This is a genomic window from Luteimonas yindakuii (genome assembly GCF_004803715.2).
GTDB classification, from domain to species: Bacteria; Pseudomonadota; Gammaproteobacteria; order Xanthomonadales; family Xanthomonadaceae; genus Luteimonas; species Luteimonas yindakuii.
Genome location: NZ_CP039383.2, coordinates 340113 through 570798 on the forward strand (window position 1 = coordinate 340113; position 230686 = coordinate 570798).

General features: G+C 68.2%; 186 protein-coding genes, 6 pseudogenes and 1 riboswitch (2 of these 193 only partly in view). Of the genes and pseudogenes, 117 read left to right on the plus strand and 75 right to left on the minus strand.

Annotated features, from left to right (window positions below; all coding sequences use genetic code 11):
- Both E5843_RS01550 and E5843_RS01555 read right to left on the minus strand, forming a co-directional pair.
- Nucleotides 1–680 carry the 5' portion of a hypothetical protein gene (locus E5843_RS01550; RefSeq protein WP_141065584.1) on the minus strand. 133 nt of this gene lie to the left of the window's left edge, so only the first 680 of its 813 coding nucleotides appear in the window; it begins with the start codon at nucleotides 678–680; its stop codon lies beyond the left edge, outside the window.
- A 186-nt stretch (nucleotides 681–866) separates the two neighbouring features.
- Nucleotides 867–2636, minus strand: coding sequence for an SLC13 family permease (locus E5843_RS01555; RefSeq protein WP_166815834.1), 1770 nt, complete (start codon nucleotides 2634–2636; stop codon nucleotides 867–869).
- A 116-nt stretch (nucleotides 2637–2752) separates the two neighbouring features.
- Between E5843_RS01555 and E5843_RS01560 the strand changes: the two genes are divergently transcribed.
- Entirely contained in the window at nucleotides 2753–4141 is a 1389-nt protein-coding gene (locus E5843_RS01560) for an FAD/NAD(P)-binding protein (protein ID WP_244240811.1), read from the plus strand.
- Nucleotide 4142: 1 nt separating this feature from the next.
- On the opposite strand, the gene E5843_RS01565 is transcribed toward E5843_RS01560, so the two are convergent.
- Nucleotides 4143–4766 carry a hypothetical protein gene (locus E5843_RS01565; RefSeq protein ID WP_136411623.1) on the minus strand — a complete coding sequence of 208 codons (624 nt, stop codon included), beginning with the start codon at nucleotides 4764–4766 and terminating at the stop codon, nucleotides 4143–4145.
- 98 nt (nucleotides 4767–4864) lie between these two features.
- Between E5843_RS01565 and E5843_RS01570 the strand changes: the two genes are divergently transcribed.
- The 15 genes from E5843_RS01570 (at nucleotide 4865) to E5843_RS01640 (ending at nucleotide 19524) form a co-directional block, all read left to right on the plus strand.
- Complete coding sequence (locus E5843_RS01570) at nucleotides 4865–5833, plus strand: helix-turn-helix transcriptional regulator (protein WP_141065585.1); 969 nt, start codon at nucleotides 4865–4867, stop codon at nucleotides 5831–5833.
- 269 nt (nucleotides 5834–6102) lie between these two features.
- Nucleotides 6103–6420, plus strand: coding sequence for a hypothetical protein (locus E5843_RS01575; protein WP_141065586.1), 318 nt, complete (start codon nucleotides 6103–6105; stop codon nucleotides 6418–6420).
- A gap of 89 nt (nucleotides 6421–6509) precedes the next feature.
- The gene (locus tag E5843_RS01580) at nucleotides 6510–8624 is read left to right on the plus strand and encodes a prolyl oligopeptidase family serine peptidase (RefSeq protein WP_141065587.1); all 2115 of its coding nucleotides are present in this window, start codon (nucleotides 6510–6512) and stop codon (nucleotides 8622–8624) included.
- A 69-nt stretch (nucleotides 8625–8693) separates the two neighbouring features.
- The gene (locus tag E5843_RS01585) at nucleotides 8694–10850 is read left to right on the plus strand and encodes a S9 family peptidase (RefSeq protein ID WP_166815836.1); all 2157 of its coding nucleotides are present in this window, start codon (nucleotides 8694–8696) and stop codon (nucleotides 10848–10850) included.
- Between the two features lie 48 nt (nucleotides 10851–10898).
- Nucleotides 10899–11306, plus strand: a complete 408-nt coding sequence (locus tag E5843_RS01590) for a YbaN family protein (protein ID WP_136411625.1) — start codon at nucleotides 10899–10901, stop codon at nucleotides 11304–11306.
- Between the two features lie 76 nt (nucleotides 11307–11382).
- Nucleotides 11383–11673, plus strand: a complete 291-nt coding sequence (gene lptM / locus E5843_RS14205; protein ID WP_208542764.1) for an LPS translocon maturation chaperone LptM — start codon at nucleotides 11383–11385, stop codon at nucleotides 11671–11673.
- 13 nt (nucleotides 11674–11686) lie between these two features.
- Nucleotides 11687–12523 carry a diaminopimelate epimerase gene (dapF, locus tag E5843_RS01600; RefSeq protein ID WP_244240812.1) on the plus strand — a complete coding sequence of 279 codons (837 nt, stop codon included), beginning with the start codon at nucleotides 11687–11689 and terminating at the stop codon, nucleotides 12521–12523.
- Complete coding sequence (locus E5843_RS01605; RefSeq protein ID WP_141065588.1) at nucleotides 12520–13194, plus strand: DUF484 family protein; 675 nt, start codon at nucleotides 12520–12522, stop codon at nucleotides 13192–13194. Before dapF ends, E5843_RS01605 begins: the two co-directional genes overlap by 4 nt.
- A gap of 11 nt (nucleotides 13195–13205) precedes the next feature.
- Nucleotides 13206–14117, plus strand: a complete 912-nt coding sequence (xerC, locus tag E5843_RS01610; protein WP_136411627.1) for a tyrosine recombinase XerC — start codon at nucleotides 13206–13208, stop codon at nucleotides 14115–14117.
- A 73-nt stretch (nucleotides 14118–14190) separates the two neighbouring features.
- Complete coding sequence (locus E5843_RS01615) at nucleotides 14191–14460, plus strand: hypothetical protein (protein WP_136411628.1); 270 nt, start codon at nucleotides 14191–14193, stop codon at nucleotides 14458–14460.
- A gap of 84 nt (nucleotides 14461–14544) precedes the next feature.
- Nucleotides 14545–15096: an ATP-dependent protease subunit HslV gene (hslV, locus tag E5843_RS01620; protein ID WP_134675127.1), complete on the plus strand. Its 552-nt coding sequence runs from the start codon at nucleotides 14545–14547 to the stop codon at nucleotides 15094–15096.
- 104 nt (nucleotides 15097–15200) lie between these two features.
- Nucleotides 15201–16592: an ATP-dependent protease ATPase subunit HslU gene (gene hslU / locus E5843_RS01625; RefSeq protein WP_141065589.1), complete on the plus strand. Its 1392-nt coding sequence runs from the start codon at nucleotides 15201–15203 to the stop codon at nucleotides 16590–16592.
- Nucleotides 16593–16872: 280 nt separating this feature from the next.
- Nucleotides 16873–17229 (plus strand): type II toxin-antitoxin system prevent-host-death family antitoxin, encoded by a 357-nt coding sequence (locus E5843_RS01630; protein WP_136411629.1) that lies wholly within the window; start codon nucleotides 16873–16875, stop codon nucleotides 17227–17229.
- Nucleotides 17198–17917 (plus strand): ATPase, encoded by a 720-nt coding sequence (locus tag E5843_RS01635; protein ID WP_425480724.1) that lies wholly within the window; start codon nucleotides 17198–17200, stop codon nucleotides 17915–17917. The genes E5843_RS01630 and E5843_RS01635 overlap by 32 nt, the downstream gene beginning before the upstream one ends.
- Nucleotides 17918–18237: 320 nt before the next feature.
- Complete coding sequence (locus E5843_RS01640) at nucleotides 18238–19524, plus strand: acyltransferase family protein (protein WP_166815838.1); 1287 nt, start codon at nucleotides 18238–18240, stop codon at nucleotides 19522–19524.
- Nucleotides 19525–19537: 13 nt separating this feature from the next.
- On the opposite strand, the gene E5843_RS01645 is transcribed toward E5843_RS01640, so the two are convergent.
- From E5843_RS01645 to E5843_RS01655, 3 genes are all read right to left on the minus strand, one after another.
- Complete coding sequence (locus tag E5843_RS01645) at nucleotides 19538–20329, minus strand: universal stress protein (protein WP_141065590.1); 792 nt, start codon at nucleotides 20327–20329, stop codon at nucleotides 19538–19540.
- Nucleotides 20330–20421: 92 nt separating this feature from the next.
- A complete protein-coding gene (locus tag E5843_RS14490) occupies nucleotides 20422–20550 on the minus strand; it encodes a hypothetical protein (RefSeq protein WP_279631939.1) in 129 nt (42 codons plus the stop codon).
- A 203-nt stretch (nucleotides 20551–20753) separates the two neighbouring features.
- On the minus strand, nucleotides 20754–21209 hold the full coding sequence (locus E5843_RS01655; RefSeq protein WP_134675121.1) for a nucleoside deaminase: 456 nt from the start codon (nucleotides 21207–21209) through the stop codon (nucleotides 20754–20756).
- A 74-nt stretch (nucleotides 21210–21283) separates the two neighbouring features.
- Here E5843_RS01655 and ubiE point away from each other — a divergent pair, with 74 nt between their 5' ends.
- The 3 genes from ubiE (at nucleotide 21284) to E5843_RS01670 (ending at nucleotide 25084) form a co-directional block, all read left to right on the plus strand.
- A complete protein-coding gene (ubiE, locus tag E5843_RS01660; RefSeq protein WP_141065591.1) occupies nucleotides 21284–22042 on the plus strand; it encodes a bifunctional demethylmenaquinone methyltransferase/2-methoxy-6-polyprenyl-1,4-benzoquinol methylase UbiE in 759 nt (252 codons plus the stop codon).
- Nucleotides 22043–22216: 174 nt separating this feature from the next.
- A complete protein-coding gene (locus E5843_RS01665) occupies nucleotides 22217–24211 on the plus strand; it encodes a M1 family metallopeptidase (protein WP_141065592.1) in 1995 nt (664 codons plus the stop codon).
- A 144-nt stretch (nucleotides 24212–24355) separates the two neighbouring features.
- Complete coding sequence (locus E5843_RS01670) at nucleotides 24356–25084, plus strand: hypothetical protein (RefSeq protein ID WP_136411634.1); 729 nt, start codon at nucleotides 24356–24358, stop codon at nucleotides 25082–25084.
- A 39-nt stretch (nucleotides 25085–25123) separates the two neighbouring features.
- Here E5843_RS01670 and E5843_RS01675 read toward each other — a convergent pair whose 3' ends face one another.
- The gene (locus tag E5843_RS01675; protein WP_136411635.1) at nucleotides 25124–26059 is read right to left on the minus strand and encodes a carbohydrate kinase family protein; all 936 of its coding nucleotides are present in this window, start codon (nucleotides 26057–26059) and stop codon (nucleotides 25124–25126) included.
- Between the two features lie 225 nt (nucleotides 26060–26284).
- Here E5843_RS01675 and E5843_RS01680 point away from each other — a divergent pair, with 225 nt between their 5' ends.
- From E5843_RS01680 to E5843_RS14295, 14 genes and pseudogenes are all read left to right on the plus strand, one after another.
- A complete protein-coding gene (locus E5843_RS01680; protein WP_134675116.1) occupies nucleotides 26285–27328 on the plus strand; it encodes a rod shape-determining protein in 1044 nt (347 codons plus the stop codon).
- A gap of 251 nt (nucleotides 27329–27579) precedes the next feature.
- Complete coding sequence (gene mreC, locus E5843_RS01685) at nucleotides 27580–28548, plus strand: rod shape-determining protein MreC (RefSeq protein ID WP_136411637.1); 969 nt, start codon at nucleotides 27580–27582, stop codon at nucleotides 28546–28548.
- Nucleotides 28545–29030 (plus strand): rod shape-determining protein MreD, encoded by a 486-nt coding sequence (gene mreD, locus E5843_RS01690; protein ID WP_134675114.1) that lies wholly within the window; start codon nucleotides 28545–28547, stop codon nucleotides 29028–29030. The genes mreC and mreD overlap by 4 nt, the downstream gene beginning before the upstream one ends.
- A gap of 10 nt (nucleotides 29031–29040) precedes the next feature.
- Nucleotides 29041–30939 carry a penicillin-binding protein 2 gene (mrdA, locus tag E5843_RS01695; RefSeq protein ID WP_136412995.1) on the plus strand — a complete coding sequence of 633 codons (1899 nt, stop codon included), beginning with the start codon at nucleotides 29041–29043 and terminating at the stop codon, nucleotides 30937–30939.
- Nucleotides 30936–32048 (plus strand): rod shape-determining protein RodA, encoded by a 1113-nt coding sequence (gene rodA, locus E5843_RS01700; RefSeq protein ID WP_134675113.1) that lies wholly within the window; start codon nucleotides 30936–30938, stop codon nucleotides 32046–32048. The genes mrdA and rodA overlap by 4 nt, the downstream gene beginning before the upstream one ends.
- Nucleotides 32049–32132: 84 nt before the next feature.
- Nucleotides 32133–33254 carry a lytic murein transglycosylase B gene (gene mltB / locus E5843_RS01705; protein WP_136411638.1) on the plus strand — a complete coding sequence of 374 codons (1122 nt, stop codon included), beginning with the start codon at nucleotides 32133–32135 and terminating at the stop codon, nucleotides 33252–33254.
- Complete coding sequence (locus tag E5843_RS14495) at nucleotides 33251–34534, plus strand: septal ring lytic transglycosylase RlpA family protein (RefSeq protein ID WP_134675111.1); 1284 nt, start codon at nucleotides 33251–33253, stop codon at nucleotides 34532–34534. Before mltB ends, E5843_RS14495 begins: the two co-directional genes overlap by 4 nt.
- A gap of 80 nt (nucleotides 34535–34614) precedes the next feature.
- Nucleotides 34615–35829: a D-alanyl-D-alanine carboxypeptidase family protein gene (locus tag E5843_RS01715; protein WP_136412996.1), complete on the plus strand. Its 1215-nt coding sequence runs from the start codon at nucleotides 34615–34617 to the stop codon at nucleotides 35827–35829.
- A 130-nt stretch (nucleotides 35830–35959) separates the two neighbouring features.
- Nucleotides 35960–38776: a type VI secretion system Vgr family protein gene (locus E5843_RS01720; RefSeq protein ID WP_136411639.1), complete on the plus strand. Its 2817-nt coding sequence runs from the start codon at nucleotides 35960–35962 to the stop codon at nucleotides 38774–38776.
- On the plus strand, nucleotides 38773–39600 hold the full coding sequence (locus tag E5843_RS01725) for a DUF4123 domain-containing protein (RefSeq protein ID WP_141065593.1): 828 nt from the start codon (nucleotides 38773–38775) through the stop codon (nucleotides 39598–39600). Before E5843_RS01720 ends, E5843_RS01725 begins: the two co-directional genes overlap by 4 nt.
- On the plus strand, nucleotides 39593–40075 hold the full coding sequence (locus E5843_RS01730) for a DUF3304 domain-containing protein (protein ID WP_141065594.1): 483 nt from the start codon (nucleotides 39593–39595) through the stop codon (nucleotides 40073–40075). The genes E5843_RS01725 and E5843_RS01730 overlap by 8 nt, the downstream gene beginning before the upstream one ends.
- Complete coding sequence (locus E5843_RS01735; protein ID WP_141065595.1) at nucleotides 40068–41984, plus strand: T6SS phospholipase effector Tle1-like catalytic domain-containing protein; 1917 nt, start codon at nucleotides 40068–40070, stop codon at nucleotides 41982–41984. The genes E5843_RS01730 and E5843_RS01735 overlap by 8 nt, the downstream gene beginning before the upstream one ends.
- Before the next feature lie 92 nt (nucleotides 41985–42076).
- Nucleotides 42077–42523, plus strand: a complete 447-nt coding sequence (gene yiaA / locus E5843_RS01740) for an inner membrane protein YiaA (RefSeq protein WP_136411642.1) — start codon at nucleotides 42077–42079, stop codon at nucleotides 42521–42523.
- Between the two features lie 66 nt (nucleotides 42524–42589).
- Nucleotides 42590–43394, plus strand: a pseudogene (locus E5843_RS14295) (type VI secretion system Vgr family protein); the annotation flags it as partial.
- Nucleotides 43395–43870: 476 nt separating this feature from the next.
- On the opposite strand, the gene E5843_RS01750 reads toward E5843_RS14295, so the two are convergent.
- The 6 genes from E5843_RS01750 to E5843_RS01775 are packed head-to-tail and all read right to left on the minus strand — an operon-like array spanning nucleotide 43871 to nucleotide 49653.
- Complete coding sequence (locus E5843_RS01750; protein ID WP_166816040.1) at nucleotides 43871–44839, minus strand: phosphatidate cytidylyltransferase; 969 nt, start codon at nucleotides 44837–44839, stop codon at nucleotides 43871–43873.
- Entirely contained in the window at nucleotides 44815–45477 is a 663-nt protein-coding gene (locus E5843_RS01755; protein WP_136411643.1) for a lysophospholipid acyltransferase family protein, read from the minus strand. The genes E5843_RS01750 and E5843_RS01755 overlap by 25 nt, the downstream gene beginning before the upstream one ends.
- On the minus strand, nucleotides 45477–45935 hold the full coding sequence (locus E5843_RS01760; protein ID WP_141065596.1) for a hypothetical protein: 459 nt from the start codon (nucleotides 45933–45935) through the stop codon (nucleotides 45477–45479). The genes E5843_RS01755 and E5843_RS01760 overlap by 1 nt, the downstream gene beginning before the upstream one ends.
- Nucleotides 45932–47263: a phosphatase PAP2/dual specificity phosphatase family protein gene (locus E5843_RS01765; protein ID WP_141065597.1), complete on the minus strand. Its 1332-nt coding sequence runs from the start codon at nucleotides 47261–47263 to the stop codon at nucleotides 45932–45934. Before E5843_RS01765 ends, E5843_RS01760 begins: the two co-directional genes overlap by 4 nt.
- Before the next feature lie 10 nt (nucleotides 47264–47273).
- Complete coding sequence (locus E5843_RS01770; protein ID WP_141065598.1) at nucleotides 47274–49019, minus strand: bifunctional alpha/beta hydrolase/class I SAM-dependent methyltransferase; 1746 nt, start codon at nucleotides 49017–49019, stop codon at nucleotides 47274–47276.
- Nucleotides 49020–49023: 4 nt separating this feature from the next.
- Nucleotides 49024–49653: a CDP-alcohol phosphatidyltransferase family protein gene (locus E5843_RS01775; protein WP_136411646.1), complete on the minus strand. Its 630-nt coding sequence runs from the start codon at nucleotides 49651–49653 to the stop codon at nucleotides 49024–49026.
- Nucleotides 49654–49765: 112 nt separating this feature from the next.
- On the opposite strand from E5843_RS01775, the gene E5843_RS01780 reads away from it, so the two are divergent.
- The 6 genes from E5843_RS01780 to rarD all read left to right on the plus strand — a co-directional run bounded on the left by E5843_RS01780 (nucleotide 49766) and on the right by rarD (nucleotide 56270).
- Nucleotides 49766–50044: a DUF493 family protein gene (locus tag E5843_RS01780; protein WP_136411647.1), complete on the plus strand. Its 279-nt coding sequence runs from the start codon at nucleotides 49766–49768 to the stop codon at nucleotides 50042–50044.
- 105 nt (nucleotides 50045–50149) lie between these two features.
- Entirely contained in the window at nucleotides 50150–50809 is a 660-nt protein-coding gene (gene lipB / locus E5843_RS01785; RefSeq protein ID WP_136411648.1) for a lipoyl(octanoyl) transferase LipB, read from the plus strand.
- 36 nt (nucleotides 50810–50845) lie between these two features.
- Nucleotides 50846–51862, plus strand: coding sequence for a lipoyl synthase (gene lipA / locus E5843_RS01790; RefSeq protein WP_134675103.1), 1017 nt, complete (start codon nucleotides 50846–50848; stop codon nucleotides 51860–51862).
- Nucleotides 51863–52040: 178 nt separating this feature from the next.
- Nucleotides 52041–54227 (plus strand): carboxy terminal-processing peptidase, encoded by a 2187-nt coding sequence (locus E5843_RS01795; protein ID WP_134675102.1) that lies wholly within the window; start codon nucleotides 52041–52043, stop codon nucleotides 54225–54227.
- 232 nt (nucleotides 54228–54459) lie between these two features.
- Nucleotides 54460–55365 (plus strand): drug/metabolite exporter YedA, encoded by a 906-nt coding sequence (yedA, locus tag E5843_RS01800; protein ID WP_136411649.1) that lies wholly within the window; start codon nucleotides 54460–54462, stop codon nucleotides 55363–55365.
- Nucleotides 55362–56270 carry an EamA family transporter RarD gene (gene rarD / locus E5843_RS01805; protein ID WP_141065599.1) on the plus strand — a complete coding sequence of 303 codons (909 nt, stop codon included), beginning with the start codon at nucleotides 55362–55364 and terminating at the stop codon, nucleotides 56268–56270. The genes yedA and rarD overlap by 4 nt, the downstream gene beginning before the upstream one ends.
- Nucleotides 56271–56421: 151 nt before the next feature.
- Here the strand turns inward: rarD and E5843_RS01810 are convergent, their stop codons facing one another.
- The 5 genes from E5843_RS01810 to E5843_RS01830 all read right to left on the minus strand — a co-directional run bounded on the left by E5843_RS01810 (nucleotide 56422) and on the right by E5843_RS01830 (nucleotide 61436).
- Complete coding sequence (locus tag E5843_RS01810) at nucleotides 56422–56742, minus strand: hypothetical protein (RefSeq protein ID WP_134675099.1); 321 nt, start codon at nucleotides 56740–56742, stop codon at nucleotides 56422–56424.
- Nucleotides 56739–58061 carry an ABC transporter permease gene (locus tag E5843_RS01815; protein ID WP_208542765.1) on the minus strand — a complete coding sequence of 441 codons (1323 nt, stop codon included), beginning with the start codon at nucleotides 58059–58061 and terminating at the stop codon, nucleotides 56739–56741. Before E5843_RS01815 ends, E5843_RS01810 begins: the two co-directional genes overlap by 4 nt.
- 178 nt (nucleotides 58062–58239) lie before the next feature.
- Nucleotides 58240–59406, minus strand: coding sequence for an ABC transporter permease (locus tag E5843_RS01820; RefSeq protein WP_134675098.1), 1167 nt, complete (start codon nucleotides 59404–59406; stop codon nucleotides 58240–58242).
- A 14-nt stretch (nucleotides 59407–59420) separates the two neighbouring features.
- Nucleotides 59421–60113, minus strand: a complete 693-nt coding sequence (locus E5843_RS01825; RefSeq protein WP_134675097.1) for an ABC transporter ATP-binding protein — start codon at nucleotides 60111–60113, stop codon at nucleotides 59421–59423.
- 87 nt (nucleotides 60114–60200) lie between these two features.
- Complete coding sequence (locus E5843_RS01830; protein WP_141065600.1) at nucleotides 60201–61436, minus strand: efflux RND transporter periplasmic adaptor subunit; 1236 nt, start codon at nucleotides 61434–61436, stop codon at nucleotides 60201–60203.
- A gap of 218 nt (nucleotides 61437–61654) precedes the next feature.
- Between E5843_RS01830 and E5843_RS01835 the strand changes: the two genes are divergently transcribed.
- From E5843_RS01835 to E5843_RS01870, 8 genes and pseudogenes are all read left to right on the plus strand, one after another.
- Nucleotides 61655–62560, plus strand: coding sequence for an ABC transporter ATP-binding protein (locus E5843_RS01835; protein WP_136411651.1), 906 nt, complete (start codon nucleotides 61655–61657; stop codon nucleotides 62558–62560).
- Complete coding sequence (locus E5843_RS01840) at nucleotides 62560–63336, plus strand: ABC transporter permease (protein ID WP_134675094.1); 777 nt, start codon at nucleotides 62560–62562, stop codon at nucleotides 63334–63336. Before E5843_RS01835 ends, E5843_RS01840 begins: the two co-directional genes overlap by 1 nt.
- Nucleotides 63337–63364: 28 nt before the next feature.
- Nucleotides 63365–65209: a CIA30 family protein gene (locus E5843_RS01845; protein ID WP_141065601.1), complete on the plus strand. Its 1845-nt coding sequence runs from the start codon at nucleotides 63365–63367 to the stop codon at nucleotides 65207–65209.
- A 37-nt stretch (nucleotides 65210–65246) separates the two neighbouring features.
- Nucleotides 65247–66485 (plus strand): sensor histidine kinase, encoded by a 1239-nt coding sequence (locus E5843_RS14500; protein WP_141065602.1) that lies wholly within the window; start codon nucleotides 65247–65249, stop codon nucleotides 66483–66485.
- Between the two features lie 97 nt (nucleotides 66486–66582).
- Nucleotides 66583–67188 carry a response regulator transcription factor gene (locus E5843_RS01855; RefSeq protein WP_134675091.1) on the plus strand — a complete coding sequence of 202 codons (606 nt, stop codon included), beginning with the start codon at nucleotides 66583–66585 and terminating at the stop codon, nucleotides 67186–67188.
- A gap of 81 nt (nucleotides 67189–67269) precedes the next feature.
- On the plus strand, nucleotides 67270–67485 hold the full coding sequence (locus E5843_RS01860) for a zinc-finger domain-containing protein (protein ID WP_134675090.1): 216 nt from the start codon (nucleotides 67270–67272) through the stop codon (nucleotides 67483–67485).
- Between the two features lie 22 nt (nucleotides 67486–67507).
- A pseudogene (locus tag E5843_RS01865) lies at nucleotides 67508–68624 on the plus strand (glycosyltransferase).
- Nucleotides 68621–69952: an O-antigen ligase family protein gene (locus E5843_RS01870; protein ID WP_136411654.1), complete on the plus strand. Its 1332-nt coding sequence runs from the start codon at nucleotides 68621–68623 to the stop codon at nucleotides 69950–69952. The pseudogene E5843_RS01865 and the gene E5843_RS01870 overlap by 4 nt, the downstream one beginning before the upstream one ends.
- A gap of 3 nt (nucleotides 69953–69955) precedes the next feature.
- On the opposite strand, the gene lpxL is transcribed toward E5843_RS01870, so the two are convergent.
- Nucleotides 69956–70885 (minus strand): LpxL/LpxP family Kdo(2)-lipid IV(A) lauroyl/palmitoleoyl acyltransferase, encoded by a 930-nt coding sequence (lpxL, locus tag E5843_RS01875; protein WP_136411655.1) that lies wholly within the window; start codon nucleotides 70883–70885, stop codon nucleotides 69956–69958.
- A gap of 106 nt (nucleotides 70886–70991) precedes the next feature.
- Here lpxL and waaA point away from each other — a divergent pair, with 106 nt between their 5' ends.
- Entirely contained in the window at nucleotides 70992–72308 is a 1317-nt protein-coding gene (waaA, locus tag E5843_RS01880) for a lipid IV(A) 3-deoxy-D-manno-octulosonic acid transferase (protein WP_141065603.1), read from the plus strand.
- A gap of 90 nt (nucleotides 72309–72398) precedes the next feature.
- Here the strand turns inward: waaA and E5843_RS01885 are convergent, their stop codons facing one another.
- From E5843_RS01885 to E5843_RS01895, 3 genes are all read right to left on the minus strand, one after another.
- On the minus strand, nucleotides 72399–73778 hold the full coding sequence (locus tag E5843_RS01885) for a TolC family outer membrane protein (protein ID WP_141065604.1): 1380 nt from the start codon (nucleotides 73776–73778) through the stop codon (nucleotides 72399–72401).
- An 83-nt stretch (nucleotides 73779–73861) separates the two neighbouring features.
- Nucleotides 73862–74524, minus strand: coding sequence for a protein-L-isoaspartate O-methyltransferase family protein (locus E5843_RS01890; RefSeq protein WP_136411656.1), 663 nt, complete (start codon nucleotides 74522–74524; stop codon nucleotides 73862–73864).
- Nucleotides 74525–74636: 112 nt separating this feature from the next.
- Nucleotides 74637–75233: a TetR/AcrR family transcriptional regulator gene (locus E5843_RS01895; RefSeq protein WP_244240814.1), complete on the minus strand. Its 597-nt coding sequence runs from the start codon at nucleotides 75231–75233 to the stop codon at nucleotides 74637–74639.
- 141 nt (nucleotides 75234–75374) lie between these two features.
- Here E5843_RS01895 and E5843_RS01900 point away from each other — a divergent pair, with 141 nt between their 5' ends.
- Complete coding sequence (locus E5843_RS01900) at nucleotides 75375–76484, plus strand: efflux RND transporter periplasmic adaptor subunit (RefSeq protein WP_425480737.1); 1110 nt, start codon at nucleotides 75375–75377, stop codon at nucleotides 76482–76484.
- Nucleotides 76485–76707: 223 nt separating this feature from the next.
- Nucleotides 76708–79869, plus strand: a complete 3162-nt coding sequence (locus E5843_RS01905) for an efflux RND transporter permease subunit (protein WP_141065607.1) — start codon at nucleotides 76708–76710, stop codon at nucleotides 79867–79869.
- A 91-nt stretch (nucleotides 79870–79960) separates the two neighbouring features.
- Here E5843_RS01905 and E5843_RS01910 read toward each other — a convergent pair whose 3' ends face one another.
- Nucleotides 79961–80914: a homoserine kinase gene (locus E5843_RS01910; protein WP_141065608.1), complete on the minus strand. Its 954-nt coding sequence runs from the start codon at nucleotides 80912–80914 to the stop codon at nucleotides 79961–79963.
- A gap of 163 nt (nucleotides 80915–81077) precedes the next feature.
- A riboswitch (TPP riboswitch) is annotated at nucleotides 81078–81179 on the plus strand.
- A 73-nt stretch (nucleotides 81180–81252) separates the two neighbouring features.
- Here E5843_RS01910 and thiC point away from each other — a divergent pair.
- From thiC to E5843_RS01935, 5 genes are all read left to right on the plus strand, one after another.
- Nucleotides 81253–83130 (plus strand): phosphomethylpyrimidine synthase ThiC, encoded by a 1878-nt coding sequence (thiC, locus tag E5843_RS01915; RefSeq protein WP_136411658.1) that lies wholly within the window; start codon nucleotides 81253–81255, stop codon nucleotides 83128–83130.
- A gap of 114 nt (nucleotides 83131–83244) precedes the next feature.
- On the plus strand, nucleotides 83245–83823 hold the full coding sequence (locus E5843_RS01920; RefSeq protein ID WP_136411659.1) for a DUF4136 domain-containing protein: 579 nt from the start codon (nucleotides 83245–83247) through the stop codon (nucleotides 83821–83823).
- Nucleotides 83824–84034: 211 nt separating this feature from the next.
- On the plus strand, nucleotides 84035–86383 hold the full coding sequence (locus tag E5843_RS01925) for a winged helix-turn-helix domain-containing protein (protein WP_136411660.1): 2349 nt from the start codon (nucleotides 84035–84037) through the stop codon (nucleotides 86381–86383).
- Between the two features lie 107 nt (nucleotides 86384–86490).
- Nucleotides 86491–87354, plus strand: coding sequence for a helix-turn-helix domain-containing protein (locus tag E5843_RS01930; protein WP_425480725.1), 864 nt, complete (start codon nucleotides 86491–86493; stop codon nucleotides 87352–87354).
- A gap of 204 nt (nucleotides 87355–87558) precedes the next feature.
- Complete coding sequence (locus tag E5843_RS01935; protein WP_134675075.1) at nucleotides 87559–90396, plus strand: TonB-dependent receptor plug domain-containing protein; 2838 nt, start codon at nucleotides 87559–87561, stop codon at nucleotides 90394–90396.
- A 249-nt stretch (nucleotides 90397–90645) separates the two neighbouring features.
- Here the strand turns inward: E5843_RS01935 and E5843_RS01940 are convergent, their stop codons facing one another.
- Nucleotides 90646–91767 carry an HDOD domain-containing protein gene (locus E5843_RS01940; protein WP_166432805.1) on the minus strand — a complete coding sequence of 374 codons (1122 nt, stop codon included), beginning with the start codon at nucleotides 91765–91767 and terminating at the stop codon, nucleotides 90646–90648.
- A gap of 127 nt (nucleotides 91768–91894) precedes the next feature.
- Nucleotides 91895–92431, minus strand: coding sequence for an inorganic diphosphatase (gene ppa / locus E5843_RS01945; RefSeq protein WP_134675074.1), 537 nt, complete (start codon nucleotides 92429–92431; stop codon nucleotides 91895–91897).
- Between the two features lie 187 nt (nucleotides 92432–92618).
- Between ppa and E5843_RS01950 the strand changes: the two genes are divergently transcribed.
- Nucleotides 92619–94148: a M91 family zinc metallopeptidase gene (locus E5843_RS01950; RefSeq protein ID WP_166815840.1), complete on the plus strand. Its 1530-nt coding sequence runs from the start codon at nucleotides 92619–92621 to the stop codon at nucleotides 94146–94148.
- A gap of 181 nt (nucleotides 94149–94329) precedes the next feature.
- Nucleotides 94330–94878, plus strand: a complete 549-nt coding sequence (locus E5843_RS01955; RefSeq protein ID WP_136411664.1) for a hypothetical protein — start codon at nucleotides 94330–94332, stop codon at nucleotides 94876–94878.
- A 264-nt stretch (nucleotides 94879–95142) separates the two neighbouring features.
- Here the strand turns inward: E5843_RS01955 and E5843_RS01960 are convergent, their stop codons facing one another.
- Complete coding sequence (locus tag E5843_RS01960; RefSeq protein ID WP_134675071.1) at nucleotides 95143–97170, minus strand: sodium-translocating pyrophosphatase; 2028 nt, start codon at nucleotides 97168–97170, stop codon at nucleotides 95143–95145.
- Nucleotides 97171–97375: 205 nt separating this feature from the next.
- Here E5843_RS01960 and E5843_RS01965 point away from each other — a divergent pair, with 205 nt between their 5' ends.
- From E5843_RS01965 to E5843_RS01980, 4 genes are all read left to right on the plus strand, one after another.
- Nucleotides 97376–97879, plus strand: a complete 504-nt coding sequence (locus E5843_RS01965; protein ID WP_136411665.1) for a hypothetical protein — start codon at nucleotides 97376–97378, stop codon at nucleotides 97877–97879.
- 160 nt (nucleotides 97880–98039) lie between these two features.
- Nucleotides 98040–98972, plus strand: coding sequence for a 30S ribosomal protein S6--L-glutamate ligase (rimK, locus tag E5843_RS01970; RefSeq protein ID WP_134675069.1), 933 nt, complete (start codon nucleotides 98040–98042; stop codon nucleotides 98970–98972).
- Between the two features lie 287 nt (nucleotides 98973–99259).
- Entirely contained in the window at nucleotides 99260–99943 is a 684-nt protein-coding gene (locus E5843_RS01975) for a response regulator transcription factor (protein ID WP_100323366.1), read from the plus strand.
- Nucleotides 99930–101288 (plus strand): sensor histidine kinase, encoded by a 1359-nt coding sequence (locus E5843_RS01980; protein WP_136411666.1) that lies wholly within the window; start codon nucleotides 99930–99932, stop codon nucleotides 101286–101288. The genes E5843_RS01975 and E5843_RS01980 overlap by 14 nt, the downstream gene beginning before the upstream one ends.
- A gap of 19 nt (nucleotides 101289–101307) precedes the next feature.
- Here the strand turns inward: E5843_RS01980 and E5843_RS01985 are convergent, their stop codons facing one another.
- The 4 genes from E5843_RS01985 to E5843_RS02000 form a co-directional block, all read right to left on the minus strand.
- Nucleotides 101308–102003 carry an ABC-type transport auxiliary lipoprotein family protein gene (locus E5843_RS01985; protein WP_141065610.1) on the minus strand — a complete coding sequence of 232 codons (696 nt, stop codon included), beginning with the start codon at nucleotides 102001–102003 and terminating at the stop codon, nucleotides 101308–101310.
- A gap of 82 nt (nucleotides 102004–102085) precedes the next feature.
- Nucleotides 102086–103015 (minus strand): MlaD family protein, encoded by a 930-nt coding sequence (locus tag E5843_RS01990; RefSeq protein ID WP_134675066.1) that lies wholly within the window; start codon nucleotides 103013–103015, stop codon nucleotides 102086–102088.
- A 2-nt stretch (nucleotides 103016–103017) separates the two neighbouring features.
- Nucleotides 103018–103803 carry an ABC transporter ATP-binding protein gene (locus tag E5843_RS01995; protein WP_425478433.1) on the minus strand — a complete coding sequence of 262 codons (786 nt, stop codon included), beginning with the start codon at nucleotides 103801–103803 and terminating at the stop codon, nucleotides 103018–103020.
- A 59-nt stretch (nucleotides 103804–103862) separates the two neighbouring features.
- Nucleotides 103863–104966 (minus strand): ABC transporter permease, encoded by a 1104-nt coding sequence (locus tag E5843_RS02000; RefSeq protein WP_134675064.1) that lies wholly within the window; start codon nucleotides 104964–104966, stop codon nucleotides 103863–103865.
- A 127-nt stretch (nucleotides 104967–105093) separates the two neighbouring features.
- Here E5843_RS02000 and E5843_RS02005 point away from each other — a divergent pair, with 127 nt between their 5' ends.
- On the plus strand, nucleotides 105094–106344 hold the full coding sequence (locus E5843_RS02005; RefSeq protein ID WP_134675063.1) for a threonine/serine exporter family protein: 1251 nt from the start codon (nucleotides 105094–105096) through the stop codon (nucleotides 106342–106344).
- Nucleotides 106345–106451: 107 nt separating this feature from the next.
- On the opposite strand, the gene E5843_RS02010 is transcribed toward E5843_RS02005, so the two are convergent.
- From E5843_RS02010 to E5843_RS02020, 3 genes are all read right to left on the minus strand, one after another.
- Entirely contained in the window at nucleotides 106452–106835 is a 384-nt protein-coding gene (locus tag E5843_RS02010; protein WP_134675062.1) for an H-NS histone family protein, read from the minus strand.
- 252 nt (nucleotides 106836–107087) lie between these two features.
- Nucleotides 107088–108788, minus strand: a complete 1701-nt coding sequence (locus E5843_RS02015; RefSeq protein ID WP_134675061.1) for a proline--tRNA ligase — start codon at nucleotides 108786–108788, stop codon at nucleotides 107088–107090.
- A gap of 124 nt (nucleotides 108789–108912) precedes the next feature.
- Entirely contained in the window at nucleotides 108913–109332 is a 420-nt protein-coding gene (locus E5843_RS02020; RefSeq protein ID WP_134675060.1) for a DUF4124 domain-containing protein, read from the minus strand.
- A 107-nt stretch (nucleotides 109333–109439) separates the two neighbouring features.
- Between E5843_RS02020 and pssA the strand changes: the two genes are divergently transcribed.
- Genes pssA through rimI form a run of 3 tightly spaced genes read left to right on the plus strand, consistent with a single transcriptional unit; the run spans nucleotide 109440 to nucleotide 111003 of the window.
- Nucleotides 109440–110222, plus strand: coding sequence for a CDP-diacylglycerol--serine O-phosphatidyltransferase (gene pssA, locus E5843_RS02025; protein ID WP_134675059.1), 783 nt, complete (start codon nucleotides 109440–109442; stop codon nucleotides 110220–110222).
- Nucleotides 110219–110524, plus strand: coding sequence for a hypothetical protein (locus E5843_RS02030; RefSeq protein WP_134675058.1), 306 nt, complete (start codon nucleotides 110219–110221; stop codon nucleotides 110522–110524). The genes pssA and E5843_RS02030 overlap by 4 nt, the downstream gene beginning before the upstream one ends.
- 44 nt (nucleotides 110525–110568) lie before the next feature.
- Nucleotides 110569–111003, plus strand: a complete 435-nt coding sequence (gene rimI, locus E5843_RS02035; protein ID WP_134675388.1) for a ribosomal protein S18-alanine N-acetyltransferase — start codon at nucleotides 110569–110571, stop codon at nucleotides 111001–111003.
- Between the two features lie 10 nt (nucleotides 111004–111013).
- Here rimI and lptG read toward each other — a convergent pair whose 3' ends face one another.
- Both lptG and lptF read right to left on the minus strand, forming a co-directional pair.
- A complete protein-coding gene (gene lptG / locus E5843_RS02040) occupies nucleotides 111014–112123 on the minus strand; it encodes an LPS export ABC transporter permease LptG (RefSeq protein WP_136411669.1) in 1110 nt (369 codons plus the stop codon).
- Nucleotides 112120–113206, minus strand: a pseudogene (lptF, locus tag E5843_RS02045) (LPS export ABC transporter permease LptF). The gene lptG and the pseudogene lptF overlap by 4 nt, the downstream one beginning before the upstream one ends.
- Before the next feature lie 171 nt (nucleotides 113207–113377).
- Here lptF and E5843_RS02050 point away from each other — a divergent pair.
- The 3 genes from E5843_RS02050 to E5843_RS02060 all read left to right on the plus strand — a co-directional run bounded on the left by E5843_RS02050 (nucleotide 113378) and on the right by E5843_RS02060 (nucleotide 118297).
- Nucleotides 113378–114856 (plus strand): leucyl aminopeptidase, encoded by a 1479-nt coding sequence (locus E5843_RS02050; RefSeq protein WP_134675055.1) that lies wholly within the window; start codon nucleotides 113378–113380, stop codon nucleotides 114854–114856.
- 67 nt (nucleotides 114857–114923) lie between these two features.
- Entirely contained in the window at nucleotides 114924–115346 is a 423-nt protein-coding gene (locus tag E5843_RS02055) for a DNA polymerase III subunit chi (RefSeq protein WP_136411670.1), read from the plus strand.
- A gap of 104 nt (nucleotides 115347–115450) precedes the next feature.
- Nucleotides 115451–118297: a valine--tRNA ligase gene (locus E5843_RS02060; RefSeq protein ID WP_136411671.1), complete on the plus strand. Its 2847-nt coding sequence runs from the start codon at nucleotides 115451–115453 to the stop codon at nucleotides 118295–118297.
- A 98-nt stretch (nucleotides 118298–118395) separates the two neighbouring features.
- Here E5843_RS02060 and E5843_RS02065 read toward each other — a convergent pair whose 3' ends face one another.
- Nucleotides 118396–118866 (minus strand): RDD family protein, encoded by a 471-nt coding sequence (locus E5843_RS02065; protein ID WP_136411672.1) that lies wholly within the window; start codon nucleotides 118864–118866, stop codon nucleotides 118396–118398.
- A gap of 110 nt (nucleotides 118867–118976) precedes the next feature.
- Between E5843_RS02065 and xerD the strand changes: the two genes are divergently transcribed.
- The 5 genes from xerD (at nucleotide 118977) to E5843_RS02155 (ending at nucleotide 135351) form a co-directional block, all read left to right on the plus strand.
- Entirely contained in the window at nucleotides 118977–119969 is a 993-nt protein-coding gene (xerD, locus tag E5843_RS02070; RefSeq protein WP_136412999.1) for a site-specific tyrosine recombinase XerD, read from the plus strand.
- A 93-nt stretch (nucleotides 119970–120062) separates the two neighbouring features.
- Nucleotides 120063–120896 carry a DsbC family protein gene (locus tag E5843_RS02075; RefSeq protein WP_136413000.1) on the plus strand — a complete coding sequence of 278 codons (834 nt, stop codon included), beginning with the start codon at nucleotides 120063–120065 and terminating at the stop codon, nucleotides 120894–120896.
- A 134-nt stretch (nucleotides 120897–121030) separates the two neighbouring features.
- Complete coding sequence (gene purL, locus E5843_RS02080) at nucleotides 121031–125014, plus strand: phosphoribosylformylglycinamidine synthase (RefSeq protein WP_141065611.1); 3984 nt, start codon at nucleotides 121031–121033, stop codon at nucleotides 125012–125014.
- A gap of 428 nt (nucleotides 125015–125442) precedes the next feature.
- The gene (locus tag E5843_RS14210) at nucleotides 125443–133353 is read left to right on the plus strand and encodes an ESPR-type extended signal peptide-containing protein (protein ID WP_136411673.1); all 7911 of its coding nucleotides are present in this window, start codon (nucleotides 125443–125445) and stop codon (nucleotides 133351–133353) included.
- Nucleotides 133354–133479: 126 nt separating this feature from the next.
- Nucleotides 133480–135351, plus strand: a complete 1872-nt coding sequence (locus E5843_RS02155; RefSeq protein WP_243733153.1) for a S8 family serine peptidase — start codon at nucleotides 133480–133482, stop codon at nucleotides 135349–135351.
- 93 nt (nucleotides 135352–135444) lie between these two features.
- Here E5843_RS02155 and E5843_RS02160 read toward each other — a convergent pair whose 3' ends face one another.
- Nucleotides 135445–135966, minus strand: coding sequence for an adenine phosphoribosyltransferase (locus tag E5843_RS02160; RefSeq protein WP_136411674.1), 522 nt, complete (start codon nucleotides 135964–135966; stop codon nucleotides 135445–135447).
- 131 nt (nucleotides 135967–136097) lie between these two features.
- On the opposite strand from E5843_RS02160, the gene E5843_RS02165 reads away from it, so the two are divergent.
- Entirely contained in the window at nucleotides 136098–136463 is a 366-nt protein-coding gene (locus tag E5843_RS02165) for a glycine zipper 2TM domain-containing protein (protein WP_136411675.1), read from the plus strand.
- A gap of 94 nt (nucleotides 136464–136557) precedes the next feature.
- Here the strand turns inward: E5843_RS02165 and E5843_RS02170 are convergent, their stop codons facing one another.
- Nucleotides 136558–137772 (minus strand): PQQ-dependent sugar dehydrogenase, encoded by a 1215-nt coding sequence (locus tag E5843_RS02170; protein ID WP_136411676.1) that lies wholly within the window; start codon nucleotides 137770–137772, stop codon nucleotides 136558–136560.
- Between the two features lie 236 nt (nucleotides 137773–138008).
- On the opposite strand from E5843_RS02170, the gene E5843_RS02175 reads away from it, so the two are divergent.
- Together E5843_RS02175 and E5843_RS02180 are read left to right on the plus strand one after the other, a co-directional pair.
- Entirely contained in the window at nucleotides 138009–138770 is a 762-nt protein-coding gene (locus tag E5843_RS02175; protein WP_136411677.1) for an HAD family hydrolase, read from the plus strand.
- A gap of 187 nt (nucleotides 138771–138957) precedes the next feature.
- Nucleotides 138958–139371, plus strand: a complete 414-nt coding sequence (locus tag E5843_RS02180) for a hypothetical protein (RefSeq protein WP_136411678.1) — start codon at nucleotides 138958–138960, stop codon at nucleotides 139369–139371.
- A 30-nt stretch (nucleotides 139372–139401) separates the two neighbouring features.
- Here E5843_RS02180 and E5843_RS02185 read toward each other — a convergent pair whose 3' ends face one another.
- Nucleotides 139402–139599 (minus strand): hypothetical protein, encoded by a 198-nt coding sequence (locus tag E5843_RS02185; protein ID WP_136411679.1) that lies wholly within the window; start codon nucleotides 139597–139599, stop codon nucleotides 139402–139404.
- 114 nt (nucleotides 139600–139713) lie between these two features.
- Here E5843_RS02185 and E5843_RS02190 point away from each other — a divergent pair, with 114 nt between their 5' ends.
- Both E5843_RS02190 and E5843_RS02195 read left to right on the plus strand, forming a co-directional pair.
- Nucleotides 139714–140118: a copper resistance protein NlpE N-terminal domain-containing protein gene (locus tag E5843_RS02190; protein WP_136411680.1), complete on the plus strand. Its 405-nt coding sequence runs from the start codon at nucleotides 139714–139716 to the stop codon at nucleotides 140116–140118.
- Nucleotides 140115–140648, plus strand: a complete 534-nt coding sequence (locus tag E5843_RS02195) for a hypothetical protein (RefSeq protein ID WP_136411681.1) — start codon at nucleotides 140115–140117, stop codon at nucleotides 140646–140648. Before E5843_RS02190 ends, E5843_RS02195 begins: the two co-directional genes overlap by 4 nt.
- Before the next feature lie 51 nt (nucleotides 140649–140699).
- On the opposite strand, the gene purH is transcribed toward E5843_RS02195, so the two are convergent.
- From purH to prmA, 4 genes are all read right to left on the minus strand, one after another.
- Nucleotides 140700–142286, minus strand: coding sequence for a bifunctional phosphoribosylaminoimidazolecarboxamide formyltransferase/IMP cyclohydrolase (gene purH / locus E5843_RS02200; RefSeq protein WP_136411682.1), 1587 nt, complete (start codon nucleotides 142284–142286; stop codon nucleotides 140700–140702).
- A gap of 83 nt (nucleotides 142287–142369) precedes the next feature.
- Nucleotides 142370–142651 carry a DNA-binding transcriptional regulator Fis gene (gene fis / locus E5843_RS02205; protein WP_134675040.1) on the minus strand — a complete coding sequence of 94 codons (282 nt, stop codon included), beginning with the start codon at nucleotides 142649–142651 and terminating at the stop codon, nucleotides 142370–142372.
- A 112-nt stretch (nucleotides 142652–142763) separates the two neighbouring features.
- Complete coding sequence (locus E5843_RS02210; protein WP_141065612.1) at nucleotides 142764–143972, minus strand: DUF3426 domain-containing protein; 1209 nt, start codon at nucleotides 143970–143972, stop codon at nucleotides 142764–142766.
- A 26-nt stretch (nucleotides 143973–143998) separates the two neighbouring features.
- Nucleotides 143999–144922 carry a 50S ribosomal protein L11 methyltransferase gene (gene prmA / locus E5843_RS02215; protein WP_136411685.1) on the minus strand — a complete coding sequence of 308 codons (924 nt, stop codon included), beginning with the start codon at nucleotides 144920–144922 and terminating at the stop codon, nucleotides 143999–144001.
- Nucleotides 144923–145062: 140 nt separating this feature from the next.
- Between prmA and E5843_RS02220 the strand changes: the two genes are divergently transcribed.
- Together E5843_RS02220 and E5843_RS02225 are read left to right on the plus strand one after the other, a co-directional pair.
- Nucleotides 145063–146103 carry a hypothetical protein gene (locus E5843_RS02220; protein WP_244240815.1) on the plus strand — a complete coding sequence of 347 codons (1041 nt, stop codon included), beginning with the start codon at nucleotides 145063–145065 and terminating at the stop codon, nucleotides 146101–146103.
- The gene (locus E5843_RS02225) at nucleotides 146100–146552 is read left to right on the plus strand and encodes a hypothetical protein (RefSeq protein WP_341867483.1); all 453 of its coding nucleotides are present in this window, start codon (nucleotides 146100–146102) and stop codon (nucleotides 146550–146552) included. The genes E5843_RS02220 and E5843_RS02225 overlap by 4 nt, the downstream gene beginning before the upstream one ends.
- A 71-nt stretch (nucleotides 146553–146623) precedes the next feature.
- Here the strand turns inward: E5843_RS02225 and accC are convergent, their stop codons facing one another.
- The 6 genes from accC to cutA all read right to left on the minus strand — a co-directional run bounded on the left by accC (nucleotide 146624) and on the right by cutA (nucleotide 152368).
- Entirely contained in the window at nucleotides 146624–147991 is a 1368-nt protein-coding gene (accC, locus tag E5843_RS02230) for an acetyl-CoA carboxylase biotin carboxylase subunit (protein WP_134675037.1), read from the minus strand.
- A 6-nt stretch (nucleotides 147992–147997) separates the two neighbouring features.
- Nucleotides 147998–148492: an acetyl-CoA carboxylase biotin carboxyl carrier protein gene (accB, locus tag E5843_RS02235; RefSeq protein ID WP_141065613.1), complete on the minus strand. Its 495-nt coding sequence runs from the start codon at nucleotides 148490–148492 to the stop codon at nucleotides 147998–148000.
- Nucleotides 148493–148548: 56 nt separating this feature from the next.
- Nucleotides 148549–148992, minus strand: a complete 444-nt coding sequence (gene aroQ / locus E5843_RS02240; RefSeq protein WP_134675383.1) for a type II 3-dehydroquinate dehydratase — start codon at nucleotides 148990–148992, stop codon at nucleotides 148549–148551.
- Between the two features lie 132 nt (nucleotides 148993–149124).
- Nucleotides 149125–149718 (minus strand): TlpA family protein disulfide reductase, encoded by a 594-nt coding sequence (locus E5843_RS02245; RefSeq protein WP_136411686.1) that lies wholly within the window; start codon nucleotides 149716–149718, stop codon nucleotides 149125–149127.
- The gene (locus tag E5843_RS02250; RefSeq protein ID WP_425480738.1) at nucleotides 149715–152030 is read right to left on the minus strand and encodes a protein-disulfide reductase DsbD family protein; all 2316 of its coding nucleotides are present in this window, start codon (nucleotides 152028–152030) and stop codon (nucleotides 149715–149717) included. The genes E5843_RS02245 and E5843_RS02250 overlap by 4 nt, the downstream gene beginning before the upstream one ends.
- Entirely contained in the window at nucleotides 152027–152368 is a 342-nt protein-coding gene (gene cutA / locus E5843_RS02255; RefSeq protein WP_136413002.1) for a divalent-cation tolerance protein CutA, read from the minus strand. Before cutA ends, E5843_RS02250 begins: the two co-directional genes overlap by 4 nt.
- A gap of 126 nt (nucleotides 152369–152494) precedes the next feature.
- Here cutA and E5843_RS02260 point away from each other — a divergent pair, with 126 nt between their 5' ends.
- The 8 genes from E5843_RS02260 to glnE all read left to right on the plus strand — a co-directional run bounded on the left by E5843_RS02260 (nucleotide 152495) and on the right by glnE (nucleotide 163449).
- Nucleotides 152495–152983 carry an acyloxyacyl hydrolase gene (locus E5843_RS02260; RefSeq protein ID WP_166815842.1) on the plus strand — a complete coding sequence of 163 codons (489 nt, stop codon included), beginning with the start codon at nucleotides 152495–152497 and terminating at the stop codon, nucleotides 152981–152983.
- Between the two features lie 229 nt (nucleotides 152984–153212).
- Nucleotides 153213–153503, plus strand: coding sequence for a co-chaperone GroES (gene groES / locus E5843_RS02265; RefSeq protein WP_134675031.1), 291 nt, complete (start codon nucleotides 153213–153215; stop codon nucleotides 153501–153503).
- 143 nt (nucleotides 153504–153646) lie between these two features.
- Entirely contained in the window at nucleotides 153647–155287 is a 1641-nt protein-coding gene (groL, locus tag E5843_RS02270) for a chaperonin GroEL (RefSeq protein ID WP_134675030.1), read from the plus strand.
- A gap of 154 nt (nucleotides 155288–155441) precedes the next feature.
- Entirely contained in the window at nucleotides 155442–156356 is a 915-nt protein-coding gene (locus E5843_RS02275) for a DUF808 domain-containing protein (protein WP_134675029.1), read from the plus strand.
- Between the two features lie 55 nt (nucleotides 156357–156411).
- Nucleotides 156412–157026: a DUF6445 family protein gene (locus tag E5843_RS02280; RefSeq protein WP_141065615.1), complete on the plus strand. Its 615-nt coding sequence runs from the start codon at nucleotides 156412–156414 to the stop codon at nucleotides 157024–157026.
- Between the two features lie 95 nt (nucleotides 157027–157121).
- A complete protein-coding gene (locus E5843_RS02285; RefSeq protein ID WP_208542766.1) occupies nucleotides 157122–158228 on the plus strand; it encodes a UDP-N-acetylglucosamine--N-acetylmuramyl-(pentapeptide) pyrophosphoryl-undecaprenol N-acetylglucosamine transferase in 1107 nt (368 codons plus the stop codon).
- A complete protein-coding gene (locus tag E5843_RS02290) occupies nucleotides 158225–159847 on the plus strand; it encodes a phytoene desaturase family protein (RefSeq protein ID WP_136411688.1) in 1623 nt (540 codons plus the stop codon). The genes E5843_RS02285 and E5843_RS02290 overlap by 4 nt, the downstream gene beginning before the upstream one ends.
- Before the next feature lie 761 nt (nucleotides 159848–160608).
- Nucleotides 160609–163449, plus strand: a complete 2841-nt coding sequence (gene glnE, locus E5843_RS02295) for a bifunctional [glutamate--ammonia ligase]-adenylyl-L-tyrosine phosphorylase/[glutamate--ammonia-ligase] adenylyltransferase (protein WP_141065616.1) — start codon at nucleotides 160609–160611, stop codon at nucleotides 163447–163449.
- Between the two features lie 14 nt (nucleotides 163450–163463).
- Here glnE and E5843_RS02300 read toward each other — a convergent pair whose 3' ends face one another.
- Nucleotides 163464–163844 carry a TfoX/Sxy family protein gene (locus E5843_RS02300; RefSeq protein WP_244240816.1) on the minus strand — a complete coding sequence of 127 codons (381 nt, stop codon included), beginning with the start codon at nucleotides 163842–163844 and terminating at the stop codon, nucleotides 163464–163466.
- The gene (locus E5843_RS02305) at nucleotides 163841–164323 is read right to left on the minus strand and encodes a GAF domain-containing protein (protein ID WP_136411689.1); all 483 of its coding nucleotides are present in this window, start codon (nucleotides 164321–164323) and stop codon (nucleotides 163841–163843) included. Before E5843_RS02305 ends, E5843_RS02300 begins: the two co-directional genes overlap by 4 nt.
- Before the next feature lie 49 nt (nucleotides 164324–164372).
- Between E5843_RS02305 and E5843_RS14305 the strand changes: the two are divergent.
- The 4 genes and pseudogenes from E5843_RS14305 to E5843_RS02320 form a co-directional block, all read left to right on the plus strand.
- Nucleotides 164373–164672, plus strand: a pseudogene (locus tag E5843_RS14305) (TMEM175 family protein); the annotation flags it as partial.
- A gap of 426 nt (nucleotides 164673–165098) precedes the next feature.
- A complete protein-coding gene (gene bioD, locus E5843_RS14310; protein ID WP_244240859.1) occupies nucleotides 165099–165794 on the plus strand; it encodes a dethiobiotin synthase in 696 nt (231 codons plus the stop codon).
- Between the two features lie 282 nt (nucleotides 165795–166076).
- On the plus strand, nucleotides 166077–167348 hold the full coding sequence (locus tag E5843_RS02315; RefSeq protein ID WP_136411691.1) for an efflux RND transporter periplasmic adaptor subunit: 1272 nt from the start codon (nucleotides 166077–166079) through the stop codon (nucleotides 167346–167348).
- A gap of 6 nt (nucleotides 167349–167354) precedes the next feature.
- The gene (locus E5843_RS02320; RefSeq protein ID WP_141065618.1) at nucleotides 167355–170525 is read left to right on the plus strand and encodes a multidrug efflux RND transporter permease subunit; all 3171 of its coding nucleotides are present in this window, start codon (nucleotides 167355–167357) and stop codon (nucleotides 170523–170525) included.
- 660 nt (nucleotides 170526–171185) lie between these two features.
- On the opposite strand, the gene E5843_RS02325 is transcribed toward E5843_RS02320, so the two are convergent.
- Together E5843_RS02325 and queD are read right to left on the minus strand one after the other, a co-directional pair.
- Nucleotides 171186–171584 (minus strand): phasin family protein, encoded by a 399-nt coding sequence (locus E5843_RS02325; protein WP_141065620.1) that lies wholly within the window; start codon nucleotides 171582–171584, stop codon nucleotides 171186–171188.
- Between the two features lie 161 nt (nucleotides 171585–171745).
- The gene (queD, locus tag E5843_RS02330; protein WP_136411692.1) at nucleotides 171746–172099 is read right to left on the minus strand and encodes a 6-carboxytetrahydropterin synthase QueD; all 354 of its coding nucleotides are present in this window, start codon (nucleotides 172097–172099) and stop codon (nucleotides 171746–171748) included.
- A 211-nt stretch (nucleotides 172100–172310) separates the two neighbouring features.
- On the opposite strand from queD, the gene acnD reads away from it, so the two are divergent.
- From acnD to E5843_RS02380, 10 genes are all read left to right on the plus strand, one after another.
- Nucleotides 172311–174920, plus strand: coding sequence for a Fe/S-dependent 2-methylisocitrate dehydratase AcnD (gene acnD, locus E5843_RS02335; RefSeq protein ID WP_141065621.1), 2610 nt, complete (start codon nucleotides 172311–172313; stop codon nucleotides 174918–174920).
- Nucleotides 174921–175063: 143 nt separating this feature from the next.
- Nucleotides 175064–175531, plus strand: a complete 468-nt coding sequence (locus E5843_RS02340; protein ID WP_136411693.1) for an SRPBCC family protein — start codon at nucleotides 175064–175066, stop codon at nucleotides 175529–175531.
- A 65-nt stretch (nucleotides 175532–175596) separates the two neighbouring features.
- Entirely contained in the window at nucleotides 175597–176793 is a 1197-nt protein-coding gene (gene prpF / locus E5843_RS02345; protein WP_141065622.1) for a 2-methylaconitate cis-trans isomerase PrpF, read from the plus strand.
- A 244-nt stretch (nucleotides 176794–177037) separates the two neighbouring features.
- Nucleotides 177038–178330 (plus strand): glycosyltransferase, encoded by a 1293-nt coding sequence (locus tag E5843_RS02350; RefSeq protein WP_134675015.1) that lies wholly within the window; start codon nucleotides 177038–177040, stop codon nucleotides 178328–178330.
- Nucleotides 178327–179475, plus strand: a complete 1149-nt coding sequence (gene glf / locus E5843_RS02355; protein WP_136411696.1) for a UDP-galactopyranose mutase — start codon at nucleotides 178327–178329, stop codon at nucleotides 179473–179475. Before E5843_RS02350 ends, glf begins: the two co-directional genes overlap by 4 nt.
- A gap of 3 nt (nucleotides 179476–179478) precedes the next feature.
- Nucleotides 179479–181653 (plus strand): family 1 glycosylhydrolase, encoded by a 2175-nt coding sequence (locus E5843_RS02360; protein WP_141065624.1) that lies wholly within the window; start codon nucleotides 179479–179481, stop codon nucleotides 181651–181653.
- Between the two features lie 101 nt (nucleotides 181654–181754).
- Nucleotides 181755–182966 (plus strand): efflux RND transporter periplasmic adaptor subunit, encoded by a 1212-nt coding sequence (locus tag E5843_RS02365; protein ID WP_141065625.1) that lies wholly within the window; start codon nucleotides 181755–181757, stop codon nucleotides 182964–182966.
- A gap of 4 nt (nucleotides 182967–182970) precedes the next feature.
- On the plus strand, nucleotides 182971–184170 hold the full coding sequence (locus E5843_RS02370) for an ABC transporter permease (RefSeq protein ID WP_136411698.1): 1200 nt from the start codon (nucleotides 182971–182973) through the stop codon (nucleotides 184168–184170).
- On the plus strand, nucleotides 184163–184921 hold the full coding sequence (locus E5843_RS02375; protein WP_141065626.1) for an ABC transporter ATP-binding protein: 759 nt from the start codon (nucleotides 184163–184165) through the stop codon (nucleotides 184919–184921). The genes E5843_RS02370 and E5843_RS02375 overlap by 8 nt, the downstream gene beginning before the upstream one ends.
- 101 nt (nucleotides 184922–185022) lie before the next feature.
- On the plus strand, nucleotides 185023–185277 hold the full coding sequence (locus E5843_RS02380; protein WP_134675009.1) for a hypothetical protein: 255 nt from the start codon (nucleotides 185023–185025) through the stop codon (nucleotides 185275–185277).
- A 335-nt stretch (nucleotides 185278–185612) separates the two neighbouring features.
- Here the strand turns inward: E5843_RS02380 and E5843_RS02390 are convergent, their stop codons facing one another.
- Together E5843_RS02390 and E5843_RS02395 are read right to left on the minus strand one after the other, a co-directional pair.
- Complete coding sequence (locus E5843_RS02390; protein ID WP_136411699.1) at nucleotides 185613–185885, minus strand: DUF6522 family protein; 273 nt, start codon at nucleotides 185883–185885, stop codon at nucleotides 185613–185615.
- Nucleotides 185886–185949: 64 nt separating this feature from the next.
- Nucleotides 185950–186198 carry a hypothetical protein gene (locus E5843_RS02395; RefSeq protein ID WP_136411700.1) on the minus strand — a complete coding sequence of 83 codons (249 nt, stop codon included), beginning with the start codon at nucleotides 186196–186198 and terminating at the stop codon, nucleotides 185950–185952.
- Nucleotides 186199–186253: 55 nt separating this feature from the next.
- On the opposite strand from E5843_RS02395, the gene E5843_RS02400 reads away from it, so the two are divergent.
- Both E5843_RS02400 and E5843_RS02405 read left to right on the plus strand, forming a co-directional pair.
- Nucleotides 186254–186472: an amidohydrolase gene (locus E5843_RS02400; protein ID WP_141065628.1), complete on the plus strand. Its 219-nt coding sequence runs from the start codon at nucleotides 186254–186256 to the stop codon at nucleotides 186470–186472.
- Nucleotides 186473–187223: 751 nt separating this feature from the next.
- Nucleotides 187224–188387, plus strand: a complete 1164-nt coding sequence (locus tag E5843_RS02405; RefSeq protein ID WP_136411702.1) for a hypothetical protein — start codon at nucleotides 187224–187226, stop codon at nucleotides 188385–188387.
- A 157-nt stretch (nucleotides 188388–188544) separates the two neighbouring features.
- Here E5843_RS02405 and E5843_RS02410 read toward each other — a convergent pair whose 3' ends face one another.
- Nucleotides 188545–189180 carry a hypothetical protein gene (locus E5843_RS02410; RefSeq protein WP_141065630.1) on the minus strand — a complete coding sequence of 212 codons (636 nt, stop codon included), beginning with the start codon at nucleotides 189178–189180 and terminating at the stop codon, nucleotides 188545–188547.
- A gap of 195 nt (nucleotides 189181–189375) precedes the next feature.
- On the opposite strand from E5843_RS02410, the gene E5843_RS02415 reads away from it, so the two are divergent.
- Together E5843_RS02415 and E5843_RS02420 are read left to right on the plus strand one after the other, a co-directional pair.
- Nucleotides 189376–190095 (plus strand): recombinase family protein, encoded by a 720-nt coding sequence (locus E5843_RS02415; protein WP_136411704.1) that lies wholly within the window; start codon nucleotides 189376–189378, stop codon nucleotides 190093–190095.
- A gap of 105 nt (nucleotides 190096–190200) precedes the next feature.
- Complete coding sequence (locus E5843_RS02420; RefSeq protein WP_166815846.1) at nucleotides 190201–191538, plus strand: hypothetical protein; 1338 nt, start codon at nucleotides 190201–190203, stop codon at nucleotides 191536–191538.
- Nucleotides 191539–192263: 725 nt separating this feature from the next.
- Here E5843_RS02420 and E5843_RS02425 read toward each other — a convergent pair.
- The 5 genes and pseudogenes from E5843_RS02425 to E5843_RS02440 form a co-directional block, all read right to left on the minus strand.
- Complete coding sequence (locus tag E5843_RS02425; protein WP_136411706.1) at nucleotides 192264–193049, minus strand: endonuclease; 786 nt, start codon at nucleotides 193047–193049, stop codon at nucleotides 192264–192266.
- Entirely contained in the window at nucleotides 193036–194091 is a 1056-nt protein-coding gene (locus tag E5843_RS02430; RefSeq protein WP_244240817.1) for a DNA cytosine methyltransferase, read from the minus strand. The genes E5843_RS02425 and E5843_RS02430 overlap by 14 nt, the downstream gene beginning before the upstream one ends.
- Before the next feature lie 37 nt (nucleotides 194092–194128).
- Nucleotides 194129–194359 (minus strand): annotated as a pseudogene (locus E5843_RS14320) (DNA cytosine methyltransferase); the annotation flags it as partial.
- Nucleotides 194322–194729, minus strand: coding sequence for a very short patch repair endonuclease (locus E5843_RS02435; protein WP_136411707.1), 408 nt, complete (start codon nucleotides 194727–194729; stop codon nucleotides 194322–194324). The pseudogene E5843_RS14320 and the gene E5843_RS02435, both read right to left, overlap by 38 nt.
- A 13-nt stretch (nucleotides 194730–194742) precedes the next feature.
- Entirely contained in the window at nucleotides 194743–196458 is a 1716-nt protein-coding gene (locus E5843_RS02440) for a tyrosine-type recombinase/integrase (RefSeq protein ID WP_341867484.1), read from the minus strand.
- 174 nt (nucleotides 196459–196632) lie between these two features.
- Here E5843_RS02440 and E5843_RS02445 point away from each other — a divergent pair, with 174 nt between their 5' ends.
- The gene (locus tag E5843_RS02445; RefSeq protein WP_141065633.1) at nucleotides 196633–201780 is read left to right on the plus strand and encodes a hypothetical protein; all 5148 of its coding nucleotides are present in this window, start codon (nucleotides 196633–196635) and stop codon (nucleotides 201778–201780) included.
- Here the strand turns inward: E5843_RS02445 and E5843_RS02450 are convergent.
- The 3 genes from E5843_RS02450 to E5843_RS14555 form a co-directional block, all read right to left on the minus strand.
- A complete protein-coding gene (locus E5843_RS02450) occupies nucleotides 201777–202388 on the minus strand; it encodes a hypothetical protein (RefSeq protein WP_136411712.1) in 612 nt (203 codons plus the stop codon). The genes E5843_RS02445 and E5843_RS02450 overlap by 4 nt on opposite strands.
- Nucleotides 202389–203036: 648 nt before the next feature.
- Complete coding sequence (locus E5843_RS14520) at nucleotides 203037–203603, minus strand: SOS response-associated peptidase family protein (protein ID WP_341867485.1); 567 nt, start codon at nucleotides 203601–203603, stop codon at nucleotides 203037–203039.
- 546 nt (nucleotides 203604–204149) lie between these two features.
- Nucleotides 204150–204518, minus strand: a complete 369-nt coding sequence (locus tag E5843_RS14555; protein ID WP_136411714.1) for an MbcA/ParS/Xre antitoxin family protein — start codon at nucleotides 204516–204518, stop codon at nucleotides 204150–204152.
- A 123-nt stretch (nucleotides 204519–204641) separates the two neighbouring features.
- On the opposite strand from E5843_RS14555, the gene E5843_RS02465 reads away from it, so the two are divergent.
- Nucleotides 204642–205412, plus strand: coding sequence for a hypothetical protein (locus E5843_RS02465; RefSeq protein ID WP_141065634.1), 771 nt, complete (start codon nucleotides 204642–204644; stop codon nucleotides 205410–205412).
- A gap of 268 nt (nucleotides 205413–205680) precedes the next feature.
- Here E5843_RS02465 and E5843_RS02470 read toward each other — a convergent pair whose 3' ends face one another.
- The 7 genes and pseudogenes from E5843_RS02470 to E5843_RS02495 all read right to left on the minus strand — a co-directional run bounded on the left by E5843_RS02470 (nucleotide 205681) and on the right by E5843_RS02495 (nucleotide 215555).
- A complete protein-coding gene (locus E5843_RS02470; protein ID WP_166815850.1) occupies nucleotides 205681–207258 on the minus strand; it encodes a KTSC domain-containing protein in 1578 nt (525 codons plus the stop codon).
- 1646 nt (nucleotides 207259–208904) lie between these two features.
- Nucleotides 208905–209657: a hypothetical protein gene (locus E5843_RS02475; RefSeq protein ID WP_136411717.1), complete on the minus strand. Its 753-nt coding sequence runs from the start codon at nucleotides 209655–209657 to the stop codon at nucleotides 208905–208907.
- Between the two features lie 761 nt (nucleotides 209658–210418).
- A pseudogene (locus tag E5843_RS14325) lies at nucleotides 210419–210588 on the minus strand (transposase); the annotation flags it as partial.
- A 306-nt stretch (nucleotides 210589–210894) separates the two neighbouring features.
- Nucleotides 210895–212304 (minus strand): Hsp70 family protein, encoded by a 1410-nt coding sequence (locus E5843_RS02480; RefSeq protein WP_166815852.1) that lies wholly within the window; start codon nucleotides 212302–212304, stop codon nucleotides 210895–210897.
- 408 nt (nucleotides 212305–212712) lie between these two features.
- Nucleotides 212713–213174 carry a hypothetical protein gene (locus E5843_RS02485; RefSeq protein ID WP_136411719.1) on the minus strand — a complete coding sequence of 154 codons (462 nt, stop codon included), beginning with the start codon at nucleotides 213172–213174 and terminating at the stop codon, nucleotides 212713–212715.
- A 250-nt stretch (nucleotides 213175–213424) separates the two neighbouring features.
- Complete coding sequence (locus E5843_RS14560) at nucleotides 213425–213559, minus strand: antitoxin Xre/MbcA/ParS toxin-binding domain-containing protein (protein WP_136413006.1); 135 nt, start codon at nucleotides 213557–213559, stop codon at nucleotides 213425–213427.
- A gap of 1534 nt (nucleotides 213560–215093) precedes the next feature.
- Nucleotides 215094–215555: a hypothetical protein gene (locus tag E5843_RS02495; protein ID WP_136411720.1), complete on the minus strand. Its 462-nt coding sequence runs from the start codon at nucleotides 215553–215555 to the stop codon at nucleotides 215094–215096.
- A gap of 787 nt (nucleotides 215556–216342) precedes the next feature.
- Here E5843_RS02495 and E5843_RS02500 point away from each other — a divergent pair.
- The 6 genes from E5843_RS02500 to E5843_RS02525 all read left to right on the plus strand — a co-directional run bounded on the left by E5843_RS02500 (nucleotide 216343) and on the right by E5843_RS02525 (nucleotide 221421).
- Nucleotides 216343–216798 carry a LexA family protein gene (locus E5843_RS02500; RefSeq protein WP_136411722.1) on the plus strand — a complete coding sequence of 152 codons (456 nt, stop codon included), beginning with the start codon at nucleotides 216343–216345 and terminating at the stop codon, nucleotides 216796–216798.
- A 248-nt stretch (nucleotides 216799–217046) separates the two neighbouring features.
- On the plus strand, nucleotides 217047–217412 hold the full coding sequence (locus E5843_RS02505) for a hypothetical protein (protein WP_136411723.1): 366 nt from the start codon (nucleotides 217047–217049) through the stop codon (nucleotides 217410–217412).
- Nucleotides 217412–218689, plus strand: a complete 1278-nt coding sequence (locus tag E5843_RS02510; protein WP_136411724.1) for a Y-family DNA polymerase — start codon at nucleotides 217412–217414, stop codon at nucleotides 218687–218689. Before E5843_RS02505 ends, E5843_RS02510 begins: the two co-directional genes overlap by 1 nt.
- Nucleotides 218690–218795: 106 nt before the next feature.
- The gene (locus E5843_RS02515; RefSeq protein WP_136411725.1) at nucleotides 218796–219209 is read left to right on the plus strand and encodes an H-NS histone family protein; all 414 of its coding nucleotides are present in this window, start codon (nucleotides 218796–218798) and stop codon (nucleotides 219207–219209) included.
- 107 nt (nucleotides 219210–219316) lie between these two features.
- Nucleotides 219317–220813 (plus strand): hypothetical protein, encoded by a 1497-nt coding sequence (locus E5843_RS02520; protein ID WP_166815856.1) that lies wholly within the window; start codon nucleotides 219317–219319, stop codon nucleotides 220811–220813.
- A complete protein-coding gene (locus tag E5843_RS02525) occupies nucleotides 220810–221421 on the plus strand; it encodes a hypothetical protein (RefSeq protein WP_136411727.1) in 612 nt (203 codons plus the stop codon). The genes E5843_RS02520 and E5843_RS02525 overlap by 4 nt, the downstream gene beginning before the upstream one ends.
- Nucleotides 221422–221494: 73 nt before the next feature.
- On the opposite strand, the gene E5843_RS02530 is transcribed toward E5843_RS02525, so the two are convergent.
- From E5843_RS02530 to E5843_RS02545, 4 genes are all read right to left on the minus strand, one after another.
- Nucleotides 221495–221851 (minus strand): hypothetical protein, encoded by a 357-nt coding sequence (locus tag E5843_RS02530; RefSeq protein ID WP_136411728.1) that lies wholly within the window; start codon nucleotides 221849–221851, stop codon nucleotides 221495–221497.
- Nucleotides 221852–222086: 235 nt separating this feature from the next.
- Nucleotides 222087–222998, minus strand: coding sequence for an HD domain-containing protein (locus E5843_RS02535; RefSeq protein WP_136411729.1), 912 nt, complete (start codon nucleotides 222996–222998; stop codon nucleotides 222087–222089).
- On the minus strand, nucleotides 222998–224332 hold the full coding sequence (locus tag E5843_RS02540; RefSeq protein WP_141065637.1) for a site-specific integrase: 1335 nt from the start codon (nucleotides 224330–224332) through the stop codon (nucleotides 222998–223000). The genes E5843_RS02535 and E5843_RS02540 overlap by 1 nt, the downstream gene beginning before the upstream one ends.
- A complete protein-coding gene (locus tag E5843_RS02545; protein ID WP_136411730.1) occupies nucleotides 224325–224597 on the minus strand; it encodes a hypothetical protein in 273 nt (90 codons plus the stop codon). The genes E5843_RS02540 and E5843_RS02545 overlap by 8 nt, the downstream gene beginning before the upstream one ends.
- Nucleotides 224598–224731: 134 nt before the next feature.
- Between E5843_RS02545 and E5843_RS02550 the strand changes: the two genes are divergently transcribed.
- The 3 genes in view from E5843_RS02550 to pglX are tightly spaced (at most 3 nt apart) and all read left to right on the plus strand, a layout consistent with a single transcriptional unit that may run on beyond the window.
- Nucleotides 224732–224992 (plus strand): helix-turn-helix domain-containing protein, encoded by a 261-nt coding sequence (locus tag E5843_RS02550; protein WP_136411731.1) that lies wholly within the window; start codon nucleotides 224732–224734, stop codon nucleotides 224990–224992.
- 3 nt (nucleotides 224993–224995) lie between these two features.
- Complete coding sequence (gene pglW, locus E5843_RS02555) at nucleotides 224996–229207, plus strand: BREX system serine/threonine kinase PglW (protein WP_136411732.1); 4212 nt, start codon at nucleotides 224996–224998, stop codon at nucleotides 229205–229207.
- Nucleotides 229204–230686 carry the beginning of a BREX-2 system adenine-specific DNA-methyltransferase PglX gene (pglX, locus tag E5843_RS02560; protein ID WP_141065638.1) on the plus strand. Its footprint extends 2129 nt past the window's final position, so only the first 1483 of its 3612 coding nucleotides appear in the window; it begins with the start codon at nucleotides 229204–229206; its stop codon lies beyond the right edge, outside the window. Before pglW ends, pglX begins: the two co-directional genes overlap by 4 nt.

The window sequence follows — 230686 nt, forward strand, 5'->3', positions numbered from 1 at the left end:
GGCGCGGCCAGCAGAGCGGCGTGGACGCGGCGTTCGCCACGGCGACCAGCCGGCACCGGGGCGCCGCGGTCCAGGTCACGCCAGCGCAGCAGCAGGCAGGCCGCCAGCAGCAGGCCGAGCACGGCCAGCGTCAGCAGCATGCCGGGTTCGCCGTGGCCGGCCGGCAGCAGCCATGCCATCAGGCAGAACAGCAGCCCCAGCCCGAGGGTCAGCGCCAGCAGGAGCTGGGTCGGGACCCGCAGCGGATGCTCCGCGGGCGTGCCGGTGGCGTCGGGCGCAAGCGCGGCCGCGCTGATGGCGACCAGGGCCGCCGCGGCAAGCCCGAGCCCCAGCAGTCCCAGCACCATCGCGCGGTCCGGGCCCGGGGCCACCCAGCGCAGCACCGCGAACAGCGCCAGCGCAAGGCCGAGCGCGGCCAGCGCGGCGAGGTCCGCGCGGGCGGCCCAGCCCTCGCGCCAGCGCGGCCACGCGGGGCGGCCGTCCGGGAGCAGTCGCGGGCCGATCAGCGCGGCCGCCAGCAGGGCGCTGCCCAGCAGCAGGGCCGCGACCTGCAGCGCATGGAGCGCAGGCATCAGGTCGGCGCGGGCGTGCAGCAGCACGATGGAGATGCCCAGCCAGGCGAGCAGGCCGGTGCCGGCCGCGGCCAGCGGAGGGAACAGCAGGGCGGGTGCTGGGCGCATCGAAAAGCCTCCGGGCGGGCGTGCGGCAGGCCGGCGTGGCGCCGTGCCGATCCGCATCGTCGGGTTGGCCGCGTTCCCCGTATCGCCCCTGCCGCGCGGCCACGGCGACGATACCCGGCCGCGGCGGGTTCGCCCAACGCCACCGGTCACAGTTGCCGCGCGCGGGTGGCCGGCGTCGGGCGGCGATCAGGGGTGGAAGGGGAAGAAGCGCGGGATCAGCAGGATCGCCGAGATCCAGAAGATCACGTTGAGCGGCATGCCGACGCGGACGAAATCGCTGAAGCGGTAGCCGCCGGCGGTGTAGACCATGGTGTTGGTCTGGTAGCTGATCGGCGTGGCGAAACTGGTCGACGCCGCGAACGCCACCGCGATCAGCAACGGCTTGGGATCGATGCCCATCGATTCCGCGGTCGCCAGCGCGATCGGCACCACCAGCACCGCCGAGGCGTTGTTGCTCATGACCTCGGTCAGCGCCGAGGTCATCAGGTAGATCGCCGCCAGGGTCGCCAGCGGACCATACGGGCCCAGCACGCGCAGGATGCCGTCGGCCGCCATCGCCGCGCCGCCGGTCTTCTGCAGCGCGATGCCGAGCGGAATGATCCCGGCCAGCAGCAGGATCACCCGCCAGTCGATCGCGTCATAGGCTTCGTCCGGATCGAGCAGGCGCAGCACCACCAGCGCCAGGCAGCCCAGCAGGGCCGAGGCCACGATCGGCAGCCACCCCAGCGCGGCAACGCCGATGGCCGCGGCCATGATCGCCACCGAGGCCAGCGCGCGGGGCACGTCGACCTTGGGCTGCTCGCGCTCGTCGAGCACGATCAGGCCGCGGTCCACGCGCAGCGCCTCGACCGCATTGGCGGGTGCGTCGATCAGCAGCACGTCGCCGACCGCGAGCTCCACGCGATCGAGGGGCTGCCGGATCGTCAGCCGGCGCCGGTGGATGCCGTGCACGCGCGCGCGGTAGGTGTGGCCGAAGCGCATGCCGGCGAGGGTGTGGCCGACCAGGTGCGAGCCCGGTGCCACCATCGCCTCCATCAACATGCGGCCATCGCGGGCGCCGTCGTCGATGTCGCGGGTGTTGCGGTCGAACGCCAGCTTCATCGCCTTGCGCGCGGCCTGGATGTGCTTCCACTCGCCGCGCAGCAGGATCCGGTCGCCGGCCTCGATCACCCGTTGCGGATCGGTCACCACGGCGCCACCGCGCAGCACCTCGACCAGGTCGACATCGTCGAAGCCCTCGGGCACCGCGAGGTTCGGGCGCTTGCCCACCACCGGTGCCTCCGCCGGCACCAGCAGCTCGGCCACGTAGCGGCCGATATGGTGTGCATCGTCGCTGTCGGGCGTGCCGCGGTCGGGCAGCAGCCACCAGCCCACAGTCAGCAGGTACACCGCGGCGATCGCCACGAAGATGATTCCCAGCGGCGCGAACTCGAAGATCGTGAAGCCCACGCCTGCGCTCTCGCGTGCCATCGAATCGACCAGCAGGTTGGTCGAGGTGCCGATCAGCGTGCACACGCCGGCGGTCTGCGACATGTACGACAGCGGGATCAGGAATTTCGACGGCGCCCAGCGGTTGGCGGTGGTGGCGGCGATGATCAGCGGCAGGAACACCGCCACCGTCGCCGTGTTGTTGATGAACGCCGCGACCGCGACCACCAGCCCCATCATCACCAGCAGGAACACCCAGCGGTAGCGGATGCGCGAGATCAGGTCGCCGACCGCCACCAGCGCGCCGTTGCGCTGCAGCGCGCCGCTGAGCACGAACATCGCCGCCACCATCACCGTGGCCTGGTTGCTGAAGCCCGACAGTGCCTCGGGCAGGGTGAGCACGCCGGCGACCAGCAACGCGGTCATCACCAGCAGCGCGACCACGTCCACGCGCAGCTTCTCGGTGATGAACAGCCAGATCGCGGCGGCCATCACCGCCAGGGTGATCCAGAGTTCCGGGTTGGGCATCGTGTCCGCAGAGGGCAAGAGGAACGCAAAGCATGCCCGATGCCGCGTGCAGGCGGGTCGCCGCATGCGCCGTGGATGGGATACTGCGCGGCCCGCACCGCCGCGCAGGTCACGCCTTGTCCACTTCTTCCGTACCCCGGGTCGACGTCGCCATCCTCGGCGGGGGCGCCAGTGGCGCGCTGGTTGCCGCGCACCTGCTCGATCGTGACGATGCGCCCTCGGTGGCACTGGTCGAACCGCGTGCGGCGCCGGCGCGTGGCGCGGCGTACTCCACCGGCCGCCCCGAGCACCTGCTCAATGTGCGCGCGGCCGGCATGAGCGCGTTCAACGCGGAACCGGGCGATTTCGTCGCCTGGCTGCAGCGGCAACCCATGCACTCCGGTACGGACCCTGCGACCCTCGCACCGCGCTTCATGCCGCGCCGCGAGTACGGCGCCTACCTCGCCGCGCTGCTGGAGACCGCGCCTGCCGCCGCACGCCTGCAGCGCGTCGCCACGGTGGCGGACAGGGTCGCGCCGCTCGACACGGGCTACCGCATCACCTTGGCCGATGGCGGGTGCATCGATGCGCGCGTCGTGGTGCTGGCGATCGGCAACCTCGCCGCGCCACTGCCGCTGGCCGGCGCCGATACGCTGGGCGCAGGGCCGGTCGTCGAGGCCTGGGATTACGAGGCGGTCACCGCCATCGATGGCGATGCCGACGTGTGCATCGTCGGCGCCGGGCTGAGCATGGTCGACGCGGTGATGACGCTGCATGCGAACGGCCACCGCGGGCGGATCATCGCGCTGTCGCGCAACGGCCTGTTGCCGTTGGCGCACACGGTGGCGACGCCGGCACCCGGTGACTGGACAGCCCTGCTGCCGCTGGGCGTGCGTGCGCGCCTGCGCGTGCTGCGCGGCTGGGTCGCAGCCGAGGTGGCTGCGGGGCGTCCCTGGCAGGGCGTGCTGGATGCGTTGCGTCCGCACGTGCAGGCGCTGTGGACGGCCTGGCCCGAGATCGAACAGCGACGCTTCCTGCGCCATGCGGTGCGCCAGTGGGATATCCACCGCCATCGCATCGCGCCCGAGGTCGCTGCCGTCATCGAGGCGCTGGCGATGGAAGGGCGCTTCGTGCTGCACGCCGGCCGCGCCCATGCACTGGAGGTCGGCCCGCGCCTGCGCCTGCGCTATCGCCGTCGAAAGGACGCTGCCGAAGCGGTGATCGACGCCGACGTGCTGGTCAACGCCACCGGCATGGAGAAGCGCATCACCCGCGCCCGCAGCCCGCTGCTGCAGGGCCTGCTGGCCGACGGCCTGGCACGGCCCGGCCCGCACGGGATCGGCATCGACACCGCGGACGACGGCGCGCTGCGCGATCGCGATGGCCGCCCGGTGCCGGGCCTGTGGACCCTGGGTGCGCTGCGTGCCGGCAGCCTGTGGGAAAGCATCGCCATGCCGGAGTTGCGCGGTCAGGCGCTGCAGGTGGCGGATGCGGTGCGCGCGCGACTGGCGACGTCGTCGCCCTGACTCAAAGGCAGAGCTTGCGCAGGCGCCGCAGCTCCTCGTCGAGCAGCTCGGAACTGCCGCCGCTGCCCAGCGCGCCGATGTTCCGGCGCACCCGCGGGCAGGGATCGGTGGTGTAGCCGGGGCCGCCGAACAGCTCGCCGATGCCTCGCGCGACGTCCGCGACGCTTACCGGGTCGCGCATCGCGAAACGCCCGTCGGGCGCGGCTTCGCGATGGCGCAGCGGATCGGGCACGAATTCCGCCCGCAACGGCTGCCGCTGCGACCAGGCCTGCGCCTGGCGCATGAGGTCGTGGCCGCGCGCAGTTGCCGGCGCGTCCGCGGCATCGGCGGGTGCGGGGTCTGGCGCAGGCACGGGGTCTGGCGCAGGCACGGGGGACGTGGCGACGATGCTGATCACGGCGCGCGTCCGCGTGCGGGCCGGAGGTCGCGATGCGGTGGCCTCCGCTGCGACGTCATCGATGGACGGCGCGGCAGGCCCGATCCAGGTCACCTGCAATGCCTGCGCGGATGCGGCGCGCGGCGCCACCCGCTGCGCGAGCAGCCAGTGGATGACGACCAGATGCAGCGCCACGGCGATCAGCGCCGCGGCAACCCCGATGCCACGCGTTCCCTGCGTTTGCCGCATGCCGGCTGTTTCCCTGCCCCGTGTGGGCGGCGACGCTAGCGGGTGGGCGGTTAAAGCTTCGTTGCACGGCGTCGACCCGGGCAACGCATAATCCGGCCATGGACCGATACGAACGCATCCTCGCCCTGCATCGCACCCTGCGGAATTCCCGCTATCCGGTGACCGTCGCGCGACTGCAGGACGAACTGGGCTGTTCGCGCGCCACCGTCTATCGCGACCTCGCCTTCCTGCGCGATGCGCTGATGGCGCCGATCGTTGGTGACGGCGAGGCCGGTTTCCGCTACGACGCCGCCGAAGCCGACCGCTTCGAGCTGCCGGGGCTGTGGCTGAGCTCGGACGAGCTGCATGCGCTGCTCGCCGCGCAGCAGCTGCTGTCGCGCAGCGGCGGCGGGATGCTGTCCAACGCGCTGGCGCCGCTGCAGCAGCGCATCGAGAAGCTGCTCGACGAACATTCCTCGGGCCGCCAGTGGCCGGTCGACCGCGTGCGGGTGATCCCGCACCGTTCGCGGCGCATGGACGAGCAGGCGTTCCGCTTCGTCTGTTCGGCGGTGCTCGAGCGCAAGCAGCTGAGCTTCGAATACCGCGCGCGCTCGACCGACGAGAAGACCCGGCGCACGGTGTCGCCGCAGCGGATCACCCACTACCGCGGCAACTGGTACCTCGATGCCTGGGACCACGGGCGCGAGGCATTGCGCAGCTTCTCGGTCGACCGCGTCGGTGGCGCGCGCGTGCTCGACGCCGTCGCGCGCGACATCGACGAGGCCGAGCTGGACCGCCACCTGGCCGGCAGCTACGGCATCTTCTCCGGCGAGCCCAAGGGCTGGGCGACGATCCGATTCAACGCGCGTGCCGCGCGCTGGGTGGCCGACGAACACTGGCACTCGCAGCAGCAGGGCCGCGTGCTGCCCGATGGCGGCTACGAACTGCGCGTGCCCTACAGCTCGCCGCGCGAACTGCTGATGGACGTGCTGCATTACGGCGCCGACGCCGAGATCGTCGAGCCGGCCTCGCTGCGCGAACAGGCGCGCTCGCTGCTGGCACTGGCACTGTCGAACTACGAGAACTGACGACGCCCGGCGTCCGACCCTCTCCCGCCTGCGGGGGAAGTGGCGCGCCGCGCCGGATGAGGGCTTCTGGCGGCCGAGCACGGGGTGCCGCCCACGTTCCCTGCGCCCGTGGCTGAACCCTTCTCCACCTGCGGGAATTGGCGCGCAGTGCCAGACGAGGGCCTGCGCTGGCATGGCGCCCGCGCCTGCCTCCAGCAACCGCGCACCGTCGCAGCCGGTGCGACCACCCCGGCGGAGGATGACCCCATCGTCTTCCTCCGGAGTCCGCCATGCACCCTGCACGCCACCGCCGTGACCCCGCGTCGTCGCCTCTGCTGTATGCCGCGCTGCTGGGCCTGATGTTCCTGGCCGCCGTCGCCGTGCTCTCGCTGCCGGCCGCACGTGGCAGCTCGCCGATCGGCCTGCTTCCCGTCTGGTTGCTGCTGCTGCCTGCCGCCTCGCTGGCGGCGCTGGCAGTGCGCGACCGCCTGTTCACATCGCCGGAAACCGCAGCCTCCGGGCCGGGGCGGCGGCGCGCGCTGCAGCAGGCGCAGCGGCGCCGGGCGACCCGCGCCAGCCGTGCGCGCCCGCGCGTGCAGGCGGCCTGAGCGCGCCTGCGCCACGGGACTTCCGGCACCCCGGCGCCTGCGGCCGCTGTGATAGCGTCCCCGTTTTGACCGCTTCCAGGGTTTTGCACATGCCGAATCTCACTCGACTCTGCCTCGCCGCCGGCCTGGCGCTGGGTTTTGCCGCTGGCGCGCACGCGCAGGAGGGTGCCGACGTGGCCGATCCGCACCAATGGCTGGAGGAGGTCGAAGGCGACCGCGCGCTGGCCTGGGTCCGCGAGCAGAACGCGAAGGCCGAGGCCGAACTGGCCGCCACGCCGGAGTTCAAGCGCCTGGAGGCCGACCTGCTGGCGATCTACGACTCCGACGACCGCATCCCGGCCGTCTACAAGCAGGGCGAGTACTACTACAACTTCTGGCGTGATCGGAACCACGAGCGCGGCATCTGGCGCCGCACCACGCTCGACGAATACCGCAAGCCGCGGCCACAGTGGGAAGTGCTGCTCGACCTCGATGCGCTCAACAGGGCCGAGGGCGAGAACTGGGTCTGGCACGGCGCCGACTGCCTGCGTCCCCGGCTCTCCACCGAACCGTACAGCCGCTGCCTGGTTGCGTTGTCGCGCGGCGGTGCCGATGCCGACGTCAGCCGCGAATTCGACCTGTCGACGAAGCAGTGGGTCGACGGGGGCTTCTTCCGCCCGGAGGCCAAGGGCGGCCTGAGCTGGATCGATCGCGACAACGTCTACATCTACACCGATTTCGGCGACGGCTCGATGACCAGTTCGGGCTATCCGCGCATCGTCAAGCAGTGGACGCGCGGCACGCCGGTGGAGCAGGCCACCGTGGTCTATGAAGGCCGCGCCGACGACATGTACATCGCCGCGATGCGCGACCACACGCCGGGCTTCGAGCGTGACTTCGTCAGCCGCACGATCGCCTTCTACAACGACGAGCTGTACCTGCGGAATGCCGACGGCACGCTGACGAAGATCGACGCGCCGAACTCCACCAACAAGCGCGTCCATCGCGAGTGGCTGACGCTGGAACTGCGCGAGCCGCTGGAAGCGGGCGGCCGCAGCTATCCGGCGGGTTCGCTGCTGGCGGCGAAGTTCGACGACTACATGGCCGGCAAGCGCGAATTCCAGGTGCTGTTCGAGCCCACCGACACGACCTCGCTCGCCGGCGCGACCTTCACCCGCAATCACGTCGTGCTCAACGTGCTCGACGACGTCAAGAACCGGCTCAGCGTGCTGACCGCCGGCCCCGACGGCTGGACCCGCGGCGAGTTCGCGGGCGCGCCGGAATTCGGCACCGTGGCCGTATCGGCCGTCGACAGCGATGAATCCGACGCGCTGTGGATGACCGTCACCGACTACCTCACCCCGAGCACGCTGTCGCTGGTCGAGCCCGGCAGGGCGCCGGAAACGCTCAAGACCATGCCGACGTTCTTCGACGCGTCGACGCATGAGATCGAGCAGCACTTCGCGACCTCGAAGGACGGCACCCGCGTGCCGTACTTCCTGGTGCGGCCGAAGGACATGGCGCTCGACGGCAGCAACCCGACGCTGCTGTACGGCTACGGCGGCTTCGAGATCTCGCTGACCCCCGGCTATTCCGGCGGCGTCGGCAAGGGCTGGCTGGAGCAGGGTGGTGCGTACGCCGTGGCCAACATCCGCGGCGGTGGCGAGTACGGCCCGCGCTGGCACCAGGCCGCGCTCAAGCAGAACCGCCACAAGGCCTACGAGGATTTCGCCGCCGTCGCCCAGGACATGATCGACCGCAAGGTCACCTCGCCCGGGCACCTCGGCATCCGCGGCGGCAGCAACGGCGGGCTCCTCACCGGCAACATGCTCACGCAGTACCCGGAGCTGTTCGGCGCGGTGGTGATCCAGGTGCCGCTGCTGGACATGCAGCGCTACCACAAGCTGCTGGCGGGCGCGTCGTGGATGGCCGAATACGGCAACCCCGACGTGGCGGCGGAGTGGGAATTCATCCGCACCTTCTCGCCGTACCACCTGTTCGATGCGGCGAAGGATTACCCGCCGACGCTGATCCTCACCTCCACCCGCGACGACCGCGTCCACCCCGGGCATGCGCGCAAGATGCACGCGCTGATGAGCGAGGCCGGCAAGGACGTGCGCTACTACGAGAACATCGAGGGTGGCCACGGCGGTGCCGCCAACAACCGCCAGGCCGCGCACATGGATGCGCTGTACTACACCTTCCTCTGGCAGCACCTGAAGTAAGCGCTGCCACTCCCTGCGCGGCCGTCCTCCGGGGCGGCCGCGTTGCATTCCGCCGTCGGACCCCCATCCATGAAGCATCTCTCCCTGCTGGCCACCGCACTGCTCATGACCGCATCCCTGCACGCCGCCGATCTGCCCACGCCGCCTGACGCCGCACGCCAACCGCACCAGGTGCGCGCGCCGCACGGTGCGGTGCGTGCGGACGACTACTACTGGCTGCGTGACGATAAGCGCGAGGCGAGGCCGGTCATCGACTACCTGCAGGCCGAGAACGCCTATGCCGACGCGGTGATGGCACCGTTGCAGGACCTGCAGGGCGCGCTGTACGAGGAGATCGTCGGCCGCATCCGCCAGGACGACAGCTCGGTGCCGTACCGCGAGCGCGGCTGGTGGTACTACTCGCGCTTCGAGGCCGGGAAGGACTATCCGGTCTACGCGCGCCGCCGCGATGGCGACGGCGTCGACGCCGCCGGCCTGCTGGCCGCCAACGATTCCGGCCGCTTCGACGGCGAGCAGGTCCTGCTCGACGTCAACACGCTGGCCGAGGGCAAGGACTACTACAACGTCGGCGACTACGCGGTCAGCCAGGACAACCGCCTGCTCGCCTATGCCGAGGACACCAACGGCCGCCGCCAGTACACGGTGCGCTTCCGCAACCTCGACACCGGCGAGGACTACCTCGACACCATCACCGGCGTGTCGGCGAACCTCGTCTGGGCCGATGACAACCGCACGCTGTTCTACGTCGAGAACGACCCCGAGACGCTGCTGACCGTGCGGGTGAAGAAGCACGTGCTGGGCACCCCGGTGGCCGATGACGTGCTGGTCTACGAAGAGGAGGACGACAGCTTCTACATGGGCATCGACCGTACCCGCGACGACCGCTACATCGTCATCGGCGTCGGCAGCACGGTGTCCGACGAGCTGCGCTATGCACCGGCCGACAATCCGCAGACGTTCACCGTGCTCGCTCCGCGCGAACGCGATCTCGAATACGACGCCGACCACCATGGCGGGCGCTGGGTGATCCGCACCAACGCCGATGGCGCCGCCAACTTCAAGCTGGTGACCGCGCCCACTGGCGCGACGACGCGTGCGCAGTGGACGGACTGGGTCGGGCATCGCGATGACGTCTTCATCGAAGGTTTCGAACTGTTCGATGGCTTCGCCGCGATCGACGAGCGTTCCGACGCGCTCGAACGCGTGCGCGTGCTCAAGGCCGATGGCAGCGAGCAGCACGTTGCCGCCGACGAGCCGGCATATTCGATGGGCCTGAGCGTCAATGCCGAGCCGGACACGCAGTGGCTGCGCTACAGCTACACCTCGCTGACCACGCCGGCGACGACCTACGAGGTCAATGTCGCCACCGGCGAGCGCCGCACGCTCAAGCAGCAGCCGGTGATCGGCTACGACGCGTCGAAATACGTGACCGAGCGCATCTGGAGCGAGGCCCGCGACGGCACCAGGGTTCCGGTGTCGCTGGTCTACCGCAAGGGCTTCGAGAAGAACGGCCAGGCCGCGCTGCTGCAGTACGCCTACGGCAGCTACGGCTCGTCGATGGACCCGGGCTTCAACCTGCCGGTGGTGAGCCTGCTCGATCGCGGCATGGTCTATGCCATCGCCCACATCCGCGGTGGCCAGGAGATGGGCCGTCGCTGGTACGACGACGGCAAGCTGTTCAACAAGATCAACACCTTCACCGACTTCATCGACGTCACCCGCGACCTGGTCGCGCGCGGCTACGCGGCAAAGGACCGCGTCGCCGGCTACGGCGGCAGTGCCGGTGGCCTGCTGATGGGCGCGGTCGCCAACATGGCGCCGCAGGACTACCGGGTGATCCTGTCGCAGGTGCCGTTCGTCGACGTGGTCACGACGATGCTCGACCCCACGATCCCGCTGACCACCAACGAATACGACGAGTGGGGCAACCCGGAGCAGCAGGACGCCTACGACTACATGCTGTCGTACTCGCCCTACGACAACCTCAGTGCCCAGGCGTATCCGGCGATGTTCGTCGGCACCGGCCTGTGGGATTCGCAGGTGCAGTACTGGGAGCCGGCGAAGTACGTGGCGAAGCTGCGCGACCTCGACACCGGCGACGCGCCGATCGTGTTCCGCACCAACATGGATGCCGGCCACGGCGGCAAGTCCGGCCGCTTCCGCCGCTACCGCGAACTGTCGGAGATGTACGCCTTCCTGCTGGCGCAGCTCGACGTCGAGCACTGATCGGGCGGCATGAGCGAGGCGCACACGCGTGGCGCCTATCATTCGCCCATGCAAGCGCGCACCCGTTTCCGCTGGGCCTGGTGGCTGCTGGCCTACGTCAGCCTCGGGCTCGGCCTGGTCGGCGTGTTCGTGCCCGGGTTGCCGACCACGGTGTTCATCCTGATCGCGGCCTGGGCCGCGGCGCGCGGCTCCGATCGCCTGCGTCGCCGGCTGCTCGCGCATCCGCACTTCGGTCCGGCCATCGTCGACTGGGAACGGCACGGGGCCGTCGCCCGCCGCGGCAAATGGATGGCAACCGCGGTGATGGCGGCCTGCGCGCTGGTGCTGCTGGTGGTGATGCCGCTGTTCGCCGCGCACCGCTGGTGGATGACCGCGCTGCCGATCGCCTGCATGGCCTGCGTGGGGGCCTGGCTGTGGTGCCGGCCCGAGCCGCCGGCATCACCTCCACGGGCCTGAGCATGCGCGGCGCGACACACCGCGGCACACGGCCGGGCGCGTTCCTCGCCGTGCCGCGTGCGGCTACACTGCGGCCATGAATCGAAGCCTCCTGCCGCTCTCCGCGGCCTGCCTCGTGGCGCTGTGTCTGGCGCTGTCCGCCTGTGGCAACAAGGGCGATCTGTTCCTGCCACCGCCGGAGCCGGCCGTGGTCGACGACGCCGCCACGCCGGCCGAGCCGCCTGCCGACGACGCCGATGACCTGCCGCCCGTCGACGGCGATGGCGACACGCCGCCGGTGGACGGCAGCGGCATCGTGCCGGTGCCGACCGGCGCGGCCGAAGGCGATACGACGCCGCCGACCGGGGACGGCGACGGCGCCGCGTGACCGGGTCGCTGCAATGACCGGCCTGCGTTTCAGCAAGATGCACGGGGCCGGCAACGATTTCGTGGTACTGGACCTGCGCGGCGGCCGTCCGCCGCCGGCCGCGGCGCTGTGCCGTGCACTGGCCGACCGCCACACCGGCGTCGGCTGCGACCAGATCCTGACGATCGAGCCGCCGCGCCAGGCGGGCTCGGTGGCCGCATACGGCATCTGGAACAGCGATGGCTCGCCCTCGCAGCAGTGCGGCAACGGTGCGCGTTGCGTGGCCGCGTGGCTGCGCCGCGACGGCGCGGCCGATGCCGTGGCGTTCCGGCTCGACAGCCCCGCCGGCACCCATGCCGTCGACGACCTCGGCGGCGGCCGTTTCCGCGTCGCGCTCGGAGTGCCCGCGTTCATGCCCGCATCGGTGCCGCTGGCCGGCTTCGATGCGCCGCAGGACCGCTACGTGCTCGACGTCGATGGCGCAGGGGTCGAATTCGGTGCGGTGTCGATGGGCAACCCGCACGCGGTGATCGAGGTGGAGGACGTCGACACCGCGCCGGTGCGCACGCTCGGGCCCGCATTGCAGCGGCGGCCGGCCTTCCCGGATTCGGCGAACGTCGGCTTCGCCCAGGTGCTCGATCGCACCCACGTGCGCGTGCGGGTGTACGAGCGCGGTGCCGGCGAGACCCGCGCCTGCGGCAGTGGCGCCAGCGCCGCGGCGGCGGTGCTGATGCGGCGCGGCCGCATCGAGCGCGCGGTCGAGGTCGACCTGCCGGGCGGCACGCTGCGGATCGACTGGCCGCGCGACGACGCCGAACTGACCATGGCCGGACCGGCCGCATTCGTATTCGAAGGGGAGTGGATCGCATGAGCGAGACCGTCGAGAAGATCAGCGCGCACGAGGTGGCCGCCTGGCTGCGCCGCCATCCGAAGTTCCTGCAGCAGTTCCCGGACCTCGCGATGACCCTGGTGGTGCCGCGCGAGGACGGCCCCGCCGCTTCGCTGGCGGGATACCAGCTGGAAGTGCTGCGCGACAAGAACCGCGAGCTCTCGCGGCGCCTGCACGACCTGTTCGCGATCTCGCAGGAGAACGAACGCCTGGCGGTGCGCACGCACCAGCTCACCCTGGCGCTGATGCGGCAGACGACGCCCGCCGGTACGGTACGCGCGCTGGCGGCGTCATTGGCCGAGGACTTCAACGGCGACCTGGTGCGCGTGGTCCTGTTCGCACCTGTGGCGGGACTCGAGGACACCGACTGGGTGCAGGTGGTGCCGCGCGAGGACGCACTGCTGCGGCCGTTCGTCGACGCACTGCGCGAGGGCGAACCGCTGTGCGGACGCCTGCACCCGGACAAGCAGTCGCTGCTGTACGGCGCGCGGGTCGAGGACGTGCAGTCCACCGCGCTGTTGCCGCTGGATGCCATCGGCCTGATCGCCGTCGGCAGCCGCGACGCCAACCGCTTCTACCCCGGCATGGGCACGCTGTTCCTGCGCATGATGGGCGAAGCCTTCGCCGCCGCCATGCAGCGCTTCGCCCCCTGAGGCCCACGCGGATGCGTGAGGACGCCGCCACCCCCGTGCCACTGCCGGCCGACGTGACCGCGTTCCTCGAACACCTGCGCGTCGAGAAGCACGTGTCCGCGCACACCCTCGACGCCTACCGACGCGACCTGCAGGCGCTCGCGGGCTGGGCGCACACGCAGGGCATGGGGCCGGCGGACGTGGCCAATGCCGGCGTGCGTGCATTCGTCGCCGCCGAACACCGCCGTGGGCTGTCGCCAAAAAGCCTGCAGCGGCGGCTGTCGGCGTGCCGGAGTTTCTTCCGCTGGCTGCTGCGGCATGGGCGGATCGAGGCCGACCCCTGCACCGGCGTGCGTGCGCCCAAGGCGGCGCGGCGCCTGCCCGAAGTGCTCGACCCGGACGAGGCGAAGGCGCTGGTGGAGGTCGATACCGCGGCGCCGCTGGGTCGGCGCGACCGCGCGATGCTGGAGCTGTTCTATTCGTCCGGCCTGCGTGTGTCGGAACTGTGCGCGCTGCGCTGGCGTGACCTCGACCTCGACGATGGGCTGGTGAGCGTGCTCGGCAAGGGCAGCCGCCAGCGCCTGGTGCCGGTTGGCTCGTACGCGGTGCGCGCGCTCGTCGACTGGGCGGGCGAGGGCGGTGCGAGCGCCGATGCGCCGGTGTTTCCCGGTCGTGGCGGCCGGCCGATCACCCCGCGCGCGGTGCAGTTGCGCATGCGCCAACTCGCCCAGCGCCAGGGCCTGTTCAAGCGCGTGCACCCGCACCTGCTGCGGCATTCGTTCGCCAGCCACGTGCTGGAATCCTCCGGCGACCTGCGCGGCGTGCAGGAGCTGCTCGGCCACGCCGACATCGCCACCACCCAGATCTACACCCATCTCGATTTCGGCCACCTCTCGAAGGTCTACGACGCCGCGCACCCGCGGGCCAAGCGGCGCCGCGACTGAGCGGGTCGTGCACGGCGCGCGGTGTGTCGGTTCTTGATCCTCATCATGGCGCGGGCATGCGGGCTCGCGCACCATGCGTGACATGGTCGAGACGATAGAAGGCTGGCGCTGCATCGGCTGCGGCAAGGTGGATGCGCCGGCCCCGTGCATCGGCATCTGCCAGGATCGCCGCGTGGAGCTGGTGCTTGCACATGACTACGCCGAACTCGCGTGGCGGGTGGAGCAGCTGGAGGCGGCGCTTGCGCTGATCGCGCGCGTCACCCCGAAGCCGGACCAGCTCGATGCTTCGTGGGCGGCGCTGCAACAACGTGCACGCACGCTGCTGGGCGAACACGGCAGCTGAACCTGCGGCGGTCTGCGTGCGCCCTTCCGCGCTTGAAGCGCGCGCCAGCGGCCCCACTCAGGGGATTCGACCCCGGAGCGCCGCATGGACCCCAGCCAGAATCCCAACGTCTTCCACGCCACCACCATCGTGTCGATCCGCAGGGGCGGCAAGGTGGTCGTCGCCGGCGATGGCCAGGTCACGCTTGGCAACACCGTGATGAAGGGCAATGCGCGCAAGGTGCGCCGGCTAGGCGATGGCAAGGTGCTTGCCGGCTTCGCCGGTGCCGCCGCCGATGCGTTCACGCTGTTCGAGCTGTTCGAGATCAAGTTGCAGCAGCATGGCGGCCAGCTCGTGCGTGCCGCGGTGGAGCTGGTCAAGGACTGGCGCACCGACCGCCGCTACGGAAAGCTCGAAGCACTGCTCGCAGTTGCCGACAGCGAGAGCTCGCTGATCATCAGCGGCAACGGCGACATCATCGAACCCGACGACGGCATCATCGCCATCGGTTCCGGCGGCTCCTACGCACTGTCCGCCGCGCGCGCATTGCTTGCGCATACCGACCTCGACGCACGCAGCGTCGCCGTCGAGGCACTCAACATCGCCGGCGACATCTGCATCTACACCAACCGCAACATCGTCGTCGAAGAGCTTTGATTGGTGATTCGTGATGGGTGATCCGTAACAGCGGGCCATCTCTCACGAATTGCGGCAGGCAGCGCTCTCTCGAATCACGAATCACGAATCACGGCCTTCATTCAATGACCAATAACGGCTCATCAACCATGACCCCGCGCGAGATCGTGCAGGAACTCGACCGCCACATCGTCGGCCAGAACGCTGCCAAGCGCGCGGTCGCCATCGCGCTGCGCAACCGCTGGCGCCGCGCGCAGCTGCCGGACGAGCTGCGCAACGAGGTCATGCCGAAGAACATCCTGATGATCGGTCCCACCGGCGTCGGCAAGACCGAGATCGCGCGGCGGCTGGCGACACTGGCCAACGCGCCGTTCGTGAAGGTCGAGGCCACGCGCTTCACCGAGGTCGGCTACGTCGGCAAGGATGTCGAACAGATCATCCGCGACCTCGCCGACACCGCGGTCAAGCTGTATCGCGAACAGGCCAAGCAGCGCGTGCGCACCCAGGCCGAGGAGCGTGCCGAGGACCGCATCCTCGATGCGCTGCTGCCGCGTCGCGAGGCACCCGCGCAGGCGTTCGGCTTCGGCGCGCAGCCGAGCACGACGGTCGACATCGGCGCCGAGCCGTCGGCCAGGGAATCGGAGACCCGGCAGAAGCTGCGCCGCCAGCTGCGTGCCGGCGAACTCGACGAGCGCGAGATCGAGCTCGACCTCGCCGCCTCCGCCGCCGGCATGGACATCATGACCCCGCCGGGCATGGAGGAAATGGGCCAGCAGCTGCGGCAGATGTTCGCCAACCTTGGCGGCGGCAGGACGCACAAGCGCAAACTGGCGATCAAGGCCGCGCGCCCGCTTCTGGTCGAGGAAGAGGCCGGCAAGCTGGTCAACGAGGACGACGTGCGCGAGGTCGCGATCGAGGCCTGCGAACAGCACGGCATCGTTTTCATCGACGAGATCGACAAGGTCGCGCGCCGCAGCGAGGGCGGTGTGGCCGGCGGCGACGTCAGCCGCGAAGGCGTGCAGCGCGACCTGCTGCCGCTGGTGGAAGGCTCGACCGTCAGCACCAAGTACGGTTCGGTCAAGACCGACCACATCCTGTTCATCGCATCGGGCGCGTTCCACATGTCCAAGCCCAGCGACCTGGTGCCGGAGCTGCAGGGCCGCTTCCCGATCCGCGTCGAGCTGAGCGCGCTGACCAAGGAAGACTTCGTGCGCATCCTCACCGAGCCGAAGGCCGCGCTGACCACGCAGTACGTCGAACTGCTGCGCACCGAGGGCGTCGAGCTCACGTTCGCCGATGATGCCGTCGACCGCCTCGCCGAGATCGCCGCGCAGGTCAACGAGACGCAGGAGAACATCGGTGCCCGCCGCCTGCACACCGTGCTCGAGCGCCTGCTCGACAGCCTCAGCTTCGAGGCACCCGACAAGGGCGGCACGATCACCATCGACCGCGCCTACGTCGATGCGCACCTCGGCGAGCTGGTGAAGGACCAGGACCTGAGCCGCTACATCCTCTGACGCTCGCGTTCGGCGCCGGCAACAAGCTGGCGCGCCCTGAAGACCCGGTTCGACCCTTCTCCGCGCTGCGGGAGACAGATCGGCAGGATTGCCGATCTGGACGGCGAAGCCGCCCCGAAGGGGTGAGCGCCATGGATGGCGCGAATCCAGGTAGCGCGACGGGACTGGATAACGGGCCCTGCCTGCGCCAAAGGCCCACGTGCGGGCAGCTCCCGCATCACCGTTGCAGTTCCAAAATGGGAAATATGGATATAATGGACCTCTTCCCGGAGGTGCTCCCATGTCCCTGCCCCTGAAGCTCGACAGCCTCGACGACCTTCCGCGCGCACCCGCATCCGACGTCAAGAAGCTCGGCTGGCGCGGCGTCATGCGCGCCGTCGCCCGCGAAGGCCGGCTGGCGGTGACCAACCACAACCTGCCCGAGGCGGTGATCCTGTCCGCCGACGAGTACGACGCCATCCTCCGCGCGCTCGCGGCCGCCGGCGCTCCGGAACGCAGTGCGCTGGAGGAACTGCGGACACGTTTCGACGAACGCCTCGCGGCATTGCAGGCCGCCGATGCCGGCGCGCGCCTGCGCGCGGTGATGGACGCCCCGGCCACGCTGGATGGCAAGGTGCGCGCGGGCCGCCCGGGTTGAACGCGGACCAGGGCCGGCCACGCGCCGACGGCAACCTTCGCGACTGACGATGCCGCGTCCGGTCCTCTACGTACTGGCCGGCGTCAACGGCGCCGGCAAGAGTTCGATCGGCGGCCACCTGCTGCAGCGCGCCGGGCTCACCTGGTTCAACCCGGACGAGTTCGCCCGCGAGCTGGCCCAGCGCACCGGCTGCGCCATGGCCGACGCCAACGCCGCTGCCTGGCAGGAAGGCATGCGCCGGCTTGATGCCGCGCTCGCCGCCGGTCACGACCACGCCTTCGAAACGACCCTCGGCGGCACCACCGTCTCCCTGCGCATCGCGCAGGCTGCGCGCAGCCACGATGTCCTGATGTGGTACTGCGGCCTGTCCTCCCCGGAACAGCACATCGCCCGGGTGCAGGCCCGCGTGGCCGCAGGCGGGCACGACATCCCCGAAGCGATGATCCGAGCGCGCTGGACCCGCGCCCGCGAGAACCTGGTCGCCCTGATGCCGCGACTGGCGCGATTACGGGTCTACGACAACAGCACCGATGTCGCGCCCGGCGCGGTCATTCCCGATCCCACACTGGTCCTCGAGATGGCCGCTGGCCGCACTGTCCGGCCGCGCCCGGATCACCTCGAGGACCTTGCGGCCACGCCGGAGTGGGCACGACCACTTGTGGAAGCCGCGTTGCAGCGCGGCCTCTGAATTCATCCGTGCCGCTTACGGTGAGCATCCGGATCGCAGGCTGACGCCGCACCCCGATGGCCCCGGCGTTCGGCGAGCACCATCGGTGGAGGGTGGATGGGTCCTTCGGCCTGCCGGTCACCCAACCCCGCGTTATGCGCGAGCTCGTCGCAGAGTTGGTGCAGGGCGACGCCGCGCAGGACCAGCAGCGATCCTCGTGACCCCGCAGGTGTCGTAGCTATGCTCCGCACATGACGGAACCTGCGCAGACAAACCCGACCAGTGCCGACGGCTCCACGTCTCCCGCCGACCGAAGCGGCGCGCGGCACGTTTCCGGAAACGTGCCTCCGCATTCGCGCCCCACCCGCGATCTGTATCCCGACGCGCTGCGTGCCTGCGCCCTGCTGGTGGTCGTACTCGGCCACTGGGTGGCCACGCTGCCGGTGCTGGAGGACGGGCGGCTGGTCGGGACGGGGCATCTGCTGCGTGCATGGGGTCCTGCGGCAGCGCTGACATGGCTGGTGCAGGTGGTGCCGCTGTTCGTGTTCGTGTCGGCGGCGGTCAGTACGCCCGGGGTGGTGCGACGGCTTGGCGAAGGGCATTCGCAACGGCAATGGTGGGCGCGCCGTGCGCTCGGGCTGGCACGTCCTACGCTGAGCTATCTGCTGGTGCTGGCCGCCATCGCGTTGCTGGCGCGGTTGCTCGATGGCCATCTGCTGCAGGCCTTCAATACCTCGCTGACCATCCACCTGTGGTTCCTGGTGATGCTGCTGGCGGTGCAGGCGCTGCTGCCGCTGTGCGTGCGCGCGGATCGCCGTTTCGGCCTGAAGGCGGTCGCCGCATTGCTGCTGATCGCGGTGATCGCCGACCTGCTGCGCGCAGGCATCAGGCAACCGGCTGAGCTGTTGCAGCTGGGCGCGCGCGTCGATGCGAATCCCGGCGGGATCGGCTGGATCAACCTGCTTGCGGTCTGGCTGCTGCCGCAGCAGCTGGGCATCGCCTGGCGGAATGGCCGGCTGGCGGGCGCGCGCCATGGCGCGGCGCTGATCGCGCTGGCCGTCGCGTGGCTGGCGGCGGCCATGGCCAGCGGCTATCCGGTGGCGATGGTGGGCGTGCAGCTGGCCGGCAACAACATGCTGCCGCCGACGCTGGCACTGGTCGGGGTGGTCTGGCTGCAGGCTGGCGCGGTGCTGCTTGCCGAGTCGCCCGCGCGGCGCTTCCTGCAACGTCACCCGCTGCCACGCGTGGTGGCGGTGCTGGGCGCACTCGGCATGCCGCTGTACCTGTGGCACAAGCTGGCGGAGTTGCCCGCGGCGTGGATCGGCGAATGGGCGGGACTGCCGATCGACGCCAGTGATCCCCTCGCTCCCGGGTTCTGGCTCGGACGACTCGGCTGGCTGCTGCTGTGCGCGGCCTGCCTTGCGCCGGTGATGGCGGCAGTGGTCCGCTACGAACTCTCGCGCCGGCGCGATGTGGCACCGGCCCCCGCCTCCGCGACGGTCTTCCTCGGCGGTGCGGCGTTGTTTGCCGGCCTTGGCGTGGCGCTGTTGCATGGGGCGCAGGGCGCGATCGTGGCCGCCGCGATGGTGCTGGCGGCTTCGCTGCTGCTGCGCGCGCGGCCGGTCTGAGCCGCGCGACGTCTCAACGCAGGATCAGCAGTGGCACCGGGCTGCGCCGCAACACCTGGCCGGTGGTGCTGCCCAGGAACCATTCGCGCAGGCGCGAGTGGCCATAGGCCCCCATCACCAGCAGGTCCGCATCGAGGCGGGATATGTGGGCGACGATCGCATCGTCGGCGGGCAGCGACGCGCGGTGCAGCTCCGGCGCGAAGCCGCTGGCGTGCAGGGCGTCGGCAACCTCCACCAGTGCGCGTTCCTGGCCGGCATCGCCTCCCGCCAGCAGCAGGTGGCATTCCAGCCCGCGCAGCAACGGGCTGGCGGCGATGCGTTCGACCGCGCGCCGCGCGGTTTCGCTGCCATCGAAGGCGACCAGTACGCGCTGGATCGGCCGCGCCGGGGCGTCGAGCTGGGCCAGCAGCACGGGCCGCTGCACCGCCCGCAGCACCGGCTCCACCTGGCCGCCGATGTCGTGTCCGGACGCGCCACCGCGCGTGCCGCGCAGGCCCATCACGAACAGCCGGGTGTCGGCTTCCACCTCCACCAGGACCTCGCGCAGGCGGCCATGGCGCTGGCGGGTGATGACCTCCAGCCCGGTGGCATCGATGCCGGCCGCGGTCGCGGCCAGCAGACGCTCGCCGCGCGCCAGGGTGATCTCGGCGCGGCGCGCATCGAGTTCAACCAGTTCCTGCAGCAGCGCGTCCTGCGCACCGAGGCCGATGCTGCCACTGGCATCTAGCGGCGCGGGCCCGCCATCGTCGGGCCAGGTGCAACAGCTCGAGCGCGGTGCCGAGCCGCCGCGCGGCCCACGCGCCAAGCACCGTCACCGCGCCGGCGGCGGCCGAGCCATCGATCGCGGCCAGTACATGGCCGTCGGTGGGGACAATGGATGCGGACATCGAAGCCTCCTCAGTGCGGGCCCATCAGACGTTGCACGGCGTGCCGGTCGTGCTCGCCGTGGCGCTCGACCAGCGTCGCGCTGGCGGCGTCCATGCCGGTCACTTCGACCACCGTACCCTCGCGGCGGAATTTCAGCACCACCCGGCCACCGCTCGCGCAGCGGTGGAAAGTGGGTCAGGGAGATTTCCGCAAAGCGGACCGGAGCGGTCCGTGGGCAGGACGATCGGGGGCACGTGCATGCAGCCGCGTGGCGCGGCGGCATGGGCGGTGTCCCAGGGTGGGGTGATCGTCATGCGTGCCGTGGGTGAGGGCGTCGCGGCGTGGACTCTACCCCGGCACGCTCAGTCCTCGCCGATGTCCTCGTTCCACAGCGCCGGGTTGGCCGCGATCCAGTCGCCCATCATGGTGATGCAGCGTTCGTCGGCGAGATCCACCACGTTGACGCCGGCCTCGCGCAGCCAGTCGATGCCACCGCCGAAGTTCACCGATTCGCCAACCACCACCGTGCCGATGCCGAACTGCCGCACCAGCCCGCTGCAGTACCAGCACGGCGCAAGCGTGGTGACCATGATCGCGTCGCGATAGCTCATCTGGCGGCCGGCCTTGCGGAAGGCGTCGGTCTCGCCATGGATGGAGGGGTCGTCTTCCTGCACACGGCGGTTGTGGCCGCAGCCGAGCAGGCGGCCATCGCGGGCATAGAGTGCCGCGCCGATCGGGATGCCGCCCTCGGCCAGGCCCTGGCGGGCTTCGGCGATGGCGGTGTCGAGCAGGGCGCGGTAGTCGGGCGTGGCGATCATGGCAGGGGCGGGTGCATGCGGCCGCGCAGTGTCGCATGCACGGCGATGGCCGCCGGCGGTGCGATAATCGCGGCATGAACGAATCCGACAAGCCCGGCACCACCGATTTCGGTTTCCGCGACGTCCCCACCGGCGAGAAGCAAAAGCTGGTCGGCCAGGTGTTCTCCTCGGTCGCGCGCAACTACGACCTGATGAACGACCTGATGAGCCTGGGCATCCACCGGGTCTGGAAGCGCTACTTCACCGCCACCGCGCAGGTGAAGCGTGGCGACCGCGTGCTCGATCTCGCCGGTGGCACCGGGGACATCGCCGCGTTGCTGAAGGACCGCGTGGGCGAGGCCGGCGGCATCGTGCTCGGCGACATCAACGGCGAGATGCTGCGCGTGGGCCGTGACCGCATGACCGACCGCGGCCGGGTGCGCGGTTTCGAGTACGTGCAGTGCAACGCGGAGGCGCTGCCGTTCCCGGATGCCAGCTTTGACCTGGTGACGATCGCCTTCGGCCTGCGCAACGTCACCGACAAGGACGCCGCGCTGCGCGAGATGCATCGCGTGCTCAAGGTCGGCGGGCAGGCACGGGTGCTGGAGTTTTCCGAGGTGAAACCCGAGTGGTTCCGCCCGATCTACGACTTCCACTCGTTCCAGGTGCTGCCGCGGCTGGGCAGGCTGTTCGCCAACGATGCCGACAGCTACCAGTACCTGGCCGAATCGATCCGCAAGCACCCGCCGCAGGATGTGCTGAAGGCGATGATGGACCGCGCGGGCTTCGCGCGTACGCGCTACCGCAACCTGTCGGCGGGCATCGTCGCGGTGCACGACGGCTACAAGGCCTGAGGCCGTCCGTAGCAGCGCCCTCGGGCGCGACCGAACCAGTCCGGATTTCCCTGGACTGCGCACGGGAATACCGGCGGTTGAAGACGTGTCGCAAGCGGTCGCGGCCAAGGGCCGCTCCTGCTTGCCGGGACCCGGCGGGTAGAATCGTCCGGTCCCCCTGCACGGAAATCCCCGATGCGCCCATTCCGTTCCATCGCCTGCGCGTTGTCGCTGGCGGCGCTCGCGCTCGCCGGCTGCAGCCGCGAACCCTCGCCTGACACGTCCACGCCCGTCCCTGCCAAGGAGGCCCCGGTGGCCGCTGCCGACCGCGACGAGCATTCCTTCGCCGAGCCCACCCGCGTGGTCATCGACGACATCGCGCTGGATCTCGACCTCGATTTCGACAGCCGCACGCTGGCCGGCACCGCCACCTACACCCTGGAGTGGAAGGACGAGGCGGCGAACGAGCTCGTGCTCGACACCCGCGACATCACCATCGAGCGCGTGGAGGGCGAAGCCAACAGCCAGTGGCAGCCGCTGCAGTTCGCGCTCGACGACGCCCATGCCTCGCTCGGCAGCCGGCTGGTGGTGCAGGCGCCGGAGCGCAACGCGAAGATCCGCGTGACCTACCGCACCGCGCCGGGTGCGTCCGGGCTGCAGTGGCTGACACCGGAAATGACCGAGGGCAAGCAGTTGCCCTTCATGTTCACCCAGTCGCAGCAGATCCATGCGCGCAGCTGGGTGCCGCTGCAGGACACGCCGGCGGTGCGCTACACGTACTCGGCGACGATCCGCACCCGCCCCGACGTGATGGTGCTGATGAGCGCCGACAACGACCCGGCCGCGCAGCGCGATGGTGAGTACAGCTTCCGCATGCCGCAGCGCATCCCGTCGTACCTGATGGCGATCGCCGCGGGCGACCTGGTGTTCCAGCCGATTTCCGCACGTGCCGGCGTGTGGGCGGAACCGTCAATGGTGGAGCGCGCGGTGGCGGAGTTCGCCGACACCGAGAAGATGATCGCCACCACCGAGGCGCTGTACGGCCCGTACCGCTGGGAGCGCTACGACCTGCTGGTGCTGCCGCCGTCGTTCCCGTTCGGCGGCATGGAGAACCCGCGGCTGTCGTTCATCACCCCGACGGTGATCGTCGGCGACCGCTCGCTGGTGTCGCTGATCGCGCACGAACTCGCGCACAGCTGGTCCGGCAACCTGGTCACCTTCGCCAGTGCCAAGCACGGCTGGCTCAACGAGGGCATGACCAGCTACGTCGAGAACCGCATCGTCGAATCGCTGTACGGCAAGGAATTCAGCGACATGGAGTACGTCATCGCCCGTGACGCGCTCAAGGCCGGCATCGGCGACATGCCCGAGGCGACGCAGGCGCTGGCGGTAAAGCCCGGCACCGAACTCGATGCGGATGATGCGCTGAGCGCGGTGTCCTACGACAAGGGCGCGTGGTTCCTGCAGTTCCTCGAGCAGCGTTTCGGCCGCGAGGTGTTCGACGCCTTCCTGCGCGGCTACTTCGACCACTTCGCGTTCCAGTCGATCACCACGGAGCAGTTTCTCGAGTACGCGCGCGAACACCTGTTCAACGCGCATCCGGACACCGTGACCGAGGCCGAGATCCAGGAGTGGCTGTACGCGCCGGGCATTCCGGCGTCCGCACCGCAGGTGCTGTCGCCGAAACTCGGCCTGGTCGACTCGGCACGGCTGGCATGGCTGGGCAGCGCCCAACTGCCGCCGCAACAGCTGACCTCGGAATGGACCACGCAGGAATGGATCCACTTCCTCGAAGGCCTGCCGCAGACGCTGAACCAGGAGCAGATGGCGCAGCTCGACACCGCCTACCGCTTCACCGGCACGCCCAACGGTGAACTGGCGATGCGCTGGTACCCGCTGGCGGTGCGCAGTGGCTACATGCTGGCGTTCGAACCGATGACGCAGTTCCTGCAGACGGTCGGTCGACGCAAGCTGATCCTGCCGATCTACACCGCGCTGGTGCAGACCCCCGAAGGGCTGGCACTGGCCACGCAGGTGTTCGAACGCGCACGGCCGGGCAGCCATCCGATCACCGCCGCTTCGGTGCAGCGGATCCTCGACGAGGCCAAGCCGAAGCCGGCGCCGGTCGATCCGGCGCAGGCCACGACCGGGCTGGGCAAGCAGCCCGTTTCCGGCGCCCCGGCGCGTTGAACCCCTCTCCCGATGGCGGGACGACGCGCGCTTGAACCCCTCTCCCGCCTGCGGGAGAGGGGCAGGGGTGACGGCGCCGCTACGCACGGCCGCCGCCTCTCACAGCCGCTAAGCTTGCGTCGTCTCCGCCGCCGGATCCCTGCGATGTCCCGCTTCCGCCTTCTCGTCCCCGTGTTTCTTGGCGCACTCGCGCTGTCCGCCTGCAGCGACCGCGAGGCCGCAGCGGCGGCCCAGGCCGAGGCGCGCGCCGCAGCCGCGGAACAGCAGGCGCAGGAAGCCGAGCAGGGCTTCGAGAAGGCGGTCGCCGAGGAGAACTGGGCGCTGGCCAAGGCGCAGGGCGACGTGCTGTTCATGCGCTGGCCCGATACCGAAGCCGCGGCCCGGGTGCGCGAGCGCTTTGACGACGTGTCCGCCCGGGCCAATGCCGCACGCGAAGCCACCCGCACCGCGGCGCTGTGGAGCTACCAGGGCATCGCGGTGAAAGGCGGCGAGCAGCGCTCGGCCGCGATCGATGCCCGAGAGACCGTCGATACCGACGGCAGCGGCGCGCGCCGGGTGCAGCTGATCTTCCGCGACCATCCGGATTGGGGTCGCAGCAGCTATCTGGTGCTGCAGGCCGGTGACTTCGACTGTTACCGGGGTTGCCGGGTCAACGTCGCCATCGACGGTGGCGAGCCGCGGCGGATGGCAGCGAGCCGTCCGGATACCGACGAGGCCATCGCGATGTTCATCGAGGATGAGCGCGCGCTGTGGCGTCTGCTCGACGAGGCGAAGACGCTGTCGATCGAGTTCCCGGTCAAGGCCGGTGGCACCCGCACCGCCGAATTCGAAGTCGGCGGTCTCGACCCTGCGCGCATGCCGGGCTGGAACTGAGGCCGCGCCGCTGGCGGGCGACGCGGCCTGGCCGCTGCCTCAGGCCAGCGAGTAACCGAACTGCTGGCGGAACTGTTCGGCGAACTCGTCGTAGTCGAAGCGCTGGTTCTGGGTGCCGGGGTGTTCCACCTTGAGCGCACCCATCAGGTTGCCGATGCGGCCGATGGTCTCCCAGTCGTAGCCCTTCTGGATACCGAACAGCAGGCCGGCGCGGAAGGCATCGCCGCAGCCGGTGGGATCGGTCACCCGGCGCTCGTGCGCGGGCGGCACGTGGTAGCTCTTGCCGTCGGTGTGGATCTCCGAACCCTTCGGGCCGCGGGTGGTGATGTAGGCCTTGACCCGCTTGACGATGTCGCCTTCACTCCAGCCGGTGCGTTCCTGCAACAGGTTGGACTCGTAGTCGTTGACGGTGACGTAGTCGGCCTGCTCGATGAAGGCGCGCAGTTCCTCGCCGTTGAACAGCGGCATGGCCTGGCCGGGATCGAAGATGAAGGGAATGCCGGCCTCGGCGAACTCCTTCGAGTTCTGGATCATGCCCTCGTAGCCATCGGGGCTGACGATGCCGATGGTCACGCCGGGTACGTCGCGCACATGGTTCTCGTAGCTGCGCATCATCGCGCCGGGGTGAAAGGCGGTGATCTGGTTGTTGTCGAGGTCGGTGGTGATGAAGGCCTGCGGGGTGAACAGGTCATCGAGCACCTTGACCTGGTCGAGGCGGATGTCGTTTTCCTCGAACCATTCGCGGTACGGGCCGAAATCCTGGCCGACGGTGGCCATCGGCACCGGGTCGCCGCCCAGCAGCTTGAGGTTGTAGGCGATGTTGCCGGCGCAGCCGCCGAACTCGCGACGCATCCGCGGCACCAGGAACGAGACGTTCAGGATGTGGACCTTGTCCGGCAGGATGTGGTTCTTGAACTGGTCCGGGAACACCATGATGGTGTCGTAGGCCAGGGATCCGCAGATCAGGACGGACATCGGCAAGCGCTCGGGCGACGTAAAGCCGCATAGGGTACACCGCAGCGGCGACGCCGGCCCTGCGTTGCGCGGCCCCGGGAGGTGGCGGGTGGGGCTAAACCACGGCCACAGCGCGGTTTTCCGGGCGCTGGTGCCCACTGCCGGTGGCCCTTTTTTGCTAGGCTTGACGCCCCCTTGACGCGCGGCCTCCCCCACCGCGCCATCCTCACCGGACCCTTTTCCCAGATGTTCAAAAAGTTCCGCGGTCTGTTTTCCAACGACCTGTCCATCGACCTGGGCACCGCAAATACCCTCATTTTCGTGCGCGGCCAGGGCATCGTGCTCAACGAGCCGTCGGTGGTCGCGGTGCGCCAGGACCGTTCCGGCGGGCAGAAGGTGGTGGCCGCGGTCGGCAGCGAGGCCAAGCAGATGCTGGGCCGCACGCCGGGCAACATCACCACCCACCGGCCGATGAAGGACGGCGTCATCGCCGACTTCACCTACACCGAGGAAATGCTCAAGCACTTCATCCGCAAGGTGCACAAGTCGCGCCTGCTGCGGCCGAGCCCGCGCGTGCTGATCTGCGTGCCGGCCGGATCCACCCAGGTGGAGAAGCGTGCGATCAAGGATTCCGCGCTGGAAGCCGGCGCACGCGACGTGTCGCTGATCGAGGAGCCGATGGCGGCCGCGATCGGCGCCGGCATGCCGGTCACCGAGGCCCGCGGCTCGATGGTGGTCGACGTCGGTGGCGGCACCACCGAGGTCGCCGTGATCGCGCTCAACGGCATCGTCTATTCGCAGTCGGCGCGCATCGGCGGCGACCGTTTCGACGAGTCGATCATCAATTACGTACGCCGCAACCACGGCATGCTGATCGGCGAAGCCACCGCGGAGCGGGTCAAGATCGAGCTCGGCTGCGCCTATCCGCAGGACAAGGTGGAGGAGACCGAGATCTCCGGCCGCCACCTCGCCGAAGGCGTGCCGAAGATGGTCAAGATCAATTCCAACGAGGTGCTCGAAGCGTTGCGCGAGCCGCTGATGGGCATCGTCGCCGCGGTGCGCCAGGCGCTGGAGCAGACCCCGCCGGAGCTGAGTGCCGACGTCGCCGAGCGCGGCATCGTGCTCACCGGTGGCGGCGCGCTGCTGCGCGACCTCGACCGCCTGATCAGCGAGGAGACCGGCCTGCACGTACAGGTGGCCGATGACCCGCTGACCTGCGTGGCGCGCGGTGGCGGGCGCGCACTGGAACTGCTGGACCTGCACGGCAACGAGTTCTTTACTGCGGATTGAGCGTCTCTTCCGCTGAGGAAAGGAGTCGGGGCCGCTCCGGGATATTCCGGTGCGTTACCTCCGACTCCGGAGCCCCTCTCCCGTCCACGGGAGAGGGGTTGGGGTGAGGGCGGAAGTCGTGCGCGTTTCCCTCACCCCGTCCCTCTCCCGCAGGCGGGAGAGGGGGAGTTGGTGCCGTGCGGGAGTCGCTTCGATGACCGCATGGTTATCGTGTTGGTTCTTCTCTGCGGAAACATTCGGATAATTCTGGGGTGTCCTACAGTCCTGCTGCGCCCCGCTCCGGTGATGTCGCCGGCACGCTCCGCCTCCTAGCCTTCCTTGCCATCTCGGTCGGTCTGCTGGTGGCCGACCACCACGGCGAGTGGCTGTCGCGCGCACGCGCGCAGGCCAATGTCGCCATGCAGCCGCTGTGGTGGCTGGCGGGCCTGCCGTCACGCCTGGGGCGCAACGTGCGCGAGGATGCGGTCACCCGCGGCCTGCTGGCCGAGGACAACCACCGCCTGCGCAACGAACTGCTGGTCGCCAATGCGCGGCTGGCGCGGATGCAGGCCGACGCGGCGGAGAACCAGCGCCTGCGCGCGATGCTCGACGCCACCGACGATGGCCGCATGGACGTGCAGCTGGCGCCGATCCTCGACATCGACCTCGACCCCACCCGCCAGCGCCTGACCCTGCGCGCGGGCAGCCGCGAGGGCGTGCATGTCGGCCAGAGCGTCATCGACGCCGGCGGCGTGCTCGGCCAGATCATCGGCACCACGCCCACCACGTCCACCGTACTGCTGCTGACCGATCCGGACCATGCGATCCCGGTCGAAGTGGTGCGCACCGGCGTGCGCCTGATCGTCTACGGGCAGGGGCGCGCCGACCTGCTGCGGCTGCCGAACGTGCCGCTGTCGAGCGATGTCGAGCCCGGCGACGTGCTGGTGACGTCGGGCCTGGGCGGGCGCTTCCCGCCCGGGTTCCCGGTCGGCCGGATCGCCACGCTGGCGCCCGATGACAGCCGCGCGTTCCTCGTCGGCGAGGTGATGCCAACCGCCCAGATCGACCGCGGCCGCGACGTGCTGCTGCTGCGCGAAGGTCGTGGCCCGTTGCCGGCCGTTGCCCGCCGGGCGGCGGGCTGGACCGCGGTTGGCGCCGGCGTGGCGCGCGGTGGCGACGTCGACCCCGCCACCGCCGCGGCCGCAGCGGCGCCGGCGGCACCCGCGGAGGCCGCGCCATGAGGCGCGCGCGCAACAGCTGGGTGTTGCCGGTCAGCGTGCTGCTGGCGCTGCTGCTGGGCCTGCTGCCGTTGCCCGAATTGCTGCAGCCGCTGCGTCCGTACTGGCTGGCGCTGGTGGTGGCGTACTGGGTGATCGAGGGCGAAGGCCGACAGGGGCTGGGCTTCGCCTTTGGCGTCGGCCTGCTCGCCGACCTCGCCTTCGGCAGCCTGCTCGGCGAGCAGGCGATGCGGCTGGTGATCCTCGCCTTCATCCTGCAGCGCTTCCGCAACCAGCTGCGCTTCTTCCCGGTGCCGCAGCAGGCGCTGGCAATCGGCGGCCTGCTGCTCAACGACCGCGTGGTCAATGCAGCGGTGCACCTGGCAATGGGCATTCCGCAACTGCCGTGGAGCTACTGGCTGGCGCCGCTGATCGGCATGCTGCTGTGGCCGCCGCTGTTCGTGCTGCTGGACTCGCTGCGCCTGAGCCGCCGGAAGGCCGGCTGAGATGATGGCGGTGCGTCAACAGCGTCGTGTGCGCAACCCGGGTGCGGAAGCCGAGCAGTTCCGCCGCCGCGCGCTGATCGGCTTCGTCGGCGTGGTGCTGGCGATGGCTGGCCTGGCGGGTTGGTACTTCAAGCTGCAGGTGATCGACCACGGCGACTACGTGCGCCGGTCCGAGGCCAACCGGATCAAGCCGCGCCCGGTGGTGCCGGGCCGCGGGCTGATCTACGACCGCCAGGGCCGGATCCTTGCCGACAACGTGCCGGCCTACCGCCTCGAGGTGACGCCCGAGGAGGCCGGTGACCTCGACCGCCTGCTCGACGGCCTGGGGCAGATCTTCGTGCTCGACCCGGCCGAGGTCGAACGCTTCCGCGCCGAGCGGCGCGTCAACCGCGGCTTCCGTGCGCTGACGTTGAAGCTGCGCGTCAGCGACGACGAGGCCGCGCGCTTCGCCGTCGACCGCTGGCGCTTCCCCGGCGTGGAGGTGGTGCCCTATCTCAACCGGCGTTACCCGTACGGGGCGCTGTTCGCCCATGTCATCGGCTATGTCGGCCGTACCGACGAGGACGACGTCGGCCGCTACGGCGGCAACCAGGTGCTCTATCCGCACACCGGGCGCACCGGCCTGGAACGCTCGTACGAAGAGGCACTGCGGGGTGCGATCGGCTACGAGCAGGTGGAAACCAATGTCGAGGGGCGCGCGCTGGCCACCCTGGGGCGGGTGCCGGCCACCGCCGGTGCCGACCTGCGGCTGAGCATCGATCTCGACCTGCAGCAGGCGATGGTGGATGCCTTCGGCGACATGCAGGGCTCCGCGGTCGCGGTGGATCCGTCGACTGGGCAGGTGCTGGGCATGGTCAGCCTGCCGAGCTTCGATCCGAACCTGTTCGTCAACGGCATCTCGCACACCGATTACCGCCAGCTGATGGATGATCCCGCGCGCCCGCTGTTCAACCGCAACGTGCTCGGTGGCGGTCCGCCGGGCTCGACGATCAAGCCCTTCGTCGCGCTGGCCGGCGTCGACAGCGGCCTGCGCACGCCCACCGACGGTGTGTTCTCGACCGGCGAGTTCTTCATCCCCGGGCAGCGCCGCGGCTACCGCGATGCGTCGCGCGGCGCCGGCTGGACCGAGCTGCGCGATTCCATCTCGCGATCGGTGAACTACTACTACTACAAGCTCGCCTACGACATGGGCATCGAGCGCTTCGCCGACTACATGCACCGTTACGGCTTCGGCCAGCCCACCGGCATCGACCTGGTCGGCGAGAACACCGGCGTGGTACCGTCGCTGGCCTACAAGGCCAGCCGCAGCCGCGAGCCGTGGTATGCCGGCGAAACGGTGATCGCCGGCATCGGCCAGGGCTACTGGATCGCCACCGCGTTGCAGCTGGCACGCGGGACCGCGGCGATCGCCAACGGCGGCGAACTGCACCCGCTGCGTCTGGTGGCCGAGCGCAAGACCGCCTACGACCAGCCGTGGAGCCCGGTCGCCGGGGAACCGGCGCCGCGCATCAGCGACAACGCGGCGCACATCCGCGCGGTGCAGGAAGGCATGGAGGCGACCATCCACGGCCGCGGCACCGCCACCCGCATGGCACAGGGCGCGAGCTACCGGATGGCCGGCAAGACCGGCACCGCGCAGCGGATCGGCCGCCGCGGCGCCGCCAACCTCGATCCGCGCACGCTGCCCTACCACCTGCGCCACCAGGCGCTGTTCGTCGGCTACGCGCCGGCCGAGCACCCGACCATCGCGCTGGCGGTGGTGGTCGAACACGGCGGCTACGGCGGTGCCACCGCGGCACCGATTGCCCGGCGCATCTTCGACGCCTGGGTGTTGCGGCAGGGAACGGACGCGATCGGCGCGCCCGCGATCGCCGTCGGCCCCACCGGCGTGGAGGGCACCGCGCCATGAACATCATCCTGCGCTGGCTGCTCGACCTCCTGCAGCGCTTCACCCGCACCCTCGACTGGCCGCTGCTGGCGGCGCTGGTCGCGCTGATGGGCATCGGCCTGGCCGTGCTCTACAGCGCCGGCGGCCACAGCCAGGCGATGCTGACCGCGCAGGCGCTGCGCTATGGCGTCGGCCTGGGCGCGCTGTGGCTGCTGTCGCGGGTGCCGCTGGTGGCACTGCGCGGGATCACCCCGCTGGGCTACGCGCTGTCGCTGCTGCCGCTGGTGGCCGTGTTGTTCATGGGCACCGGCCGCCATGGCCAGCACTGGATCAACCTCGGCGTGTTCTACCTGCAGCCTTCCGAGCTGATGAAGCTCAGCCTGCCGATGATGACCGCGTGGTACCTCAACCGTGCGCCGCTGCCGCCGCGCTTTACCGGGGTGCTGGCAGGGCTGGCCATCGTCGGCCTGCCGACCGGGCTGATCATGCTGCAGCCGGACCTCGGCACAGCGGTGCTGGTCGCCGCCAGCGGCCTGTTCGTGCTGTACCTCGCCGGGATGTCGTGGTGGTGGTTCGCGGCCGCGCTCGGCGCGCTGGCGGCGGCGGCGCCGGTGGCGTGGTTCTGGCTGCTGATGCCCTACCAGAAGGACCGCCTGCTGATGTTCCTCGATCCCGAGCAGGATCCGCTGGGCGCGGGCTGGAACATCATCCAGTCCAAGATCGCGATCGGCGCCGGCGGCCTGCGCGGGATGGGCTGGGGGCAGGGCAGCCAGTCGCATCTCAACTACGTGCCCGAACACACCACCGATTTCATCTTCGCGGTGCTGGCCGAGGAATTCGGCTGGCTCGGGGTGATGGTCACGCTGTCGCTGTATCTGTTCGTCGTCGCGCGCTGCCTGTGGATCGCGGCGCAGGCGCGCGACGGCTTCGGTCGCCTGGTTGCCGGTGCGCTGGGGCTGTCGCTGTTCGTCTACGTGCTGGTCAACGGCGGCATGATCTCCGGCCTGCTGCCGGTCGTCGGCGTGCCGATGCCGCTGCTGTCGTACGGTGGCACGGCGGCGGTCTCGCTGCTTGCGGGGCTGGGCGTGGTGATGTCCGTGCGTGCGCATGGCGGTGCACGCCGCGCGTGACCCGTGCGGGCTCCACCGCGACAGCCTGAACATCGCGCGCATCCGCGGTTCGACCCTCGCAACGTGCGTGCTAACCTCGCGTCGATGACCCGACGCGCCCCTGTTTTCCGCGGTTTCGCCGCGAGCCTGCTGCCCTTCGCCCTGGTCGCCTGCGCGACACAGGCCAACCCGCCTCACGTCGATCAGGCGCCTGCCAGTGCACCGGTCGCGGCCGAACCGGCACTGCTGCCGCCGGTTCCACAGCCACCGGAACGCCCGGTCGCGCCGGAGTCGGTGACCGATCCGGCGATCCCGCGCGAGCAGCGCATCGCCAATTTCGTCGACTACACCGCCAGCACCTACGGCGTCGAGCCGCAGCGCATCCGCGAGGTGCTGGCACAGGCGCAACTGCGCCAGCCGATCCTCGATGCGATGTCGCGACCGGCCGAAGCGGTCCGTCCGTGGCGTGACTACCGGCCGATCTTCATCAACGACCAGCGCATCAACGGCGGCATCCGCTTCTATCGCGAGAACCGTGCAGCGCTCGACCGGGTGGCGGCGGAAACCGGCGTGCCGGCGGAGATGATCGTGGCGATCATCGGCGTGGAAACCAGCTACGGCCGGGTCACCGGCAACTACCGCGTGCTCGATGCCCTCTACACGCTGGCCTTCGACTTCCCGCGCCGCGCGCCGTTCTTTGCCGGCGAACTCGCCCAGTTGTTCGCGCTGCAGAAGGCGGAGCCGCAGCTCGACCTGCTCGCGCTCAAGGGCAGCTATGCCGGCGCGATGGGCATGGGCCAGTTCATGCCGTCGAGCTACCGGCTGTGGGCGAAGGACGGCGACGGCGATGGCCGCCGCGACCTGCTGACCCACCTGCCCGACGTGTTCGCGTCGATCGCCAACTATTTCGTCATCCATGGCTGGGAGCGCGGCGCGCCGGTGGTGGCACGCGCGGACCGTGCAGCGGATGCGGAGGACTTCCGTCCGGAGACGGTCGATCCGGTGCATCCGCTCGCCACGCTTGCCGCGCGCGGCTACACCCCGCGCGCCGGCGAGCCGGTCGCGGAGGGCGCCACGCTGATCAGCCTCGATGGCGACAGCGGCCCGGAGTACTGGCTGGGCTACCGCAACTTCTACGTCATTACCCGCTACAACCGCTCGCCGATGTACTCGCTGGCGGTGCACCAGCTGGCCCAGGCGATACGCGCGGGAGCGGCCGGGCCATGAGGTGGCTGGCGGCTGCCGGTGCGGTGTTGCTGCTGGGCGCCTGCAGCGGTGCGCCACGCAAGGCCCCCGCGCCCGACGCCGCCCCCGGGTCGCGCCCGCCGCCCGCCGCTGCGGGTACCGCGCGGCGCTCGCCATACGCGCCGGCGCAGGAGGATCCGGGCAAGCGCGGTGACTACGTGGCCGGCGGCCTGTACGCGCCGCACATCCGCGACAGCGCGCCCGATTACGTTCCCGACGTCGATGCCATCCCCGAGCCCGACGTGGTCGACGAGCCGCGCTCGGCCTACGGCAACCGCAGCCCGTACCAGGTGCTGGGCAAGTCGTACCACGTGCTCGACGACACCACCGGTTTCAGCGAGCGCGGCCGGGCTTCGTACTACGGCAACAAGTTCCACGGCCGGCGCACGTCCAACCTCGAGGTGTACGACATGTACGCCTTCACCGCGGCACACAAGTCGTTGCCGCTGCCGAGCTTCGCCCGGGTGACCAACCTGCAGAACGGTCGTTCGGTGGTGGTGCGCGTCAACGACCGCGGACCGTTCCACGAGGGTCGGGTGGTCGACCTCAGCTGGGCGGCGGCGGTGAAGCTCGACATGCACCGCGCCGGTACCGCGGAGGTCGAGGTGGTCGCGCTGAGCCCCGGCGAGAATGCCCGCCACGACGGCGGCCGCTACGCGCAGGCGCTGCCGCCGGCGGCGCCGGAGCTGGCGACGCCTTCAACGGCCGTGCCACCGGCGACGAGCGCAATCGACCGCGTGGTGGCCGCGCTGCCGATGGCCAGCGCGCGTGCCGGCGAACGGCCGGCACCTGCCGCCAGCGCCGAAGTCACCCCGGCGCCGGCCGGCGAGTGGCGTTTCGACATGCACCAGAACGGCCGCGCGATGAGCGCCGACGAGTTCGATGCCTGGATGAAGGAGCGGCAGATCCGCGTCGCCACCGGACGCCCGGCCACCCCGCCGGCGCGTGCCGCAGCAGCCGCCACCACGTCGCCGCCGCCCGCTGCTGCGCCGAGCCAGGCCCAGGCGACCCCCGCTGCGGCGACCGGCGCAGCCGCGGTGATCCTGCAGGTGGCCGCGTTCGGCGCGCGCGACAATGCCGAGCGCGCGCTATCCATGCTGCGCGGTGCCGGGGTCAGCGAGGCCCAGCTGGTCGATGGCGTCGCTGCCGGCAAGCCGGTCTGGCGCCTGCGCGTGGGGCCGGTCGCCTCGCACCAGGTCGCCGAACTGACCGCCCGTTGCGCCGGCCTCGGCTTCGGCCAGCCGCAAATCGTTCGCGAGTAGACTCTCGCTCCGCCCGTTCGACCAGGCCGGCCGGGATGGCCGCCTGCCAGGAGTCCCCGCTGTCCATGAGCCTGTTGTCCATGAAACTTCCGATCCGCCCCGCCGCAGTCCTCGTTGCCGCGCTGGCCGCATCCGCGCTCGGCTTCGCAGTCGCGCAGACGCCGGCACCGACCCCTGCCGCGCCCGCCGCGCTCAGCGAGGCGATGCCCGCACCGCCGCCGCCGGCGATCACCGCCTCGGCGTGGGTGCTGATGGATTACGAGACCGGGCAGGTCCTTGCGGGTGAGAACGCCGATCAGCGCGTCGAGCCCGCCAGCATCACCAAGGTGATGACCAGCTACGTGGTGGCCGCCGAGATGGCTGCCGGCAAGGTCGCCGCCACCGACCAGGTGATGATGAGCGAGAACGCCTGGCGCAAGGGTGGGGCACGCACCGACGGCAGCTACAGCGGCTTCCCGGTCAACCAGACCGCGTCGCTGTTGGAGATGGAAAAGGGCATGGCGGTGCAGTCCGGCAACGATGCCGCGATCGCGCTGGCCGAGCACGTGGCCGGCAGCGAGGACGCGTTCGCCGCATTGATGAACGCCTATGCGCAGCGCATCGGCCTGAAGAACAGCCACTTCGTCAACTCGCATGGCCTCAGCGAGGAGAACCACTATTCGACCGCACGCGACCTGGCCCTGCTCGGGCGCGCGATGGTCCGCGACTACCCCGAGGAATACGCGCACAACAGCATCAAGGAGATGACCGTCAACGGCATCACCCAGCGCAACCGCAACCTGCTGCTGTGGCGCGACGACAGCGTCGACGGCATCAAGACCGGCCACCACTCCGCCGCCGGCTACTGCCTGATGTCCTCGGCCAAGCGCGGCGACCAGCGCCTGATCGCGGTGGTGATGGGCTCCAGCAGCGAAGCGCAGCGCGCGACCGATTCGCTCGCGCTGCTCAACTGGGGCTTCCGCTTCTTCGAAACCCACAAGCTCTACGACGCCGGCGCCGCGATCAGCACCCAGCGCATCTGGAAGGGCCGCGAGGATGAACTGCAGCTGGGCCTGGCCGAGCCGCTGGTGGTCAGCCTGCCGCGCGGCCGGTACCAGCAGCTGAAGCCGACGATGGATGTCCCGGCCACGCTGGTAGCGCCGGTGGAGCAGGGTGCGGCGGTCGGCACGGTCAAGGTCAGCCTCGATGGCGAAGTGATCGCCGAGCGTCCGCTGGTCGCGTTGCAGGCGGTGGAACAGGCCGGGTTCTTCAAGCGCCTGTGGCACGAATTCCTGATGTGGTGGAACGCCGACTGAGCCACCTCATGCCCGGCCGCCTGCGTGGCGGCCGGGCGATCGCCGCCGCGTGACCGCGCCGGCTTGATCTCGTCGCCGCGGATGGCATGATGCGCGGCAGGGGGCAGGATGCCCACCCGGAGCTGCACGCATGGATGCCATCGCCGCACGCAACGCACTGGCCCGACTGGCCCGCATCGACGATGCGACGCGGCTGTACCGGCTCGACCTCGCTTCCGATGCCCCGTTGCTGGTCGAACGCTGGCAGGGCGACGAGCGCCTGTCGCACGGGTTCGAATGGCAGGTGGACGTGCTGTCCACCGATGCCGGCCTGCCGCTGGAGGGCTGGCTCGGCCGCCCCGCGCGCCTGCTGACGCGGCTTGCCGACGGCGGCGAGGCCGTGCGCAGCGGCCTGGTACGCGAAGCCGTGCTGCTGGGCGCCGACGGTGGCCTTGCACGGTATCGGCTGCAGCTGGTGCCCTGGACTTGGCTGCTGACACAGGGCCGCCACAGCCGCGTGTTCGAGGACCGCAGCGTGGTGGAAATCGTCGAAAGCGTGTTCGCCAGTTATGCACCACTGGCACGCTGGACCCTCGCCGACGAGGTGGCCGGCTTCCTCGCCGACGCCCGCCCACGCAGCTACTGCGTGCACTACCGTGAGTCCGACTTCGACTTCGTGTCGCGGCTGCTGGCCGAGGAAGGCCTGGGCTGGCGCATCGAGGAGAACGCCGACGCGCCCGCCGGGCATGTGCTGGCGCTGTTTGCCGACAGCACTTTGCTGCCCGAGGACGCGTCTTCCGCCGCGCAGGGCGGCATCCGCTTCCATCGCAGCGATGCCACCGAAGCACAGGACAGCATCCTCGCGATCGGGCGCCGGCAGCGGATCGGCAGCGACCGGCTGACGGTCCTCAGCGACGACTACAAGCGTGCCCGCGCGCTCGGTGTCGAACTGCCGATGCGCAGCGTTGCAAACGACGTCGCACTGGAGGCCTACGACCCGGTCGGCCCCTACGCGTTCGCCGACGCCAACGAGGCGCAGCGCTATGCGGGCCTGATGGCGCAGGCCGACGAAGCGCAGCGCGACACCCACGTGGGCGAGGCCACCGCGCGCACCCTGCGTGCCGGGACGTGGTTTGGCCTCACGCAGTCCGCCGGTGGCAGTGCCGACTCCCAGGAGCTGGTGCTGACCCGCGTGCGGCAGCTGGGAATCAACAATCTGCCGGTCGACCTGCGCGAGCAGGTGCGTGAGGTGCTTGGCGACACCCGGGCGAACGCCGGTTTCCCGGCGTCATTGCACAGGCAGGCCGAGGCGGTCGGCTACGCCGCGCGCTTCGACGCCGTGCCACGCGGTCTTGCCTGGCGTCCGGTACTGGCCGACGGCACCGGCACGCGGCTCAACCCACGGCCCACCGCGCCGGGCTACCAGACCGCGATCGTCGTCGATGGCGAAGGGAACAGTTCTCCCTCGGGCGGGCAGGAAGTGCATTGCGACCGGCTCGGCCGGATCCGCGTGCGCTTCCACTTCATGGACGATGCCGACCGCGACGCCGGGGCGGCGCGCGCCTCGTGCTGGCTGCGGGTCGCCCAGCGTTACGCCGGCCCGGGCGTCGGTGCGCAGTTCCTGCCCCGGATCGGCCAGGAAGTGCTGGTCGCCTTCATCGATGGCGACATCGATCGGCCCGTCGTGGTCGGCGCGCTCTACAACGGCCGAGGCGAGGCCGGCGTGCCGGCGACACCCGGCGGCAAGCGCGCCGACGCCGACAGCAGTGCCTACGCGCAAGCGTCCGACCACCGCCCCAGTGCACAGGCCAACCTCGCCGGCGGCCATGCGCCGCCATGGCACGGCATGGGCGGCGGCGACGACGCGCATCGCCATGCCGGTGCGCTGTGGGGCATCCAGTCCAAGGAATGGGGTGGCGGCGGTCACAACCGGCTGCTGTTCGATGACAGCGACGGGCAGCTGCGCCTGCAACTCTCCACCACGCACGCGTGCAGCCAGCTCAACCTCGGCCACCTGGTCCACCAGGCCGACAACTACCGCGGCAGTTTCCGTGGTGAAGGTTTCGAACTGCGCACCGACGCCTGGGGCGCGGTGCGTGCCGAACGCGGGCTGTGGCTGAGCGCGTATGGCGTCGACAACGCCTCGCCCGCGGGCACCGCCGTCGCCCCGGCCGCACTGCTCGACCAGCTCGCGCGGCTGGGCGAGACCTTCTCGCGCGCCGCCACCATCCACCAGACGGTGAAGCTTGCTGCGCATGATGGGGTGCAGCAGGCGGAGCAGTCCGCGCTCATTGCCGACCAGGCCCCGCTGGCCGCATTGCGGGCGTCCGTGCGCACCACGGTGCCCGGCGCCGCCTGGAATGACGCCGCCAGCGCGGCCGCCGAGCGCAGCCCAGCCGCAGGCGCGAATCGCGTACCGCATACCGGAGATGCGATCGTGGGCCTTGCCGCTCCCGCCGGCATCGGACTGATCGCCGGACAATCACTGCACTGGAGCGCCGGCGAAACCATCACCCTGGCCAGCGGCGGGGCCAGCAATCTTGCCGTTGCCGGCGACCTGCGCATCCACACCGGCCAGGCCATCGGCCTGCTCGCCGCGGCGGTCGAAGGACAGACCGAAGCCAACACCCTCAGCCTCGTCAGCGGCGAAGGCGAGCTCGACCTGCAGGCGCAGAACGACCAGGTCCGCCTCCGCAGCCGCGACCAGCTCCGGATCGTCAGCGCGAACGCCGAAGTCGACCTCGCCGCTGGCAGGACCATCCACCTCGCCACCGCCGGCGGCGCCAGCCTGACCATCGAAGGCGGCAACATCACCATTGCCTGCCCGGGCACGATCAAGGTGCATGCGGCGAAGAAGAGTTTTGTGGGGCCGACGAGCCTTGAGCGCGAACTCGTGCAGTTCCAGCCGGTCTGCATCGATTGCATTCTGAAAGCGGCCATTGCCGGCACACCGGTGGTGCCCCTGTGAACCCCCTCCCCGATCTCTGGAAGCATCGTGTTGCCACCCATCCGGAAGCGGCGACATTTGTATTGATCGACGCTGCAATGCAGCCGCTGCTCGCCAACCGCGTAACGGCACGGACCGAGGCCCGATCTCTCCTGCCGCAGGCGCCGAAGGAGGCACGACACCTCGGCCCCTGGTTGCTTCCGGCCGCGATCGCGACAGAGCTCGGCATCGATGGATGCGGACGCGGCATCAACTGGTTACTCAGTGGATATGAGATGGATGCGCTTGCGACGCACCTGGCGAACTGGACATCAGTCGCGCTCCCTGACGAAGCCTCCTGCTGCTATGTCCGTATTGCGGATGGACGCGTGCTGCGTTCGCTGGCAATGATCTGGTCGCCGCGGCAGGCGGCGCTGTTCTTCGCCCCATTCGCCGCCTGGTGTATTGCTGATCGCGATGGAATGGGCGCGTGCGTCTCCATTTCCGTGCCCGAAGCCGTGCAGACGCGGATTGCCAACCCATCTGATGCCCGGCTAAGCCGGGACCAGTATCGCTGCTTGCTCGATGCCTCGGCGGCTGACCAACTGCTGCAGGACTTGAAAGGGTTCGTACAGTTGCACCCGGACTGGGGCAGTTCTGAATCAAGATATCGAGCCGCCGCCGATGCGTTGCAACTCGCGCGCAGATTCGACTACGAAGATCCGGAAGACGCAATGACCATCGTCGCGCGCGTCCTCCATCGCGGTGCGGCCCAGCTGACGACGTTAGCTGATCATCCTGCGGTCATCGCAAGGCGGCGGGGCGCCAGGTTCTGGGCTGCGCTCATGGAGGAACCCAATGCTTGATCGCACCGTAGTCGTCCTGCTCGGTGTCCTGCTCGCGGCATGCGCACCTGCAGTCGACGACGACACCCTGTTCGGCAGTAGCGTCACACCGATGGATCATGATCCGAGTCTGACCTACGTCAACGATGTGTTCATCGACGGTAACTGGGTGGGGTCGGCAGGCACTGGGGGCAGTACCGTTGCCAGTGGCATCACGTTGCCGGTCAAGTGGCGGCCTGGCCTCACTGCCGTCGTGAACTGGGAGCGATGCGAGCCATATGGAAAGAACTGTGTAAAGCACGAAAAGGTCGTGTCGATCCATCCGTACGACAAGGTCGGCAGAACGCACCTCCACATCCTGGCAGGTGACGAGGTGCTGATAATTCCCAGCATGCTGGCCCCAAGCCATCCTGATTATCCTGGGCCGGGGTATCCGACGAAGGATTTTCGCCGAGACATAGTGAATTCCGGACTGCTCAAGGACGAACATGAGTGATCACGCCTACACCCCGGAAGCCGCCCCGGCACCACGTCACGGAAGGCCGTCTGCATCCAGGCAGTGCGAACCCGGAAGGACTTGTCGCCTCAAGCTGAGTTTTTCGATCTTCTTCGACGGCACGCGTAACAGCAAGTATCAGGACGTGCCCAGCGGCTCTCACAGCAACATTGCGCGGTTGTTCGAGGTCTGCGAGGAACGGCCAAGCGCTGGTGTTTATCGGCTGTACGTGCAGGGCGTCGGCACGCCGTTTGCGGACATTGGCGAGCCCGTGCCGCACGAGTACGGCGCGTCGATGGGTGCAATGGGTGCGCCACGCATTCGCTACGCACTTCTTTATGTCGTAAACCAGATCGCGCAGAAGGTGTCTGACCGATATATCGTTCCTGGGAACCCGAGAAGCATTGCCGCAGCGGTCTCAAGCGCCTCACTGCTTCCGCGCTGGCGGCGCCAGCTGACCCACATGCTCACCGCATCGGAGAATCCAAAGATCGATGAGATCGTTTTCGATGTGTTTGGGTTCTCGCGCGGAGCCACTGCGGCGCGATCGTTCGTACACCAGCTCAAGCGCAACTTCTGCGACGTGGACGGCATCTTCTGCGGTGTGCCGATGCGTATCCGCTTCCTCGGGTTGTTCGATACCGTCGCCTCGGTAGGATTGGCAGACTCAGCCCCTGCGCCAGGCGTGGAAGGACACCAGGACTGGGGCGACGAATCGCTGTTGACCATTCCGGACGACGTCGAGCAGTGCGTGCACATGGTCGCCGCACACGAGGCACGCGCGTCGTTCCCGCTGGACTCGGTGCGGCGTGCAAGGGGTGGATACCCGTCGAGGTGCGTTGAGATTGTGTATCCAGGAATGCACTCCGACGTTGGCGGCGGATATGGGCTGTACACACAAGGCAAGGGCACGCTGTTGCCGAGCGGCGGCCTACGCCAGTGGCAGTCCGACAAACTGTCTCAGATCGCGTTGAACGAGATGTATCGGCGCGCGGTTGCGGCCCGGGTTCCATTGATCGCTGACGACATACTCAAGGCCGAGAATCGGTGGGGTGACTTCGAACTAAGCCCCGAACTGCAACGCAGCTACGCTGCTTATCAGAGCGCCCTCGGCATTCCAGGCTCGGCACCACTGCCGCAACAGATGCTGGCGCATCGGCGGCTGTATCTCGGTTGGCGCAAGCAGGTATTGGCCAAATCGACGTTCGACAACTTGCACTTCGTCCGCCGTGCCGGACGGCAGGAGCAGATCGACATGATCGCGGCGAACGACGAATTACGACGACACTTCGCAGCCTTCGCCGAATTCCCCAGGCAGCAGGAAGCGTACATGCAGCGTTTGCGCGGACCTTCGACGCGCGAGCTGGCGCCACCGAAGCCGCCGCTGGGATGGGAGTTCAAGGAAGACTGGGACCGCGCGCCCGCCGTGACAGAGGCTGTGGCGTCGTTCTTCGCACAGTACGTGCACGACTCACGCGCGCACTTCCTGCTCACCGACCCGCAATCGGATCACGATCACCAGATCATCCGCAATCGTCTCGAGGCAAAGGATCGGGACTATCGTCGGCGCCTGGAGCAGCACGCTCAGGACGTTGCCGCCTACGAGCGTATGCATGGCGAAAAGGAGCGCGCCTACCTGACGCGCGGCGAGTACTCGGGTTACACCGCGACCACGCTGCCGCATCGGCCGGTCCACCCACGGGATCCGCTGAGTACCAAGCAACGGGAGAATCTGCAGACCTACCGTGCCGGTCGTTATCCGATCTACGACGATGACAACCCAGCATCCGCGTCCGATGGCACCGCCGGCGTGCTGGACGTGATTGCCGCGATGAGTCGGCGTCGGGAGATGGGCTGGACGTACCTGCACAAGCGACAGCTGTTCGCGCCCGGCCGACTTCGATACTAGCTTTCCTCGGACCGAGCTGAGCGGAGGCTCTCCGTGAAGTAGAGATGTCTGATGCATACGCACGAACCACACACACGTCAAAGGAGATGACCATGGAACACAGCAAGCCCTCTGCCGCCTTTGTCGGCGCATCCTGGTTCGCATTGCTTCTGGGCGCCAGCGCCTACCTGATCGGGCTGTGGAATGCGCAGATGCAGCTCAATGAAAAGGGCTACTACTTCACCCTGCTGTTGTATGGATTGTTCGCCGCGGTGTCGGTGCAGAAGAGCGTGCGCGACCGGATGGAGGGAATTCCGGTGACCAACATCTACTACGGTCTGTCGTGGTTTGCGGTGATCTCGGCGCTGCTGTTGCTGTTTATCGGCTTGTGGAACGCGGGTCTTGCGTTGAGCGAGAAGGGTTTCTACGGCATGGCATACGCACTGAGCCTGTTTGCAGCGATTGCGGTGCAGAAGAGCACCCGCGACAGCTTCGGGGATGAATCGAAGTCACACGGCGAGCGCAGGTTCTTCCGACGCTCGGCAGAAGTAGATAACTGATCGGGTTTGTTCGCGGCGGACGCAGGCGCCTTTGTGGGAGGGCACTCATGGCGCCTCACCAACACCGCGCGCGCCTCATGCTCGTTGCACGTTGCGCAGCGCTATGCAGGTCCCGGCGTGGGCAGCCAGTTCCTGCCACGGATCGGCCAGGAAGTGCTGGTCGCCTTCATCGATGGCGACATCGATCGGCCCGTCGTGGTCGGCGCGCTCTACAACGGCCGAGGGCGAGGCCGGCGTGCCAGCGACACCCGGAGGCAAGCCCGCCGACGCCGACAGCAGTGCCTACGCACAGGCGTCCGACCACCGCCCCAGTGCACAGGCCAACCTCGTCGGCGGCCATGCGCCGCCATGGCACGGCATGGGCGGCGGCGACGACGCGCATCGCCATGCCCGCGCACTGTGGGGCATCCAGTCCAAGGAGTGGGGTGGCGGCGGTCACAACCGGCTGCTGTTCGATGACAGCGACGGGCAGCTGCGCCTGCAACTCTCCACCATGCACGCGTGCAGCCAGCTCAACCTCGGCCACCTGGTCCACCGGGCCGACAACTACCGCGGCAGTTTCCGTGGTGAAGGCTTCGAACTGCGCACCGACGCCTGGGGCGCGGTGCGTGCCGAACGCGGGCTGTGGCTGAGCGCGTATGGCATCGACACCGCCTCGCCTGCGGGCAGTGCCGTCGCCCCGGCCGCCCTTCTCGACCAGCTCGCGCGGCTGGGCGAGACCTTCTCGCGACCCGCCACCATCCACCAGACGGTGAAGCTTGCCGCGCATGATGGGGTGCAGCAGGCGGAGCAGTCCGCGCTCATTGCCGACCAGGCCCCGCTGGCCGCATTGCGGGCGTCCGTGCGCACCAATCGGCACACAGCGCCGGGTGGCTTCTGCATCGGTGATGTGCGGTTGTGGCTGCGTGGCGACGACGAAGAGGCGGAGCTCTCCTATGTAGGACAGGTGGGCGGTATGCCGGTTGTGCTGCATTTAGACATCAACACGTTCGGGCAGCCACCGGAGGAGCCCTCGCTCATCCGGCGTGGCGAGTCGAACCTCGAGGGTCCGGGCGTCAAGCCGCATCGCCTGCGGCCGGGCGCGTACTGGTCGCGGGCGAGGCAGGTGAGGAATGGCTGGGTGCGTTCATGGAGGACGGCCGCCGTCCGCATGGGTTCTACGCGGAGTATGCGGTGCAAAGTCCGATGCCAGCTGCCCCTCGCGTTCTGATCAGCCTCACCACTGGCCGTGAAAACCATACAGGCGGTGATCCGCAGATGGCCGATGAGACGGCCATCGCGCTCTAGGATCGGATCCTCGGATCGATCCCGAAGTAGGCAGCTTGGACTGGCCCCGAAAGCGGCCCGCTATGTCCACCAGAAGCGGGTAACGTGGAAGAAAACCGGTGCCGCGAAACACACTGAGTCCAGGCGATCCAGCATGCCGCCATGACCTTCGATCATGTGGCCCCAATCCTTGATGCCCCGGTCCCGCTTGATTGCCGACATCACCAGGCCGCCAAAGAAGCCCATGAGGTTGATCACGAGGGCTAGAAAGCCTGCCTGCAGAGGCGAAAACGGGGTGATCCACCACAACGCTGCCCCCAGCAACGACGCGCTCGCAACACCTCCTACGAATCCTTCTATGGTTTTCGAAGGAGACAGGCGCGGCGCGATCAACCGGCGCCCGAACAGTTTTCCCCACACGTACTGCAGCACGTCGGACGACTGCACCACGATTACCAGGAAAGCGATCAGCAGAAGGTTGCGGCCTTCGTACCCCGAGATGGGAAGGTTGAGCAGTGCCGGCACATGCGAGATGCAGAACACGCTGATCATCAACCCCCACTGCACCTTTGCCGTACGCTCGAGATAGCCGGTTGTGTCTCCACCGGCGGTTGCCAGGATTGGCAACAACAGGAAGGCATAGACCGGTATCAGCAGGGTGTACATGCCATACCAGTCCGCAAAGACCAGCCAGTACTGGTAGGGCAGCACCACGTAGAAAGCCGCAACCAATGCATAATAATCGCCGCGGCGCGTCGGGGTGAGGGTGATGAATTCGCGCAGGGCGAACAGCGATACCGCGGCGAACAGGACGATCACGCCGGTTCGGCCGCCCAGGAACGCCAAGCCCACGACGGCCGCCATCGCCCACCAGGCGCGGATACGCGAGGCAAGGTTGTCGAGGACGGCGCTAGGTGCGTCTACGCGCCAGCGCAAGGTCTCGGCGACGAGGGTAGCGAACAGCAGTGCCGCGGCGATGCCGGCAAAGAGCAATGTGCTATCTGGAGCACTGCGCAAGCTGTCGATCACCGGTCTATCTCTGAAGTCGATGACGCAGCGCTTGCGCCGGGCAACGTCTCGCCGTCCAGTGCAATCAGTGCTCGGCGTGCACGGTCGAGGAAGGCTTGTTTCTCCTCGTCCGCGGTCAGGCGCAGCGGAGCCCCGAAACGCGCGGTGCACAGCAACGGCAACGGTAGCAGTTGCCCCTTGGGCATCACTCGACGAAGGTTGTCGAGCCAGACCGGGATGAATTCCAGTTCAGGCCGCTTCCGTGCCAGGTGATAGATGCCGCTCTTGAACGGCAGCACACCCTCGCCGGTGTTTCGGGTGCCTTCGGGGAACAGGATCAGTGACGCGCCTTCATCGACGGCCTGGCAGAGCGTCTGGATCGGATCCTCGCTGCGGCGGCCAGGATCGCGCTCGATGAGGACGGCGTTGAATACGTTGCGGATCACGTAGCGGCGTAGCCAGCCCTGGGTCCAGTAATCTGCCCCTGCCACGGGACGGACGTCTCGGCGCAGAGCCGCCGGCAGGGCCGACCAGATCATGACGAAGTCTCCGTGGCTGGCATGGTTGCCGTAATAGACCCGATGTCCGGCAGAGGGTATCGAGCCTTGCCAGAGCGCGCGGGCCCCGGTCAGCGTGCGGATGGCGCCGCTGAAGCCACGTGCGATCAACGCATCCAGCATCACAGCACTCCTTGGTGGCGCAGGCGCAGAGCCAGCAGGCAGGCACTGCCCAGCAGCCCCGCCTGTATCGCCAGCAGGCAGGCTTGGAGCACCAGCCATTGCTTGGCTCCCTTCCAGCGCTGCGGCCAATTGCGACCAGCCCGCTGCGGTGGAAGCAGACCCAGTCGGAGTAGGGCCGCATCCAACTCGCGTGTGGCTAGCTCAGGTCCCAGCGGCGCGACTGCTTCAAGCAGTTCGGTGTCGATGTTCGTTCGAGCCGCGCAATAACCTTGTGCGAAGGCGGTGGCGAGGCTCGCGGAAATCAATGCACAGACCGCCAGTCCGGACCATGAAGAGAACCCTGCAACGATAGATAAGAGCCACGTGCCGGCCAGGATCGCCATCACCAGAGAAATGATGGAAAGTCCGCGGCCGCGCCGCAGAATGGCCGCCATCAAATGGAAATCGACAGGGGTCATCCGGCCCGCTCCCCGGTGGCCCCGGAGGTCCGCGGCGCCTCCCACGACAATGCGTGGAGCAGACGACGATGTGCCGTACCCAGTACGATCTGGCGACGTGCGATGCGTACCCGGGCAATGGCTTCGTCCGGGTCTGTGGCGGACCCATCACGCAACAACCAGGCCGCCACCGAGACGGCACTGCGTGAGTAACCCAGTGCGCAGCACACCAGGACCGGTCCATGTTGCCGCGCTGTCCGGATGGCGTCGGCTGCTGCCAGCAGCTGTGCTGACGACGGCATGACGAGATCGAGCATCGGCACGATGCGATCACCGGGGCGGGCGCCCCCGGGGAGCGGGAGTTCCGCACAGACGTCAACGACGATGAAGTCTTGGCGCGACGACTGGCTCGGGATGCGGCCAATCCAGACACCCCCGGCAACCTCGACCGGGCCCGGGTGACGCAGCGTCCAAAGGCGCGAGTTGATCCAGGCGACGAGGAAATACGGGGCATAGAGCCAGCGTGCAGCCAACGACATGCGGCCATCGGCGCGCTTCTGGAAACCGGCCGGGCCGAGGAAAGCGTAGTTCAACGCGACCATCGCCAGCGACAGTGCCGGCCACCACGCCCACAACCACGTTCCGCCTTGCGCCATGGCAAGCAGCGCACAACCGGCTGAGCCCGCGAGGTAGGCCATAGCCAATCGCAAACGCGCGTGAGCACGCGAAAAGCGCACCGCATACAGCGGCGAATGCTTTTCCCCCGGCAACAGCCAGATACAGAGCCAGCCTGCTGCCAATCCTGAGGGGACATCGATGAAGTGGTGTTGCCAGGTAGTCAGCACGGACACGCACACCAGCGCGAACCACGCGTGTAGCAGCCAGCGCGAAGCCCCTTGGAGATGCCGCGCATACAGCGTCCAGAGAATTATCGTCAGCGCGATATGCAGCGAGGGAGCCTGGTTGTAGGGACGGTCGAAACTCTCCAGAGCCGCAAACATGTGCCCCGGTAGTCCATCCACCGGTGGCCGGTCAAAACTGAAAGCCAGTGGCCAGATCAGAAAGCAGACTACCGCGAGGATCTGTGCCGACAACAGGCGCAGGCAATGGGTATCGAGTTCGTTTCGGGTGCGGCACACGAACAGGGAGGCCACATAGAAGGCGTTGGTGGTCCAGTACGGGATGATCGTCCATGCCACGAACGGGATCTCCTGTTCCCAGCCGAAGAAAACACTGGGGACGCCGTCCCGGCGGGCTGCCATCGCGTTGGCGAAGCCATAGCTTGCGTAGAAGAAGGGCCCTAGCAGAGCCAGCCAGGCGATCGCACGGCGCCAAGGGCGCGGGTCCATGGACGCACCCTCAGTCACCGATACGCTCCGCCAGGGACACAGTGAAGATGCCCCAGCGATCGACGCGTTGTTCCAGCTTCCGGAAACCGGCGGTGGCAACCAGCTGATCGAGTTCCGCTTGGGTTCTGCGACGCATCACCCACGCCGCCCCATCGCGGTGGCTGGTCAGGGCGCGAGCAATGAACTCGAGCTGCGGGTGCCACGGCTGGCCGGTGTAGACGAGATAGCCTCCGGGTCGTACGGCAGCTGCCAGGCCTCCCAATGAGTCCTGTACCAACTGGTTGTCCGGGAACAGTTCATACAGTCCCGATACCACGGCGAGTGTGGGAGCAGGGTCGAGCGCGGCGAGCGCTCCGCGATCGAAGGCGTCGCCAGGCTCGAAACGGGCAAGGTCACCGGCGTTCATCGCCGCAATCAACGCGCGTCCGCGTTCGATATTCAGGTCGCTGTAGTCGCGCAGCAGGATGTGGTCGGCCTTGTCGCCGCTTGCCAGCGCCTCAAGCACATAGCGCCCATGGCCCGCGGCGATGTCCACTGCATTGACCGGCCACCCGTTGACCCGGAGACGCCGCATGGCCTCGCCCAGAAGTTCAAGGAGATGCTCCCGGCGCCTGCGGATGCCGCGCCAACCGATCGCATCCAGGTAATTGCGGTCAACGAAACGGCCCAGTGCGCCCCGGCCCCGCGCGCGGTTCTCATAGACGTAATCGAGGGTGCTGCCGGAATCGAATCCGGTGGTCAGGCCGAGGCGGATACCCTCGGACAGCTTTCCACCCACGCGCAATGATGCACGGGCAAGGCGCCAACGCAGATCAGCCAGCGAGGCACACTGCGGGGGCCACGCCAGCACCTGGGCCTCGTCGAAGGTAGCGCCATGACGATGGGCATCCAGTAACGACGGCAGTCGCGCGGCTTCGGCAAAGCGGCCGTGCAGGAACGAGCGGATGCGCTCCACTGCCTGCATGCGATCCCGCTCGCCGAGAGTGTCGTGGAAAAATCCGCGCAGGAAGTGGCGCTCCTTGACGTGTGACCCCAGACGCTCGAAGAAACGATCCTGCGGCGCACGATGGACCACGAAGTCGGAACCTGAAACCAGCAACTGGGTCGGGACGACGATGGCAGCCGCGTCGTCCACCACACGTTTGGCGGCCGCGTCCAGGCCGAGCAGTACGCGTACGGAGATCGGTCGCGTCACCAGCGGATCGGTCCGATAGCTTGCGATGCGATCGGAGTCGTGGGTGAGGAATTGTGGCTTGACGTAGCTGTTGACGAAGAAGTTGCCACGAAGTCGCTGCATCAGCGCCAGCGCCGGACGCGCGAGGGGGACGTACAGCTTCACCTTGAATGCTGGAGACGCGAGCACCAGTGCCCGCAACCTGGGTGCATAGTCATGCACCCAGGTTGCAGCCACCACTGCTCCCACGCTTTGCGCCACCACCGCGAGTTTCTCGTGGGGAAAGCCATGTTTGTGTGCGATCCACTTCGCGAAGGTATCGAGATCGTGGACCAGCGCCTCGAAGCCCGGTGCGTCGCCACGCTCACCCGGCGAACGACCATTACCACGCGCGTCCCAGGCGAAGATGTCGAAATCCGTCAAGCCAAGCTCGTCGGCAAGGTGGGCCATGCGGCCGGAATGTTCGTGGCCGCGATGCAGCAGGATCACTGCCCCTCGCGCAGTGCCAACGGCGGGCCAATGCCGGTAGAACAGCTGCAGGCCGTCCCACGAAGTGAATTCCAGTTCCCTCTGTACCCGCATCGGGTCATCCTCCTTGCAGATCGTCGTGCATATGCGTTTCCGCCAGTCCTTTCGCGATCCGACGATAAACAGTCACAGCGCAGAGCACGGCCACTGTTGCAGAGACCGCATCCACCGTGCGGGGGCCCGCCCAGCCGGCCGCCAGCACCACTCCGAGTACGCCGATGACAAGCGCCCGGTCGCTCTTGCCCATCGGACCGTCGTAACGGCGGCTTGCTCCTACCATCAGTCCCAGCACACCCGCGTACTCGGTCAAGACTGCGGCCAGCACCATGGTCCACAACAACGTTCCGTTGATCCCGGTCATCCCGAGCAGACACAGATAAAGTGCCGCATCCGAGATCGCGTCGCAGAGTTCGTTGAGGTAGGCACCCAAGCTCGACTGCTGGGCGAATTCGCGCGCGAGCATCCCGTCGATGGCGTTGAGCGCCATGCGTATAAGCATCCAGCCGGGAAGAAGCAGGTAGAGCAATGGGTGACTGCCAGCCTGTCGGTACACGACCCAAGCCACCACGAGCGAGACGCCTGCTGCCATCAGCGTGACCTGGTTGGCGGTCATGCCCGCGCGTGCCACGCGGCGAGCGAGCGGGCGCAGGAGCAGCTGGAAGCGTCCCTTCATTCCATAGATCGACATGAGCCCCGTTTCACATTCCATGTGCAGCGGCGGAGAGTACGCCAACGCCGTCGTGGAGGGTACCGCCGCCGCCTCCCTTGGAAACCCACCCCGCCGCACCCACAATCGCGGAATGGAAATCAGGTCAGACAATCCCGAGCACGGCTTCCAGTTCCCCGGTGTGTTCGAGATCACCGCCATGGGGCCGGCTTCGGCCGGGCTGGAGGCGGAGATCCCGCGCCTGCTGCAGGCGGCGGGGCTGGTGGTGCTGGAGGAATCAGTGCGCAGCCGCGACTCGAGCGGCGGCAGGTTCGTGTCGGTCAAGCTGAGCTTCCGCGCCAGTTCGCGCGAGGAGTACGAGGCCGCGCACGCCGCCTTGCGCGAGCATCCCGAAGTGAAGTGGACCCTCTGACCCCCGGCTGGCCCCGCTTGGCTGGAAATCGCCGTTCCGGGCACGCCGCGTCCGTCGTCCATCGTTGCGGGATAATGGCCGGCCTTTCCGCCTGACCGCGCCGTCTTGAACGCCACCAGCGCCCTTGTTCGCGACCTCGGTCGCCAGCCGTACGAGCCGGTGTGGCGCGCGATGCAGCGCCTTACCGATGCACGCGACGCCGGGACCCCGGACGAGATCTGGGTGGTCGAGCACGATCCGGTGTTCACCCTGGGGCAGGCGGGCAGGGCCGAGCACGTGCTGATGCCGGGTGACATCCCGGTGGTCCATGTCGACCGCGGCGGGCAGGTGACGTATCACGGGCCGGGGCAGGTCGTGGTCTACCCGCTGCTGGATCTGAAGCGGCTCAAGGTCGGCGTGCGGGACTACGTCGTGCGCATCGAGCAGGCGGTGATCGACACCCTGGGCGAGTGGAACATCGGTGCCGCGCGACGCGATGGCGCGCCCGGTGTCTACGTGGCCGGCGCCAAGGTGGCGGCACTGGGTATCCGCGTGCGCCGCGGCTGCACCTTCCATGGGCTGGCGTTCAACGTGGCGATGGACCTCGAGCCGTTCACACGCATCAACCCCTGCGGTTACGAAGGGCTGCAGGTGACCTCGGTGCTAGACTTGGGCGGACCTTCGGGCATGGACGCCGTGAAGCCGGTCCTCCTCGACGCCCTGGCGTCCCAGTTCGGGCTGCGGCTGTTGCCCGCCGCCGTCCCGCCGGACCTGCTGGCGGCCTGACGCCGCCGCTCTCCCCACGACTTCCACGAGACGGCCATGACCGAATCCGCCGACCGGACCATCCCGCTGCAGGTGCTCGCGCCCGCCGACGACAGCCTGCGACCGGGCGCCAAGCAGCTGGCCGGCGACAAGATCAGCCGCTCGCCGGTGCAGTTCGCTGATGTGCCGGTACTGCGCAAGCCGTCGTGGATCCGCGTGCGCATCCCGTCCAACGGTGCGGTGGCGGCGCTGAAGTCGAAACTGCGCGAGAACCGCCTGGTCACCGTGTGCGAAGAGGCCAGCTGCCCGAACATCCACGAGTGCTTCGGTCACGGTACCGCCACCTTCATGATCCTGGGCGAGGTCTGCACGCGGCGCTGCTCGTTCTGCGACGTCGCCCACGGTCGCCCGAAACCGCCGGATCCGACCGAACCCTACAATCTCGCCAGCACCGTGGCCGACATGGGCCTGAAGTATGTGGTGGTCACCAGCGTCGACCGCGACGACCTCCGCGATGGCGGTGCCCAGCATTTCGTCGACTGCATCGCGGCGATCCGCGCACGCACCCCGTCGACGCGCATCGAGATCCTCACCCCCGACTTCCGTGGCAAGGGCCGCATGGAGCGGGCGCTGGAGATCCTGGCGCAGAACCCGCCGGACGTGTTCAACCACAACGTCGAGACCGCCCCGGAGCTGTACCGCAACGTGCGCCCGGGCGCGGACTACCAGTGGTCGCTGACCCTGCTGCAGAAGTTCAAGGCGCAGCACCCGTCGGTGCCGACCAAGTCCGGGATCATGCTCGGCCTGGGCGAGACGATGGAACAGGTGCAGGGCACCCTGCGCGACCTGCGCGCGCACGACGTCGACATGGTCACCATCGGCCAGTACCTGCAGCCGAGCCCGCACCACCACCCGGTGCTGCGCTACTGGACGCCGGACGAGTTCAAGGCCCTGGAGGACTACGGCATGGCGCTGGGCTTCAGCCACGTGGCCTCGGGTCCGCTGGTGCGCTCGTCCTACCACGCCGACCGCCAGGCCGCGCAGGCTGCGGCGACCGCGGTGGCCGTCGCCTGACGGCACCGCGCGCGCGCCAACCAGCGTTCACCTGCCGGCGATGGGCCGCGGTTAGAGTGAATCCGCGTGATCGCGTGGGTCCGGGCCTGCAACTTTCGGCACTGGATCGCGTCTATCCAGCCCCCACACTGCAGTTACCGGGTCGCGGCTGCGCGGCCGGCCAGGAACGAGTCCATACATGAAAGCAAGTCGCCTGATCTCCGCTGCACTGATCGCCGTTGCGCTGTCGGTGCCGCTTGCGTTGATGGCCCGGGCGGACGGCGAGTCGGCGATCCCCGCCTCGCCCAGCGTCGACCAGGTGCGCACCGCGCAGCTGGTGCATGGGCTGCTGTCCGACAGCCGTTACGCCTACCGTCCGCGGCCGCTCGACGCCGAGATGGAGCGCGACATCGGCCGCCGTTACCTCGAGGCGCTCGACTCCGGCAAGATGTTCTTCACCGCCGCCGACGTGGCGCGCTTCGAGCCGCTGGCGCCGGAGCTGGGCATGGCGGTGCGCAAGGGGCACCTCGAGCCGGCGTTCGCGATCTTCGCGCTCTACAAGGAGCGTGTCGCCGAGCGCGTCGAGCATGCGCGCGGCCTGCTCAAGCAGGACATCTTCGACTTCACCGGCGACGACCGCTGGGAGTACGACCGCAAGGACGCGCCGTGGCCGGCCGACAAGGCCGCGCTGGACGCGGTGTGGCGGCAGTCGGTGCGCAACGACTGGCTGCGCCTGCAACTGGCCGGCCGCGAGCCCGCGCAGATCCGCGAGACTCTCGACCGCCGCTATCGCAACCTGGCCAACAACGTCGCCCAGCTCAACGGCGAGGATGCGTTCCAGAGCTTCCTCAACGCCTACACGGCGTCGATCGACCCGCATACCGATTACTTCAACCCGCGCAGCACCGAGCTGTTCAACCAGAGCATGTCGCTGTCGTTGGAAGGCATCGGCGCGCAGCTGCAGCGCCAGGATGACGTGATCGTGATCCGCGAACTCATCGCCGGTGGGCCGGCCGCGCTGAGCGGCAAGTTCCGCGTCGGCGACCGCATCGTCGGCGTCGGCCAGGGCGCCGACGGCGCGGTGGAAGACGTGGTCGGCTGGCGCATCGACGACGTGGTCGAGAAGATCAAGGGGCCGAAGGACACCCAGGTGAAGCTGGAAGTGATCCCCGCCGAGGCCGGCATGGACAGCGAGCCGGTGCAGATCGTGCTGACCCGTGCGCGCGTGCGGCTGGAGGAACAGGCGGCCAAGTCGGAGGTCATCGAGATCCCGGGCAGCGGCGACGCCGCCGATACCCGCGTGGGTGTGATCAAGCTGCCGGCGTTCTACCAGGATTTCCAGGGCCGCCGGAACCGTGATGGCGACTACGCCTCGGCCACCCGCGACGTCGCCAGGCTGCTGGAAGAATTCAAGGCCGACGGCATCGATGGCGTGGTGCTGGACCTGCGCAACAACGGCGGTGGATCGCTCAACGAAGCGGTCGAGCTGACCGGCCTCTTCATCGATACCGGTCCGGTGGTGCAGGTGCGCGAATCCGGCGGGCGGGTGAGCGTCGAAGCCGACCGCAATCCTGGCGTGGCCTGGGAAGGCCCGCTGGCGGTGCTGATCAACCGCGGCTCGGCGTCGGCATCGGAAATCGTCGCCGGCGCGATCCAGGACTACGGCCGCGGGCTGGTGATCGGCGAGACCACGTTCGGCAAGGGCACGGTGCAGAACCTGGTCGATCTCGACCGCTGGCCGGGCAACGAGCAGCAGCGCTTCGGTTCGGTGAAGCTCACCGTGGCGCAGTTCTTCCTGCCGGGCGGCAGCAGCACGCAGAACCGTGGCGTCGTGCCGGACGTGATGTTCCCGGTGACCGTGGATGCCAGCGAGTTCGGCGAGAGCACCAACGACAACGCATTGCCGTGGACGCGCATCGCCGCGGTGCCGCACACCCGCTATGGCGACTTCGCGACCCTGCTGCCGCGCCTCAACGTGCTGCACGAGGCGCGCATCGACGAGGATGCGGAGTTCAGCTGGTGGGTGGAGGACGTCGAGGAGTTCCGTGCCGAGCGTGCCAAGAAGTACGTGGTGCTCAACGAAGCCGAACGTCGCGCCGAGCGTGACCGCCAGGAGCAGAAGCGCCGCGACCGCCAGGCGCAGCGTCGCGAGCTCGGCCTGCCGCTGGATCCACTGGCGGAGGACACCGACGACGGCCTGTTCGCCAACGAGCGCGACATCGCCCTCGACACCGCGCGCGAAAAGGCCGCCGAGGAACGCCCCGATCCGCTGCTGCAGGAATCGGCGGCGATCCTGGCCGACGCGATGCACCTGCTCAACAGCGATCACCACCTGCAGGCGCAGGTGCTGCCGGAATCGACGCGGCCCAACAGCTGGGCACGCTGACCGTCACGCACTGATGTGATGCCGGACGCCGCCGCAGGGCGGCGTCCTCGTCTGTGGCAGGCGGCGATTCCGCGCGGTGGCGCAGCCTGCGTATCCGACCGCGTCAGCCCCGGGGCTGATTGCCCGAGTGGCGTACACAGTGTCCCGCTGCGGACACCTGCGACGGCGTAACATGTTGCCGCCGGCCGCGCCGGTGCAGCACCTCCTTCCCCCCCTTCAATCCGGATGTCCCATGAGTGCGCCGCCGCTCGTGTCGCGCGAGGTATCCCCGCTCGCCGTCCTGCTTGCCCTGTCCCTGGTCTATGTGATCTGGGGTTCGACCTATCTCGGCATCAAGTTCGCGCTGGAGGGTGGCTACCCGCCGCTGCTCATGGCCGGCATCCGCTTCGTGATCGCCGGCAGCGTGCTGTATGCGTTCCTGCGCTGGCGCGGTGTGGCCGGGCCGACCCGCGCGCAGTGGCGCAACGCGACCTTCATGGGCGTGCTGCTGCTGGGCCTCGGCAACGGGCTGGTGTGCGTTGCCGAACAGACCGTGTCGTCCGGCCTGGCGGCGGTGGCGGTGGCCTCCGTGCCGTTGTGGATCGGACTGTTCTCGGCGATGCGCGGACAACGGCCGCAGCAGCTGGAATGGCTTGGCCTGGGCATCGGCTTCGTCGGCGTGCTTTGGCTCAACGCCGGCAGTTCGCTCACCGCCGAACCGGTGGGCCTGATCGCATTGCTGGTGGCCCCCATGGCCTGGGCCTACGGCTCGGTGTGGAGCCGCGGCCGCGACCTGCCGACGCCGTTCATGGCCGCTGCGGCGCAGATGCTGTGCGGTGGCGCCGCGATGCTCGTCGCCGGCCCGCTGCTGGGCGAGCGCTTCACCGCGATGCCCACCCTGCACGGCACGCTGTCGGTGGCCTACCTGCTGAGCTTCGGTTCGATCGTCGCCTTCAGCGCCTATATCTGGCTGCTGCACAACGTGCGCGCGACGCTGGCCGGCAGCTATGCCTACGTCAATCCGGTGATCGCGGTGCTGCTGGGCGCTTGGCTGGCGGCCGAGCGTTTCAGCGCGCATGACATCGGCGCGATGCTGGTGATCCTGGCCGGCGTGGTGGCGATCACCCTGGCGCGCACGCGCACGGCGAAGCCGGCATGACCCCGGTCCACGACCGCCGCGCGCTGTGGATCGCGGTCGCGGCCTTCGTGATCTGGGGCCTGATGCCGCTGTACTGGCATCTCCTGCGGCATGTGCCGTCGCTGCAGATCGTGCTGCACCGCGCGGTGTGGTGCGCCATCCTCGTCGCCGCGTGGCTCACCGTGAGCCGTGGTCGCGGGTGGTTGCGCCAGGTGGTCGCGCAGCCGCGGCTGGTGGCGATGCTGGCGCTGTCGGGCCTGCTGATCGCCGCCAACTGGAGCCTCTACGTGTGGGCGGTCAACAGCGGGCATGTGGTCGAGGCGAGCCTCGGCTACTTCATCAATCCGCTGCTCAACGTGGTGATCGGCGTGCTGTTCCTGCGCGAGCGGCTGTCGCTGCCGCAGTGGATCGCAGTGGCGCTGGCGGCGGGTGGGGTGCTGTGGCTGACCTTCAACTACGGCAGTTTTCCGTGGATCGCGCTGTGCCTGGCAGGCTCGTTCGCCATCTACGGGCTGATTCGCAAGTTCGCCGCGGTGGAGGCGGTGCAGGGGCTGGGCGTCGAGAACCTGTTCGTGTTCGGGCCCGCGGTGCTCGCGCTGGCGTGGTTCGAGTGGTCCGGCAGCGGCGGGTTCTTTTCGCTGCGCTGGGGCGGCTGGACCGACGTGCTGCTGGTGCTGGGCGGCGCGCTGACGGCGATCCCGCTGATCTGCTTCGCCTACGCGGTGCGGCGGGTGCCGCTGACCGTGGTCGGCCTGCTGCAGTACATCGGCCCGACCCTGCAGCTGCTGCTGGGCGTGTTCTTCTTCGGCGAGGCGTTCGGCATCGATCGCGCCACCGGTTTCGCCTTCATCTGGGCCGGGCTGGCGGTGTTCGCCATCGATGGCTACCTGCAGGCGCGCCGGCGCATCGTGGCCCAGCAGCTGTAACGCCGCGGGAACCGGAGCCGCGTCCGCGGATGGCGTGGATTGCGCGCACAGGCCGCCGGATGCGCTTCGCTTATCCGGGCGACGGAATCTGCGCGTGTCGTCGCGTGGCCCGGATCGGCGGCCAAAGGCCGCATCCCGAAGGGCGCAGTGATCAGCCGCGGGCAAGCAGCCACAGCACCAGTGCACCGCCGGCCACCGCGACGATGCCGGTTGCCCACCACCAGCGCCTTGCGCGCACCCGCAGCCGGCGCACGCGTTCGTCGTGCAGCCGGCGCGCCTGCTCGATCAGCGGTTGTGCACGTGCCTGCGCGCGGGCGTGGGCGGCGTCGCGCTCCCGCGGCGAAGCGTCGGACGTGGCTTCGGCCTCTTCGTACAGCGCGAATACGTCGCGATGGAGCTGCGCGTAGCGACGTTCGAGTTCTGCGCCCGGCAGCCGGCGCAGGTCCCCAGGTTGCCCGCCGCCTGCGCTCATGCCGCGCGCAGGGCGTCGGTCACCGGCAGCCGCGCCGCGCGCACCGCCGGAAACAGGCCGCCGACGAAGCCGATCGCCAGTGCCCACTTCAACCCGTCCCACAGCAGCTGCGGCGTGACCCTGAACTCGAAGGTGAGCTGGCCGACGCCGCCGGCCAGCGTCGACGCGGTATAGCCGTTGAACACCAGCCAGGCGATCAGGCCGCCGAGCGCGCCGCCGATCGCCGCCAGCAGCATCGTTTCCAGCATGACCGCCACCACCACCGGCAGGCCGCGGAAGCCGATCGCGCGGAGCGTGGCGATCTCGCGCGCACGCGCGGCGACGGTGGCGAACATCGTGTTGAGCGCGCCGAACACCGCGCCCACCGCCATGATCGAGCCGACCACGATGCCGATGATGCGCAGCACCTTCGTCATGCCTTCCGACTGGCGCGAGAAATACTCGGCGGTGGTGTCGGCTTCCACCTTCAGTCGCGGGTCCGCCTGCAGCGTGGCCTTGAACGCACTGAAGGCGTCGGGGCTGGTCAGCCGCGCGGTGATGGAATTGCGGCTGCTGCCGCGGCGATAGGTGGTGGCGATGATGCCGGCGTCGGCCCAGACCTCCGACTCCAGTGCATCGCCGGACGCGAACACGCCGACCACCGTCCACACATCGCTGCCCAGTCGCAGCTCGTTGCCGGGGTCGAGCCCGGCGAACTGGCGCCGTGCGCCCTGGCCGACCACCAGTTCGCGGCGGCCCGATTCGAACGTGCGTCCTTCGACGATGCGCATTCCGGGACGCACCTCCCACGCCACCGGATCGACGCCGCGCAGCTGCACGCTGCCGTCCTCGTCGGCCGCGCCGCGCAGCGGCAGGTTCGCGGCTACGACGATCTCCGACGAGGCCAGCGGGCGGTTGTCGGCATCGCGGGCGATCTCCGGCGCCTGCGACACGGCCAGCAGCGCCTCGCGCTCCATCACCGACATCACCTCCGCCGCCGAACCGCCGCGCAGCACGATGGCGGTGTCCTCGTTGCCGGTCGCGGCCACCGTCTGCCGGTAGCCTTCGGCCATCGCCAGCAGCGCGACCAGCACGCCGACCACGCCGGCGATGCCGATCACCACCACCGACGACGCACCCAGCCGCTGTGGCAACGTGCTGATGCCGACATGGGTCACCGAACCGGCCTGGCGTCCGCTGCGCGTGGCCAGCATCCAGGCGACCAGCAGTGCCGCCACCGCCAGCAGCGCCTGCCACGGAAGCAGGATCCAGGCGGCGACGCCGGCCACGACGACGATCGACAGCAGCAGCCCGCTCAACAGGGATTTGATCTTGGACATCCGCGTTACTCCGCTTTGACCCTTCTCCGTCGAGCGGGAAGGCCTGCCTCGAAGGCTTCTGGTCAGGGTGGTTCCGAAGGGCGGATGAGGGCGTGCCGCTTGCCCTCACCCCTGCCCCTCTTCCGCGCGCGGGAGAGGGGTTTCAACTCGCAGACAGGGGAAGGGGATCCATCCCGGATCAACGGCCGGCCAGCGCGTCGACGATGTTCAGCCGCATGCCGCGCAAGGCCGGCAACGCACCGACCAGCAGGCCGATGGCGACCATCAGGCCGAGCCCGAGCAGCCAGCTCTCCAGCCCGACCGGTGGCAGGTTGAGCACGCCGCCGCTTCCTTGGCCAAGCGCGGGCCCGGCAATCGCCGCCAGCCCGAGGCCCAGCACGCCACCCAGCACCACCAGCAGCACCGATTCCGCCAGCACCATCAGCAGCACGCTGGTGCTGGAGAAACCGATCGTCTTCAGCACCGCGAGTTCCGAGGTGCGCTCGCGTACCGCCTGCGCCATGGTGTTGCCGGTCAGCAGCAGCAGGGTGAAGAACACCGCGCCCATGATCGAGCCCACGATCAGGCCGATATCGGCCATCTGCTTGAGCTGCGAGGCGAACGCCGCCTGCTCGGTCATGGTCTTGGTTTCATTCGGCGAATTGGCCGACAGCGCATCGATCGCCTTGGCTGCCGCATCCGCCTGGCGCACGTCGCGCACCCGCGACACGTACCAGCCCACGTCGCCGTCCACGTACGGCGTGGACTCGGCGAAATAGTCGTAGCGCAGCAGGAACAGGCCGTCGGTGAAGCCGGATTCCTCGCCATCGCGCGCACGGAAGATGCCGACGATCTCGAACTCCCAGTTGAGCGTGCCGTCGGCATTGGGAAAGATCGTCGACTGCAGCGGCACGCGGTCGCCCACCTTCCAGTCGAACCGGTTGGCGAGCGCCTGGCCGACCAGTGCGCCGGTGCGCGTCCGCGCGAAGGCATCGCGGGCTTCCGCCGACACCTCGATCTCCGGATACAGGTCGAGGTAGTTGTCGGCCACCGCGAAGCTGAAGATCTGGTTGCGCGGGTTCTGGTAGGCGCCGCCGAACCAGTTGGCCCAGGTGACCGCCTCGATGTTGTCGACCTGGACGATGCGCGTGCGCAACGACAGCGGCAGCGTCTCGATGAAGGACAGCTTCGAACCGGTCTGCAGCCGTTGCGCGCCATCGGCGTTCTGGCCGAGCTGGCTGAAGGTGGTGCGGATGCCGTCGAGCAGGCCGAACAGCAGGAACGCGGCCATGATCGAGGCCAGGGTGAGGAAGGTGCGCGTCTTGCGGCGGAACAGCGCCGCCCAGACCAGGTGCATGTACTTCATGCGGGCGTCCTCCGTCAGGCCGCGTGCGCGGGTTGTTCGACCAGCGAGCCCTTGTCCAGGTGCAGGGTGTGCGATGCATAGCCCGCGGCCTTCGGGTCGTGGGTGACCATCACGATGGTCTTGCCGTGCTCGCGGTTGAGTTCCTGCAGCAGGCCGAGGATGTCCTCGGCGGACTGGCGGTCGAGGTCACCGGTCGGCTCGTCGCAGATCAGCAGGTCCGGGTCGGAGACGATGGCGCGGGCAATCGCCACGCGCTGCTGCTGGCCGCCCGACAGCTCGTTGGGCTTGTGCTTCGCGCGGTCCGACAAGCCCACCAGCTCCAGCGCGATGCCGGCATTGCGCTTGCGCTGCGCACCGGACAGCTTCGTCAGCAGCAGCGGCAGTTCGACGTTCTTCTGCGCGGTCAGCGCCGGCATCAGGTTGTAGAACTGGAACACGTAGCCGACGTGCGTGCTGCGCCAGGCCGCAAGCTGGCCACCACTCATGCGATCGATGCGTTCGCGATCGACGGTGATCTCGCCCGACGTCGGTGCATCGAGCCCGCCGATCAGGTTGAGCAGCGTGGTCTTTCCGGAACCCGACGGACCCATCAGCGCGACGAAGTCGCCGCGTTCGATGTCGAGGTCGATGTGGTGCAGCACCTCGACCTTCTCGGAGCCGCGCTGGTAGGTCTTGGTGAGGTTGCTGATCGAAACCAGGGTCGCCATGCCGGTGCCTCGTTGCATGCCCGCGATGCGGGCGGACGGCGCGCGTGGCGCCGGGGAGCCGCGGCCCGTGGCCACGGCTGCGTCGCCTTACTGCCGGACCACCAGGCTGCCGTCCCCGAGTGCGGCCGGCGGATCCACCACCACGTCCTCACCGGCGACGAGGCCGGATGTCACTTCGCGTTGCCCGCCGACGGTGCCGCCGGTGCGGACGACGCGACGTTCGACGCGGTCGCCGGCCAGTGCGAAGGCGACTGTCGCGCCGTCGCGCTCGACGATCGCCGCCGCGGGCACCCGCAAGGCACGCGGCGCGGCGTCGGTCGCGTCCGTTCCTTCCGTGGCCTGTTCGAGGAAGCTCACCGACACGCCCATGTCCGGCACGATGCGGCGATCCTTTTCCTTGATGGCGATGCGCACCTTCACCGTCGCCTTTCCGCGGTCGGCGGTGGGCACGATGGCGATGACTTCGGCCGGGATGCGCCAGTCGGGATAGGCGTTGAGCGTGGCGGTGACCGGCATCTCCGGTTGCACCCGGCCGATGTAGGCCTCGCCCACGTCGACCTCGATCTCGAGTGAATCCATGTCGACGATGGTGCCGATGCCGGTGCGGGTGAAGCCGCCGCCGGCCGACAGCGGCGAGACGATCTCGCCCGGCTGCGCCGCCTTGGCAACGACCACGCCGGCGAACGGCGCGCGCACCACGGTGTTGTCGACACCGAGGTCGGCGATCGCGAGCTGGTCGGCGGCGACGCGCGCGTTGCGCTGTGCGGTGTTCAACTGCGCGCGCAGCGCGTCGCGCTGGGCGATGGCCTGGTCGTACTGCGAGCGCGACACCAGCTGCTGGCCGACCAGCGAATCCATCCGCCGCGCTTCGGCTTCCGCCTGCGCCAGCTGCGCCTGCACGCTGCCGGCCTGGCTGCGTGCGGCGGCCAGCTGCGATGACGACAGGGCGCGCTGCGCATCGGCATCGATGGGGTCGAGCGTGGCCAGCACCTGGCCTTCCTCCACCGCCATGCCTTCCTCGATCAGCACCTCGCGCACACGGCCGGTGATCTTGGCCGACACCGTGGCCATGCGGCGGGCGACCACATAACCGCTGGCGTCGAGCACCGAGGCCGGCGCGCCGCCGGCACCACCGCTGGCGACCACCGGCGCGGTACGCACCGCGATCGCCTGCTCGCGCCCGAGCAATGCCCAGGCGGCAACGGCGAGCACCACCACGGCGGCGGCCACGGCCAACCCGATCCACAGTCCACGCCGCGACGGCGGCGGCTCCGGGCGTCGGTCGATGCGCAGTTCCTTCAGCAGATCGGCTTTCGTGTTCATGCGGGCCCAGACGGCGTGAGTCGGAACAGTGTGACCGCGGCGCAGCCCGGCGGGAGTGGCCGGAAGTCACTTCGTTGCCCGCGACGATGCGGGGCCAGTGTGCGGGCCAGCGACCGCCGTCGTCAGGTGATGGTTGTCATCTCGATCGCCTGACGGACTCGACTGCCTGCCGATGCCGCGCAGCCGCACGCTGTGACCACCCCGAACGGAGCACGTCCATGTTGGCCCCGATCCCCGCAGCAAGGCTGCAAGGCGCACGTTACCGCCATGGCGCGGTGTGCGCACTCGATGGCCTGGACCTGGAGCTGCATGCCGGCGAAGTGCTGGCGCTGCTGGGCCCCAACGGCGCCGGCAAGTCGACCACGGTGGACCTGCTGCTCGGCCTGAAGACACCCGACGAGGGCGAGGCGCGTCTGTTCGGCGCGGATCCGCGCGGCGTGGCGTCGCGCCTGCAGGTCGGGGTGATGCTGCAGAGCGAGGTCCTGCCCGAGCGGCTCACCGTGCGCGAGCTGATCGAATGGGCCAGCTGCCACTATCCGCACCCGATGCCGGTGGCCGATGCAGCGGCGCTTGCCGGCATCGGCGATCTGCTTGCGAAGCGTTACGGCCGGCTCTCGGGCGGTCAGCAACGGCGGGTGCAGTTCGCGATCGCACTGTGCGGGCAGCCGCGGCTGCTGTTCCTCGACGAGCCGACCACCGGACTCGATATCGGCGCACGCGCGCAGGTATGGGCCGCGGTCCGCTCGATGGCCGCGCAGGGGTGCGCGGTGCTGCTGACCACGCACTACCTCGAGGAGGCCGAAGCCCTGGCTGACCGCGTCGTCGTGCTCGACCGCGGGCGCACGCTGGCCGCCGGCACCACCGCGCAGGTGCGCGCGCTGGTGGGCGGGCGCCGCATCCGCTGTCTCACCGCGCTGCCGGCGGAAGTCGTCGCGGGCTGGCCGCAGGTGCGCGAAGCGCAGGTCGTTGGTGGACGGCTCGAGGTGGTGACCGGCGAGGCGGAAGCGGTGGTGCGCTGCCTGCTCGACGCCGATCCCGCGTTGCAGGAGCTCGAGGTACTGCGCGCCGGACTCGCCGAAGCCTTTGTCGAACTCACCAATCCGCACGCACGCGAGGCCGCCTGATGAACACCATTGCCACTTCCACGCCAACGCCCGTCGTCGCGCGTGCGCCGGCGGTGCGCGCCTGCCTGGTCGAACTGCGCTGCGAACTGCTGAAACTGCTGCGCGAACCGGCGTACGTGCTGCCCGCGGTGTTGTTCCCGGTGCTGTTCTACCTGCTGTTCGGCGTGATGCTGTCGGGCATGGGTGCGCCGCCGGCGTTCCTGCTTGCCGGCTACGGCGTGTTCGGCACCATCGGCGCGACCCTGTTCGGCGTCGGCGTGGGCGTGGCCAACGAACGCGAGCAGGGGCTGCTGCGCCTGCGCCGCGCACTGCCGGCGCACCCGTTGGGCTGGCTGCTCGCCAGGACCCTGGCGGCGATGGGGTTCTCGCTTGCGATCACTGCGCTGCTGGCGATCGTCGGCAGCACGCTCGGTGGCGTATCGCTGCCGATGTCGGGCTGGGCGCTGCTGTTCGTGGTGAACCTGTCCGGGGTGCTGCCGTTCGCGGCGCTCGGCTTCCTGATCGGCAGCCTGGTCGGCGGCAACGCGGCGATCGCGGTGGTCAACATGCTGTTCCTGCCGATGGTGTTCCTGTCCGGCCTGTGGCTGCCGCTGACGATGCTGCCGGACTTCTTCGCCCGGTTGGCCCCGGTGTGGCCGGCCTATCATCTGGGCCAGATCGCCTTCAAGGTGGTCGGCCATGACGCGGGGGGCGCGTTGTGGCTGCACCTGCTGGCCCTGCTGGTGCCGGCCCTCGTATTTGCACACTTCGCGTGGCGACGGCTGTCGAGCCGATGAGTCCTGCATACAACTTCGGAGAGACGCGATGAAACGTTGGATGGATGCCGTGGCCGCAGGTGCGCTGGTGGCGACGCTGGTGGCATCGGTGCTGCTGCTGTCGCCCGCGAACGGGCGCGACAGCGCACCGGCGACCGCGCGCCCGCCGGTCGACGGGTTCGCCATCCGCGGCGCACGGGTGTTCGATGGCGAGCGCGACCTCGGCATCGCCACGGTCGTGGTGCGCGACGGGCGCATCGCCGGGGTCGGTGCAGATCTCGCGGTGCCCGAGGCCATGGCGGTCGTCGACGGGCAGGGCAGGACCCTGCTGCCCGGCCTGATCGATGCGCATGTGCATGCCTGGGGCGATGCCCAGCGCGATGCGGCGCGCTTCGGCGTCACCACCGCCTTCGACATGCATGGCATGCCGGAGCGCGCGCAGGCGCTGCGTACGCAACGCGAATCGCTCGCCGCCACCGGCCAGGCCGACCTGTGGGCCGCCGGCTATGCGGTGACCGCGCCCGGCGGCCATGGCACCCAGTACGGCTTCCCGGTGCCGACGGTGGAGGCGGACACCGACGTCGATGCCTTCATCGGCGCGCGCATCGACGAAGGCGCGGACTTCATCAAGCTGATCGTGGAAGACCTCTCCGCGTACGGCACCGCGCGCCGGCTGCCGACCCTGTCGGCCGAACAGGTGACGGCTGCGATCGCTGCCGCGCATGCGCGCGAGCGCCTTGCGGTGGTGCATGTCTCCACACTCGAGGATGGCCGCCACGCGATCGCCTCCGGCGCCGACTGCCTGGTGCACCTGTTCGCCGATGCCGAGGCCGATGCGGCCTTCGTCACCGCGATGCGCGCACGCGATGCCTTCGTGGTGCCGACCCTGTCGGTGCTGGCGTCGGTGGCGGGGACGGGCGACGGTGCGGCCATCGCCGACGACGCCCACCTGGGTGGGCTGCTGACGGCCGAACAGCGTTCGAGTCTTGCTGCACGCATGCATGGCGGCGCGCCGGATCCCGGCACACTTGCCCGTGCACTGGAAAGCGTGCGCCTGCTGCATGCCGCGGGTGTCGACATCCTCGCCGGCACCGATGCGCCGAATCCCGGCACCGCGCACGGCGCCAGCCTGCATGGCGAGATGGCACTGCTGGTGCGCGCCGGCCTGGGCAACGCGCAGGCGCTCGCGGCGGCCACCGCGCTGCCGGCACGCCGCTTCGGGCTGTCCGATCGCGGGCGTATCGCCCCCGGCCTGCGCGCCGACCTGGTGCTGGTGGATGGCGACCCGCTCGCCGACATCACCGCCACGCGCGCGATCGTCACGGTGTGGAAGAACGGCCATCCGGTCGCGCGTGACGCGCAGGTCGGGACCTCTGCGGCGGCCCTCGTGCCGGCGGCGCAGACGCTGGTCGGCGACTTCGACGGCGACGCCATCACCGCGCCCTTCGGCAGCTGGCAGCCCAGCACCGACCGCATGGCCGGCGGCAATTCCGATGTCGCCCACGAACTGGTGCACAACGGTGCACAGGGGACCACCGGGGCACTGCGCATCCATGGCGAAATCCGCCCGGGCTTCGCGTTCCCGTGGGCAGGGATGACCTTCATGCCGGGAACCGAGCCGATGGAGCCGGTCGACATGTCCGGGCGCGAGGCGCTGGTATTCCAGGTGCGCGGCGATGGCCGCCGTTACAGCGCGATGCTGTTCTCGGGCCCGACCATGCAGGGGATGCCGAGCACGCAGACCTTTGTCGCCGGCCCGGAGTGGACGGAAGTGCGGCTGCCTCTCGCGGATTTCCCCGGTGCCGATCCTGCGCTGCTGCGCGCGGTCGCATTCACCGCGGGCCAGCCTGCGGGCGGTTTCGAATTCTTCCTCGACCAGGTCGAGCTGCGCTGAGCCGCGGCCGCTGAGCACCGCGCCTGGAACCGCCGCCATGTCGACACTCCGATCCCGATGGTTCACCCCGGCCGCCGATTCGTTGCTGGCGCGGACGCTGCGGCGCGGGCGGCCGGCATGGTCGGAAGCCGTGCACGTGCTGTGGTCGGCGTGGGTATTCGTGACCCCGGCCTTCTCGCCGTATGGCTACGACGGGCGCTGGTGGCTGCTGACGGCGCTGTCGTATCCGGTGTTCCTGTGGCTGTACGCACGCGTGCTGCTGGCGCCCGCGCATGCGGCGTGGCGTTACGCGCTGGGCATGGTCGTGCTGTCCCTGGCGTTGCTGCCCTGGTATCCGTCGGGGATGAGCTACTTCGTGTTCGGCTGCGTGTTCCTGCACGTGTCGCGTGCGCGGACCTCGGTCCCCGAGCTGGTGGCCCTGCTGCTGCTCAACATCGTGTTCCTGGGCTGGGCCGTCGTGCTCGGCTACCCGTGGCAGGCGATCGTGTGGATGCCGGTGGTGACCGTCATCGTCGGCCTGATCGTGCACGTCGAACGCCTCAACGAGGCCCGCGACGCGTCGCTGCAGCTGTCGCAGGAGGAAGTGCGCAGGCTGGCCGCGACCGCCGAGCGCGAACGCATCGGCCGTGACCTGCACGACCTGCTCGGCCATACGCTGTCGATGGTGGCATTGAAATCCGATCTCGCCGCGCGCCTGGTGGATCGCGACCCGGCCGCGGCGAAGCGCGAGATCGAGGAGGTCGCCCGCGGTGCGCGCGATGCGCTGGGCCAGGTGCGGCGCGCGGTCAGTGGCATCCGCGCGGCCGGCCTCGCCGCGGAGCTCGCATCGGCGCGGCTGCTGCTGGAAGCCGATGGCGTGGCGTTCGACTACAGCCTCGATACCGATATGGCGCAGGCGATCCTGTCGCCGCTGGTGGAAACCACGCTCGCGCTGACCGTGCGCGAGGCCGCCACCAACGTGCACCGCCACGCGCGTGCGACGCATGCCCGCGCCACGTTCGCGATCGAGGATGGGCACGCAGTGCTGTGCATCGACGACGACGGGCGGGGTGGCGTGTTCAAGGCCGGCAACGGCCTCGCCGGCATGCGCGAGCGTGTGCAGGCGGTCGGCGGTCGCCTGGTGGTGCGTGGGGATGCGGGCTGCCGGGTGGAAGTACGGGTGCCACTGGCGCAGCCGCAGGCGACGGAAGCCGACGCGGCGTCGCAGCCGGATGCGGTGGCCGCGTTTCCAGCACACGCATCGCACCTGGATGCCGGTGTGGAGCGCGACCAGTAGAAGGGAATGACGCGTGCGGGCGGTGGGAGGCGCTGGCTGAAGCGCAGGCGGCGCCGGCACCTCCTACACTGCGGTCACGTTCACGACTCCCCGACCCATGCCGATCCGCATCCTGCTGGCAGAAGACCAGGCGCTGCTGCGTGGCGCACTCGCCGCACTGCTGCGGATGGAACCCGACTTCGACGTGGTGGCCGAATGTGCCGATGGCGAGTCGGCCTGGGTGGAACTGCAGCGCCATCAGCCGGATGTGCTGGTGACCGACATCGAGATGCCCGGACTGACCGGCCTGGAACTGGCCGCGCGGGTGCAGCGCCACGGATTGCCGGTGCGGGTGGTGATCGTCACCACCTTCGCGCGTGCCGGTTACCTGCGGCGCGCGCTGGATGCCGGCGTCGCCGGTTACCTGCTGAAGGACGCGCCGGCCAACGAGCTTGCGCAGGCACTGCGGCAGGTGCACCGCGGCGGCCGTGCGATCGATCCACAGCTGGCACTGGAAGCGTGGTCGGAGCCCGATCCGCTCGGCGAACGCGAGCGCCAGGCGCTGCGGCTGGCGGGCGAGGGGCTGTCGGCCGGCGAGATCGCGTCGCGGATGAACCTGTCCACCGGCACCGTGCGCAATTACCTGTCGGAGGCGATCGGCAAGCTCGGGGTTGGCAACCGCATCGAGGCGTATCGCCTGGCACGTCAGAAGGGCTGGCTGTAGGGCTGTGCAGGCGGGTGCGGGGCGACCGGCGGCGCCCGCCGCGGTAGACTGGGCACCGCTTCCGTTGTCGATGCCGCCGCCATGTCCGCAGCCCATCCCCATTCCGCGCAGGCCCATCCCGGGCAGGCCAACGCCGAGCGCCGTTACGAGGTCAGCCGCAGCGAACTGCCGCTGAGCTGCCCGTTGCCGGCGATGGCGCTGTGGGACTCGCATCCGCGCGTCTACCTGCCGATCGAGTCCGAAGGCGGCAAGGCGGACTGCCCGTATTGCGGCGCGCATTTCGTCCTCGTCGACTGATCGCGACGTGCCGCCCGGCCCGATGCGCCGGCTGACCGTCGTCCAGCTGCTGCCGGCGCTGCATGCCGGTGGCGTCGAACGCTCCACGCTCGAGATCGCGCAGGCGCTGGGGGCCGCGGGCCATCGCGCCGTGGTGGTATCCGCCGGCGGCCGGCTGGTGCCGGCGCTGGAGGCACTGGGGGCCGAACACGTCACCCTCGATATCGGCCGCAAGTCGCTGTGGACGTTGCGCCATGCGCGCAGCCTGCGGCGGCTGTTCGCCGAGCTGCAGCCCGACATCGTGCACGCGCGCTCGCGGCTGCCGGCGTGGCTGGGCTGGCGTGCGCTGCAGGGCCTGCCCGCGGCGACCCGCCCGCGTTTCGTCACCACCGTGCACGGTCTCAACTCGCCGTCGCGCTACAGCGCGGTGATGACGCGCGGCGAGCGCGTGATCTGCGTGTCGGACACGGTGCGGAGCTACGTGCTGCAGCACTATCCGGCCACCGATCCGGCCGTGCTGCGGGTGATCCCGCGCGGCATCGATCCGGCCGCGTTCCCGCGCCGGCCGTGGCCGGATGCCGACGCACGCGTAGCGTTTGCGCGCGAGCATCCGGCGCTGGCGGGCAGCGGGCCGTTGCTACTGCTACCCGGGCGCGGCACCCGCCTCAAGGGCCACGCCGATGCCATCGAACTGCTGCGTCGGCTGCGCGCCGAAGGCGTCGATGCGCGGCTGTGGATGCCGGGTGCGCGCGAGCCCGGGCGCGAGCGCTATGTCGCCGAGCTCGAACAGGCCGCCGCCGCGGCAGGCGTCGCGCAGGCGGCCGGTGCTGACCGCGCCGACCGACGCGATCGCCCGGGCCTACGCCGCCTCCGACCTCGTGCTGCAGCTGTCGCGCAAGCCCGAAGCCTTCGGCCGCACCGTGCTCGAGGCGCTGTCGGTCGGGCGGCCGGTGCTGGGCTGGGCGCATGGCGGTGTCGGCGACCTGTTGCGCGAGTGGCTGCCCGCAGGCGCCGTCGCGCCGTTCGACGCCGATGCGCTCGCCCAAGCCGCCGTCGCGTTGCTCGACCCGGGCGCGCGGCCGGCGATTGCTACGATGCCCGACACGCTGGCGGCCATGCAGGCCGCGACGCTCGCCGTCTACGCCGAACTCTGCCCATGACCCACGCCGTTGCCGACCACCGATCCGACGACACCGAGACCCCCGGCTGGCGCTGGGCGCCGCACTGGGTGCTCGCCTTCGTGGCGCTGTGGCCGATGCCGGGCTACGCCGAAGGCGTGATGGTGGTCGGTGCGCTGATCGCGATCGCGCGCCTGCTGATGGCGCGCTTCCGCGGTGGCAAGGCATTGCTGAGCGTGCAGGCCTGGGCGCTGACCACGGTGCTGTTCGCGGCGTACTGGCTGCCGGAGGTGTTCTCGGTGGTGGGTGCGGTGGACCCGGCGCGCAGCATGCGCGAGGCGCTGGTCGACATCCGCTACCTGCCGTTCCTGTGGCTGGTCGCAGCATCGGTGGCCGATGCGCGCGGGCTGCGCATCACCCTGACCGGCATGGCGGTGATCGTCGGCGTGTGGACGCTGGACGCGCTGGCCGAGGGGCTGTTCGGCACCAGCCCGCTGTTCTGGGGGCTGGACGCGGCCAAGCAGCTGGTCAGTTCGCGCCCGATGTGCAGCGCCGAGGACGTGGCCGCGGTCGACCGGCTGAGCGGCGTGCTCGGGCCGTGCAACCTCAAGATCGGGGTGGTGCTTGCGAGCCTGTCGCCGTTCCTGCTGTACCTGGCCGGGCGCCGTTTCGGTGCTGCCGGGTGGTGCCTGTCGGCGGCCGCGATCGGCGTGGTGATCGTGCTCGCCGGCGCCCGCGCCGCCTGGATCACCTACGCCCTGGTGCTGGTGTTCTCCGGCTGGAAGCTGCTCGGCTGGAAGCGGCTGCTGCTGGTGCTGGGCGCGGGCGCGGCAACCCTGGTGGTGCTGGCGGCGGTATCGCCGCAGGTGCGCGACCGCGTCGAGCGCACCTCGCACCTGCTCACCGCGGACGAATCGGGCGTCGACATGGCGCTGTCGGGGCGCGCGCGGATCTGGCAGGCGGCGGTGTGCATGGTGGGCGAATCGCCGGTCAATGGTGTCGGCGTGCGCGGCTTCCGGCGCGCGTTCGACGAGTGCGATGCCGCCTCCGGCACCACCGCCGCCTGGGGCGACGGCCCGGCGCTGCATGCGCACCAGATCGTGCTGGAGGTGGGCGCGGAAACCGGCGTGCTCGGCCTGCTGCTGTGGCTGGCCGGCGCGGCCATGGCCTGGCGCGCATGGCGCTACGCGGACACGGCAGCGCGTGAGCGTGCGCGTCCGGCGATGCTGGCGCTGGCGGTGACGGTGTTCCCGCTCAACACCCATCTCGCCTTCTATTCGACGTTCTGGGGTGGGCTGACGCTGCTGCTGGCCGCGCTGTATGCCGGCAGCCTGCTGGCCAGGCCGCAGCCGTCGGCCGGGCAGGCGTAGCGCCTATCGAGGGTTGCGGTAGACGTCGCTGCCGTCGGGCTGGCGCTTGAAGCGGCGGTGGATCCACAGGTACTGCGCCGGCGCCGTTTGCGCCATCGCCTCGATGCCGGCCATCACCCGGGCGGTATCGGCATGCGGATCGGCGGAGGGAAAGTCCTCCAGCGCCGGTGACAGCCGCAGCGTGTAGCCGCCGTCGGCGCGACGCTCGTGCTGGAACAGCACCACCGCCGCGCCGGCCATCCGCGCCAGCTGGTGGGTGGAGGTCAGGCTGTGCGCCGCCTGGCCGAAGAACGGCACATACACCGCATCGCCACGGCTCGGGTCCTGGTCGGGTGCGTACCAGAGCACGCCGCCACGCTTGAGATGGCGCACGCTGCCGCGCAGGTCCTGCTTGGTGAACATCGCCTCGGCATAGCGCAGGCGGCCGCGGCGCACCGCCCATTCCATCGCACCGGCGGCATGCGGCCGGTACATGCCGGCCAGCGGCACGTGGTCGCACAGCAGCCGCCCGCAGATCTCCAGCGTGGTGAAGTGGCCGGAGACCAGCAACACACCGCGGCCGTCGGCCTGCGCGGCCTGCAGGTGCTCGAGGCCCTCGATGACCACGTCCGCCCGCATCGGCGCGACCGTGCCCCACCACGCGCGGGCGAATTCGAAGAACCCGGTGCCGAGCGCGTGGAAGTGCGCGCGCAGCAGGGCGGCGCGGGCGGTGTCGTCCAGCTCCGGGAAGCACAGTTCGAGGTTGCGGTGGGCGATGTCGCGGCGGCCGCGCAGCACCAGCCGCAGCAGGTCACCGAGCAGGCGCCCGAGCGCGCGCTGCAGCGGCCATGGCAGTCGTGCGACGAGGGCGGCGAGGCCGATGCCGGCCCACACCGGCCAGTGCCGCGGACCCAGCGGCGGACGCGCGTCGGCGCTTGAAGACGAGGAAGCCATCGGACGATTCTAAACGGCGGGTCGGCCACGCCGCGTCCGCGGCATGGTCGCGACAAGGCGGGTCGTCGCGGGGCTGCGGGGTCGCACGCGGGTATCCTTGCCCGCTATGTCTTCAGACCGCACCGAGCGCATTCTGCGCGTCATGTATTCCGCGCTGCTCTACGTGCTGGTGCCGGTCACGGTCTACCACCTGATCTGGCGCGGCTTCCGCCAGGCCGAGTACTTGCATCGCTGGAGCGAGCGCTACGCGGTGTACGCCACGCCGCCGCTGGCCGGCACGCTGTGGGTGCACGCGGTGTCGGTGGGCGAGGTCAACGCCGCGGCGCCGCTGATCGATGCACTGCTGCGCGAGCATCCGCACCGGCGCCTGCTGGTCACCACCATCACCCCGACCGGTTCCGCCCGCGTGCGCGCGCTATGGGGCGACCGCGTCGAGCACGTGTACCTGCCGTATGACCTTGGCGGCATGGTGCGGCGGTTCCTCGACCACTACCGGCCGCAACTGGGGCTGATCGTGGAAACCGAGCTGTGGCCGAACCTGCTGTTCGCCTGCCGCGACCACGGTGTCCCGGTGTACGTGGTCAATGCGCGGTTGTCGGCGCGTTCGCTGCGTGGCTACCGGCTGCTGCGGCCGCTGGTCGGGCGCGCGCTGCGCACGCTGCGCGGGGTGGCCGCGCAGTCGGCCGACGATGGTCGGCGCTTCGTCCACCTCGGCGCGCGCGCCGACCAGGTCAGCGTCACCGGCAACCTCAAGTTCGAGATGTTCGTCGATCCGGCCTGGGCCGAATTCGCCGGCGATTTCCGCCAGCGTGTCGGCGCGCGGCCGGTGTGGATCGCGGCCAGCACGCATCCGGAGGAGGAGGCGGTCGTGGTCGCGCTGCATGCGCGCCTGCGCGCGCGCTGGCCGGACCTGCTGCTGCTGTGGGCGCCGCGCCATCCGGAGCGCTTCCGTGCCGCCGTGCAGGCCGCGATCGATGCCGGCTTCGCCACCGCGACCCGCACGCTCACCCGCTGGCCGGATGCCGGCGACGCGGTGTTCGTCATCGACACCCTCGGCGAGCTGATGCGCTATTACGGCTGCGCGCAGGTGGCGTTCGTCGGTGGCAGCCTGCAGGACATCGGCGGCCACAACCTGCTCGAGCCGGCGGCCACCGGCACCGCCATCGTCACCGGTCCGCACCTGCACAACTTCGCCGACATCGCGCGCCAGCTCGGCCGCGCCGGTGCGGTGCGGGTGGCACAGGACGCAGCCACCGTCGGTGATGCCGTCGAAACGCTGCTCGACGATGCAGCGGCGCGCACTGCGATGACGGCCGCGGCGCGGACGCTGGTGGAGGACGGCCGCGGCGCACTGCGACGCACGCTGGAACTGGTGGCCGAGGACCTCGCCGCGCTCGATGCACCGCCCGCGCCGCGGCGCTGATCGCAGCACCGCCGGCATGGCCCGGACATGCAAAGACCCCCGATGACGGGGGCCTGGCTGCAGTGTTGATGCCGCGACGCGGCGCCGCGATTACTGCTGCTGCGGGCTGCTGGCCGGTGCCGTCGGCGCGGTGCTGGGGCTGTCGGCCTCGACGGTGAGCAGGCGGTTGATCTCCTGCAGGTCGTTGATGTCGAGCGTGCCCACGGCCTGCTCCAGCAGCAGCCGGTTCTGCAGGAAGTTGTAACGCGCCAGCGCGAACTGCTGCTCGGCCTGGAACAGCGTCTGCTGGTTGATCAGCACGTCGACCACGGTGCGGGTACCGACTTCCAGGCCCACCTGCGAGGCGTCGTAGGCGCTGCGCGCGGACAGCACCGCCAGCCGCCGGGCTTCGACCTCGGACACGCCGGCAACCACGGTCTGGTAGGCATTGCGCGCGTTGCGCTCGAGCGCGCGGCGGGTCTGGGTCAGCTGGTCCTCGGCGATGTCGCGGCGGGCGATCGCCTCGCGCACGCCGGACTGGGTCGCGCCGCCGCTGAAGATCGGCACAGTCAGGGTCAGGCCGACGCTGTGGCCCTCGTTGCGGCGCGCGCCGGTCGGGTTGCCCGGATCGTTGACGCCGGCAAGGTCGCCCCAGTACGCCTGGTTGTTGTAGCCGGCACCCAGCGACAGCCGCGGCAGGTGGCCGGCACGTGCCCCGGTGATGCCGATCTCGGCCGCCCGCACCGCATATTCGGCTGCGCGCAACGAGGGGTTCTGCCCCAGCGCCGCGTTGACCCAGCTGTCGGCGTCGCCACCGGCCGGCACTTCCGGCTGGAAGTCCTCGGGCAGCGCGCGCAGGTTGCGCACCGGCACGCCGGTGATCTCCGCCAGCGCCTGGTAGGCGTCCTCGAGTGCGTTGCGGCTCAGGATCACCTGTGCACGCGCGGCGTCGTACTGCGCGCGCGCCTCGTGCACGTCGGTGATCGGCGCCAGGCCGACCTCGAGCCTGCGGCTGGCGAAGTCGAACTGCTTCTGCAGTGCCTGCTCGGCCGCTTCGGCCGCGGCGAGCGTCTCGATCGCGACCAGCACGTTGAAGTACGCGGCCGAGGTGCGGGTGATCAGTGTCTGGTTGGCCGCCTGCAGGTCGAAGCCGGCGGCGGTGTCGAGCTGGCGCTGCGCACGCAGGTTGGAGATGCGGCCGAGGTCGAACACGGTCTGGTCGAGGCTCGCGCCGACGCTGCGCGAGCGCTGGTCGCCGTCGACGCCGGCCACGTAGCGGCGCGACAGGTCGGCGCTGCCGTTGATCTGCGGCAGCAGCGCGGCCCGTGCCTGCACGGCGCCCTCGCGCGAGATCTCGCGGTTGGACTCGGCGATCGACAGCTGCGGATCCCCGGCGCGTGCCAGTTCATAGGTCTGCACCAGGTCCTGGGCGAAAGCCGAGGCAGGCAGCAGGACGAGGGACAGGGCAAGGGCGAGGGGACGGCGCAGCATGGGGAATCCTTGGCGTCAGTGGAAGGCCGGCGCCATCGGGCGCCGGCGCTGCAGTCCGCGCCGGGTGGCGCAGGCCTGCTGGATCAGAACTGGAATTCCGCGACCGGCTCGGTGCCGGCAAGGTAGCCCAGTTCGGTTTCGAACAACGATTCGATGCGCGGGGCGTTGACGTCGTCGCCCTGGCGATGGACCAGCACCGCCTCCATCACCGGCGCGCGGCCACGCACGATGAACATCCGGCCACCCGGACGCAGCCACTCGATGAAACGTGACGGCACCTGGTCGACCGCGGCGTTGACGCAGATGGCGTCGAAGCGGCGCTCGCTGGCCCAGCCGAATGCGTCGGCGTGGATCACGTCGACGTTGGCGAGGCCCGCTTCGCGCACGCGCGCCTGCGCCGCCTCGGCGAGGTCGGCATGGCGCTCGAGCGAGATCACGTCGCGGCCCAGTTGGCCCAGGCACGCGGAGACGTATCCGCTGCCGGTGCCGATCTCGAGCACGTCCTCGCCCGCCTGCAGCAGCAGCGCCTGCAGGGCGCGGCCGGCGACCACCGGCTTGAGCATGCGCTCGCCATGCGCCAGCGGAATCTCGAAGTCGGCATAGGCCACCGACTGCCACGGCGCGGGCACGAACAGCTCGCGCGGCATCGCCGCCAGCACGTCGAGCACGCGACGGTCGAGCACGTCCCACGGGCGGACCTGTTGTTCGACCATGGCAGCGCGGGCGGAGGCGTAATCGATCGTCATCTATGGAGCTCTCAGGCGCGGGGACCGCGCATTTTAGCGGCAGCGGCCGTGGGAAGGAGGATCGCCGGGGGGCGTGCGGAGGACCGAGTGCCGGAAGTCACCACGACCGCCGTCACGGCTTCCGGCCGTAGGCGCGCAGGAACATGTCGACCGCGGCGGCGATATGGGCCTCGCGCTCGTCGGCGCCGGCCTCGCCGCCGCACACGCCGAACACCATGCGCTGGTGCAGCTCGCCGCGCAGCAGGGCGAAGAACTGCTCGGCCGCGCGCGGCACGTCGTCGATCGCCAGCTCGCCCACGCCAATCCGGCGTTCGAGCAGGGCGGTGAACTTCTCTTGCACCCGCTGCGGACCATTCTCCCAGAACAGCCGTGCGAGGCGCTTCTCCACCATCTGCGCCGAACACAGCAGGCGGTGACCGGAAATCGCCTGCGGGGCGCTGATCATGCCGAAGTAGGCGCGACCCACCGTCAGCAGGCGCTCGCGCAGTGCCACCGACGGGTCGGGATTGAATGCCGAGGTGGGCAGCTGTTTCTCGCAGTAGCCGCGCACGGCCTCGGCGAACAGCGCGTCCTTGTCGCCGAAATGGCTGTACACCGTCAGCTTCGACACCCCGGCGTCGGCGGCGATCTGGTCCATGCTGGTGCCCTCATAGCCGTGCTCGACGAACAGCGACTCGGCGGCGTGGAGGATCGCCGCGCGCTTGTTCATGTCTTTCGGGCGGCCGGGGCTGGCGGGACTCTTCACCGCCGGCGGGCTGGAAGCGGGCTGGGGCATGCGATAAATACTAGACCAATCGGTTTGCTATTTATACTCTACGCGGCAGTTCATTAATGGCGTCAGCCCATGGATCTGCGACCTGCGCGATGGTCAGCCGTGCTGTTGTTGGCGCTGGGCGGGTGTGGATCCGAACCGCCCCCCGAGGCGCCCCGCCCGGTGCTGGTGGACAGCGCTCCCGTGCGCGCCGGATCCGAGGGGATGGCGCTGGCCGGCGAGATCCGCGCCCGCGAGGAAGCCGCGCTTTCATTCCGGGTCGGCGGGCAGCTGGTACGGCGTCTGGTCGATGTCGGCGACCGCGTGCGTGCAGGACAGGTGCTGGCCGAACTCGACCCCGCCGACCTGGCCCAGCAGGCGCAGGGCGCGCGTGCGCAGGCCGCGGCCGCGGAGGCTGAACTCGCGCGTGCGCGTTCCGAGAACGTCCGCTACCAGGCGCTGGCGGCGGAGCAGCTGGTCAGCCGTTCCGCCCTGGAGGCGCAGGCCACGGCGCTGCGCGCCGCCGAGGAGCAGGCGCGGGCCGCACGCGCGCAGGCGGCGGTGGCCGGCAACCAGGCCGGCTATGCGCAGTTGCGGGCGCCCGCGGATGGGGTGATCGCCACCCGTGAAGCGGAGGCCGGCCAGGTGGTGGCACCCGGGCAGGCCATCTACCGGCTCGCCGTCGATGGTGCGCGCGAAGTCGCGATCGCGCTGCCGGAAGCGCGGGCCGGCGCGTTCGCGACCGGCCAGCCGGTCGAGGTGGAGTTATGGGCGCAACCGGGAGTGCGGCTGGCCGGGCGCATCCGCGAGATTGCTCCGGCGGCCGATCCGCAGTCGCGCACCTATGCCGCGCGGGTCGAACTGGAGCCGACTGCGCAGGCGGTGTCGCTCGGCCAGAGCGCACGCGTGCATCTGCGGCCGACCGGCACCCCCAGCCGCAGCGTGCCGCTGTCGGCGGTGCAGCGTGGCGAGGGCGGCACGCCGGTGGTGTGGGTGGTCGCCGACGGCGTGGCGCGTCCGCTGGCGGTGACGCTGGGCGCGTATGGCGAATCGCGGGTGCCGGTGCTGTCCGGCCTGCCGGAGGACGCACTGGTGATCGCCGCCGGTGGCCATCTGTTGCGCGATGGCCAGCCCGTCGTCGCGGTCGATCGCGACAACGCCCCCATGGAACCATCCTCCACGACGCGATCGCCGGAACAGTCGCCATGATCCGATCAGGGCCATTCCCGCACGGCCCAAACGCCCCTCTCCCGCTCGCGGGGGAGGGGATGGGGTGGGGGAACAATAGGACTGCACTCCGTCCTGCTGCTGGTGCAGGAACAGACGCCTTGAGCCGGTCGACGCCATTTCCGCGGGGGTCGCGAAATGACGCAGCGGGTGGCGCGATGCATCGCGCCCTCATGTCGCGCGAAATAACAGCGCAGACGTTGCGATGACCCGCTTCAACCTCTCCGAATGGGCACTCGCCAACCGCGGGCTGGTGCTCTACGCGATGCTGGTGGTGGCGATCATCGGCGTGTGGTCGTACATGCGCCTGGGCCAGTCCGAGGATCCGCCGTTCACGTTCAAGGCGATGGTGATCCGCACGGTGTGGCCGGGCGCGACCGCGGAGGAGGTCTCGCGCCAGGTCACCGAACGCATCGAGAAGAAGCTGATGGAGACCGGCGACTACGAGTTCATCCGCTCGTACTCGCGGCCGGGCGAATCGCAGATCGTGTTCATGGCGCGCGATTCAATGCGCTCCAAGGAGATCCCGGCGCTCTGGTACCAGGTGCGCAAGAAGGTCGGCGACATCCGCGCGACGCTCCCGGCCGACGTCATCGGCCCGTTCTTCAACGACGAGTTCGGCGACACCTTCGGCAACATCTACGCGTTGACCGGTGCCGGCTTCGACTACGCGGTGCTCAAGGACTATGCCGACCGCCTGCAGCTGCAGCTGCAGCGCGTGCCCGACGTCGGCAAGGTCGAACTCATCGGCCTGCAGGACGAGAAGATCTTCATCGAGATCAGCAACACGCGGCTGGCCACGCTGGGCATCCCGCTGGCCGCCGTGCAGGACGCCTTGGCGCAGCAGAACGCGGTGGCCACCGCGGGCTTCTACGAGACCGGCAGCGAACGCGTACAGCTGCGCGTGGATGGCGCGTTCGATTCGGTCGATGCGATCCGCGCGTTCCCGATCCGCGCCGGCGGCCGCACCATCCGCCTCGACGATGTCGCCACCGTGCGGCGCGGCTTTGCCGATCCCGCCGCGCCGCGGATGCGCTTCATGGGCGAGGATGCGATCGGCATCGCGGTGTCGATGCACGACGGCGGCGACATCCTGCGCCTGGGGCGCACGCTGGAAGCGGAGTTCGCGCGTCTCGAACAGACCTTGCCGGCCGGCATGCAGCTCCGGCGCGTCGCCGACCAGCCGCAGGCGGTGCGCGATTCGGTCGGCGAGTTCGTCAAGGTGCTCGCCGAGGCGGTGGTCATCGTCCTGCTGGTGAGCTTCGTCTCGCTCGGCTTCCGCACCGGGCTGGTGGTGGCGGTATCGATCCCGCTGGTGCTGGCGATGACCTTCGCGGTGATGCACTACTTCGGCATCGGCCTGCACAAGATCTCGCTGGGCGCGCTGGTGCTGGCGCTAGGGCTGATGGTCGACGACGCGATCATCGCGGTCGAGATGATGGCCATCAAGATGGAGCAGGGCTACAGCCGCCTGAAGGCGGCGAGCTTCGCCTGGACCAATACCGCGTTCCCGATGCTGACCGGCACCCTGGTGACCGCGGCCGGCTTCCTGCCGATCGCCACCGCCGCATCAAGCACCGGCGAATACACGCGCTCGCTGTTCCAGGTGGTGACCATCGCGCTGGTGGTGTCGTGGATCGCGGCGGTGCTGTTCATCCCGTATCTCGGCGAGAAGATGCTGCCGGATCTCGCCAATCCGCAGCCCCCGAAGCCGGGGTCGCTCGCGGCACGCATCCGCGCCTGGCGCGAGCGCGCCGCCGATCGCCATCCGGCCTTCGCCGACGTGCTCGCACCGAAGCCGCTGGGCGCGCACGACCATGATCCCTACCAGCGCCCGTTCTACCGTCGCTTCCGGCGCTGGCTGGAGTGGTCGCTCACGCATCGCTGGCTGGTGATCGCCGCAACCGTCGGCATGCTGGTCGCATCGATCCTGCTGTTCCGCTTCGTGCCGCAGCAGTTCTTCCCCGATTCCACCCGGCTGGAACTGATGGTGGATCTCGAACTTGCCGAGGGCAGTTCGCTGCGCGCCACCCAGGCACAGGCGGAGCGACTGGAGGCGATGCTGCAGGGGCATCCCGGCATCGCCAACTACGCCGCCTATGTCGGCACCGGCTCGCCGCGTTTCTACCTGCCGCTCGACCAGCAGCTGCCGCAGGCCAACTTCGCCCAGTTCGTGGTGATGACCACCGACCCGGCGGCGCGCGAAGAGGTGCGCGGCTGGCTGATCGACGACATCGCGCCACGCTTCCCCGAACTGCAGCTGCGGGTGACCCGGCTGGAGACCGGCCCGCCGGTGGGCTATCCGGTGCAGCTGCGGGTGTCGGGCGAGCACGTCGAGCGCGTGCGCGCGATCGCGCGCGAAGTCGCCGAACGCGTGCGCGCCAACCCGCACACGACCAACGTCAACCTCGACTGGGACGAGCCCAGCAAGGTGGTGCGCCTGGTGATCGACCAGGACCGCGCACGCGCGCTCGGGGTGAGTTCGCAACAGGTCGCCCATTTCCTCGCCGGGTCGCTGTCGGGGCTGCGCGTGAGCGTGTATCGCGAGGGCAACGAGCTGGTGGAGATGCTGATGCGCGGCAGCGGCGACGAGCGCGCCGATCTGGACATGCTTGGCAGCCTGGCCGTGCCGACGCCATCGGGGCAGCCGGTGCCGGTGTCGCAGATCGCCACGCTGGAATACGCGTTCGAGGACGGCATCATCTGGCACCGCGATCGCCTGCCCACGGTGACCGTGCGTGCCGACATCCGCGATGCCACCACGCCGCCGACGGTGGTCGCGCAGATCCTGCCGACGCTCGACGACATCCGCGCGGAGCTGCCGCAGGGCTATCTGCTCGAGACCGGCGGCACGCTCGAGGATTCGGCACGCGGGCAGGAATCGATCAAGGCCGGCCTGCCGCTGTTCCTGTTCGTGGTGATGACCCTGCTGATGGTGCAGCTGCGCAGCCTGTCGCGCAGCGTGCTGGTGCTGTTGACGGCACCGCTGGGGCTGATCGGCGTGACCCTGTTCCTGCTGCTGTTCCGGGTGCCGTTCGGCTTCGTGGCGATGCTGGGCACGATCGCGCTGGCCGGGATGATCATGCGCAACTCGATCATCCTGGTCGACCAGATCGAGCAGGACATCGCCGCCGGGCACGAGCGCTGGGACGCGATCATCGATGCGACGGTGCGCCGGTTCCGCCCGATCGTGCTGACCGCGGCCGCCGCGATCCTGGCGATGATCCCGCTGTCGCGCAGCGTGTTCTTCGGCCCGATGGCTGTGGCGATCATGGGCGGGCTCACCGTGGCCACCGTGCTGACGCTGATCTTCCTGCCGGCGCTGTACGCGGCGTGGTTCCGGGTGCCGGTGCCGGCGGAGCGCTGAGCCGGTCGCGCGTATCGAGTGGTCTGCGTGGCGTCGATCCTCTGCATGCGACTGGCCGGCGCAGGTGGATGCCGCCGCGTTGGCCCGCGCCTCAGTCGCCCAGCAGCTCCGCACGCGGCCCATTGACCGGGCCCACCCAGCCGCGGCTGTCGAGGCCCGCATCCGCGAACGCCGCTCGCATCGCGACCAGCGCAGCCTGCGCATCGGCGCGCGTGGCGAACCAGCCGAACACGCTCGGGCCCGCACCGGAGAGGCTTGCGCCCAGCGCGCGGTGGTCCATCGCCGCCGCTTTGACCCCGGCAAAGCCGGGCACCAGCGCCGCGCGTCGCGGCTCCACCAGCACGTCCTGCAGGCCCGCGCCAATCAGTTCGAGATCGCCGCGTGCGAGGCCGGTAAGGAACAGGGCGAGGTGGGTGCCATGGCGCACCACCTGCGCCAGCGGGTAGGGCTCCGAGAGCACCGCGCGCGCCTGGCGGGTTTCCAGTACGAAATCCGGATGCACCACCGCGCACCAGATTGGCGGGGCATCCAGCTGCAACAGCCGGTCCGGTGTCGCCAGCGCGATGCCACCGATGAGCATGGGGCCGACGTTGTCGCCCTGCACGCTGTCGGTGGCGACCGCTTCGCCGGCCAGCGCATGCGGATACAGCTGCAGGCGCGGCAGTGGCGTGTCCAGCAGCGCGTTCCCGGCGACAACGGCCGCCACCGCCGATGCCGCGGAGCCTCCCAGCCCCGAGCCGAGCGCGATGCCCTTGTGCAGTTCCAGTTCGAAGCCGTGGCTGGCGCCGGTCGCTTCCAGTAGCGACTGCAGGGCACGTCCCGCGGTGTTGCGCGCGGCTTCCAGCGGTAGCGAGGACGCGCCATGCGCATCCCCGCGGATCGCGTTGATGCGCACGCCCGGTGTGGCCACGCGATGCACGATGGCGCGGTCGCCGGGCCCGTCGATGGTGTGGCCGAGCAGGTCGAAGCCGACGGCGATATTGCCGACGCCGCCCGGTGAGAATGCTTCGGCGTGCGTGCGTGCGCGAGGTGAGGTGCGGGACATCCGCATATTCTGGGGCTCGCGGGGCCGGTTCGCAGCAGTCGGTGCGATGCGCGTTCGACGCGCGGCGTTCCGGCGAGGCCCTGCACACGGCAGTCGTGCGACCCGGCAGGCGCATGCCGGCGTGTCCGTGGCTGGTTTTTGCGCAGGGCGCATGCTCCAATCCCGCCCGAAGCGGGGGTACCGCGCGCCATCGGCGCCGGTTGAGACAGACCCTTCGAACCTGATGCGGTTGATACCGCCGTAGGGAAGCTTCGCGTGATCCCCGCATGCCGGGGGTCCGTGTGCTCCTGCTTCGTGCGTCCGCGATCGCGGTCATCCCTTCGAAGCAGGACCCCGCCATGAATGCAGTGTCTTCCGAGCTGGCCCGCCAGGCCGAACAGCTGTCCGCCGATGTCGTCCGCCCGATCCCGGGCTCGCGCAAGATCCACGTTGCCGACCCGCGTGCCGACGTCCGCGTCGCGATGCGCGAGATCGTCCTCGAGCGTACCCCGACCCTGTTCGGCGGCGAGGACAACCCGCCACTCGCCGTGTACGACACCTCCGGCCCGTATACCGATCCCGACGCATCGATCGACCTCACCCGTGGCCTGCCGCGGCTGCGCGCGCAGTGGATCGCCGCGCGTGGCGATACGCACGAGCTGCCGGCGCTGACGTCAACGTTCGGCCGCCAGCGCGAGACCGATCCGAAGCTCGATGCGATCCGCTTCCGCCACCGCGCGCGCCCGCGCCGGGCGCTGCCAGGCGCCAACGTCACCCAGATGCATTACGCGCGCCGCGGGATCATCACCGCGGAGATGGAATACATCGCCATCCGCGAGAACCAGCGCCTGGAGGCGCTGACCGACGCCGGCCTGCGCGCGCAGCACCCGGGGCAGTCGTTCGGTGCGTCGATCCCGGCGCGTATCACCGCCGAGTTCGTGCGCGACGAGGTCGCCCGCGGGCGCGCGATCATCCCGTGCAACATCAACCATCCGGAGAGCGAGCCGATGATCATCGGCCGCAACTTCCTCACCAAGGTCAACGCGAATATCGGCAACTCGGCGGTGAGTTCGGGCATCGCCGAGGAAGTGGAGAAGCTGGTCTGGGCGATCCGCTGGGGCGCGGACAACGTCATGGACCTGTCCACCGGCAAGCATATCCACGAGACCCGTGAGTGGATCATCCGCAACTCGCCGGTGCCGATCGGCACGGTGCCGATCTACCAGGCGCTGGAAAAGGTCGGCGGCCGCGCCGAGGAACTGACCTGGGAAATCTTCCGCGACACCCTGGTCGAACAGGCCGAGCAGGGCGTCGACTACTTCACCATCCACGCCGGCGTGCGCCTGGCGCACGTGCCGCTGACCGCGAAACGCGTCACCGGCATCGTCAGCCGCGGCGGCTCGATCATGGCCAAGTGGTGCCTCGCGCATCACCGCGAGAGCTTCCTCTACGAACACTTCGAGGACATCTGCGAAATCATGAAGGCCTACGACGTGGCCTTCTCGCTCGGCGACGGCCTGCGTCCCGGCTCGATCGCCGACGCCAACGACGCCGCGCAGTTCGCCGAGCTCGAGACCCTGGGCGAGCTGACGCGGATCGCCTGGACGCACGACGTGCAGACCATGATCGAAGGCCCCGGTCACGTGCCGATGCAACTCATCAAGGAGAACATGGACCGGCAGCTGGCCTGCTGCGGCGAGGCGCCGTTCTACACCCTCGGGCCGCTGACCACCGACATCGCGCCCGGTTACGACCACATCACCAGCGCCATCGGCGCGGCGCTGATCGGCTGGTACGGCACTGCGATGCTCTGTTACGTGACGCCCAAGGAGCACCTGGGCCTGCCCGACAAACACGACGTGCGCGAAGGCCTGATGGCCTACCGTATCGCCGCCCATGCCGCCGATCTCGCCAAGGGCCACCCCGGTGCGCAGGCACGCGACAACGCGCTGTCGAAGGCGCGCTTCGAGTTCCGCTGGCAGGACCAGTTCAACCTCGGCCTGGATCCGGAGCGGGCGCGCGAGTACCACGATGCGACCTTGCCGAAGGATGCGCACAAGGCGGCGCACTTCTGTTCGATGTGTGGCCCGCAGTTCTGCTCGATGAAGATCACCCAGGACGTGCGCGACTACGCGGCGGGCGGGGAAGTGGCCACGGCGGCCGGGATCGCCGCCGGGATGCGGGAGAAGTCCGCGGAATTCCGTGCCGCTGGCGGCGAGGTGTACGTGCCGGGCTGACGGCAACCGGCGCTGAATGTCGCATGCCGCCGTCGCGTGCAATCGACGGCGGCATGCGTAGGGTCATGTCACGGAGCGGCGCGGCCGCCCTGTAGCCACCCAGGAGATCCAGCCATGCGTACTCCCCATCGTCTCGCCGCCTGGCTCCTCGGCCTGTGCGCGCTCGCCCTACTTGCCAGTTGTGCCACCGGTCCGCGCGTCAGCACCGAGGCCGACCCGCGTGCCGATTTCTCGCAGTACCGCACCTGGGCCTTCTACACGCCGCTGGCGCTCGAGAGCCAGGGCTACGAAACGGCCACCAGTGAAGTCGCGAAGGCGTCGATCCGTGCGCAGATGGAAAGCCGCGGCTACCGCTACCAGGCGCAGGACCCGGACATCTGGGTCAACGTCAACGCCTACCTGCAGCGGCGTACCGATATCTCCAGCACGCCGACGGTGGACTATGCGTACTACTACAGCTATCGCGGCCGCGGCTACGTGGCCGTGCCCTACTGGAACGAGCGTACCCATGTGCACCGCTACACCGAGGGCACGATGAACGTCGACATCATCGACCGTCAGCAGAACCGCCTGGTCTGGGAAGGAATCGCGGTTGGGCGGGTCGGCAGGAACACCCCGGCGGAGCGGGATGCCCGGATCAACGCCACGCTGGCGGAGATCTTCGCCCGCTACCCGCACCGCGTCGGCGGCTGACGCGGGACGCCTGCGCGCGCGAACCGTGTGCAGGTCACCCGCCCAGCGCATTCATGTTCGTCGCAGACGCGCAGGTGTGCGCGGGAGGACACAGCACCTGATCGAAAGCAAGTGTTGGATGTGCGGAGTCTGGCCGTTGCCTTGCCACACGTTCAGTCGGGGCGCGTGATCATCGCGTTCCCCCGAGCAAGTATGAAAGCAGTTGGAAGCAGTGCGCCCTGTCGATCTGGATCGCTGGCGTGTGGGCGATGCCTCGGTCGACGCGCTCACACGCGAGATTCGTATGCCCGGCGCACGCCGGCCGGTCCGGGTCACGCCGAAGGCCCTTGCGGTGCTGCGCGTGCTCGCGGCGCAGCCGGGGCAGGTCGTCACGCGCCGCGCGCTGCTGGACGAGGTGTGGCCGGAAACGCTGCCCACCGATGATGTCCTGACCCAGGCGGTCACCCAGTTGCGCAAGGCGTTCGGGAGCGGGGCCGGCGGCGCGGAGGAGGGGCGCGCCTATATCGAGACCATCGCCAAGAGCGGCTATCGGCTGCTGCGCGAGGTGGAGGCGCTGGCCCCGGACGCGGGCGAAGACGTTCCGCAGACGACGTCCACCGCGACTGCGGATACGGCTGCGGCCGCGGGCACCACGGCGGAGCCGCCGACCCCGGAAAACACCACGCCGTTCGTCACGCCTCTTCCTGCTGCCGACGGCGCGAACCCTGGCGGTGCCCGTGCGCAGGGCTGGCGCGCGGCGACGATCGTTGCCATCTGCGTGCTGCTGGCCGCGGTCGGCGTGCTGTCCTGGTCGCTTGTGCGCGATGACGACGGCGGTGCGGATGCGCGCACCGGGGTGGAGGCGTCCCGGCTGATCACCTCCAGCCTGGGATTCAAGGGCTCCCCGTCGCTGTCACCGGATGGCAGCCAGGTGGCGTATGCGGCCGCCAGTTCCGGTCCGGCCGGCAGCGTCATCATGGTGCAGCCGACGCGCAACGCACCGGCCCGCGTGCTTGCACGTGCAGGCGCAGCCCGGGGCGGGGTGGTCACCGACTCCATACCGCGCTGGTCGCCCGACGGCCGCGACATCGCGTTCCTGCGCCGGTTGGACGGCAACGCCTGCGCCGTCATGGTGGCCGATGTCCGTGGCGGCGATGTGCGCGAGGTGGCGCGATGCGACGGCGCGCGCACGGTCAGTTTCGACTGGACCGCCGACGGGAGCGGGCTGCTGTTCGGAACCATGGACGGGGACTTCGCGGCCCCGGGCGTGCGCGTGCTGGATCTGCGCACCGGTGCCTGGCAGCCGCTGGCCTACGACCACATACCCGGCGCCATCGACCACGCTCCGCGGGTGTCGCCCGACGGGCGCTGGATCCTGTTCGCACGCAATCCGCAGCTGGGTGACCTGTGGCGCGTACCCGTTGCCGGCGGCCGCGCCGAGCAGCTGACCACCCTCAATACCGAACTGCGCGGCTGGGCCTGGGCCAGCGCCGGGCGCGTGGTCTTCGGCCGCCGCGTGGACTCCGAGGTGCGGCTGTACGCGCTCGACCCGGCGAGCGGTGCGATTTCCGATCTGGGATTCGACGATGCGCAGGCCCCGTCGATGGTGGCGGCGAACGGTGCACTGGCGTTCGTGCGCAGGAACCTGCGCTTCGGGCTGTTCCGCGTCGCGGTGGATCCATCGGGTGCCATCCACAAGCAACGCCTGTTCGCATCCAACGGACGCGACAACACGCCGGCCGTGTCGCCCGACGGCAGTCGGCTGGCCTTTGGTTCCGACCGAGCCGGCCCCTACGAGCTGTGGCTGGCGAAGCTGGGCGCGGACCCCGGCGAGCCGACGCCGGTGCCGGGAATCACCCCGATCGGCAGCCACGCGCCGACCTGGTCGGCTGACGGACGCCACCTGCTGGTGGCAGGGGTGGCCGATGCCGTCGAGCGCGGGGCGACCACCCTTTACGAGGTCGATGCCGGGACCGCGGCGGTGCGGGCGTTGGCGGTGCCGGTGCGCAACCCTGTGCAGGCGCTGCGGCTGGATGCGCGGCAGCTGGTGGTGGCGGCCCAGGTCGGCGACGGTCCGCTGCAACTGGTGCTGCTCGCGGCGGACGGGCGGGGCTGGCGGCAGGTCCGCGCGCTCGAGGACGTCTCGCAGTTCCGCCATGACCCCGTTTCCGGGCGGATCCTGTTCACCCGCCTGTCCGGAGACGGGTTGTGGGAGGCGTCGACCGACCTGCGTCCCGGCAGCGTGCGCCAGGTGGATCCGCACCACCCCCGGCGTGTGCACTACCGGACGTGGTCGCCCTCGGTGGCGGGCGCCATCGACTATGTCGTCTCCACCCCGGAATGCCGGACCCAGCTCAACCGCCTGGGCGGCGCCGGCGGCTCGCGCCAGCTGTGCCTGAGCGTGGAGCGGCGCGCCGCCACCAGCGGCTTCAGCAGCAGCACGCGCGACGGCACTCTCTACCTCTCGATGGTGATCGACGACGGCATGGAAATCGGCTTCACCCACCTGCCGCAGCCGCGTCCATCGTCGACGTTGGGCATCGTCAAGTCATTGACCCGGAAGGGAAAACCGGTTTCGTAAGGGTTTCGGAAAGGTTTCCGCCCGATTTCGCACAGGATTCGGATGGATTTCCGGCAGGTGCCGCGCACACACGGCACAAGTAAGACTCCCCCATGCCGGAAGTCTCCATGACCACGATCAACGACTGGGCCGATCGCGGCCGCATGCTGCAGATCGATCTTGATGATCCCGCCGCTCCCCGCCCGCATTGCGTGGGCCTGTCGCGCATGGGCGGCGCGCGCGTGACCGCTGCGGCCTGCTCTGCATGGGTGGTGCTGCGCGGGCATGCCTGGGTCGAGTGCAAGGAGGGCCGCTTCCGCCTGCGTCGGGGCGAATGGATGGTGTTCGAACGCGATTCGGTGCCGGTGCTGCATACCGACGAGACCGGGCTCGCCGTCGGCGTGCTGCTGCGCGCGCCGGACCTGAAGCTGCTGGAGCAGATCGCCGACAACGTGCTGTATCCCGGCCGTGGCCGCCTGCCCGCCGGCGAACTGCGCGTCGCGTTGCAGCTGTGGCGCGCCGCCCGTGCCGGCAGTGGTTCCGAGGCCCTGCGCCCGGTGCTGCTGCATATCGCGCGGGCCCAGCGCGAACTCGCCACCCGTGTGCAGCTGTGCCCCGGCCGTTCGCGCAGCCGCAAGCGGCAGGTGTTCGGCCGCATGCAGCGTGCGCGCCTGTATCTCGAGGGCCACAACGATCGCGTGGTGCGGATCGGCGAGCTGGCCGACCTGACCAACTTCTCGAGCTGGTACTTCTCCAAGGCGTTCCAGAGCCTGTACGAGGAAAGCCCCCAGGCGCTGTCGGCACGCCTGCGCCTCGAGCGCGCGGCGGAACTGTTGACCTCCACGTCGATGACGGTGGGTGAGGTCGCGGCATCCTGCGGCTTCGACAACTGCTGCAGCTTCGCGCGTGCGTTCCGGGCACGACACGGCACCACCGCCACCGCGTATCGCGCACGCCACGAGCGGTATGCGTCGGAGCGGGCCGCGGCCTGAGTCCATTGCCGACCGACGTAGCCGCGCGGGTGCGGGGCAGCCCGCATTTATGGCGCACGGCGGATGTCGGATGGGTGACAGAAGCCGGTTCGGACAGATTCCGCAAAGTCATACGGCCGCCGCCGCAAAGCAAGCCGGAACACGGCGCCGTAACGTTTGGATGCGTCTTAACGCATCACTAATGCAATTCTGGAGAGAGAATTAATGAAAGCTCGCATTCCAGCGATGCGGCCGGGCCTGTTGCCCGCTGCCATCCTGACGGCGCTGCTGCCGGTCGCCGCCTCCGCGCAAGCGCAGGATGCTGCCGACGGGGCGACCACCCTCGACCGCATCTCGGTGACGGGCTCGCGCATCCGTGGCGTGCAGATCGAGAACCAGCAGCCGATCCTGACGGTCAGCCGCCAGGACATCGAGCGCAGCGGCCACACCTCCGTTGCCGACCTGCTGCAGAACATCCCGTCGGCGGGTTCGCCGGCGATCTCGCGCGCTGACGCGCTCGCCTCGGGCGAGAACGTCGGTGGTTACTACATCGACATCCGCAACATGGGCGCCAACCGCACCCTGGTGCTGCTCAACGGCGTGCGCCTGGGCGCCACCACCGGCGGTTACCAGGACCTGAGCCAGATCCCGATGTCGGCGATCGAGCGCATCGACGTCCTCAAGGACGGCGCATCGTCGATCTACGGTTCCGACGCGATCGCGGCCGTGGTCAACGTGATCACCCGCAAGCGCTTCGAAGGTGCTGAAGCGTCCGTCCAGTACGGCCAGTTCGGCCAGGGTGACGGTGCCGAGACCACCTATTCGGGCACCGTTGGCGTTGCCAACGACCGCAGCGGCATCACCGTCAGCGCCGAAGTGATGGAAGCCGACCCGGTGTACGGCGGCGACCGCTTCTTCAGCCGTTACGGCAATGCCGGCCCGGATTACCCCGGTTCGGGCTGGAGCGCGGTGAGCCAGGCAGGTTCGTGGCAGAACGCCGCCGGTGAGTGGGTGACGCTGCGTGAAGGCGGCAATCCGACCAACGCGGCGGACTACGTCGTGCTGACCCCGGCCGGCTACGCCAACTCGAACGAGCAGATGCTGGTGTCCACCGGCATGAAGCGTGAGTCGGTGTTCTCGAACATCAACTACGACCTGACCGACCGCATCACGCTCAACGCGGACATCCTGTTCAACAAGCGCACCACCAACCAGCAGATCGCGGGCTACCCGTACCAGTCGCTGGCCTTCGACACGCCCCTGTCCGGTGACAGCGCGTTCAACCCGGTGGGCGAGGACATTGAGTTCCGCCGCCGCCTGTGGGAAGTGCCGCGCACCACCCGCAGCGAGCTCAAGACCACCCGTTTCTCGGGTGGCGTCAGCGGTTTCTTCGACATCGCCGACAAACCGTGGGACTGGGACGTCAACTACGCCTACAACCGCAATGAAGTGACCAAGACCGGCCATGGCGATGCCAGCCTGCTGGCCACCGCGCAGGCGCTCGGCCCGTCGTACATCGACGCAGCCGGCATCGCGCAGTGCGGCGTGGCCGGCGTATCCGACCCCAGCCTGGCCGGATGCCGCCCGTGGAACCCGCTGCTGCCCTACGGCGTCGCAGGCCAGGGTTCGCTCGCCAACGCCGACGTGCAGGACTTCCTGTTCCCGTACTACACCGACACCGGCGAGACCAAGACCAAGATCCTGTCGGCCAACCTGAGCGGTTCGCTGTTCGAGCTTCCGGCGGGTGACCTGTCGATGGCGGTCGGCATCGAACACCGCAAGGACGAAGGCCGTTTCGTGCCCGACGCGTTTGCGCAGAGCGGCAACTACACCGGCCTCGCCGCCAGCACCACGCTGGGCGAGTACGAAGTTGACGAGGCGTACATCGAGTTCAACGTGCCGATCCTGTCGGACATGGCGTTCGCCCGGGAACTGACTGTCAACGTGGCGTCGCGCTATTCCGACTACAGCAACTTCGGCGACACCATCAACAGCAAGTTCAGCGTGCTGTGGCGTCCGACCGACGCGATGGCGGTGCGTGGTACGTGGGCCGAAGGCTTCCGCGCACCGAGCATCGACAACCTGTACGGCGGCACCGGCGCCAGCTTCGAGCAGTACACCGACCCGTGCTCGGTCGGCGTGCCCGGCAGCGTCAACGGCAATGCGGCCTGTAATGCGGCCGGCGTGCCGGTCGGTTACGTGCAGCTCGGCCAGGGCCTGGAGCCCTGCACCGCGTGGCCGTGCCAGACCCCGGACCAGTTCATCTCGGGTTCCAACCCGAACCTCGGGCCGGAGACCTCGGAAAGCATCACCGCCGGTATCGTGTACAGCCCGGAGTTCGTGGACGGCCTCGACGTCAGCGTCGACTGGTACCGCTACGAGATCGAGAACATGATCATCTCCGACAGCGTCAATCGCATCCTGCGCGATTGCTACGTCATCGGTGACTCGAGCCGCTGCGCGGGTGTCGTGCGTGCGGGCGACGGCCACATCAGCAACATGTTCTACGGCCTGACCAACCTCGGCAGCATGAAGACGGAAGGCTGGGACATCGGCCTCAAGTACCGCATGCTCGACACCGCGTTCGGTGGCTTCCAGTTCAACTGGCAGACCACCTACACCAGCAAGTATGAAACCGCCGCGCAGAACGCCGCCGGCGAGGACATCATGGTGGGCCAGGTCGGCGACCCGGGCATCTTCCGCGTGAAGTCGAACTTCAACGTCAACTGGTCGATCAACGACGACTGGAACGTGGGCTGGACCGCGCGTTACTACTCGGGCATCAACGACGGCTGCGTCGCCAACCGTCCGTGCTCGGACTCGGACCGTTACGCCTACGGCGAGACGGCACCGCGCAACCAGCTGGGTTCGAACACCTTCCACGACTTCCAGGTGGCCTACACCGCACCGTGGAATGCCACCATCTCGGTGGGCGTGGACAACGTGTTCGAGCGTGAGGCGCAGATCATGTACTCGGGCGGCAACGTGAGCACCGCGTTCCCGTACTACCCCGAGTTCGACATCGGTCGCTTCACCTACATGCGTTACGTGCAGCGCTTCTGATCCACGGATCGGAGACGTGCTGAAGGAGGGCGGGCCGCAAGGCCCGCCCTTTTTTGTGCCGCCAGTCGTGGAGTCGGTGGTTTTCTTCTGGCCCGATGCAGGCCCGCCCGTCGATGAAACAGCGCGTCCGCGAACGGTGTGCCCGGGCCTGCGCAATGCGCACGCGGCGGCGACGCGCGTCGCGGACGCGACGCGCGTGATGTCAGATGTGAGATGCGCCGCGGCGGGTTCCGCTGCGGCGGATGCCCGCTAGGCCGGCTGGGCCGCGATGCCCATCAGCCGATCGGCCTGCGTCCGCCAGTCGTCGAGACGGTCGAGCACGCCGGTGCGGCGCAGGTAGTCCTCGTTGACGCCGACGCGCGCCACCAGCGAGGTGGCCACATGCACTGCCCCGGCCACCCAGAAGCTGCGCGTGCCGGCGCGGGCCGGATTGCGCTGGAAGGCGACCGCTTCGATGATCGGCATGGGCAGGCCCCACAGCCCCAGCAGGTACGCGCCCGCCTCGGCGTAGCCCAGTGCGTCGCTGCCCGCGCCATCACCGGCGGGTGCGTCCGCGCGGTCGTCGTGGACGCCCGGCAGCAGCAGGCCGATGTCGGCGAGCAGGGCGGCGGTGGCGCCGAGTTCCGCGCTGGATTCCGGCAGCAGCCGGCGCGCCAGGTGCGACGCGAGCAGGGCGCGCTGCTGCAGCGCGTGGCGGTCGACACCGGGCTGCGCGGTCTGTGCGAACACTTCGCTGGCCAGTACCAGGTCGCGCAGGGTGGCGACGCCGAGCCGGGTCACCGCCATGCGCAGGTCGGTGATGCTGCGGCCCGCGGAGAAGTACGCCGAGTTGCACAGCTGCAGCACCTTGGCGGCGATCGCCGGGTCGCCGGAAATCAGCCGGGCGATCTCGGCAGCGCTGGTCTCGTCGTCCGCCTCCAGCGCATGCATCAGCGCCAGGTAGGTATGCGGCGGCGAGGGCAGCTGGTCGATGCGGCCGATGTGCTCGCGCAGGCGCGGGTCGCCGAGCAGTTCGCGCAACTCCTCGAGGCTGCCGATGGCCTCCAGCAGCATTTCCTCGCCCAGGGGCAGCGGCAGGAAGCGGTGGGCCAGCGACAGCACGCGCACCGGCGGCGGCTGACCGGGACCGACCAGGGCGATGCGCGAGGTTTCCGGGCGCAGGGTGCGGATCTGCCCGAGCAGGGTCGCGGCCGGCATGTCGGGAAGTTCCGGCGCAACCACCACGATGTCCTGCGGCACGTCGGCGGCCAGCGCGGTGGCGGTGCCGCCGTCACCGACGCACTGCACGTCCCAGCCATCGTCCATCCCGCCGACGAGGTCGATCAGATCAGGCGGCAGGCTGTCTTCGCCGCCCACAAACAGGATGCGCAACTTCGGAACTCCCCCTGGCAACTACGCGGATCCCACGGAACCGCGCGTGCGAAGGATGTTAACAACCACTCCCCGGGGCGACCCGTGCCACAAGTCAAACTGTGACGCAGGCCGCGCGGGGAGGCGCTCAGGCCTGCTCGTTGGCGCAGGCACTGATGGCATCGTCGAGGATCTTCCGCGCTTCGGCGGCATTACCCCACCCGTCGATCTTCACCCACTTGCCCTTCTCCAGGTCCTTGTAGTGCTCGAAGAAGTGGCCGATGCGCTCGAGCCAGTGCGCCGACACCTTGTCGAGGTCGTCGACGTGGGCATAGCCGGCGAACACCTTCTCCACCGGCACGGCGAGGATCTTCTCGTCGTTGCCGGCCTCGTCCGACATCTTCAGCACGCCGACCGGGCGGCAGCGGATCACCGAGCCCGGCACCAGTGGCAGCGGCAGGATCACCAGCACGTCGGCCGGGTCGCCATCACCGCAGATGGTGTTGGGCACGTAGCCGTAGTTGCAGGGATAGCGCATCGGCGTGGACAGCACGCGGTCGACGAAGATCGCGCCGCTGGCCTTGTCCACCTCGTACTTCACCGGCTCCGCATCCTTGGGAATCTCGATGATGACGTTGATCTCGTGCGGCGGATTCTTGCCGGTGCTGACGCGGTCCAGGCCCATGTATCGACTCCGATGGCGGACGTGGCGCAGGCCACGTCGGGTAGGGGAAACCGCGCATTCTACGCGCCCGGCTGTTGCGTCGCAGCAGAGCCTCGGGTCGACCCCAGCTTGGGGTACGCCCCAGCTTGGCCGGTCCCGTACTGGGGCGTATCCATATGCCCACGCCCCAGACGCACGGATTTTCGACATGACCCACCTCGACGCCGCCAGCCCTTCCACGGTCCAGCCACAGGGCTACTGGGATGGACAGCAGGCCCGGAATGCCAGCCAGGAACGTTTCGCTGACGCGCCGCTGCGTTCCACCGACATGCCCGCGCCCGTCACCGACCGCGCGGCCAACGTCGCCGACAACGCGATCCCGATCCAGGGCAACGATCGCGGCACCAGCCTGCCCAACCTGCAGACCCCGGACGGCAAGCGCATCACCAACAGCGAGCTGCACGTCGGCGAACAGGCCACCGTCACCCGTGAGCAGACGATCGCCGATTACGGCATCACCAGCGACCAGGTGGTGTTCACCACCGGCGCCGGCGACGACAACGTGCAGATCAGCCAGCGCGACGACGGCACCCTGGATGTCGAGGTCAACGGCGAGAGCTACGCGGTGCGCCTGACCGAGCGCCAGGAGCTGACCCTGCGCACCGGCGGCGGCAACGACACGATCACCGCCGCGCCCAATGTCACCGTGAATCTGGTGATCGACGCCGGTGCCGGCGACGACGCGATCCGCACCGGCATGGGCGACGACCGCATCTTCGGCGGCGACGGCAACGACACCATCGAGACCATCGGCGGCCGCAACGACATCGACGGCGGCAACGGCGACGACACCATAACCGCGGGCGACGGCGACAACATCATCTTCGGCGGCGCCGGCAACGACGTCATCCGCGCCGGCAACGGCTTCAACTTCATCGAAGGCGGCCTCGGCAACGACGAGATCTTCGGCGGCACCGGCCAGAACATCCTGTCGGGTGGCCGCGGTGACGACGTCATCCATGTCGACCCCGCCGGCCGCAGCTCCGCCTATGCCGGCCTTGGCAACGACACCATCAACGGCGCCGGCGCCAACGACCTCGTCTACACCGAGGTGGGCGACCTGGTGAATGCCGCCACCAATGCGCGGCCCACCGTGGTCAACGTCGAGATCGATACCAGCGCCGGGCAGACCATCGCGGTGACGGGCTCCGAGCAGTTCCGCCAGCGCGTCGAATCCGAGCTGGACTTCCTGCGCAGTTCCGCTGCGGGCACGCAGATGCTCTCCGAGCTTGATGCCGCGGTCGAGAACAAGGGCAACCGGGTGACGATCCAGGAGCTGGGCAACGAGCAGAACGGCTACGCCCAGACCTTTGGTCGTGGTGGCGCCGAGATCGTCAACGGCCGTGCCGGCGTGGGTGGCGACGTGACCATCGGCTACAACCCGTCGTTCCACATGGATGCCTTCCCGGCACCCACCGTGGTCCTCTACCACGAGATGTCGCACGCCTATAACGGCGTCAACGGCACCTTCCAGCCGGGCACCTACAGCGGCTCCGGCCCGGATCGCGGCATCCGCAATGCCGAGCGACAGGCTGTGGGCCTCGAGACCTCCGCACCGGCCTTCGATTTCGATGGCGATCCGAGCACCCCGCCCACCACCCACAATCCGATCCACCTGACCGAGAACGGCCTGCGGCGCGAACTCGGCATGCCGGATCGCCCGACCTACCGTCTGTAAGCGCGGCGTCGCTGGCGACACCACCGACCTGGCGGGCGGGCCGCGTTGACGCGACCCGCCCGTCGTCCATTAGGCTGGGCCCATGATCCGAATGTCCTGTATCCCACTGTTCGCTGTCCTTGCCGCCCTGCCGCTGGCGGCCTGCGCGCAGCCCACCCCTCCTGCCGCTTCCGGAGCATCCATGCCCGCATCCATCGCCCTCACTCCCGTTGCCGACGGCCCGGTGAGCCTCGCCGCCGCTTTCGACTACGAGCCACGCAGCGGCACCGTGGCCGTGCGCTACCGCGTCGACAACACCAGTGACGTGGCAGTGGCGGTGTTCGACCGCGGCAACCGGCATGCCGTGCTGACCGGCCGCCAGCGCAGTGGCGCCGTCGGTGAGCCGACGTTCGTCGAGGACGCGCCCGGTGACGTGACCCTGCGCCATATCGCGCTGCCGCTTCCGGATCCGGCACCGACCCTGCCGCCGACGCCGCTGGCCGTGCAGTTGCAGCCCGGCGCCAGCCTCGAGGGCGAGTTCGCCTATGCGCCGCCCACCCAGGACGCGCCGCGACGGGTGCGCTGGTGCCTCGGCGTGATGCCGTTCGATGCCACGCTGTTCGACAGCCCGGAAGAGGGTGAGGGTGTCACCGTCTGGCAGGCGAGTTTCGACGCGGCGTCGCAGCAGCAGCAACTGTGCACGGCATGGTTCGACGTGAGCACGCGGCGTTTCGAGGCGGGCGACGGTTGAGTACCTCGCGGCGCGCATGCGTGCGCACGTCGACGGCTGCAAAAGGAAACGCCCTGGCATCGATGCGAGGGCGTTCCTATTTTCAACCCTTCTCCCACGCGTGGGGAGAAGGTGTCCCGCAGGGGCGGATGAGGGGGCTTTCGTGCTTTTCCCCCCCACCCCAACCCCGCTCCCGCAAGCGGGAGAGGGGTGTTGGTGCCGAACGGGAGATGCTTCACCGGGCGGCGTCGTGGCGGTTCGACGCCGGGGTGTTCGGCTTCGGTCCTATAGAAGCGGGACCATCAGCAGCGCCACGATATTGATGATCTTGATCAGCGGATTGATGGCAGGTCCCGCGGTGTCCTTGTAGGGATCGCCGACCGTGTCACCGGTCACCGCGGCCTTGTGCGCCTCCGAGCCCTTGCCGCCGTGGTGGCCGTCCTCGATGTACTTCTTGGCGTTGTCCCAGGCACCGCCGCCCGTGGTCATCGAGATCGCCACGAACAGGCCGGTGACGATGGTGCCGATCAGCAGGCCACCGAGTGCACGCGGACCGAGTAGCAGGCCGACCACGATCGGCACCGCCACCGGCAGCAGCGACGGCAGGATCATTTCCTTGATCGCCGACTTCGTCAGCATGTCCACCGCGCGCGAGTAGTCCGGCTTCGCCGTGCCCTGCATGATCCCGGGGATCTCGCGGAACTGCCGGCGCACTTCCTCCACCACGCTGCCCGCCGCGCGGCCGACCGCTTCCATCGCCATCGCGCCGAACAGGTACGGGATCAGGCCACCGATCAGCAGGCCGATGATCACGTAATGGTCGGACAGGTCGAACGCGAACACCTCGCCCGGACTGTTGGCCTGCAGGTTGTGGGTGTAGTCGGCGAACAGCACAAGCGCCGCCAGTGCCGCCGAGCCGATCGCATAGCCCTTGGTCACCGCCTTGGTGGTGTTGCCGACGGCATCGAGCGGATCGGTGACCTCGCGCACTTCCGGTGGCAGTTCCGCCATCTCGGCGATGCCGCCGGCGTTGTCTGTGATCGGCCCGTAGGCATCAAGCGCGACGATCATGCCGGCCATCGACAGCATCGCCGTGGCCGCGATCGCGATGCCGTACAGGCCGGCCAGCGCATGGCAGCCCCAGATCGCGATGCACACCGCGATGACCGGCCACGCGGTCGACTTCATCGAGATGCCGAGGCCCGCGATGATGTTGGTGCCATGGCCGGTCGTGGAGGCCTGGGCGATGTGCTGCACCGGCTTGAACTGGGTGCCGGTGTAGTACTCGGTGATCCAGACGATCGCGCCGGTCAGCACCAGGCCGACCAGCGCGCACCAGTAGAGGTTGTCGGCGCCGTGGGCGTTGTCGGCCATCAGCCCGGTGGTGATCGGCCAGAACAGCGCCGCCGCGATCACGCCGGAAACGATCACGCCCTTGTACAGCGCGCCCATGATCGAGCCGCCCGGCTTCACCTTGACGAAGAACGTGCCGACGATCGACGCGAGGATCGAGGCACCGCCCAGCACCAGCGGGTACAGCACGCCGTTGGCACCGACGCTGTCGGCCATCAGATAGCCCAGCAGCATCGTGGCGATGACGGTGACCGCATAGGTCTCGAACAGGTCGGCGGCCATGCCCGCGCAGTCGCCGACGTTGTCGCCGACGTTGTCGGCGATCACCGCCGGGTTGCGCGGGTCGTCCTCGGGGATGCCGGCTTCCACCTTGCCGACGAGATCGGCGCCGACGTCGGCACCCTTGGTGAAGATGCCACCGCCCAGCCGCGCGAAGATCGAGATCAGCGAGCTGCCGAAGGCCAGGCCCACCAGCGCATGCAGCGCCGCTTCGCCGCCGATGCCGAAGCGCGGCAGCAGCCACCAGTAGCCGGCGACGCCGAGCAGGCCCAGTCCCACCACCAGCATGCCGGTGATCGCACCGCCGCGGAACGCGACGTCCATCGCCGGGCCGATGCCGCGGCGCGCGGCCTCCGCGGTGCGCACGTTGGCGCGCACCGAGACGTTCATGCCGATATAGCCGGCGGCACCCGACAGCACCGCGCCGAGCAGGAAGCCGATGCCGGTCGCCCAGCCGAGGAAGATGCCGATCAATACGAACAGCACCACGCCGGCGACGGAGATCGTCAGGTATTGCCGGTTGAGGTAGGCGCGCGCGCCTTCCTGGATCGCGCCTGCGATCTCCTGCATCCGTTGGTTGCCGGCCGGCTGCCGGTTGATCCAGGCAGCGGAAATGACCCCGTAGAGAATCGCGATGACGGCGCAGGCCAGCGCCATCCACAAACCGTGTTGCTCGAGCATGTAACCCCTCCCAGAGTGGAATGCCTGGGACTGCCCGCACAGATGATGAGGACAGATCCCCTCGCACAGCGGTGATGCCGCCCGACTATGGCACAGCCCCCCGAACCGGTGCGAACCACCGCGCATGCCGCGCCAGCAGCTGGCGTGGAAGCGCGATTCAGCCCGGCCGTGACAGCCTGTCGCATCGCTTCCGTCGAGCCGCCACATGCCGCCCATTGCTCCCCTTGCGCTTGCCCTGCTGCTGGCCGTGCCCGCCGCCGCGCAGGAGCGCCCCGAGATCTCCCGCGAGCCGGCCAAGGCCCAGGCCGACGGCGCCGCGCACACGCTGCGCACCATTCCCGAAGCCTGTGCCCGCATCGAAGGCGTGTTCACCGGCCAGGCCGAACCGCCCTACCGGTTCTCGGTGAAGCAGACCTCGCCGGGCTGCCAGCCGCGCGCGCGACTGGTCAATGCGGACGACGTCGCTCCGGACCCGGCGCAGGGCTGGCTGTACCACGACGAGATCCGCATCCCCAGCGCGGCCTGCAGCGGACTGGTGGCGGTGGCGCGGATCTGGCGCAAGCCGGGCACCGATACGCTCGAGCTCGACGCCCAGGGCCGCGCGCGCATCTACCTGGACCAGGCCAAGGCCGATGCCGAGGCGGGCCGGGTCCGCGACCCTGCCATGTACGCGGCGCAGTTGCGGGTGGAAGGCAACCGCTGCCGCTGACGCGAAGGCGCGCTGTGGCCATGCGATGTGAGGTCCGCGCAACGTTCCTGGCGGCCGTCCCTCCATCGGCCATGAACCGCTGCGCGGGTGCCGCACCGGCAGTCATCCTGCGACGCATCCGGGTGGGATATAACGGCGACCCCAAAGCCCGGCCCGGTCGATGAAGCTTGCCATCCTGTCCCGCAATACGCGGCTCTATTCGACCCGACGCCTCGTCGAAGCCGCGCGCATGCGCGGGCATACCGTGCGCGTGCTCGACCCGCTGCGCTGCTACCTGCGCATCGCCTGCGACGGCTTCGCGATGCATTACAAGGGTCGCGCCATTTCCGACTTCGATGCGGTGATCCCACGCATCGGCGCATCGGTCACCCGCTATGGCAATGCGGTGCTGCACCAGTTCGAACTGATGGGCGCGTACACGCCGAATCCTTCCGCGGCGATCGGTGCCGCGCGCGACAAGCTGCGCGCGCACCAGATCCTCGCCGCGCAGGGCATCGGCCTGCCGGTGACGGTGTTCGGTGACAACCCCGACGACACCCACGACCTGCTGTCGATGCTCGGGCCGCCGCCGCACATCATCAAGCTCAACGAAGGCGCCCAGGGCGCCGGGGTGATGTTGACCGAGAAGCCGTCGGCGTCGCGCAGCGTCATCGAGACCCTGCGCGGCCTGCAGGCGACCTTCCTGGTGCAGGAGTTCATCGGCGAGGCCGCGGGCTGCGACCTGCGCTGCTTCGTCGTCGGCGACCGCGTGGTGGCGGCGATGCGGCGCGAGGCACCGATCGGCGACTTCCGCTCCAACCTGCACCGCGGCGGCACCGGCACCGCCGAGACCGCCTCGCCCGAGGAACAGGCACTGGCGGTGCGCGCCGCGCAGGGCCTGGGCCTGCGCGTGGCCGGGGTCGACCTGATCCGCTCGTCGCGCGGGCCGCTGGTGCTCGAGGTCAACGCCTCGCCGGGGCTGGAAGGCATCGAGGGCGCCACCGGCGTCGATGTCGCCGGCCTGGTCGTCGACCATGTCGCCACCCACGTGGCCGCCCGGCCGCTGCGGATCGCGCCGAAGCGCCGCCGTAACGGACGTGTATCGGCGGGTTAACCGGTCTGTAACCGGCGCGCGGGTACTGTCACCGCACATGGTCGGCACCGGGCAACCGGCGGGGCGATGGTCATCGGGGCGGTATCCCTTTCGGCCCAGGCGGAGTTCCCCCGCCTGGGTCTTTTTGTGGCCGGCGATCGGTGCCGCGCCATGCCGGCGGCCGCCTGCCGGTGCGTGTGCCAGAATCCGTGCTGATGTCGCGCCATCCGGTGCCACGCCTGCAGTCGTTCACGGCATTGCCGTGGCCCGCAGCCCAGTATGTCCGCCCCTCATTGCAACGGCCTCCCATGCGCATACTCGTGATCGAAGACAACCAGGACATCGCCGCCAACCTCGGTGACTACCTGGAGGACCGCGGCCACACGGTCGATTTCGCCGCCGACGGCGTGACCGGCCTGCACCTGGCGGTGGTGCATGACTTCGATGCAATCGTGCTGGACCTCAACCTGCCCGGCATGGACGGGCTCGAGGTCTGCCGCAAGCTGCGCAACGACGCCCGCAAGCAGACCCCGGTGCTGATGCTCACCGCGCGCGATTCGCTCGACAACAAGCTGGCCGGCTTCGATTCCGGCGCCGACGACTACCTGGTCAAGCCGTTCGCGCTGCAGGAAGTGGAAGTCCGCCTCAATGCGCTGTCGCGCCGCGGCCGCGGCGTGCAGACGCGCGTCCTGGAAGTGGGCGAGATCGAATACAACCTCGACACGCTCGAGGTGCGCCGGCAGGGCAAGCTGCTGCAGCTCAACCCCACCGCGCTGAAGATCCTGCAGGCGCTGATGGAAGCGTCGCCGGCGGTGGTCACCCGCCAGGACCTCGAAACCCGCGTCTGGGGCGAGGAGCTGCCGGACTCGGACTCGCTGCGCGTGCATATCCACGGCCTGCGCGCGGTGATCGACAAGCCGTTCGACACGCCGTACATCCAGACCCGCCACGGCATCGGCTACCGCATCGCCGCACCCGATGGCGGCAGCTGACCGGCACGCCTCGAAGGCGTCGCTGCGGGGCGCGCGCCGGTACCGGCGCCGCCTGCGCAGCCGCATCATCCTCTCGTTCCTGCTGCTCGGCCTCGGCCTGACCCTGCTGTTCGCGTTCGCCACCCAGTACGCGCGCAACCGGGTGGAGAACGCGCTGGTCGAGGACGTGATGAACCGCAACATCGACGAGTACGCGCACCTCTACTACAGCGATCCGACGCGCAGCCCCGATCTCCCCGTGCAGCAGATGCGCGGTTACGTGTTCACCCCCGACCGCATCGATCGCCTGCGCCGCGATTTCCCCGAGTGGGTGGAACTGGGGACCGGCATCCACACGCTGGGTGGCACCGACGAGCTCGGCCAGCCGTTCGCCTACAAGCTGGCGGTGCGCAAGACGGACGAGGAGTGGTTCTTCCTCGCCTACGACATGACCCAGACCATGCGCGGCGACGAGCAGTTCCAGCGCGCCATCTACGGCTCGGTGCTGGTGTTCTCGCTGCTGTCGCTGCTGGTGGGCTGGTGGGCCGCGTCGCGGGTGATGAGCCCGGTGTCGGAACTCGCACAGCGCCTGCGGCAGTCGGGCGGCACTGCGCAGCCGGTGCCGCTGGCCTCGCACTTTCCCGACGACGAGGTCGGCCAGCTCGCCAGCGCGCTCGACGACTATTCCGGACGATTGACCGAGGTGGTGCAGCGCGACCGCGAGTTCAACGCCGATGTCAGCCATGAGCTGCGTACGCCGCTGGCAGTGATCCGCGGTGCGGTGGAACTGCTGCTGGCGCGGCCCGAGCTCGACGACAAGACCCGTGCGCGGCTGCTGCGCATCCAGCGCGCCGAACAGCAGTGCACCGACCTCATCAGCGCGCTGCTGCTGCTGTCGCGCAACGAGCGCGGGCATGGCAATACCGACATCGCGCGCGCGGCCGAGCAGCTGCTCGAGGCGCATCGCTCACAGGTCGGTGGCAAGCCGCTCGAATTGCGCCTGGAAGGGGAGGGTGGGCTGGTCGTCGATGCGCCGGAGGCCGCGGTGGCGGTGGCGCTCGGCAACCTGGTCGGCAACGCGGTCAAGTACACGCCATCAGGCGAGGTGGTGGTGCGGGTGCTCGATGACGCCGTGCAGGTGATCGACAGCGGCCCCGGCCTCAGCGCCGAGGATGCCGCGCGGCTGTTCGAGCGCGGTTACCGCGGCTCGCATGCCGAGCACTCGCAGGGTGGCGGCATCGGCCTGTCGATCGTGCGCCGGCTGTGCGCGCTGTACGGTTGGAGCGTGCGGGTGGTGCCGGGCGAAGGGCGCGGCGTGATCGCGACGCTGTCGTTCCGGCCCGATGCGGTGGATTCCGCCGGCTAGACGCCGGCGGGAGCAGCGGTCAGCGCTGCGGGCGCGGTGCCGACATCGCGGGCCTGCCCGCGTCGCCATCGCCGCTGACCAGGGTCCAGCCGGCGACATCGTGGCTGACCTGCGCCAGCGCCTGTTCGAAGGCGCCGACCACCGACTCCACGGCGGTGTTGCCCGCCGGCACCGTCTGCAGGAAGGTGCGCGAGGCGACCACGCGCTGGTCGTGGTTGTGCAGCAGTCGCGCGCCCAGTTCGATGGTCGCCTGCGGGATGTCGCGCCCGGCGTAGTCGGCCTCGAAGCGGCGCAGGTCCAGCACCAGCTTGTAGTCGGCGCGGATGCCGGCGCCCGAGGTGGCGACGGCGGGGATGCGCCCGGAGGCCTCGAAGGTCCGCAGCAGGGCCAGTTCCACCAGCTCGGTAGCGGGCTGCGCCCATACCGAGCCTGCGTAGACCTGCAGCTCCGACGGCGTACGCCGCACCGAAATCCGCGGGCTGTCGACGACCCGCGGCGCGGTGGTCGGCACGATCGTCAGTTGCCAGTCGACCGTGGGCCATGCCGCGTCGGTGCGGGTTTCGACCATCGGCGAATACGTGGTGACCGGCTCGCGCGATCCACCGCCCAGCAGGCTGCAGCCGGCGAGCAGGACGGGCAGAAGGCAGGCGGCGAAGAGGATGCGGAAGGCGCTTCGGGCGGGCGTGTTGCCCTCACCCCTTCCCCTCTCCCGCATGCGGGAGAGGGGCGATGGTGCCGGGCGGGAGTTGCTTTGTCGGAAGGCGTCGCAGGCGTTGGCAACGTCAGCTCCCTGATTCTCATTCATTGGGGTCGAACTCCTTGGGGGCGTCGCCGCCGAGCAGGAACCGGGTCGGGTTGCCATTGAGGCGGTCGCTGATGCGGCGCAGGTCGCGGACCAGGCTGCGCAGCTCGGTGAGCGTGGGACCCAGTTGCGACAGGCCGTCGTTGGCGAAGCTGTGGATGGCGGCGCGGTTTTCGTTGAGGATCGCATCGGCGCCGCCGGCGGCCGAATCGAACCGCGCCAGCGAGCTGTTGAGGCGGTCGACCATGCCCGGCAGTTCCTGCACCAGTTCGCGGTCGACGGTCTCCACGGCGCGGTTGGTGGTCTGCAGCGTCTGTTCGAGCTGGGCGCTGGCCGCACGGGCCGAGCTGAGCAGTTCGCGGATGTCCTCGCGGCCCGCCGCAAGCGACCCGGTGGCCTGCTCGATATGGGTCAGGGTCTGCGAGATGCGGGCGACGTTCTCCTCGCTCAGCACCTTGTCGAGCCGTTCCACCAGCCGGTTGGCAGTGTCGGAAATGTTCTGCAGCGCCGACGGCTCGGTGAGGATGATCGGCATGTCGCGGTCGGACACGTCCACCAGCCGCGGCAGCTCCGGGCTGCCGCCGGTCAGCTGGATGATCGGCGAGCCGGTGACGCCGGTCATCGACATCCGCGCGCGGGTGTCGGTGCGCACCGGCGCGCGCGCATCCAGCCGCAGGTGGGCGATCACCTGGCGCGGGTCGTCGGGTGCCAGCTGCAGGCTCTGCACACTGCCGACCGCGATGCCGTTGTACTGCACGCTGCTGCCTTCCGACAGGCCGGTCACCGGTTCGTCGAAGACCACTGCGTAGTCCTGCCAGCTGCGGTCGGAGGCGTACTTCGCCGCCCACAGCGCGAACAGCAGGCCGAAGGTCACCACCGCGATGGTGAAGGCGCCGATCAGGACGTAATTGGCTTTGGTTTCCATGCTCAGGCTTCCAGTGCAGGCGTGTTGGCGCTGTCGGCGGCGCGCGCGGCGCGTGCGCGCGGGCCGTGGAAATAGGATTGCACCCACGGATGGTCGACGCGCTCGACCTCCGACAACGGGCCGATCGCCAGTACCCTGCGGTCGGCCAGCACCGCGACGCGGTCGCAGATGGCGTACAGGGTGTCGAGGTCGTGGGTGATCAGGAACACGGTCAGCCCCAGCGCTTCCTGCAGCGTGCGGACGAGATCGTCGAAGGCGGCCGCGCCGATCGGGTCGAGCCCGGCGGTGGGTTCGTCGAGGAACATCAACGGCGGATCGAGCGCCAGCGCGCGGGCGACGCCGGCGCGCTTGCGCATGCCGCCCGACAGCTGCGAGGGCAGCTTGTCGAGCGCATCCGCCGGCAGCCCGGCGAGCTTCACCTTGAGCAGTGCCAGCTCGTAGCGCAGCGATGCACTGAGGCCGGGATAGTGTTCCTTCAGCGGCACCTCGACGTTCTCGCCCACGGTCAGCGACGAGAACAGCGCGCCGTCCTGGAACAGCACACCGGTGTGGCGCTCGATGTAGGAACGGCCGGCGTCGTCGGCCTCGATGGCGTCGATGCCGAACACCTCGATGCTGCCCGCATCCGGCGTACGCAGGCCGAGGATGGTGCGCATCAGCACCGACTTGCCGGTACCCGAGCCGCCGACCACGCCGAGGATCTCGCCGCGGCGCACGTCGAGGTCCAGGCCTTCGTGCACCACCTGGCTGCCGAAACGGTTCTCCAGCCCGCGCACGCGCACGATGATCTCGTCATCGGCGCCTGGCGCCGTCGCGGCATCGGCATCGGCATCGCGTTCCTGCGCGCTCACCAGCCCAGCTCCATGAACCACAGTGCGGCCAGCGCGTCGAGCACGATCACCAGCGCGATCGCCTGCACCACGCTCGAGGTGGTGCGTTCGCCGACCGACTGCGCGGTGCCTTCCACCTGCAGTCCCTCCAGGCAGCCGATCAGTGCGATCAGCAGCGCGAACACCGGTGCCTTCGCCAGGCCCACGACCATGTGGCGCAGTTCGAACGTGTCCTGCATGCGGGACAGATAGCCCTGCGGCGGGATATCGAGGCTGAAGACGCCGACGGTCAGGCCGCCGGCCAGGCCGGCGATCATCGCCAGGAAGGTCAGCAGCGGCAGCATCACCATCAGCGCGATCACCCGCGGCAACACCAGCAGGTCGATCGGGTCCAGGCCCAGCGTGCGGATCGCGTCGACTTCCTCGCGGCTGACCATCGCGCCGATCTGCGCGGTGAACGCGCTGGCGGTGCGGCCGGCGAGGATGATCGCGGTCAGCAGCACGCCGAACTCGCGCAGGAAGGCGATGTTGACCAGCTCGACCACGAAGATCTGCGCACCGAACTCGGCGAGGATGGTCGAGCCGAGGAAGGCGATCACCGCGCCGACCAGGAACGACAGCAGCACCACCAGCGGCACCGCGTCCAGGCCCACCTGTTCCATGTGCGCCACCGTCGGCGTCAGCCGGAAGCGCGACGGTTCCTTGATCAGGCGCATCAGCTTGGCGAGGTTCTCGCCGAGGAAGCTGATCAGCGCCATGATCTCGCGGCCGTTGTCGACCATCGCATAGCCGAGCCGGCCCAGTGCCGCGGCGAAACCGTATTCCTTCTTCTTCGCCGGGCGGTCGTCGTGCACGTCCTCGATCGCCGCGACCAGCGCGCGGTGGTCGTCGCGGAAGCGGAACTGCTCGAAGTCGATCCCGCGCCGGTGCGCGAAGCGCAGCAGCTGCAGCACGCCGACCGAATCGATGCGATCGATGCGGGTGGCGTCCACCTCGCGTGCGTCATCCGGTGCGTCGCGCAGCGCATCGCCGATCTGGCCGGCGTGGCTCAGCGTCCAGCGTCCGCGCAGGACCATGCGACCGTCCGGATCGGCGTCGAGGCTGGGCGCAGTGTCGATCATGCGGAAGAAACGGGCATGCGGAGGGACGTGTCCGGGCAGCGCTTGCGGGTCGCGGCATAGAGTACGCAATCGGCCTGTGAAGCTGTGCATCGCAGCCGCCGGCGCCCGCGCATGCGATCCTGTGGCGATGGATCGCCCGTCTCCGCACACCTACGGCTACGCGGCCCGGATCGCCTTCGTGGTCGAACTGGCCGAACACCTGCATGCCTATGGCACCACCGCGCAGCGCCTGGAAGGCGCGGTGACCGACGTCTGCGAACAGCTGCAGTTGCAGTGCGAGCCGTGGGTCAACCCCACCGGCATGGTGCTGGCCTTCAACGACCCGCACCGGCCGCCGGGCGACAGCGACACCACCCGCGTCATCCGCGCCGCGCCGGGCGATCTGGACCTGTCCAAGCTCAGCGAAGTCGACCGCATCACCGAGGAGGTCGTCGCCGGCCGTCTGGACCTGTCGGAAGGCCATGCCGCCCTGCTGGCGCTGGACCTGCGGCGACCCGACTGGCGTGGCCGGCTGTTCCATGTGCTGGCCTACGGCACCGTCGCGGCGGGCATCGCCGGGCTGTGGCGGCTGCCGTGGCTGGATATCGCCACCGCCTCGGCGATCGGCGTGCTGCTGGGCCAGCTCGATGCGGTGACCCGGCGCAGCGCGCGCATGCGCGAATCGGCGGATGCGCTGGCCGGCATGATCGCCGGCCTGGTGGCGATCGCGGTGGCCGGGTATGTCGCGCCGCTCAACCTCAATACCGTGATCATCGCGTCGCTCATCGTGATGCTGCCGGGTATGGCATTGACCAACGCGGTCAACGAACTGACCAGCCAGCACTTGGTGTCGGGCACGGTGCGGTTCGCCGGCGCGCTGACCACGGTGATGAAGCTCACCGTCGGCACGATGATCGCGCTGACCGCGGCGCAACTGGTGGGCGTAGAACCGCAGGTGCGCGCCTGGCGGCCGCAGCCCGACTGGGTGGAATGGGCGGCGATGCTGGTCGCCGCGTTCTCGTTCGCGGTGCTGTTCCGGGCCACGCGTCGCGACTATCCACTGGTGATGGCCGCGGCGATCGGCGGTTACCTGATCTCGCGCTATGTCGGCCTGGCACTGGGTGCGTCGGTGGGATTGTTCGCCTCCGCGCTGCTGGTCACCGCGGCCGGCAACGGCTATGCGCGCTGGGCCAACCGGCCCGGTGCGGTGATCCGCGTGCCCGGCATCATCATGCTGGTGCCCGGCAGTGCCAGCCTGCGCGGGTTGATGAGCCTGTTCCAGCAGCAGGACGTGGCCGTAGGGCAGGCGGCCATGCTTGGTGTTTTCAACATCATCCTCGCCCTGGTTGCCGGCCTGATGTTCGGAAACCTGTTGCTGCCGGCGCGCAAGAGCCTGTAATCGGCTGGCCATTCGGCCGGTTCTACGCCGGGCCGGCACGGGTTCCTGATGGCATAACGTAAAACGCCGGCAATTGGCCGGCGTTTACGTTCCGCTTCGCTGATCCATTACTGGATCAGGAAATCCTCGACCTTCTTGCCGTTGGCCAGCTCCGCCGCCATCCAGCGCGGGTGCTTGCCGCGGCCGGTCCAGGTTTCATCCTTGTTGGCCGGGTTGCGGTATTTCGGCGCCACCTTGCCGAGCTTGCGGCCAGCCGCGGACTTCCTGCCCGTGCCTGCTGCCTTGCGGGCGCGCGGTGCGCTGCTGCCCGCGGTGTTGCCGGCGCCGAACAGTTCCTCGGCGGTATAACCCTCCGCCTTGAGCAGGGCTTCCACCTTGCGACGCACCGTGGCCACCGGCTTGCGCTTCTGTAGCGTGGTCTTGCGCTTGCGGGCCTGTGCGATCAGCGACTCGAGTTCGCGGGGGGACAGGGTATTGAGATCGATCGCCATGCGCTGCTCCGATAATGTGTGGGATGGAGTCGTCCTGACATTGTGCCGGGCGATGTTAATGCAATCGCGGGTCATCCGGATACAGGCGGATTGTCGCGGCGTCGGTCTCGATCCGCGGGAAGCGGCGGCACCTGGTTCTGCGCATCCGGTCGACCGTGGCGCAGCGATGAAAAAACCGGCCGGAGCCGGTTTCTCATTGCAGGACCCGCGGGATTTCCCCGGCGATGGCCGCGGACGAGCCGCGTGCCCTGCCTAATCTGCGATCCCGAGACGGGTCATCAGGGTGCCGCGATCGAGGTTTTCCGAATCGCCGCCGCGGCGCGCGCGGTATTCGAACGTGCCCGCGGCCAGCCCGCGCTCGGACACCACCACCCGGTGCGGGATGCCGATCAGTTCGATATCCGCGAACATCGGCCCCGGCCGCAGGCCGCGATCGTCCAGCACCACGTCGAGGCCGGCTGAGCGCAGTTCGCGGTGCAGGGCCTCGGCGGCCTCGTCGACATCCGGATTCTGCTTGGGGTTGATCACGCAGACCGCGACCTGCCACGGCGCCATCGGCTCCGGCCAGATAATCCCGGCCTCGTCATGGTTCTGCTCGATCGCGGCGGCGACGATCCGCGACACCCCGATGCCGTAACAGCCCATCGCAGGCACGACCGCCTTGCCCTGTTCGTCGAGCACGGTGAAACCCATCGCCTCGGCATAGCGGCGGCCGAGCTGGAACACATGGCCGACCTCGATACCGCGGGCGATGCGGATCTCGCCGCCGTCCGTCGCGCGGTCGCCCTCGGCGACGTTGCGCAGGTCGGCGACAGAGTCGGGCTCGGGCAGGTCGCGGCCCCAGTTGACCCCGGCCAGGTGGAAACCCGGCACGTTGGCGCCGACGACGAAATCGGCCATGGCCGCGACCTCGCGATCGGCGACCACGCGGATCGCCCGCGCCGGCGCGACCGGACCCAGGAAGCCGGGCTCGCTGCCGAGGTGATCGGCGATTTCGGCCTCGGTGGCCATCCGGTAATCGCCCAGGCCCGGCAGCTTGGCCAGCTTGATCTCGTTGAGCGCGTGGTCGCCGCGCATCAGCACCACGGTGAAACCCTCTGCACCCATCACCGCTACGGTGCGCACGGTGCGCGCCAGCGGAATGCCAAGCAGCGCGGCGACGTCGTCGCAGGTTTTCTGCGTGGGGGTTTCCACCCGGCGCATGTCCTCCGACGGTGCCGCGCGCGCTGCCGGTTCGGCGGCCTGCGCCAGTTCCACGTTGGCGGCGTAATCGGTCGCGGTGGAAAACGCGATCGCGTCCTCGCCGGAATCGGCCAGAACGTGGAATTCATGCGAGGCGCTGCCGCCGATGGCGCCGGTATCGGCCTCGACCGCGCGGAATTCCAGCTGCAGGCGGGTGAAGATGCGCACGTAGGCGTCGTACATGCGCTGGTATTGCGCCGCCATGCCGGCATCGTCGATATCGAACGAATAGGCATCCTTCATCAGGAACTCGCGCGCACGCATCACCCCGAAGCGCGGGCGGATCTCGTCGCGGAACTTGGTCTGGATCTGGAAGAACGTGACCGGCAGCTGGCGATAGCTTGCGAGTTCGGCGCGCGCGAAATCGGTGATGACTTCCTCGTGGGTCGGGCCATAGCAATACCAGGATTCCTTGCGGTCCTGGATTTTCAGCAGCTGGCCGCCGAATTTCTCCCAGCGCCCGGTTTCCTCCCACAGTTCGCGTGGCTGCACCGAGGGCATAAGCAGTTCCACCGCACCGGCGCGTTCCATTTCCTCGCGGACCACCGCTTCCACCCGGCGCAGCACGCGCAGGCCCAGTGGCGACCAGGTATAGAGGCCGGCGGCCAGCTTGCGGATCAGCCCGGCACGCAACATCAGCCGGTGGCTGGCGATTTCCGCGTCGGCGGGGGTTTCCTTGCTGGTATGGAGATGGAACTGCGACAGGCGCATGGCAGGCGTCGGCGGGAATCAGGGGGCGGGCATTGTGCCACGCAGCCCGCGCCCCGACGGACCAGCCGGGCGACGATTATCCCGCGTCCGGCAGAAACCGGACGGATCCGCCGCACCGCTACCGCTAGCTGCAGTAGGCGCGGGCCGCGGCCTGGGCGAATTCCAGCTGTGCGGCGCGCTCGGCATCGTTGAGCGTGCGCGGGGTGCCGCTGCCATCGTCCTGCTGTACCGGGCCCGTGCCGTTGAGCGCTTCGATGTTGGCGCGCGCGGTGCGGCACTGTTCGGCGCGCGGATCATTGCCGGCGGCGGCGTTGGCGGCCACTGGCGCCGCGGCCGCCGTGGCCGTGGACGCGGGCTGTGCCTGCGTGGCCCCGGACGGGGTGACCCGGCGATGGGTGTACTTCTCGCCGCCGCCGGGCGGTGCCTCGGAATAGTGGGTGACGCCGCGCGAGTCCTTCCACTGGTAGATGTCCTGTGCGCCGGCGGCGCCGGCCAGCAGCGCGGCGACAAGCCCGAGGGCGAGGCCGGTGAGCGGATGGCGCATGTGGAGCTCCTTGAAGGATCGGTGGCGTGCGGGGATTGCAGCATCGCACCGGCATCGGCGCAAGCACAGGGCAGCGCGCCCGGGCCCGCAGCCGCTAGACTTGCGCGATGGATCACGATCGGGACCTCGCAGCCCCGCCGCCATCGCGCGGCCGCGGCATCTACCTGCTGCCCAACCTGTTCACCACGGGCGGGCTGTTCGCTGGCTTCTTCGCCATCATCGCCGCGTCGCAGGGGCGCTTCGGCGCCGCCTGCGTGGCGATCTTCGTCGCCGGCATCCTCGACGGCATCGATGGCCGGGTCGCGCGGCTCACCAATACCCAGAGCGAATTCGGCGTGCAGTACGACTCGCTCGCCGACCTGGTGAGTTTCGGCATGGCGCCGGCGCTGGTGATGTACCACTGGGCGCTGATCGACATGCGCCTGGACGGGCCGACGCTGGGCAAGATCGGCTGGCTCGCCGCGTTCCTCTATGCCGCCTGTGCGGCCCTGCGGCTGGCGCGTTTCAACAGCCAGGTCGGCACGGTCGACAAGCGCTGGTTCGTCGGACTGGCGAGCCCGGCCGCGGCCGGGGTGATGGCGAGTTTCGTCTGGACCTGCCACGAGCTCGGCCTGCGCGGCATCGACCTGCGCTACGCCGCGCTGGCGGTGACCGTGGTTGCCGGCCTGGCGATGGTCAGCCGCATCCGCTATTCGAGCTTCAAGGGCGGTGGTAGCGGCCCGAAGGCCGATCGCGTGCCCTTCGTGGCGCTGCCGATCGCGGTGGCGATCCTGATCGCGCTGTGGATCGACCCGCCGAAGACCCTGCTGGCGGCGAGCACGCTCTACCTGCTGTCGGGGCCGGCCCTCTGGCTGTGGCGCCGGCGACGCAGCGTGCCTGCCGCGACATGAGCTGGGACGGGTTCCAGCGCGGGGCGATCGCCGAGCTGGGCTACCGGCTCTACCGCCAGGTCGATGCCGCACAGCCGGTAGCGGTTGACGCTGATGTCGCTCCCGCGCCGCAGGCCGGGGCGCAGCGGTCGTCCCTGCATCCGTTGCAACTGGCGCTGCTGCGTGCCGCCGGCCGCGCCGCGTCCGACCCCGAGGCCGCCAGGCTGTGCGGGGAGTGGCCGGCGCCGGAATCGTTGCGCGCGCCCGCGGCCAAGCGCGCGCTGTGGCCGCGCCTGCGCGCAGTGCGGGCACGCACGCGGTGAACGTGCCGGCCGCCGATCGTGTCGGCGTGCCGGCGTTGCGGCCGATGCGCGAGGACGATCTCGACGCGGTGATGGCGGTGGAACGCCGCGCGTATCCGTTTCCGTGGACGCCGGGCATCTTCCGCGACTGCATCCGCGCGGGCTATCCGGCGTGGCTGCTCTACGAGGGTGCCGAGGTGATCGGGTATGCGGTGCTGAGCATCGCCGCCGACGAGGCGCACCTGCTCAATCTCTGCGTCGATCCTGCCGCACAGGGGCGCGGACACGGGCGCCGCCTGCTGAAGACCGTGCTGCGCCTGGCGCAGGGCCATGGCGCCCAACGGGTGTTCCTCGAGGTGCGCCCGTCCAATCCGGTGGCGGTCGCGCTCTACCACGACCACGGCTTCAACGAGATCGGCCGGCGTCCGCGCTATTACCCGAGTGCCGACGGCCGCGAGGACGCGATCGTGATGGCGATGGAACTGCTGGCGGACGAGTAGCGCGGCGCGTTCAACCGCTGCGTCGGCGGAACAGCAGGAACGAGATCGTCAGCATCGCCACCGGCGGGATCATGTAGGCGATGCGGAAGTCGAACCCGTACACGCCGGCCATGCGCACGAACTGGTTCTGCAGGAGCCAGAAGCCGAGCGCGAACACCACGCCGATGAACAGCCTGCGCCCCAGCCCGCCGCTGCGCAGGCTGCCGAACGCGAACGGGATCGCGGCCAGGCACAGCGCCAGCACGTTGAACGGATAGAACCAGCGACCCCAGTAGTGCTCCTCGTACTCCGAGGCGTCGAGCGCGTTGCGGTGGCGGTAGTCGATGCCGCGTTTGAGGTCCGCCGCGGTCTGGTAGCGCGGCCGCCACAGGTTGCCGGCGGTGGCCAGCGACGCGGCGTCCAGCTGCGAGGCCCAGGTCTCCTCCATGGCTTCGGTGCGCGTGACCGCGCGTTCCTCGAACCAGGTGCGGTCCACGTCGCGCAGCAGCCAGCCATCGCCGGTGTGCTCGGCCACCGCGGCACGCGCCACCGACACCAGGCGGCCGTCACCGTCGAACTCGAACAGGCGCACGTCGCCGAGCTCCAGCCACTGGCGGCCGCCCTCGTTGCGCTGCTGGCCGACCTGGGCGTTGAGGAAGGTGTTGCCCTCGCGCGCCCACAGGCCCGAGTAGCGGGCGACGACCATGTCGTTGGAGCGTGCGGCGGATTTCATCGCGTCGCCGGCGCGCTGCGCCCACGGCCCGAGCGTCTCGCCGTTGAGGATCATCAGCACGGTCAGCACGGCCAGTGGTGCCGCCGCCGCCAGGCTGATGCGCCGCCGCGACAGGCCGAGCGCGCGCAGCGCGGTCAGCTCCGAACTCGCCGCCAGCTGGCCCAGGCCCATCAGGGTGCCGATGACCGCGGCGGTCGGGAACATCATGTAGGCGCGCCGCGGCACCGTGTACAGCACGTAGGTCAGCGCCGACACCGCGTTGTACTGGCCCTCGCCGATGTTGTCGATCTCGGCCAGCAGGCCGCTGACGACAAGGTCCACACCGACCAGCACGGCCCAGGTGAGCAGCACGGTCACCAGCACTACGCGGGCGACATAGAGCGTGTGCAGGCGCGGCAGGATGGTCATCGCGCAGCCCTCCGCGGCCGCGGCAAGCGGCCATCGCGGGCATAGGTCCACAGCGCGAACGCGAGCAGCGGCAGCAGCAGCCACCACAGGCCGAAGCCCGGCGCGAGCTTGCCGTCGGCGATCCAGTCCTGGCCCAGCATCGTCAGGTTGATCGAAACGAAATAGCCGAGGAAGGCCAGCATCGTGCGCCCGTAGCGCGACTGCCGCGGCGGGCTGCGCGCAAGCGGGACGGCCATCAGTGCAAACGCCAACGCCAGCAGCGGCGGTGCGATGCGGTAGTGCAGTTCCGCCTGCGCCTCGGGACGCGCGTCGCCGAACAGGGCCACGGTGGGGCTGGTTTCCGGATCGTCATCGTCGCGGCGGCCGTCGGTCTCGGGCAGCTGCAGCTCGTTGCTGGCAAAGCGCATCATGCGGAAGTCGAGGCCCTCACGCAGTGGGCCTTCCACGCGGAAACCGTCGCCGAGTTCGAGGAAGCGGTTGCCGCTGTCCTCGAGATTGAGGGTGCCGGTGGCCGACGTGGTGACGTCCATGCGCTCGCCGTCCTGCTGGTAGACGAACACGCGCGCCATCTGGCTGCCGTCGTTGGACATGCCGCCCACGTAGACCACGCCGCGGCCGCCGGGCAGTTCGACGAAGCGGCCCGCTTCCAGCCCGGCCAGCAGCAGGGCTGCGATTGCCCTCGGCGATCATCCGCTGCGAATAGTCGCGCGCCCACGGGCCCAGCCACAGCGAGCACAGACCGATGATGGTCACCATCGGCACCACCAGCATCAGCACCGGGCGCAGCATCCGGCCGGGCCCGACCCCGGTGGCGGTGAGCACCGGCATTTCCGAATCGCGGTACAGCCGGCCGACCGAGAGCAGCAGGCCGATCATCAGCCCCAGCGGCAGGATCAGCGGCAGGTAGTTGAGCACTTGCAGGCCGAGTTGGGACAGCATCATCCCCGCCGGGACGCGGCCGCGGGCGATGTCGCCGAGCACGTCGGCGAACACGCCGCCGAGGCTGACGACCATCAGCACCACCAGCACCGCGAAGGTGGCCTGGGCGAATTCGCGGAAGAGGTAGGTATCGAGCTTCGGCATGGTCTGGCGGGTTGCTTTAGACTACGGGGTCCATTCCGGGCGCTTTTTCATGCGGGCCGGCCGCCAGGCCACCGGTCCTCGGCCGCGGTCAAGAGCGCCCCATTGTAGGGAATGCGGATAAAGAACGTGCCGAGCGCGCGGCCGGCCCCAGAACCCCACGGAATTTCCTTGATGACCCTCGAATTCACCCTGAACCAGCAAGCGCCCACGACCGTCGACACCGGCTGTGTCGTGGTCGGCGTGTTCACCGGCAAACAGCTGTCACCGGCGGCGCAGGCGATCGACGCCGCCTCCGGCGGACGCCTCACCCGACTGGTCGAGCGCGGCGACATTGCCGGCAAGCCCGGCCAGACCGCGCTGCTGCACGACCTCGATGGCGTCGCCGCCCCGCGCGTGCTGGTGGTGGGCCTGGGCGAAGCGGACAAGTTCGCTACGCCGCAATACCTCAAGGCCGTCGCCGATGCGGTGCGCGCGCTGCGCACCGGTCCCGTCGACAGTGCGCTGCTGACGCTCACCGAGCTCGACGTGCCCGGCCACGACGCCGCGTGGCGCGTGCGCCAGGCCGTGGTGGCCGCCGGCCACGCCGCCTACCGCTACACCGCGACGCTCGGCGCCAAGAACCGCAAGCGCGAGGAGACCGGGTTGAAGGCGCTGGCGATTGCCGGCGACGACACCACTGCACTCGCGCAGGGGCGCGCCATCGCCAATGGCGTCGAGTTCGCCCGTGAGCTCGGCAACCTGCCGCCCAACATCTGCACCCCGGCCTACCTGGCCGAGCAGGCGCAGGCGTTTGCCAAGCGCTTCGACAAGGCCGCATGCACCGTGCTCGAGCGCGAGGAGATGGAGGAGCTCGGCATGGGTTCGCTGCTGGCGGTCGCCCGCGGCTCCGCCAACACGCCGCGGCTGATCGTGCTGGAGTGGAACAACGGCGGCGATGCCAAGCCCTACGTGCTGGTCGGCAAGGGCATCACCTTCGATACCGGCGGCGTGAACCTGAAGACCCAGGGCGGCATCGAGGAAATGAAGTTCGACATGTGCGGCGCGGCGACCGTGCTGGGCACGTTCGTGTCGGCGGTCGGGCTGGAACTGCCGATCAACCTGCGCGTGGTGGTGCCGGCGGTGGAGAACGCCATCGACGGCAACAGCTACCGCCCCTCCGACATCATCACCAGCATGTCCGGCAAGACCATCGAGGTCGGCAACACCGACGCCGAGGGCCGCCTGATCCTGTGCGATGCGCTGACCTACGCGCAGCGCTTCGAGCCGCAGGCACTCGTCGACGTGGCCACGCTCACCGGTGCCTGCATGATCGCGCTGGGCACCCAGGCCAGCGGCCTGATGAGCAAGCACGACGACCTCGCCAACGAGCTGCTGGCCGCCGGCGAGCAGGTCTTCGACCGCGCCTGGCGCCTGCCACTGTGGGACGAATACCAGGGCATGCTCGATTCCGCGTTCGCCGACGTCTACAACATCGGCGGCCGCTGGGGCGGGGCGATCACCGCCGGCTGCTTCCTGTCGCGCTTCACCGAGGGCCAGCGCTGGGCGCATATCGACATCGCCGGCAGCGCCAGCGATAGCGGCAAGATGGGCATGGCCACCGGCCGCCCGGTCGGCCTGCTGTCGCAGTGGCTGATGGACCAGGCCGCCTGACGGCGCGGATCGGGACGGCGAAGCACGCTTCGACCCGTCCCGGTCCAACCCCGACGCCCGCCCACCGATGCCACGCGCCGACTTCTACCTCATCGCCAAGCCGCGCTTCCGCGACGAGCCGCTGCGGCTGGTCGCCGAACTCGCGCGCAAGGCCTACGACAGCGGCCAGTGGACGCTGGTGCTCGCCCGCGACCAGGCCCAGGCCGAGGCGATCGACGACCAGCTGTGGGACATGGGCGACGACGTCTTCATTCCGCACCAGATCGCCGGTGACGAGGAAGACGACGAATGCCCGGTGCTGATCGCCACGCCGGCCTGCGACCCGTCGCTGCGCGCGCTGGTGATCAACCTGCGCGATGACGCGGTGGCGGACGGCTTCGAGCGCGTGCTCGAGGTGGTGCCGGCCGATCCCGCCGCCCGCGAGCCGCTGCGCGAACGCTGGAAGCAGTACCGCGCACGCGGCATCGAGCCGGCCAAGCACGACATGTGAACCGTCCTCCCCGGTCGTCCGGGGAGGCATCCGGCGGGTTCGCCCGCCTGTTTTCCGGCGCTTTCCCCGCGGGGAAGGCGGCCACCATCGCGAACCGCCAGCCCATGACCGACCAGCTCCCGTCCAGCTACGATCCCCGCGCCTTCGAGTCCCGCCTGTACGCGGAGTGGGAAGCCTCCGGCGTGTTCGCGCCGCAGGGCGATGGCCCGGCCTATTCGATCCTGCTGCCACCGCCCAACGTCACCGGCACCCTGCACATGGGCCACGCGTTCCAGCACACGCTGCAGGACGCGCTGATCCGCTACCACCGCATGCGCGGCTACCGCACGCTGTGGCAGGTCGGCAGCGACCACGCCGGCATCGCCACCGAAATGGTGGTCGGGCGCAACCTCGCGCTTGCCGGCGAAGGCGAAACGCGTGACTCGCTCGGCCGCGACCGCTTCATCGAAAAAGTCTGGGAGTGGAAGGCGCAGTCGGGCGACACCATCGAGCGGCAGATGCGCAGGCTGGGCGCGTCGGGCGACTGGTCGCGCAAGGTGTTCACGATGGACGAGGGCCCTTCCGCGGCGGTGGTCGAGGCCTTCGTGCGCCTGCACGAGGACGGGCTGATCTATCGCGGCAAGCGCCTGGTCAACTGGGACCCGGTACTGCAGACCGCGGTGTCCGACCTCGAGGTGGTGAGCGAGGAGGAGGACGGTTTCCTGTGGTCGATCCGCTACCCGCTGGCCGATGGTGCGAGCTACGAGCACGTGGAGGTCGACGCCGACGGCAACGAGCTGCTGCGTGAGACCCGCGACTACCTGATCGTCGCCACCACGCGTCCGGAAACCATGCTCGGCGACACCGCGGTCATGGTGCATCGGGAAGACCCACGCTATGCGGCGCTGATCGGCAAGACAGTGCAGCTGCCGCTGGCCGCGCGCGGGATCCCGGTGATCGCCGATGACTACGTCGACCGCGCGTTCGGCACCGGCGTGGTCAAGGTGACCCCGGCGCACGACTTCAACGACTACGCGGTGGGCCAGCGCCACGGCCTGCCGATGATCAACCTGTTCACCGACACCGCGAGCGTCAACGACAACGCGCCGGAGGCCTATCGCGGCCTCGACCGCTACGACGCGCGCAAGGCGGTGCTGGCCGACCTCCAGGCGGCCGGCCTGCTGGTGGAAACGAAGCCGCACAAGCTGCAGGTGCCGCGTGGCGATCGCAGCGGCCAGGTCATCGAGCCGTATCTGACCGACCAGTGGTTCGTGGCGATGGAGGCGATGGGCCGGCGCGGGCTGGAGCTGGTCGAAGGCATCAATGGACAGCCGGGTGCGGTGCGCTTCGTGCCGCCGAACTGGATTAACACCTACCGCCACTGGCTGGCCAACATCCAGGACTGGACCATCAGCCGCCAGCTCTGGTGGGGGCATCGCATCCCGGCCTGGTACGACGACGCCGGCAACGTGCATGTCGGCCGCGACGAAGCCGACGCACGTGCGCGCAGCGGGCTGGGCGCCGATGTCGTGTTGCGCCAGGACAGCGACGTGCTGGAAACCTGGTTCTCGTCGGCGCTGTGGCCGTTCAGCACCATGGGCTGGCCCGATGACGCCGCCATGCGCGAGCGCGGCTTCGACGGCTACCTGCCGTCGAGCGTGCTGGTCACCGGTTTCGACATCATCTTCTTCTGGGTGGCGCGGATGATCATGGTCACCGACCGCCTGACCGGGCAGGTGCCGTTCCGCGACGTCTACATCACCGGCCTCGTCCGCGACAAGGACGGCCAGAAGATGTCGAAGTCGAAGGGCAACATCCTCGATCCGATCGACATCATCGACGGCATCGCGCTCGACGAGCTCGTTGCCAAGCGCACCGGCGGGCTGATGCAGCCGCAGATGGCGGCGAAGATCGAGAAGGCCACGCGCCGCGAGTTCCCCGAGGGCATCGCCGCGCATGGCGCCGACGCACTGCGCTTCACCATGGCCGCGCTGGCCGGTCCGGGTCGCGACATCAAGTTCGACCTCGGCCGCGCCGAGGGCTACAAGAACTTCTGCAACAAGCTGTGGAACGCGACGCGCTTCGTGCTGATGAACACCGAAGGCGCGCGCTTCGACGGCGTGCCGCAGCCGCGCACCGATGCCGAGCGCTGGATCCTCGCGCGGCTGGCGCACACCAGCGCGCAGGCCGCCGAGCACTTCGCCGGCTACCGTTTCGACCTGCTGGCACAGACGCTGTACGAGTTCGCCTGGAACGAGGTCTGTGACTGGTTCCTCGAACTGGCCAAGCCGGCACTCAACGGCGACGACGCCGATGCCGCGCGCAGCACCCGTCATACGCTGCTGTACGTGCTCGAAGCGCTGTTGCGCCTGCTGCATCCGCTGACCCCGTTCGTCAGCGAGGAGCTGTGGCGGCAGGTGGCGCCGCGGCTGGGCATCGAAGCGGCGACGGTGTCGCTTCAGCCGTATCCGCAGGCCGGCGACATCGACGCATCGGCCTATGCGCAGGCCGCGGGCGACATCGAGTGGCTGAAGCAGATGGTGTCGGCGCTGCGCCGGGTACGCAGCGAGCTCGGCGTGCCACCGGCGCGTCACGTCCCGTTGCTGGTGCAGGGCGGTGGTGCGCAGGAAGCGGCCCGGCTCGAGCGCTTTGCCGCGTCGCTGGCGTTCCTGCTGCGGCTGGAACGCATCGAACGCGTGGAGGGCGATCCGCCGCCGTCCGCCACCGCGGTGGTGGGCGAGTTGCGCCTGTTCGTGCCGCTGGAAGGGCTGGTCGACCTCGACGCCGAACGCGTGCGCCTGGACAAGGAACTCAAGCGCGTCGAGACCGAGATCGCCAAGTGCAACGGCAAGCTCGGAAGCGCCACCTTCGTCGCCAATGCACCGGCCGCGGTGGTGGAACAGGAACGCCAGCGACTGGCCGACTGGACCGCGCAGCGCGACGGACTGGCCGCGCAGCGCGCACGCCTGTAAGGCGGATTACGGCGCGAAGGTGCCACGGATGATGCGAAGCGGATGCGCATGGCCGGCGCGCACCCGCCGTCATCCACCCCGATCCGCGGCAGGTCGTGTCAGCGTTTCGGTTCGCGCAGCAGCCGCGTGCCGCTGGCGCGGTCGTGCCAGGTCAGGCCGTCACGGTCGAACCAGGCCCACCAGAAGCCGAGGCCGCCGGCCAGCAGCGACAGCGTGCCGATCGCGTAGCGCCGCCATAAGGCGCGTCGCGTCACCGCACCATCCTCGTTCGCGACCAGCCGCAACCGCCACGGCCGCATGCCCAGCGTCTGCCCGCCACGCTGCCAGCTGGTGACCGCATACAGGCCGGTGACGATCCAGCAGCACGCCCACAGCAGCCACTGCAACGCACCCAGCGGCTCGATGTTCTCGCGTGGATCGTGGTGCCCGAGAAATGTGTGGCCGAGCGCGAACACGAAGCCCAGTGCGAACCACATCGCCAGCGCCGGCCACAGGTCGTAGAACAGTGCGGCCAGGCGCCAGCCGATCCAGGGGCGCATGCGTGCGGCAGCGGCATCGTGTTCGCTCATCGCGAAAGCATACCGCCGACAAAGAGCGGCCCCGCACGGTCGCGGCGATCGCAGTTTGCGTACGCGTGCCTGCACGCGAAACCGCGGCAAACGCTTCGCCACCCGCTACCCTGCGCGCCATGTCCACGCCCGCCGACCGTCGTCTCGCGTCCATGTCGTTGCCGCCGCTGGCCGATGGCGACGCGTTGGCCATCGACCGCTGCCTCGACGCCGTGTGGGCCGAACGCGGGCTGGCGCGGCGCACGCTCGACAGCTACCGCAGCGACCTGGTGCTGCTGGCGCGCTGGCTGGATGGCCGCGGCAGCGGCGTCGCCCATGCGGGGCGCGCGGACCTGCTCGACTACCTCGCGTGGCGTGCACGCCACGGCTTCACCGCGCGCAGCAATGCGCGGCTGCTGTCGGCGCTGCGGATGTTCTTCACCGGCCTGGTGGCGCGCGGTGCGCGCAGTGACGACCCGACCGCGCTGCTCGACGCACCCCGGCAGGGCCGGCTGCTGCCGAAGGCGCTGACCGAGGGCCAGATCGAAGCCCTGCTGGCGGCGCCGGATACCGGTCACGTGGAAGGCCTGCGCGACCGCGCGATGCTCGAACTGATGTACGCCTGCGGCCTGCGGGTGAGCGAGCTGGTCGGGCTGGCGGCCAATGGGGTCAATCTCCGCCAGGGCGTGGTGCGGGTGACCGGCAAGGGCAGCCGTGACCGCCTGGTGCCGCTGGGCGAGGAGGCACAGCACTGGCTGGAGCAGTACCTGGCGCAGTCGCGTGCGCAGCTGGCCGCGCGCGGCGATGCCGCGGCCTCGCCCGCCCGCTCCGCGCCGCCCGCCACCGGCCTGCTGTTCCTCGGCCGGGGCGGACAGCCGCTGTCACGGCAGCGGTTCTGGTCGATGGTCAAGGGCTATGCCGCGGCGGCCGGCATCGATCCCGCCCGGGTCAGCCCGCATGCGCTGCGCCACAGTTTCGCCACCCACCTGCTCAACCACGGCGCCGACCTGCGCGCATTGCAGATGCTGCTCGGGCACAGCTCGCTGTCGACCACCCAGATCTACACGCTGGTCGCGCGCGAACAGCTCAAGCGGCTGCACGCCCGCCACCATCCGCGCGCCTGAGCGCTCAGCGGGCGTCCGGGTGCGGCATGCCACAATCCCCCGTTCCTCGAGGCCGCCTCCGCGCGCGGCCGGATCCACACGATGACCCCAGCCATGAAGCTGTTGCTGCCCGCGATGCTGATCGCGTCGTTCAGCCTGACCGCCTGTGCGCAGGCGCCCGCGCCCGACGCCCAGCGCGACGCCGATGCGACCACAGCCAGCGGCGCCGTCCCGGCGTCCCGGCTCGACGTGGATCCGGCCAGTGCCGACGGCCGTGCGGTGGAAGCCATCCGCAAGATCAACCCGCGCGTCGAAGTGGATGCGGTGGGCGCAGCGCCGATCGAGGGTTTCCGCGAGGTGATCGTCAGCGGGCAGGTGCTGTATGTCAGCGATGACGGCCGCTACCTGCTGCAGGGCAGCCTGTTCGACATCGAGCAGCGCCGCGACCTCAGCGAAGTAGGGCTGGCGAAGGTGCGGCGCGCGCTGCTGGCCGAGGTGCCGGAAAGCGACCGCATCGTGTTCGGCCCGCCGGCGCCGACCTATACCGTCACCGTGTTCACCGACGTCGAGTGCGGCTACTGCCGCAAGCTCCACCAGGAGATCGACGAGTACAACCGCCAGGGCATCGCCATCCAGTACGTTGCGTTCCCGCGCATGGGGCCGGCCAGCGAGGACTTCCGCACGATGGAGGCGGTCTGGTGCGCCGAGGATCGCAAGCAGGCGCTGACCGATGCCAAGGCCGGCAAGACCGTGCCCTCGCGCCGCTGCACCAATCCGGTGGCGATGCATTACGAACTCGGCCAGCGCATCGGCCTCAGCGGCACGCCGCTGATCATTGCCGAGGACGGCACCCAGCTGCCGGGCTACATGCCGCCGGCGGCATTGCGCGCGGCGCTGGACGATCTCGCCAAAAACAACGGCAGCGCCGCCGCCACGATCGGCGGCTGACCGCGGCTGCGCAGGGCTGCGGCCGGGTCGCCTGACCTGGCCCATCCGGCCCTGCAGCCACGCCGCGGGGTCATGCAGGGCCGCGGTGGCGGGGTCCGCTACAATAGCGGGCCCGTCCCACGCAGCTTCCGGACATGATCGTCCTCGAGGGCCTGCCGGCCCTGTCAGCGTTCCGACTGGAGCGCCTCCAAGCCCGTCTGCTCACCGTTGCGCCCGACCTGCGCCTGCTTGGCGCCTGGCATGTCTACTGGGTCGATCCCGAGCCGGGTGCGACGCCGGACACGGCCACCCTGCGGCGCATCCTGCAGGCACGCGATGGCGTCGAACCACCGGCCGAAGGCGCGGTGTCGCGTTTCGTCGCCCCGCGGCTGGGCACGATCTCACCGTGGGCGAGCAAGACCACCGAACTGCTGCGCGGCGCCGGCCTGCCGGTGCACCGCGTCGAGCGCGGCATGCGCCTGGACGTGGCTGGATGGCCGCACGAGGCCGCGCGTCCGGCCGCAGCGGAACCCGCGCCGTCGCCACGTCTCGGGGCAATGACGGGCCCGGATAACAGCTCTACCCGTTCCCGGATCGAGATCGCGCTCGAGCGCCTGCTGCACGATCCGATGACGCAGTCGCTGCTGGCCGGCCACGACGAGGCCGCGGGACTGTTCGCGGTACCTGCGCGCGGCGAACTCGAACGCATTCCGCTCGACACCCTCGATGCCGCCAACGAGCGGCGGGGCCTTGCACTGGCCGAGGACGAGATCGCCTACTTGCGCGAACGCTACGGGCAGCTGGGGCGCGATCCCTCCGACGTCGAGCTGATGATGTTCGCGCAGGCAAACTCCGAGCACTGCCGGCACAAGATCTTCAATGCCAGCTGGACCGTGGACGGCGAGGCGCAGCCGAAGTCGCTGTTCGGCATGATCCGCCACACCCACGCACAGACGCCGGCGTACACGCTGACCGCCTACAGCGACAACGCCGCGGTGGTGGAAGGTTTCCCCGCGCGGCGCTTCCGTCCCGACCCGCAGACGCAGGAATACCGCGCCGAACCGCTGGTCGACAGTGCGTTCTGCATCAAGGTCGAGACCCACAACCACCCGACCGCGATCTCGCCGTTCCCCGGTGCGTCCACCGGTGCCGGTGGCGAGATCCGCGACGAGGGCGCGACCGGCCGTGGCGGCAAGCCGAAGGCCGGCCTGTGCGGCTTCTCCGTTTCGCACCTGCGCATTCCCACGCTGCCGCAGGCCTGGGAAGAGCCGCGCGCGCTGAATCCCCGGCTGGCGCCGGCGCTCGAGATCATGCTCGACGGCCCGCTCGGCGCGGCCGCGTTCAACAACGAGTTCGGCCGTCCCAACCTCACCGGCTACTTCCGCAGCTTCGAGCTCGCGCAGCCCGACGCCGGGATCACCTGGGCCTACGACAAGCCGATCATGCTCGCCGGCGGCCTTGGTGCCATCGACCGCAACCAGGTGGCCAAGCTGCCGCTGCAGCCGGGCTCGGCGGTGGTGGTACTGGGCGGTCCGGCGATGCTGATCGGCCTCGGCGGCGGTGCCGCCAGTTCGGTGGCCGGCGGCAGCAGCGACGAAGCGCTCGACTTCGCCAGCGTGCAGCGCGAGAACCCGGAGATGGAGCGCCGCTGCCAGGAGGTCATCGACCGCTGCGTGGCGCTGGGCGAGCGCAATCCGATCCTGTCGATCCACGATGTCGGCGCGGGCGGCCTGTCCAATGCGATCCCGGAACTGCTCCACGACTCCGGCGTCGGGGGCGTGATCGACCTCGACCGCGTGCCCAGCGACGACCCGTCGCTGTCGCCGATGCAGCTGTGGAGCAACGAGTCGCAGGAACGCTACGTGCTCGGCATCGCACCCGAGCGGGTGGAGGAGTTCGCGGCGCTGTGCGACCGCGAGCGCTGCCCGTTCGCGGTCGTCGGCCATGCCACCGCCGAGGAGCGGCTGGTGGTGGGTTACGGCGCGACGGTGGACGCCGTGTACGCGACCGGTGCGCCGGCGTACACCGCTCACCCGATCGACCTGCCGATGGACGTGCTGTTCGGCAAGGCGCCGAAGATGCACCGCGATGCCGAGCGCCCGGCCGCGGCGCGCTGGCCGGTGCTCAACGGGCGCACGCTCGACCTGCACGAGGCCGGCCTGAAGGTGCTGGCGCACCCGACCGTGGCCTCCAAGCAGTTCCTGATCACCATCGGCGACCGCTATGTCGGCGGCCTCACCGCGCGTGACCAGCTGGTTGGTCCGTGGCAGATGCCGGTGGCCGACTGCGCGATCACCCTGGCGGACTTCGACGGCCTTGCCGGCGAGGCGATGGCGATCGGCGAGCGCACGCCGCTGGCGCTGATCGATCCCGCTGCCGCCGCGCGCATGGCCGTGGGCGAGGCGATCACCAACCTCTGCGCGGCGCCGGTAGCGTCGCTCGAGCAGGTCAAGCTGTCGGCGAACTGGATGGCCGCTGCCGGCCACGACGGCGAGGATGCGCGGCTGTTCGACGCGGTGCGTGCGGTCGGCATGGAACTGTGCCCGTCGCTCGACCTGTCGATCCCGGTCGGCAAGGATTCGCTGTCGATGCAGGCGCAGTGGCAGGGCGAGGATGGCGCGCAGAAGGCGGTGTCGCCGGTGTCGCTGGTGGTCACCGCGTTCGCGCCGGTGGCCGACGTGCGCCGCCAGCTCACCCCGCTGCTGTCGGGCCGTCGTGATACCGAGCTGTGGCTGCTCGGCCTCGGTGGCGGCCGCCAGCGCCTGGGCGGCTCGATCCTGTCGCAGTGCCATGGCGCGTTCGGCGGTGCCTGCCCCGACCTCGACCAGCCCGAGCGCCTGCGCGCGCTGTTCGAACTGGTGCGCGATGCGCGTGAGCAGGACCTGCTGCTGGCCTATCACGACCGTTCGGACGGCGGTGCCTTCGCGACGCTGTGCGAGATGGCGTTCTGCTCGCACGTCGGCCTCGACATCGACCTCGCGGGCTGGGGCGAGGATCGCATCGACGACGTGTTCCGCGTGCTGTTCAACGAGGAACTCGGCGCCGTGGTGGAGATCGCGGTGGGCGACCGTGCCGAGTTCGCCGACCTGGTCTCGCGCCATGGGCTCGTCGAGTGCGCACAGCGCATCGCGCGCCCGACCACGGCGCCGGCGGTCCGCGTGCTCGACGAGGGCGACGTCCTTGCGGAGTGGCGCTGGGAGGCGCTGTTCGATGCGTGGTGGTCGGTGAGCCATGCGCTGCAGCGGCTGCGCGACAACCCGGACTGTGCCGACGAGGAACGTGCCGCGGCGCGCCGCTTCGACGATCCGGGTCTGAAACCGGTGCTCGGTTTCGACCCCGCCGACGACATCGCCGCGCCCTACATCGCGCGCGGCGTGCGGCCGCGGGTGGCGATCCTGCGCGAGCAGGGCGTCAACAGCCAGACCGAGATGGCGGCCGGCTTCGACCGTGCCGGTTTCAGCGCGATCGACGTGCACATGAGCGACCTGATCGCCGGCCGCGTGCAGCTGGGCGACTTCCAGGGCCTGGTCGCCTGTGGCGGCTTCAGCTACGGGGACGTGCTCGGTGCCGGCCGTGGCTGGGCCACCTCGATCCTCGAGCGCAATGACCTGCGCGATGCGTTCGCGGCGTTCTTCGCGCGCGAAGGCACGTTCTCGCTCGGCGTATGCAATGGCTGCCAGATGATGTCGCAGCTCAGGGACATCATTCCCGGTGCCACGCACTGGCCGCGCTTCCTGCGCAACCGCAGCGAGCAGTTCGAGGCGCGCATGGGGCTGCTGGGTGTCGAGGCGTCGCCGTCAATGCTGCTGCAGGGCATGGAAGGTTCGCGGATCCCGGTCGCCATCGCCCATGGCGAAGGCCGGGCCCGCTTCGACAGCGACGTCGATGCCGGCCAGGCGGTGGTGGCATTGCGCTATCTCGACAGCTCGGGTGCCCCGGCAACCATGTACCCGGCCAACCCCAACGGTTCGCCGGATGCGATCGCCGGCCTGACCAGCGTGGACGGCCGCGCCACCATCCTGATGCCGCACCCCGAGCGCACCCTGCGCACGCTCAACTTCAGCTGGCACCCGGCCGACTGGCCGGATGACTCACCGTGGCTGCGGATGTTCCGCAACGCCCGTCGCGCGATCGGCTGAGGGTTCCCCTCCCGGTGATCCAACGAGCCCGCCGCAAGGCGGGCTTTTTGTTGCGTTGCGATGCACCGGGCGCCGGTCGTGCTGCTGGCCGGCGTCACGACGTAAATCCGTCTCGCCGTCCGGTCAATCCCGGAGCCGAAGGCTGGGCCTCCATCACGCACAGTCATATTTGTGACGAATCTCGTCACCTTGTGTCGGCAGATTGACATCCGACGCCTCTGCTTGACTCTCCGCGTCAGGCGGTCGCAGTATCGGGCGCCAATATTCTGTTCTGGGGAAATTCAGCTTGGCAGAAGCGCGGCCCGCAGAGGACCGCCCTTTCCTGCGGGCTACTTCGCAGTCCCGGCGACCCGTTCGCCACCAGCTCCGTACCACGCCGCCGTAGATCGCACGGACGGCGCGTCTTCCACTTTCGAAGGAACGCATCGATGAACCGCATCTACCGCAAGGTCTGGAACAAGTCGCTGAACCAGCTGGTCGTGGCGTCGGAGCTCGCATCGGGCGATAGCGCCGGCGTACAGGCCTCGGATACCGTCCTGCGCGGTTACGGCATGCGGGCCTCGGCGCTCGGCCTCGCGCTGGCGGGCGCGTTGCTGGCACCGGCGGCGATGGGCCAGTCGGTGTCGGTGGGCGAGAACCGCAATTGCCTGGTGCTCGACACCAGCCTGCTGGCGCGTTGCGCCACGGCCGGCTCGGCAGACGCAAGCGGCTTGAACGCGGTGGCGATCGGCAGCCAGGCCCGTGCCAGCGGCGCGCAGGCGGTGGCGATCGGCCGGGCCGCTCAGGCCACCGGCGCCAACTCGATGGCGCTGGGCGCGTCGTCGCAGGCCACCGCAGGCAGCACCACGTCGGTCGGTGCCAACAGCCGCGCCAGCGCCGCCAACGCCACGGCACTGGGCGCCGGTGCGAACGCACAGCAGACCGGGTCGACGGCGCTGGGTTCGAACGCACGTGCCGGCGCGCAGCAGAGCACGGCGGTCGGCTTCAACGCGCAGACGCTGGCGACCGGTGGCGTCGCCATCGGCCGCGCCGCGATCGTGCAGGCCAGCGCGGAAAACGCCGTCGCCATCGGCCACGGTTCGATCGCCAGCCAGGCCAACACCGTCTCGGTGGGCAACGGCACCGGGGCCGGCGGTGCCCCGGCGACGCGCCGGATCGTCAACGTGTCCGCGGGTGCCGCCGACACCGATGCGGTGAACGTCGCCCAGCTCAACGCGGTTGCCGACATCGCCGAGGAGACCAGCCAGTACTTCCAGGCCACCGGCGAAGGCCGCGCCTGGGCGGAGGGTGAGGAATCTGTGGCCGCGGGCGCGGATGCGCTGGCGGAAGGCGACGACTCGACCGCGGTCGGCTCGGCCGCGCAGGCCCAGGGCGAGGGTTCGTCCGCGTTCGGCAGCAGCGCATTCGCGCTGGAAGCCGGCGCGACCGCGATCGGCTTCAACACCGTTGGCGCCGGGGTGAACTCGGTGGCGCTGGGTGCCTTTGCCGAAGCCTGGGCCGAATCCAGCACCGCGCTGGGCACCGGCGCCTATGCGGGCGAGATCGGCGCCACCGCCACCGGCGCCGATGCGGTCGCCGAAGGTGCCTACGCCACCGCCACCGGTGCGGAGGCGAGTGCTTCCGGCACCCAGGCCACCGCCAGCGGGTTCCGTTCCGAGGCTTCCGCCGACGCAGCGTCGGCCTACGGCAGCTATGCCACCGCCACCGGCTTCGGCGCCACCGCGCTGGGCTATGGCGCGGAAGCCTCGGCCGATACCAGCACCGCCGTGGGCTTCGGTGCGCTGGCCTCGAACTTCGACGCCACTGCAGTCGGCGCCAACGCGATCGCCAGCGGCGACAACAGCGTCGCCGTGGGCGGGGCGTTCTTCGGCCTGATCCCGACCGAAGCCTCCGGTGATTTCTCCACCGCCGTCGGTGGTGCCGCCTATGCGGGCGGCTTCAACTCCACCGCGCTGGGCAACTTCGCCAGCGCACTCGGCGACAACAGCCTCGCCCTGGGCACCGATTCCGAAGCGCTGGCCGATGGCAGCGTGGCGCTGGGCCAGGGCTCGGTGGCCGATCGCGACGACACCGTGTCGGTGGGTGCGGCCGGTGCCGAGCGCCAGATCACCAACGTCGCCGCCGGCACCGAGGCCACCGACGCGGTGAACGTGTCGCAGCTGGAAGCCGCCACCGCCGACACCCGCTACTTCCGCGCCACCGGCGACGGCGAGGCCTACGCCCTGGGCGAGGACGCCACCGCGGCCGGCTCGGACGCCTATGCCGAGGCCGACTACAGCACCGCGGTCGGCGCCGGCAGCAGCGCGCTGGGCGAGGGTGCCTCCGCGTTCGGCACCGGTGCCCTCGCAGCGGGCCAGTTCTCGACCGCGTCCGGCTACGGCGCGGTGGCCGAGGCCACCTCGAGCACCGCGGTCGGCGGCCAGCTGTACTACGTCGATCCCACCACCGGAGAGGTCCTGCTCGACCAGGCCACCACCGCCAGCGGTGAGGGCGCCTCGGCTTTCGGTGCCGGCGCACAGGCGGCCGGCGCCTTCGCCACCGCTACCGGTGCCGCCGCCGTGGCCAGCAACACCCAGGCGACCGCCACCGGCTACAACAGCCAGGCCACCGGCCTGGCCGCGACCGCCAATGGCGGCTTCACCGAAGCCACCGGCGACTTCGCCACCGCGCTGGGCTACGGTGCCGAAGCCAGCAACACCCGCACCACCGCCGTGGGCATCAGCAGCGTGGCCTCGGGCCTCAACGCCACCGCGCTGGGCAACACCGCCACCGCCAGCGGCAACGCCAGCCTCGCCGCCGGCACCGCATCGCGCGCCACCAACCTCAATACCACCGCGCTCGGCGGCTCGGCCTGGGCCACCGCCGACAACACCACCGCCGTGGGCCAGTTCGCCTGGGCGACCTCGGCGGGCTCCACCGCGATCGGCCGCGACTCGTTCGCCTACGGCGGCACCAATGCCACCGCGATCGGCCTGAACGCATGGGCCAACGGCCAGAGCAGCGTGGCGCTGGGTGCGGGGTCGCGGGCCACCGAGGCCAACGTGGTCTCGGTGGGCAACGGCACCGGCACCGGTGGCCACCCGGCCACGCGGCGGATCGTCAATGTCGCCGCCGGTGTGAATGCCAACGACGCGGTCAACGTGGCCCAGCTCGATGCGGTCGCGGACGTCGCCGAGGGCACCGCGCGCTACTTCAAGGCGACCGGCGAAGGCGAAGCCCATGTGACCGGCGACGAAGCCGTCGCCGCAGGTTCCAACGCAGCGGCCGATGGCGACTACAGCACCGCGGTCGGTTCCACCGCGCAGGCGCTGGCCGACGGCGCTTCCGCGTTCGGCAGCGGCGCGTTCGCACTCGAAACCAATGCCACCGCGATCGGCTTCAATGCCACCGCGTCGGCGGCCAACGCGCTGGCGCTGGGTGCGCTTGCCGAAGCGGCCGGCGAATACTCGATCGCACTGGGCGCCGAGAGCCTGGCCTCCGGCGAGCTGTCGACGGCCACCGGCGCAGGTGCGGTTGCTACCGGCGACGGCAGCCTGGCTTCCGGTGCGCTGGCCGAGGCGTCGGGCATCGAGGCCACAGCCGTCGGTTTCTTCGCCGACGCCTCCGGCGAGGGCGCAACCGCGGTGGGTGCCGAGAGCATCGCCAGCGGTGATACGTCCGCCGCCTTCGGTTTCCTCGCACAGGCGACCGACGACTACACCACCGCCGTCGGCGGCTACGCGATCGCCTCCGGTTTCAACAGCACCGCGCTCGGCAATTTCAGCGAGGCGTCGGGTTCCAGCAGCCTTGCGGTCGGTTCCGACAGCGTGGCCGCGGGCGATACCAGCACCGCGGTCGGCCAGGGCGCGCAGGCGACTGGCTTCAACTCCGTCGCCGTGGGTGGCGCAGGCTTCTTCGGCCTGCTGCCGACCGAGGCCTCGGGCGACTTCTCCACCGCCATCGGTGGTGCCGCGTATGCGGCGGGCTACAACTCGACCGTGGTCGGCAACTTCGCCGAAGCCTACGGCGACAACACCGTCGTGCTCGGCTCCGACGCGGTGGCCACGGCGGAAGGCGCGGTCGCACTCGGCCAGGGCTCGCTGGCCGATCGCGACAACAGCGTGTCGGTGGGTTCCGAAGGTGCCGAACGCCAGATCACCAACGTCGCCGCCGGCACCGAGACCACCGATGCGGTGAACGTCGGCCAGCTGGAGGAGGCCACCGCGGACACGCGCTATTTCCGCGCCACCGGCGATGGCGAGGCCTTTGCCGAAGGCGTGGACGCGACCGCCGCCGGTTCCAACGCCTTCGCCGAGGCGGACTACGCCACGGCGCTGGGTTCGAGCAGCAGCGCCTATGGCGTCGGCTCGACGGCGGTCGGCAGCGGCGCGACCGCATGGGGCACCTATGCCTTCGCGTCGGGCTACAACGCCGTGGCCGAGGGTGATTCCAGCACGGCTCTGGGCGGCTGGCTGTACTACGAGGACGCTGCGGGCGGCGTGGTCCTCGACCAGGCCACCTCGGCGACCGGTTTCGGCGCATCGGCGCTCGGTGCGGGCGCCCAGGCCAGCGGTTTCCTCGGTACCGCGGTTGGCGCGGGTGCCGATGCCGCGGGCGGCCAGGCGATCGCCGCCGGCTACAGCAGTTCGGCGTCGGGCGATTACGCCTCCGCGTTCGGTGGCTTCAGCGATGCGTCCGGCTACCAGGGCACTGCGCTCGGTTACGGCGCGGCAGCGTCCAGCGATTACGCGACCGCGGTCGGCGTGGCGGCAAGCGCGTCGGGCGTGGGCAGCGTCGCGGTGGGTGAATACAGCGTCGCCACCGGCGACGAGAGCGTTGCGGTCGGCGGCACCACGTTCTTCGGCTTCATCCCCGCACAGGCCACCGGCACGGGGGCGGCTGCGTTCGGTGCGGGCGCCTGGGCGACCGAGGACTACACCACCGCCGTGGGCTGGAATTCCTGGGCCGACGCCACCAGCGCGACCGCGGTCGGCGAGAGCGCATTCGCGCTTGCCGGGAACAGCGTGGCGTTGGGCGCGAGCTCGCTTGCCGATCGTGCGGACACCGTGTCCGTCGGTCGCGCGGGCGACGAGCGCCAGATCACCAATGTCGCGGCAGGCACGGAAGATACCGATGCGGTCAACGTCGCGCAGTTGAACGCAGTTGCCGATGTCGCCGAAGAAACCAGCCGCTACTTCAAGGCGACCGGTGAGGGCGAAGCGTGGGTCACCGGCGAAGAGGCCGTTGCGGCCGGCTCCGATGCCGCGGCGGACGGTGACTATTCAACGGCGGTCGGCTCGGCCGCGCAGGCGCAGGGCGAGGGTTCGTCCGCGTTCGGCAGCAGCGCATTCGCGCTGGAAGCCGGCGCCACCGCGATCGGCTTCAGCACCGTCGGCGCCGGGGTGAACTCGGTGGCGCTGGGTGCCTTCGCCGAAGCCTGGGCCGAATCCAGCACCGCGCTCGGCACCGGCGCCTATGCGGGCGAGGTCAGCGCCACCGCCACCGGCGCCGATGCGGTCGCCGAAGGTGCCTACGCCACCGCCACCGGTGCGGAGGCGAGTGCTTCCGGCACCCAGGCCACCGCCAGCGGGTTCCGTTCCGAGGCTTCCGCCGATGCAGCGTCGGCCTACGGTAGCTATGCCACCGCCACCGGCTTCGGCGCCACCGCGCTGGGCTATGGCGCGGAAGCCTCGGCCGATACCAGCACCGCGGTGGGCTTCGGCGCACTGGCCTCCAACTTCGACGCCACTGCCGTCGGTGCCAACGCGATCGCCAGCGGCGACAACAGCGTCGCCGTGGGCGGGGCGTTCTTCGGCCTGATCCCGACCGAGGCCTCCGGTGATTTCTCCACCGCCGTCGGTGGTGCCGCCTATGCGGCCGGCTTCAACTCCACCGCCCTGGGCAACTTCGCCAGTGCGCTCGGCGACAACAGCCTGGCGCTGGGCTCGGATTCCGAAGCGCTGGCCGATGGCAGCGTGGCGCTGGGCCAGGGTTCGGTGGCCGATCGCGACGACACTGTGTCGGTGGGTGCGGCCGGTGCCGAGCGCCAGATCACCAATGTCGCCGCCGGCACCGAGGCCACCGACGCGGTGAACGTGTCGCAGCTGGAAGCGGCCACCGCCGACACCCGCTACTTCCGCGCCACCGGCGACGGCGAGGCCTACGCCCTGGGCGAGGACGCCACCGCGGCCGGCTCGGACGCCTATGCCGAGGCCGATTACAGCACCGCGGTCGGTGCTGGCAGCAGCGCCTTCGGCGCGGGCTCCTCGGCGGTGGGTAGTGGCGCGACGGCTTTGGGCGACAACGCGGTCGCCGTCGGCATGAACAGCAGCGCCGAGGCGGGGTCGGTCGCGGTGGGCGGCCCTGGTCAGGCCTATGACCAGTTCAATTCGCCGATCACCGACGACGAGGGGAATCCTGAGCTCGTTGCCACGCAGGCCGGGGTGGATGCCGCGGCTGTGGGTGCCGGTGCGCTGGCGACAGGCGCAAGCGCAGCTGCCTTCGGTAGCGGGGCCCAGGCATTGGGCGGCAACAGCACCGCGAGCGGGTTCAAGTCGCGTGCGACCGGCGAATGGAGCACGGCCATCGGCAGCAATGCATGGGCCAGCGGGGGCGATGCCACCGCGACCGGCGCCTACGCGTGGGCCACGGCCAACGGAGCCACCGCCTTCGGCACCTCGGCCTGGGCGACTGCGAGCAATGCGTCCGCGTTCGGTTACGGCGCGTGGGCTGCAGACGGCGGTGCCACGGCACTGGGTATGGACACCTGGGCGGACGGCATCAGCGCGGTTGCGATCGGTCGCGGCGCACTGGCCACCGAGAACTACGCGATGGCTCTCGGCGCGACCAGCCTGGCCGACGGCAACAATTCGGTCGCGCTTGGCCGGGGGACGCTCAGCCTGGCCGACAACGCCATCGCACAGGGCTGGCGCGCCACGGTCGGCCGCGATGGCATCAACAGCGTCGCGATCGGCGCGAATGCATTCGCGGCCGCGGCGGACAGCGTGGCGCTGGGTGGTGGCTCGCTGGCGGATCGGGCCGGCACCATCTCGGTGGGAGCAGGACAGGCGTGGACCGACGAGTACGGCGTGGTCCACCAGCCAGTCGACCGCCAGATCACCAACGTGGCAGAGGGCACCGAGGACACCGACGCCGTCAACGTTGCGCAGCTCAATTCGGTCGCCGAAAGTGCGGTGCGGTACGACGACGAGTCGCGCTCGGTGGTCACGCTGGATGGCACCAACGGGACCCGGCTGACCAACCTCGCTGCAGGTGCGGTGACAGCGGGTAGCAGGGATGCCATCACCGGTGGGCAACTGTTCGGTGCGATGTCGAGCACGGCCGAAGCACTGGGTGGAGGGGCGGGAGTCACGGCGTTCGGCAATCTCATCGCGCCCGTCTACACGGTACAGGGCGGCAACTACTTCAGCGTCGGTGACGCGATCGGTGCACTGGATGCGGAGATCGGCTCGCTCACCAGCCGTATGTCGTGGATGGAGCAGGACGTGGCGAGCGTCGCTGCGACCACTGCGGCGCTGCAGTCCGATGTGGCCGCGCTGCAGACACCACGTGACGCGAACGGCGATGCCAGTACCGATGTGGCAGCTCCCGATGCGGCCGCGGCAACTGCGGGGGATGCCAGCATCGCCATGGTTGACGACAGCGGCGTTGCTTCCGATGCGGATGCCGACGAGGTGCCGGCCGTGGGCACGGCGACGGTATCGGGGGCACCGCGTGCGATGTCGGTGGGTGGTCCCGTCCAGGTCGGCGGCGCGCAGGCGGCCGCCGCGGGTGGCGGCACGCTGACGGCTCCGGTGGGCACGGCGGGTACGGCCATCGGCGAGGGCGCCGTGGCCTCCGCCACCAATTCGGTGGCGCTGGGCGAAGGCTCGGTCGCCAACCGCGCCAACACCGTCTCGGTCGGCAGCACCGGCAACGAGCGCCAGGTGACCAACGTGGCCGCCGGCACGGTCGATACCGATGCCGCCAACGTGGGCCAGGTGCGCAGCACCGCGACCCAGACCCTGGGCTCGGCGAACGCCTACACGGATGCGAAGTTCGCCGCATGGGACGACAACTTCGAGGCATTCCGCGGCGACGTGGAACGCCGCTTCGACGATGTCGACCGCCGCATGGACCGCCAGGGCGCGATGAACGCCGCGATGCTCAACATGGCCACGAGCGCGGCGGGCGTACGCACGCAGAACCGGGTCGGCGTCGGCGTGGGCTTCCAGAGCGGCGAAAGCGCGCTGTCGATCGGTTACCAGCGGGCGATCAGCGAGCGCGCCACGGTGACCGTCGGCGGTGCCTTCAGCGGCGACGAGAAATCGGTCGGCCTCGGCGCGGGCTTCGGCTGGTGATGGTCAGGGGTGGTCGGCCCGCCGGCCGGCCGCCCGGTACGCGTCACGGGAATTCCAGACGGTCCGCGGCGGCGCGACGACGGACCGCACAAGCGCAGCACCCAACTCCAGAGAGGCACGAACGTGATGAAGCAGAGCAAGATCAGCATGGCGGTGGCGGCAGCGATCCTCGTCGGCAGCGTCGGCATGGGCGTATCCGCGTCCGACCGCATTGCCGGCACCCGCGTCAGCGAGCCGTCGACCGCCCCCGCGGTCGCCACCACCGGCGACCGCTACGTCGTGAAGTACCGTGATTCCGCGGCGCGCTCGCAGGCGGCCGCACTCAAGAACGCGCTCGGCCGCGCCGGCCTCGACCGCCCGCTGCAGGCCACGGCGAATGCATCCGCACGAGCCGCGGTCTCGGCGCAGGTGCTGCGGCGCACCGCAGCGCCGGGCTGGCACGTGGTCACCACCTCGCGTCGCCTGAGCGCGTCGGAATCGGCGAGCTTCCTGCGCGAACTCGCCGCCGATCCCGCGGTGGTCTCGGCCGAGCCCGACCTGCTGTACCAGCACATGGGCATGGCCGCCCCGGCGGCAGCGCCGAACGATCCGAACTACGCGCAGTACCAGTGGAACTTCTACAACCCGGCCGGCGGCGTACGCGCCGAGCAGGCATGGGAGACCTCGACCGGCGAAGGGGTGGTGGTGGCGGTGCTCGACACCGGCATCGTGCAGGGCACGCTCGACCTCGCCAACAACGTGATCCCCGGCTACGACATGATCAGCGACCGCCGGGTGTCGCGCCGTGCCACCGACGGCCGCGTGGCCGGTGGCTGGGACCTCGGTGACTGGGTGGAAGAGAACTACTGCACCCAGCTCGGCGCGCCGCCGCATCCGGCGGACGTCAGCTCGTGGCACGGCAGCCACGTCGCCGGCACCATCGCCCAGGAAACCAACAACGGCACCGGGCTGGCCGGCATCGCGCACGACGCGCAGGTGATGCCGATCCGCGTGCTGGGCTCGTGCGGCGGCTTCGGCAGCGACATCTCCGACGGCATGCTGTGGGCGGCGGGCATCAGCGTCCCGGGCCTGCCGGCCAACACCAACCCGGCCGAAGTCCTCAACATGAGCCTCGGCAGCGGCGGCCAGACCACCTGCCCGGCGCTGTACCAGGACGCGATCAACCAGGTCAACGCTGCCGGTTCGATCATCGTCGTCGCCGCCGGCAACGCCAACGGCAATGCGGCCAACTACACGATGTCGGCCTGCAATGGCGTCATCAGTGTCGGCGCCACCCGCATCACCGGCGGCAAGGCCGGCTACTCGAACTACGGCGCGCGCGTCGACCTGTCGGCGCCCGGTGGCGGTGGCTCGGTCGACGGCAACCCGAACGGCTACATCTGGCAGGTCACCAACGGCGGCCAGCAGGGCCCGGTCGCTGGCAACTGGATCCTGCGCGGCATGGCGGGCACCTCGATGGCGTCGCCGCATGTTGCCGCCGCCGCTGCGCTGGTGCAGGCGGTCGTCGACGAGCCGCTGGGCTGGCAGGACATGCGCGACCTGCTGAAGGAGACGGCGCGAGCGTTCCCGGTGGCGATCCCGGCCTCCACCCCGATGGGCGCAGGCATCCTCGACCTCGAGGCGCTGCTGGAGAAGGCCACCGAGGTGCCGTGCGATCCGGAAGTCGAGGTGTGCGGGCCGGATGCGACCACGATCCAGAACAAGGTGCCGGTGCCGGGCCTGAGCGGTGCGGCGGGTTCGGAGGTGCTCTACGCGATCGAAGTTCCCGCAGGCGTCAGCGGGCCGCTGAGCATCAGCACCAGTGGCGGCAGCGGCGACGTGTCGCTGTATGTCAGCTTCGACGAGGAGCCCTCCGCGGGCGACGCGGATTACAGCTCCACCCGTCCGGGCAACAGCGAGACGGTGCGTGTGGCCAATCCGCAGGCCGGCACGTACTACATCAAGCTGGTTGGCGTGCGTGCCTACAGCAACGTGACGCTGCAGGCCCGCCACAACTGAGTCTGGCGGTTTGAAGGAAAGCCCCCGGCAGTGCCGGGGGCTTTTCATTTCAGCGGCACCCGGGGCAGCGGCGTACGTCGTACCTGTCCCTGCTCAGTAACGTAATGCCGACTCCAGCGTGATGTCGGGATGGGGCCAGCGCGTACGTGCGTCCAGGGCGTCGAGTTCCACCAGTACACCGACGCCGACCAGTTCCACGTCGAGGCGCCGCAGCAGGCGCACGCTGGCGACGAGGGTGCCGCCAGTGGCGAGCACGTCGTCGACCAGCAGCACGCGCTGGCCGGCGGACAGCGCGTCGGCATGGATCTCCAGCCGGTCACGGCCGTATTCGAGTGCGTACTCCTCGTGCAGCGTCCGCGCCGGCAGCTTGCCGGGTTTGCGGATCGGCACGAACCCGGTACCCAGCGAAAGCGCCAGCGCGCTGCCGATGATGAAACCGCGCGACTCGACGCCCGCCACCGCGTCGATGCGGGTGGCGCGCCACGGCGCCGCCATCGCGTCGATGGCCGCGGCCAGGCCGCGGGCGTCCGCGAGCAACGGAGTGATGTCGCTGAAGCGGATCCCGGGCCGCGGGAAATCCGCCACTTCGCGGATCAGGTGGTGCCAGTCGTGCATGCAGGGTCTCCGGAGGGTGACGCATCATCGCCACGTCGCAGGTTAAGGCCGCAGCCATCTTCGCAGCGTCGTTTCACCGCCTGTTTGCGGCGGGATGCGCACCATCGCGCCACACCTTCGCGGAGAACGACATGAACAAGTTCCGCAGCTTCGCCGGCGCCGCCGTGCTGTCGCTGGCAGCCTTCGGCACCGCGCACGCGCAGACCTATGGCCCGCAGGACGAAGGGCGCCGCTTCAACGACGGCAGCCGCGTCCTCTGCGAGGACGTCGAAGTCCAGCGCGCCGCCAGTGATCCCAATCGCGTCGCCGGCACCGCCGCCGGTGCGGTGATCGGCGGTCTGGTCGGCAACCAGATCGGCAGCGGCAGCGGTCGCAAGCTGGCCACTGTCGGCGGCGCCGTTGCCGGTGGTGCGATCGGTCGCAATGTCCAGGGCAACCAGCAGGAAGCCCGCGGCGATCGCGTCGTCGAGCAGCGCTGCCGACGCATCCACAACTGACGCGTCGCCCGGCGATTGCAAAAGGAAGGGCCCGCAGCGCGGGCCCTTCTGCTGTCGCACACAGCGACAGTCCGTCTGCGCTCCAGGCGCCGGGTCAGGGCTGCTCGCCGCTGCCAGCCGGCACCAGCCGGAACATGCGCCCGCTGGCACCGCGGCCGCCATCCTCGAGCAGCCACAGCGCACCATCGGGTGCCTGCTCCACTTCGCGGATGCGGGTCTGCATCGGATAGCGCTCGACCTCGCGCGCGGTATCGCCATCGAAGGCCACCCGCACCAGCGCCTGCGACGACAGCCCGCCAATCAGGCCGCTACCGCGCCAGTCGGGAAACCGCTCGCCGTCGTAGATGACGAAGCCGGCCGGCGAGATCACCGGCGTCCACACCACGGCGGGGGTGTGGAATTCGGGTCGCGTTGCATGGTCGGGAATCGGCCGGCCATCGTAGTGCTCGCCTTCGGAGACGATGGGATAGCCGTAGTTGGCGCCGCGCTCGATCAGGTTCAGCTCGTCGCCGTTCTTCGGGCCCATTTCATGCACCCACAGCCTGCCGTCGGCATCGAAGGCGAGACCCAGTGGATTGCGATGACCCAGCGACCACACCTGGGCGGCGACGCCACCCTGCTCGACGAACGGGTTGTCCGCCGGCACGCTGCCGTCGTCATGCAGGCGGATCACCTTGCCGAGATTGGACGCCATGTCCTGCGACGGATCGAACTTCTGCCGCTCGCCCGACGTGATCCACAGCATGCCGTCACGGTCGAACGCGATCCGGTGGGCGTAGTGGCCCTGGCCGGACACCTTCGGCACCTGCCGCCAGATCACCGCGAGGTCCTGCAGCTGGCCCGCGTCGCCGTCGATCTGCAGGCGCGCGCGGGCGACCACGCCGCCGGCACCGCCATCGCCGGCTTCGGCGTAGCTGAGATAGACCAGGCCGTTGTCCGCGAATCCAGGATGCAGGACCACGTCTCCCAGGCCGCCCTGTCCGCCGTAGGCGACCTCGGGCACGCCGGCGATCTGGTTGCTGCGCCCGCTGGCGGGATCGAAGAGCTTCAACGCACCCGGCTTCTCGGTCACCAGCAGGCGACCGTCCGGCAGGAAGGTCATCGCCCACGGTTCGTTGAACCGGGCCACGTCCTCGGTCACGAAAGGCCGGCCGTCGGCCGCAGGCAGGGCGACCGTGCGCGCAGGGGCAGTCGTGGCGGGCGCGGCATCGGCCGCGGGCGACGTGGCGGCGTCCGCACGGGCGCTGGTGTCGGCGCTGCAGGCGGCGAGTGCGGCGATGCAGGCGGCGGCAAGCAGGTGTCGGGTCATGGCAGCGTCCGGCTGGGAGAAAGGGAAAGGGTAACCCGTGCCAAAGCGCGGCAGAACGGATGCAGGAACGAAGTGGGCCACGGGGATTGCATTCACCGCCGCGCAGCCGCGGGCCCTGTCGGCGAGGAACAGTCGGGCGTGCGAGCCGCTGCCACGCACCTCCGCGAGGCGGCGACGGCCGCCTACGCCATCTCCGGTGCCTGCATGTGTGGTGGCGCACCTCCTACAATCCGCTGATGCACTCATCCTCTCCCGAGACCGCGAGCGGCAGCGGCATCCGCCTCGTCGGATTCGACGCCGACGACACCCTGTGGCGCAGCGAAGACTATTTCGCCGCCGCGCAGGGCGAATTCGAACGCATCGTGGGCGGCTATATCGACCTCGACAACGTGCGCGCACGCGAGCGATTGCTGGCGATCGAGAAAGGCAACCTGGCGCTGTTCGGCTATGGCGTCAAAGGCATGGCGCTGTCGATGATCGAGGCCGCGGTGGACATCACCGCGCAGCGCATCAGTGCCAGCGACCTGCACGCGATCGTCGCCATCGCCAAGGACATGCTGCGCCACCCGGTGGAGCTGTTGCCCGATGTCCGCGAGGCGGTGGAAGCGGTGGCGCGCGAGCATGCGGTGGTGCTGATCACCAAGGGCGACCTGTTCCACCAGGAAGCGAAGGTGCGCCAGTCGGGGCTGGCCGACCTGTTCGGCCGCATCGAGATCGTGAGCGAGAAGGACGATGCCACCTACCACCGCGTGCTGGGCGAGTTCAATCTGACGCCGGCGCAGTTCTGCATGGTCGGCAACTCGCTGCGCTCGGATATCGCCCCGGTGCTGAGGCTCGGTGGCTGGGCGGTGCACGTGCCCTACCACCTGACCTGGGAGCACGAGCGCGAGGCGGAGATCGATCTCGCGCTGCAGGGCCGCTGGCGCGAACTTGCCGGCCTCGACGGCCTGCCGGCGGCAGTGCGCAGCCTGCATGCGATGGCTTCGGCACAGCCCTGAGGCGAACGCGTACGGCTCACCGTGCACCGCATAGCGGGCCCACGCGGGCGAAGAATGCGTTGTAAGCGGTTACGTCTGAACGGGTTTCCGTGGTTGCGGCCGGATCCAGTTGCCGTTCACGGATGCGAGGGCAGTTTGAGGATGCGCACTGCGATGGTCGTGGTGCGATTCGAAAAGGAGCCACCTCATGCCCGTACTTGCACGCTGGATCGCGCCACTGGTCGTCGCCGTTGGCCTGGGTGCCGCTTCGCTGATGCCGGCTCCGGCCCAGGCCAGCGATGACCTGGTGCGTGTCATCGTCGATGCCACCGACGTCATCCTGCGCGGAGGCAAGCCCCATTACCGGTATGGGGGCTATGACGACCGGCTGATCGTGGAGCGCGATCGCTACGGGCGTCCGGTGTACTACCGCCACGTGCCGCGCAACGCGCATGTCGTGCACTACCGCGGTCGCCACCCGGTGCACGGGATCCCGCCGGGTCATCGCAACAATTCCCGCCATGCACCGTCGCGCAACGTGCGCTGCGACAGCCGCGGGCGCTGCACGGCGCAATACTACGACCCGCGTTACGACCGCAAGTCGCGGGGCCGCCGCTGGTAATCGCTGTCGGCGGGCGCCGCCACCGGGCCATCACTCGGCCCGGTGGTGGTGGTCCTCGACAGTCGGTGCCACACGCAGGCTGGCTTCGATACCGGCGCCGACCTGTTCGCTGAGCTGGTGCAACACAGCTGCATAGCCCGCGAGCAGCATCAGAACCACCAGCCCACCGACGGCCCAACGGCGCAGCCGTGGACGGGTGGAAGCGGACGGGGACTCGATGCTGGACATGACGGGACTCCGGACAACTGCGGCCGCCTCACCGCGGCAGGCACCAAGCGTAGGCAGCGCGACGTCTTGGCCGCGTGCACGCGCGGCCGGCAAGTGGTGCGGCACAATCGCCACATGCGTACACCAACGTGCATCCTCCCGGGACTGGCCATCCTCGTGCTGGCGGCATGCCGGGTCCCGACCCCCGAACCGCTTGCCGCAGCGGAGCAGATGGAATGGCAGGGCCTGCACGGCTGCGCCGACTGCGAGGCGATCGACACCATGCTGGTGTTGTCGCGCGACGGGGGCCAGCAGCGGTTCGAGATGGTCGAGACCTATCTGCTCCAGGGTGGCGGCGAACCATTCGCCGACGCCGGCGCCTGGCAGTACGAGGACAGCCTGATCCGCCTGCAGGGCGACGAAGGCAGCATGCGCACCTATGCGCTGCTGGGCGACGGCCGCCTGCAGTCGCGACAGGCCAATGGCAGTCGTGAACGCCGTGCGCACGAGTTGCAGCCGGTGTCGGGAGTTCCGCAATGAACGTCGTCACCGCCATCCCGCCGGCGTTGCGGGGCACGCTGCTGTTGGTGCTGGGCGCCTGGATGCCGGTGGCCCTCGCACAAAGCGCGCCGCCAGCACCGAAGGCATCCGCCGAGCGGGTGGAAGCCGCAGACGCGGTGGAGCCGGTGGAGGCGGGGCCTGCCACCGGTGATGCCTGGATCGACGGCCAGCTGGTGGATATCGATCGCTATGCGCAGCGCCATCGCCCCGCCTTCGTCGACGAGCTGGTGCGCTACCACGGCGCGCCGCGAAAGCTGGCGGAGGAAGTGCTCGCCCGCGAAGACCACTGGTCCGCGGGCGAACTCTATTTCGCCTGCGCCCTCGGGCAGGTCGCTGGCCGCCCCTGCCGCACGGTGATCACGCTGCGCGACCGGGCGCCCACGCAGCCGTGGTCGGAGATCGCCGGACAGGTCGGCGCCGCGCCGCGCAGCGCGCCCTACAGGCGCCTTCGCACCGCGATCGCCGACAGCTACCGGCGTTGGGGACGGCCACTGCCCGGCGGGGAGTGATCGCGTCCGTCAGGAGGCCGACGCCGACCGCGGCGCACCCGATCGATTGCGCTAGTGGCGGAAGTGGCGCACCCCGGTAAAGACCATGGCGATGCCATGTTCGTCGGCCGCGGCGATGACCTCGCCATCGCGCATCGAGCCGCCAGGCTGGATCACCGCCTTGATCCCGTTCTCGGCGGCGGCATCGATGCCGTCGCGGAACGGGAAGAACGCATCGCTGGCCATCACCGAGCCCTCGACCTGCAGGCCCGCATCCGCCGCCTTGATGCCGGCGATGCGTGCCGAGTACACGCGGCTCATCTGCCCCGCGCCGACACCGATGGTGCGGTGGTCCTTTGCATAGACGATCGCATTGGACTTGACGAACTTCGCGACCTTCCACGCGAACAGCAGGTCGGCGAACTGGGCTTCGGTCGGCGCCAGCGCCGTCACCACCGTGAGTTCGTCGCGTGTCACCACGCGATCGTCGACGGTCTGCAGCAGCAGGCCGGAGCCGATGCGCTTGGTGTCGATGAAGCCCGGCGAGGCCGGCGCGAACGGGATCTTCAGCACGCGGACGTTGGCCTTCTTCTTCGCGTACTCGAGCGCACCGTCCTCGTAGTCGGGCGCGATCAGCACCTCGACGAACTGGCGGTCGAGGATGGCCTTCGCGGTGGCGGCGTCGAGCGTGCGGTTGAAGGCGATGATGCCGCCGAAGGCGCTGGTCGGATCGGTGGCGTAGGCGAGTTCGTAGGCGTCGCCGCAGGCCACGCCGACCGCCACGCCGCAGGGATTGGCGTGCTTGACGATGACGCAGGCCGGCGCGTCGAACTGGCGCACGCATTCCCAGGCCGCATCGCTGTCGGCGATGTTGTTGTAGCTGAGTTCCTTGCCCTGCAACTGGCGGAACGTCGCCAGCGAACCCGGGGCCGGGTGGAGATCGCGGTAGAACGCCGCCTGCTGGTGCGGGTTCTCGCCGTAGCGCAGGTCCATCACCTTGACGAAGCTGCCGTTGGCCTGCGCGGAGAACGGCGTGCGCGTCGGCACCGCGGCCGTTGCATCGGTGACCGCGGACAGGTAATTGCTGATCGCGGCGTCGTACTGGGCAACGCGGTTGAACGCCGCCACCGAGAGTTCGAAGCGCGTCGCCGCCGACAACCGGCCACCATTGGCGTCCAGTTCCGCCAGCAGGCCGGGGTACTGGTCGGGCGAGGTGGCCACCGCCACGCGCGCGAAGTTCTTCGCCGCCGAGCGCAGCATTGCCGGGCCGCCGATGTCGATGTTCTCGACCGCCTCGGCGAGCGTGCAGGCGGCGCGCGCGGTGACCTGTTCGAACGGGTACAGGTTCAACACCAGCAGGTCGATCGGCGCGATGCCGTGTTCGGCCATCACCGCATCGTCGGTGCCGGCGCGGCCGAGCAGGCCGCCGTGCACCACCGGATGCAGCGTCTTGACGCGGCCGTCCATCATTTCCGGGAAGCCGGTGAGGTCGGCCACGTCGGCCACCGCCAGGCCGGCCTCGCGGATCGCCGTCGCGGTGCCGCCGGTGGACAGCAGTTCGACACCGTGCGCGGCGAGCGCACGCGCCAGGTCGACCAGGCCGGTCTTGTCGGAAACGGACAGCAGGGCCCGGCGCACGGGCAATAGATCGACGGACATCGGGGCATCTGCGGCGGAAGCGGGAGGCCATTGTACCGGCCGTGCCGCGGATGCCCGCCGTCCGCGCGTACGTCAGCGGGCGCTCAGTCGGCGACCGTCAACCCGTAATCGCGCAGCTTCTTGCGCAGGGTCGCGCGATGGATGCCGAGCATCGCCGCCGCGCGGCTCTGGTTGCCTTCGCAGTGGTTGAGGACTTCGACGAACAGCGGGATTTCGAGTTCGCGCAGCGCGACCTCGTACAGGTTGTCGGTGCCGCTGCCGTTGAGATCGCCGATATAGCGGCGCACGGAATTGGCGACGTGTTCGCGCAATGGCGTGCGCTGACCAGCGCGACTGGACGGTTCTGGGCGATCGGCGGTGTTCAAGGCGGTTTCCGCAACTGCGACGGCGCCGCCGGCAGGCCCGACCCCCACGAACAGCGGGCCTGCGACGGGGTCAGCGAGTCTAGCGCGCCGCTCCCCTTCAAGTCCAAACCGCTCAGCCGAACGCGAAGTTGAACGCGACGGTGTGTGGCGACGGCTCGACCACGTCGATCCGGAACGCCGCCGCGGCACCGGGCGCGAGCGTGTCCGCGGCATCGGCCGGCCGATACTCCTCGGGGGCGAACCAGCGCGCGCCGAGTGGGCGGCCGTCGACGTCGGACAGCGTCAGCAACAGCATCGGCCAGGCCTGCGGGTATGCGGCATCGTTGCGCAGCGTGGCACTGACCTGGAGCACGCCGTGCTGGAGCGGATGCGGACGCACGTCGCGCTGCACCAGCGCGATGGCTTCGGGCGCATGCCAGGGTGGCAGCGTGCAACGCACGAGTGCGCATGCGGTGCCGACCCATGGGCGCCAGGTGGCATCAGCGGCAAGGCGGATCTGATCGGCAAGCAGCAGCTGCAGCAGCAGCAGGAGCGCGAGTGCGGGAATCGCGATGCGCAGCACGTGGCGCTCGCGCGGCGACATCGTGGTGCCGGCGGGCGAGGCGCCGCGCAGGAAGCTGGGTGCGACACGCACGGCGGAGGCTGCGCCAGCGCGATCCCCGGGCGCTGCCGTGGTCACGGTGGTATCGGGCGGGTGTGCCGCGTTTGCCACGGCGTCCGGCGAGGGTGGTGGCACGGGGGCCGGGATTGCGACGGGGTCGCGTCCCTCGCTGCCGGTGGCGGCGTCCAGCGTGGCGGGCAACCCGGAGCGCGGGGTTGGTGCCACGTCCGGCGTCGGCCTGTCGGCCCCGGAAGCGACAGGCCGCTGCGGTGGTGTCGCAGGCGCGGGTGCGGGGTCGGCGTCGCGTCGGTCGGCGTGCTGTCGCGCCGGAGCAGTCGCGTCCTCATCCGGAGCTGCCGTGTCGCCGTCCGGGGTGAGGTCCGTGGCGGCAGGCCCGGTTGCCGGCACCTGCAAGGGCGGAGGCGCCAGTGCGGCGCTGCGCGGCGGTTCGTGCAGTGGCACGAAGCGTACGGCGGGTGGCACGGCCTGCGGCACTGCGGGCACCGGCGCCGCGGCGGGTGCCGGCGTCAGCAACCGGTAGGGATCCGGCATGGGCGCCGATGTGCCGGGCGAAGCCGCTGCATCGACAGCCGGCGGCGACGGTGGCGGACCCGCCGCGTCGCGCAGGCCGTAGTCGCAGCGCGGGCAGTGCGGTGGCGGCTGGTCGGTCACCAGGTCGGTGGCGACCAGCGCATTGCAGTTCGGGCAGTTGATGAACATGCGCGATCCCCCCGGAGCCCCGCTATTCAATCACGGCGGCGCACTCCGTCGATGCGAACCCAGTCACCTTCGTGGGTAACGGCGAGCGCCTCGAACCATGGCCGGTAGCGACGCAGCAGCTCTTCCTGCTGGCCGTCGAGGATGCCCGACAGCGCCAGCCGGCCGCCGGGCTCGACGCGCTCGGCGATCGGCTCGGCCAGGGCATCGAGCGCGCTGGCGAGGATATTGGCCACCACGACCGGGAAGCGGCCGGGCGGCGACGCCTGTGGCGTGGCGACCTCGAGTTGCCCGCCCACCGCGTTGCGGTCGGCATTGTCGCGGCTGGCCAGCAGCGCCTGCGGATCGTTGTCGATGCCGACCGCATGGGCGGCACCCAGCTTGAGCGCAGCCAACGCGAGAATGCCGCTGCCGCAGCCGTAGTCGAGCACCTGCCGGCCCCGCAGCTCGCCCGCGGCCGCCAGCGCATCGAGCCATTGCAGGCACAGCGATGTCGTCGGATGGGTGCCGGAGCCGAACGCGAGTCCGGGGTCGAGCCGCACCACCGCGGCATCGGTGCCCTCGGCCTCGTCCGGCAGCGGCGCGTTCCACGGCACGATCCAGGTGCGCGCGCCGAAGCGCAGCGGCACGTACTGGTCCATCCACGCGCGCTCCCAGTCCTGGTCCTCGACGGTGCGGAACGATGCGCGGCTCCAGTCGAGTGCCGGATCGAAGGCTTCGAGCGCGGCCAGCAGCATCAGCGGGTCGGTGCCATGGGCGAACAGTGCGTTGAGCCGCAGCATCCGCCACAACGGGGTTTCGCCGACGCCCGGTTCGAGGATCGCGTGCTCGTTGCCGGTGTCGGCATCGGCATCGAGCAGGGTGACTGCCAGCGCGCCGACATCGTCCAGCGCGCGCTCGTAGCGCGGCTGTTCGTCCTCGGTGCAGGACAGCGAGAGTTCGAGGTACGGCATGGCGGGGGGACCTGCTGGGGGCCGCGCATCTTGGGCTCCGGACCGGACAGGGTAAACCCCGGCGCGTGCGCGGGACGATGGCGTACCATGCCGCCACGCCGGGCGCGACGACGCCGCACGGCGTGACCACGGAGGCTTGGATGCGGCAGCTGGCCGCGCTGGTGGGCACGGTGACGTCCGGGCGCAGTGCCGCGCCGTGGCGCGCGCTGGCGCGTGGCCTGGTGCTGGCAGCGCTGGCAACGGTGCTCGTCGCCGGCCTGGTATGGATGCGCGATGGCGGCGCCGCCCCGTCGCCCGTTGCGGACTCGGCGCTCTCGCCCGCCCCGCCGGTGGATATCGCGGATCGCCGGATGGCTGCGCTCCCGGATCGCCCCCGGGTCATCGAGGTGCAACCGCCTGCACGGCCGGCCCCGGCACGACCGCTGCCGGCGGTCCCGCGCGCGGCCACGCTGGCGGCCGCGTTCGAACGCGCGCCGGATCTGTACGCACTGTCACGCGACCTCGCTCCCGCGGTGATGGCGGGCGACGCCGAGGCGCTATGGGTCAACAGCCGCATCCACGACTACTGCGGCGGCTATGCCGCCTCGCCGGCAGGCTATGCGCGCGATACCGACGTGCTCGCGCAGCTCGGCGGTCACGGCGCCGCCGCATTGCGCAATGCGCGCGACCGCGTCGCCCAGCGCTGCGGACGGTTCGCACCGGTCGATGCGTTGACCGTCGCTGGCATCGTCCGCCAGCGCGAGCAGGCCGCCCTTGCCGGCCATCTGGCCGCCGAAGCGAGCCTGCTGGCGATGGACGTCCCGCTCGACGACAGCCCGGAATACCTGCGCGACCTCGTCGAACGGGTGCAGCAGTCCGGCGATGCGCAGGCGTTCTCCGCGCTGTCGCCGGGGATGGGCGTGGCGGCCAGTGGCCAGCGCGCGTTTTCCGGCCTGGTCGCCGGCACCCAGTTCGCCGAGCTCGCCTGGCAGCTGGCGGCGTGTCGCCAGGGGCTGGCCTGCGGGCCGGGGTCGGCGCTGATGACCCAGTACTGCGCCAGCGGCGGCATCTGCTCGCGTGATGGAACGCAGGATTTCGCACATTTCGTATACGACGCTGCAATTCCGCGACAGGGGGCGGAACAGGTCGAGGACATGGTGGACACACTGCTGCAGGGTGTGTCCAGGAGGCTGGAGCAATGAACAGACGACAGACGGGCACGCGCAGGCCGCGCCGGATCGGACGCTGGGTGTGGGTGACGGTGTTCGCGGCCTATTCGGTCACCGCGGCGGGAGTGATGATCGATGCGCTCACCGACAACTACCGCGAGCTGACCCAGGTGGCGACGACGACGGTGGAGTCACCGGAGCACACGCGCAGCCTGGGCGCCACGCAGCTGGCTGCAGCGTACCGCGCACAGGGCGGCGCGCCGTTCGCCACCCTGCCGCCGGGCAGCGCGTTCCGGGTGGTGTGGCCCGACGGCTCGAGCGAGTACGTCATGGTGGTCAGCCAGTCCTCGGGCACCGGTATCCGGCCGATCCCGGGCACCCAGCGGCCGGCGCCCGAAGATGCCGCCGAGACGGGCCGGCTGCAGTTGTTGCCGGCCTCGGCGGGCGAGATCCGCGCGACGCAGGGCGCGGCGCGGGACTGAAACCCGGGGCGGCGTGTCCGATGGCATCGCCACCGCGGCGCATCCGCGGCGGCGATGCGGGCCGCACCCGATCAGCCGATCGTCAGCGACTTGTCGCGACGTTCGGCCAGGCGCTTTTCCAGGTAGTGGATGTTCTGCCCGCCGGCCTGGAAACCCTTGTCGCGCATGATCCGCGCCTGCAGCGGGATGTTGGTGCGGATGCCGTCGATCACCATTTCCGACAGCGCGACGCGCATGCGGCAGATCGCCTGCTCGCGGTCGGCGCCGTGCACGATCAGCTTGCCGATCATCGAGTCGTAGTTCGACGGCACGCGGTAGCCCTCGTACACGTGCGAGTCCACGCGCACGCCCGGGCCACCCGGGGCATGGAAGTGCTGGATCAGGCCCGGCGACGGCAGGAAGGTTTCCGGATCCTCGGCGTTGATCCGGCACTCGATGGCGTGGCCGGTGAGCACCACGTCCTCCTGGCGGATCGACAGCTTCTGCCCGGCGGCGATCATCAGCTGCTCGCGGATCAGGTCGATGCCGGTGACCATCTCGGTGACCGGATGCTCGACCTGGATGCGGGTGTTCATCTCGATGAAATAGAAACGGCCGTTCTCGTAGAGGAACTCGAACGTGCCGGCGCCGCGGTAGCCGATGCGGATGCAGGCCTCGGTGCAGACGCGGCCGATCTCGGCGCGCTGCTCCTCGGTGATGCCCGGCGCCGGCGCTTCCTCGACCACCTTCTGGTGGCGGCGCTGCATCGAGCAGTCGCGCTCGCCGAGGTGGATCGCATTGCCCTGGCCGTCGGCCAGCACCTGGATCTCCACATGGCGCGGGTTCTCGAGGAACTTCTCCATGTAGACCATGTCGTTGCCGAACGCGGCCTTGGCTTCCTGCTTGGTGGTGGCGATGGCATTGGCCAGCGCGGCCTCCGTATGCACCACGCGCATGCCGCGCCCGCCACCGCCGCCGGCGGCCTTGACGATCACCGGGTAGCCGATCTCGCGCGCGATGCGGATATTGGCCGCCGCGTCGTCGCCCAGCGGGCCGCCGGAGCCGGGCACGCAGGGCACGCCGGCCTCCTTCATCGCGCGGATCGCCTCGACCTTGTCGCCCATCAGGCGGATGGTCTCGGCCTTGGGCCCGATGAAGATGAAGCCGGACTGCTCGACCCGCTCGGCGAAATCGGCATTCTCCGAGAGGAAGCCGTAGCCGGGATGGATGGCCTGGGCATCGGTGACCTCGGCCGCGGCGATGATCGCCGGCATGTCGAGGTAGCTGCGGTTGGAGGGCGGCGGGCCGATGCAGACCGACTCGTCGGCCATCGCCACGTGCTTGAGGTTGCGGTCGACGGTGGAATGCACCGCGACGGTGCGGATGCCGAGCGAGTGGCACGCGCGCAGGATGCGCAGCGCGATCTCGCCGCGATTGGCGATGACGACTTTATCGAGCATGACCGGTCAGCCGATCACGAACAGCGGCTGGTCGAATTCGACCGGCTGGCCGTTCTCGCACAGGATCGCCAGCACGGTGCCGGAGGCATCGGCCTCGATCGGGTTGAACATCTTCATCGCCTCGATGATGCCCAGCGTCTCGCCGGCCTTGACCTGCTGGCCGACGGTGACGAACGGCGGCTTGTCCGGCGACGGCGACGCGTAATAGGTGCCGACCATCGGCGAGAGCACCTTGTGGCCGTCAGGCATGGCCGGGCCGGCGCCCGCGTTGTCCGTGGCGCGGCCACCGCCGGTGGCGGCGTCGACCGGGGACGCCATCGGCATCACCGGCTCGGCTGCCCGCGCGGGCTGCGGCGTGGCGTGCGCGGGCGCGTAGGTCGGCGGGGTGCCGGTCGGGTTGCGCGACAGGCGCACCGACTCCTCGCCTTCCTTGATCTCGATCTCGGTGAGGTTCGACTCCTCGAGCAGGTCGATGAGCTTCTTGATCTTTCGCAGGTCCATCAGTGGCCTCGTGGTTGCGGGCGCGGCGGTGGCCGGGCAATCGGATGGGAAAGGGATCAGGCGGACGCCAGCTGCTTCAGCGCGGCATCCAGCGCATAGCGGTAGCTGTCGGCGCCGAAACCGCAGACCACGCCAACGGCGTGGTCGCTGAAATAGCTCTGCTTGCGGAACGGCTCGCGCGCATGCGGGTTCGACAGGTGGATCTCGATGTAGGGGATCGCCACCGCCAGCAGCGCGTCGCGCAGCGCCACCGAGGTATGGGTGAACGCGGCCGGGTTGATCAGCACGAAGGCGGTGCCATCGACCGCGGCGGCCTGCACGCGATCGACCAGCACGTGTTCGGCGTTCGACTGCAGGCTCTCCAGCCGGTGGCCGGCGGCTTCCGCGCGCTGGCGCAGGTCGGCGTCGATCTCCGCCAGCGTGGCGTGGCCATAAACCCCGGGCTCGCGGGTGCCGAGCAGGTTGAGATTGGGGCCGTGGAGGAGCAGCAGGGTCGCCATGCAGCGCGCCGGGATGACAAGGCGCGCAGTCTGCTGCATGGGGGGAATGGTGTCCAGTTCGCCGAACTTGCCCGAAGTTGAACGTTTGTTTGAATCCCGGACCAGTCGCGGGCGTATGGTGCCGAGTGTTGCCTAGTGACGCGCCCAGGCGTCGATCTCGCCGTGCTCGAACGGGCCGATGCGGGTCTTGAGCAGGCGGCCGTCAGCGGAGATCAGCACCGAGTACGGCAACACCCCGCGCGGATTGCCCAGCCGCACGCCGGCATCGGCCGGTCCCGGCACATCGAGCGCCTGCGGGTAATCGACCGGGATGCGTTCGAGGAAGGCACGCACCGCGTCGGCGTCGTCGAGCGCGATGCCGAGCACGCGGGTGCCCTCGGCGCCCTGGCTGCGCGCGTAGCGGTCGAGTTCCGGCATCTCCTCGATGCACGGCGCGCACCAGCTCGCCCACAGGTTGACCAGCAGCGGCCGGCCGGCGAAATCACCGGGCAGGGCATAGGCGTCGCCATCGAGGGCGGGCACGGTAAAGCCGGGCACGGCTGCGCCACGGCGCGCGGTGGCGACGCCTTCGGGCGCCGCAGGGGCGGCGGCCTGCAGCGCGGCCTGGGCCACGCGCTGTCCCGCATCGGTGCGCAACAGCGGGCCGGGACCGGAGCCCAGCAGTGCAGCGACAAGCCCGAGCAGGCCCGCCGCCACAGCCACGCCGATGACCAGCCCGGTCCTCATGGCGCACCGTGGGCGGTGGCGCGTGCCAGGGCCTCGAGCACGATGCCGTCGGTCAGCAGGGTCGGCAGCACTTCGCCGGGTCCGCCGTCGGCCGGGTAGACCACGTACAGCGGCACGCCCACGGCACGGTGCTCCTCGAGGAACGCGGTGATCGCGGCGTCGGTATGGGTCCAGTCGCCGACCATGTAGGTCGCGCCGGTTGCGGCGAGCGCGTCGCGGAACGTGTCGCGCGACAGCACCCGGCGCTCGTTGGCCTTGCAGGTCACGCACCAGTCGGCGGTCATGTTGACGAACACCGGCGTCCCCGCCGCCCGCAGCGCGGCCAGGCGTTCCGCGGAATAGGCGACGGTGCCCGGTTCCCGCATGTCGGTGCCTGGCGCCGGCGGCCCGAAACGCTCGACGCCCGCGACCGGCCACAGCGCCGCCACTGCCAACAGCAGGGCCAGCGCCGGTGCCACGCGGCCGCCGCGCCAGCGACGGCGCTCGAACCACCACAGCGCAAGCGCGAGGACGGCAAGCCCGCCGATCACCAGCGCCATCGCATCGACGCCGCGTTGGCGGCCCAGCACCCACACCAGCCAGACCGCGGTGAGGTACATCGGAAACGCCATCGCCTGCTTCAGTGTTTCCATCCATGGGCCCGGGCGCGGCAGCCGGTCGGCCAGCGCCGGCACGAAGCCCACCAGCAGGAACGGCAGCGCCAGCCCGAGGCCCAGCGCCAGGAACACCCCCAGCGCGGCCACGCCGGAACTGGCGAACGCGAACGCCAGCGCGCCACCCATGAACGGCGCGATGCACGGGCTCGCGACCACGCAGGCGAGCACGCCGGTGAAGAAATCGCCGGCAGGCCCGGTGCGGCTGCCCAGCGACTGCGCCACGCCGCCGATGCTGCCGCCCAGCGTGAACACGCCCGACAGCGCCAGCCCGACCGCGAACACCAGGTAGGCCAGTGCGGCGACGAACCACGGCTGCTGCAGCTGGAAGCCCCAGCCCAGCGCCTGGCCGGTCGCGCGCAGGCCGATCGCCAGCAGGCCCACCGATGCGAACGCGACCAGCACGCCCGCCGTGTACCAGAGTGCATGCCGGCGCGCGCTGGCCCGGCTGCCGCCGCTCGACGCCAACCCGACCACCTTCAGCGACAGGATCGGCAGCACGCAGGGCATCAGGTTGAGCAGCAGCCCGCCCAGCAGCGCCAGCAGCAGCGCGCCGGCGAGGCTGCCGCCGGCGCGGGCGGGGAGGGCGCCATCGGATGCGGACGTGATCGGGTCCGCGGGCGGCGTTTCGCGGGCAGGGTTGGCGCGACTGTCGACGGCCTCCTCCGCATCCGCGGACGTGGCTGGAGCCGTGCGCGCATCGACTGCCGGCGTGGCGGGCGTGGAAGCGGCGGATGCCGTCCACGTCTGCGAGGCCGGCAGCGCGACCTCGACCGTCCGGGTCATCGGCGGATAGCAGATGCCGTCGGCCTGGCAACCCTGGAACGTCGCGGTCAGCGCCACCGTGGCAGCGTCGCCATGCCGGCGCTGCAGCGGCAGCTCGACGTCGACCGGATCGAAATAGACCACTACGTTGCCGAAGTGCTCGTCGTGGTGGTCCACGCCCGCGGGCCAGCGCGGGGTGCCGGCGGTGATGCCGTCGCCGCGCACCTCGAACCCGCTGCGATCGCGATAGAGGTAATAGCCGGGCGCGGGCACGAAGCGCAGCAGCAGGCGGTCGCCGCCATCGGCGATGGCGTCGAAGCCGAAGGCGCGGGTTTCCGGCAGCGGCAGCGCCTGGGTGCGCAGGGCATCGGCGACGCCGCGTGCCGGGGTGCCGGTGCCGAGCAGGCTCCGTCCGAGCGCGGCAAAGCCGGCGCGACCGCTGGCGGAAGGGCTGTCGGGCAGCGCCACGGTGATCTCGCGCGTCTGCGGCGGATAGCAGATGCCCACATCCGCGCAGCCCTGGAACCGCACGCGCACCACCAGGCGGTCGCGACCATCCGCGGCGGTGCCGGGCAGGCTGGCGCGCATGCGGCCGCGGTAGGTCTCGACCTCGCCGAAGAACTCGTCCACATGGCGCTTGCCATCGGGAAGCTGCAGGCCCCCGGCAGGGAAGCCGTCGGCTTCGGCACCCATGCGGTGCCGATAGAGGTAGTAGCCGTCGGCGATCGTCCAGTCGAACTCGATGTGCTCGCGGTCCGGCGCCTGCACGCGCAACGCGAACGCGTCGTCCACCGGCAGCAGGTCGTCGACGTCGAGTGCTGCCTGCGCCACGCCGCAAAGCGTCGCCAGTGCGACCAGTGCGAGCGCGCGCCACCAGCCCGCGATGCGCATCAGCCGCGATGCCCCGTGGTTTCGGCCGCGATCCAGTCGAGATAGGCGGGTAGGCCGTCCACCGCTTCGCACGCAATCAGCTCCGGCACTTCATACGGGTGCAGCGCACACAGCCGCTCGCGCAGGGCGGCGAATGCGTCGTGCGTGGTCTTGATCAGCAGCTGCACTTCCTCGCCGCGCTCGACGCGGCCCTCCCAGCGATAGACCGATTGCGCACCCGGCAACAGCGAGACACAGGCGGCGAGCCGCTCGTCCACCAATGCTTCGGCGATCCGGTCGGCGGTCGCGCGGTCTGGGCACGTGGACAGGCAGAGCAGGACGGACAAGGCAGGTACGCGCAGCGGGCAGGCCGCATAGGGTAGCCCACCGTCCCGCGCCGTCCGCTTAAGCGTGGCGTACACGTTGCCGTGTCCTCACGCCGCCGCGGCCTACAATCTGCACTCCCCGGTTCACTAATGCCTTCCCCCATGCCCAGGATCCGTTTTCCGGCGCTGTGCGCCGTCGCGATCGCCGCGGCCGCCGCGTTTCCGGCGGCTGCGCAATCGCAGTTCGAACTCAGCGCCGGCCCCTCGTGGACGCGCGACAACGAGGTCACGCCGGTGGTGGCCGCCGCGTGGCTGCCGGAATTCCGCGCGCTCGACAATGCGTTGCTGCACTGGGAACTCGGCGTGGTGCATGTGCGCGGTCGTGACGACACCCGCCACGACCTCGTGGACGACGTGACCGTCGGCCACGCCGGTCTGCGCTACGACCGCACCGACAACGGGCTGACCCTGGGCTTCGGCGTCGGCGTGCAGACCGGGCACACCGATGCACTGTCCGGCGACCCGCAGTTCATCAGCACCGTTGGCTGGCGCTGGGAGCGGTTCTCGGTGCTGGCGCGGCACATCTCCAACGCCAGCCTCCACCAGCCCAACGACGGCGAGACCATGGTGGTCGCGGCCTGGCGGTTCTGAGTCCGCCCGACTGCTCAGCCGCCGTGCGGCAGTGCACCCGCGGGCACAGGCCCGCCAGAACTGACAAAAAATTTCTCCGGCAACCCTTGAAACGGGCTGAATGCCCGCCATATCAGCGTCCGTGCCCGGCTCGCCGGGCCTTTGCCGCCCGCGGCCTTGGCACTCTCCCGGTGCGAGTGCTAAGATCGCCGCCATTCTTCAACCCAATCAATCACTTAAGAGGATTGACATGAGCAATATCAAGCCGCTGTACGACCGTGTGGTCATCAAGCGTACCGAGGAAGAGAAAGTCTCGGCCGGTGGCATCGTGATTCCGGATTCGGCCACCGAAAAGCCGATCAAGGGCGAAGTCGTCGCCGTGGGCGAGGGCAAGGTGCTCGACAACGGCAACCTGCGCGCGCCGAAGGTGAAGGCCGGCGACCAGGTGCTGTTCGGCAAGTACAGCGGCACCGAGGTCAAGCTCGACGGTGCCGACTACCTGGTGGTGAAGGAAGACGACATCTTCGCGATCCTCGGTTGAAGCAGATGACGGCGGTGATTCGTGATTGGTGATTCGTCACAGCCAGCGCGCTGACGAACCCGGCCATCCCGTATCCCCGACCGCTTTCGCTTCCCGCTCTTCCAATCACCAGTCACCAATCCCCAATTACGAGGCTTCAAACAATGGCTGCCAAGGAAATCCGCTTCGGCGAAGACGCGCGCTCCAAGATGCTGCGCGGTGTCAACACGCTCGCCAACGCCGTCAAGGCGACCCTCGGCCCGAAGGGTCGCAACGTCGTGCTCGAGAAGAGCTTCGGCTCGCCGACGATCACGAAGGACGGCGTGTCCGTCGCCAAGGAGATCGAGCTCGCCGACAAGTTCGAGAACATGGGCGCGCAGATGGTGAAGGAAGTCGCATCGCGCACTTCCGACAACGCCGGTGACGGCACCACCACCGCCACCGTGCTCGCGCAGGCGCTGATCCGCGAAGGTTCGAAGGCGGTTGCCGCCGGCATGAACCCGATGGACCTCAAGCGCGGCATCGACCAGGCCGTCAAGGCCGCCGTCGAGGAGCTGAAGAAGCTCTCCAAGCCGACCGCCGACGACAAGGCGATCGCCCAGGTCGGCACGATCTCGGCCAACTCCGACGAAGTGATCGGCAACATCATCGCCGAGGCGATGAAGAAGGTCGGCAAGGAAGGCGTGATCACGGTCGAGGAAGGTTCGGGTCTCGAGAACGAGCTCGACGTGGTCGAGGGCATGCAGTTCGACCGCGGCTACCTGTCGCCCTACTTCATCAACAACCAGCAGTCGATGTCGGCCGAGCTGGATGATCCCTTCATCCTGCTGCACGACAAGAAGATCTCCAACGTCCGCGACCTGCTGCCCGTGCTGGAAGGCGTGGCCAAGGCCGGCAAGCCGCTGCTGATCGTCGCCGAGGAAGTCGAGGGCGAAGCGCTGGCGACGCTCGTCGTCAACACCATCCGCGGCATCGTCAAGGTCGTGGCCGTCAAGGCCCCGGGCTTCGGCGACCGTCGCAAGGCGATGCTGGAAGACATGGCCGTGCTGACCGGCGGCACCGTGATCTCCGAGGAAGTCGGCCTGTCGCTCGAGAAGGCGACCATCACCGATCTCGGCCGCGCCAAGAAGGTCCAGGTCACCAAGGAAAACACCACCATCATCGACGGCGCCGGCGAGACCGGTGGCATCGAGTCGCGCATCAAGCAGATCAAGGCGCAGATCGAAGAAACCTCTTCGGACTACGACCGCGAGAAGCTGCAGGAGCGCGTGGCCAAGCTGGCCGGCGGCGTTGCGGTGATCAAGGTCGGCGCTGCCACCGAGGTCGAGATGAAGGAAAAGAAGGCCCGCGTCGAAGACGCCCTGCACGCCACCCGTGCGGCGGTCGAGGAAGGCGTGGTCCCGGGCGGCGGCGTGGCCCTGCTGCGTGCCAAGGCGGCCATCGAGCACCTGCGTGGCGCCAACGAAGACCAGAACCACGGCATCGTGATCGCCCTGCGTGCGATGGAAGCCCCGCTGCGCGAGATCGTCACCAACGCCGGCGAAGAGCCCTCCGTGATCGTCAACAAGGTCAAGGACGGTTCGGGCAACTACGGCTACAACGCCGCCAACGGCGAGTTCGGCGACATGGTCGAGTTCGGCATCCTGGATCCGACCAAGGTCACCCGCACCGCGCTGCAGAACGCGGCGTCGATCGCCGGCCTGATGATCACTACGGAGGCGATGGTGGCGGAGCTTCCCAAGAAGGAAGAGCCGGCCATGGGCGGCGGCGGTGGCATGGGCGGCATGGGCGGCATGGATTTCTGATCCAGCGTCACCGTTTCACTGCAACACGAAAAACCCCGCCGCGAGGCGGGGTTTTTCTTTGCCGCGACCAGGGGTTCCGTCCGCTGGCCCGACGTCATTTCCGGCATCACGGACGGATGCCACAATCCGCGCCCACGACTTCGCGAATATACCCATGGCCGGCGCTTCGCTGCTCACCCTGCTCGACGACATTGCCGCCCTGCTCGACGACGTGGCGCTGCTGACCAAGGCCGCGACCAAGAAGACCGCAGGCGTGCTCGGCGACGACCTCGCCCTCAATGCCCAGCAGGTGGCCGGCGTGCGCGCCGCCCGCGAGCTGCCGGTGGTGTGGGCGGTGTTCAAGGGCTCGCTGGTCAACAAGCTGATCCTGGTGCCCGCGGCGCTGTTGATCAGCCAGTTCCTGCCGTGGCTGGTGGTGCCGCTGATGATGATCGGCGGTGCCTACCTCTGTTACGAGGGCTTCGAGAAGATCGTGCACAAGCTGTCCCATCGCGGCGATCGCCCGGATCCCGAGGCGCGCGTGCAGGCGGTGCTCGAAGCGGAAGAGACGCCGCAGGAGATGGAGAAGCAGAAGATCCGCGGCGCGATCCGCACCGACTTCATCCTCTCCGCCGAGATCATCGTGCTGTCGCTGGCCGTGGTCGCCAACGAAGCGCTGCTGACCCGCTCGGTGACGCTGTCGGTGGTGGCGCTGGCGGTGACCATCGGCGTCTACGGCCTGGTCGCGGCGATCGTGAAGATGGATGACGCCGGACTGTGGATGAGCCACCGGCAAGGCGTGCTGGTGCCTGCGACGGGGCGTGCGCTGGTGTACTCCGCGCCCTGGTTGATGAAGGCGCTCGGCATCCTGGGCACCATCGCGATGTTCCTCGTTGGCGGCGGTATCTTCGTGCACAACGTCGACGTGCTGCACCGCCTGCTGGAAGTGATGGAGCGCGCCGGCCTGCCCGGCTTCGTCGCCGACGCGCTGGCAAGCCTGGTCATCGGGCTGGTCGTGGGTGCGCTGGTGCTGGCAGCGGTCTCGCTGTTCGGCCGCCTGCGCGGACAGAAGGCTGCAGCCGCCCACTGAGCGCGGTGCCGTGCGTCCACTTGCATGCCCGTGCGCGCGTTCCTAGGCTGCGCGCATGACTACTTCATTGATCGTCGTCGACGACTTCCTCGGCGCGCAGGACGCCATGCGGCTGCGTGAAGCCGGCCTGCGCCTGACCTATCCGGCGCAGCAGGGCGCATTCCCCGGCCGCAACTCGCAGGAACGGCTGTTTCTGCCGCAGCTCGACCAGGCCGTCTCGCGGCTGGTTGGCGAACCCGTGCGCGCAATCGAGCCGCTCGAGTCGCACGCGAAGTTCCGCATCACCCGCGCCGACGATGTCGGCACGGGTCGCGTGCACATCGACCAGGGCGCTTGGTGGTCGGGCATCCTCTACCTCAGCAGGCCGGAGGACTGCCGCGGCGGTACCGAGTTCTACCGCCATGTCGAGACCGGCACCGAACAGGCGCCGATGACGCAGGACGGCATCGAAGCGATGGGCTATCGCACCGGATCCGAACTGCACGACGCGATCATCGGCCGCGACAGCAACGACATGTCGCGCTGGGAGCTCACCATGCGCGTGCCGATGCGCTTCAACCGCCTGGTGCTGCTGCGGCCGTGGTTCTGGCACACGGCAGGCGAGGCGTTCGGTGACACGCTCGAGAACGGTCGCTTCGTCTATCTGATGTTCTTCGCCCGCGCCGCCTGAGGCGGCGGACAGCCATCCCACGCCGCGCGGCTTCGCGGTGGAGGCGCTGCAACGCGCCGTCCATAATCGTCGCTCGCCCCAGCCCGGATACGCGTTTGAAGCACGTTATCGCCATGGCCGCCGGTGGTACCGGTGGCCACCTGTTCCCGGCCGAAGCGCTCGCGCGCGAACTGGTGGGCCGCGGCCACGACGCGGTGATCTACACCGATGCGCGCGGCGCGCGTTACGCGCATGCACTCGAAGGGCTGCCGCACGTGGTGCTGCCGGCGCGCAGCCTGGCCGGCGGGCCCGTCGGCAAGCTGGCCGCGGCGACCACCATCCTCGGCGCGGCCTGGCGTGCGCGTGGCGACCTGCGTCGACGCGGCGCGGTGGCGATGGTCGGCTTCGGCGGCTATCCGAGTTTCGCGCCGGCGCTCGGCGCGCGCGCCTGCGGGCTGCCGTTGCTGCTGCACGAGCAGGGCACGCGCCTGTCGCTGGCGAACCGGCAGTTGCTGCGCTTCGCCTCGGGCGTGGCGACCTCGTTCGCCGATACCGGCGGGCTCGCCGGCCTGCCGCCCGGCCGCGTGGTCGAGACCGGCAATCCGGTGCGCCAGGCGATCCTCGATGCGCGCGCGCCGTACCCGCCACTGTCGGCTGACGGCCCGCTGCGGCTGCTGGTGGTCGGCGGCAGCCAGAGCGCGGCGGTGTTCGGCCGCGTGGTGCCACCGGCGCTGCGTTTGCTGCCTGCGTCGCTGCGCGCCAGGTTGCGGCTGTCGTTGCAGGTCGCCGGTGACGATGCCGCGGCCATCGCCAATGAGTTGGCCAGCGCCGGCATCGATGCCGAGGTGCGACCGTTCTTCGAGGACATGGGCACGCGGCTGCGCGATGCGCACCTGGTGGTGACCCGCGCCGGGGCGACCACCATCGCCGACCTGCTGGCGATCGGCCGGCCGGCGATCTTCGTGCCGATCCCGCAGGGCGGCTCGGCCGACGAACAGCTGCGCAACGCGCGCACGCTGGAACAGCTGGGTGCGGGCTGGTGCATGCCGGAGGCAGAGCTGGACGCGTCCACTCTGGCCGCGCGACTGCAATCCCTGTTGGCCTCGACCGACACCTTGCCGCAGGCCGCAACACGCGCGGCCGCCGCCGGGCGCCCGGACGCCGCGGCACGCCTGGCCGATGCGGTGCTGGCGCTGGTCACGCGCGGGCGTCGACCGGCGTGAGCGCGGATGCCGTCCACGATGTCCTGATCGTCGGCGGCGGCCACAACGGCCTGGTCTGCGCCGCCTATCTCGCCGCCGCCGGGCTCGACGTGCGCGTGCTGGAGCGGCGCGGCATCGTCGGTGGCGCCGCGGTGACCGAAGAGTTCCACCCGGGCTTCCGCAACTCCACCTGCAGCTACACGGTCAGCCTGCTCGATCCCGCGGTGATCCGCGAACTGCGCCTGGCCGAACACGGCCTGCGTGTGGTCGAGCGCCCGTTCTCGAACTTCCTGCCGCTGCCGGACGGCCGCGCGTTCCGGCTCGGCGGCGGGCTGACCGCAGCCGAGGTGGCGGCGTATTCGACACGCGATGCCGAACGGCTGCACGCCTACGAGGCCATGCTGGGGCGCGTGGTGGTCGTGTTGCGCGAACTGATGCGGCGCACCCCGCCGAACCTCGACGAGGGCATGGGCGTGGCTGACTGGCTCGCTTCGTGGGAGGTCGCACGCCGGCTGCGTGGCCTGGACCTCGCCACCCGCCGCGACCTGCTGGCGCTGTTCACGAAATCCGCCGGCGACCTGCTCGATGGCTGGTTCGAGTGCGAGCCGCTGAAGGCCGCGCTCGGCTGGGATTCGATCGTCGGCAATTTCGCCAGTCCGTATACGCCCGGATCGGCCTATGTGCTGCTGCACCACGTGTTCGGCGAGGTCAACGGCCGACAGGGCGCCTGGGGTCACGCGATCGGCGGCATGGGCGCCATCACCCAGGCGATGGCGCACGAGTGCGAGGCGCGCGGCGTGCGCATCGACACCAATGCGGAGGTCGCGCAGGTGCGGGTCGCGAACGGGCGCGCGCACGGGGTCGAGCTGGCCGACGGCCGCGTCCTGCATGCGCGGCGTGCGGTGGTCGCCAACGTCAATCCGAAACTGCTGTACCAGCGGCTGGTGCCGCGCGGCGCGCTGGATGACGACACCGCGCAGCGCATCGACGGCTACCGCTGCGGCTCCGGCACCTTCCGCATGAACGTGGCGCTGGCCCAACTACCGGATTTCAGCTGCGCGCCCGGCACCGCGCTGCAGCCGCACCACCAGAGCGGCATCCTCGTCGGCCACTCGCTGGAATATTTCGAGCGCGCGTACTTCGACGCACGCTCGAAGGCGCACAACCCCGGCTGGGCGCGCGAACCGGTGGTCGAGCTGGTGATCGCCTCCACCCTCGACGACAGCCTGGCACCGCCCGGCCAGCACGTCGCCAGCCTGTTCTGCCAGCACGTCAACCCGGAGGTCGATGGCGGCTGGGACGCGCACCGCGACACCGTCGCCAACCTGATGATCGACACCGTCGATCGCGTCGCGCCCAACTTCCGCCGCAGCGTGCTGGGCTGGAGCGCACTGTCGCCGCTGGATCTCGAGCGTGAATTCGGCTTGGTCGGCGGCGACATCTTCCACGGCGCGTTGGGCCTGGACCAGCTGTTCTCGGCACGTCCGCTGCTCGGCCAGGCCGATTACCGGGGGGCCATCCCGGCCCTCTACCTGTGCGGCTCCGGGACCCACCCCGGCGGTGGCGTCACCGGGTTGCCCGGGCGCAATGCGGCACGCGAGCTGCTGCGCGATCTGCGACGGTCGCCGAGACCGAACTGACCCGCCGTAAGCGGTTACACGCACCGGTACCGGCACCGTACCCAGGTGTCTGTTTTTCCTGAGTTTTTGTACTTCGAAGTATCGTTTTGCAGTGCAGCGTGCATCCCGGATAACACTTCGTTCACGATGGCTTCGCACCCGACGTGGGGGAGGGAGCAAAGCCCGCTACCGGTATTCCGGCAGCGGGCTTTTTTTTGGTCATCTCCAGACTCGGCGACAGGGCCGGAGCTGGGGTATTCGAGCGTCCGTGCGCTCCGTCGCGATCCGTGCTGCCTGTCGCGTGCACCGGGGGGTGTGCTCCCCCGGCCGGAGTCCGCGTCCAGCTACCACGGCCGGCCGCCGGCCATCCATGGCCGGCTGTCCGCACACCCTCCGGTGCACGCGACAGGCGTCTGCGTTCGTCGGCTTCGGCGCGAAAATCAAAAGCGGGGTAGCCCGCTTCGCTCGCCCGGATTCACAGGGCCGCTTTTCGCTATTGATCTTCGCCTCGCCCCGCCGCGACGCCACCTTAAAGCCTGCCGCGGACGCAGGGGGATGTCCAGAGCCGGCCATGGATGGCCGGCGGCCGGATGTGGGAGCAGGACGCGGAGATATCCGGCTGGGCATCCCCCTGCGTCCGTGGTGGGCTACCCGGACTCACCGACGTCGCCTGGACGGGGAGAAGAACCTCTGCTTGCTCCTCTCCGTTGGTCTATGGTCCACCCGCGCGCCTTCAGGCGCAGACGCACCGGTCGCAAACGCACGGATGCCACAATCGGCCGATGTCCGGCCTGCCCACACATCTCGACGCGCCGCTGCAGCAGATCCTCGCGCGCGCCGTCGAGCGCCTGCGCCATGCGGCCGCGCCCTCGGCTCTCGACATCCCGTTCGACGATCCGGCATTCCACGCGGCATTGTCACGGGTCGCGATCGCCAGCGACTTCGCGGTGGACACCTTCGAGCGACAGCCGGAACTGTTGCAGCGCCTGTCGCTCGACGCCGGCACCACGCCACTGCCGGCGCCCGACCTGTCGGCCGGCAGCCGCGACGACTGGGCGCGCATGCTGCGGCGCTGGCGGGCGGCGGAGTCCGCGCGTCTGGTGTGGCGCGACGTGCTCGATCTCGACGACGTCGATGCGACCCTTGCCGGCACTACCCGGCTCGCCGAGCAGTGCCTGCAACTGGCGCACGATGCGCTGGAAGCCGAGTTCATCGCCCGCCACGGGGTGGTCCGCGACCGCCAGGGCCAGCCGGTGCGGCTGGTGGTGTTCGCGCTGGGCAAGCTGGGCGGTGGCGAGCTCAATTTCAGTTCCGACGTGGACCTCGTCTACGCCTACCCGCACGAAGGCGAGAGCGACGGGCCGCGCCCGCTGCCCGCCGAAACCTGGTGCATGCGCCTGGGCCAGGCGCTGGCGAAGCTGCTCGACGAAGTCACCGTCGACGGCTTCTGCCATCGGGTCGACCTGCGGCTGCGGCCATTCGGCGGTGCCGGCCGGCTGGCGCTGAGCTTCGGGGCGATGGAGCAGTACTTCCAGCGCGAGGGTCGCGACTGGGAACGCTACGCCTGGCAGAAGGCGCGCCCGGTCGCCGGCGACATCGCCGCCGGCGAGGCGTTCCTGTCCGACCTGCGGCCATTCGTGTACCGCCGTTACCTCGACTTCGGCGCACTCGACGGCCTGCGCGGGATGAAGGCGGCGATCAGCGCGGAGGTGGCGCGCAAGGAACTGGCCGACGACATCAAGCGCGGTCGCGGCGGCATCCGCGAGATCGAGTTCTTCGCGCAGGTGCTGCAGCTCATCCACGGCGGGCGCGATGCCGCCCTGCGCGGGCGGCGCCTGCAGCCGGCGCTGCAGACATTGGCGGCCGCGCGTCATGTGCCGGCGGAGACCGCGCAGGCTCTGCTGGAGGCCTACCGCTGGCTGCGGCGGCTGGAAAACCGGCTGCAGATGCTGCGCGACGCGCAGGTGCATGCGCTGCCGGAGGATCCACTCGACCGTGCACGCATCGCGGCCGGGCTGGGCCTGTCGTGGGATGCGCTGGCGCAGGTGCTGGCCCACCACCGTGAGGTGGTGGCATTGACCTTCGACGCGCTGCTGCACCGCGAACAGGCCCCGCGTACCGCGGATTACGACCTTGCCGGCTACTGGCGCGCACTGCCCGAAGCCGGCGAGCCTGCGCAGCTGGAGGCCGCGGGCTTCGGCGATGCGCAGGCCGTGGATGCCGCGCTGCGCGATTTCGCCCGCTCGCCCGGGGTGCGCGACCTGCCCGATATCGCTCGCACCCGCCTGGAGCGGGTGATGCCGGTGCTGCTGCAGGCCAGCGCGCCTGCTGACCGCCCGCTGGAGGCGGTGCGCCGCCTGCTGGCACTGCTGCACAACGTGCTGCGCCGCTCCAGCTATCTGGCCCTGCTCGACGAACAGCCGGCCGCGCTGGCGCGGCTGGTCGACCTGATGACCCGCAGCGCCTTCCTCGCCGAACGCGTGGCGATGCATCCGCTGCTGCTCGACGAGCTGCTCGATGCCCGCATCGAGGGACCGTTGCCGGGACGCGCGCAGCTGCATGCGGCCTGCGAGGCGGCGCTCGCCCGTGACGACGTCGAGGCCGCGCTGTACGCCCTGAACGAGGTGCGGCAGACGCTGAGCTTCCGCATCGCGCTGGCCATGCTCGACGGCCGCCAGGGCGCGCAGGACAGTGCGCGCCAACTGGCGTGGCTGGCCGATGGCGTGGTCGCCGCGGTGCTGGAGCTGGCGCGCCGCGGCATGCATGACAGCCATGGGCGCATCGACGGTGCGCGCTTCGCGGTGCTGGGCTACGGCAGCCTCGGTGGCGAGGAACTCGGCGTCGGCTCGGACCTCGACCTGGTGTTCCTCTACGACGCCCCGGCCACCGCGCAGTCGGATGGCCCGCGACCGCTGGATGCGATCCGCTGGCACGCGCGACTGGCGCAGAAGATGGTCGCGCTGCTGGGCACCGTGACCGGTGCCGGGCGGCTGTACGAGGTCGACATCCGCCTGCGGCCGGATGGCGCCAGCGGCCTGCTGGTGTCCTCGCTGGCCAGTTACGACGACTACCAGCGCGAGCGTGCCTGGACCTGGGAGCACCAGGCGCTGGTGCGCGCGCGTGCGGTCGCCGGCGATGACGGGCTGGTGGCGGAGTTCGAACGCGTGCGCGCGGCAGCGCTGGCGCGCCAGCGCGACGCCGACGTGCTGCGCGACGACATCGTGTCGATGCGCCAGCGCATGCGCGGCGAACTCGACCGCAGCCGCGATGGCGTGTTCGACCTCAAGCAGGGCGAGGGCGGTCTGGTCGACCTCGAGTTCCTGGTGCAGTACCTGGTCCTGCGCGAGGCACACGCGAGCCCGGAGCTGTTGTTGCCGCGGGCCACGCCGGCGCTGCTGGAGGCGCTGTGCGCGGCCGGGGTGCTGGCCGCCGACATCGGCCGCAGCCTGCGCGAGGCCCACGCGACGCTGCTCGCGCTCGGCCTCGGGCAGACCCTCGACCGCCGTCCGCGCCTGGTGCCCGACAGCCGCCGGCTGCAGGATGCGCGCGCCAGCGTGCGCGCCGCCGGTGCCAGCCTGCTCGGGATCGATCCGCTCGCCGGGGTGCCGGCGGCGTCAGGCTGACGACTCAACCGCGGTCAATCGCGCCCGTCGTCGTCCGGGCCGGAGGCGGCATCGTCGGCATCGTCGTCGCGATCGCTAAGGGTAGTGGTGACCGGGCCGGCCGCGGGACGACGCGGGTCCGGCAATTCGGCGATCGCGGCCTGGGCTTCGGCCACCAGCTGCTGCCGGCGCTGTTCGGGCACTTCCTGCCAGTGGCAGTCCAGCAACGCGCCCTCGAGCGCGTACAGCAGGTTCATGCTGGGCCGGAAGCCGGCGCGGCGGACGCGCATATAGGCATCGACCGGGCCGGCAGCGGCGAGGTCCTCGCGGGTGTGCAGCCCCACCTGGCGCAGCCAGGCCGACGATTTCGGGCCGATGTTGCGCAACCCGAGATCGCGCGACCGGCCCCCGCTCACCGCAGCGAATCCATGAAGATCGCGGCGATGGCCTCCAGCCCGGCCTGGTCATCGGCGTCGAACCGCGCCGGCTCCGGGCTGTCGAGGTCGAACACGCCGATGAGCCGGTCGCCATCGGCCAGCGGTACCACCAGCTCGGAACGCGACGCGGCATCGCAGGCGATATGGCCCGGGAACGCGTGCACGTCGTCCACGCGCTGGGTCGTGCGGGTGCGTGCGGCGGCCCCGCACACGCCGCGGTCGAGCGGAATGCGCACGCAGGCGGGCTGGCCCTGGAACGGGCCGACCACCAGCTCGGTGCCGTCGAAGAAGTAGAAGCCGACCCAGTTGAGGTCCGGCAACGTGTGGTAGACCAGCGCCGACAGGTTGGCGGCGTTGGCGATGCGGTCGCGCTCGCCATGCAGCAGGGCGCGGGCCTGGTCGGCCAGCTGGGCGTATTGCTGCGGCTTGTCGCCGCTTAGACTTTGCGATGTGAACATGCGTCGCAGTCTACCGCGGCGATCGGACCGGTTGGACGGAGGGCAGGGGATGGCGGAGAGCGCGCAAGCGGCGGGTCGACCCGGCGAACGTGGTGGTGCCACGCGCCTGGAGGCCTTCGTCGATGCGGCCTTCGCATTCGCGGTGACGCTGCTGGTGATCTCGGTGGATGCGATCCCGGACTCCACCGCGGCGCTGGTGGCAGCGCTGAAGTCGATCCCGGCGTTCGCGGCCTGCTTTGCGATGATCGCCATGTTCTGGGCGTCACACGCGCGCTGGAGCCGCCGCCACAACCGCGACGGCGTCGCCGACGTGGTGCTGAGCCTGGCGCTGGTGTTCACCGTTCTGGTCTATGTGTATCCGCTGCGGCTGCAGTTCGGGGTGTTCTTCGCCTGGGCAAGCGGTGGCTGGCTGCCGTACCCGATGGCGTTCGACGGCACGGCCGACGTCAGCTTCATGTTCCTGGTCTACGGACTCGCGTTCGCCAGCATGTCGCTGTGCATGGCGGCGTTGTACGCCCAGACCTGGCGCAACCGCGGGCCGCTGGGCCTCGATGCCGCGATGCGGGCCGAGGTGGTGGGTGAACTGGCGATCTTCGGCTGGTTCACCGCGGTGGCGACGGCCTCGGTGGTCGCCGCGCTCACCACCCCCGCCGATGACACCTCGCTGCGCGTGGGGCTTCCGGGAATGCTCTACGCCCTGCTCGGGCTCACCGGTCCGGTGAACCTGCTGGCCGTGCGCCGCGCCGGGGCTGCCGCGGCAGTCCGGCGCGCACCGGTGGCCGCCGCCGGCGTGCTGGTCACCGGCACCGATACCGGCGTCGGCAAGAGCCTGTGCAGCGTGGCGCTGCTGCACGCACTGCGTGCGCAGGGCCTGCGCGCGGTCGGCATGAAGCCGGTCGCGGCGGGCTGCGAGCCGACGGCCGATGGGCTGCGCAACGAGGATGCGGTCGCGCTGCTGGAGGCCAGCGCACCGCGCCCGTCGTATGCCGACGTCAACCCGTGGGCACTGCCGGAGCCGACCGCACCGCAGCTCGCAGCGCGTGCGGCGGGGGTGCGGGTGGAACTGGCGCCGGTACTGGCCGCGCATGCGCGCCTGGCCGCGAACGCCGACGTGGTGGTGGTGGAGGGCGCAGGCGGCTGGCTGTCGCCACTGGGCGATGGCATCGAGCACGCCGATCTGGCGCGCGCGCTGCAACTGCCGGTGCTGCTGGTAGTCGGCCTGCGGCTGGGCTGCCTCAGCCATGCACGGCTGAGCGCGCAGGCAATCGAAGCCGACGGTTGCCGGCTGATCGGGTGGGTCGCCAGCGCGGTCGATCCGGCGTTCGAGCGCCGCGACGACTACCTGGACCTGTTGCGCGCCGCACTGCCCGCGCCGTGCCTGGGCGTGCTGCCGCATGTGCCGGCTGCCGATCCCGCTTTGCTGGCTCCCAACCTGGCGCCCGCCGCATCAGCGATCGCCGGACGGCGGTGACCGCGCGAGGGCGAAGGGGGCGGACGCGCGCCGTCGGATCACGCTGACCCGCGAACGCCGGAACCTGCGTTTGTGATCCGTGCCCGTCCCGGTCTGCCGGCACCGGTGATCGCCCACACGACATCTGCGCAGGCCCGCCGCTACCGTGGCCGATCGCACGATGGCGACATTTCTGGTGACTTCCGGCACGCGACTGCTTAGACTTTTTTTCCTGTACTCACTGGTATAGCAATGGGCGCCCCGCAGGGGTGCCGGTTATCCCTTTCCCCACGGAGCTCCCCCATGTCGATGCGCCCGCGCCTGATCGCGCTTGCCGCCAGTGCCCTCCTGCTTGCCGCCTGCGGTGGCGAACAGGAGCAGCCCGCGCCGCCGCCGCCCGAAGTCGGCGTGGTCACGGTGCAGCCGTCGACGGTGCCGATGACCAAGGACCTGGTGGGCCGCCTCGGCGCCTACCGCAGCGCCGATGTCCGTGCACGCGTGCCGGGCGTGGTGCAGCGGCGCGTCTACGAGGAAGGCAGCGACGTCAGCGAAGGCGACGTGCTGTTCGTGATCGATCCTGCGCCGTTCCAGGCCGACCTCAGTGCGGCCCAGGCGTCGCTGGCGCGGGCCGAGGCCAACGCCGCCAACGCGCGTTCGATGGCCGAGCGCGCGCGTCGGCTGGCGCCCGAGAACTTCATCTCGCGTTCCGACCTCGACAACGCGCTGGCCGCCGAGCGCAGCGCAACCGCCGCGGTGCAGGCCGCCCGCGCGTCGGTGGACTCGGCGCGGATCAACCTCGGCTACGCCACCGTGCGTGCGCCGATCTCCGGGCGCGCCGGCAAGCAGCAGGTCACCGAGGGTGCGCTGGTCGGGCAGGGCACCGCGACGCTGCTGACCACCGTCGACCAGATCGACCCGCTGTACGTGAACTTCTCGCTCAGCCTCGCCGAGCTCGAGGACCTGCGCGGCCGCCAGCTGCAGAACGCGGGCCCGGTGGCGGTGGAGGTGCTGCTGCAGGACGGCAGCGTGTATCCGCATCCAGGCGAGCTGGATTTCTCCGGTGACGTGGTCGACCCGGCCACCGGCGCGGTGTCGCTGCGCGCGACCCTGCCCAACCCCGACCGTCGCCTGCTGCCGGGTGCCTACGTGACCCTGCAGGCGACGATGGGCGAGCAGTCGGGCCTCTATCTGCTGCCGCAGCGCGCGCTGCAACGCGATGCCGTCGGCGGCTACGTGATGGTGGTGGGCGCCGACGGCAAGGTCGCGCGGCGCGACGTGACCGTCGACCGCGCGCAGGCGGGCCAGTGGGTGGTCAGCCAGGGGCTGTCGCCGGGCGAGCAGGTCATCGTCTCGGGGCTGCAGCGCGTGCGCCCGGATGCCCAGGCCGTCGCGGTGCCGTGGCAGCCGACCGTGCCCGGCGCGGCGGCGGGCGCCCCCGGCGCCGGAGCCGCAGCCGGAGCTGCAGCGACCGCACCCGCGGAGGGAGCTGGCGCGGCCGGCGATGCCGCGGATCCGGCTGCCGCCGAGGCCGCCACCCAGCCGAGTGATGCCGCCCCTGCCGACAGCCAGGACTGACCGCTCATGCCCAAGTTCTTCATCAACCACCCGGTCTTCGCCTGGGTCATCTCGATCCTGATCTCGCTGTCGGGGCTGATCGCCGTGCTCAACATGGGCGTGGAGTCGTACCCGAACGTGGCGCCGCCGCAGGTCACCGTGGGCGCCTCGTACCCCGGCGCCGATGCGCGCACCACCGAGCAGGCGGTGACCCAGGTCATCGAGCAGCAGCTCACCGGCATCGACAACCTGCTGTACTTCAGCTCGAGCTCGAGCTCGTCGGGCCGTGCCAGCATCACCCTGACCTTCCAGACCGGCACCGACCCGGACATCGCCCAGGTGCAGGTGCAGAACAAGGTCGCGCTGGCGACGCCGCGCCTGCCCACCCAGGTCACCCAGCAGGGCGTGGTGGTGGCGAAGGCCAACTCGGGCTTCCTGATGGTGGTGGCGCTGCGGTCGAGCAATCCCGCGATCGATCGCAATTCGCTCAACAACATGATCGGCGCCAGCGTTCTGGAGCAGATCGCGCGCGTGCCCGGCGTCGGCAGCACCCAGCAGTTCGGCTCCGAGTACGCCATGAACGTCTGGCTCAACCCGGAGCGCCTGCAGGGCTTCGGGCTGTCGGCCAGCGAGGTGCTGGCGGCGGTGCGGTCGCAGAACGTGCAGTTCGCCGCCGGTTCGATCGGTGCCGATCCCGCCCCAGCGGGCCAGGGCTTCACCGCCACGGTCTCGGCGGAAGGGCGCTTCGCGTCGCCGGAGGAGTTCGAGAACATCATCCTGCGCGCCGACGCCGACGGCTCCACCGTGCGCCTGCGCGATGTCGCCCGGCTCGAGGTCGGTGCCTCCGGCTACGGCTTCGATACCCGCTTCAACGGTGTGCCCACGGGCGCGTTCGCGATCCAGCTGTTGCCCGGTGCCAACGCGCTCACCGTGGCCGAGGCGGTCACCTCGCGCATGGACGAACTGGCGACCAGCTTCCCCGAGGGCGTGGAGTGGTTCAGCCCGTTCGACAGCACCACCTTCGTCACCATGTCGATCAAGGAAGTGATGGTGACGCTGCTGGAAGCAGTGGTGCTGGTGTTCCTGGTGATGCTGCTGTTCCTGCAGAACCTGCGCGCGACCATCATCCCGACGCTGGTGATCCCGGTCGCGCTGCTCGGCACCTTCCTCGGCCTGTCGTTGCTGGGTTTCACCGTCAACCAGCTGACGCTGTTCGCGATGGTGCTGTCGATCGGCATCGTCGTCGACGACGCCATCATCGTGATCGAGAACGTCGAACGCATCATGGCCGAGGAACACCTGCCGCCACGCGAGGCGACCATCAAGGCGATGGGGCAGATCACCGGCGCGGTGGTGGCCATCACCGTGGTGCTGGCGGCGGTGTTCATCCCCAGTGCTCTGCAGGGCGGCGCCTCGGGCGAGATCTACAAGCAGTTCGCGATCACCATCGCCATCTCGATGGGCTTCTCGGCATTCCTGGCACTGGGCTTCACCCCGGCGCTGTGCGCGACCTTCCTCAAGCAGCACGAGCAGGGCGAGAAGAAGCAGAACGTCGTGTTCCGCACCTTCAACCGCTACTACGAGAAGACCAGCGGCGTGTACGTGCGCCATATCACCGGGGCGGTACGCCATGCGCCGAAGTGGATGCTGGTGTTCGTGGTGATCGTGGCGCTCGCCGGGCTGCTGTTCACCCGGCTGCCGTCGAGCTTCGTGCCCGAAGAGGACCAGGGCTATGCGATGGCCATCGTGCAGCTGCCGCCGGGTGCCACCCTGCAGCGCACGCAGGCGGTGTTTGAGGACGTGCGTGCGACGCTGGAACAGCTGCCCGGCTACGAGAGCATGATGCAGGTGGCCGGCTTCAGCTTCGTCGGCCAAGGCGAGAACGTCGGTATGGCCTTCATCAAGCTCACCGACTGGGGCGAGCGCGAGGGCACCGTCAACGACTTCCTGCAGCAGGCGAACGGCGCGCTGTATGGCATCCGCGACGCGCAGATCTTCGTGGTCAACCTGCCGACCATCCAGGGCCTGGGGCAGTTCGGCGGCTTCGACATGTACCTGCAGGACCGTGCCGGCGCCGGACGCGATGCGTTGCAGGCCGCGCGCAACCAGCTGCTGGGCGCGGCCGCGCAGCAGCCGGACCTGCTGCAGGGCGTGCGCCCGAACACGCTCGAGGACGCACCCCAGCTCAGGCTCACGGTCGACCGCGTGCAGGCCCAGGCGATGGGGCTGTCGGTGGGTGACATCTACAACGCGATACAGCTGATGCTGGCGCCGGTGTACGTCAACGACTACTTCTCGGACGGACGCATCCGCCGCGTCAACATGCGCGCCGACGCGCCGTACCGCACCGATCCCGGCTCGCTCAACCGGTTTTACACCCCGGCCGCGCAGCCAGGCGAGGACGGCGGCCGGGCGATGATCCCGCTGTCCAACGTGGTCGATGCGCAGTGGATCACCAGCACGCCGTCGCTGACCCGTTACAACGGCTACGCCGCGGTCAACATCGTCGGCGGTGCGGCGCCGGGGCGCAGCTCGGGCGAGGCGATGCAGGCGATGGAGGACATCGTCGACAACGAACTTCCGGCCGGCTTCGGCTACGACTGGGCGGGCATGTCGTACCAGGAGATCATCGCCGGCAACACCGCCACGCTGCTGCTGGTGCTGTCGGTGGTGGTGGTGTTCCTGGCGCTCGCAGCGCTGTACGAGAGCTGGTCGATCCCGGTCGCGGTGCTGCTGATCGTGCCGCTGGGCATCCTCGGCGCGGTGGTGTTCACCATGCTGCGGCCGGGGCTGTCCAACGACATCTTCTTCAAGATCGGCATGATCACGGTGATCGGCCTGGCGGCGAAGAACGCAATCCTCATCGTCGAGTTCGCGGTGCAGCAGCTCGGGGAAGGCAAGAAGCTGGGCGAGGCGGTGATCGAGGCCGCACGGCTGCGCTTCCGCCCGATCCTGATGACCTCGTTCGCCTTCGTCATGGGCGTGGCGCCGATGGCATTGTCGACCGGCGCCGGTGCCAATGCCCGCCACGCACTGGGCACCGGCGTGATCGGCGGCATGCTGTTCGCCACCTTCCTCGGCCTGTTGTTCATCCCGCTGTTCTTCGTGGTCGTGCGCCGCGTGCTCGGCGACAAACTCGACGAGCCGTCGCGCGCGATGCAGGCGAAGCACCACGCGGAGTCCAACGCAGCGGTTTGACTGTGCGCCGATCCCATCGAAAAGCCCCGCCAATGGCGGGGCTTTTTTCTGGTTCTCTGCAGACTCGGGGCGAAGGCATGCAGTGCACTCGTCGTGAGTGCCTCCTTCGTGTCCACGATGCCCGTCGCGCGCACCGCGGGGTGTGCTCCGGGCCGAAGTCCGCGTCCAGCTACCACGGCCGGCCGCCGGCCATCCGTGGCCGGCTGTCCGCACACCCCCCGGTGCACGTGACGTGCTCGGGCGTTCGTCGGCTTCGGCACGAAGAGCAACAGCGGTTGCCGCAGGGTCGCCGGCCATGACGCCCTGACAGTTCTGGGCGTTGACCTTCGTCCCGACTCCCCGACAGCTCGGAGCCCGCCGCGGACGCAGGGGGATGTCCAGAGCCGGCCATGGATGGTCGGCGGCCGGATGTGGTAGCAGGACGCGGAGATATCCGGCTGGGCATCCCCCTGTGGCCGTGGTGGGCCGCCCGGACTCCGGTGCCCAGCGTGCCGGGAGTGGAAAGGAGGCCGCTTCTTCCCGTTCGTTCGCCGACCACCGGAGCGAGAGCCTGATACAGGCGATGCCTACTGACCGCCGCGCACGAACAGAAAGACCCGGCCGCAGGGCGGCCGGGTCTTCAGCTGTCACGCGACCGGCGTGGTGCGCCGGTCAGCCGGTTCAGGCCTTGCTGGACTTGCCGGCCTGGCGGGCGGCCGTCTGCACGGTGGCCTGGGCCTGCGCGCTGGCCGACTCGAGCTGGCCCTTGGCGATCTGGCCGATGGCCTCGTTGGCCTGCACGGTGCGGGCGAAGGCTTCCTGGCCGGCACCGATGGTGCGCTCGACGTTCTCGCGCGCGACCTGCACGCCCTTCGGCCACAGATTGCGCACCGCGTCCGGGTCGCGGGCCTCGACCAGCTCGCTCCAGAAGGCGAACGCGGCGCGGGCATTGGTCTCGAGCGTGCTCAGCTGCAGGCCGAAGACGTTCTGGACGTTCTGCAGCGCCAGCTGGTTGACCTGGGCTGCGGTGTCCGCGTACTGGCGGGTGGCGTTGGTGAACTGCTCATTGATCGTATTCATGATCGACATCCTGCTGTTGCCGGCAGGGGCGCCGGTTGTGCGGTGCAGCATAACCCGATCGATGTTGCATTGCAACAAACCAGTTTCGTCCGCCCATAGGGTTGGTTCAGCCGGCGGGAATGGCCGCGGAAGCCTGCAGCAGCGCCGGTACCTGCGTCGGCTCAGCCCCGATAACGGCAGCCGGAGGTGCAGGTCTCGTGGACCACGACCTCCCTCAGCAATGGTAGGCGGGGCTTGAGACGCTCCCAGATCCACAGCGCCAGCCGCTCGCTGGTCGGGTTCTCCAGCCCTTCGACGTCGTTGAGATAGTGGTGGTCGAGCTGGTCGTACAGCGGGCGGAACGCCGCCTTGAGGTCGGCGAAGTCCATGATCCAGCCGCTGTCGGCGCCCGGCTCGCCGCTGACGTGGATCTCGATGCGGAACGAATGGCCGTGCAGGCGCGCGCACTTGTGCCCGTCGGGCACGTTGGGCAGGCGGTGGGCCGCCTCAACGGTGAAGACCTTGAAGATGTCCATGCGGGCGCGCTGTCAGACGGCGCGGCAGGATACCGCGGCCGCGCATCGCGCGCCGCGCCGCTCAAGGGCGCGCGCGGTCGCACGGTCGCCGGCGGTTCCGGCTGCACGGGCTAAAATCCCCCGTATCCACCTGTGATGATGCCGCCGCGCGCTCCGGTCCAAGCCGGGTGCCCCGGCCGTGCTCCCGCAGGGTCCGCCTTCCGGAGTCGTCATGAACAACCCGTACCGCAAGCCGCTTCCCGGCACCCCGCTCGCGTACTTCGATGCCCGCGAGGCGATCGAGGCGATCCAGCCCGGCGCGTGGGCCGGTCTGCCCTACACGGCGCGCGTGCATGCGGAAAACCTGGTGCGCTGCGCGGACCCGGCACAGTTGCGCGACTACCTGGTGCAGCTCGTCGAGCGCCGCCGCGACCTCGATTTCCCGTGGTGGCCGGTGCGCGTGGTCTGCCACGACATCCTCGGCCAGACCGCGCTGGTGGACCTCGCCGGCCTGCGCGATGCGATCGCCGAGCAGGGTGGCGATCCGGCACAGGTCAATCCGGTGGTGCCGGTGCAGCTGATCGTCGACCACTCGCTGGCAGTGGAGTGCGGCGGCTTCGACCCCGATGCGTTCACCCGCAACCGCGAGATCGAGGATCGCCGCAACGCCGACCGCTTCGACTTCATCGAGTGGACGCGGCATGCGTTCCGCAACGTGGAGGTGATCCCGCCGGGCAACGGGATCATGCACCAGATCAACCTGGAGAAGATGTCGCCGGTGGTCTACGTGCGCGACAGCGTCGCCTTCCCGGACACCTGCGTCGGCACCGACAGCCACACCCCGCACGTCGACGCGCTCGGCGTGATCGCGATCGGCGTCGGCGGGCTGGAAGCCGAGAACGTCATGCTCGGCCGCGCCTCGTGGATGCGCCTGCCCGACATCGTCGGCGTCGAACTCACCGGACGCCCGGGCCCCGGCATCACCGCCACCGACGTGGTGCTGGCGCTGACCGAATTCCTGCGCGCGGAGCGCGTGGTCGGTGCTTATCTCGAGTTCTTCGGCGAAGGGGCCTCGGCGCTGACCATCGGCGACCGCGCGACGATCTCGAACATGTGCCCGGAATACGGCGCCACCGCGGCGATGTTCTACATCGACGAGCAGACCCTGGACTACCTGCGCCTGACCGGCCGCGAGGACCAGCAGGTCGCGCTGGTGGAGACCTATGCGAGGACCGCCGGCCTGTGGGCCGACGACCTGCGCGACGTGCGGTACGAGCGCGTGCTGCGCTTCGACCTGTCGAGCGTGGTGCGCAACATGGCCGGGCCGTCGAATCCGCACCGCCGGCTGCCGACCTCGGCACTGGCGGAGCGCGGCATCGCGGTGGATCTCGAAGGCGCGCGTGCGCAGGAAGCGCAGGGCCTGATGCCCGATGGCGCGGTGATCATCGCCGCCATCACCAGCTGCACCAACACCTCCAACCCGCGCAACGTGATCGCCGCCGGCCTGCTGGCGCGCAACGCCAACGCGCGCGGACTCGTGCGCAAGCCGTGGGTGAAAACCTCGCTCGCGCCGGGTTCGAAGGCGGTCGAGCTGTATCTGCAGGAAAGCGGCCTGTTGCCGGAACTCGAAGCGCTGGGCTTCGGCATCGTCGGCTTCGCCTGCACCACCTGCAATGGCATGAGCGGCGCGCTGGATCCCGCGATCCAGCAGGAGATCATCGACCGCGACCTGTATGCGACCGCGGTGCTGTCGGGCAACCGCAACTTCGACGGCCGCATCCATCCGTATGCCAAGCAGGCCTTCCTGGCCTCGCCGCCGCTGGTGATCGCGTATGCGATCGCCGGCACCGTGCGTTTCGACATCGAGAAGGACGTGCTGGGTATCGATGCCGACGGCCATCCGGTGACGCTCAAGGACCTGTGGCCCAGCGACGCCGAGATCGACGCGGTGGTCAAGGCCAGCGTCAAGCCGGAGCAGTTCCGCCAGGTGTACGGGCCGATGTTCAAGCTGCAGGTCGACAGCGGGCCGAAGGTGCCGCCGCTGTACGACTGGCGGCCGATGTCGACCTACATCCGCCGCCCGCCGTACTGGGAAGGCGCGCTCGCCGGCGAGCGCACGCTGGCCGGCATGCGTGCGCTGGCGGTGCTGGGCGACAACATCACCACCGATCACCTGTCGCCGTCGAACGCGATCCTGCGCGACAGCGCGGCCGGTGAATACCTGGCGTCGATGGGCGTGCCGGAGGAGGACTTCAACTCCTACGCCACCCATCGCGGCGACCACCTCACTGCGCAGCGCGCCACCTTCGCCAATCCCAAGCTCATCAACGAGATGGCGGTGGTCGACGGCGTTGTGAAGCAGGGCTCCTTGGCGCGGCTGGAGCCGGAAGGCAAGGTCATGCGCATGTGGGAAGTGATCGAGACCTACATGCAGCGCAAGCAGCCGCTGGTGATCATCGCCGGCGCCGACTACGGCCAGGGCTCGTCGCGCGACTGGGCAGCCAAGGGCGTGCGGCTGGCGGGCGTGGAGGCGATCGTCGCCGAGGGTTTCGAGCGCATCCACCGCACCAACCTGGTCGGCATGGGCGTGCTGCCGCTTGAGTTCAAGCCGGGCACCACGCGGCTGACGCTCGGCATCGACGGCAGCGAGACGTTCGACGTGATCGGCACCCGCGCGCCGGGCGCCACGCTGACGCTGGTGATCCACCGCCGCAACGGCGAGACCGTCGAAGTGCCGGTGACCTGCCGTCTGGATTCCGACGAGGACGTCGAGGTCTACGAGGCCGGCGGCGTGCTGCAGCGTTTCGCGCAGGACTTCCTCGCTTCGGCGAAGGCGGCCTGAGCGAGGGCATCCGCGCAGGTCCGCCACAGGGCGCGCCGGGTCGGTACAGCCGACCCGGACGGCGCGACGGACGGTCCCGCCTGATAGAGGCGGGCGGGGGCAGTTGTTCGCGGTATCGATGCATCCACCAGAGGAGATCGATCATGTCCAGTGACAGCACGCCGACCGGCACCGTCCGCCTCCACCGCGTCCTGCGCGCACCGCCCGAACGCGTCTACAGGGCCTTCCTCGATCCCGATGCGATGGCCAAGTGGCTGCCGCCGCATGGTTTCACCGGCCGGGTCCACTCCATGGACGCGCGCGTGGGCGGTGGCTACCGCATGTCGTTCACCAACTTCGGCACCGGCGCCAGCCACGCGTTCGGCGGCACCTACACCGAGCTCGTGGAGTACGAACGGATCGGTTACACCGACCGCTTCGAGAGCCCCGGACTGCCCGGCGAGATGCGGGTGACCGTGGAGCTGGAGAAGAGCATCGCCGGCACCGGGCTGCGGATCGTGCAGGAGGGCATTCCCGACGCGATTCCGGTCGACATGTGCTACCAGGGCTGGCAGGAATCGCTGGACCAGCTGGCCCGACTGGTCGAACCGGAAATTCCCGACGGCCCCTGAGTCGCCGGGCGGTCACCGGCATCCGATGGGACAATACGTCCTGGTTATCCCGGACACCGACCACCATGACCCACCTGCCCCAGCTTCGCATCCCCGCCACCTACATGCGAGGCGGCACCTCCAAGGGCGTGTTCTTCCGCCTGGATGACCTGCCCGAAGCCGCGCGCATGCCGGGCGCGGCGCGCGATGCGCTGCTGATGCGGGTGATCGGTTCACCCGATCCCTATGGCAAGCACACCGATGGCATGGGCGGGGCGACCTCGTCGACCAGCAAGTGCGTGATCATCGCGCCCGCGTCGGTGCCGGATCACGATGTCGACTATCTCTACGGCCAGGTCTCGATCGACTCGGCCTTCGTCGACTGGTCGGGCAACTGCGGCAACCTCAGTACCGCGGTCGGTCCGTTCGCGATCGCCAATGGCTTCATCGATCCCGCGCGCCTTCCGCGCGACGGCGTGTTCGCGGTGCGCATCTGGCAGGCCAATATCGGCAAGACCATCGTCTGCCATGTGCCGGTCGCGAACGGCGAAGTGCAGGAAACCGGCGATTTCGAGCTCGACGGTGTGACCTTTCCCGCCGCCGAGATCGTGCTGGAGTTCATCGATCCGTCCGACGAAGGCGAGGGCGGCGGCGCGTTGTTTCCCACCGGCAATGTGGTCGACACGCTCGAAGTGCCCGGTGTCGGTCCGCTGCAGGCGACGATGATCACCGCCGGCATCCCGACGGTGTTCGTCAATGCCGCCGACATCGGCTACACCGGCACCGAACTGCAGCCGGCCGTGAATGGTGATCCCGATGCGCTTGCGCGGCTGGAAGCGATCCGCGTCGCCGGTGCATTGAAGATGGGGTTGATCGGCGATGCGCAGGAAGCGGCCACGCGCCAGCACACGCCGAAGGTGGCCTTCGTCGCGGCGCGCGCCGACTACGTCGCATCGAGCGGCAGGCGGGTCGCCGCGGCCGACATCGACCTCAACGTGCGCGCGATGTCGATGGGCAAGCTGCATCACGCGATGATGGGCACTGCCGCGGTCGCCATTGCGACTGCCGCGGCGGTTCCGGGCACGCTGGTGAACAGTGCCGCCGGGGGTGGCGAACGCAGCGCGGTCCGCTTCGGCCATCCTTCGGGCACCCTGCGCGTGGGCGCGGAGGCGGCGCGCGTGGATGGCAACTGGGAGGTGACCAAGGCGGTGATGAGCCGCAGTGCGCGCGTGCTGATGGAAGGCATGGTGCGCGTGCCCACACCTTCCGCAACATCGGACTGATCGCGATCGCGGCTATTGGAAGTCGTGCTTTCTGCGCATGGGGCTGCCGCGACGCCTCGCAACTGCATGCGCGCCGCAGCCCGCGACTGCACCGGCCTTCACGGCAACGTCGTTGATGGCCCTGTCGATCGCACACAGTTGCGCGCTGGCTTTCACTGCGCTGAACACGAATTACATTCGTCTTCACCCTGCCGCGAGGTGGCGAGCGCGAACACTCGGTCTCCAACACCGAGGCGACAACGACATGGGCAGGGCAATTGATGGGCAGTACACGCACAGCGTAGGCAGGCTGGATGGTTCGCAGGGCGTGTCCGCCCATGCAGCTGTGGCCCGCGGTGGAGGCAGTAACGCCCTGCAGCCGGTCACGAAACCCGCCAGCCCGGACATCAGCCGCCGCTTTCCGCTGATGGTGCATTGCCACCTCCGCTGGGATTTCGTCTGGCAGCGTCCACAACAGCTGTTCTCGCGGCTGGCCGCGGAGCATCCGGTGCTGTTCGTCGAGGATCCGTTGCCCGGCGACGGCGACGCGCATCTCGATATCACCGAGCCCTATGCGAACGTGGTGCGCCTGGTGCCGCGCCTGCCGCACGATGCACCAGCCGATACGGATGCGCAGTGGCGGTTGCTGATTCCGTTGATCGAGCAGGCGCTGCTGCGTCACCCGCTGCTCGCCGGACGCTTCGCCAATCCGGTGCAGTGGTTCTATTCGCCGATGAGCGCGCCGATGCTGCTGGGCCGTTTCGGCTCGCGCGGCATCGTCTACGACTGCATGGACGAGCTGGCGAACTTCCGCTTCGCACCGCCCGACATCGTCGCGCGCGAGCGCTACCTGCTGTCGCGCGCCGACGTCGTCTTCACCGGCGGCTACCAGCTGTATGAGGCGAAGGCGCGCCACCATCCCACCGTCTATTTCCACGGCTGTGGCGTCGATGTCGGCCATTTCGGTCGCGCGCGACTGGCCTCCACGGAGGTGCCTGCGAGCGTCGCCGACCTGCCCGGGCCGATCCTCGGCTATGTCGGCGTTATCGACGAGCGCCTGGACTACGCGCTGATCGAGGCGCTGGCACTCGCGAATCCGGACGCATCCGTGGTGATGGCCGGTCCGCTGGCCAAGGTCGAGCGCGCCGACCTGCCGGACCTCCCCAACATCCACTGGCTGGGCCAGCAGCCCTACGAGGCGCTGCCGGCGCTGGTGAAGGGCTTCGATGTCTGCCTGATGCCGTTCGCGCTCAACGACGCCACCCGCTACATCAACCCGACCAAGACGCTGGAATACATGGCGACCGGCAAGCCGGTGGTGTCCACCGCAGTGGCCGACGTGGTGCGCAACTTCACCCCGGTGGTGGATGTCGCGTACTCCACCGAGGAGTTCCTCGACGCGGTCCGGCGTGCCATCGACGGTGCTGACCCGACACTGTTGCGCGAAGGCATCGCCCGCGCGATGGATGCGTCCTGGGATTCCACCGTGGCCACCATGCGCAGCGAACTGCTGGGCGCGGTGATGCCGGTGCGGGCCCTGCACGCGGGTGCCCAATGAAGACCGACGTCCTCGTGGTCGGTGCCGGGTTCTCCGGCGCCGTGGTGGCACGCCAGCTCGCCGAGCGCGGGCTGCAGGTGCTGGTCGTGGACCGTCGCGACCACATCGGTGGCAATGCCCATGACCGCACCGATGCCCATGGCGTGCTCGTACATCCGTATGGGCCGCATATCTTCCACACCAACAGCGCACGCATCTTCGAATACCTGTCGCAGTTCACCGCCTGGCGGCCGTACGAGCACCGCGTGCTGGCGCGCGTGGACGGCAGGCTGGTGCCGCTTCCGATCAACATCGACACCGTCAACCGGCTCTACGGGATGTCCCTGGACGAGACCACCATCCAGGACTTCTTCGATGGTGTGCGCGAGCCGCGTGATCCGATCCGCACCAGCGAGGACGTGGTGGTGAACGCGGTCGGCCGCGACCTCTACGAGAAGTTCTTCCGTGGCTACACGCGCAAGCAGTGGGGGCTGGATCCGTCCGAGCTCGCGGCGTCGGTTGCCGCGCGCATTCCGACCCGCACCAACCACGACGACCGCTACTTCACCGATACCTACCAGGCGATGCCGGTCGACGGCTACACGCGGATGTTCGAGCGCATCCTCGACCACGCGCATATCCGGGTGGAGACCGGCGTGGACTTCTTCGCCGAACGCGAGCGGCTCAAGGCGCGGCACCTGGTCTACACCGGGCCGGTGGACGCCTACTACCAGCATCGCTTCGGCGCGTTGCCGTACCGGTCGCTGCGCTTCGAGCACGAGCACTTGACCGACACGCAGCGCTACCAGGACGTCGGCACCGTCAACTATCCCAACGACCACGCCTACACCCGCATCACCGAGTTCAAGCACATCACCGGACAGGAACATGCGGGCACGTCGATTGTGCGCGAGTATCCGCAGGCCGAGGGCGAGCCCTATTACCCGGTGCCGCGGCCGGAGAACGAACAGCTCTTCAAACGCTACGAGGCACTCGCGCTGGAAGAGCCCGGGGTGACGTTCGTTGGCCGGCTGGCGCAGTACCGCTACTACAACATGGACCAGTGCGTGGGCGCGGCATTGAAGGCTGCCGAGTACGTCGAAGAGAAGCTGGGCCTCGCCACGCGGGTCGCGGCACCCTCGGCGGTGCCGGCGGCGACGGCCTGAGCCATGTCTGTTGCCCCGGACACGGGGATGTGCGGCATCGCGCTGTGGGGCGGGGTGGAATGCACCATCAACCGCGTAGGCGATGCCTGGTTCAGCCAGTTGCAGCGTAACGGCCATATGGTCCGTGCCGACGACCTGGACACGTTCGCCAGCCTCGGCATGCGTGCGCTGCGCCAGCCCGTGCTGTGGGAGCAGGTCGCGCCGGACGGCCTCGCCAGCGCCGACTGGTCGTGGCCCGATGCCTGCCTCGCGCGACTGCGGGAGCTGGACATCGAGCCGATCGTCGGCCTCCTGCACCACGGTGGCGGGCCGGCCGCCACCAGTCTGGTCGATGCGGATTTCGGTGAGAAATTCGCCGTCTATGCCGCCGCCGTCGCGCAACGCTACCCATGGGTGCGCGACTGGACCCCCGTCAACGAGCCGCTTACCACGGCACGTTTCAGCGGCCTGTACGGATGCTGGGCACCGCACGGCCGAGATCCCGCGATCTTCTGGCAGGTGCTGCGCAACGAATGCCGCGCCACGGTGCTTGCGATGCGCGCGATCCGCCGGGTCCGCCCAGACGCCCGCCTGGTGCAGACCGACGACCTCGGCCGGACCTGGTCGGTGCCATCGCTGGCCCACCAGGCCGAGTTCAACAACCACCTGCGTTGGCTGGCATGGGACCTTCTGTGCGGACGCGTGGACGCCACGCATCCCTTGCACGGCTGGTTGCGCGGCTGCTGTGGTGCAGGCGCGGAGGACATCGCGTGGTTCACCGGCAACCCGTGCCCGCCCGATCTTATCGGCGCCAATTACTACGTCACCAGCCAGCGCTATCTGGACGACGCGATCGAGCGGTATCCCGCCGCGCTGCACGGAGGCAACGGGCGCGAGCGCTATGTAGACGTGGAGGCGGTGCGCATGCTCGATGTGTCGCCGCCGGGTATCGAGACACTGCTGCAGGAGGCCTGGGACCGCTACCGGATCCCGATCGCGATCACCGAGGTCCACCTGGGTGGGCATCGCGAGGAACAGCTGCGCTGGCTGGACGAGATCTGGCGGGGCGCCTGCCGGGCGCGCGACGCAGGCATCGACCTGCGCGCGATCACGCTGTGGGCGTTGCTGGGCAGCCATGACTGGGACTGCCTGCTGACCGAATGCCGCGACTATTACGAGAGCGGCGTGTTCGACGTGCGCGGGGGCAGCCTGCGACCGACCGCGCTCGCACGCATGGCGGCGCAACTCGGCCACGGCGAGCCGCCGTCGCACCCGGTGCTGGCGTCGCCGGGCTGGTGGCGTCGCCCGTCGCGCATGCTGCATGCCGCGACGCATGCGCAAGAGCCCACGGCGGGGCAGGCGCGGCCGATCCTGATCACCGGTGCCACCGGCACCCTGGGTGGCGCGTTCGCGCGCATCTGCCAGGCACGCGGGTTGTCCCATCGCGTGTTGACACGTGCCGAACTCGACATCGCCGACGGCGACGCCGTGCGCCGCGCGCTCGACGGTTGCGAGCCGTGGGCGATCATCAATGCCGCGGGCTATGTGCGCGTCGACGAGGCCGAGCGCGACCACGCCCGCTGCTACCGCGAGAACAGCGACGGTCCTGCGACCCTGGCACGCGCGTGCGCGCGCGACGGCGTCGCGCTGGTCACCTTTTCCAGTGATCTGGTGTTCGATGGCCGCCAAGGCGCGCCGTATGTCGAGGACGACGCGATCGCCCCGCTCAACGTCTACGGCCGCAGCAAGGCCCGTGGCGAGGCGCTGGTGCTCGACCGCCACCCGGATGCGCTGGTGGTGCGCACCAGTGCGTTCTTCGGGCCGTGGGACGAGTACAACTTCGTCTGCCTGCTGTTGCGTGCACTGCGCGCGGGCCTGCCGTTCGAGGCCGCGAGCGATGTCACCGTGTCACCGACCTATGTGCCCGACCTGGTGCATGCCTGCCTCGACCTGCTGGTCGATGGCGAGGCCGGCATCTGGCACCTCACCAATGGCGAGCCGGTGACCTGGCTGGAACTCGCACACCGCGCGGCGCAGGCCGCGGCCACCGATCCCGTCGGCGTCTGCGGGCGGATGGCTGCGGAGTTCGGCTGGCTGGCGCCGCGTCCGGCCTACAGCGCGCTGGGCAGCCAGCGTTCGCTGGTCATGCCGGCGCTGGATGACGCGTTGGCCCGCTGCGTGCGTGACAGCGTGACCTGAGCGCTACCGCAACAATGTTGTGGCGCCCCGGGGCTTCGGGTGACGATGACGCTTTGCTACCAGGGCCACCTATGTCGAAGCCATCGCCGCGGCGAAAATGGATGCCTGCCGCAATCGGCGCACTGGTCCTGTTGCTGGTGCTGTGGGCGGTGCTGCGCATGCGCGGCCCCGTGCTGCCCGGCTATGACGTCGTCGCCGGGCCGCTCGTGCAGCAGGTGGTCGCCACCGGGCGGATTGCAGCGCTTTCGCGGGTGCAGGTGGGCGCCGAGATCGCCGGGCTGGTGCTCGAGCGTCGGGTGATGGAGGGCGACCGCGTCGAACCGGGCGATGTGCTGGTGGTGCTGCGCGCGGCGGATCTTGAAGCCCGTCGTGACGAGGCCCGCGCGGCACTCGCCGCATTGCGCGAAGCCGAACGTCCCGATGCCGAGGCACGTCTGCGCCAGGCGCGGGCGGAACTGGCACAGGCCGAACGCGACCTCGTGCGTCGCCGCGAACTTGGCCAGGCCCAGCTGGTCTCGCGCGAAAGCGTGGAGCAGGCCGCGCAGGCCGTCGTCGCCGCGCGTGCGGCGACCGAGCAGGCGCGCGTGGCCGTGGCCGCACTGGCCGGGGGCGCGCGCGAAGCACAGGCCCGCGAGCAGCTGCAGGCCGCCGAGGCCGCGCTCGAACGCTCGCGGATCCGCGCCACCGTCGCCGGCACCGTGCTCACCCGCAACGTCGAGCCCGGCGACACTGTAAATCCCGGCGACGTGCTGATGGATATCGCCGCCGATGCGCCCGGCGAGATCCTGCTGCCGCTGGACGAGAAAAACCTCGAGCGGATCGAAGTGGGGCAGGGCGCGACCGCCATCGCCGATGCGTTTCCCGCTCGCCCGTTCGCCGCCACCGTGCACCACGTCGCGCCGGGCATCGATCCCGCGCGCGGCACCGTCGACGTTCGCCTGCGCATCGATCCCGCCGCCGATTTCGTGCGCCAGGACATGACCGTCACCGTGACCATCCTCACCGGCCGCCGCGACGACGCGCTGGCGGTACCCAACGACGCGCTGCTCGATGACGCTGACGGTTCCGACCGCGCCGCCGTGTTGCGGGTGCGCGATGGCCGCGTGCAGCGCACGCCGGTGCGCCTGGGCCTGCGCGGGCTGGCGATGAGCGAGGTGCTCGAAGGCCTGCAGGCCGGCGACCGCGTGCTGGCCGTCGGCGCGCTGGCCGCCGACGCCGTGCCCGAAGACGGCACCCGCGTGCGCGTGGAGGGCCAGCCCGCGCCGCAGGCCGGTCACGCCACGCGCGGTGAGTTGCCCGTCGCGTTCGACTGACGCCATGTGGATCGAATCCACCATCGCGATGCGCTTCCTGCGCCAGGGCCGCGCGCAGACGCTGCTGATCCTCGTCGGCATCGCGGTGGGCGTCGCGGTGATCGTGTTCGTGACCGCGCTGATCGCCGGCCTGCAGGACAACCTCATCGACCGCACGCTCGGCACCCAGGCGCATGTGCGCGTGGAAGCGCCGCGCGAGGCCAACCGCATCGCGGGCGCGTCTGCCGGCGTGCTGCAGCTGGTGCTGGAGGACCCGCGCCCACAGGCGCTGCGGCCGATCGACAACTGGCTGCAGGTGCAGGACGTGCTCGACCGGCTGCCGGGCGTGGCCGCGGTGTCGCCGCTGGTGTCGGGGCCGGCGTTCGGGCGTCGCGGCGAAGCGGTGCAATCGGTGGCGCTGGTCGGTGTGGATCTGGACCGCTATCTGCAGGTCATTCCGCTCGACGAGAACATGCTCGAGGGCCGGCTCGAAGTGGGCTCGGGCAACGCGGTCATCGGCCGCCAGCTGGCGGAGGATCTCGGCCTGCGCCTCGGCGGCAAGCTGCGCCTCGATGCCGGCGACGGTCGCGAGGCCATCGTCAACGTGGCCGGCATCTTCGAACTCGGCGTGCGCGAGCTCGACGCGCGCTATGTCTACCTCGACCTCAAGCAGGCGCAGTCGCTGCTGGCGCTGCCCGGCGGCGTGACCGTGATCGACATGACCGTGGATGACCTGTTCGGCGCCAACCAGGTGGCCGCGCGCGTGCGCGGTCTGACCGGCCTGCAGGCGGAGAGCTGGATGGAGAGCAACGCACAGCTGATGAACGCGCTGACCTCGCAAAGCATGTCCACGCGGATGATCAGTGTCTTCGTCGCGATCTCGGTCGCGCTCGGCATCGCCAGCGTGCTCGCGGTCAGCGTGGCCCAGCGCACGCGCGAGATCGGCATCCTGCGCGCGATGGGCACGCGCCGCGGCCAGATGCTGCTGGTATTCCTGGTGCAGGGCGCGGTGCTGGGCCTGGCGGGCTCGGCGCTGGGCGCGCTGGCCGGCTGGGGGCTGGTGGCCTCGTTCAACAATTTTGGTCCGGGCCTGTTCTTCATCCCGGTGCCGGCGGCACTGGTGCCCGCGGCCATGGCGCTGGCCACGCTGGCCGGCATGGGTGCGGCGCTCACCCCGGCCTGGCGCGCCTCGCGCCTCGACCCGGTGGAGGCGATCCGTGGCTGACCCGACGGAGGTGCTGCGGCTCGAAGGCCTGCGCAAGTCCTACAACATCGGCAAACCCAACGAGGTCGAAGTGCTGCACGGCATCGACCTGCGCGTGGACAGCGCCGATTTCGCCGCGCTGGTGGGCCCGTCGGGCTCGGGCAAGAGCACGCTGCTCAACCTGGTCGGCCTGCTGGATTCGCCCACCGACGGCGAGCTGTACCTGCAGGGCGAGGCCACCCGCGCGATGGACGACACCGCGCGCACCGCGCTGCGCGGCCGCCACATCGGCTTCGTGTTCCAGTTCCACCACCTCATCACCGCGTTCACTGCGCTGGAGAACGTGCTGATGCCGTGGATGGTCGCCAACGGCCGCCCGGACCGCGGAATCACCGACACGGCCCGCGGCCTGCTGGCCGACGTGGGCCTGGAGAAGTTCACCCACCGCCGCCCCGACCAGCTCTCCGGCGGCCAGCAGCAAAGGGTGGCGATTGCCCGCGCACTGGTCACGCGTCCGGCGCTGCTGCTGGCCGACGAACCCACCGGCAACCTCGACACGAAGACGGCCGCGGATGTGTTCGGGCTGCTGCGCCGCTTCAACGAACAGTACGGCTGCGCGGTGCTGGTGGTCACCCACGACCCGCGCCTGTCGGACACCTGCGACCGCACCATCAACCTGGTGGATGGAAAGATCGTGTCGGACGAGCGACGGGACGGGCGCCTGCGGGGGGGTGGGGCGCCTACCGCGGAATCGCAGGACCGCCGCAGCTGAGGTCCGTGTTCGAAGTGGAGCCGCCAGCGTTATCTGCGGCAACGCGCGTGCGGCGCCAAGGCAGGCCGGCTATCGTTCCGCCCTGATGACGAGGGCCGCGCATGAAGAAGAGTTATGACCCACCGTTGACCCGGAACACCAACGCGCCCCTCTACCGCTTCGACAAGGCAATCGAGAAGGCGCAGGAACGCCTGCTGTCGGCCATCGACATGAAGCAGCACCACACCAGTCACAACCTGGCGCAGGAAGTGATCAGCGAGGCGCGCGAGGCGCTGCGCAAGGCCGAGCACCAGCGTGAGCTCAAGATCAGGGAACTGGCGCAGAAGGACGCGGACGCCAAGGCCTACCGCACGTAAGCCGAATTCCGGCGCGGCGCCTGCTCGGGTGTAGCCCGCAGCTGCGGAAGTGAACCTGGCTCAGTTGACTCCAGGCAGCAACGCGTAGCCATCGCCCGCGCCGTGGTCACCCGCCCCGCGCGCTGCTGCTGGTCGACGAACCCACCGGCAACCTCGACACCAGGTCGGCCGCGGGTGTCTTCGAACTGCTGTGCGGCTTCAACGAGCGATACGGCTGCGCCGTGCTGGTGGTCACGCACGACCCACGCCTGTCCGGAACCTGCGACCGCACGATCAAGCTGGTCGACGGGAGATCTTGTCGGATGAGCCCAACGACGTTGCAACTCGCGATCCCGCTACGGCGAGGCTGATCCGGTGGCATGCAGGATGTGCCCGTGGCCATCCACCACGGCACGGAAACGCCTTCCTTCGTAGTAGAACGTCGCGCGCCACAGACCGGCATCCTCGCCAGTGCCGCGTTCGCACAGCACGGAGACCTTGCCGTCGTGCATGAGTTGGCGGAAGGCCGACACCTCCAGGCCGAGATTCACGGCCGCCTGCGCACCGTCGATCTCGATGCTGGCCGGCGACGTGTCGGCACCGGCAAGCTGGAGTGCGATGGCCTTCATGCCATCGATGATCCATCCGCGTGCGGCGCGCTGCCTTGATACAGGTCAGGCAGGGGCGCCCTGGTCACCAGCGACTGCGTTTCATCGACGCCGGCATCGCGCCGGGCGGCAGCTTCCGGGTCGACACCGCGACCAGCGCCGCAACCGAGAGCAGGGTGCTGGTCACCAGACCAGTGACCGCAAGCAGGCCCACAGTGGAGATGCGTACCCGCGCCTTCAGCGAGGCCGGTCCCAGCCGTGCACGGACAGCGGCGCTGTGAGTCCGAGCGATGCCCGATCCGGGCGGGGTGGTGCGAGGGGTGACGTTGGCCATGCGGATACCGTCTCGTCGCGAGGCCGATGATCTTGGGTCGTCCCTGGTGAAGACTATGCTGACCGGCAAGAGCAGTCGTGGGACGGGTGCCACCCAGATCCCACAGGATCTGCATCGCGACACCGAACTGTCGATGCAGGATCACCGCACCGCCGGCATTGCCGCCAACTACATCGAGGAGCCGGGTTACGAGGTCTCGCGCAACATTGTCGTGACCGGCGCAGTGGAACTGCTGCGCATCGGCCGCCCGTGGCGATCGCCTCGATCCTGCTGATGACCCGTGGGGCAGGCGCGAGAACTGGGCAGGCAACAAAAAACCCCGCGTTCTGCGGGGTTCTGCCGATGGTGGCTATGGGTGGACTCGAAGTCCCCTCAAAACCGCCCTGAACTATGCCGGCGTTCCGAGTCCCGCCTTGCCGCGGACAGCGAACTGTAGCAGTCAGGGGGCTCTTGTTGTAGCACCCTACGTAGGCCGGCAGGCGGCTCCGCCTACCCTTAAGGCTGCACAGCTGGGGCGGGGAGTGCGGCAAACTGTCCAGCAGCAGCGGGGCATTTGCACGACGGCTCGCTTTCGGTGACTCTACCGTCGACATGAACAATTACGGATCGGGAAGTCAGTTAAGGATGACGAATCAGTCTATTGGTGGGCCACCGGTATCGGAATGGCCTGAACATTTCCCTTCGTGCTGCCCTCCAGTAGACGCTGCAGATGTTGCAGGCAATGTCTATCTGCTCGTAGCGAGCGATCCGCCCACCGAAGCTGATCTCCTCTGCGCCGCACAAAAGGATAGGTTTCGGAACTTTGATGAGTGCCAGCGCGCCAGTTTGTCCTGCGGCATCACACTTGACTACATTGCGCAGCTTCGTGAGAACAGTCCCTTGCTAGGTGACCATCTGATCTCGGTAGCTTCTCTATCGCCTGCGCACGGGAAGATAAAGCAGACGGGGAAGAATAAGGGTCACCATTCTGTATGGCTGCGCGCCGCTGCACTTCAGCAGGGAACAACTCTATTCCAGGTACTGCCATGAATCGCCAGTGGCCTGCGCTCGGTCAGCAGAGTTTCGGACAGGGCTTCAATCTCCGAGCGATTGAGGTTCTCGCCGAGTACAACGGCCCACAGATCGTGCTCGCTGAGTTAGACGGTGCTCATCACTTGGGAGTCGCCGCTGACGCAGATGACTCGCTCACTCGCTGGGTCTTTGCCCCGGTGACGCCCCTCGAACTTCGCGCTTTGGCAGGGGGAGTGCAGAGAACTCGCGAAAGCTTTCTGAAACCTGAAGTGCTTGTCATTGACTACGATCATGACGATAGCCCCGTGCGTGGTTGGACGGTAAATGGCGAGGATCTGGAGGATCGAGCGCTACCTAAAGCCCATGCATTCCTGCCGACGGGCTCGCGTCAAATTCTTGCTCGCCTGTTCCCAAGTTCAACTAAGCAGGAGATCGCCTTCGAGCAGCGAAGCCGGTCTTCCCCGGGCATCCCATTCAAGGCACTGTCGCAAGCCATCGACGTCTTTCAGCGCCTGTGGATTACTCTTGCAGCATCAGGGGAAATGGCGGCGCGTGGGAGATACGCAAACAGCATCCAAAGCCAAGCGACGCTTTCTTTCGTGGAAGCGTACGCTGGATCTCTACGTATTCATGTGGAACCTCGCGACCGGGGGCTTTTTGAGGAGGTCTCGGAAGAGTTCTCTCAGTTGGTCGCGGTGGAGGGCGATGCACTTCGCATGTCCGAGGCGCTGCGCCGGACCGGGCCAAGGGTGCTGAGCCGGTACAAAGAGTTGCTTTCTATCCTTCAGCGCCATGAGTTGGAAATCATGACGTCGGGCCCGCTCACGGATCGTCCGGTGTTCTTGGGGCCAGAGCGAGCGTCGCGAATCTTGGGCGCACTGCTCGAGGCAAGGCACGTTGAAGAATACGTCGTCAACGCAGAGGGATACTTTCTCACATACAGCTCGGTGGAAGCTCGGTTCGAGTTCTCTGACGAGGAGTCAGAGCGACGCTTCAAGGGCGACGTCGATGACGATGTGCGCAGGAGTAATCGGACGATCACTGTGGGCGAGCAAGCGCGCTACGCAGTGATCGTGGAAGTGACGAGAACGCTCCGACCCTCTAACGAGCCCGAAGAGACCTACCGCCTTCGGGCCGCAGTAGAGCTGAACTCAGAGGAGCTGGCTTCGCCGGAGTGAAGCCTTTCGAAGGATTCCAGCGTGCGCGCTGAGCATCTGAAGGAGGTTTCTGCGACTCAAAGCTCGAGACAGGTCCTTCCAAAGTGTCGCCGTTCGGGTGAAAAAATTCTCGGCACCTTGATCAACACACCTTGCTGCGAATCCCCCCCATGGGGGGTCACGGATATTGGTAGATGACTTTGGTATCGAGCACTTCCAAGGCCTGCAGTTCAGCGGCGTGATGAAGACTGATCGAGCGGGAAGAGCCGCGGAGTAGCTTGAACAGATCGGTTTCAGAGCTAGTCAGACGGGCCAGGAAGTTGGGGAATCGGCGCCCGTCGGCCTCGGCTCGATCTGCGTACCTCAAGCAGGCTTCGGTGAACTGGTCGCCCTCGCACTTCCGAGACAGCTCGACGGCAATGTCTACGTCTCCTAGATCAGGGGCTTCGCCCAAGTAGCTCCCGAAGACGTGAAGCTTCGTGACGTGGTGCACGTAGCACGGCGCTTCGTTCAAGAGAGCAGCGCGGTGGGCGATTTCACGCACCAGCCTGTCGGCCGTCTTTCGTGTAATCGGCTTGGCGGCAGATGCCATAGCTAGCGCCGCGCCCTTGATTGTCGTGGTGTAGTACGCCTCACCACTCTGCTCGAAGTGGAACTGGATGAACCCTTCCGAGGCTAGCTCGTCCTTGATCGTTCCTGCACGTTGGGCGCTCACTCCGAGCTCATGGCACAAGCTCTCGAGCGTCCAGCTGTAGTCTCCGTAGCTCCTGAATGCATTTCGCAGCTGCACCGCAGGAACTCCCGCGATGATCATCTCTCGGCTAATTCGCATGTTTGACTTGTAGTTAGCGCTAGTTGAAAGGGGCCGAGCAGAAAGCCCGCTGAGGCAGTCTCTCCGCGTTCCGTTCCTACGTGTGACGACACCCTAGGACTTCATTGATCCCTGGTCTAGACATCGGGCCGCGCTAGGTACAAAATGGACTAACGAACGTTAGGCGAATCTGTACCAATGAAGATCGTTTCCTATTTGCGCGTGTCCACGACCCAGCAGGGGCGAAGCGGGCTGGGTCTCGAGGCGCAGCGCGTTGCCATTGAGAGGTTCGCCTCACAACGGGGTGCTCTCGTGCTGCAGACCTTCATCGAGGTCGAAAGCGGTCGCCTCGATGCGCGACCGGAGCTGGCGCGGGCTTTGCACCTGGCCAAGATCACGGGAAGCATTTTGGTCATTGCCAAGCTCGACCGCCTGTCTCGAAATGCGGCGTTTCTCTTGGCGCTCAGGGATAGCGGGGTCAAGTTCGTTGCCGCGGACATGCCGGACGCTAACGAATTGACGGTAGGCATCATGGCGTTGGTTGCCGAACAGGAGCGCGAGGCGATCTCGAAGCGCACCAAGGAAGCACTCGCCGCGGCCAAGGCGCGCGGCCAGCGCCTAGGCAATCCCAACGGAGCCGAGCCGCTACGGCGTGCCGCGAAGGGCAATCACGCCGCGGTACGGGCCTTGCAGGTGTCGGCTCAGGCGCATGCGGAGGAGTTGAGGAAAGTGATCGAAGGGCTATTTGAGCAGGACGTCACGAGCTTGGGAGCCATCGCGCGGGCCTTGAACGACCAAGCCATCCTCACGCCTCGCGGGGCAATGTGGCACAAGTCGTCGGTCTCCAACCTATTGGCGCGCCTCTCGAAGGCCTCTGCAGATCCGAAGGCCTCCGCCGCACCGCTTCCAGCGGGCTGATCCAACGGCGAGAATGTTGTCGCCAGCCGTGCGCTCGGCGCACCGATTCTCCCCCTCTCCCATCTTCCGCCAGCGACACGGTGCGGGTGGTCTAGTTTTAGAGCCATGCAGCAGCCAGACGCTTCAACGCCCACGAGCGACCGTCTTTTTGACCCCTCAAAGACGCCTGCCGGCGCCCCCATGCGGCAACTCGTCAGCGAAGCTCTCGACCGCATTGAGCAAGTATCGAGTCGGCGGCGCAGGCGGCGCGAGGCGGACCAACGCATCCACGAGGCCAGCGTCGGAGCGCTCGTGTCGGATCTCGTGCACGGGATGCTCTTCAGTCCAAGGCAGCGGATTGCCGTCCCACTGTCCAAAGGCGCACTTGCCAGGACGAAGCGCCAAGTCCCCTTCATGACTGAGAAGTTCGCCGACACGGTGCGGGCTGTGTCCCACGAGCGGGTGGGAGTGGCTGATCTAGAGGTGGGCTACAAGACAGCCTTGGGGAGCCGCAGGTCGACGCTTTTCGCTGGCCCGTGGCTCTCGAGTCGCGTGGAGGAGCTCGAGGTCGAGATTGGCGACATTGGTCGTGACCACATGCTCCTCGGCGATCCTCTGATCCTCAACTCGCGGAAGGTTGGTGGGAAGAAGCACCGGCTCGCGCTTCCTGACACACCGCTGGTCCGCGAGTTACAGAGGGAGATGGACGAGATCAACGGCTGGCTGGCAGGAGCGGACATCGAGTACCTCTTTTGCCCCGTTTCGGACGGCGTCGACACCGGTCAGCGGTACCTCCGGCGCGTCTTCAACAACGGTTCGCTAGACCTCGGCGGTCGACTCTTCCACGGTTTTTGGCAAGGGATGTCCGAAGAGAAACGTCTGACGGGAATCCTCGTGGGCGGAGAGCCTGTCGTGTCGCTGGACTTCGCTCAGATGGCGCTGCACCTAGCGTATGGGGAGGTTCGCGCGCCTGTTCCCGAAGGGGACCTCTACGCGATCCCTGGGTACGCGGCGCACCGCACGGGGCTCAAGAAGGTGATCAACGCGCTGTTGGCCTCCGATGGGCTACCCAGCCGGATGCCCCGGGGTACTCGTGCCCACTTCCCGGCAACAGTCAAATTCAGCCATGTGTACCAAGCCATCTGCGCTCACCACTCGCCCTTGGCTCCTCTATTCGGCACTGCGAGCGCGCTGCGGTTCATGAACACGGAGAGTCGGGTGATCGTCCGGGCTCTGTTGGAATTGAAGGCAAAGAGGGTAGTAGCGCTTCCCATCCATGACTGTCTCCTCGTAGGTCGGGGACACGAGGGGCTCGCTAAAGAGGTCCTTGAGCAGTCCTTCAGGGCCATTGCGGGTGCCGAGGGGAGAGTAGAGGTCGAGAGAAGCTCTCTGGAGGCTAGGGTGGTAGTGGAGAAGAGCTATCTAGAGGGGATGTCTAGGCTTCCCCTTAAGAGGGGGGCGTAAGCAATGGGGCGCACGTTCTCATCGCCGAGCCGTCGTCAAGAAATTCGAGCCCGGGTAGCGCACCCAGAAATCGCCTATCCATCGTGCCTGGTTGTGGGATGCGACCAAGCGACGATGGCCGAACGGCGCCAAGGGCTCAACAAGAACTACTGCCGGAGACATGTGGAGCATTACCGACGGCACGGAAGCTACTCCAAGAGGAGCTACGCGGCAGCGGAGCTCGCTCCCTACCGTAGCTTCGCTCTAATGTGGCTACAGGCGAACCTCGGGCGCCCTGAGGTCGCGGAGGCTTTGGAGCGCATACGGCACCTGTACTGGCGCGCCGGGCGGCCCGAAGAGGCCTTCAGATTGGTCGGGAAGTCCCCTGCTGATCGTGCCAAGTACGTCTGGGGGCGACTCAGTGCAAGGCGAGTCTGCCCAGCGCGTGTGCTCGCTGTCTGGATCGCAGTATCGCTCCGGCACCTGCACGACCTCCAACCAGAACGCCGGATCGAGTACCGCTTGGTCCAAGCAGCAAAGGTGCTTCACCGGATGGCGGGGGGATCGCACAAACGATGGAAGACTGAAAGCGGCGGAAGGGTCGAAGTGACCGAGCTGCACAAGTATCCGCCGAGCAAGGGTCGCTCGCTGCGCCATGTCGGTATGGCCTTGGCACGAGCAGGGGCGCCGATGAGCCATCTCATTAGCGAGCTTGCCGCTTCGGAAGAAACCCCTCGCTTCCTCCGCTAAGGCCGCCAATCCCGGGGGTCGATTTCAGTTCCCGGTACGAGCTGATAATGGCGTTCCTCTCGAACAAGTATTGAGTCGCCCTCAAGCTTGAGGAGGAACATTGCGATGCGGTCATCCGCCATGAACTGTACTGAGATCGGCAGGCAAATCAGGCCGGGGTACTTCTCAGCACAGCATTCAACGTCCTGCTTTGTCTGGACGACGCTCAACTGATCGTTCCCTCCCTTAGCTTGGACGGGGATCACGAAGTGTCTGCCTTCGCGGTCAATCCCCACGTAGAGCTCGTCGATTTCGATCTGTCCGCGGTTGGCGACCGTCGTGCGTAGATGGTTCTGGAGGGAGTACGTGGTCAGGCTCAAGAAGATGTCGATCAAGCGGTTGTAGCGGACTATCGCGAGCAGCGCTTGCTCATCGGTTTGGGTGTACTGGCGGATGACCTCGGGAGTTGCGTCTGGGATCTTGATGGTCTCGTAGGTCTCGTTCGGGACGATACGGTTAAGAGGAACGAGCCGGAACTCGTAGAGCGACCTGCCTTTCATCTCGATCACCCACTCCTTGCCGGGATCTGCGGTGTCCAGAACGGCCTGTGGCAGTGCTGCGCGGAATCGGAAGGAATACAGAAGGTCGCCGATGTTCTTTGGCAAGACCAACTTTAGGTCGGCGGCAACCTGCTCGATATCCGGGCGCGTGAATGGCACCGAGGTATCTCCAGGCTTCCAGCGCGCCAAGAAGATTCGCTCGATGATCTCGACGTAGCGACTCCTGGGCTTAACCGTGGACATGAGCGATTTCCTTATCAGTTGGAACCTTGACGCTTTCGGAAGACCTGCGCGTTCGCTGAGCGATCACCGTATGCGGAACTCCGAAGTAGGCCGCTGCGCCGCTCATGTCGAAGCTCAACAACGTTTCGTCGCCCATCTCGATCACCCTTCCGGGCTTTGTGGGTGCGTACCCCAGCGCGCGCGCAATTTCAGAGCCGACCGCGCGGCCTAGTAGGGGCGGGACAGAGTTTCCGATCTGTCGGAAGCCATGCCACTTTGTCACGTGAAAACGAAACCAGTCCGGATAGGAGTGCAGGCGCGCGGCTTCGCGAACCGTGATCACCCGGGGATGGGTCGGATGTATCGGACGTGGCGAAGTAAACGCTCCTCGAGCACTGTCCGTCCCAGCTCGCAGCGTGTTGCAAAGTCCAGCAGCGTCGAGCTTCCGAAAGCGACTGATCGGCTCGGTCTTCCCGGCTTCCGTGGCAGCGAAGCGCTCGATTGACAGAGCAGTGTGCACGGTAGTCCGGCTTGCCGTCAGTACACCCGGGTCGTACTCCCGACGATAGCCGAAATCATTGGCATCCTCGGCCTGTCCGCGAAGCATCTGCGCATACTTGGACTTGGTCGTAAACCTTGTGCGCACCGAGTCCGAGTGCTGCAACGCGGGAAATTTGTCTGCGTTCGGGAGGTCGGCCAACGCCTCGCCAACCGTTGTGCGGTACGTCGGTGTTGGATAAAAGGGTACCCGCTGATCGGCTCGGGAGCCCATGAGGAAGAGGCGCCGACGGTCCTGAGGGACGCCGTAATCCGCAGCGTTGAGGACGCGATAGTCTTCGACGACGTTGTAGCCGCAGGCTTTCAGGGCCTCGATGATTTCCGTCAGGAACTGCCGGTGCTTGCCCAGAGTAAGGCCCTTGACGTTCTCGAACACGAAATACTTCGGTTTGAGCTCGGAGATGATCCGGACGAAGTGGAACACGAGCTGATTTCGCGGGTCGTCCAGAGCCCGCTTGCCGATCAAAGAGAAGCCTTGGCAGGGGCGCGCCACCCACGACGACATCCACATCCCGGTCGCCGATGTGCGCCCGCTCTCGTATGGAGGCGCCGGTCAAGTCGGCAACGCTAGCGCAGAGTGCATGAGAGTAAGGGAAGTTGTACTCGTGAACTGCGCAATGAATGGGATCTATCTCGACCGCTGCCGCGACATCGAACCCAGCCTGCTCAAAGCCCAATGACAGCCCGCCTGCCCCTGAGAACAGATCAATTGCGATAGGGCGCGGAGTCGGCTCTTCACTCTTCGAGAAACGCTTTGATTCTTTCGGCGACATGTTCTCTATCTTTCAATTCGCACTGCCACACCGTGAGGGCGCCCCAGCCGAGTTCGGCTAGGTCCTTCAGGTTACGCAGATCCCTCGCACGGTTTGAGACTGCTTTGTCTCGCCAAAACCCGGAGTTGCTCTTCGGGGTGCGAGACAGCCTACAGTCTTCGTGGCCGTGCCAGAAGCAGCCATGGACGAAGAGCACCTTGCGCCTCGATCCGAACACCAGGTCAGGCTTTCCCGGCAACTTGGGGCCATGGAGCCGGTATCGATAGCCCATTGCGAACACCATGCGTCGAACCACCATTTCAGGCGCGGTGTCCTTAGACCCGACCTGACTCATGAGCCAGCTGCGGCGTTCAGGTGTCAAGCGGTCCATGGGTGCGGAGCGCCTAAACTGGCAGGTCGAGGAGGTTGATCACCGGTTGAAGACTGGCGACCGCTGGGCGATCCCCGTATCGCTTGCTGGTGATCGATACTTGTTCGTGCCCCAAGATCCAAGCGATGTCGGTTTCGTGAGCGCCGGCAGCGGCAAGCCGGGCAGCGACCGTGTGTCTGAAGCTGTGGGCAGCGGTCTTCTTCGGGTCGTCGATCCCTGCACGTCGCATGCGATGAGCCAGCCGCTTCTGAAGCTTGTCGATTGGGCTCCGGTCTGTACGAGGCGTTGAACGCATGTCGGCGGGCCACAGGTAGCCGTCTGGAGCTTCTGTACCAGCGACGAACTCGAGCAGTCCCAGTTCGATCAGCCGACGATGGACGGGGACTTGCCGCGCGCTCGAGTCTGTCTTGAGCTGCTTCCCGGGCGCGTCTTCGTTGATGTCGAAGAACCAGACTCCGTGCTCTTCTCGCACGTCCCGCTTCTGCAGCTGCGCTGCTTCCCCAAGGCGGCAGCCGGTGTACGCAAGAATCCGCGGAATCCAGTACATGAACGGTTCCACCTTGCTCCGTTCCAAGGCCATGAAGTACGCCCGCAAGTCCTCATCTGTGAATGGCTTGCGGTCATCTTTTGCCCGCCCAGTCTTTAGGTCCCTGAGGACTGTCGCAGGGCTCTGTGCAATCAGGTCGTGCTCAGTGGCCCATTTGAACAGGCTGCGTACTGCCTGCTGGTACATGTTCACGCTGGCTGCGGAGAGTCGAGGGACTGCTTCGTCCTCACTCGCTCGCGCGAGCGCTTCCACCGGGGTAAGCCCGGGGAACGACTTCTTGGCGTTCGATGGAAATCTCGTGAGGGAGAGACCGAGGGCGCGCAGGTCGCTTTTCTCAATCGCACCAATTGGCCGGTCGCCTATCAGGCTCACGACGACTGCGTAAATCTCGCGGAACTGAGCCTCGGTTCGGGCACTCCAAGCTTTCCTGGCGACGCGTTCTTCAGCGTAACTGGTCACTACCTCTGAGAGGGTCGGAGTCGGCTTGAGAGGGGCCTGAGGGGCCTCCCAGTCGCGCTCGAGGGCCGGAGGGGGCATGCGCAGGGGCTCGCCGCTGAGCGCCCTCAGCTCCGCCTTGAGGGCTTCCAGCTTAGCCTCGATCAGGCGTCGCCCGAGCTTCCGCAGCGTTTCCGGCGCGGCGTCGGGAAGCATCCGATGCGCCCATGGGATTCCGATGCTGTAATCGGCATGAGCGAGTGCCGCCGCAAGTCGTTCGGCTTCGTCGGCAAGGTCCCAGCGATGAACGTCAAGCCCTGGCTCGTCCCACCCCTCCAGGGCAAGCCGGTTCTCGATTTCATCGAAGGTCGCTTGCGTGTAGCGACGCGTCAGTTGGTCCAGTTCGTCCTGCGTCATCTTGGTCTTGCGCTGGCGGACGAGCGCCAGATAGGTGCGGATGTGGGTCTCCCACAGTGCGAGGCGGCGGGCCGCTTCCCGACGGTCGCCCGTACGCAGGCTGCGGGTGATCTCGACCCTGCCCAGCAGGCTCTGAAGGGCAGCCGGCACGATCATTCTAGAAGTGTAAGTGTTGCCGCGTCGCTGTAGCACTTCCTGTAGCGTTCCCTGTAGCGCGGCGCTAGGAACGTCGGAAACGCTTGCAAGTCGATTATGAGGCCTAGGGCGCTGAAATACATTGAGCGGCGTCAATCTACATGCGCCGCAAGAGTTAGTAGTCAGATAAGTCACTCATTGCAGCACTAAATAGTTGATTTTTAAGAAGAAATGTCAGGTATCACGTTCTTATGATGATCGGCCGCTAGTCGCGGCTATGATGCGGCGTACGGACGCTAAGTAGCTTGAGGCATAAGAAGGTCGGCACGGACGTTGCGCCGGCGATGACCCTAGCACTACTCTGGCCCCATGCCGGCCGCCGCGGACATTGTTGAGCATCAAAGCCCCCAAAACGAGTGGCAGCTCGACCCGAAGGAATACGAGTCCGCCGTAGAAGCCGCGCTGCGGGCAGGGTTGCAGGAATTGGCGGCCTCCTTGCCAGCGCTAGACCTGGTCATCCTCAACAATCTTCGTATCCATCATCTCCCCATGAGCGAGACAGGGGTGGTGAGACGCGCCGGATTGACGCTTTCGCCCGATGCCAAGCGGGACGTTCCAGTAGCTGCGGCAATCGTTGAGTGGATGAACCAGCAGCCCGGTCCCGCGCTGACGATCTTGACCGGGGTGTTGGCGAACCTCGCCTCGGGGCCAGAAGGTCGAGACCCCGGCCAACGTAGTCGCATCAACAGCCTCGCTCGGATCGTCAGAGCGGCGATCGAGAAACCCAATGCCGACCTTCGCAGCCTGATTGCAGGCGCGCTCACGGTGTCTGACCTGATGAGGCTTGTGGATGAGCAGGTAGGTCAGGACAGTGGAATACATAAGACGTTCAATCAGCTCTGGAGCAGCTGGCTTCGCCATCGTATAGAGCGATGGACGATGGCGGACCCCACTCGGCTACGGCTGGCGATGGGGCCCCCCGTGGCGCTTCCGATCGATTTGGATAGCCCTGATCTGCCGTTGTGGGGAGACGGCGCGCAGGCCGATGATCAGGTTGAGCTGGCTATAAATGAGATCGTTGGCCCCGCATTCTCGGGAGCCGGGACGCGTGCTACTCACCTTCTGGCGAGCTCCCACGGACTGCTTAGGCGTTCAGGTGAGACACCGCTAGCGCTGCATCCTGACCAGCTGGTCCCCGAAGCCCTCATTCAGCAGGTCGCTAGAAGGTCACTGGAAGTCGGCATCGCGTCGATCTCAAGCGGCGCACGTGAGCGTGCGGAGCCCTACCTCGCCTTGGGCCTCCAGATCGCATCCGGGTTGCGGGAGGTGGAGCTGGGGAGGCTGGACTGGGGGGTCTTCGATGACAGCACGGATGTCGTGCTGCTGGTGGACAGGCCGATGCTGTCCCTTCGCGTGCGCCGGCCCCCAAACGCGGTGGAGCCGCCTCCCGGGCTGGTACCGCACCTGAAGCCAACGGCAGATCGCTTTGACTGGCCATTGCCGCTATCACTGCACGACGCGCTCAAAAAGCTGGCGGGGAGTGCTGGACCAGAGGCGGGTGCCCCAGTGTTGCCTTTCGCAAGGTACGGAGTGAGGTACCGCCTGAGAGAGTCGGTCGCGGAACTTCTACCTGGCGCCCAGTTCGGGGCGAGTCGCTTCAGGCTGGTCATCGCAGCGCACTTGGCGGACCGTCATGGTCCTGAGGTCGCCCAGTTGGCGTTGCGGGACAGCTTCTCAACGTCGCTCGGCCCCGCCTACTACACCGCGGTACCGGAGAGCGTCTTGGCCCAGACGCTGTCATCGCTTCTAACGGCTTGGTTTGGCGAGCCGGCACCTCTGGTGCCTAAGGGGGACAGCTACATCGGTTCGCGGGTCGTTCTGAAGGACCACTGCGCACGCGAGTGGCCGAAGCTTCTGAGGCAAGAGGCGTACTCGGCTGCACGCAGGAAGGACCGGCAGAGGGACGCCCTTGTCGCAAGCAGGAACCACCTCGCGGCGAGCCTTTGTGCTGCGACGGGCCTGCGCCCTGGACGCAGCATCGGTGAACTCCACCTCGACTCGGTCGTTCCGGAGCTCGGGCTGGTCATCCTAGAAGACAAGCTTGTAGATGTGCTGCGGAGGACGAGGGTTGCCGCCACCGGATGGCGATGGACCGCCGAACTCAGGGGGTATCTCGATAAGTTGATCGATTTGAGTCGGGATCCGGACCCAGGCACTTCGAGCTGGGCGCGGGCAGTGCTCATGAGCGAGCAGCCATTGTTCTCGTTGCCCAATACGTCAGATGGCGTCGATCCGCTGAGCATGCGCGAGCTGCTCCAAACGATGCCGAATCCGCTGGACGCGGTTCCCAACTACTACCGCCATAGGTTGTGCCAGCGCCTGATCGAGGAGGGCGTGGACTGGGAGTTGAGGCACGCTCAGCTTGGCTGGGTAGTGACGCCATCCTATGCGCTGGCTGACCTGTCGCCTTTGTCCGCAGAGCTGCTAGGCGAACGGCTCGGGAGCACCATTGACAAGATCCTCATGGAGGACGGCTGGTTCGCTGATCGACAGAGGATTCCCACGTGGTCGTGGCACGGGGTTCCCAACCGACCTTTGAAGGACTGGATGGTCGAGCTCCGTCGCTACGAAGCAGAGCATGACCGCCACGTCCGCGGCGTTCGGGAAGAATTCAAGGCTCGCAGAAGGGAAGTCGAAGCGCAGGTGCTGCCACGTCTCGCGGCGGCCATTGAGAAATTTCTGCCGGCGCTGAGGCTGGATGTTGAAACCCGGTCAATCTCCTTGGCACCGGCCCGCCCTTCTGGAGAGCGTGTAGCGCTCTCGATGGAGCATTACCTGCTTGTAAGGGAGGGGACACGTCAGGGGGATCGTGAGCCGGGATGGGCGCTCGAGGCATTGGCCGCGGAATACCTGATTCACGAGGTCGTATCGAAAGCAATCAAGGGTGGCTTGGTGTCAGGGCCAGAGCCGCCTCGCCGCCATCTGGGCACTACCGCGCAGCTTTCCCCCTTCCTGCCCGGCATGGGCCTGGCCATCCGACACGCCGAGGCGATACGTGGGCGGCTCGAGGAACTCATTGCGGCAAATGGAGTTCGCGACAAGGCTGCTGCCACACAGCTGTCAGTGATTGCCCGCAGTCCTTTTCGTACCCTGGAGGCCGCGGCCGCGGCGGTGCATTCAAGTACGAACCCGGTCCGAAGCGCCAGCAACCAGATGTGGCTCCGCGTACCTGCCAGACAGGATCGAAGGGAGGTGCCTATGGTGTTGGGCGGGATAGATGCGGCATTGCTCGCAAGACGCAAGGTCGACGCTCCAACTGCTAAGGCCCTCACGTCACAACAGATCTCAGAGTGGTTTCACGGTCGATTTTCCGACGTAGCGCCTTTGGGAGAAGCGGACGAAGGAATTGAGCGTGTAGTCGCCACGCTGCAGATGGCAGGACGCCTGGAGCTGTCCGGCCCTGAGCGGCTGGTCATGGAGGGGCACACGCTCGCGTGCGTCGGCACCACTCGTAGCGTGGCGATCGATGATCGTTGGCCGTTGCGAACGCGACAGCACTTGGCTGACGGCGGTGTGATCGCCGTCCGGGAGCCATCATCACGCAAGCTCGGGACCCAATCGCGAACAGGCGCGGGCTCCTACGCCAAGTTCACCTCGGCCCTCAACGCCGAAGTTTCGCGGGCGCGGGGAGGTGGGAAGAGTGATGGTAAGCATGGTTGGCGCAGGCGGCTGCGATCGGAGCTGGACCGGCTCGCGAAGCAGGAGGAGACAGGTCCGAATCTGAGGCTTCTGGTCGAATACTCGATCCACAGGTTGCGCCATGGCGGCCAACGTGTGTCGAACCTGAGCCAAGGAACCCTGCATAAGGAGGTCACGCGCTTCGGACGGTTGCTTCTCGACGTCCTGGGTTCCAGATCGTTGCTATCGCTCGATGGCTCCGAGATCCAATCCGCATATCTGGCGGTACTGCTCGGCAAGCCCCAGGCAACCCGGCCGGATGTGCTCGAGGAGCTGGGCAAGTTCCATCGCCACCTTGTGTCCCTGCATCACGTTGCGGAGGTGGATTTCGAGCCTTTACGAACGGTCTGCGGTCCAAGGGTGCGCTGGCCTGCACCGGGCGCTTACTCGGATGTTGAGCTGGAGAGGACGCTGGGTGAACTTAGGGACGATCTGGAGCGGGAGCGCGCTCGTTTGGATGCCGGACCACAGGATGTCAGGGCGTGCGCGCTTCGTGTGGTGGCCACCATCCTTCTTGAAGCGTCGGGTGCGAGGCCCTCTTCGATCCACGGCCTGGTGTTGGGAGATATCCACCTCACTGGCCCAGGGGCGGATTTCCTGCACATCCACCGGTCAGGCGAGTACGGGGAGGCCAAGACAGCGGCATCAGTGGGCTTTGTCCGTCTTGAAGGTGATCTCTGGGCGTCCAACCGGGAGCAGGTTCGGGAGTGGCTGGATCGGGAAAGGGCTTTGGCGGGAGACTCCTGGTGGAGGTACCCCGTTTTTGCAGAATCCGTGGGGTCGGGTAGGCGGTTCGCACGGGCGTTCATGACGGACAGAATTGGCCAGCTCCTCAAATGGGTAACCGACGACGAAAGGGCGCGTGTGTACTGGCTTCGCAAGAGGCGAATCACGGCCCGGATGCGATCGGCCTTGTCCGAAGGTCATGTGCCGAGATCCGTCTATCGCGCCCTACGAGAGTCTGGTCACGTCGACGTGCGAACGACGCTGGGCAGCTACATCCATGATGCGAGCGTGCCGGTGACGACGTACTTGCGTACAGCAGGACAGCTGGACCGGGGGGCAATCATCCGCGCGACGGGGTTGCCTGGGAATACGCTCGACCAGGCGTGGCACCGCAACCGGCATCGCGGTGAGGCGGGAAGGATGAAAGAGGTGCTGGACCGGTTGGGCTCTGGTATCGCAGCGCGGCCCATCGAATGCATCACCGAACCCCCCATGCTGTACAGGCAAAAAGTCCTGCGGCCGGCACATCTGGATGCCTATGCGCGCGCCCGACAACGTGACCGCGAACCCCTTGCCGCGATGGCCCATACCGGAATCTCGGACCTGCAGGCTGACATCCTGGACCGGGCAGCTTTGGATCTTCTTCGGCGGATCGGATCTGCTCCATGGCACATCGACGGTGTGCAACAGAGTCGGGCCGTAATGCCTCCCGCGCGTCGCCTTCAGGAAACGGACAAGCTGTTTGCGCTCATGGATACGACTGCCACCGCTTGGCTTGATGTGCTCGTCGACGCGTGGGTCGAGCAGGGCTATGTCCACCGTATTTGCGGTGAGGGCGTTGTGCTGATGCTTCGAACGCCTGAAGAGCTACGGGCGGCTCACGATCTGGTGGCTTCGACGGGGGTGCGGCTACGAGTCGGCACTGCGTCGGGTCTACAAGTTCTGGAGGCGAGCGAATCCTCGACCGACCAGAGAAGCGCCCATACGAACGCGTTCCGGTGGGTGCTGGCCATGTATTGGCTGTACCGAGCGCTGAGTGCCGAGCGGCCCTAACTGACGAGCTCAGGCTGATGGGTAATCCTGCCGCCTGGCTGAGTCGACCAGACACCATCTTCTTCCAACGCCAAAGTCCCTTCGAACCATACCGCGTCCTTGGCGAAGGCTGAGATCGGGTGCTCGATCACCTCGCGCTGCACGTCCTCCGTCATTCGCACATCAAGCAGGTCGGCGGTCAGCTTGGCGACATAGCCTTTCCGGGGGTGGTAGTACGCACCCTTTACGGGAAACGTGCCTGTTCGACTTCGCGAGATGTGTCTCTTCGGCTCGGAGAACATCTGCGGTGAAAGGACCGGCACGGGGTGGGTACCGGTAGCGTCGGTGTAGGTGGGCGGCAGGTGCGGCTTCGGGTTTTTCGAGGCGAAGGCTTCGAGGAGACGAGCGAAACCGTGGTGTGTCACGGCCTGCACGATGGGCAGCGGAGACTCTTTGCCCGCGTTTTCCTCGAGTTCCCTAGCCGTCAGCAAAAGCATGGCAGGAATGTCGAAACCCTCCAGAAGCAGCGACTCCGTTCCCGTGACGTCCACATACGCATAAGCCCCATCCGCCTTCAGGAATCTTGAAATCGCGTCCTCCCCGAAGGCGTCGCTGATCGCCTTGGTCACATGTGGAAACCGTTCGATCGCCTTGATGTCCTCCTGAGGGATCGGCCTTGGCTCCCCTGACCCCGGGGATGGTGCTGCACATGGGAGGTGAAAAAATGAAGTGCTATCTAGAGGCATCTGTCGACGATGGCTACGGTGAGGTTGCTCCACCGTCGCACGACGTAGGGCCTAAGAACGCGCGCAACCTAAGCTCCGTATGCAGCGGTTGCGAAAAACGTCAGAGACGCATCTTCAGATCCGTCGCGCCTTCGAGGCAGCTCAGAGAGCCTCGAACATGGCCACATGCAAGTGTCGTGCGGACTCGTATCGCGGGGAGCCGGCGACCTACGGTCCAGACCCTCAACCGAGGCGGACACGCATCGCCGCCGAACACATCCACCGAACAGGCGCCGCGGTGGCAGTGGCGATGCTGGTCACTCCACAGGCTGGCCTACGCCATGCCGTTCGGCCGAGGCTTGCAAGGCGCTCGCACACTTCCTCGTGGTCCTCGTCTCGAGACATGCAGAGGATGTGGCCTGCCTCGCCGGCGAAGGTCTCGGCCAGCTGCCATTCCTCGACGTCGTCGAGCAGCGCGGGCAAGCGTTCCTCGAACCGCCAGCAGGCGGTCGATCTCTGCCCGGGGCTAGCCGGGGGTGTTGGGATCGCAGGTCATGCGGCTTCCCGGTACTCGTAATAAGGATGCCGCTTGTCGTCGAACATCGCGTAAAGCGCCTCGAGGTTCGATGGGTCCGGGTTCAACCAGGCTTCGACGTGCTCGGGCTTCATGTTGATCGGAGTGCGGTCATGGCCGGTGGCCGCCACCTCGGGCTCCGGGTCATCCGTGATCGCGGCGAAGGACAGCAGGTCGGGCTCGACGCCCTTGGGGTCCGACCAGCTCGACCACAGGCACGGGACCAGCATCGGCTCGCAGGTCCGCGGCTCGAACTCAAGAATCGTGTTCACCCCGTCGACCTTGACGTGTTCGTAGAAGCGGTCAGCGATCATGAGCCCGTGGTTCTGGCCGAACTGGCCGCGCCAGTAGCCTTCGAGGTTGTCGCGCCTGGCGTTGTAGGTGCCCGGGTACTTCGTGTCGTAGAAGGACGGCTTTGCCGGCGGGGCGGCACCGGTAGCGCATGAGCTTGACGACGCGGCGGCCGCCCTCCGACACGAGCACCGGGCCATAGCCGCCAGGGAATACGCGGTGGTCGATCGGGCTTGGCTTGCCTTTGAGTACATCCAGGCGCTGCTGTGCCGCAGCGGCCAGGTTGTTCCCGATGCGCAACGTTCTCGCGTGCCTTCTTCGTTTCCTTCACCAGCAGGGCGCGCTCCGCGTCAGCCACGCGGCGGCGCTGCTCGAAGAGCTTCTGCGTGAGTTCCTCGGTCTCCCACGCATCCCAGCGCCGGATCATCTCTGCCAGCTCGGCTGGCCCGTGTTGAAGGATGTCGCGCTCAGCGGCCCGCGGCACCTTCTCGCGGCGGGGCTCCTTGCCTTCCTGCCACCAGTAGATGCGGATATACGAATCGAGATCCATATCCGCACCGGTCTCGCGGCGGAACTTGGAGAACTCGGCGCGGACCTGGGCGGAATAGCACATGGGTGGAGAGTAACCCTGGCCTGGTGCCCACGGCATGAGCCCCAACCCCTAGGTGGGCGCGCCGAGATGAAGGCTGCGGACTCGTCCCGTTCAGCGTGCAAGCGCCGTAGTGCACTCGCTCGAGGGCGGATGATGACGCACGGACTTCGTGGGCGCAGGTTGGTAGGAGGCTCGAGTCTAGGAGCTCCTACACATACGCGCCGCTCCAGATCGCCCCGAAAACGCGTCGCACAGACTCATATCCCTCCTCCGTGGACATCAGATCGCAGGGCCGCTGCCAGCCCAGCGCACTCTGTGGACGTTCGACCCAACCCCGCAGCCACGTCTCAGGGTCAAATCCTGCAGGCCATCCTTCCGCCCCCTGCCGACTTTCCAAGTTCTTCAAGAGTTCGGCAAAGCTCTGTTCGAACGTCGGATGCATGCGGTGGCTACCTCTTATTGTGGAGCGATATCCGTTAGCAGTTGGCTGCTTGTTCTGGCCTGATGGTGCTGGCCCCGGTCGGCAGCTTGCTTTAGCACGCGTACTTGGCTGCTCGCAACACGCGGCACGCGACATGTCTGCGTGGTCTTCTGCATATCATGGGGCCGTCGGCATGAAGAACGCGGGGCCTAGCAGTTACGCTTGTTCTGTGGCCGAGACATCACCTTGTCCGAACGCGACGTAAGGAGAAATTTTCGAATGATCCGGCCACTTGCGTTTCTTCTTGGATTTTCCGTCTTGACTGCCTGCAGCTTCGACTCCACACCGTCTCCAAGTCCCGGTGTCGCGAAAGAATCTGACCGCGAGGAAGTGCGCCGAGATGGCTTAGCACATAGTGCTGGCTTGGGTTCGCAATCCCTTGCCCAGCAGTCTGTCCGCACGGGAACCTCCACCGCAACGTCTTGGCGAGAGCAGCTTGCGGCATTACCGCAAGAAGAAGCGCGGCACCTGAGCGAAAAGAACACCAACTACTTCGGAGCGCTTGCCTATAAGAGCGTCGAAGAGCGCGAGTTGCTGAAAAGGATCGGCATTCCATTGCCGGATGACTTTCTAACTGCCCGGCGCTTGGCCGTCGAAGAGTTGAAGTCGGGCGCAGAGAGGGGTGACCTGACGGCCAAATTGATCTACATCGATCGCCTGATTGATGAAGCGCAGCGCAAAACCACGACTCAGGACGGCATTGCCGGAGAGGAAGCGAACGCGCTCGCTGCACAAGCTTCATTCGAGCTCGGAAAGATCAAAGGGCGATCGAACAGTGCATTTATCCCGTACTTGGATGCGCGCTTGTTCTCGAGCGGACCTCCGAAGCCGGAGTACGTGACAGGCGCCATGTTGGCGGCGTTTGATCGCGGGGACACACGAGCGATCGGTCTTCTTGAGCCCTACGCGCGCGAGCATCCAGATGTTGACGCTATGGGCGTGGCTTACTACTTCGCGACGATGAAGGCGGATTCGGAAGTTGGTCACTAGTTAGGGCAGCGTTAGTAGCAGATCTGTCCTGCGCGGCCCTGGCGGCTTGCATGAGATCGTCGCGGAGATCCCCGGCCCAGCAGAGGCTGCGGGGTCGAGTTTTGACATGGAGGCAGCTCCGTAGTTGCTCGGAGCTAATAGGCCCGCCGTTGCCCAGATGTTCGCGGCAGGCGCTGTCGTCAGCTGGCGTACGCGATGTCCACGCTGGGACGCCCTGAGGCACTGACGGAGTTCAGCCGGGGCGCACGGCACCCCGGCAAGAGGGCCATCAGACCGGAGAAGCCTCGAGCGACCCGTCGAGAACGTCGTGCAGGATGTCCGCGACAGCGACGTCGATCGCGGATGCGTCAGGCAGTCGGATCTGCGAACGGGCGCGAGCCATCTCTTCGCACTTCGGTTCAAACGCTGATCGGATGAATGAAGATCGATCCGTCGCCGCATACAGGTCGCGCAGGAATCCGGTGCGAACGTTCTTGCTCACGTGGTCAACCAGTTCGCCCATCTCTTCCGCGCTGAGCATGTACTCGTAGGCGAGCTGAGAAATTTCTTCCTGAATCAATGGCATGAGCTTCACGGAATCGTCGTCGACGACGAGGTCCATCGCCTTCTTCGAGGCGACGGCGCCGATGGTTCCACCCGTAAGGGATCCAACGATGCCGCCGACCACGCCACCGACTGCGGTGCCAATCAACGGGACCGCCGACCCAACAGCTGCACCCGCGGCTGCTCCGGCAATCCAGCCACCTGTGCCGCCAACAACACTCGTGGAGTTGACCGCAAGGTTCTTTCCAAGCTGTTTCCAAGACATGCTCTTGGCAAAACTAGCCCGGTAGAGGTCCGGTGTCGTCATGACCGCGGTGACCACCACAGAGGTGACGACGTTGCTACGCATCAGCTTAGCGACGTGATTACGTGCCGCTGCGCCATACACACTCTTGCCAAGGCTGGCAGCAGCGATCTTTTCGATGATCACCTTACCGAACTGCGTCGATTGGACAGACTTGACGGCATCCCTGGCGAGCACGACGCCGACTGCCGCAGCCTTTGTGCGCAGCACCTGTGAGGTCGCGATACCGGCAGTGAACGCAAGCGTTCCAGAACCGAGACCGTTGAATGTCGCCTCCTTGAGCGCAGCCTCAGTTTCTACACCGTTCCACTTCAGCTGCGCGTAATGGATCGCGAAAGAGAGACCCACGGCTAACCCTGCACCCACGGCATGGGTCTTTGCGTCGAAGATGAGCCCGTCAATGGTGCCGGCACGAGCAATGTTGCGTGCCTGGGCATAGCTGACGCTGCCTTTCTTGACGATCTCCTCCGCCTGGGCGGGGTCTGTGACGCCTGGAACCTTTCCGGCTGCGATCTTCGCGCGCATGCGCTCCAGGCACGTGTCGTATTGATCGGCCGGGACTTCAAGACGTTGGCCGTTGTAGCGGTAGACGCCTTCGCTGTTGAACGCCGACTCCATCGTGCGTGTCGCGGAATCGTAATACTTGGTCTGAACGGCAACGCCGTCCACGATCCGATCCGGACCGTTGAGGGTGTTGGATGTCCCGACCGCTTCAACGGTGCGACCCCTCATCCTATCGGCGAGGATGTTTGCCTCTTCTGCAGCGAATCCGGTCCCACCCTTTGTATGGAACTTGTTGATCTGCGTGAGCTCGATACCCGTTGCGATAACAGGTGCCACGACATGGTTGAGATCAACATGGGCAGCCCCGTGTTTCTCTGTAAACCGCCTTTCTCGAGCGGCTTGGGCACGCGTTGGGGTTGCGGGTGCCGGAACGTTGTCCGGGTTGATATGAGCCATCCGGCGGTCCCGTGCCTTGCGTCTTGCTTCAGCGTCCATGATTTCCCCTGGTAAATATCAGATGGATCTACGAATGGGCGGTGCCCCGATCGAATCATCGCACCCCGGAAGTAGGGATTTCCCTGACACTCCCCGCCCAGAAAGCCCGGCAGCGATGGAGCTCATCCAGTTGGGCATCGGCAGGTCCACCCTCAGTGCGGCCACGCCGCCCATGATGGCAATGAAACCACACAGGAGGCTTTCAAGAATCCCTTGGTCTTCCAGTCGCTGTAACTGCCCGCGGCAGCATCTGCTCGCGCCCGTACGTCGCGGTACGAAATCTAGAACAGGAAGGCCGTGCCCAGACAGGGCAGGATCGCGAGGTTAATGCGCCGCTCGGAGGCGAAACTACTCGGGGCGTGAACTTCGCGTGTCAATTCGGTTATGCGTTTTCTCCCTGAGCACCTCAGGGCTGCGCTCTGCGTGGAATCTAACGGTGTGTAACAACAGTAGGAGCTCTTGAACACATCTGGGAGTCACCCGAGCCGGAGTGCCCACGATCCATTCGCTGGCTATGCGGTCTACTCTAGCCGAGAAGCGGTTCTTCTGGATATTTGCATCAAAGAGGTCGATCAGCTCTTCAATGATCTGCTTGCATGCCACTTCATCATCGTTGCGGAGGAATGGCGGCGCCAGACCTGAGTGCTTAAAGCTGTCTCCCAGCGCCCGCAGGCGCACGGCATAGTGTTCCAACGCTGTCAAGAAGACTTCGGAATGTCTGGACATGAGCGCTACTACTAGGTTAGGCCGAATCTCGGCGGGTAGCTGGCCATACAGCAATCTCTTTCTGACAAGCGGGCCACATAGCGATGCAAGTTCGGCTCGCACGAGAAAATGAGGGATTCCCCAGCTAAGTAAAGCTGCTCAGCATCGAATGCCATCATTGGCAGGAAGCGCCGTACGAAATTGCTAGGCCCTGTCTCGCTGTGATTTGGCATAAGCAATGGCATCAGCGAGGCGCTCATAGCGGTACCCGCCGTACTCAAATTGTTGCCCATTGAAGGAGACACCGTACTCATCTGCCAGGGTTAAATCACCTCTAGTCTGTATAGCCGGCGGGACAAAAGTTTCAACCTTGTCCAAAGAAATGCATATGACCCCAGACTCAAGCGTGTGCACTCGTAAGAACGGTTCTGCGTTGTGCACGTAGGCTTGGAACGTTCCGTCTGAACCCCGGGCCAGGCCTCGCCAGGAACTGGGCGACGGCACGTCAATACCATCAATGTCTTTTACCGGAATGAAGGCGCCTGACCGCGCTGATGTTGCAGCGAGCTTTGCGGCCTCCTGCAAGTCTTGAAGCGCAGCCTTTGCCGTGGAGCTCGAGATAAGGCTCTCGATGATTCCTAGGCCAGCCGCACCTCCTATGGCCCAGCCAGGTGATCCCCAGAATCCAATGCCGGTAGAGAAGCCCTTGAGTCCATCGGCAGCGTTTAGGCGAAGGGCATCTGACCGGCGCAAAGGCGCTTCGAGGCATAGGAATACTTCTGAAATCGTGAAGGAGGCCCCGGACGCAAGCCCAACTTTAAGACTAGGGGTCGTCATCTGTGACTCACTGCGGTTGTGGTTCAAGCCTAGCGCGGACCTAAGACAACCCGCAGAGCGCGGGCACTCAGAGCTTGAGTTCATACTCAGCCTAGAGAATGCAGCTAGTCCCCGCACCCGATTTCATCGGGAGCCACCGTGGTATTAAATTCATCTGGCTTCGTGGCCACCAGGTTCAAGGCCAGCATTCGAGCAAGGTGGGTTTGGGCGCCAACGGTATTGTCACACCACGTTGCATCAGAAGTTCCGTGTCCCAAGCGAATGTGCGTGTTGCCGATTGAGTTTCCATTAGACAGCTCCCTGGTCCTGGTCTGATTATCGTTATCCAGAGAGTAAGCTATTGCCGCCTGTGCAGCTGAACCGTAAGTCACGTAGAAAGTATCGCTATAAATAGTTCGTTTGACAGTTCGGCTCCCGATCGGGGATCTGGATGTGGAAGATTCACTGCAATCCACGCCTCCTACGAACAAGCTCGGCCTACAGCGCACACCAGTTGACCGGGATGAATAGAGGGTTTGTTCGCTATCGTACTCTCGTGAACCTTGGTTTTTTCCTATGACAAATAAATAGTCGAAGTCTTCACGAATCATTTCGACAAAATCAGTCACATCACCTCGTCCGATGAAGCGCAGTTGCGTCAAGGGGAAGTTTGATCTCCATTCGTCAAAAATCGCTTCGGCAATAGGATATGTTTTTCCGTCGGGAGTCTTTTCAAGGGTTGTTACGAGAATGCGGGTCGAAGCAGGGTCAGCATTCTTCAGCTCCTGGGCCGCTTCGAAATCATAGACAACCCGGCCACGAGTCAGGCGCACACCGAATTCTTCCTCGTCCAACTCCAGAATTGGATCCTCAGCCACGCTTCCTTTTCTGGCTTCTAATTCCCAAGGAGTCAGAGATAGGACAGCAAATAGGAAGAGTGCGAATCTAAATGTGCTCACGAGTTGCCCCCGGGTTTGCGACTATGGTCAATAGTGATATCGGCTGCTCGGCTAGCCTCTACAGTGCCCATGCTGCTTGGGGCCTAACACCTTATCCCTACGGGCGGGGGCGCCCGGACGTGGTGCGCGTCGGGCACCACCTCGGCGCTGGCGCCACCGAAACTCAGCAGGGGCCGCACGCCGGATCTCCCGCCTTGCGCCCGAAAAACCGATCGACGTCGCCTCGAACTGATAAGCGTGGGCCTCCAGCGAGACGCTCTCGGCCAGTCGACTGTATCGGAGAACGGGCATGGCGGCAGCGGGGATTGACGTAAGCAAGGCCAGTCCGGATCTCGCCTTGCATGGGCATCTGGGCGTGGTGAGGTTTCCCAATACCGTGCAGAGGTCGCACGGCGGCTGGTGAACGACTCCAGGCTCTCAGCGCCACCCGGATCGTGGTCGAAGCGACGGGTAATTACGAAGAGCCGCTGCTTGAGCCTACCGCGATCCGACCTGTGGATTGCCCGCGTCGACCTGCGGCAGGCCCACGCTTTCGCGAGCGCAGCCGGCGAGCTGGCCAAGACTGACGACATCGACGCTTGGATGTTGGCATTGGTGGTCCGGCTGTTCGCTGATCGCTCGCGGCCCTACGTAGCACCGCCCGGGTGGCAGCGAGAACTGCGCGACTAGGTGGTGGTGTTAAGGCACTTGGCGTCTTCGGCGCTCTATGCCGCCGTACTTGTCCCGCCAAATGTAGAACTTAGACGGGCTAAAGTCGTGCTGCCGAGCCCAACTCCGACACGGCCACGCCGGCCTCGGCCTGCTTGATGAAGCCGATGATCTGTTCCGCGATGAAGCGACGCTTGTGCATGTCCGTCCTCTCTGGGTGATGGACTCACCCTATCTTGGTGGGTACGACTCGGTGGCAGGTCAAGCACCGCACCGGTGACACGGCTGATCGGGTCGGGCGACACATCGACGTCGTAGATCTGCGCAAAGTCGCCTTGGATCACACGCACGCTATGCTGCGCGCGCGCATCGACATGATCTTCTCGTCGAAGCCGGCACATCACCTGAAATGCTTGGGAAACAGTTTCTCTCTAGCGAGCCGGCGATCGCGTGGTATGTCCGAGGGGACCGCGCCTCGCCGGTCAGCCCTTGACCATACAGATGGTCCTCAGAGTAGTCTGGTGCTTGCGCGAACCAAGCCCTCAATCACCGCAAGAGACTCTTCTCGTGAGATCAGGGGGGTGTCCGGGAAGACAGCACTGACGGCGGTGGCAACATAAGGCGCGCGTGACATTCCGCCGGTCACATAGATTCGCTGCGGCTCTTCGTCGATTTCCGTACGCGCTGAAGAAAGAAGTGTGCGTAAGGGTCGCAGGAGCTCCGACGCAGCGTTCAGCAGTCGGCCTTGGTCTATCTCAGCTTGCAGCCCTTGTTCGATATAGCTCAATCGTAGGGACGCGCTTTCCGAATCACTCAGGAAAATCTTTGTGCGCTCAACGGCCCGATTGAGGCGGACGGTAGCTCCAGACGCCTGTAGCCGGCCAACGCGGTGACGATAAGGTTCTTCGAGGCCGGAAAAGCTCGCTTTGATGAAATCTCTTTGACGATGCTGGTCGTGAACCGCGGCTGCGTTATAGAAGTGATGGACCGGCGTACGCGTAACTCCTTTGCCAAAGAGGGGCATGAACTCTTGTAAATTCAGATGCAGATCGACATCGGTGCCGCCAACCGGCGAGCCCCAAGATTTGTGGATCTTCGGCGCAGTGTCGTCTCCGCCCACGTCAGCTAATGAGATGTCGGATGTACCGCCGCCAACGTCTACAATCAGCGCGAGATGCTTGTCCGAGCTTGTCTCGTGGAACGCCCATGCAGCAGCTACTGGCTCCTCCAAGAAGTCGACCTGTTCAAAACCAGCTGCAGTCGCTGCGTTGGTGAGTAACCGAACGGCTTGTTGGTTTCCACCCTCTCCCATGGAGCTGCGAAACCGCACCGGACGTCCCAAAAGCACTGACGTCGCCGGCGATCCGAACTGAGCGCAAGCTTGCGTCCGTATGTGGGCAAGAATTCGGGTAGTTATGCCCAACAGGACAGAGTGAGCATCCCCATGCAATCGGAATCCCAGTAGAGACTTTGGTGATTGCACAAGACGGCCACCATGTTCACTGATGTAGGCTTCGATTGCTTCCTCGCCGAACACAGCGGCATCCAGATTGAGCTTGGTTTCCATAGATGCTCGCTGTGCAAGCCAATCTCTGCGAACTGTCGCCTCTGCTTCCTTTCGAATCTCGTCCATTGATCGCTCAACCACGCTCCTCCTAAAGGGCTCGCCACTTGTCGACGCTTGATTAATCTGCTCGCGGCTCCTAGCTTGGTCGTTGAGCGATGTACGAACGTGAGCCTCAACGTGACGCTCCAATTCGGGTGTGAGCTCGAAACAATCTGCGTTCGGCAAATATCTGGGAAAGAAAGCAGCCGTACGAAACTGAGGCTCGTCGCCGAACCGAACGAGTTCGACCCGTCCGTCCACCATGGCCCCTGCTGCGGAATAGCTGGTCCCGAAGTCGACCCCGATGCGCATGCGTGTCCCGGTGTTTAGCTGGCGTCTCCGACAGCCGGTGAAGACTATTGAGCAGGCTGAGCCCTCTAGTGCGCCTACAGTCAGCGGAGTCGGGTAGGTCACAGAAGAAGAAAGTAGAACTACTGCGTCGTTTATCACATCCTGACTGTGCATGCCCGCCGAAGGCACGATCAGGTGCCGGCATTTGCGGACTGGCCGGTGGCGGCCCACCTCAGGCTCGGGGTCGTCCGAGATCGCGGCCAAGGAGGCGCGCGACCAGCATCGGCTCGCGGATGCGCGGCTCGAACTCGAGGATCGTTTCTCCCCGTCGACGACGACGTGCTCGTGGAAACTGTCAGCGATCATGAGCCCGTGGTGCCGGCCGAACTAGCCGCGCCAGAAGCCCTCGAGGTTGTCGCGCCTGGCGTTTTAGGTGCCTTGGAACTTCGTATCGTATACGGATGGCTTGCCGGCGGGGCGGCACCGGAAGCGCATGAGCTTCACGACGCAGAGCCCACCCTCCGAGACGAGCACGGGGCCATAGCCGCCGGGGAACACCCGATGGTCTATGGGGCTCGGCTTGCCCTTGAGTACATCCAGACGTTGCTGTGCCGCGGCGACCATGTTGGTCCCGATGCGCACGTTCTCGCGCGCGTTCTTCGTTTCCTTCACCTTCAGGGCGCGCTCCGCATCGGCAACCCGGTGACGCTGGTCGAAGAGCTTCTGCGTGAGCTTGTCGGTCTCCCAGGCGTCTCGGCGGCGGATCATCTCCGCCAGTTCGCCTGGGCCGTGCTCGAGGATGTCGCATTCGGCGGCGCGCGGCACCTTTTCGTGGCATGGCTCCTTGCCTTCCTGCCGCCAGTAGATGCGGATATAAGAATCGAGATCCATATCCGCCCCAGTTCCGCGGCGGAACTTGGAGAACTCGGCGTGGACCTAGGCGGAGTAGCACAAGGGCGGGAGAATAACGCCGGCCTTGTCCCCACGGTATGAGACCGACGCCTTGGCGGAAGCGCCGCAACGACCGTTGCGGACTCGTCCCGCGTAGCGGTGCAAATACCGTAGCGCGCTGCGCTCGAGTAAGGATGACGACGGCGGCCATCCGGGCACGGGCTTGGTGGAGACTGGAGGCTAGGAGCTCCTACACATACGCGCCGCTCCAGATAGCCCCGAAAACCCGTCGCACAGACTCATACCCCTCCGCCGTGGACATCAGGTCGCAGGGCCGCTGCCAGCCCAGCGCACCCTGTGGGCGTGCAACCCAATCCCGCAGCAGCTCTCAGGGTCAAATCTTGGGCCATCCCTCCAGTTCCTGCCGGCTTTCCAAGTTCTTGATGAGTTCGGCAAAGCTCCGTTCGAACGTCGGATGCATGCAGTGCTACCCCCTGTGATCGAGCGATATCTGTTCGCAGCTGGTTGCTCGTTCGGGCCTGAGGGCACTGGCCGCAGGCGACAGCTTTCCTAACTAGGCGTGCCTGGCTGCTCGCACGACTCTTGGCGCAGCATATGGACTGAAAGTCTGGGAACAGATCTTCCAGGACATGCTTGATGGTCTTGCTCTCCGCTCGCTCCGCAAGCGGCTCGCATCCGTCGGATCCTCTCTCTTGCCAGGCTCTCTCCTTAGGTGTCTGCCCCCAGCGCTGTAAGCGTGGCTAGGAGCAGTGCAGGGTGCGCGCCAACAGCATGGGGACTAACGCAGACAGCGCGAGAGCGGGATGCCCGGCCGCGGCTCGAACCACTGTGACGCGGGACACGCGAGCGCCAATGGCGAGGTCGGCCTACGTGAGCGCCCGGCGTCGCCGAGTGCGGCAGAGGAGCTCGCCGACCTTGGCGAAAGCGGCCTCCTTGTGATCGAGCGGCCTCAGGTGTGGGGGGCGCACCGATATTTATGCTTTTAAAGGCGAACAGGTTTCCGTTCACCACTACGGTGATGGGTATGGCCTCGTCGGCCTCTTATCAAATGCTCGCAGCGGAAACCGAATCTCTATGCCACTTCTCCACCCGGCAAAAACCCATGTTTCACCCTCGTCCGCGTACATATCCCAGCACCCGTATTCGCGAACCCCATCCCCCGTCCAAAGCACCGCTAGCCCGTTTCCTGACTCGGCTGTACACCTCGCCATGCTGTTCTCATCGGGGACAAGTAGTTCTAGCAGAGCCCCACGGCCGATATACAGCGTTAGCGCTTCTGGGCGCCAATCTCCGTCCGAGTGGAGATAGCTAAACCTAGCGTGGGACCTGCCTTTGAAGTCGTAAAACTGGATCGGGATAAGTGGGCGCTCGTCCCGGGAGGTCCTAGGACGCGCTACGACTTGTCGATCGAGCTCTCGGGAATATCTTTCCACACCCTCATCAATTGTTGCATTGATAGCGTCCATGTCTAACGAACGACCCTGACCCAATGCTGTGCAGACGGTCATTGCTAAAGCTGCAAATAAAAGAGCCCCGCCTATCTGCCATTTCATAGATGCACCATCCTACGATGGGATTAGAGATTGAACCAGATCTCTGGTCTGGGGACCAGTGACCCGACTTGGCGGTGGTGATGGACCTGTACTCACGGCCAGTGGTCGGCTGGCAGATGCGGGGAGAGCGGACCACGGGCCGGGGCAATTAGTGACCCCCCTAAAGTGCTGGACGTCCGGAACCCTTTATATGAGGCCTAACACTATTCTCCAGGTAACTCATCTGCAGCTCTTGCGAGTGGCAAAGGGTTCTGGGACCAGGTCTTGGCATGGAAGACACTCCTGATGGTTAGATCAGGGTGTCCACTGAACCGAAGGAACTACCGCGTCGGCTTCAACGAATTGTTATGTTCGCTTGAGATCAACTAAAGCCTGCTTTAGCAAGTCTGATAAGGCGCGTTGATGGGCGCCCAATTCGGCCTGGTAGAACTCAAACTTGGGCTCGCTATCGTAATCAAGTTGCTTGCGACTTCGCAGATCTTCCAGCAAGCCAACCGAATCTTGAGAAATAAATAAGGCTCCAATATCCGTTGCCCTACTCAAAGCAGCGGATGCCTTGATGTACTCCAAATAGAGATCCTTCTCTCTCTCATCGGAAAGGCCAGTTCCTTGGCCGTAATCTTCTTTGTGCACTCGGAAGTATGCGATCTTGTCGTAAAGCGCATTGATGATTTCTTCATATGCTTGTTCGCGACGTGTAATTTGAGATCTGTAGCTCTCCAGCCGGACAGCATAGTCGTGCCTTATAGACTCACGTAGTCTTTCAAGTATCCAATTCTTGCCAATGAAGATAAGCAGCGCAACCAAGCTTACGCTAGTTATCGAGCTGAGCAATGCTATCGCTATTGATTCCATATGCGTCTAGACATAACACACAGGTTAAGCCGAGACGCGTAGTGGAGCGAAGCGGCTTGGGCTTGAACGCATCGTTAGGCCGTTGCTGACCACTAGTTTGCGAACACTATTAAGACAACAATTGCCACGACTGGCAAGAACACCAACCATGCAACATCCTTCAATGCCTTAGCGCCACGATCTAGGTCAGAGAGACCATCATCGATTGGCTGTTCCGGAGGTGCTGGCTTGAGCTTGGGTCGACTTCTGCGTTCTTGTCTAATCTCTCCGGCTCGTAGCTGAATGTACAGAGCTTCGCCGCGCTTCTCGTCCCCATATGAGAGGGAAATTGCCTTCACCAGCAATGGCTTATCGATCCTGCCGCGCGACACTTCCTCAGCTGCCAATCCGAAAAACTCTTTGTCCACGCTGAGATGCTCCTTGGAGGCCTAACACCTATTCGAACAGATTGGGGTGTAACCCCCGTTCCGTAACCCTATCGTTTCGCTGTCCGGCCTTCGGGCTTTGCCTACAATAACAATGGGTTGCGACGGAGGCCGGTGCCTAATCCCGGTGTAATCTTGGTGCCGGATCGTGACGGGCGGGGAAGGACGCTACCACCGGCGGGATTTTGGAACAACGCGCAGCAGAAGGGGGGGGCGCTGGCCATGCCTGTTCATGCAATTACTAACTGACAGCGCTTTTGCTCTGGCGTAGCCTCTGCTCCCCGCGTCTCACCCGTGCGAACAGGATGCAGTCCATGCTGGCGCACCGCCTACCGAACCCCCCGACACTGATCGGTCGATTGGCTGAGTTCTCGAGCTTGGCGTTGCCCTCGCTGCGTCAACGTGTGGCCTGTGGCTTCCCCTCCCCGGCGGAAGACTTCTTCACCGAAGAGGACCGACTGGATCTCAACCAGAAGCTGGTGACCAACCCGGCGGCGACATTCTTGGCCTGGGCAGACACCGGCGGGTCGATGGTCGACTTTGGCATCCATGACGGGGATCTGCTTGTCATTGACCGTTCCATCCGACCTCGGAGCGGCCATACCGTCCTTGTTCTGTGGGAAGGCGGTTTCATGGTCAAGAAGCTGGACGTCCGCGCTGGGCGCATACGGTTGCTGGCCAGCCAGGGCGTGCAGCCGATTGTTGTCGGTGAAGGTGTGGAACTGGACGTCTGGGGCGTAGTTCGCTGGTCGCTGACGAAGCACGCCTGAGTCCGCCGTCGGCGCTTCCGGACACTCAAACACCGAACGCCCCCGAAGGGGCGCCGGCGGCTTATCGGCGTGTCAGGGAGGGGAGCCCCTTGTCCTATGGACGTTGCCAGAACCGCCATCCCAGTGTCCTCAAGGTGCCGCACGGAAGGGATCAGCGAAGTGCGACCGCGTCTGTAGGGATTCCCCGACGTCTCAGGTCTTGAGCGCCGAGCGGCGTACGGTTGCCGCCTTTCCCGGAAACTTATGACATGACGACTGCGGACGAATGGCGAGCCTGGCTTGGACCGTTGGAGGGCGAGCGCTGGCCGATGCGGTGCGACCTGGTCCTGACTAAGCACGACGTACTGAAGCTGCGCGAAGGGTTGTGGCCTCAGGGCATGGACGACCGTTGGGTCGTGTGGCTGGACGGCGCGGTTCTGCGCTGCTGGCGTTCCTGGACGCGAACCTGCGTGTACGAGGGCCAGGTTCTGCTGGCCGACGATGGCTCCGGCATTGTGTCCGTGCTCGATGTACTTGATGAGCCTCAGCAATACAGCCGGGCGTCGTCCGAGGCAGGAGAGCTGGAACGCTTCGAGGGTGTCGTCGGCCTGGCCCTGGTCCCGCAGTTCGCGTGATGTACGGCCTGATCGACGGCAACAACTTCTATGTGTCATGCGAGCGGGTGTTTGACCCCTCGCTACGCGGCAAGCCTACGGTCGTGCTGGGTAACGCTGATGGCTGCGCAATTGCCATTTCGACGGAAGCCAAGACCCTCGGAGTGAAGATGGGTACGCCGATCTTCCTGGTTCCCGCCACCGTTCGAAAGCAGCTTCAGGTTCGCTCCGCAAACTTTGCGCTGTACGGCGACCTGTCAGGACGAATCGTGTCGATCTTGCGAGACCTCTTTCCCAGGGTAGAGGTGTACTCCATCGATGAGAACTTCGTAGATGTCGCCGGGATCAGAGGCGTGGAAAAGCTGGCGCTCGAGGCGCGCGAGCGGATCCTCCAGTGGGTCGGCATTCCCTGCTGCGTAGGATTGGGCGCCACTCGCACCTTGGCCAAGGCTGGCAACAAGCTGGCGAAGGATCAGTCCAAGAGGGCGCTGCGCGCCGGTCGGCTGGCGGTCTTCCATGCCACGCCAGACAACGTCGAGCGACTAGCGGTCGAGGATGTCTGGGGCGTTGGCTCTCGCTACGCGGCGCGCCTTTATGCAGAGGGAGTGCAGACCGCCGCCGACCTCGTCGCGCTGCCCGAGCACCACGTCCGCGCCCGCTATGGCGTGGTTTTGGCCCGGACGCACAACGAACTGCGGGGGATTCGTTGTACGGATCTTGAGCTCGAGGAGCCCGACCGCAAGCAGATTGTGGTGAGCCGCACCTTTGGGCGGGATGTCGAGGACCCACTGGACGCTTTGGCCACGTTCGCAACCGTAGCCTGCGAGCGGATGCGAGGCCGGGGGATGGCCGCAGGCGCAATGTGGGTGTGGCTGACGGGCAACCCACACAAGGGCGACAACTTCCACGTCTCGAGAGCGTCACCCTTGGCATTCCCCACGCAGGACACGGGCGAGGTCATCCGTGCAGCGCATTTGTTGGCGAGATCAATGATGACGAGTGGGCAGGCCTACAAGAAAGCGGGTGTCGGCTTGACGGAGCTGGTTCGCGCGGAAGAGCGCCAGGCTGACCTGTTTTCCGTCCCAGACGAGAGGCGCGAGAGATGCATGGCGGTCATGGACCAGATCAACGCCAAATGGGGGCGTGGAACCATGGGGGTTGGGACGTCCGGATGGAAGGTTGGCGGGGCTAGGCCAGGAGAGGTGCGTGCCTGTAGAGAGGGTCAATGGCGGCCGACGCTCAAGTCGTTGTCGCCGGCTTACACGACCAAATGGACGGATCTGCTTCGCGTTCGTTGAGCCAGTTTGGCCGTGGGAAGCACTGGACGGTCCGTAGGTCACGCCGGGCTTAAAGGCGGAGCTTTCTCGCTTGACAGGCTGGAAGATGGGCCCGAGGCTCGCCGGCATGAAAATCGATGTCGATAAGATGAGCCTGAAGGAGCTCAACTCTTTCCTGGCGGCGGCCCAGCGTCGGAAGAAGCTGCTGTCGAACCGACGGCCGATCGGGGCCGTCCGCAGGGACGTAATCGCGCTTGCTGCCTCTCACGGTTACGCGATAGAGGAGCTCTTCGACGCCGGGATGGCTTTACGTGCTGACAAACCGGCGCGGAAGCGGAAACTACCGCCCGTAGCGGCTAAGTATCGCGACCCAGAGAACAAGCGGAACACATGGTCGGGCCGTGGACGCATGCCGCGCTGGCTGGCTGAACGGATGAAACGAGGTCAGAGCGTTGCCGACTTCCTCATCCCCGGACTGGGTCGACCGACTGCGAAAAAGGGCGGTTCGATTGGTAAGCGATCCGTCTTTAGGCAGGATTGAGGACAGGCGCTCTGTGGACCACAACTCGTGATGCCCGAGCACATACTCGATTACTACTGAAGGCTGAGATGGCCGATAGAGCTGCCTTCGCGGCAAGTGCTTCCGGCATGCAAACTTGGCAGCCGCGTTCCTGTTTGCAACATCGCTTGACCCGTATCGGCTCGCTTCCAGTATCAGCTTGGTGCAACGGCTTTGGGGACGCTATGGAATGGCTTAAGGCCGGCAAGAAGGTGCTGAAGAATGCGGCCGACGCGACGTACAGCGCATCGAAGGTAGTAGCAAGACATCAGGAAAAGATCGCGAACGCGACATGTTCAGCAGTTGAGGCTGCCGGCGGGGCGATCGAGTCTGCGGGCCTGGTCGCCAGCAAAGCAGGACAGGCCACCTCAGTTCGGCTACGAAAGCATGCGACGGGATCAGGGTATGCGCTCGTCAAAGTTGCGGCGGAGGTAGGCGCTCTCGTAGGGCACGGTGTCGATGTTGCCGGTGCCGGTGTGAGGGTGACTGGAAAGCTGGCCAGAAGGACCGGGGGAGCAGTGGGAGCCACGACAGGCGGCGTTGTGCTGGGTGGTGCATCGATTGCGTCTGAACTCGTCGACAGCGTTGCGATCGCAGATCGTGATATCAAAGCCATTCGCGCGGAAATCGCATCGTACGGCGCACAGATTCGTGCTGAATCCGAGCGTCTTGAGCAGTTGATTACGCATGGGCAACGGGAAAGGCGGCGAGGCGAACTGCTGGACCTGCTGGTTGTCGGTGGGGTGTCGCTGGCCTTCGCTTTGGAGAACCCGGCGGACGTTCCCATAGAGGTCGTGCGGGCTTATGAGCTCGCGTACCCAAACCTGGCCGCGAAGGAGAGCTTCATCGAAGTAGTCGAGAGGCTCGGCCCGGACGAATTGCCAGGGTTCGTGTCCGGTGTCAAAGGCAAGCTGTTTGAGCTGGAACTGATCGAGCACTTCAACAGCGGCGGGCTCCCGGAGGGACTTCACGCTGACTTGGCAGCGGGGCCAACTCAGCCGGGGTGGGATATCCGGATCCTTGATGATCAAGGGGAGGTGGTCGACCTGCTTCAGGCAAAGGCAACTTACGCAACGGGTTACGTCCTCCAGGCCCTCGAGCGCTATCCCGCCATCGACGTGGTGACGACCAGCGAGGTCCATGCGCAGTTGCTGGCGCTGGGAATCTCCGAAGGAGTAATTGATGGAGGCATCACTGTGGCCACCCTCCAGCAGGCGGTGCAAGGGGCCACCGATGGCGGGGTTGAGTTCGGCATAGGTGACCTCGTGCCATCTGCCTTGGGTCTAGCCGTGATCGGTCTATCTTTGCTGGTGGACAAGGACATGACTTGGACCGAGAGGGCGTCCAAGCTCGGCGAACGAGGGGCGCGACTCGGCGCGGCCAGCGCGGCTGCGAAAACTGCCATGGTCGTGTCCCAGGCGTGGTGGTTAGCTCTTGTGGTTGGGCTTGGGTCGAGCTGGCTCTCGCGAAAGGGGCGCATACGGCGAGAACAGTACGAAGCACTGAGCCAAGCGGCCGCTATCCTGCGTCGTCGTTTTCCGGAGTCGGATGCAGGTGAGTTCGTGACCTCGGCTACGCCGATATGATGGCGGAGACGCCACCATTGGAGGTGCCGGGATGGTTCGCACAGGACATCGGGATGATGTCGCAAAGACTGCGGATGATCCTGTGTTTTGTTGACCCCGCTGGTAGTGACGGGTCAGGGCCGCGGCCGGACGATCTGCGCCGGTTGATCACATCACTGGTGAACCAAGTGGACGGGTATGCGCGTGACGGCAAGCGGACGAGCAGCACTCTTGCTGAGGTCTCGCAGCTGGCCGTCTTGTATCAGGCGTTGTTCTCACAAGAACTCGCTGACTCCATAGTTCACGAGGAGATCCTGCCCGCAGAATACCTGCCTCCAGACGATCTGATCCATTCCATAGGCGCGAGAATAGGTGATCTTCTTCGAGCAGCGCTTGCTCGTCTCAAGCTGGACGCAGGCGAGATGATGAATAGATTCGAGGTCGGTTCGCTTCTACCAATCGCCCGCGACGGCGCTGAAGGGAAATTCATTCGTACTGGAGAGCTTTGCTTTGACCTTGAGGACGGCCGGCACATGGTCTCTGCGGGCGTTGCACGGGTCTACCTGGAAGCAAACGGATTCACTTTGACACGTCTGGTAGACACAACGCCGATCATGCCCTTGCGCTGAAGTGACTTGTTAGCCCAAGGGTTCCCTTTGATTGCTTTCCGCTGTGGGCATGCCAGCGGATACGTCAGCGCAGCTATCCGTTCTGTCCACCCGAGATGGTTCTCAGATACCGCAGAGCCTTCTCCAAGTCGCCGTCCGCCACCGCCTGAAGCAGGGTGCGATGCCCCAGAACACGGATGGGAGTCAGACGGAAATGTTGTGCGGCATCGGCGTCCGATTCATGGAGCTCCGCTGTGACAAGAAAAGCGGCGCAGACTTCATGAAGGCGGTGCTGTACCTCATCACTTACAGTGGTTTGATGGACAACGTCCGCAGGTAGCCGCAACGCGTCCGCCAGCTCGGTCGGCTCCATCTCCAAGGCCTTGGCGACGCTGTGGAGCGTTGCGCCGCAGGAACGTGCGTTTTGGATGATGTCCTGTGTCAGAAGCATGTAGTCCTCTCTTATGGCTGTGGCCCGCCCCGTATCGGCGCGGATGGTCCTGCTCACAAGCCGGTTCTAGGCCGTCGTACACGGCGCCATGCGAGGCGTCCTAGGAGGCGCGCAGCAGTTGCGAGCACCATGGCAGGCTCGATCACCAAGTTGGCGGCGGACCGCCACGACAACGGGGTTGTCTCGTGCATCGGTGTTCCTCGTACGTGCTGCCAGTCGTCTGACTCTCAGGTTCTCAGAACGGTTCGTCCAGGTCGAGCGAGATCCGAACCGGGGGAGGCGAGCATGCCCGCGGCGTCCAAGTGCGGATGGGGTTCTTCCGCTCCCGATCACGTTCACAGCTGCGTTGGTCAGCTGCGCGCACCCGGGCCAGAAGCGCGGTTGGGATTGAACCGTCCTGGCGTCGGTGGCTGATTCCACTCAACAGTGCACGCATGGCGTAGCCGGCATCGGGCCAATCGACTTCCAGGCGTTCGAGCTCGGAGTGCAGGCGGCTCAGGCCCAGTAGCTCATGGCCCACGGCTCGGGCCTGCGTTGTGGGGAACATGTCCTCCGTGTAGGCCCAGCACTTCCCGATGTCATGCAGGAGACCTGCTGCAACACAGATGTCGCGCTCATGGTCTTCGAGCGTCCCTTGGGAATGCAGATCGAGAGCCACTTCAAGGCTATGGGTGGCCAGGCCGCCCGGGAAGGCGTGGTGATGGCGAACGGAGGCAGGCATGGTCCAGTAGGTGTCGGCAACGTCCCGGCGCAACAACACGCGCTCCGTCATCCTGCGCAGTGGATCCGACTGGATCTGCGCCACCAGATTGACCGTTTCCGCCACCACGTGCTTTCTCGGGCACAGGTCGTCCGGAAGCCAGGCCAACGGCGCATCGAAGTCGGGATCGTAGTCGGCCGACGTGATCACCGGCACGTTGTCGTTGGCCGCCTCCGAGTCCCAGCGCACGACCTGCATGACGTGGCGGGTCAGCGAATGCATCAGCAGCTGACTTCGCACCGATGGGGACGGAATGAGGTATTCGGTGACGGTGTGGCCATGACTGACCCGCCAAAGGCAGGTGCTCGACGAGGTGTTCTGCCCCTGTGCGGGTCCAATCAGTACGCCCGGCATGACGTCGATGTCGGGGGCGATGGAAGCTGCCATCAGGTTCCCTCCTTCAGAGGCACTGCGGTGGATGTATCGAGGAGCTGGCGTTTCAGCAGCTGCCGGAGCGCCGCAGCGTCCAACGCGTCGATCTGGTCGGCCGTCATGGACTGCGTGCGGCTCGTGGCCTTCCTGCTCACGAGTCCGGTGAAGGCGAGCCCGTCCTGACGGGTGAGGTTGGGCACGTAACGCGAGTACACGGTGAAGAGCATCTGCGTGTTGGTGTGCCCCATGAGTCGGGCGATCCACTCGGGGTTCTCGCCGGACGCCAACATCAGCGTCGCTGCCGTGTGTCGCGTCTGGTACGGCCGGCGCTTCTCGAACTCGAGGTAGCGCAGCAGCGGGTACCAGATCCGGTTGGCGAAGTTGTGCGCGTCGATGGGGTTACCCGCGCGAGTGCAGAACACGTACACGGCGTCCGGATCCCGCTCCTCCCACTGCTGTCGCAGCGCCTCCTTGACCATCGGCAGCATCGGGATGTCGCGGATGGAGCTTTCGGTCTTGGCGTTCTCTTCCGACTCGCCGCCTGCGAACACCTCGCGGACCTTGATCAGCTCGTTGTCGAAGTCGACGTACTTCCATTTGAGCCCGTTGATTTCACCCGTGCGCATCCCGGTGAAGAAACGACAGGTGACGTAGTTGCGGAAGTCGGGGCGGATCGTGGCGCGAATCTTCTCCACCTCCTCCAGGGAGAAGGGCATCACGTCGGGACGCCGGCCCTTCAGTCGCTTGACCCCCTTGAAGGGATTCGGCGTGCCAAAGCGCTCACTGGCCTCCGTCAGGCACTGGCGCAGAAGCCCCATGACCTTGTTGATCGTCGTCGAGGACAGCTTGGGGCTTGAGCGGCCGGGCAGTTCAGCGAGCTTGGCGCGGAACGTCAGCACGTCCGCTTTCGAAATGGAGCCGACCGGCCGCTCGCCGAACTCGGCCAGCAGGTGCGCGTCGAACGTTGCATCCACGCTGTCCCGGTGCTGGCGCCGCCATTGGGGCGCCATCTCCTTGCGCCAGGTCACGGAGAAGTCGGCGAAGGCGGGCGTGTCCGGACCAGCCGGGGCTGCGGGTAGGGGATTGCCACCCGGAGGGGCCGGGAAAATCCCGCCGACGGCCGGCGCCGGTGCGGCGAACTGGGCCGCCTTCGGGCTTCCCGGGAACGTCGCCGCGTAGTCGAACAGGCCCTGCTTGATCTCCTTGGAGATCCGGCTCATCAGAGACTGGACCCGGCGGCGGTTCTCAGCGGTGTCGGGCAGGGCCGTCTGCTCCCGGCAGCGGACTCCCCGGTAGTAGAAGTCCAGGAACAGTAGGCCGTTGTCCTTGCGGGCGCGGACCTTAGCCATGGGCCAGGCCGCCGTTGGCCATCGGGATGCTCAGACCCACGGCCGGCGTGCGAGCTGCCGGGACGCCGGGCGCCTTGCTGGCCGAGAACTTGCCGATGTCCCGCTCGATCGTCTCGCGGATGAAGAGGAGCTTCCGGCCGCCAAACGGGCGGATGTAGTGCACGCCCTCCAGCAGCACGGCGTCCTTCAGGCGGGTACGGATGGTCCGGGAGTCGTAGTGGATGATCTCGGCGAGCTGATCGGTGGTAAGGTAAGTCTGGTTCATATCTGCGCTCCATGATTCATTTGTGATACGCATGCACCGCCTGTGATGCATGCTGGTGTTGTATCAAAAGAGAATCAAAGTGCAACATATAATGTTCAATTGAACCATATACGATTCAGTCAGGATTCAGCTCAATGCTCAGGTTCAAGCTCAAAGAGCGCATTGCCGACAAGGAATTCAAGGAGGGCAGGCGCATCTCCCTGAGCGAGGTTGCCGATACCACCGGCATCGGTCGCATCACCCTCTCGCGCATGCTCAACCGCGGCACCAACGTGCGCTCGGACACGCTTGATCGCCTGTGCGCCTACTTCGACTGCAGGATCGAAGACCTGGTCGAATACGTCCCCGACGATGCCGCCGCGCAGCCGGGCACCACGACGCAGCAGCGAGGCTAGGGCATGGCTGCAGGAGACAGCCGCTGGCACGTCGTACACCCATCGGCCCATGCGCACGAGCAGGAGGCCTTGGACCTGCTGCGAGCGCACCTGCCTGATTCCTCGCCGTTCCGAGCCTGGTCGAACTTCGAGTTCATCGCCGAAGACGGCAGCATCAACGAAGTCGACGCGTTCATCGTGTCCAGCGATCGCATCTACCTGGTCGAAATCAAGCACTGGGCTGGCCGCATCAGCGGCAACCAGAACAGTTGGCTGATCCGTTCGCCCAGCGGACGCGATCGCTACGAGGAAAACCCGCTGCTGCTGACCAACCGCAAGGCGCGCAAGCTCAAGTCTTTGCTCGGTCGGCAAAAAGCCTTCCGCAACGCCCAGGTGCCGTACATCCAGGCCGCTGTTTTCCTGTCCGAGCCGCACTGCGAACTGACGCTGGACGAAATCGCCGCCCAGCACATTTACCTGCGCCCGGACGCCCGCCACCGCGGCGGCGCGCACAGCATCATCGACGTCATCGTGGGCCGCGCCACCCAGGCCGAAGCCCGCGCCGGCATCAGCCGCGACACCGAGCGCGCACTGGCCCGTGCGATGGACCAGCTCGGCCTGCGCAAGCGCACCCGCGCCGCCACCGTCGGCGACTACCTGCTCACCGGCCTGATCGCCGAAAACGACCGCTACCAGGACTGGCAGGCCACCCACCAGCGCGTGGCCAGCGATCACAAGCGCATCCGCATCTTCCCCCACGCCCAGCGCGCCGCCGAGGCCGAGAAGCGCGAACGCAAGGACATCGCAACCCGCGAGTACGCGCTGCTGCGCGACATCCGCCACGACGCCATCCTCAGTCCGCGCCAGCTCACCGAAAGCGACATCGGCCCGGCGCTGGTCTACGACTTCGATCCCGAAGCCCAGCGCCTGGACCACCTGATCGACGCCGCCGCTGCGGCCCCCGGCTTCGACCAGCGGCTGGAGCTGATCCGCGCCATCGGCGAAGCCCTGGCCTATGCGCACAGCCGCAATGTCTACCACCGCGCGCTCAGCCCCTGGACCATCGAACTGCAGCACGACGCCCAGGGCCGGCCGCGCCCCGTGCTGCGCGACTGGCAGAGCGGCATCGCCGGCCAGGACGGCACCGCCGACACCCGCATGACCATGCACCTGGGCCAGCAGGCCGGGGTGATCGACAACCCGCGCTCGGCCATCTACGCCTCGCCCGAAGTCGTCGCCGGCCACGGCTACGACCCGGTCGCCATCGACATCTTCTCGCTCGGTGCCCTCACCTACGCCCTGTTCGGCGGCCGGCATCCGGCGACCAGCGTCGAGGACATGCTCGACAAGTGCCGCCGCGGCCCGGGCCTGATGATGTCCGAGGCGCTCGACGGCGCGCCCGACAGCCTGCAGGTGCTGGTGCAGGCGGCCACCGACCCCAATCCTGCCGACCGCCCCTCGGACGTGCGCGAGTTCCTGCGCATGCTCGACGACGTGGAAGAAGAGCTCACCGCGCCCGAGCCCGAACGCGGCGCGCTCCCGGCCGATGCCCGCCAGGGCGACATGCTCACCGGCGGTTTCAAGGTGCTGCGCCGCCTGGGCGCCGGCTCCACCTGCCACGCGCTGGCCGTGGAGAATCCCGAAGGCCAGCAGGGCGTGCTCAAGGTCGCCAAGGATCCGTCCTTCAACGAACGACTGCGGCAGGAATACGACACCCTGCTGGACGTGCCGCACCCCAACATCGTCAAGGCCTTCGGCATCCACGACATTGACGGCCTGACCGCGATCTTCATCGAACAGGCCGGCCACCGCACCATGGGCCAGCGCCTGCGCGAACAGGGCCCGCTCTCGCTCGACCTGCTCGAACGCTTCGGCGACGAGCTGCTGGCGGTGCTGGTGCACCTGGAGCGCGAGGGCATCAACCACCGTGACCTCAAGCCCGAGAACATCGGCCTGGGCGAAACCCGCAAGCGCGCCCTGACCCTGAAGCTGTTCGACTTCTCCCTGGCGCGCGCCCCGGCCGAGAACATCCGCGCCGGCACCCCGCCGTACCTGGACCCGTTCCTCAGCCTGCGCCAGCCGCCGCGCTGGGACCTGCACGCTGAGCGCTTCGCCGCCGCCATGACCCTGCACGAAATGGCCACCGGCACCCTGCCCACTTGGGGCGCGGCCGGCCAGGACCCGGCCAGCAGCGACGAAGACGCCAGCCTGGACGTGGAGAAGTTCGACGCCTCCGTGCGTGACGGCCTGGCCGATTTCTTCCGCCGCGCCCTGCACCGCAACAGCAAGCAGCGCTTCGACAACGCCGACCTCATGCATCTGGCCTGGAAGAACCTCTTCCGCCACATCGACCAGACCACCACCACCGACGACGACAGCGATGGCAGCACCACGCTCGACTTCGCGCGCGTGGAAAGCCTCTCGCGCGAAACGCCGCTGTCAGAACTCGGCCTGAGCGCGCGCGAGCTCAACGCCGCCGACCGCATCGGTGCCACCACGGTCGGTCAGTTGCTGTCGCTGCCGGGCATCCGTTTCTACCGCAACCGCGGCATCGGCCAGCAGATCACCCGTCGCCTGCGCCAGGTGCGCGAAGCCCTGGCGGGCAACCTGGGTCAGGCCACCGCCCCGGACCTGCCCGACGACCAACCCGGGGCCTGGAGCATCGACCGCCTGGTCAAGGCGCTTGAAAGCACCAAGCTCGAAGCCGGTGAGGCCGACATCGTCAGCCACTGGCTCGGCCTGGCCGACGCCAGCCCGACCGTCCAGCTCGACCTGCCCAGCCAGCGCGAAGTCGCCGAAGCCTCCGGCACCAGTCGCGCCCAGGTCCAGGCCGCCATCGATCGCGCCGCCGGCAAGTGGGCCAAGAACGGCTGGATGACCGCGCTACGCGATGAAGTAGCCGCCTTCTTGCAGCGCCGCGAATCCGTTGCCAGCGTGGCCGAGGTGGCCAGTGGCTTGCTCAGCGCCCACGGCTCCACCACCGGCGATGCCGAACGCCAGCGCCTCGCCGCCGCGGTGCTGCAGGCGGCGCTGGAAGTGGAAGCCACCCGCGAATCGGCTCGCTACGTGCTCTATCGCGGCCATACCGTCCCTCTGGTCGTGAGCACCGAAGGGCAGGGCGGACTGCAGGCCTCCACCGCCGAGCGCGCCGGCTTTGCCGAAGCCCTGGCCGCGGAAGCCGCCACGCTGGCGGCCGAAGACCCGCTGCCCAGCCCGCGCCGGGCCGAGCAGGCGTTGATGGCCATCCCCACGCCCGCCGGCGACCCGCCGATGACACCCGAGCGCCGCCTGCGCCTGGCCCAGGCCGCCGCTCCCGGCGTGGCCTTGTCCAGTCGCCAGGAACTGTATCCGGAAGGCCTGTCCGCCGAGCGCGCCCTGCGCCTGGGCGCCAACACCCTGCTTGGCGCGCGCCGCCTGGGCGTGGAGCAGCTGCACGCCCGCATCCACAGCCGCTTCTCCAAGGCCGAGCGATTGCCAGGTCGTCCCGCCCTGGACCGCCTGCTGCAGCAGATCGATTTCCCCCTGCAGTGGCACGAGGCCGGCGATGGCCTGCCCGCCGGCTACGCCATGGCCCAGCAGGCCAGCGGCGCCACCCGCCACACCAGCACACTGCGGCGCATGACCACCGCAGTGCACGGCGATGCCGACTCTCCGGAAGCGCGCGAGGCGCGCGCCTTCGACGCCACCGTGCGCCGCGCGCTCGACGCCGGGCGGGTGGTGCTGGTCACCGCCGACCTGCGCCGGGTGGAAGACGCCGTTCCCGAACTGAGCCAGCAATACGACCTCGCCGCGATCAGCCTGGACCGCCTGCTGATCGATGCGCTCAAGGCCCAGACCAGCCAGATTGGCGGCGATTGGCGCGTGGTGCGCCAGGCCGACGCCGCCGTGCAGTCCAGCGCCGACTGGCGCCGCCTGACCGCCTTGGTTGAGCGCGCCATGCCGGCGGTGGTGGCACAGCTCCGTGACGACCCGCGCCCGCTGCTGCTCCAACACCTCGGCCTGCTGGTCCGCTACGGCCACACCGGAGTGATCCAGACCCTGCGCGACGCCGCCAGCGCCGGCCAGCGCCCCGCGCGCCTGCTGCTGCTGCCCGGCGACAGCCACCAGCCGCCGATGCTCGACGGCGTGGTGCTGCCCGTCATCACCCCGGCCGACTGGACCCATCTGCCCAGATCCTGGCTGGAGAACCGCCACCGCGCGGCCCCGGCCGCCGCCGCATCAGGACCCACCGCGTGATCAATGCAAGACAGTTGCTGACCGACCTGCAGGCCCAGCAGAAGAAGCTCGAAAACGACCTTCGCCAGCAGACCGAGGCCCTGCCGGAACTCAAGGGCCGGCTGGAAGCGGAATACAAGGCCGCCCGCGACGCCGGCCGTACCGCCGACACCTATGGCACCTGGCGCGATCACCAGATCACCCAGTCCGCGGTCGCCTGGGTGCTGGCCTGCACCTTCGTGCGCTTTGCCGAAGACACCGGCCTGCTGCCCACCCCGCGCCTGTCCGGCCCCGGCGATGCCCTGCGCCGCGCCCGCGACGCCTTCGGGGAGTTCGTGCGCCAGCGCCCCACCGACCACGAGCGCCACTACCTGGAAAGCGTGTTCGACGGCCTGGCCGAATTCCCCGCGCTCACCGGCCTGTTCGGCCGTGCCCACAACCCGCTGTTCGCCATGCCGCCCTCCTACGAGGCCGCACGCGACCTGCTCGCCTTCTGGCAGCAGACCGACCCGGACACGGGCGCCCTGCGCCACGACTTCACCGATCCCGCGCTCGATACCCGCTTCCTCGGCGACCTCTACCAGGACCTGTCCGAAGCCGCGCGCAAGCGCTACGCCCTGCTGCAGACGCCGGGGTTCGTGGAGGAGTTCATCCTCGACCGCACCCTGGAGCCGGCCATCCGCACGTTCGGGCTGGACGGCATCCGCCTGATCGACCCGACCTGCGGCTCCGGCCATTTCCTGCTCGGCACCTTCGGCCGCCTGCTCGATCACTGGCAGCGCAGCGCGCCGGGGCTGGACGCGCGCGAGCGGGTCATCAAGGCGCTGGAAGGTGTCTACGGCGTGGACCTCAACCCCTTCGCCGTGGCCATCGCCCGATTCCGCCTGCTGGTGGCCGCGCTGCAGGCCAGCGGCATCCACACCCTGCGCGAGGCGCCGGGCTGGAAGTTCAACCTCACCACCGGCGACTCGCTGCTGCACGGCCGCCGCTTCGACCTGCTCGGCGCGGACGATCTCGGCCAACGCTACCCGCACGCCTACGCCGCCGAAGACATCGACGAGGTCAACCGCATCCTCGGCCAGCGCTACCACGCCGTGGTCGGCAACCCGCCCTACATCACCGCCAGCGACAGCGCGCTCAACGCGCTGTATCGCGAGCGCTACGAAACCTGTTATCGCCAGTTTTCGCTCGGCGTGCCTTTCACCGAACGCTTCTTCCAGTTGGCAGAAACCAATGGCGACGCGCCGGCAGGCTACGTCGGCCTGATCACCGCCGACAGCTTCATGAAGCGCGAGTTCGGCAAGAAGTTGATCGAGGACTGGTTCCCGCGCCAGGACCTCACCCACCTCATCCACACCTCCGGCGCCTATATCCCCGGCCACGGCACGCCCACGGTGATCCTGTTCGGCCGCAATCGCGCGCCGGTGGCCGCCACCGTGCGCGCCGTACTCGGAATTCGCGGCGAGCCGTCCACGCCGGATGACCCGGCGCAGGGGCTGG

Coding starts and splice junctions, on each gene's coding strand:
- E5843_RS01555 (WP_166815834.1), bottom strand. CDS start 2,636: ATGCCCAACCCGGAACTCTGGATCACCCTGGCGGTGATGGCCGCCGCG.
- E5843_RS01565 (WP_136411623.1), bottom strand. CDS start 4,766: ATGCGGCAAACGCAGGGAACGCGTGGCATCGGGGTTGCCGCGGCGCTG.
- E5843_RS01570 (WP_141065585.1), top strand. CDS start 4,865: ATGGACCGATACGAACGCATCCTCGCCCTGCATCGCACCCTGCGGAAT.
- E5843_RS01575 (WP_141065586.1), top strand. CDS start 6,103: ATGCACCCTGCACGCCACCGCCGTGACCCCGCGTCGTCGCCTCTGCTG.
- E5843_RS01580 (WP_141065587.1), top strand. CDS start 6,510: ATGCCGAATCTCACTCGACTCTGCCTCGCCGCCGGCCTGGCGCTGGGT.
- E5843_RS01585 (WP_166815836.1), top strand. CDS start 8,694: ATGAAGCATCTCTCCCTGCTGGCCACCGCACTGCTCATGACCGCATCC.
- E5843_RS01590 (WP_136411625.1), top strand. CDS start 10,899: ATGCAAGCGCGCACCCGTTTCCGCTGGGCCTGGTGGCTGCTGGCCTAC.
- lptM (WP_208542764.1), top strand. CDS start 11,383: ATGAATCGAAGCCTCCTGCCGCTCTCCGCGGCCTGCCTCGTGGCGCTG.
- dapF (WP_244240812.1), top strand. CDS start 11,687: ATGACCGGCCTGCGTTTCAGCAAGATGCACGGGGCCGGCAACGATTTC.
- E5843_RS01605 (WP_141065588.1), top strand. CDS start 12,520: ATGAGCGAGACCGTCGAGAAGATCAGCGCGCACGAGGTGGCCGCCTGG.
- xerC (WP_136411627.1), top strand. CDS start 13,206: ATGCGTGAGGACGCCGCCACCCCCGTGCCACTGCCGGCCGACGTGACC.
- E5843_RS01615 (WP_136411628.1), top strand. CDS start 14,191: ATGCGTGACATGGTCGAGACGATAGAAGGCTGGCGCTGCATCGGCTGC.
- hslV (WP_134675127.1), top strand. CDS start 14,545: ATGGACCCCAGCCAGAATCCCAACGTCTTCCACGCCACCACCATCGTG.
- hslU (WP_141065589.1), top strand. CDS start 15,201: ATGACCAATAACGGCTCATCAACCATGACCCCGCGCGAGATCGTGCAG.
- E5843_RS01630 (WP_136411629.1), top strand. CDS start 16,873: ATGTCCCTGCCCCTGAAGCTCGACAGCCTCGACGACCTTCCGCGCGCA.
- E5843_RS01635 (WP_425480724.1), top strand. CDS start 17,198: ATGGCAAGGTGCGCGCGGGCCGCCCGGGTTGAACGCGGACCAGGGCCG.
- E5843_RS01655 (WP_134675121.1), bottom strand. CDS start 21,209: ATGATCGCCACGCCCGACTACCGCGCCCTGCTCGACACCGCCATCGCC.
- ubiE (WP_141065591.1), top strand. CDS start 21,284: ATGAACGAATCCGACAAGCCCGGCACCACCGATTTCGGTTTCCGCGAC.
- E5843_RS01665 (WP_141065592.1), top strand. CDS start 22,217: ATGCGCCCATTCCGTTCCATCGCCTGCGCGTTGTCGCTGGCGGCGCTC.
- E5843_RS01670 (WP_136411634.1), top strand. CDS start 24,356: ATGTCCCGCTTCCGCCTTCTCGTCCCCGTGTTTCTTGGCGCACTCGCG.
- E5843_RS01675 (WP_136411635.1), bottom strand. CDS start 26,059: ATGTCCGTCCTGATCTGCGGATCCCTGGCCTACGACACCATCATGGTG.
- E5843_RS01680 (WP_134675116.1), top strand. CDS start 26,285: ATGTTCAAAAAGTTCCGCGGTCTGTTTTCCAACGACCTGTCCATCGAC.
- mreD (WP_134675114.1), top strand. CDS start 28,545: ATGAGGCGCGCGCGCAACAGCTGGGTGTTGCCGGTCAGCGTGCTGCTG.
- rodA (WP_134675113.1), top strand. CDS start 30,936: ATGAACATCATCCTGCGCTGGCTGCTCGACCTCCTGCAGCGCTTCACC.
- mltB (WP_136411638.1), top strand. CDS start 32,133: ATGACCCGACGCGCCCCTGTTTTCCGCGGTTTCGCCGCGAGCCTGCTG.
- E5843_RS14495 (WP_134675111.1), top strand. CDS start 33,251: ATGAGGTGGCTGGCGGCTGCCGGTGCGGTGTTGCTGCTGGGCGCCTGC.
- E5843_RS01715 (WP_136412996.1), top strand. CDS start 34,615: ATGAAACTTCCGATCCGCCCCGCCGCAGTCCTCGTTGCCGCGCTGGCC.
- E5843_RS01720 (WP_136411639.1), top strand. CDS start 35,960: ATGGATGCCATCGCCGCACGCAACGCACTGGCCCGACTGGCCCGCATC.
- E5843_RS01730 (WP_141065594.1), top strand. CDS start 39,593: ATGCTTGATCGCACCGTAGTCGTCCTGCTCGGTGTCCTGCTCGCGGCA.
- E5843_RS01735 (WP_141065595.1), top strand. CDS start 40,068: ATGAGTGATCACGCCTACACCCCGGAAGCCGCCCCGGCACCACGTCAC.
- yiaA (WP_136411642.1), top strand. CDS start 42,077: ATGGAACACAGCAAGCCCTCTGCCGCCTTTGTCGGCGCATCCTGGTTC.
- E5843_RS01755 (WP_136411643.1), bottom strand. CDS start 45,477: ATGCTGGATGCGTTGATCGCACGTGGCTTCAGCGGCGCCATCCGCACG.
- E5843_RS01760 (WP_141065596.1), bottom strand. CDS start 45,935: ATGACCCCTGTCGATTTCCATTTGATGGCGGCCATTCTGCGGCGCGGC.
- E5843_RS01765 (WP_141065597.1), bottom strand. CDS start 47,263: ATGGACCCGCGCCCTTGGCGCCGTGCGATCGCCTGGCTGGCTCTGCTA.
- E5843_RS01770 (WP_141065598.1), bottom strand. CDS start 49,019: ATGCGGGTACAGAGGGAACTGGAATTCACTTCGTGGGACGGCCTGCAG.
- E5843_RS01775 (WP_136411646.1), bottom strand. CDS start 49,653: ATGTCGATCTATGGAATGAAGGGACGCTTCCAGCTGCTCCTGCGCCCG.
- E5843_RS01780 (WP_136411647.1), top strand. CDS start 49,766: ATGGAAATCAGGTCAGACAATCCCGAGCACGGCTTCCAGTTCCCCGGT.
- lipA (WP_134675103.1), top strand. CDS start 50,846: ATGACCGAATCCGCCGACCGGACCATCCCGCTGCAGGTGCTCGCGCCC.
- E5843_RS01795 (WP_134675102.1), top strand. CDS start 52,041: ATGAAAGCAAGTCGCCTGATCTCCGCTGCACTGATCGCCGTTGCGCTG.
- yedA (WP_136411649.1), top strand. CDS start 54,460: ATGAGTGCGCCGCCGCTCGTGTCGCGCGAGGTATCCCCGCTCGCCGTC.
- rarD (WP_141065599.1), top strand. CDS start 55,362: ATGACCCCGGTCCACGACCGCCGCGCGCTGTGGATCGCGGTCGCGGCC.
- E5843_RS01810 (WP_134675099.1), bottom strand. CDS start 56,742: ATGAGCGCAGGCGGCGGGCAACCTGGGGACCTGCGCCGGCTGCCGGGC.
- E5843_RS01815 (WP_208542765.1), bottom strand. CDS start 58,061: ATGTCCAAGATCAAATCCCTGTTGAGCGGGCTGCTGCTGTCGATCGTC.
- E5843_RS01820 (WP_134675098.1), bottom strand. CDS start 59,406: ATGAAGTACATGCACCTGGTCTGGGCGGCGCTGTTCCGCCGCAAGACG.
- E5843_RS01825 (WP_134675097.1), bottom strand. CDS start 60,113: ATGGCGACCCTGGTTTCGATCAGCAACCTCACCAAGACCTACCAGCGC.
- E5843_RS01830 (WP_141065600.1), bottom strand. CDS start 61,436: ATGAACACGAAAGCCGATCTGCTGAAGGAACTGCGCATCGACCGACGC.
- E5843_RS01835 (WP_136411651.1), top strand. CDS start 61,655: ATGTTGGCCCCGATCCCCGCAGCAAGGCTGCAAGGCGCACGTTACCGC.
- E5843_RS01840 (WP_134675094.1), top strand. CDS start 62,560: ATGAACACCATTGCCACTTCCACGCCAACGCCCGTCGTCGCGCGTGCG.
- E5843_RS01845 (WP_141065601.1), top strand. CDS start 63,365: ATGAAACGTTGGATGGATGCCGTGGCCGCAGGTGCGCTGGTGGCGACG.
- E5843_RS14500 (WP_141065602.1), top strand. CDS start 65,247: ATGTCGACACTCCGATCCCGATGGTTCACCCCGGCCGCCGATTCGTTG.
- E5843_RS01855 (WP_134675091.1), top strand. CDS start 66,583: ATGCCGATCCGCATCCTGCTGGCAGAAGACCAGGCGCTGCTGCGTGGC.
- E5843_RS01860 (WP_134675090.1), top strand. CDS start 67,270: ATGTCCGCAGCCCATCCCCATTCCGCGCAGGCCCATCCCGGGCAGGCC.
- E5843_RS01870 (WP_136411654.1), top strand. CDS start 68,621: ATGACCCACGCCGTTGCCGACCACCGATCCGACGACACCGAGACCCCC.
- lpxL (WP_136411655.1), bottom strand. CDS start 70,885: ATGGCTTCCTCGTCTTCAAGCGCCGACGCGCGTCCGCCGCTGGGTCCG.
- waaA (WP_141065603.1), top strand. CDS start 70,992: ATGTCTTCAGACCGCACCGAGCGCATTCTGCGCGTCATGTATTCCGCG.
- E5843_RS01885 (WP_141065604.1), bottom strand. CDS start 73,778: ATGCTGCGCCGTCCCCTCGCCCTTGCCCTGTCCCTCGTCCTGCTGCCT.
- E5843_RS01890 (WP_136411656.1), bottom strand. CDS start 74,524: ATGACGATCGATTACGCCTCCGCCCGCGCTGCCATGGTCGAACAACAG.
- E5843_RS01895 (WP_244240814.1), bottom strand. CDS start 75,233: ATGAACAAGCGCGCGGCGATCCTCCACGCCGCCGAGTCGCTGTTCGTC.
- E5843_RS01905 (WP_141065607.1), top strand. CDS start 76,708: ATGACCCGCTTCAACCTCTCCGAATGGGCACTCGCCAACCGCGGGCTG.
- E5843_RS01910 (WP_141065608.1), bottom strand. CDS start 80,914: ATGTCCCGCACCTCACCTCGCGCACGCACGCACGCCGAAGCATTCTCA.
- thiC (WP_136411658.1), top strand. CDS start 81,253: ATGAATGCAGTGTCTTCCGAGCTGGCCCGCCAGGCCGAACAGCTGTCC.
- E5843_RS01920 (WP_136411659.1), top strand. CDS start 83,245: ATGCGTACTCCCCATCGTCTCGCCGCCTGGCTCCTCGGCCTGTGCGCG.
- E5843_RS01930 (WP_425480725.1), top strand. CDS start 86,491: ATGACCACGATCAACGACTGGGCCGATCGCGGCCGCATGCTGCAGATC.
- E5843_RS01935 (WP_134675075.1), top strand. CDS start 87,559: ATGAAAGCTCGCATTCCAGCGATGCGGCCGGGCCTGTTGCCCGCTGCC.
- ppa (WP_134675074.1), bottom strand. CDS start 92,431: ATGGGCCTGGACCGCGTCAGCACCGGCAAGAATCCGCCGCACGAGATC.
- E5843_RS01950 (WP_166815840.1), top strand. CDS start 92,619: ATGACCCACCTCGACGCCGCCAGCCCTTCCACGGTCCAGCCACAGGGC.
- E5843_RS01955 (WP_136411664.1), top strand. CDS start 94,330: ATGCCCGCATCCATCGCCCTCACTCCCGTTGCCGACGGCCCGGTGAGC.
- E5843_RS01960 (WP_134675071.1), bottom strand. CDS start 97,170: ATGCTCGAGCAACACGGTTTGTGGATGGCGCTGGCCTGCGCCGTCATC.
- E5843_RS01965 (WP_136411665.1), top strand. CDS start 97,376: ATGCCGCCCATTGCTCCCCTTGCGCTTGCCCTGCTGCTGGCCGTGCCC.
- rimK (WP_134675069.1), top strand. CDS start 98,040: ATGAAGCTTGCCATCCTGTCCCGCAATACGCGGCTCTATTCGACCCGA.
- E5843_RS01975 (WP_100323366.1), top strand. CDS start 99,260: ATGCGCATACTCGTGATCGAAGACAACCAGGACATCGCCGCCAACCTC.
- E5843_RS01980 (WP_136411666.1), top strand. CDS start 99,930: ATGGCGGCAGCTGACCGGCACGCCTCGAAGGCGTCGCTGCGGGGCGCG.
- E5843_RS01985 (WP_141065610.1), bottom strand. CDS start 102,003: ATGCGGGAGAGGGGAAGGGGTGAGGGCAACACGCCCGCCCGAAGCGCC.
- E5843_RS01990 (WP_134675066.1), bottom strand. CDS start 103,015: ATGGAAACCAAAGCCAATTACGTCCTGATCGGCGCCTTCACCATCGCG.
- E5843_RS02000 (WP_134675064.1), bottom strand. CDS start 104,966: ATGATCGACACTGCGCCCAGCCTCGACGCCGATCCGGACGGTCGCATG.
- E5843_RS02005 (WP_134675063.1), top strand. CDS start 105,094: ATGGATCGCCCGTCTCCGCACACCTACGGCTACGCGGCCCGGATCGCC.
- E5843_RS02010 (WP_134675062.1), bottom strand. CDS start 106,835: ATGGCGATCGATCTCAATACCCTGTCCCCCCGCGAACTCGAGTCGCTG.
- E5843_RS02015 (WP_134675061.1), bottom strand. CDS start 108,788: ATGCGCCTGTCGCAGTTCCATCTCCATACCAGCAAGGAAACCCCCGCC.
- E5843_RS02020 (WP_134675060.1), bottom strand. CDS start 109,332: ATGCGCCATCCGCTCACCGGCCTCGCCCTCGGGCTTGTCGCCGCGCTG.
- pssA (WP_134675059.1), top strand. CDS start 109,440: ATGGATCACGATCGGGACCTCGCAGCCCCGCCGCCATCGCGCGGCCGC.
- E5843_RS02030 (WP_134675058.1), top strand. CDS start 110,219: ATGAGCTGGGACGGGTTCCAGCGCGGGGCGATCGCCGAGCTGGGCTAC.
- rimI (WP_134675388.1), top strand. CDS start 110,569: ATGCGCGAGGACGATCTCGACGCGGTGATGGCGGTGGAACGCCGCGCG.
- lptG (WP_136411669.1), bottom strand. CDS start 112,123: ATGACCATCCTGCCGCGCCTGCACACGCTCTATGTCGCCCGCGTAGTG.
- E5843_RS02050 (WP_134675055.1), top strand. CDS start 113,378: ATGACCCTCGAATTCACCCTGAACCAGCAAGCGCCCACGACCGTCGAC.
- E5843_RS02055 (WP_136411670.1), top strand. CDS start 114,924: ATGCCACGCGCCGACTTCTACCTCATCGCCAAGCCGCGCTTCCGCGAC.
- E5843_RS02060 (WP_136411671.1), top strand. CDS start 115,451: ATGACCGACCAGCTCCCGTCCAGCTACGATCCCCGCGCCTTCGAGTCC.
- E5843_RS02065 (WP_136411672.1), bottom strand. CDS start 118,866: ATGAGCGAACACGATGCCGCTGCCGCACGCATGCGCCCCTGGATCGGC.
- E5843_RS02075 (WP_136413000.1), top strand. CDS start 120,063: ATGAAGCTGTTGCTGCCCGCGATGCTGATCGCGTCGTTCAGCCTGACC.
- purL (WP_141065611.1), top strand. CDS start 121,031: ATGATCGTCCTCGAGGGCCTGCCGGCCCTGTCAGCGTTCCGACTGGAG.
- E5843_RS14210 (WP_136411673.1), top strand. CDS start 125,443: ATGAACCGCATCTACCGCAAGGTCTGGAACAAGTCGCTGAACCAGCTG.
- E5843_RS02155 (WP_243733153.1), top strand. CDS start 133,480: ATGAAGCAGAGCAAGATCAGCATGGCGGTGGCGGCAGCGATCCTCGTC.
- E5843_RS02160 (WP_136411674.1), bottom strand. CDS start 135,966: ATGCACGACTGGCACCACCTGATCCGCGAAGTGGCGGATTTCCCGCGG.
- E5843_RS02165 (WP_136411675.1), top strand. CDS start 136,098: ATGAACAAGTTCCGCAGCTTCGCCGGCGCCGCCGTGCTGTCGCTGGCA.
- E5843_RS02170 (WP_136411676.1), bottom strand. CDS start 137,772: ATGACCCGACACCTGCTTGCCGCCGCCTGCATCGCCGCACTCGCCGCC.
- E5843_RS02175 (WP_136411677.1), top strand. CDS start 138,009: ATGCACTCATCCTCTCCCGAGACCGCGAGCGGCAGCGGCATCCGCCTC.
- E5843_RS02180 (WP_136411678.1), top strand. CDS start 138,958: ATGCCCGTACTTGCACGCTGGATCGCGCCACTGGTCGTCGCCGTTGGC.
- E5843_RS02185 (WP_136411679.1), bottom strand. CDS start 139,599: ATGTCCAGCATCGAGTCCCCGTCCGCTTCCACCCGTCCACGGCTGCGC.
- E5843_RS02190 (WP_136411680.1), top strand. CDS start 139,714: ATGCGTACACCAACGTGCATCCTCCCGGGACTGGCCATCCTCGTGCTG.
- E5843_RS02195 (WP_136411681.1), top strand. CDS start 140,115: ATGAACGTCGTCACCGCCATCCCGCCGGCGTTGCGGGGCACGCTGCTG.
- purH (WP_136411682.1), bottom strand. CDS start 142,286: ATGTCCGTCGATCTATTGCCCGTGCGCCGGGCCCTGCTGTCCGTTTCC.
- E5843_RS02210 (WP_141065612.1), bottom strand. CDS start 143,972: ATGTTCATCAACTGCCCGAACTGCAATGCGCTGGTCGCCACCGACCTG.
- prmA (WP_136411685.1), bottom strand. CDS start 144,922: ATGCCGTACCTCGAACTCTCGCTGTCCTGCACCGAGGACGAACAGCCG.
- E5843_RS02220 (WP_244240815.1), top strand. CDS start 145,063: ATGCGGCAGCTGGCCGCGCTGGTGGGCACGGTGACGTCCGGGCGCAGT.
- E5843_RS02225 (WP_341867483.1), top strand. CDS start 146,100: ATGAACAGACGACAGACGGGCACGCGCAGGCCGCGCCGGATCGGACGC.
- accC (WP_134675037.1), bottom strand. CDS start 147,991: ATGCTCGATAAAGTCGTCATCGCCAATCGCGGCGAGATCGCGCTGCGC.
- accB (WP_141065613.1), bottom strand. CDS start 148,492: ATGGACCTGCGAAAGATCAAGAAGCTCATCGACCTGCTCGAGGAGTCG.
- aroQ (WP_134675383.1), bottom strand. CDS start 148,992: ATGGCGACCCTGCTGCTCCTCCACGGCCCCAATCTCAACCTGCTCGGC.
- E5843_RS02245 (WP_136411686.1), bottom strand. CDS start 149,718: ATGAGGACCGGGCTGGTCATCGGCGTGGCTGTGGCGGCGGGCCTGCTC.
- E5843_RS02260 (WP_166815842.1), top strand. CDS start 152,495: ATGCCCAGGATCCGTTTTCCGGCGCTGTGCGCCGTCGCGATCGCCGCG.
- groES (WP_134675031.1), top strand. CDS start 153,213: ATGAGCAATATCAAGCCGCTGTACGACCGTGTGGTCATCAAGCGTACC.
- groL (WP_134675030.1), top strand. CDS start 153,647: ATGGCTGCCAAGGAAATCCGCTTCGGCGAAGACGCGCGCTCCAAGATG.
- E5843_RS02275 (WP_134675029.1), top strand. CDS start 155,442: ATGGCCGGCGCTTCGCTGCTCACCCTGCTCGACGACATTGCCGCCCTG.
- E5843_RS02280 (WP_141065615.1), top strand. CDS start 156,412: ATGACTACTTCATTGATCGTCGTCGACGACTTCCTCGGCGCGCAGGAC.
- glnE (WP_141065616.1), top strand. CDS start 160,609: ATGTCCGGCCTGCCCACACATCTCGACGCGCCGCTGCAGCAGATCCTC.
- E5843_RS02305 (WP_136411689.1), bottom strand. CDS start 164,323: ATGTTCACATCGCAAAGTCTAAGCGGCGACAAGCCGCAGCAATACGCC.
- E5843_RS02315 (WP_136411691.1), top strand. CDS start 166,077: ATGTCGATGCGCCCGCGCCTGATCGCGCTTGCCGCCAGTGCCCTCCTG.
- E5843_RS02320 (WP_141065618.1), top strand. CDS start 167,355: ATGCCCAAGTTCTTCATCAACCACCCGGTCTTCGCCTGGGTCATCTCG.
- E5843_RS02325 (WP_141065620.1), bottom strand. CDS start 171,584: ATGAATACGATCAATGAGCAGTTCACCAACGCCACCCGCCAGTACGCG.
- queD (WP_136411692.1), bottom strand. CDS start 172,099: ATGGACATCTTCAAGGTCTTCACCGTTGAGGCGGCCCACCGCCTGCCC.
- acnD (WP_141065621.1), top strand. CDS start 172,311: ATGAACAACCCGTACCGCAAGCCGCTTCCCGGCACCCCGCTCGCGTAC.
- E5843_RS02340 (WP_136411693.1), top strand. CDS start 175,064: ATGTCCAGTGACAGCACGCCGACCGGCACCGTCCGCCTCCACCGCGTC.
- prpF (WP_141065622.1), top strand. CDS start 175,597: ATGACCCACCTGCCCCAGCTTCGCATCCCCGCCACCTACATGCGAGGC.
- E5843_RS02350 (WP_134675015.1), top strand. CDS start 177,038: ATGGGCAGGGCAATTGATGGGCAGTACACGCACAGCGTAGGCAGGCTG.
- glf (WP_136411696.1), top strand. CDS start 178,327: ATGAAGACCGACGTCCTCGTGGTCGGTGCCGGGTTCTCCGGCGCCGTG.
- E5843_RS02360 (WP_141065624.1), top strand. CDS start 179,479: ATGTCTGTTGCCCCGGACACGGGGATGTGCGGCATCGCGCTGTGGGGC.
- E5843_RS02365 (WP_141065625.1), top strand. CDS start 181,755: ATGCCTGCCGCAATCGGCGCACTGGTCCTGTTGCTGGTGCTGTGGGCG.
- E5843_RS02370 (WP_136411698.1), top strand. CDS start 182,971: ATGTGGATCGAATCCACCATCGCGATGCGCTTCCTGCGCCAGGGCCGC.
- E5843_RS02380 (WP_134675009.1), top strand. CDS start 185,023: ATGAAGAAGAGTTATGACCCACCGTTGACCCGGAACACCAACGCGCCC.
- E5843_RS02390 (WP_136411699.1), bottom strand. CDS start 185,885: ATGAAGGCCATCGCACTCCAGCTTGCCGGTGCCGACACGTCGCCGGCC.
- E5843_RS02395 (WP_136411700.1), bottom strand. CDS start 186,198: ATGGCCAACGTCACCCCTCGCACCACCCCGCCCGGATCGGGCATCGCT.
- E5843_RS02400 (WP_141065628.1), top strand. CDS start 186,254: ATGCTGACCGGCAAGAGCAGTCGTGGGACGGGTGCCACCCAGATCCCA.
- E5843_RS02405 (WP_136411702.1), top strand. CDS start 187,224: ATGAATCGCCAGTGGCCTGCGCTCGGTCAGCAGAGTTTCGGACAGGGC.
- E5843_RS02410 (WP_141065630.1), bottom strand. CDS start 189,180: ATGATCATCGCGGGAGTTCCTGCGGTGCAGCTGCGAAATGCATTCAGG.
- E5843_RS02415 (WP_136411704.1), top strand. CDS start 189,376: ATGAAGATCGTTTCCTATTTGCGCGTGTCCACGACCCAGCAGGGGCGA.
- E5843_RS02420 (WP_166815846.1), top strand. CDS start 190,201: ATGCAGCAGCCAGACGCTTCAACGCCCACGAGCGACCGTCTTTTTGAC.
- E5843_RS02425 (WP_136411706.1), bottom strand. CDS start 193,049: ATGTCCACGGTTAAGCCCAGGAGTCGCTACGTCGAGATCATCGAGCGA.
- E5843_RS02430 (WP_244240817.1), bottom strand. CDS start 194,091: ATGTCGTCGTGGGTGGCGCGCCCCTGCCAAGGCTTCTCTTTGATCGGC.
- E5843_RS02435 (WP_136411707.1), bottom strand. CDS start 194,729: ATGGACCGCTTGACACCTGAACGCCGCAGCTGGCTCATGAGTCAGGTC.
- E5843_RS02445 (WP_141065633.1), top strand. CDS start 196,633: ATGCCGGCCGCCGCGGACATTGTTGAGCATCAAAGCCCCCAAAACGAG.
- E5843_RS14520 (WP_341867485.1), bottom strand. CDS start 203,603: ATGTACTCAAAGGCAAGCCAAGCCCGATCGACCACCGCGTATTCCCTG.
- E5843_RS14555 (WP_136411714.1), bottom strand. CDS start 204,518: ATGTCGCGTGCCGCGTGTTGCGAGCAGCCAAGTACGCGTGCTAAAGCA.
- E5843_RS02465 (WP_141065634.1), top strand. CDS start 204,642: ATGATCCGGCCACTTGCGTTTCTTCTTGGATTTTCCGTCTTGACTGCC.
- E5843_RS02470 (WP_166815850.1), bottom strand. CDS start 207,258: ATGGACGCTGAAGCAAGACGCAAGGCACGGGACCGCCGGATGGCTCAT.
- E5843_RS02480 (WP_166815852.1), bottom strand. CDS start 212,304: ATGCGCATCGGGGTCGACTTCGGGACCAGCTATTCCGCAGCAGGGGCC.
- E5843_RS02485 (WP_136411719.1), bottom strand. CDS start 213,174: ATGGATCTCGATTCTTATATCCGCATCTACTGGCGGCAGGAAGGCAAG.
- E5843_RS02500 (WP_136411722.1), top strand. CDS start 216,343: ATGCTGGCGCACCGCCTACCGAACCCCCCGACACTGATCGGTCGATTG.
- E5843_RS02505 (WP_136411723.1), top strand. CDS start 217,047: ATGACGACTGCGGACGAATGGCGAGCCTGGCTTGGACCGTTGGAGGGC.
- E5843_RS02510 (WP_136411724.1), top strand. CDS start 217,412: ATGTACGGCCTGATCGACGGCAACAACTTCTATGTGTCATGCGAGCGG.
- E5843_RS02515 (WP_136411725.1), top strand. CDS start 218,796: ATGAAAATCGATGTCGATAAGATGAGCCTGAAGGAGCTCAACTCTTTC.
- E5843_RS02520 (WP_166815856.1), top strand. CDS start 219,317: ATGCAAACTTGGCAGCCGCGTTCCTGTTTGCAACATCGCTTGACCCGT.
- E5843_RS02525 (WP_136411727.1), top strand. CDS start 220,810: ATGATGGCGGAGACGCCACCATTGGAGGTGCCGGGATGGTTCGCACAG.
- E5843_RS02530 (WP_136411728.1), bottom strand. CDS start 221,851: ATGCTTCTGACACAGGACATCATCCAAAACGCACGTTCCTGCGGCGCA.
- E5843_RS02535 (WP_136411729.1), bottom strand. CDS start 222,998: ATGGCAGCTTCCATCGCCCCCGACATCGACGTCATGCCGGGCGTACTG.
- E5843_RS02540 (WP_141065637.1), bottom strand. CDS start 224,332: ATGGCTAAGGTCCGCGCCCGCAAGGACAACGGCCTACTGTTCCTGGAC.
- E5843_RS02545 (WP_136411730.1), bottom strand. CDS start 224,597: ATGAACCAGACTTACCTTACCACCGATCAGCTCGCCGAGATCATCCAC.
- E5843_RS02550 (WP_136411731.1), top strand. CDS start 224,732: ATGCTCAGGTTCAAGCTCAAAGAGCGCATTGCCGACAAGGAATTCAAG.
- pglW (WP_136411732.1), top strand. CDS start 224,996: ATGGCTGCAGGAGACAGCCGCTGGCACGTCGTACACCCATCGGCCCAT.